Below are 222,352 nucleotides of genomic sequence, written 5' to 3'. Positions count from 1 at the left end.
GTCCCCTTGGCGCAAAGACCTAAAGGCTGTCCGGCCTTGGTGCAACACGCGAATTTCCGGATATGTGCCAAGCACTTCGCTTGTGGCGTGCCATATGTCGCAATATATACCGGGTTGGGTTCTCACTGTGGAAAATCGCCCGTGCTGAAGAAGAACGACATTGGGCCGCAGGCCTATCGCGACGCGATGAGCCATTTTGCCGGTCACGTCCATGTGGTCAGCACCGACGGCACGGCCGGCCGGCGTGGCGCGACGGTGATTGCCGCCTGCTCGGTGTCGGACACGCCGCCAACCATCCTGGCCTGCCTCAATCGCGAGAATGCCAAGAATGAGGCTTTCGTGAAAAATGGCAAATTCGCGCTGAACACGCTGGCCTCGCACCAGGAGCCGCTCGCGATCGGCTTTTCCGGCGTCACTGGCCTGCCGGTCGAGGAGCGTTTCGCGCTTGGCGAGTGGGATGTGATCTCGACTGGTGCGCCGACGCTCAAGGGTGCGCTCGCCGTGTTCGATTGCGAATTGATCGACACCAAGGATCTGGCCACGCATCGTGTGCTTTTTGGCAAGGTGACAGGTCTGCGCATCGGCGATAATTTGCGGCCGCTGATCTATCACGACCGCGCCTACCACGTTCTGTAACGGGCAGGCCGCACCGACGGAGAGAGAATGACCGAGCTGACACCGCGCGCCGTGCCGCGGACGATCGACGAGACGCTCGATCTTCTGACCGGCGCGGACTATGTCGCGGACCGATCGCTGGCAACGGTGCTGTTCCTGTCGCTGCGCATGAAGCGCCCCTGTTCCTGGAAGGGGAAGCCGGTGTCGGCAAGACCGAGATCGCAAAGGTTCTGGCGCAATCGCTCGGCCGCCGGCTGATCCGCCTGCAGTGCTATGAAGGCCTCGACGTCTCCTCCGCCGTTTACGAATGGAATTATGCCGCGCAGATGATCGAGATCCGCATGGAGGAGGCTGCCGGCAAGGTCGACCGCTCCGATATGGAGCGCAACGTCTTCTCCGAAAAATATCTCATCCGCCGCCCGGTGCTGGATGCGTTGACCGGCAAGGCGGGTGCCGCTCCGGTCTTCCTGATCGACGAGCTCGATCGCACCGACGAGGCGTTCGAGGCTTTCCTGCTCGAAATCCTGTCCGATTTCCAGGTGACGGTGCCCGAACTCGGCACGATCAAGGCGGAAGAGCCGCCGATCGTCATCATCACCACCAACCGCACCCGGGAAATTCACGACGCATTGAAGCGGCGTTGCCTCTATCACTGGGTCGACTATCCGAATGCCGAGCGAGAGCTGGAGATCGTTCACCGGAAGGTGCCGGAAGCCAATCGTCGCCTTTCCGCCGAAGTGGTTTCGTTTGTCCAGAAACTGCGCCAGATCGAGCTGTTCAAGATGCCGGGCGTTGCCGAGACCATCGACTGGGCCGGCGCGCTGACCGAGCTCGACAAGGTGGCGCTCGATCCCGAAACCGTGTCCGACACGATAGGCGTGCTGCTGAAATACCAGGACGACATTGCCCGCATCGAACAGGGCGAAGGCCGGCGGATCCTCAACGAGGTGAAGGCCGAGCTTTCGGCGGCGGAGTAACGCCCATGGCGCGCCCCGAGCCCAGGGAGGCGACAGCGGACGGGCGGATCGCCGACAACATCGTCTACTTTGCCCGCGCGCTGCGCAAATCGGGCATGCGGGTGGGGCCGGCCTCGGTCAAGGACGCGATCGAAGCGGTCCTGGCCGCCGGTATTGGGTCCCGCGACGATTTCTACTGGACGCTGCACGCCGTTCTGGTTTCCCGGCACGAGGATCACGCCACGTTCGACGAAGCCTTCCGGTTGTTCTGGAAATCACGCGAGCTGATCGAAAAGATGCTGGCGATGTTTTCGCCGGTGGCTCCCGACAACAGGGAGAAGCAGAAGCCGCGCGCGGCCGAAAGCCGTGTCAGCCAGGCGATGTTCGAAGGCCATCAGAAGAGCCAGCCGGTTCAGGAGATTCCTGAAATCGAGGTCGATGCCCGTTTCACCTTCTCCGGCAATGAGGTGCTCAGAGGCAAGGACTTCGCCCAGATGAACGCGACGGAGATGGCCGACGCCAAGAAGGCGATCAGCCAGTTGCGATTGCCATTCGATCTGGTCACGACACGGCGTTTCAAGGCCGATGCGCATGGCCGCCGCATCGATCCGCGCGCCATGATGCGATCGGCCGCGCGTACCGGCGGGGAATTGATCCTGCCGAAATTCCGGTCGCCGCGCGAGGTTCATCCGCCGCTGGTCGTGCTTGCCGATATTTCGGGTTCGATGAGCCAGTACACGCGCATTTTCCTGCATTTCCTCCACGCGCTAACCGAAAAACGACGGCGCGTGCATGCCTTCGTCTTTGGTACCAGACTCACCAACCTGACGCGCCAGATGCGCCATCGCGATCCCGATGCCGCGCTTGCCGACTGTTCGGCGGCGGTCAAGGACTGGTCGGGCGGCACGCGTATCGGTGATACGCTGGCTGAGTTCAACCGGCTATGGTCTCGGCGCGTGCTGGGGCAGGGCGCGGTGGTGCTGCTGATCACCGATGGGCTCGAACGCGACGATGTCGCCGGCCTGTCGGAGGAGATGGAGCGCCTGCACAAATCCTGCCGGCGGCTGATCTGGCTGAACCCGCTGCTGCGCTTCGATGGCTTCGAAGCCAGGGCGCGTGGCGTCAAGGCGATGCTGCCGCATGTCGACGAGTTCCGCTCGGTGCACAATCTCGATGCGCTGGCCGATCTGTGCGCGTCGCTGGACAAGAAGTCGGCGCGGTCGGTCGATCCGCGCCGATGGATGGACGCTGGCGCGAGGCGCGCCGCATAGCCATATGTTTGCCCAGGCCAAAAACAGACTTCAGGAGAAACGGTGATGGAAAACAGCATCTATCTTGATGAGGCTCGTGACCCGCTGATCATCGCCGAGGGCTGGATGAAGGACGGCAAGGACGTTGCCATTGCCACGGTGGTGGAGACCTGGGGCTCGGCGCCGCGTCCTGTCGGCAGTCATCTTGTCATCGATGCGGACGGCAAGTTCCATGGTTCCGTATCGGGCGGTTGCGTGGAAGGCGCGGTGGTCGCCGAGGCCATCGACGTCATCGACAGCGGCAAGGCGAAAATGCTGGAATTCGGCGTCGCCGATGAGACCGCCTGGCAGGTCGGCCTGTCCTGCGGCGGGCGTATCAAGGTGTATGTTGAAAGGCTGGGTTAGAGCATGATCCCAAAAAGTGGGAACCGGTTTTTGGATAAGATCATGCTCAAAAAAGAGAATTTCCAATGGATCCGTACGCGCTCAAGACACTGAATGTCGAACGCCGCGCCCGTCGCGCGGCGGTTCTGGTCACCGATCTCGGCGATGGCCGCGATCGTATCGTGCGCGAAGGCGACCATGTCGCCGGCGATCTGGGGGCCGCGATATCCAAGGCGTTTCGCACCGGCAATTCGGGTTCGGTCGAAGCCGAGGGACGCACCTTTTTCCTCAACGCGCATCTGCCGCAGCCGCGCCTGATGGTGATCGGCGCCGTCCATATCAGCCAGGCTTTGGCACCGATGGCGAAGATCGCCGGCTATCCTGTCGAGATCATCGATCCGCGCACCGCCTTCGCCACGCCCGACCGCTTTCCCGGCGTGGCACTGCATGCCGAATGGCCCGAGGATGTGCTGAAGCGCGAGCCGCTCGACAGCTACACGGCGCTGGCCGCCGTCACCCATGATCCCAAGATCGACGATTTCGCGCTGAAGGCGGCGCTCGACGCCAATTGTTTCTACGTCGGGGCGCTCGGCAGCCGTAAAACCCATGCAAAGCGCGTGGAACGCCTGCTTGGGTTGGGCGCCACTGCAGAGCAGATCGCTCGCATCCACGCGCCGATCGGCCTCGACATCGGTGCCGCCAGCCCGGCCGAGATCGCCGTCGCGGTGCTGGCGCAGGTTGTGCACGCCTTTCGTGCGCGCGGTCTCCAGGCCAAAGGCGTGGCGGCGTGAAATTTGGTCAGATCCCCATAGAGGCGGCCGAGGGAGCCGTGCTGGCTCATGCCACCAGCGCGGGTGAACGGCGCTATCGCAAGGCGCACAGGCTGAGCGCGTCCGATGTCGCCCTGCTGAAGGCTTCCGGTGTTTCGCGGATCGTCGCGGCTGTGCTCGACGCCGATGATTTGGGCGAGGACGCCGCCGCGCAGAAAATTGCCGAAAGCATGGTCCATCGCAACGTCGAGGCGAACGCCGCGGCGACTGGCCGAGTCAATCTTTACGCCAAGGCGTCTGGAATCTTCACCGTCGACGCCACGATGATCGATGCCATCAACGCCGTCGATGCGACCATCACCATCGCCACCCTGGCCCAACATGCCCCGGTCGAAAACGGCCAGATGGTCGCGACCGTGAAGATCATTCCCTTTGCTGTCGCGTCTTCGCTGGTCGATGCCGTGACAACGATCTGCGGCAGCGGGGAGATTTTCGCCGTCAACGCCTATCAGCCGGTTCGGGTCGGCGTCATCCAGACGGTTCTGCCCGGCATCAAGTCCAGCGTGCTCGACAAGACGCTGCGCGTCACCGAAGCCCGGCTGGCGCGTTCGGGCGGTCGGCTGACGACGGAGCGACGGACGCCGCACGAGATCGAGCCGGTTGCTCAAGCCGTGGCTTCGCTGGCTGCCGACAACGACATGGTCGTCATCTTCGGCGCATCCGCGATGAGCGATTTCCACGATGTCGTTCCGGCAGCGATCGAGAAGGCCGGCGGCACTATCGTTCGCGCCGGCATGCCCGTTGATCCCGGCAATCTTCTGGTGCTGGGAACGCTTGCCGGCAAGCGCGTCATCGGCGCGCCCGGATGTGCCCGCAGCCCCAAGGAAAACGGCTTCGACTGGGTGCTGGACCGGCTGATTGCGGGTCTCGACGTTACGGCCAAGGATATTGCCGGCATGGGGGTCGGCGGGCTGTTGATGGAGATCCCGACCCGGCCACAGCCGCGCGAACCGCTGCCGACCAAGGCCCCACTCAATGTTGACATCGTGCTTCTGGCCGCCGGTCGTTCCAGTCGCATGGGCGGGCCGAACAAGCTGATGGCGCTGTTCGACGGCAAGCCGCTGGTTCGCCGTACCGCCGAGCGAGCGCTTGGCTCGAAGGCGTCAGGCACGGTTGTCGTTACAGGTCATCAACGCGAGCGCGTGCGCGCCGCGCTGTCTGGGCTCGATCTCACCTTCGCCGACAATCCGGACTTCGCAGAGGGCCTGTCGACATCGCTGAAGGCGGGCCTTGCCCATGTAGGTGGCGATGTCGCTGGTGCCATGATCGTCCTCGGTGACATGCCGGGCGTTTCTTCGGCCGATCTCGACAGGCTGATCGATGCATTCCGCAAGGCCGGGGGAGTTTCGGTTGTTCGCGCGGCTCACGACGGTCGCCGCGGCAACCCGGTTCTGCTGCCCCGCTCGCTGTTTTCCGCGATGGCTCATCTCGAGGGCGATACCGGTGCGCGCCATCTTGTCGAGGCCGGAGGGCTCGAGGTCATCGATGTCGAGATCGGCGAGGGCGCGGCTGTCGATGTCGACACCCGCCAGGCGCTGGAAGACGCCGGCGGCGTGCTGCAGGATTGACAAACCCAAGTCGAATTACGCATGCCTGCAAGCATGTTCTTTCGCCTCCGATCTTTCTGCGTCCTTGCCGCCGCGACAGCGTTGCTGTCGTCCGCCGCCCAAAGTCAGACGCTGACGCTCAAACCCTTCAAGGATGATCTCTTCGCCTATCCGGCCACGCTCTCGTCGGGTGACAACGGCGCATACACGGTCTTCGACTATCGGGAAATGCGCGACATCAACGCTCGCGACGAGGTTCCCGAGCGGCGCGTGCATGCGCAATATACCGACACTGGCGTGCGCAAGGTGCAGCAGGACCTGTCCCTGAAGACGGATGTAGGCGATGTCAAACACGTCGCCGTCGGCAAGACAGAGGGCGCCGGCATCATCGTCCTGTACCTGCACGGGCAGGGCGGCAGCCGCAAACAGGGCGTTGACGACTTCACCTTCGGCGGCAACTTCAATCGCCTCAAGAATCTGATGGCCGAGAATGACGGTCTCTATCTGTCCCCTGATTTCCCCGATTTCGGCGACGCCGGCGCCGCACAGGTGGCGGCGCTGATCGACCACTATGCCGGACAATCGCCGGGCGCCAAGATCTTCGTCGCTTGCGGCTCGATGGGCGGCGCACTTTGCTGGAAACTTGCGGCCCGCAAGGACACGGGCGGGCGCATCAATGGGCTGCTGCTGCTTGGCTCGCTATGGGATGAGACTTTCTTCTCCAGCCCGGCCTTCAGGCGCCGTGTGCCGGTCTTCTTCGGCCAGGGCAGCCATGACGTGGTTTTTCCGGTGGCGAACCAGGAGGCTTTTTTCCGCTCCATCCTGAAGAAGTCCAAGACCTATCCGACCCGTTTCGTCCGTTTCGAGACGGGTACCCACGGCACGCCGATCCGCATGACCGATTGGCGCGGTACGCTCAACTGGATGCTGTCGAAAGCGCCGTGACAGTCTGTCGGTCGTACAGTGGTGGCGGCCTCAGGGCGCGCTGTTGTAGTCGAGGATCGTCTGCGGGTTGACCTCACCGTCGTAGGACGCGTCGACGTCGTACTGCACAAGCGAGAAAGTGCCGTTTCGGAACAGATAGGTACCCGTTGACGAAGCATCGCCCACGCCACGCCATTTGGTGAAGGACGTGATGGTCTTGGTGGCGTCGTCATATGTCGAATTGACTGCCTGGTCGTCGGTCTGGAAGCCGATGATGTTGATCGCCTGCACCTTGCCTTCGCTGTTGTTGTTTTCATAGCGAATATCGAGCGTCGGCGCGGCGAACTGCAACTGCCGCACACCCGCGACATCGTCGGCGATATAGTATACCGAGCTTTCATTGTAGGCGGCCATCGAGCAGAAGAAGTGGAACAATCGTGTCTCGCGGTCGGGATCGCTGGCCGCCGCACCCGCATCCTTGTAGTGAAGGCTGTAGGCATCCGGCTCTCCGCGAGGGTCGCCGCCGGGCATTGTCTTGTCGCATTGTTCGCCATAGGCGGCGGCAAATGCCTTCTTGGCTTGATCCAGCATTGCGTCCTTTTTCGGCGGGGGCGGACCATTGCCGCAGCTTGCCGGCACGGCATCGTCGAAAGCGGCTGTCGCGGGCTTCAGTTCGCCCTTGTCGATGTGGATAGGGTCGAACGGCGGCTCCTGGATCTGCGCGTTGACCTGACGCACCGTGTAGCAGCCGGCAAAGACCTTTTCGCTGCCATCCTTGGCTTTGGCTCGGATGGCTACAGGGACGCTGTAGAAAACGCTTCCGGCCGCCCCATCCTCGGATACGGCGCCGGTCTTGACCTCGACCGCTTCAGTGCCGTCGTAGCCCTTCGCGAAGGTATCAAAGTCTTTAGCCGGCTTTGTTTCGCCAAAATAGCTCCAGGCGCGAGAGAATTCATGCCGGTTGATCGCGCTGTAGAGCGAACGGACTACGGCTGCGGCATCTGTCCTGTCGTCGACATAGGGGGCATCGGCGGCATGTGCGATCGGGCTGATCGCCGCGAGGGAGCAAACAGCGGTCGCTGCGAAGAGGGAACGTTTCATAAGGCAATCTCCACCTGATGCGAGATTCTACCACGGGGATTGCGGCGACGCGGTGACGCGCCGAATTTCCCCTGCTTGAAAAATCGGAAGGGAAGGCGCTACGTCCCACCTGGCGTTCCAGCCCACAGGGAGAATTCAATTGACGATATCGATGTATGAGGCGTCCGTGCCGGTGTTTTCGGCCCGGCTGAAGGCACTTTCCACCGTGTTGGTGACGGCCGAACAGAATGCGGTCGAACGCAAGATCGACCCCCAGGTGTTCTTGACCTCGCGGCTGGCGCCCGACATGTACGCGCTGACTAGGCAGGTCCAGATCGCGACCGACCATGCCAAGGGCGCGCCGTCGCGGCTGGCGGGGCGTGAGGTGCCGAAATATGAGGACAACGAAGCGAGCTTCGCTGATCTGGAAGCGCGCATCGCCAAGACAGTTGCGCTTCTGGCGACATTTTCAGCAGCCGATATCGATGGCTCGGACGATAGGATGATCGAACTGAAGCTTGGCGGGCGCGAAATGTCGATGAGCGGCATGCAGTACCTGCTGCACCTGGCCATGCCCAACTTCTATTTCCACCTGACCACGGCCTACGACATCCTGCGCCACAACGGTGTGCCGTTGGGCAAGGCGACGTTCCTTGGCGCGCGTTGAAGACAGACATATCAAGGTTTCCCGGTTCTGCCGGGAGACCTAACGCTACCTGACGCCTTGGCGCAGGGACATTTCGCGAGCGATGCGCGGGAAATCGGCCGGCTTTATGCCGATGTCTGCACGGTCGGCACTGCTCATGGAGTGAAGCAGCGCAAGAGCCGAGCGATAACGCAGATGCTCTTGCGGGCGCGGGCGGGCGAACATTTCAGTGAAGAACCCCACGATACAGGCTCCTTTTGTTGGTCCTCCCGAGCCCGAATATAGGTGAATCGTGACAATTGTGCAGTGCAGCATTTGCATGGCTGCCATGCCTTGCCGATTTTTTTCGACTTTATTTTAGTGTCCAAACGAAACTTCTGCCGCGTACGGACCGTATGCTTAGACGCTGGCACATGGCCGGTTTTTCCTCGCCACTCCTGGCGAATTCCGGACTGCATGAAAGTGCAGTCCGGCTTTTTATCTGGGGTGCTCATCTCGCCGAGGAAATGGCCAAACTCTCAAGATGATTGGCATTCATTTTTAACGAGCCGGTCCTATATGTTCGGGTGTGGATCTTCGATGCACGGACTTGTGACAGGGGGAGGCTGACATCGGTACCAGCGCCAAGCGGGATTTCGCTTCGTTGCTCGACGATCTATTCGTCGTTTACGATAGGGGCGAAGAGGTGGGTGCTCGTCCTTCCATTCCCTTCGACTATCTTTCGGTGGCAGACGAACTGCACTCCGGCCGCATCAAGGTTTCGGGCGATACCTTCACCGCCGAGTATCGGGAATCGGGCGCCGATCTCGCAAGCGAGTTCGCGGCACTGCTTGATCATGCAAAGCTGACCCTCATCGGCGAAGAAGCGAAGCCCGAGGAGAAACTGCCGCCGATCGATCCCGAATCGATCGCTGTCGAACTTGGCCTCAACCAGCCGAAACAGGCGGCTGATTTCAGCCGCATTCGCCGCAGCTTCGCCTTTTCGAACCATCCCGATCGTGTCGCCCCGCATCTGCGCCAGCGCGCGATGATCCGTATGCAGGTGGCCAACATGCTGATCGACGAGGCCAAGCGGCGGGCTCTGGCCGGCGCAAGGCGCTAAAACTTCCAGGTTCGCTGGAATCCGGAGGTTTCCGGCTTGGAGAAGGTCCGGGCTTTCGCGTATGCTCGGGTTCCCTCCCGCGCAGTCGCGCCCAAGATTCCCCGTCGGAGAATATCCCATGCACAAACGCCGTCTCGGTCGGACAGATCTCCTTGTCACCCAGATTTGCCTGGGTTCGATGACCTGGGGGCAGCAGAACACGGAAGCGGAAGGGCATGCCCAGATGGATCTGGCCTTTTCGCGCGGCGTCAATTTCATCGACACCGCCGAGCTCTACCCGATCCCGCCCAAGGCCGAGACACAGGGGCGAACCGAGAAGATCATCGGCAGCTGGATGAAGACCAAGGGCAACCGCGACAAGGTCATCCTGGCTTCCAAGGTCGTCGGCCGCACGGCCAATACCTGGTTTCGCGGCGACAGGCCGTCGCAACTGGTGCGCGCCGATATCCTTGACGCCATCGACAAATCCCTTGCCAAGCTAGGCACCGACTATCTCGATCTCTACCAGATCCACTGGCCGGAACGGGACATTCCCTGGGGTGCCAATCCGACACGCGTAGGCGCCATAGCGCCGCGCGCCGATTCCGTCGGGGCGCCGGCCGACGAGACACCGATTGCCGAGACGCTTGCGGTGTTCGAGGACCTGGTGAAGGTCGGCAAGATCCGTCATTTTGGCCTGTCGAACGAGAGTTCATGGGGCGTGATGCGGTTCCTGGCGGAAAGCGACAAAGGGGGCGGTCCTCGCGTTGCCTCGATCCAGAATGCCTACAATCTCGTCAACCGCACCTTCGAGGTGAACCTTGCCGAGGTCTGCGAGCGCGAAGAGGTGTCGCTGCTCGCCTATTCGCCGCTGGCGCAGGGCTATCTGACCGGAAAATACGACCATGGCGCGCGACCGCAGGGCTCGCGCTCGCAATTGTTCAATCGCGGCCAGCGCTACGAGACGCCCAATGCGGCGCAAGCGCTGCTCGAGTACAACGAACTGGCGCGCTCCTTCGGCATGGCGCCGGCCCTGTTTGCCAACGCCTATGTGTCGAGCCGCCCATTCGTGACGTCGAACATCGTCGGCGCCACCAGCATCGCGCAACTCGACATGGCGCTGTCTTCGGCGGACGTTGTCTGGACCGAGGAGATGCAGAAAGCGGTCGACGCCATCCACCAGCGCGTCGGCAATCCGTGCCCTTGAGGCAAAGCGGCACAAAAACAGAATTGATCGAGGGGGAAACATGACATTTCAGATCGACACCGTACGCGGGAAATTTCCGGCACTTGCCCTGACCGACAAGGGTCGCCGCCGCATCTATCTCGACAATCCCGCCGGCACGCAGGTGCCCCAAGCAGTGGCGGACGCGGTGTCGCGCTGCCTGCTGACCACCAACGCCAATCTTGGCGGCTATTTCGAAACCACGATTGCCGCGCAGGCCGTTGTCGACGAGGCGCATCAGGCCATGGCCGATTTCCTTGGGGCCAAGAGCCCTCAGGAAATCATCATCGGCGCCAACATGACGACGCTGACCTATCACATGTCGCGCACGCTCGGCCGCACCATGAAGCCGGGCGACGAGATCATCCTGACCCGCATGGACCACGAGGGCAATGTCTCGCCATGGCTGCAACTGGCCGAGGATCTGGGCCTTATCGTGCGCTGGCTGCCGTTCGACGAAAAGACCTGGCAGGTCGAAGAGGCGACGCTGGCCGGTCTGCTTTCGGACAAGACCCGCCTTGTCGCGTTGAACTACGCCAGCAACCTGACCGGTTCGATCAACCGCGTGAAAGCTTTGACCGCCATTGCCAGGAAAGCCGGCGCTCTCGTCTATGTCGATGCCGTGCAGTTCGCGCCACACGGCCTCGTCGATGTACAAGAGCTCGGTTGCGATTTCCTGATCTGCTCGGCCTATAAATTCTTCGGCCCGCACATGGGCATATTGTGGGGTCGTCGCGACGTCATCGATGGCCTGAAACCCTACAAATGCCGCTGCTCGTCCAACGGCCTGCCGGAGCGGTTTGAACTGGGCACGCCGCAGATCGAGCTGATGGCCGGTCTCACCGCCGCCGTAGACTACTTCGCCGATCTCGGTACCGCTGCGGGAGAGGGCGGTTCGCGAAGGCAGAAGATCGCCAGGGCGTTCGAAGTGTCGATCGCCTACGAAAACCCGTTGGCGCAAAGGCTGATCGACGGCCTGTCCGACATTTCAGGACTGACCATCCATGGCATCACCGATCCGAAGCGGGTCGATGAGCGCGTGCCAACGGTGTCTTTCACCGTGGAGGGCATCGTGCCGGAAACGATCGTGCGGCAGATGAACGCCGAAAACATCTTCCTGTGGTCCGGGCACAACTACGCCTGGGAGATCGTCCACCAACTCGGCATTCCGGCCGAGCATGGTGTCGTGCGCATCGGTATCGCCCACTACAACACGTCAGCCGAAATCGACGAGACGCTGGAGAGCGTGCATCGGGTGATCGCCATGCTCAGGCAGCAGCGCTCCTGAAGCCAGCCTGAATCGTCACCGCGCCTTGCCGCCGAAACCGGTGAGGAACGCGGTGAGGTTGTCGCCGAGCTCGTCGCAGAGGTAGCCTCCTTCCTGGACGATGACCGTCGGCATGCCGAGTTTGGCTATGGCTTCGCCAATGCGCGAGAAGCCGGGCGTCGTCACCGAAAGCCCGCCAAACGGGTCGCCCTCGAACGCGTCGAGGCCGAGTGCCACGACCAGCGCATCGGGTGAAAAGGCCCGGATGCGCTGGAAAGCCGTCCCAAGTGCCTCCAGGAACGCTGCATCGGCGGATTTACGAGGCAAGGGCAGGTTGAAATTATAACCGAGGCCGGGTCCTTCACCGCGTTCGTCGGCATGGCCCCAGAAGAATGGGTAGAAGCGCACGGGGTCGGCATGCAGCGAGACGGTGAGCACGTCCGGACGGGCATAGAAAATCCCTTGCGTGCCGTTGCCGTGATGCAGGTCTACATCGAGGATCGCCACCCGCGCCGCCGCTCTGCGTAGCGTCTGTGCCGCGACCGCCGAATTGTTGATGAAGCAGAAGCCTCCGGCCACATCAGAGAAGGCGTGATGACCCGGCGGCCGGCAGAGCGCATAGGCGGCAGGCGCGCCCGACATCACGGCTTCCGCCGCCTCGACAGCGCTCCAGGCACTCCACAACGCGCTTTGCCATGTTTCGCCCGAGATCGGGCAAGCCGTATCGGCCATGTGATAGCCGGCCTGGCCGACAGCGGAGGCTGGATAGGAGCCGTTGCGAGCGATCGGGTGGATGTTCGGGATCACTTCGGCCGAAGCGCCTTCGATGCGCTGCCAGCGCGTGAAAATGTGCTCCAGGAAGTCGAGATATTCGGGCGTATGGACAGCCGAGACTGGGCCAAGCCCATGATTGCGCGGCCGCTCGATCGCGCAGCCCGCGGATTTTGCGCCGGCGAACAATCGTTCGATTCGCTCGGGTTTTTCCGGATTGGGCTGCGGTGCACCGCTTGAAAGAAAAGCCTTGGGATCGTGTCGCTTCTGTTCCTCGGCGTAGAAGGCTTTCATTCCCGCTCTCCATTGTCCGGGGCGTCGGCGAAGGCAAAGAAGGCATCGCCTATGATCTTTTGTGTCTGCTCGTAGCTCGACCAGCCGATGCCCAGCCTTTCATAAAAAGCCTTGGCGCCCTCATTGTCGGTATCGACCGACAGCCGCAGATAAACGCCGCCTTCCTTCCGGCACTGTGCCGCGACTGCGCGCAACAGGCGTTCGCCGATCTTGCGGCCACGAAACCGGTTCTCGACATAGAGGTCCTGCACATAGACGCCGGGCCGTCCCATCCATGTCGAGAAGATCGGGAAATGCAGGCACAGGCCGGCAAACTCGCCGCCGACTTCGGCAATCAGCGTTGAAAAGGCTGGCTTTTCGCCGAAGCCGTAGGTTCTGAGGTCGCCGGGCGTCGAGATGATTTCCTCTGGCGCGCCAATATGGGTACCGAGTTTCAGGATCGCCGCGTGGATCGTTTCGACGTCGTCGATCCGGCCGGGCCGGATCAGGACATCATTGGAGGCTGTATTGGTCACGGTTGTATCTCAAAACGCTACCCGGTCGCCGCCCTTGAGCGCCAGCATCTCGCGCGCTTCGGTGGGCGTGGCAACTTCCAGTGACAGTCCATCGAGAATGCCACGGATGCGGCGCACCTGATCGGCGTTGGATTTCGCCAGCTGGCGGCCGTCATAGAGACTGTCTTCCAGCCCGACGCGGACATTGCCGCCCATCGCGGCGGCAATCGAGATCAGAGGCATCTGATGACGGCCAGCGGCCAGAACGGAGAACTGGTAGCTGTCGCCAAACAGCTTGTCGGCGATTCGCTTCATGTGGATGAGGTTGTCCGGATCGGCGCCGATGCCGCCAAGAATGCCCAGTACGAACTGGATGAACAGCGGTCCCGACACCAGACCACGGTCGCGGAAATGCGCCAGCGAATAGAGGTGGCCGACATCATAGCATTCAAACTCGAAGCGCGTGCCGCAGCCTTCGCCCAACTTTTCGAGCACGCCTTCCATGTCGGCGAAAGTGTTCTTGAAAATGGTGTCGCGCGTGGCTTCAAGCAGCTTCGGCTCCCACTCGTGCTGCCACTCCCTCGGCTTGTCGAGCATCGGGAAAAGCGCGAAATTCATCGAGCCCATGTTGAGCGAACACATTTCGGGCTTGGCCCGCAACGGCGCCGCCAGCCGCTGGTCAAGCGTCATCAGCGATGAGCCGCCGGTGGTGATGTTGATCACCGCTGATGTCGCCTGCTTGATGCGCGGCAGGAACTGCATGTAGACGTCCGGGTCGGCGGTCGGCCGTCCGTCCTTTGGGTCGCGGGCATGGAGATGCAGGATGGACGCGCCTGCTTCGGCCGCCGCGATCGCGTCCGCCGCGATCTGGTCCGGCGTCACCGGCAGGTATGGCGACATCGACGGCGTGTGCACCGAGCCGGTGACGGCGCAGGTGATGATGACTTTTCGCGGTGCCATTTTTTCTCCTCAGCCCTCGACTGGAAGGTAGAGTTCAGAGGCGAGCGCCTGCAGCGAGTCGCCGATGATGGAGACGATCTCGCCGACCTGCTCCCTGGTCACGATCATCGGCGGCGCGACCATGAAATTGTCGCCGTCGACGCCGCCCTTGACCCTGCGGCCATAGATGATCAGCCCGCGTTCATAGGCGAGGTCGAGCAGCCTTTGCGTAGCCTTCTTGTTCTGGTCGATCGGTCGCAGCGTCTCGGGATCGGCGACCATCTCGGCCCCGGTGAGCAAGCCCTTGCCGCGCACATCCGCAATGAAGGGGAACCGCTTCGCCAGCCCCTTCAACCCATCCATCAGGACATCGCCCATGGCCGCCGCATTGGCGATCAGGTCGAGCCTGTCCATTTCACCGAGAACGGCAAGGCCGGCGGCGCAGGCCAGCGGATTGCCAGCGTAGGTGTGCCCGTGTTGGAAGCCACCCGAAGCGAGCAACGGCTTCACCAGCCGCATGGGAGCTGCAAGGGCGCCGAGCGGCGCATAGCCCGAGCCCAACCCCTTCGACAGCGCGACGATGTCGGGCTTGCAGTTCCAATGGTCGCCGCCGAGGAATTTGCCGGTGCGTCCGGCGCCGCTCATCACTTCATCGTGGATCAACAGGATGCCGTAGCGGTCGCAGATCTCTCGGATGCGCGCATAATAGCTGTCCGGCGCGACCAGGGCCGCGGTCGCCGCGCCGCCGATCGGCTCCATGATGAAGGCGACCACGCTTTCCGGCCCTTCGGCGAGAATCTTTTCCTCAAGCATGTCGGCGTAGCGGATGCCGCGCTGCTCCATCGAAAGATTATCGCGGTCGCGCCAGGCGGTTGGCGCCGGCACTGTCGGCATCACCCGCATCATCGGCGTAAAGCTTTCGGCCAGGGCATCGTCGCCGGTGATCGACAGCGAACCCAGCGTGCCGCCATGGTAGGAGGGAAAGCGCGTGATGACCTTCCAGCGACTGTTTTGGCCGGTGGCGACAGCCCATTGCCTCGCCAGCTTGATGCAGGATTCCGTCGCTTCGGATCCGCCGGAGACGAAGAAGATGCGGTCCATGCCTTCCGGCAGCTTGCCCGCGAGCTCTCGAGCCAGCTCTTCCGCCGGCTCGTTCTCGAAATGCAGGCGGTAGGCGAAGGTGGCCCGGTCCATCTGCCGCTTCATGGCATCGAGCACATTGCGGTTGGAATGACCGATATTGGCGACCATCGGTCCGCTCGACCCGTCGATGAAGCGGCGGCCGTCCTGCGTCCACATGTAGATGCCCTCGGCGCGGTCGATCAGCGGCCGGCGCAGGCTGGACAGATAGAACAGATGCGATTCGCGCCGAGGCTCTATGTCTGGAGTGGCAGTGTGGGTCTTCGACATGTCAGGACTTTCCAAGGTAGCGATCAAGGACATTCTGGGTGACGCGTTCGACCATCGGGTCTTGTCTTAGCAGGCCGGCAACCCATTCGCAGCTTCCGGCGTGGAACACTTCGCCCTTGCCGCGCGGGAAGTTGACGATCATGCCGTTGCCGCGCTTGACCTTGTCGAGATTGGCATCGGTCGCCTCGCCAAACAGCGTTTCGGCGGTGAAGCGGCCGTCTTCGTCGGTGAGGAACTGGTCCTCGATCGGGATATCGGCGCTTTCCTCGACCTGGCTAGCCATGCCGACCGCGAGAACCTGCAATCCGTCCGGTGCGCCGCTGGTCGCTGTGGGGTAGGGCAGGCCGCCGCGTATCTCGAAATCGAGCCCATCCACCTCGTAGCCATACGCATGGCTGTCCGCGCCGAGCAGGTCGCCATAATAGATGCCGGTTCCGGCAAAGGCCCAATGCTCTGGCCGGTAGACAGGAAAACCGCGCACGCCGCGCGGCGCGCAGCCGCCCCAGCCGGCATAGACACCGCGGGTCGCGTTGAGGCCGAAGGTCGCCGAACCCGGCCGGCCGATTTCCGGCGCCTCCCAGGAATTGGTGGCACGGGTCACGTCGCCGCCGCGATAGGCGGGGTCTTCGGCACGGGAGCGGTACTTGTAGCAGACCTGCCGGCGGCCTTCGTCTTCCAGCCGCGTTTGCCACATGAAATTGCCGGCAAAGCGCGCCGCATGGCCGCCGCGCTCGACGTATCCGTCGACGGCATCGCGCATCTCCCAGGTCCAGTATTCGTCATGGCCGACGAAGATGGCGCAGTCGTAGCCATCGAGGATGTCCGGCGAGAAATGCAGATCGTGCTGACTGATGAGATCGACGCCGTAGCCGGCGCGCTCGGCAAAGCGGAAGAAGTGGCTGTCGTAGCTGGCCCAGCCGGACGAGGCATATTTCTTCGAATGTCCGGTGGCAAACGCCCATTCCATATGCGGATAACGCGGTACCGTCTTTGGCGGTACGGCGACTTCCAGCGGCACGCGCGGCGCGTCCTTCGGCAGCACCGCGAAGCCCCGGCACCATGGGCGCTGCGTCGACACGGACGTCGCATACTGGTTGCGGCCCGGCCCGGTGATGCCCTGATAGTGGTTGGAGCCGCCCCAGGTGTTGTAGGCCAGCCAGGTTCCCGTCGCCGCCACTTGCAGCACGCGGCCGGGCTTGCGGCCGGGCAGGGGCGCAACGATGAAGATATGGTGGCATTGGATCGGCGTGCCGTCGCGGCCATCCGCGGTCAGCGTCAGGCGATAGGCGCCGGACGGCCAATCATCGCCGACGCGGAATTCCAGTGAGGATTCCCAGCCGCAGCCTTCGACCGAACATTGGTCTGGACTGTCCTGCCAGCGCGCCGCGATGCCGCCCTTATCGAACAGCTTCGTTTCGCTACCGCCGTCGCGGATGATTGTCATGTTGAAGGCACGCGCCGTCGAACTGACATGCAGAGCCACCGCCTCGCCGGGGCGGTACGAGAAGCGGTCTGTGTAGCACCAGATTTCGCCGAGCTCGCCATCCATGCCCGGCCATTCGTAGTAATGGCCGCGCACGGCCTGGCGTCGCTGGTCGGGCGTCAGCCCGAAATCGGGAAATTCTGTCGGGAGGCTGATCATGGTCTTGCTCAGGCTGAAAGGTATTTTTTGAGGAAGGTGCGGGTCCGTTCCATCTTCGGTGCGCGGAACATTTCGGACGGCGGACCTTCCTCCACAACCGCGCCGCCGTCCATGAACAGCACCCTGTCGGCCACTTCGCCGGCGAAACGCATCTCGTGCGTGACGATCAGCATCGTCATGTGTTCGGCGGCGAGCTGCTTCATCACCGCGTTGACCTCATCGACAAGCTCGGGGTCGAGCGCCGAAGTGGCCTCGTCGAACAGCATCACCTTGGGCTGCATGGCCAATGCACGCGCGATCGCCACGCGCTGCTTCTGGCCGCCTGAAAGCCGCGACGGATAGGCGTCGATCTTGTCGGCGAGCCCCACCTTGGACAGAAGGCTGTGCGCGAGCGCATGCGCGTCACTCCTGCTCACGCCTTTGAGGATGATCGGTCCCATGGCGATGTTCTCAAGTACGGTCAGATGCGGAAAAAGATTGAAGTGCTGAAAAACCATGCCCATCTGCTGTCGCACGGCATTGATATGACGTTCAAAAGCCTGGCCGCGCAAGGGCTGGTTGACCTGCACGCCATCGAGCCAGACCTCGCCGCCGTTCAAAGTCTCAAGGTGGTTTATGGCCCGCAGCAGCGTGCTCTTGCCCGAGCCGCTCGGCCCGATGATCGCCACGATCTGTCCACGATCCACGGACAGGTCGATGCCCTTGAGCACCTCCATCGCCCCGAATGATTTGCGTGCGCCGCGAACCTCGACCATTGGCCTCTGCGTGTTCATCGGGAAACCTCCACGCGCCGCTCGAACCGGCGCAAACCCGCTTCTAGCGCGAGGTTGAGAATGTAATAGATCGCGGCCGCGGTGATGTAGAACTCGAACGGCCGGAACGTTTCGCTGATCGCCAGTTGGGAAGAATGGACCAGTTCGGCAATGCCGATCACCGACACGATCGAGGACTCCTTCAAGAGCGCGATCATGTTGCCGCCGATGGGCGGTGCCGTGCTGCGGACAGCCTGCGGGATCACGACATGGCGCAGCGTTTGCCACTTGCCGAAGCCGATGCTGCGCGCGCCTTCCGTCTGGCCGATATCGACGGCGACGATGCCGGCGCGGACGACGTCGGCATTGTAGACGGCGAAGTGCAGGCCAAGCCCGACGATGCCGGCCGCAAGCGCAGGAATATCGATGCCGATCTGAACCAGGCCGAAATAGATGAGGAAGAGCTGCAGCAGCAGCGGCGTGCCCATGAACACCCACATGAAGGCACGCACGGGATAGGCGATGATCGCTGGCGCGTAGAGCACGATGACCGCGAACAGGATGCCGAAGGCGAAGCTGAGTGCGCCTGCCGAGATCGTCAGCACGGCCGTCCACCAGGCGCCCGTCAACAGCAGGTCCCAGTAGGGCAGTACGACGCTGAAATCCAAGCCTTCCATCACGCTCTCCGGTCAGACGATGGCAAAGCGCTTGTCGAGCAGGTCGACGATCCGCGCCACGGCGTAAACCATGACCATGTAGAGCAGGGCCGCGACGCCGAAGATCTCGAACGGCTTGTAGGTCGAGCCGATGAAGCGCTGAGCCGTATAGGTCAGTTCCACGACCGAGATGGTCGACACCAGTGCCGATCCCTTCAACAGAGCGACCGTATTGACGCCGAGCGGCCGGATCATCAGCCGCGCGGCTTGCGGAAGCACGACTTTGCGCAGCGTCTGGAAACGGCTGAATCCGATGGTGCGGGCGGCCTCTGTCTGGCCCCGGTCGACCGCGATCAGCGCGCCACGGATCGATTCCGCCATGTAAGCGCCGATGTTGAGGCCAAGGCCGACGACGCCAGCCGCGAACGGCTCCAGGTTGATGCCGATTTGCGGACCGCCGAAGTAAAGCACGAACAGCTGGATCAGGCAGGGCGTGCCGCGAAACACGCTGACATAGACGGCGCCGATGGCCCGCAGCGGTGCGGACCTCGACATCTTGGCGGCCGCCGCGAGCGCCGCGACCACGAGGCCGAGAATCAAGGCCAGCGCCGTGATCTCGATCGTTACCCAGGCGGCTTCCACGAAGAATGGGAAGACTCGCCACATCAAGGAGAAATCCATGGAAACGCCCGGCGGGAGTTGCGCTCGACTCCAGGTGGTGTTGGCCACCTGGAGCCTGACGAGTTTAGCGGATGTCGCTGCCGACCCACTGCTTGGAAATCTTCTCGTAGGTTCCGTCCGCCATCATGTCGTCCAGCGCCTTCTGCATGGCTGCCTTCAGCTCGGGATTGTCCTTGCGGATGGCGATACCGATGCCGACGCTGCCGCCTTCGATGTTGGGCGTCTCGAGCCTGCGGACCTTCTCGCCGGTTTCCTTGACGGCGACCATGACCGGAATGTTGTCGACGACGATGGCGTCGACGCGGCCGGCCCTAAGCTCCAGAAGCAGTTCCGGCAGGCCCTTGTAGGTGCGGACGTCCCAGCCGCCCTGTTCACGGGCCCATTTCTCATGCGTCTCGCCCAGTGTGACGCCAAGCGTCTTGCCCTTGAGTTCGTCGAGGCTCTTCACCTTGGAATTTTCGTTCACGAAGACCGCGCGGCCGGCGTGATAGTACGGGCCGACGAAGTCCACGACCTTCTCGCGCTCGGGCGTTATGGTCATCGAGCCGACCACGGTGTCGTATTTCTTGGCCAGCAGACCGGCGATGATGCCATCCCAGGCGGTGGTGACGATGGTGCCCTTGACGCCGATGCGATCGGCGATGGCCTTGCCGATATCGGCGTCGAAGCCGACCACCTCGTTCTGGTCATTGACAAAATTGAAGGGCGGATACTGGCCGCTCATCGAAATCTTCAGTTCGCCCGCCGCCTTGATCTTCTCAAGGTCGTCAGCCCTGGCCGAAACGGTTGTGAACGTGGAAGCAAGCAGCACTGCCGCGACGGCGATGCCGGAAAATACTCTGTTCATGTGATTTCCTGTCCTCTGGATGGAGCGCGAAGTCTTGTTCTTGGGAGGCGTTGGGGCGCTCTCCTGATTTTCATGATTGCCTTTGCTTCAGCATTGCGCAAATAGATAATGGGAATACGGAGCATAGATTTCAGGAATGATTGCGCGACCCGAACGGCTGGTCTGGGATCTCGATTGGAACCTTCTGCGGACGTTCGTCGTCATCGCGGAAGTGAAAAGCATCACGCGTGCCGCCGAGCGGCTGAACCTCAAGCAGCCGAGCGTGAGCAACGCGCTGCGGCGGCTGGAGGACCGGGTTGGCCGGCGGCTGGTCGAGCGCGATGCGACACGATTCGAACTGACCGAGGTCGGTCGCCTGCTCTATGAGCAGAGCGTCGAGGTGTTCGGCACCATATCGCAGTTGCCATTGCTGATGCGGGGTATCAGCGACGATGTCACAGGCCATGTCATCATCGCCACGGCGAGCCACGTCGTCTCGCCGATCTTCGACCAGGCGCTATCGGAATTTCACCGCAACTATCCGCGCGCCAGCATCACCATTTCGGTTGCGGCAAGCACCGAAGTGACCAAGCAGGTCAGGGAACGTCGTGCATCCTTCGGCATCTGCCTGGTCAGCCAGCGCGATCCGGCGCTGGAATACGAAATGGTCTATCGCGAATTCTTCGGCTTCTTCTGCGGCCCGCGGCACAGATTGTTTGGGCGTGAAGGGCTGACGCTGGCCGATCTGCGCGGCGAGCCTTCGGTGTCCTTCCAGACCGATCACATTTCGGACGCCTTGCGACCGGTCGCGCTGTTGCGCAGCGAAGCCAGGCTGAACGCCGACGTCGTCGGCGTGTCATCGAGCCTGGAAGAGGTGCGCCGCATGATTGTCGCCGGGCTGGGAATCGGCCCGCTGCCGCTGCATGTGGCGCGGCGCGATGTGGATGATGGCGTGCTGTGGCGGCTGCCGCCTTACGACGCGCCGCCTGCCGTCGACATCTTCCTGCTGGTCAACCCAGACAAGACCATGAACCGCGCCGAGAAGGCACTGCTTTCAGGCCTGCATGCGATCATCGCCGAAACACCGATTGATGATCGGATCTACAACGCTTGAAGCTCCGTCTAAAAATTCGCCGGCTAATGATCAGGCTTGATCGATGAGTAGGGCCGACGCGCGCTCGCGCCTGGCGTCGTCAAGAGGCACCGACGCACGCGCCGCAAGATCGAAGCGAACGCTGGTCGTCCTGCTGACGGCATGGACCATTCCGTCGAGCGTCCCCGACATCACCTGCTCGAAGGTGATGGAGGTGCGGCCGATCTTCACCACATGGGAATGGATGGTGATGAGCGCGCCCGCCTTGGTCTCATGCCGATAGTCGATCTCGGTGCGAACGTCGGCCCAGCCGGCCTCCGTCGCCTGGTTGTCGTCTTGCCCGGCGATATGGCCGAGGATCTGGAAGCTGGCATCATCAAACATCGCCGCGTAATGGCGCACATTCAAATGTCCCATCCTGTCGCACATCCACGGATGCGTTACGCCGATGAAGGTGACGAGGGGTTTGCTCATGGAGGTTTCCTGCCGACGATGGCGGACACGCAATATCGCAATGCGCCGCGACAGGCAAACCGTCGGGCGCACGGGCTGCTGTCCCGCCATCTTCAAATCGGCAGGGTTATTCGTTAGCCGCGCCCTTGGCCGCCTTCAGCAAACCGCCTATCTCAGGGGGAGGCGGCCTTTTCCGCCGCGGGGGTCGGCATGCTGAGAGTGCAAAAAGTCAAGGTCGACGACATCTACGTGCCGACGGCGCGCAAGAAGACGCTGCATCCCGAGACGGTCCGGCATCTGGCCGAGGACATCCTGGAAAACGGCATGAAGACGCCGATCCAGGTCCGTCACGACGGCAAGCGGCATGTGCTTGTTGAAGGCCTGCATCGGCTGGAAGCGGCAAAATGGCTCGGCGAAACCGAGATCGAAGCCTATCTGGTGCAAGCCAAGCGCCACTGATCCTTCAATTCGATCGCGTATCCCGATCGTTCCTTGAATCTTTTCACGCGGACATGTCGGCTTGCGCGCGCGCCGCTCGTCCTTGGGACGGAAATCAAATCGAACCCGCCTTTGCATGTGAGGAGACCATCATGACCACCAAGCTCGACATCGCTCCCGCCAACGACCGCGAAATGGTTCTGGCCCGCATCATCGATGCGCCGCGCGAGAACGTTTACCGCTGCTGGACCGAGCCGAAGCTTCTGACCCAGTGGTTCGCCCCAAAACCCTGGACGACGCCGCGCGCTGAATTGGACGTGCGCACAGGCGGCTCCAGCCTCATCGTCATGGCTGGTCCCGACGGCAACGAGTTTGCGAATCCGGGTGTGTTCCTGGAGGTCATTCCCGGCCGGAAGATCGTCTTCTCCGACGCCTACACCCGGGCTTGGGAACCGTCGCAGAAGCCGTTCATGACCGGCCTGCTGACGTTCGAGGACGAAGGCGAAGGCAGGACCCGCTACATCGCTCGCGTCCGCCACTGGAGCGTCGCCGACCGCGAGCAGCACGAGAAGATGGGTTTTCACGAAGGCTGGGGGCAGTGCACCGATCAACTCGAAGCGGTTGCCAAGACCCTTTGATATGCGCGGCGCCATACCGGCTGGTGTCGAGGAGCAATGGCTTCGGCGGATCGTATCGCGACCGCCGATAGATCCATCAAGGCTTTTCAATTGACGGAGACGCGGCCGCGGCTACCTTTCCGTCCTTGAAAGCGATGGATCATGGCGATGGCGAAATATGAGGGCGGGTGCCTGTGTGGCGCGGTTCGATATCGGTCTGATGCCGCGCCGATAAATGAACGAGTCTGCCATTGCCGGATTTGTCAGAAAGCGATTGGCGCCGCCTTCAACGCCCGGGTTTTGTTTCGCATCGACGATGTGACGATCGAAGGGCCGCTGGCAACAGTGAATTCGTCGCCCGACCTCAAGCGCGGCTATTGTCCGCGGTGTGGTACCACCATGTTTTCAAGGCGGGATGCCGCTGGCATTGTCGGCGTCACCTCCGGCTCGCTTGACGATCCGTCCGTCTTCAAACCACAGATGCATATCTTCACGGCGTCGAAACAGTCGTGGGTGCAACTCGACGACGGCCTGCCGCAATATGAAGGGGCGCCACCTGCTTAGTGGAACTGGCCGCCGGACACTTTTTTGTGTCCGAAAAATCCTCGCAAGGACATGAGATCGCCGGCTAAGCGTCATTGGCGGGCCATGATTGCCTCCCTATCTATCGGCTGCGGGCCGGTATTCGAGGAGGCAACGGATGAACGACACCATCAACACCCTGGAAGAACTGCTGGGTGATCCGATGATCCAACTGGTGATGGCGCGTGACCGCGTGCGGCCTGAAGAGGTGCGCATGCTGCTTGAGCGGGTTCGTCGCCCGTCCTTGGATGAGACACGTTTGCCACCGCCCCATGTGATTGCAAGGACGTGCCAGAAACTCTGGCTCTGCTCTTGATGGCAATGCCTTGAAAGATCGGCACCGCGCAGGCGGCGTGCTGCGCGGGTTTGCTTTCGCAATCAGTGGAATTCACGCTACTATGTCGCAACCGTGGTTTGGTGCAGACAGGCTGCAGGAACGCAGACCGCGATTCCCGATATGGAGATCAGCATAATGTTTGCCGCCAAGGCCATCGATACTACGGACAAGGCCGCGTTCTACCGCGACCTCGCCACCCAGTTGAAGGCGCTGCTCGATGGCGAGCGCGACTCGATCGCCAACGCCGCCAACACCGCCGCGCTGATCTTCCAGATGGTGCCCGACCTCAATTGGGCCGGCTTCTACTTCCTGCAGTCCGACGAGGAAATGGTGCTGGGCCCATTCCAGGGCAAGCCGGCCTGCGTGCGCATCGCCGTCGGCAAAGGCGTCTGCGGAACGGCCGTCGAACTCGGCATGTCGATGCTGATCAAGGACGTGCATGATTTCCCCGGCCATATCGCTTGTGATGCCGCCTCGCGCTCGGAACTCGTCGTGCTCCTGCAGGACAATGACGGCGCCTTTGGCGTGCTCGATCTCGACAGCCCGCTTCCCGGCCGTTTTGACAGCGCCGACCAGGCCGGTATCGAAAAGCTCGCCGCGATCTATGTCGCGGCGAGTTCGTTCGAGGATTGATTAGCCTACGAACTTCACCAGCATCAGGCTGAAGCAGCCGATGAACAGGAAGGCCGAGAACGCCAGCGCCAGCGGGCGCAGGCCGCGCGAGCGTAGTTGTGAAATGTCGGCCTGCAGACCCATCGCGGCCAGGCCCATGGTCAGCATGATGGTGGTGGCCAGCGCCATTGCCGACTTCACCTCTGTCGGCACGGCAACGAGGCTGTTCAGCGCCACGACGGCGACGAAGGCGGCGACGAACCACGGCATGGGCGGCCGCGCGGCTGACTGATCGCTGCTCCTGCGGCGCGCCATCAGGCCGAGCGCGATGACCATCGGCGCCAGCATGGCGACGCGGGTCAGCTTGGCGACGGTCGCGATCTCGCCTGATTGGGTACCGTTCTGGAAGCCGGCGCCTATAACCTGCGCCACCTCATGGATCGAGGCGCCGGCCCAAAGGCCGAAAGCGTGCTGGTCAAGCCCGAGCATGGGCGCCAGCAGCGGGAAGCCGAGCATGGCGATGGTGCCGAACAGCGTGATCGAGGCGACTGCATAGGTGACGTCCTCATCGCGCGCGTCGGTAACGATGTTGGTGGCGACGATGGCCGAGGCGCCGCAGATCGAGGTGCCTGCGGCGATCAGCTGCGCCAGTTTATGGTCGACGCCGATCAACCGGCCGAGCGTGATGGTGAAGACGAAGGTCGAGGCAAGTGTCAGCGCCACAATACCGACGCCGCTGGCGCCGATGGCTGCGACCTGGCCAAGCGTGAGCTGGAAACCGAGCAGCACGATGGCGAAGCGCAGCAAGCGCTTTTGCGAGAAGGCGATACCGGCCTTGGCGTGCGCGGGAGTGCCGAGCACGTTGGAATAAACCATGCCCGCGACGACGGCGAGGATCATCGGGCTGAACAGGGCAAAGCCGGAGACATTGTGGGCGGAGAAGGCGACGGCGGTGATCATCGCTACCAGCACGATGCCCGGAATGATGCCGTTCCACGCCGAATCGAGCCGCCTGCGGCCCGCGGCCAGATCGGCGGAGATCTTGCTTTTCGGAATTTCGTTCGCGATGCGGGTGACGGAAGACAATGCAATTCTCCAAGCAAGTTCCGCCGGAGAATGCCATTCCATAAACGATCTTTCCAACGAATTGTTCTGCTTGAAATGATCGATTTTTACGAACGATCCTTGCCTCGTCTCTCTAGCTGTGCGCTGAACGCCGGCTGTATTGGCGTGTTACCCCTCTATCCCCGGGATCAACAAGGAGACATAGCGCCAGCAAATTCGCCGCGCTCGCTCCAGGTCCTCTTCCAGATACTCCCCTGCGTTCTGCCAGAAGAAGCCGTCGATCAGCGCGGCGATGCCGTCGACGATATCATCGACCTTATCGGCCGGAACCAGTTGCTTGACGGCATAACGGATGTTGGAAACGAAGCGCGCGCCAGTCAGGTGGTAGAGATGCTTGATGCGCGGCTCGGTCTGCGCGGCGATCATGAACTGCATCCAGGTCACGGCGCGCTTGGGCGAGCCCAGATGCTGCGGCGCGAAGGAGCCATCGACGATCGCCTTCAATCGTTGCGCGGGCGTAGGATTGGCAGGCGCCAGCTTGAGGATGTCCTGGCGAAACAGGTTCGACAGATTGCGCATGGCCAGCGCCAGCAACTCCTCCTTGCTGTCGAAATAATGGTTGACCAACCCGGCCGACATGCCGGCGCGCCGCGCGATCACCGCCATCGTGGCACCGGACATTCCTTCCTCGCCCACGACGGCGATCGCGGCGTCGACCAGCTCGTCGCGGCGCATCGCCTTGATGGATCGTTTCGCCATTGCAAAGCCTTCTCGTTTGTATATTGATTGGCCATTCAATATATCATATCGTTGTTCAATCCAAGCCGGAGTTCACATGCCCAGCGTCGTCATTTCCGGGGTCAGAACGGTCGAAACCCACTGGATTCCGCTTGCCGATGGCCGCAAGCTGGCCGCTCGCCTGTTCCTGCCCGACGACGCCGAGAAAAACCCCGTCCCGTTGATCCTCGAATACATACCGTATCGCCGCCGCGACGGCACGCGCACCGGCGACGAGGAGATGCATCTTTTCTTCGCCGGCCATGGTTATGCCTCGGCCCGCGTCGACATTGCGGGCATGGGCGATTCCGACGGCCTGCTCGACGACGAATACGTCAAGCGCGAGCAGGACGATGCGCTGGAGATCCTCGATCATCTGTGTTCGCAGCCCTGGTGCACGGGCGTTGCCGGCATGATCGGCAACAGCTGGGGCGGTTTCTCCGGTCTGCAGGTCGCGGCCCGCCGCCCGCCCCAATTGAAAGCGATCGTCACTTCCTGCTCGACCGACGACCGTTACGCCTGCGACGCGCACTACAATGGCGGCCTGCTGATCAACGACAATTTCGGCTGGGGTGGGGCGCTTTTCGGCTATTCTGCGCTGCCGCCGGACCCGGCCGTCGTTGGCGAGGATCGTTGGCGGCAAATGTGGAAAGATCGGCTCGACGACCACAAGAACCATGCAGCCGAATGGCTGAAGCACCAGCGCCGGGACGCGTTCTGGAAACAGGGTTCGGTCTGCGAGGATTTTTCCGCCATCGAATGCGCCGTGCTGGCGGTCGGCGGCTATCTCGACGGCTACACGCAGACCATCTTCAGCCTGGTCAAGAATCTCAAGGGGCCGGCCAAGGGCATTTGCGGTCCATGGGGCCACAAGGAGCCCAACTATGGCGTTCCCGGCCCGGCAATGGGCTATCTGCAGGAATGCATCCGCTGGTACGATCGCTGGCTGAAGGGTATCGACAACGGCGCCGACAGCGAGCCCGACATGCGCCTCTACCTGATGGACTACGCCAGGCCGCATTCGCATATCGATGTCCGGCCTGGCCGCTGGCTGGGCTTTCCGCAATGGCCGGCCGGGCAGATCGGTGGCAAGGCGTGGTGGCTGAACGGCGACGGCAAACTGAGCGAAACGCAGGATGCCAATGGGGCAGGGCCGCTGACCGTCTGCTCACCTCTCACCACCGGTGTGCAAGGACAGGAATGGTGCCCCTACGGTCAGGGTCGAATTTCGGCCGAAGGCGCGCGTGACCAGCGCGCCGATGACGGCGGCTCGCTGTGCTTCGACAGCCATGTCATGGATGCCGACCTGCAGCTTGCCGGCATATCGAAGATCAGGCTGCGTGTGGCGGCCGACAAGCCGCAAGCCCAGCTTTGCGTGCGGCTGACCGATGTGGCGCCAGACGGCACGTCCGCCTTCATCACCTTTGCGCTGCTCAATCTGGCGCATCGCCAAAGTCATGAATTTCCCGAGCCGCTGACGCCGGGCCAGTTCGAGGATGTCGAGCTGGATTTCAAACCGGTTGCGCAGATCATCCCGGCGGGACACAGGCTTCGGGTCGCGATTTCTTCCTCCTACTGGCCGATGGCCTGGCCGTCACCGGAGCGCACGATGCTGACCTTCGATCCGAAGGGTTGCCGGCTCGACCTGTCGGTTCTGGCCAGCGAGGAGGGGTTGGCCTCGGTGGCGTTCGAGGAAGCGCTGTGGGCCGAACCTCGCCCGGTCACCATCAAGGAGCCCGCTCGCCAACTGCGTTCGCTGACCACGGACCTGCCAACCGAACGAACCGAGCTGACGGCGCTGTCGGATGACGGCCGTTTCTTGATCGAGGAGACCGGCACCGAGATCACGTCCTGGCGCCGCAAGACATACGGCATCGCCGACAATGATCCGGCAAGCTGCGCGACGACGGTGACCTGCCACGAAGAGTTCATGAGGCCCGATTGGAACGCGCGGGTCGACTGCGAAATCAGCTTCAGCTGCGACCGCGACAATTTTTACGCGCGCGGATGGGTCAAGGCTTACGAGCGAGGAACGATCTTCGCCGAGAGGTCTTACGACGAGGTCATTCCACGCGATTGCATGTAACCGACAAAAAAGGGGAACAAGAAAATGCGCATGAAACTCGACCGCAGAACTTTCCTGGCCGGCTCGTCGGCACTGGCGATCCTGCCCTACGCCCGCTTCGCTGTGGCGGCGGGCGCCAGGACCAACCCGATCATCGCGCTCGATGCCGACATCGGCAATCTCGATCCGGGCAACCGTGTCGGCACCACCGAAGGCAACATCATCCGTGCCGTCTGCCAGACGCTGGTGCGCTTCGAGCCGGGCAAGACCAGCTGGACCAACGATGCGGCCAAGGAGATCAAGCAGGTCTCCGATACCGAGTTCGAGTTCGAGCTCAACCCCGGCCAGATGTTCACCGGCGGCTTTGGCGAGATGACGGCCGACGACGTCAAGTTCACCTATGACCGCTACATCAACGGCGACAAGAACGGCAAGAAGCTCGCCTACGCCGACGATCTGGAAGCGCTGAAATCGGTTGAGGTCACCGGAAAATACACCGGCAAGCTTGTCCTGAAGCATCCCTCGGCCGCACTCTGGCTTATCGGCATCTGCGACGCGTCGGGCGCGATCCTGTCGAAGAAGGCCACCGAGCAACTCGGCGACAAGATCGCCACCACGCTGATCGGCTCCGGTCCGATGGTGCTCAAGGAATGGCGGCCGAAGGAACAGTTCGTGCTCGCCGCCAACGCCGACTACAAGGGCCCCAACAAGGCTCATTTCGAGGAGATCACCGGCAAGATCATCCCCGAGCACAAGACCGCCTTCCTGTCCTATCAGGCCAAGGAACTCGACTTCACCGCATTCGATGCCGACCAGCTCGCAACCGCCAAGGGCCTGCCCGACACCAAGGTGATCGATATCCCCGGCATCGACTACACTTGGATCGGCATCAATGTGGAGAAGGGCGATCTCGCCGACATCAAGGTGCGCCAGGCGATCCGCTGGGCAATCGATGTCGACGCCATCATCCAGGGCGCCTATTCCGGCGCCACCTCGCGTGCCAAGACGCTGCTGGCCCCCGGCCTGCTCGGCAACTGGGCCGATGCACCGCTCTACACCAGGGACGTCGCCAAGGCGCAGCAACTGCTGAGCGAGGCCGGCAAGTCCAACCTTGCCTTCACATTCACCTGCCTCAACGATGCAACCTCGCTGGCCGTCGCCCAGATCGCCCAGGCCAACCTTGCCGATGTCGGCATCACGCTCACCATCAACGCGATGGACTCCGGCGCCTATTGGGCGCTTGGCGCTGGCGATGCCAGCAAGAACCTCGAACTGACCCTCATTCCCTACACCTCGAAGTTCGATCCGAGCTTCCAGACGCAGTGGTTCCTCGCCAGCCAGATCGGCCTGTGGAACTGGCAGCGCTGGAACAGCCCCGAATTCGACAAGCTGCACCAGGAAGGGCTGGAGACGCTGGACAAGGCAAAGCGCGAGGAGATCTACATCAAGATGCAGAAGCTGCTCGATGAATCGGCCTCCTGCATCTGGATCACCCATGGCCGAAATTTCTTCGCCGACGCAGCTTGGCTGAAGCCGGTGTTCCTGCCCAACGGCAAGGACTGGCAGTTCGAGTTCTTCGACAAGGCGTAAGGGCAGGGGACGATACGTCGGCGCCGCCCCTCACTGTCCTGCCGGGCATCTCTCCCCGTAAACGGGGCGAGAGAAGCTGGCCGAAACGCCGCGCGATAGCGTCCTTCTCCCCGTTTACGGGCAGAAGATGGCGGCAGCCAGATGAGGGGCGGCGCCAGCCTCCACCATTGGCCCATCTCCAGTTAGGTTGAAGCCATTGACCAACCTCGACGAACCGGACTTGCTGCGTCCATGACCAGAGCGCGACGCACCGCCGCCTTCATCGCAAGCCGCCTCGCGTCGGTGGTGCTGACCATCGCCGGCGCCACGCTGCTCCTGTTCCTGATGGTACGGCTAGTGCCGGGCGATTTCGCTTCGGTGATGCTGGGCCCCAGGGCGACGCCGGAACTTCGCGCCCAGATCATCCATGACATGGGGCTCGACCGCGGCCTGCTCGAGCAGCTGTGGCTGTTCGCCAGCCGTGCCGCGACCGGCAATTTCGGCGAGGATGTTGTCTCTCACCGGCCGATCCTCGACATTGTGCTGGATGTCATTCCCAACACGCTGGCGCTGGCCTTCAGCGCGCTGACGCTGGCACTCGTAGTGGGCATTCCCATAGGCGTGATCGCGGCGCTGAAACCGGGGTCGTGGCTCGACAGCGGCCTGGCGCTGCTGTCGATCTCCTTCATCACCACGCCGACGCTGGTGGTCTCGGTCATCCTGTTCCTGATCTTCGCGATCGGTCTGCACTGGCTGCCGGTGGCGGGTGCGGGCGATCCCAACGACATCATGGACCGGTTGCGGCATCTGATCCTGCCCAGCGTGGCGCTGGCGCTCGGCTGGGTCGGCTACATCTCGCGGCTGGTGCGCGCCTCGCTCCTCGACACGCTGGCGGAACTGCATGTGCGAACGCTACGCGCCTATGGCGTATCGGAATACCGCATCGTCGGCCTGTACGCGCTGAAGCTCGCGTTGGTGCCGGTGGTCTCGATCCTCGGCATCGGGCTCGGCGACCTCATCGGCAGCTCGGTTGTCGTCGAGATCATCTTCGCCCGTTCCGGCATCGGCAGCCTGATCTTCAACTCGATCGCACAACGCAACTATCCGGTGGTGCAAGCCTGCGTCGTCTTTATCGTCGCCTTCTACATCGTCGCCAATCTCGTGGTCGACATGATCAACGCGCTGCTTGATCCCCGTATCGCGGCGGATCGCGGATGAGCGGACTGGCGGGGCTGCTCAAACGCATCTGTTCGGAGCGCGATGGCCGGCTTGGGCTGGCTTTCACCCTGACCATTCTGGTGTTCGCGCTCATCGGGCCGCTGATCAGCCCCGACCCCAACGCCATCGATATCAAGGCCCGCTTCGCCGCACCCGGTCTGGCGCATCTGCTGGGCACCGACAATCTTGGGCGCGACCTCGCCGCGCGCACCTCGGTCGGCACGCGCTATGCGTTGACGCTGGCGGTGATGATCGTCGTCATCTCGTCGATGATCGGCTCGCTGATCGGCATTGTCGCGGGCATCGCCGGCGGCTGGGTAGATCGCGCGGTGACGGCTGTCTTCGACATTGTCAACGCCTTCCCCCCACTGATCCTCGCCTTCGCGCTGATCGCGCTCTACGGCAAGGGTTCGGCCACCTTCGTGCTGCTGGTGACCATTGTCTTCATTCCACAGTTCGGCCGCATGGCGCGCGCCCGGGCGCAGACGCTGCGCAACCTTTCCTTCATCGAGGCGGAGCGGATGCTGGCCGTGCATCCATTCACCATCGTGGTCAGGCACTATCTGCCCAATGTCGCCGGGCCGATCATCGTGCTGGCCAGCATGAACCTGCCGGTCGTGATTGCTTTCGAAGCCTCGCTGTCCTTTCTCGGCTTTGGCGTCCAACCGCCGAAATCCTCGCTCGGCACGCTGATCAAGGACGGCTTCGTCTCGATCAACCAGTCCTGGTGGCCGACGGTCGCCGCCGCCCTGGTGCTGGCCATCGCCACGCTCGGCGCCACGCTACTCGGCGAAGCGCTGCGGCGCGTCATCGATCCCAAGTCGACGGGGGCACGTTGATGGCGGTTTCGTTGCGCGATCTCTCAGTCGACTACAGCCTGCAGCAGGGCACCGCGCATGCTTTGCGGGGCGTTTCGCTGGACATAAAAAAGGGCGAAATGCTCGGGCTGGTCGGCGAATCCGGCAGCGGCAAATCCACCGTCGCCTTCGCGCTGATGGGCCTGCTTGCCAACAACGCCCGGGTGACATCCGGCACCGCCACGATTGAGGGCAATAATTTCGACCTGACGAAGCGTAACGCGACGGCTGCCTTGCGCGGTCGCGGCATGGCGATGATTTTTCAAGACCCGATGCTGTCGCTCAACCCGGTGTTCACGATAGGCACCCAGCTTTGCGAAGTGCTACGCCGGCGTACTCCCGAGAGCGATCGCAAGACCCGTGTTGCGATGGCTGAGGACGCGCTCGACAAGGTCAAGCTCAGCAACCCCGCGCGGCGCATGAACCAGTATCCGCACGAACTGTCCGGCGGCATGCGCCAGCGGGTGGTCATCGCCATGGCGCTGTTGTCGGAGCCGGCGCTGCTGATCGCCGACGAACCGACCACGGCGCTCGATGTCACCGTCGAGGCGCAGATCATGCGCGAAATCATCGGCCTGCGCGACCGAATCGGCTGCGCCGTGCTGTTGATCACGCACAGTCTGGGGCTGGTCACCGAATATTGCGATGCAATCTCGGTGCTCTATGCCGGCGAGAAACTCGAAAGTGGCACGGTCAATCAAGTTCAGCGCCGGCCCGGCCATCCCTATACGCGAATGCTGTTCGACTGCGAGGTGCCGATCGACCGCGAGCGCCACGCCAATGCCTCGCAAAACCGATTCACGGTGATATCAGGCGAGTTGCCCGACCCGCGCCAGAGACCGCCCGGCTGCATCTTCAACGGGCGCTGCGATGTGTCGTTCGACGATTGCGCTATCATCAAACCCGGCGATTATCCTGTCGGCGGCGATCCCGGGCATAGTGCTCGCTGCCTGCGGTTGCGCACGCAATGACCGATGCGATCTCCATCAGCAATGCACAATTGCGCTTCGGCGAGACCGCGGCACTCGACGGCGTATCGATTGCCATTCCGCAAGGCACCTGCTTTGGCATTGTCGGCGAATCCGGCTCCGGCAAGACGACGCTGATGCGCGCCGTGCTTGGCCTGCGGAAGCTCGACGGGGGCGAGATCCGCATCCTTGGCAAGCCGCTGGTGCATGGCCGCGCGGCGCTCAAGGAACGCGCCAGCTTCATCCAGCCGATCTTCCAGGACCCGGCCGCCTCGCTGTCGCCGCGCAGCCGCATCCGCACGCTGATGAACGAGGTCGGCACGGTGCTGCGGGAACCGCATGCGGCAACGCACGAGCGGCTCGCCGTCATCCTGGGCCGGCTCGGCCTGCCGCCCGGCGTCATCGACAAATATCCGCACGAGATCAGCGGCGGCCAGGCGCGGCGCGTGGCGATCGCGCGGGCATTGCTGATGAAGCCATCGATCCTGATCGCCGACGAACCGACCGCCGGGCTCGATGTCTCCGTGCAGGGGGATCTGCTCAATCTGCTACAGGACATCAGGCGGTCCGACAAAATCACGCTGGTCGTCATCAGCCACAATCTGGCGATCGTGCGGCTTATCGCCGAAAACGCGGTCGTCATGCGCGCAGGCAAGGTGGTTGAGGGTGGCGAAGTGGGGGCGCTGTTCGGTGCGCCACGCGAGGATTATACGAGGGAGCTGCTGGCGGCTTGGCCGAGTGTGACGCATGCGGGGGCGGGTTGAGGGCGTGGCCGTGAGGCGGCATCGATCGCCGATATCGAAAGTCGGCGCTGCCCCTCACTGTCCTGCCGGACATCTCTCCCCGTAAACGGGGCGAGAGAAGCTGGCCTCGCTGTCGGCGCCTGTCTTACGGCGTTGGAGATTGGCGAAATCGCCGATAACAGCGTCCCTCTCCCGTCACTATACGGGGAGTTGAGGAATGGTTCGCTTGCGGACGAAAAGCCAATTGCTTGGCTTTTCGAATGACGAACGCCGGCAGGCAGGTGAGGGGCAGCGCGAACGTCGGCGGAATAGCAGTTCAAACGTGGAGCGACTGGCAGCGCTAGTCGCGAGGCACTTTGCCTGGCGCCACATGCCAATCAAAGCTGCGCTGCAACCGCCGCCTTGTCGATCACCGACCAGACATTCCTGATCCGGTCATCGAGAAACTCATAGAAGACGTTCTCGCTGAAAGAGACCTTCTTGCCGTTGATCGGCAGGTTGAAGAAGGTCCCTCTTGGCGTGCAGTGGAACTGGATGCGGCTGGCGATGAAGGGCGGGTCGGAGATCAAGAGCTGGACGTCGAAATAGAGGTCAGGGATTTCGCGAAAATCCCGCTCCAGCATTGCGCGATAGCCTGACAGGCCGACCCGGTCGCCGTTGTAGTGCACCTCGTCATGCACGAAGCGGTGCAGCCGCGCCCAATCCTAGTTGTTGAGGCAGTCGATATAGCCTCGATAGAGGTCGGCCACAGTCACGGCGATGCTCCGGTGCTTTAGATCGGTTGAACGCGAAGATAGGACGACCGCGGGCGCAGTGGAACTAGCCCCGATACCTCAACGCGTCGACGAGCAGCGAAAAGGCCGGCGTCGCCTGGCGGCGGCTGGGGTAATAGAGGTGGTAGCCGGGGAAAGGCGGGCACCAGTCCGCCAAAACGCGCACCAACTCGCCTCTGGCAAGCGGTGCGCGCACCTGGTCCTCGGGCAGATAGGCAAGGCCGAGGCCGGCCAGCACGGCATTCATGCGCAAGCCAGCCGTGTTGAAGATCAGCTGGCCCTCGACGCGCACCTTCAGCTCACGTCCGGCCTTCTCGAATTCCCAGGCATAGAGTCCGCCATAGGTCGGCAGGCGCAGATTGATGCAATTGTGGGCCGTCAGGTCCTGCGGTGTGCGCGGTTTTGGCCGCTTGGCGAAGTAGGCCGGCGATCCGACCACCGCCATGCGTTGATCAGGGCCGATGCGCACCGCGATCATGTCGCGCGCCACTTGTTCGCCCAGCCGCACGCCGGCGTCGTAGCGCTCCGCGACGATGTCGGTCAGGCCGTAATCGACGATGATTTCGACCTTGATGTCGGGATAGTCGGGCAGCAGCCGGGCGATGGCCGGCCACAGGACCGCATCGGCGGCGTGCTCGCCGGCGGTGATGCGGATGGTGCCGGAGGGCTTTTCGCGCAAGGCGCTCAACGCAGTGAGTTCGGCCTCGATTTCGTCGAGCCTTGGTCCGATGGAGCGCATCAACCGCTCGCCGGCCTCGGTGGGTGACACGCTGCGCGTGGTACGGGTGAGCAGCCTTACTCCCAGCCGCTCCTCCAGAGCGCGCACGGTGTGGCTGAGCGCCGACTGCGAGACGCCAAGCTGTGCCGCCGCCTTGGTGAAGCTGTTTTCGCGCGCGACGGCGAGGAAGGCGGTCAAATCGTTCAGATTGTCTCGCGGCATTGATGAGCCTTCTTCATAAGTACATGCCGGATATAGCACCTAATCACGACCAATAGGAGGCGCTAGATAACCACCATGACAATCGGGCGCCGAAAGTGGGCGGCCGAGAAAGCCTGTGGCGGTTCGCTGCCAGGCATGGAGAAGGAAAGACCATGGATATCAAGCGAAGCGGCTCCCAGCCTTCCGCGAAAGGTCCCGCCGATTATTTCACCGGATCGGTGCGTGTCGATGCACCCTTCAAGGGCAGCGAGCCGGCCCGTATCGGTGGCGCGACCGTGACCTTCGAGCCCGGCGCGCGCACCGCCTGGCACACCCATCCGCTCGGCCAGACGCTGATCGTGCTCTCGGGCGCCGGCCTGGTCCAGCGTGAAGGCGGCCCTATCGAAGAGATCCGCCCCGGTGACATCGTCTGGTTCGAGCCCGGCGAAAAACATTGGCATGGCGCGACGCCGGCCACGGCTATGAGCCATGTCGCCATCGCCGAAGCGCTTGATGGCAAGGTCGTCGACTGGATGGAGAAGGTCACCGACCAACAATACGGGATTTGACCGGGCGGCACCCGGCTCCATGTCCGGACAAGTATCTCTCAACGAAGGAAACTGCCATGACCGATGCACCAGACGCCCCCAAAAGCCCGTTCTCCGATATCGCGCCCGCGCTCGGCAAATACACCGACGAAGTGCTATTTGGTGATGTCTGGAGGCGCCCCGGCCTCTCGCCGCGCGACCGCAGCTTGGTCACCGTTACCAGCCTGATCTCGAATTACCGGATCAACGAAATGCCCTTTCACATGAAGCGGGCGCTCGACAACGGCGTCACCCGCGACGAACTCATCGAAACCATCACGCACCTTGCCTTTTACGCGGGATGGCCGGCGGCAAGCACGGCAATCGGCATTGCCCGCAAGATCTTCGAACAGGCCGACGCCGAGAAAAGGGGATGAAGCCATGCCATGGCCGAAGGACGAACTCGAAAGGATCGCCGCGACCGACGATCTGCATATTTCGCCATTGCGCGATGACGCAGTGACCTTGGGCACGCCGACCTGGATCTGGTCGGTCGTCGCCGATGGAGCGCTTTATGTGCGCGGCTACAACGGCCCGCGGTCGCGTTGGTATCAGGCCGCGATCAAGCAAAGGGCCGGCCGCATCGCCGCTGCCGGCATGACCAGGGACGTCGGCTTCGAGGCGGTCGAGGGAACCGTCAACGATCGCATCGATGAGGCCTACCGGGCGAAATACGCGGCCAGCCCCTATCTCGCGCCGATGATTGCGGCGCGCGCCCGCGCCGCCACGGTGCGGATCACACCGAAGGAGAATTGAAATGCAAAAGCGCAAACTTGGAAACAGCGGTCTCGAAGTCTCGGCCATAGGGCTCGGCTGCATGGGCATGAGCCAATCCTACGGGGCACCAATGCACACGGCGGACGCGGTCCGCCTGATCCGCTCGGCGTTCGAGCGCGGCATCACCTTCTTCGACACCGCCGAAGTCTATGGACCGTTCAAGAACGAGGAGGTCGTAGGAGAGGCGTTGCAGCCGATCCGTGACCAGGTGGTGATCGCCACCAAATTCGGCATCGACATTGCGGGCACCGCCGGACACAGCGGCATGGACAGCCGGCCGGAGCATATACGCGACGTCGTCGAGGCCTCGCTCAAACGTCTGAGGACCGACCGCATCGATTTGCTTTACCAGCACCGCGTCGATCCGGTGGTGCCGATCGAAGAGGTGGCGGGCGCCGTGAAGGATCTGATCGGGCAGGGCAAGGTCAAGCATTTCGGCCTCTCCGAAGCCGGTGTGCGCACCATAAGGCGCGCGCATGCGGTGCAGCCGGTCGCCGCCCTGCAGAGCGAATACTCACTCTGGTGGCGTGAGCCCGAGGAGGCGATCCTGCCGGTGCTCGAGGAACTGGGCATCGGCTTCGTGCCCTTCAGCCCGCTGGGCAAGGGGTTCCTCACCGGCGCCATCAACGCCAGCACGACCTTCGACAGCAGCGACTTCCGCAACACCGTGCCGCGTTTCGCGGAGCAGGCCCGCAAGGCGAACCAGGCGCTGGTCGATGCCATCGTTGCAATCGCCGCGCAGAAAAAGGTGACGCCGGCACAGGTCGCACTCGCCTGGCTACTGGCGCAGAAACCCTGGATCGTTCCGATCCCCGGCACAACGAAGCTCAACCGCCTCGAGGAGAACATCGGGTCGGCCACGGTTGCGCTGACGGCGGACGATCTTGCAGACATCGAGAACGCGGTCTCGGCGATTGCCGTGCAGGGCGAGCGCTATTCCCCGCAACAGGCGGCACGGATCGATCGCTGAAGGCGTAAGGAAAATCCCATGACAGATAACATCAAGGGCAAGGTCGTCGTCATCACCGGCGCCAGCAGCGGGCTGGGCGAAGCCGCCGCACGGCTGCTGGCGAAGGAGGGCGCGAAGCTGGTGCTGGGCGCGCGGCGTCTCGACCGGCTGGAAGTGCTGGCGGCTGAGCTTTCACTCGGCAAGGACGCCGTCGTGCAGACCGACGTCACCGATGTCGGCCAGGTCCGGCATCTCGTTGACCATGCGGTCAAGACGCATGGCCGCGTCGACGTCATCATCAACAATGCCGGGCTGATGCCGCATTCGCCGCTGGAGCGCGGCAAGATCGAGGACTGGGACCGGATGATCGACGTCAACATCAAGGGCGTGCTCTACGGCATCGCCGCCGTGCTGCCTTACATGACGAAGCAGAAGAGCGGCCACATCATCAACGTGTCGTCGGTCGCCGGCCACAAGGTCGGGCCGGGCGGCGCCGTCTATGCGGCCACCAAGCACGCGGTGCGCGTCATCTCCGAGGGGCTGCGCCAGGAGGTAAAACCCTACAACATCCGCACCACCATCATCTCGCCGGGTGCGGTGGCGACCGAACTGCCCGACAGCGTCACCGAGCCCGATGTCGCCGAGGGCGTGCGGGCGCTCTACCACCGAGTAGCCATCCCCGCCGATTCCTTCGCCAGGACGGTGGTGTTCGCCATGAGCCAGCCCGAAGAGGTCGACATCAACGAGATCCTGTTCCGGCCGACTGCCCAGGAGTATTGAGCCGCAACAAAGCGCTACAACTGCTTTGACCATTCATGGTCGGGATGGGCCGTAGCAAGGCAGCCCTTAAGCCATGCCCTTTCGGATGGCACCAGCTTCGGCAGGGCATTGGCGAAATCGAGCTCGTGCTTGTCGCGCCTGTATTTAGCCTTGAACAACAGGACGGCCGCTGGTTTGAGATAGGGCAGGCCGTCCGGTGTGACCTCGACCATCTCGGCGCGCGGCCGGGTGATGGAGGCATCCCGCTTGTAGACCCACAGGTCCGACGTTCCCGGCTCGATCATCATGTCCACCCGCCAGCGGCGTTCCTGGATATCCCCGCACCATATCTGCGAAATCTCTGCCGAACGGCGCGCCGGCAGATGCTTGATGACACCGCTTGCGACCGTGTGGAACCGCATGCCTTTCAGCAGACGGCGAAAGGTCCCGAAATCCTCCCGCAGGATGGTGAATTCGAGGTCCTCATGATCGCGGGTCTGGCGTCCGTGCCAGACATCGAGCGCCCAGCCTCCGACGATACACCAGGGCTTCGACAGGCCGCCAAGGCGCTGTGCCAGTTCGGTCGGATGCCATGGACGCCAAGCATCCTCGTCGACTGTTGCTGGTCGCTTCGTGTCTCTACGTTTCAAGGACATGCGTCGCCATGGACGCGGTGATTTTCAAAAATGAGTTTCGATTCACCGACCGATGCGGTAGCGGTCGGCGGCCTTTTTCACGGGCCTGGAGCTTTTTCAATGACGATCGGCGTTGTCGCAAATCTTCGTGCGGCCGAGCCTGCGGATGCCGACGCGATCAGGGATATCGTGCGCGCTGCTTATGCGAAATGGGTGCCGGTGATCGGCCGCGAGCCGTTGCCCATGCGCGCCGACTACGACAAGGCCGTTCGCGAGCATCGGTTCGATCTGGCCGTCGAGGATGGCGGCATCCTTGGAATGGTTGAAACCATCCTCGCCGAGGATCACCTCTGGATCGAGAACGTCTGCGTGGTGCCGCGGGCGCAGGGCAGGGGCATCGGCCGGCTTTTGCTTGAGCAGGCCGAGCGCAAGGCGATCGAAGCGGGCCGCCGGGAGATTCGCCTGCTGACCAATGGCGCCTTCGAGGCCAATGTGTCGCTCTACAAGCGCCATGGCTATGCAATCGATCGGGAGGAGCCATTCATGAATGGCGTGACGGTCTATATGAGCAAGAGGCTCGCCGGATAATCCACAATCGAGGTGCGACGATGGCCGCCAGGATCAGGTTGAAGCAAATCCCCGGACTGTTCGCAATTGCGCGGCTTGAAGCCAGAGATGGCATTCCCGGCTGGGCGGATGGGCCAGGATTCGTCAGCATCACCAGAACCGACGACGAGCTTTCGGTCGTCTGCCTGCAGGATCGCGTGCCGAACGACGTCAGGCAGGACGGCGACTGGGTCGCCTTCAAGTTCGAAGGGCCATTTGCCTTCGGCCAAAGTGGCATCGTGCTATCGGTCATCAGACCGCTGTCGGAGAACGGCCTGGGCATTTTTGTGGTTTCCACGTTCGACGGCGACCATCTGCTGGTGAAAGCGGTGGATGAGGAAGCGGCGAAACGGTTTCTGGCCGAGGCCGGGCACACGCTGCTCTAGCACTCACCCAGCGGGCACCCCCCTGGCTCAACGACTGGCGCGCTGGCTCAACGACTTCGGGGGTTGCGTTTGACAGCGGCGTTTGAGCATCGTTATCTCTAGCCACATATCACGGTCGCAAAGGCCATGCGGCGCACCCCAAGGGAGAAAACCATGTCACACAATCTGCAGTTCTACATCGATGGCGCGTGGGTCGATCCGGTTGTGCCCAACACGTTCGATGTCATCGATCCCTCCAACGAGGATGCCTTCGCCCAGATATCGCTCGGCTCCAAGGCCGATGTCGACAAGGCGGTAGCCGCCGCCAGGCGCGCCTTCAACACGTTCGGCTTCACCGAGGTCGGTGAACGGCTGGAATTGTTGAACCGCATCATCGCTGTCTACAAGAAGCGCAGCGCCGATCTTGCGGTCGCTGTCTCGCGCGAGATGGGCGCGCCGCGCCAGATGGCGCTGGACAGCCAGGTCGGCATCGGCCTCGCGCATCTGCAGAAGATGGCCGATGTGCTCAAGACCTTCGAGTTCCGTCATGTGAAGGGCCCCCACCTTGTGGTCAAGGAGCCGATCGGCGTCGTCGGCCTGATCACGCCGTGGAATTGGCCGCTCAACCAGATCACCTGCAAGGTCGGCCCCGCTCTCGCCGCCGGCTGCACCATGGTGCTGAAGCCCTCGGAAATCGCGCCGCTCGACGCCATCATCTTCGCCGAGATCCTCGACGAGGCAGGCGTGCCGAAGGGCGTGTTCAACCTCGTCAACGGTGATGGACCGGGCGTCGGTCATGCGCTGTCCAGCCATCCCGACATCGATATGATGTCGTTCACCGGTTCGACCAGGGCCGGCATCCTGGTGGCCAAGGCCGCCGCCGACACGGTCAAGCGCGTGCATCAGGAACTTGGCGGCAAGTCGGCCAACATCCTGTTTCCGGATGTCGACCTCGCCACCGCGGTTGCCAAGGGCGTCGCCGGCTGCTTCGGCAACAGCGGCCAGTCCTGCAACGCGCCGACGCGCATGTTCGTGCCGCGCGATCGTCATGACGAGGCTGCCGGCTATGCCAAGGCGGCCGCTGAAAAGTTCACCGTCGGCCCAGCCGATGCACCCGGCACCAAGCTCGGACCGGTTGTCAGCCAGGTCCAGTTCGACAAGATCCAGGATCTGATCCAGGCCGGCATCGACGAAGGCGCGACGCTGGTTGCGGGCGGCCCCGGCCGTCCAGCCGAACTCAACCGCGGCTACTATGTCAGGCCGACGGTTTTCGCGGATGTCACCCATGACATGCGCATCGCCCGCGAGGAAATTTTCGGGCCGGTGCTGGCGATTATGCCTTACGACACGGTCGAACAGGCCGTCGAGCAAGCGAACGACACGGTCTATGGCCTTGCCTCCTACATCCAGGCCAAGGACATGAAGAAGGCGCGCGACGTGGCTGCACGCATGCGCACCGGCAATGTCTACATCAACTATCCGACGTGGGACGCCGGCCTGCCCTTCGGCGGCTACAAGCAGTCGGGCAATGGCCGTGAATATGCCGAATACGGCCTTGAGGACTTCCTCGAGATCAAGGGCATCGCCGGTTACGAGGCGGCCGAATAGCCGGCTGTTGGACGCCGGTCATTGAACGTCGCCAGGGACGGCTCTTTTGGGAGACGATCTTGGCTTCGAGACATCGCGACGGCAGCGCCGATGACGCCACTACGGCGCCATCGGCATGAACTACAAAATCTGCCGCCAGCCGGAGCCGCGCGCATCGCGTCGCTGATCGTCAAGGCGCTGGGCGACGCGAGAAATCCCACAAGGTCGGCGCGGGGCGCTGGTTCTTGTGAGCTTGTAGGCCACATGGTCTGGCGTGGACGTCGCAAGCCTGCGCTATCGGGCCGCGGTTCGGCTCGCGACCGGTGTTGCGCTGGAACCACGCCGTTAACGCAAATCGCCGATACCTGGGATCGGCCCAATGCCTTCATTGACACGCATCAAAAACCGCCGTTAACATTCTGTTAACAAGAATGAATGGGCGGGGCCTCATGGCATCCTCGGTGGGTTGGCGGTGTGCGGCAAGGAGGCTTGGCCTTGCCGTCGCCTTGACGGTTTTGGGTTCGGCATCGAGTTTGGCGAATGCGTCCGAGCTCTCGATGGTCATCGGCGGCCCGACATCGCAACCCATCGGACACTACGATTTCTGCAAGATCCATGTTGACGAATGCTCGATCCGTTCGCCCAACAATATGCCTGAGCACATGTCCAGCCAGCTTTTGCGGCAGATAACCGCCGTCAACCTGTCCGTCAACACGCGCGTCAAGCCGATGAGCGACATGGACAATTACGGCAAGGAAGAGTGGTGGGCGTATCCGGAAGACGGGTTCGGCGACTGCGAGGACTATGCGCTCGAAAAGCGGCGGGAGCTTATCTCCAGCGGTGTGGCCGTATCCAACCTGCTGATGACGGTTGTTCGCAAGCCTGATGGCGAAGGCCATGCGGTGCTCACCGTGCGGACCGACAAGGGCGACTTCATTCTCGACAACCTTACCAACAAGGTTCGTCTCTGGAGCCAGACAGGCTATCGCTACCTGAAGAGACAGTCGAGCGAGAATACAGGGCGCTGGGTGTCGATCCTGGGCGGCGACGAAGCGCTGGTCAGCTCCGTAAAATAGTCGGCCTGATCACACTTTATTGAACATGGGCCGCGGCAATTGACTTGAGCCTAGCTGCCGCTGTCGAGCAGCGCCTTGAGGTCGTCCAGCTTGTCATTGACCAGCCAGCCATAATAATTCTCGACGGGCAGCTTGCGACCTGCTTCGCGCAACGCGGCCGCCCTCTGCCTGGGCTGCCCGACATTGTACAGGGTCGCTGTAATTCCCGGATTGTGGGAGATGTCGAAGCCCTGCTGCTTGTAGGCGTCGATCGCATCGCGCACGATGGCCGCGATATAGACGATGCTGCGGTCGGGATCCATGACATCACGATAGATGGCTTGCGGATTGTCCGGCGTCAGCTTGTCGTAGCCGCTCACCTTGTTGACGAGATCCGTGACCTCAAGGGCGGTAAGCGGGCTGATCTGCCCGAGACCGAATGTCTGGCCGGCGAAGAATGGCTGGAAGAATGCTTGCTGGAAGGTCATCGGCTCGTACGCGACGCCGTCGACGGTCTTGCCTTTGAAATGCTGCGTCCAGACCGTGTCGCGGCAGCTCCAGAGGGCGGCGTTGCCTTTCGCCTGTTCGCAGGCCGCGAACTCGGGACGTTTGACAAAATCCTGGACCTTCACCCCCTTGTAGCGGAAGGCAAAATCAAGACCGGAATAGGAGAGTGCCTTCACATAATAGGTCTGCACCGAACCGACCGCGGTGACATTATAGGTGTGCTCTCCAACGAGCGCGCCGACGATGTGAATGGGATCAACGCCATAGACCGCGGCGACCTGCTTGATATGCGTGATGAGCTTCTTCTCGCGCTTCAGAAGCGCGATGATCTTCTGGTATTTTTCATCATAGGTCGTGTTGAAGGCGCGCGTCCTCACCGCTGACGCGTTGGGAATGGGCGGTTGGGTCACGGAGCGGTTACCCGGCGGCACAACGATCGTGTCGGCATGGGCCGCGTCAATCGACGGCATGCCTGCCGAGGCAAGGATCACAAGCAAAAGCACCAGGAAAGATTTCTGCAAGGCAATCATCTAGCGCCTTTCGGGATCGGAGGGCATGGGCGGTCGACCGCGCTGCCTGTTTCCTGAACAGCCTCGTCGGGGACTGTCAAGCGCGGCGCACGCCTTCGCGCCCATCATATCGTCGAATTCCGCCTTCGGGGGTCACGCCGGCCACACAGCCGGAGGTCCTCCCGCCACATGGCCGGCGAGGGGTGCACCATTTGCCGCCCCTGATCCTCGGCCGCCGTGTGTTTACCATCACACCGGCAATAAAATTTTGATTCAAACTTTATTGGTAATTTCTCATTCATAACTCGGTCTGATTTGTCCGGCGGCTTTCTGTGTGTGCCTTCGGTCTGTTGTGTTTTGCGTACAGGTCCAGATGCGGTTACCCGGCATTCTCACTTCCTTGATTGCATCCTTGTGCCTCGTCGGCTGTTCGTCGACGTCCGGCGTCGACGCGCTCGATATGGGCAAACCGTCCAATGAGATCACCAGTTCGGTGGTCCGGCCGAGCGCCCCCGTGGCCTCCGCCTCTGCCTCTGCCTCCGCCTCGGCGAAAGCGAAGCCGATGATCGCGCGCGGGGCTCCTGAGCAGGCATCCATGGCCGGCCCCGCTCGGCCGTTCGGCCTGGCCGAAGAGGAGACGGTGGCGTTGGCGTCGGCTGGCATGCCCGACAGCGGCGATGCTTCGATCGAACCGGCTGCCCTTGTCTCGCCGCCGAAGCTCCTGTCGCGCGCCGCTCCGTCCATGCTTGCCGGACCGGTCACGCGCTATGCCTTTCGCGACGCCAAGCCCATCAACTTCGGCAGGTCTTCGCCCAGGCATCTGGCCGTGCACGGGGTCGACGTCTCGCGCTGGCAAGGTGACGTGAACTGGCAGAAGCTGCGCGCCCAGGGCGCCAACTTCGCCTATATCAAGGCGACCGATGGCGGGGACCATCTCGATCCGATGTTCATGAAGAACTGGCGCGGCGCCGAGGCCGCCGGGTTGAAGCGCGGCGCCTATCATTTCTTCTACTGGTGCCGCACCGCCGGCGAGCAGGCCGACTGGTTCATTCGCAATGTGCCGAGGATGGAGGGCGCGCTGCCGCCGGTCATCGATGTCGAGTGGAATGGAGAATCGACCTGCAAGCACCGGCCCTCGCGCGAGAAGGTGCTGGAGAAGATGCAGGTGTTCATGGACAAGCTTGAGCGCCACTATGGCCAGCGGCCGATCATCTACACCGCGCCCGACTTCTACCGCGACAATTTGCAGGGCGCGTTCCTGGATTATCCATTCTGGCTGCGTGCCGTGGCACAGCATCCATCAAAGGTCTATCCGGGTCGCAAATGGCTGTTCTGGCAGTATTCCGGCTCCGGCCTCTCTCATGGGGTGACGGGACGCATCGACCTCAACGTGTTCCATGGCGACGAGAGGCAATGGCGTGACTGGGCTGGCGGGCGGCAAACGATTGCCGCCGCCGACTGAAGCGCCTCAATCCGTGGGTTGAACCGTCGCCAGCGGCACCTTTGGCGGCAATCCGTTCGCCATCGCCGTTCGAATGCGTGAGGCTATTTCACGGCTCGTCGAGCCAGACTTTGCCGAAGTCGTGCTCGTAGGTCGGGTGCATGCCGTGGTTTTTCACTGACGCAGCGGAGTGATCGCAGAGCTTGCGCCAGTAAGGCTGGATGATGACGTCCGAGTCCTGGAGGATCTTCTGGATATCGCTCATCAGAGCTTTGTGCCTGGCTGGGTCCGCTACCGAGAGGGCCTCGCCGCGTCAAACCGGGCAGAACCGTGCGCTTGACCTTGATGCCTTCCTCGCGCAGCTGTCCGGCAATCGCGTCACCGGTGTTCCGGTCCGCATCAAGGTGCGCAGGTATGAAACCGCCGTCGGCAACGCGCCATTTTGCGCGGTGGAAGACAGATTGTCGGCGACGACGTTTGAAACCGTCAAGGAAGAGAGGCTAGTCTACGTTATCCTGTAGCAGGGTCATTGGCCGGCTAAGTTCCGTGGTCAGAGCCAGGAACCTGCTACAGCGCGACCCTGATGGGAAGATGTCTGGAGGTGACATGCAGATCGAGCGCTTAGGCCGTAAACTGGTTGCAGCGAAAGCTGTGCTGGCCTGTTTGCTGGTGCTGGCATCTCCGGCCAGCCTGATGGGCGCGTCACTGGAAGATCCTACCGCCGCGACACTCGACCGCTGTCTGAACGACCCGGCCAATGCCTCCACCGCCGGTCAAACAGAATGCGAGGCGGCGGCGTCGAGCGACTACGATCGCCGCATGAATACCGCCTATGCGACCCTCATGCACAAATTGCCCGAGAAGGCAGCGCAGCAATTGCGCCTGTCACAGCGCGCGTGGCTGTCCTTCCGCGACAGCGAAACGAAGGCACGGGATGCGTTGTACGAAACAAGGCAGGGCACGATGTTCGTGCCCATGCAGGCATCGGACGCGACCAACGTCATCCGGGATCGGTCGCTTCAACTGGAGGGGTATGTCCGCGTCATGGCTATCGACGACTGAACGTGCCGGGAGGCAGATGATGCCGTTAGTGGCCCCGGGCACTGCCGCTCTCAGCCAGTCGATCTTCCGACAAGGCCGCTCTCGACGAGAGCGCGGGGCATTCGTCCTTCAAGGCTTTCCAGGACGTGAAAGCCCACCCAACCTCGGCGAGGCTCGGCGGGCTGTGTCCTGAGCGATTTCATGTAATCGCGCGCAAACCAGAACCTCGGCTAGCCGTTTGCGAGGGCAAGCTCGGCGGCGTGCTTCTTGCCAAGGCCGGAATGCACATCAAGGCGCGATGGCTTCAAGGTGCCGAGGATAGCCTTGGCTCGAGTCGCTTCTTCAGGTGTTCCATGAGCCATCACAATGAAGCTGTCGGCCTTGATCGCGCTGTCATACTGGATGACGCTGTCCTTGGGCACGCCGATGCTGTAGAGCGCCGCGCCAAGTGCGCTCAAGCCGCCGACGACAAGCGCGCTCTCCAACGCGGCAATCCAGGCTGCAGCGAAATAGCCCACCGCTACCACCGGTCCGACCAGCGGTAGCGTTATGAACATGCCGCCCAGAAACAGGCCCCACAGGCCGCCCCAGAAAGCACCGCGCGTTCCCCAGAACGTGATGCGGTCGCCGGCGTTGTAGAAGCCCACGACCTTCTCGTCGGTGTGGTAGCCCTTGCCCACGACGCTCAAGCTGCCGATTGCAAATCCTGCGGCACTTAGTTGTTTAACGGCCGATTCCGCCGCTTCGTGATCGGGGAATATGGCGACGGCAGCGTCTGTCATGGTCTTCATTCTCGTTCTCCTTTGGATGGAAAGGCTTCTCCCGGCACCTGATCCGAGAGCCTTTTCAATATGTTACAGTCACGCAACGCCCCGCTTTCAGGGCGTGCGCCTGCTGACACGGAGACGCGACATTAGGCGGGTTGGTCACTGGGGAGCAGGTTCGGAAACTACTCAAAAAAGGACCTGTCCAGCGTCAGTCGCCGCGGCTGTTTTCGAGAGCCTGACGGCAATGCCCCTAGGTAGTTTCCGGTGCTTTCCCGGCGGCGGTTCCCGCCAATACGATCTAGCCGACAACCAGCATGGCACCTGCACGAAACCGAATGATCGGCACCAAGCAATGAAAGCACTTGTCTACTCGGGACTTGGCAGAAAGTCGCTTGAAGAGCGGCCCAAACCATCGATCCCGGCGCCCACCGACGCCATCGTCAAGATCACCAAGACCACGATTTGTGGCGCCGGCGCGCGAAGGCAAGGCGATTTCAACATCGAACGCGACGGTCTCGCGTCAAGCGTTCGTCTTGGTCTTGGCGGCAAAAGTGCCAGTCTGGCGAGCGCAGGGAGGGGGTGTGGCACCGGAGTGAGCAATCATGGTGTTAGACTAACGATCAAAAATCTGCCAGCAGCCTCCTCGGACAGCAATTTAAGAAGCAGATTGCGTCTTTCCGGGTCGGTTTCCGTGCTCAACTTCTCTTCGAAATTCTTGATATTCTCTCGACGCACGAAATTGTCGTATCTGTTTGGCATCGCACGCTCCTGCTTGATAAGGGGTTCAGGCATGTACCCATGCAATAGTTCGCTCGCGCAACGACCGGATGTTACCGCGTTTCCGCCTGGCGGACACAGGGTCGGAAACTACTCAGTAGCTAGGACGGTCTCAGGAGACCTTGGTTTCCGTTGGAACTTTGACAGCCGTGACCGCGAGCCTTGCGAGCGCCGGTAGCGACTTCGAGCCTGTCTTCTTCATGATGGCCGCGCGATGGTTCTCAACCGTCCGCTGGCTGATTCCGAGGTCAGCGGCGATGTTCTTGCTGGGGTGGCCTGCCAGCACGAGATCCATGATCTGGCGCTGTCTCAGGGTCAACTCAGCCATGTGCAACGCGGCTGATTCCTGCGACAGGGCCCGCCTGTTCGAATCCCGTGCCAGATTGAGCGCGTGGTGTACGCTGGCACGCAATTCCGTGAGGCCGATCGGCTTCTCGATGAAATCGGAAACCCCTGCTTTCATGGCTTCCACCGCGATCGACACATCGCTCTCGCCGGTGATCATGATCGAGGGAAGGACATCGCCCCGCTGACGCAGTCTTTCAAGGAGCTGCAACCCGCTCATTCCCGGCAGGTAGGCATCGAGCAGCAGACATTCCGGAAGGTTCCTCTTGCTGCTTTCGAGGAAAGCCTCGCAGCTCTCGTAGGTCTCCATTATGTATCCGTCATCCTCGAACACACGTTTGATCTTTTCACGAATGTTTGTGTCGTCGTCCACGATGTGGATCGTCGGCGCCGCGACCGCCTCGTTCGCTTCCGCGCGTTCTTCGGCAACTAAAGATGATGCGCGTTCGTCGGATAAGAGACGTTGGATAAGGCTGGTCAGGTCCTGCAGTCGGACGGGCTTATGGAGCTGTGCAAACCCATTCTGTGCGATAACCCGCAAGGTGTCGGCGGAAATGTCGCCGGTGAGTATGATCACTGGAACCGACCTGTGGAGCTTTTCGCGAAGCGTAATTGCCGTTCTCACACCGTCCATTTTTCCCGGCAGCCCAAAATCCGCCAGGATGATGTCGGGCCTGATGGCCCCATGCAGCGTCAGTTCAAGCGCGGACGCACCATCAGGAGCGACCAGCACATGGTGGCCGGAGTCCTTCAGCAGGTCTTCAAGCATTTCAAGGACTTCCGGATCATCTTCCACCACGAGAATCGCACCGGCGGCGAGTCGTTCCGTCGGAAGCGATGTGATCTCTTGCTTTGCAACCTTGTCTTCCGTGCCTTCAGCTTCGTCCGCGGCAAGCGGGATTTCGATCGCGAAGACCGAGCCCTTTCCGAGGATCGAATGAACACGCACGTCGTGACCGAGCAGGTCGCTGAGACGCTTGACGATCGACAAGCCAAGGCCTAGCCCCTTGCTTGTCTCACGAGCAGCGTTGTCGATCTGGTAGTACTCGTCGAAGATTGCCTGCAAGTCATCGCCCTCGATGCCTGGTCCTGTATGCCACACTTCGATACTGACTTTGCCGAGGTGACGGCGACAACCGATCAACACCTTGCCGTATTTGGTATATTTCAAGGCGTTGGCTGCCAGGTTTCTGATAATCTGTTCGAGAAGATGCGGGTCGCTGCGGACCCGCAAATTGGTCGTGACGAGGCGCAGTTCTAATTTCTTTGCCTGAGCGAGATAGACAAACTCACGTCCAAGCCTGGACAGCAGGTCGCCAACCGCGAAATTCGTGATTTCGCCTCGAACGATGCCGGCTTCGATCTGATTGATGTTGAGCAGGGCGTTGAGCATCCCGGTCATGGCATCGAGCGTTTCATCGAAACGCGCGATCAGTCTCTCCTGCTTCTCGCCCTTGGCCGTCCTGGCAAGCAGGCCTTGCACCAAGGTCAGTGTCTGGAGCGGCTGGCGAAGATCGTGGCTTGCGGCCGCAAGGAACCTCGACTTCGCCGCGGTCGCCTGTTCAGCCTCGCGCTTGGCGGCGATCAGGGCGTCCGCGTCGTGCCGTCGGTTGGTGATATCAGCGAATGTGATCACCACGCCTTCAACGCGGTTGTCCTGCGTCCGATACGGCTGGATCCGCCGCATGTACCAAGTGCCGTCGGCTGCTTCGATCTCGCTTTCGATGGGGGCGAGTGATTCAAGCACCGTGCGGGCATCTATCAGAAGTGCGGTGTCGGTCGCCATCGAGGCCAGGTCGGCAAGGGGGCGTCCCACATCGCCTGGAATGACGTTGAAAAGCTGCTTCGTCGCCGGCGTGAAGAAACGGATATTGAGATCCCGGTCGAGAAATACGGTCGCTATATCCGTGCTGTTCAGCACGTTCTGAAGGTCGTTGGACAGCGTGCGCTGATGTTCCAGCGTTTCCTGAAGTTGACTGTTGAGGGCCGTCAGCTCTTCGTTGAGCGACTGCAACTCCTCCTTCGAGGTCAGCAACTCCTCGTTCGTCGATTGATACTCCTCGTTGACCGAGAGCGTCTCGTCGTTGATGGCTTTCTGTTCCTCGCCGGATATCTCCAGGTTGCGAATGGCATTCTGAAGTTCCGTTCGAGTGTCGTCGAGTTCCAGCTCTAGTTCAGCTATACGCGGTACGTCCTCAGGCAGGGCAGATGCGCCATGCACCGCGCGAGATGCCTGTTCATGAAAGCAAACAAGCAGAAGGTCTTCGCCCTCGCTTATGAAGGGTTGGACGTCGATGCTCAGCGAAATCGCGACCCCGTCGCGCTCGGATTGTCCGCCCGAAAGTCGAACACGAGCATTTGTCTGCACAGCTTGCTGAACAGCCGCTCGAACTTTGTTGCGAATGCCCTTCCGCGAGAGCGCGAGCAGATCAAGTGTTGGCGACCCTTGAGCCACGCTCAGGTAACGGTCGATTGGACCAACGGCATACAGGCAGTCATTCTTGCGATTGATCACCACTGCCGCCGGCGCATGGGATTCCAGTATCATCTGACGACAGAGTTCGCCGAGCGTTGCCTGGCGAGACAGGGTGCGGCGCTGCCCAAGCCTGGAAGGCGACATATCGACCGCGCCGGCGGCCAACGGAAAAGCGAACACGCCGGGGCGGCTTCGGCCAATATGCCGGTAGACCCGCTGGGACTTGGCTACGGCTTCAAAGCGGCCCTCCGCGTTGCCGACCGTCTCCGCGCTTCCCAGGAAAAGCATTCCGCCGTCATTGAGCGCGAAGTGAAACAGCGCGATAGCCTTCTTCTGGGCATCTGGCCCGAGATAGATCAGCATGTTGCGGCAGGAAATGAAGTCCAGTCTGGAGAAGGGCGGATCTGACAGGATGTTCTGCACCGTGAAGACGACCGTAGCGCGCAGCTCGGCCAAGACACGGTAGCCAGTGTCTTCCCGGCAAAAGAACTTGGCGAGCCGCTCTTCCGAAATGTCAGCGTTGATCGCATGCCCGTAGAAGCCCTCGCGTGCCGTTGCGATGGCGTCGGCTTCTATGTCCGAGGCGAATACATGCAGCTTCGATCGGCTGTCGACGGCATCGATTGCCTCCCTGAACAGAATGGCAAGGGAGTACGCCTCTTCGCCAGTGCTGCAGCCAGCGATCCATATCCGGAGCGCGCGCTCCGGGGCCGCGGCTTTTACCAGACCCGGAATGATTTCCCTGGTCAGAAATTCGAATATCTCGGGGTCACGGAAGAAACGCGTGACATGGATGAGAAGGTCCTTGGCCAGTGCGTTGCTTTCGGCCTCGTCCTGTTTGATATGCGTCAGATAGTCGGTCATGTCGTCGAACTTGACCGCAGCCATGCCCATGCGCCGCTCGATGCGGCGCTGGAGAGTCCCGGTCTTGTAATGCGTGAAATCGTGCCCGGTTTGAGTGCGCAGGTATTCGATGATCTCAGCGCGCGCGCGCTCGGTTGATGGGGTATCGAGTGGTTCGATAATGTCATGGGTAGACGGTGCGGTTCTGGCAACCAGCGCTTCGGCGATCCGCCCGACAGGCATGACGAGGTCTACAAGGCCTGTGGCTATGGCGCTTCGGGGCATGCCGTCGAACGTTGCTTCCTGCGGATCCTGCGCTATGACCAGGCCGCCTCTGGCGCTTATTCCCCTCAGTCCGACGCTGCCGTCGTCGCCTGTTCCTGAAAGTACGACGCAGATGGCTCTTGCGCCATACTCGTTGGCAACCGCGTTCAGCAGGAAGTCGAACGGCAAGCGCGCTCCGTGGGGCGCGCTGGGTTTGGACACGACCAATGTCTCGTTCTTTACGGCCAGATATGTTCCGGGCTGTATCACATAAAGGTGGTTCGGTTCGATTGCCGTGCCGTTGGCTGCCTCTGCAATTGTCATGGTCGTATGGTGGCCGAGCAACTCGGCCATCAGACTTTTATGCGAGGGATCCAGATGCTGTACCAGCAGAAATGACATGTCCGGCTTTGTCGGAAGGGCATCCAGCAGCTTTTGACAAGCCTCCAATCCTCCTGCGGAGGCGCCTATGGCGACAACTCGGAAATTGGTCGGATCAAAGGCGTCCGCGAGCAAGGACCCGCTCGGCGACGGTCGCGCCGTCTCCGCATGGTCGGGTGTGGTCCCAGGCATTTTGGGTTCCTTTGGGCCAGCTCCGCAGGGAACGGGCAATCCGAGTTTAGCACTGGTATCATCGCCGCACAGCAACGCTTGAGATTGGTGGCCAAGGGACGCTTAGGAGCCTACGGTGCGTTCGCGGAAATCATTTTGATTGAAATCGATTCTCGATCTCGTCCACCGCTAACGTTGCAGGGGGCGTGCAAGTTCCAGGGTTTCGTCGCACGGAAACACTGTTGCGTGAACGGACACGATAGCCAAAACGGGGCCGGCGCATCCGACCTAAGACTTAGCAAAATTGCATGAGTAGTTTCCGACGCTGCCGATATCGACGGCAAGGCGTATGATCCTATGGTCGGGTTTGCCGCGCCGCTCTGCGCCAGCTTCCTGATCCTGAACGAACCTATGAGGCGCCGTTCATGACCGTCACGTGGCCGGCTGCGAATGGCCGTCCCCTCCGCCATCCTTCGTGGCCGGCCACGGACAAAAAGTGGGACCAAGGGCTTTAGCCTCGCTCGGCTCTCTGGAGCCATATTTGGCGCGGCTCGGATTTCAATATGGGCTTAGCGCCAAGATACAACGGATAAGAAGTTTTTAGATGAACGAAATGCAGCCAGTTCCAGAACAGTCGAGGGCACAGATGGTGGTTTGGTCGCGCCACGACTATACCCAGCCGGGTGACGAAACAACCGATCGTCGACGGGATGGCAGATTGAAGCTGCTGCAGCGCCTCCAGATAGAGGCCTGGATCAATGAAGGCGGAGCGGGCGGAGAGCCACTCGCATGAGTAGCCTTCGTATCCTGGTCGCTGAAGACGACCCATTCATAAGCATGATGCTTGTCGAGATGCTTGAAGAGATGGGGCACACGGTATGCGCGTCTGCCCAGACACAAGAAGAGACGGTAAAAGCGGCTTTGGCGACGAGGCCGGATGTGATGATCGTGGACGTACGTCTGAGTATGGGAAGCGGCATCGCGGCGGTAGAGGAAATCCTCAAGTCAACTTTCATTCCGCACATCTTCGCGACTGGCGACATCCTGACGAACTGCCGCCGCGACCCGCGCGCTGTGGTGATTCAGAAGCCATATCGCGAATCCGACCTAGCACGTGCCGTTGCAAGCGCGCTGGGCAGGGCATCCACCGACGAGCCGTCCTTGCTGCCCGAGCCACGAAAAACAATCGGCCGGGGCAAAGGCGAGGGTTGAGACTTTGCGTCGGGCATTTCGTGCCGAACCGTCCCGGAGCCGCTCCGAAGCGAGGGCCGGCTGGCATCGGCGCGGAAGAACTTTGGGTGGGTCGGCCATCCGCCGGAGATCTGGCGTGAGTAATTTCCGACGCTCCCGAAAAGCACTGCGCCAAGCCTATACTCCTCGACACAATAGCCGGACGTCGCGCGTTCGACGGCGATAGCGTTGGCGGAAAGCCAACACAATTCGAACCGGCATCGGAGGAAGCCATGAACATGCGGGCACCAGTTCCCGGCATTCAAACGTCTGTTTCCGGCGGCCACGCGCCGCCGCCTAGCGTCACGGCGGGGATTGGTCGAGAAATCGAACTCAAGATGCTGGTCGCAAAGCCGGACGAACTCGACAATATTGCCGCCGCGCCGATCCTGCATGGACATGTCCTGGATCACAAGAAACGCCGGCTGACGTCTGTCTACTACGACACGCCGGATCGTGCGCTGCGAAAGGATGGCTTCACGCTTCGCGTAAGAGATGACGGGGATGGTTATGTCATGACGGTGAAAAGCTCGGCAGACAGCGCCTCTGACGAGCTTCTGCGCGGCGAATGGGAGTGCGCTGTGTCCAGTCAGGACGTGGACCGCATACGGCTTCAGGGCCTGTTGCCGGCGGACGTGCTGGAGAGAATCGGCGAAGCCGCTCTCGAACCGCTGTTCACCACCGAGATCGACCGCGAGCAGACAACCCTGTCGTTTTCCTCGTCCATCATTGAAGTCGCAATAGACAGGGGGCGGGTCGTTTCGGGTGACAAGACCGAACCGGTCGCCGAAGTGGAACTCGAACTAAAGGCAGGCGCAACGGCTGCGCTCTATCAACTCGCACTCGCTCTCGGTCAGTCAGGCGTACTTATGCCGAGCTCGAGGGCAAAGGCCGACAGAGGTTTCGATCTGGCGCTTGGCTCAAAGCCGACGGCCCTCAAGGCTTGCCAACCAGATCTTTCGCCACGACAACCGCTCGATGAATCCTTCGCCGCGATATTCGCCAGCGTCCTGACGCATCTGGTTGGCAATCTGCACTTCGCGGGTGACAGCGACAGTCCGGAAGGCGTGCATCAGGCGCGGGTCGCCTTGCGTCGTGTCCGTGCCGCGTTTGACCTCGTGAAGCGGACCTCGGGGTCCCCAAGGATCGAAAGCCTGCGCGCTGAAGCCAAGAGGCTGGAGGCGGCATTGGGAGATGCGCGTGACTGGGATGTTTTCGCGACTGAAACCGTGCCGTCCATCTTGAGCAAAAGCGTATCGGTGAATGGATACGACGATCTTCGCGGTACGGCGGCGACGGCTCGCCGAGAGGCACATCAGAAAGGGCGTCTAGCAACGACGGACGAGCACGTCGCCCGCTTCCTGCTCGAACTGGGCCTGTGGGCGCGGCAGCGCGGGTGGCGCGGCGACGCCACGCCTGAAGGGCTTGCGCAGTTGTCAAAACCAACAAGGCGCTTTGCGGTCGATGTGCTCGGTGCGCTGCATCGAAAGGCGATAAAGCGCGGCAGGCACTTTGATCATCTTGCTGCCGATCAGCGCCATCAGTTGCGGATAGCCCTCAAGAAGCTGCGTTATGTCGCTGATTTCCTGCTTCCCGTGGTCGGCAAGACGAAACAGATGAAGCGTTATGCGCAAGCTTTGGCGCGCCTCCAGGATACGCTAGGACGTTTCAATGACATTGCCCGCACGCCCGGATTAATAGGCGAGTTGAAGCATAGGCAGGAACTGGCTCACCCCAATGGCGCCATCGCTGCCATCCTGGCCAGTCAGGCGGCCGAACTGGAGCACGGCGAGAAAGGGCTGCGCCATCGTTGGCACCAGTTCGCGCGCACGGCCGTGCCATGGGCGTAGGATCGTCTGCCACCGTTCAGGCGGGCCTGTCGCGATGATCAATCCCAAGACGAGCGAGAAGGTGGTGCGTGGGAACACGGATCCCGTCAAACATGCGATGCACGAAGCCGTGGCGATGAGCGCGGCTGGTAAGAAACACAGAAGCGGGCATGGGCATCGGACATACTGGTATGTGCTTGGCGTGCTGGTTCCCGGGGCGCTCCTGGCGGCCTACATCAAGCTGGGGGCAGCCGCTTTCGGCGTCTCCGCGTCATACGGCTCGCTGACGGTTCATCTGCTGCTTGCCGCCCTTTTGAGCGGGCTCATACTTGCCGTCCAAAGGCTGGCGGATGCTGTCATCAACAAGAAGACCCTCAATGACAATGTGACGTTTTTCAACCTGCGTCTGGTCGTCAGGCTGATTGCAATAGCCTTGGTTTGTCTGGTCTTTCTCTCCGCGATTTCCCAGACCTGGTACACGGTGCCCGTAGCGATCGGCATCTTCTCGATTGTAACGGGTTTTGCGCTGCAGACGCCGATGACCAGCTTTGTCGGCTGGATCTATGTTCTGTCGCGCAAGCCCTATCGGGTCGGCGATCGCATCAAGATCGCCGGCGTGACCGGAGATGTCATCGACGTGAGCTATTTCGACACCACGCTTTGGGAGTTTGGGGGCCAATATCTTTCCACCGATCATCCAAGCGGGCGCATCGTCAAATTCCCGAATTCGATCGTGCTGAGTGCTCCGGTCTATAACTACTCCTGGGAGCTCTTTCCTTACATTTGGGATGAGATCCGCTTCTACGTCGCGTATGACAGCGACCTGGATTTCGTGTCTGATATCTTGCTGGGCGTGGCTACGGAAGAGGTCGGCGCGGTCATGGCGCAGCGCATTCGCGCCTACCGATCCGTTCTGGAAAAGACGCCGGTCGACCAGATCGACGTGCGGGAGGAGCCCACGGTCTTCTTCCGTACGAACGAGGATGGCTGGCTGGACGCGGTGGTGCGCTATCTCGTCGATCCCAAGGAAGCCGGGCGCGTGAAGACCGTGCTCCTGCGAAAGATGCTCGTTAAACTCAACGCCGATGCCGGCCGGGTCTTGTTTCCGAAGTGGCGATGATCTGGTTCGCGCTCGTACTGTCAATCTGAGTAGTTTCCGAGTCTTTCCTCGGCTCGGCATGATCGTACGGTGGCGTCAGACGGTCGCTTGTGCCCGACTTGATCGAGGGCGCCGTCTGTACGCGATCGCTCCGATGAACTGTTTCCTGGTCCTTGGACATTCTGGTTTTGGTGACATCATGAAAAACGATAAAGATCATGGATTTTTGCCGTCCGGTTCGACCTGGCTCAAGAAGGCCAGGAGAAAGTACGCGGGCGAGGGCCTGAATCGAATTGTCGCGGAAAGAGCGCCCATGGCTGGCGCGGTGGATCGGCCCGGGTTCGACCTCGGAGGGGCAACGGGCGACACCAGCGCGGGAACGGGCTTGGGGCTGGGTGACAATGCCGGAGAAACCCGGATGGATCGCAGTCTTCCGGGCCGCCGCATAACGGGTAAGCTCAGCATACCTCGTTGGCGTGGCCCCGACATCGACACTGACCCGGCCAAATCCGACATCTAACGCCGAAACCTCGCCAGCAACGTTTTCGTGGTCTGTCGTGCAGGCTCGGACCTGCCTGTAACGTGGCCGAAGAAGCTCCAATCCATGCGGCCGTCCAGGCTATCTTCAATGAACTACATGGCTCCGGGCGGCGGTCGCACTCGCCAAATGGAGGCCAGCGCGACACCATGGCGTTGTTGCGCGATGCGCAGCCGCGCTCAGCTCACAGGGATCGGCTTCGCCCGATCCCTCCTGATGATAGTGTCAGAAAAGACCGGGCAAGACCTCAGTGGTGGAGGTTGGGTTGCCCATCACCGTAGTGACTTTGGAAATGCCTCTCGTAATCAAGGTCCACCACGGTGGCGGCATCATAGGCCGGGCTGTCCTTGACCGTCTGTCGGGTGACGTCGACGTTGATCAGCCTATCCCTCCAGCTGATCTCCGTCGCAAACCATGGCGAGATCAGAACCCTTTTTCCAAGCCACCAGTTGTTCGTGTCGACCACCAGATAATGGATGCTCCAATCCTTGTCGTCGACAAGAAAGTCCTCGGCGTGGCCGATCTCGCCGTCGGTCGCATGGATATGATATCCGCTCACCGATTTCATGCTGCGCAGGCTCGGATCGCCGTGCCGGCGTGGAATGTCGTCATCGGAAAGCTGTTCCTCCATTGGCCCGCCCATATAGCCGAAGCCGTTCACGTAGTAGCCGTATCCGCCCATATAATATGGCGTCGACCAATAGGGCGCACCCCATGGGTAGTGATCGTAGATGCTGGTTTCCATTTGCCGCGTCACCGGTTGATCCGTGTCGATATCCGGGCTGTCCTTGACCTGTTGCATCGTGAGTTTGACGGAGAACTGGTGACCCCTATGATTGACGTGCTTTAGCGCCGAAGGGTGCAGAAGCACCTTGCGGCCCGAGAGCCACTTGCCGGTGTCGACAACCAACCATCGAATGATCCAGTTCGTGTCATCGAACAGGACGTCGGTAACGGTACCGATCACACCGTCGCTTGCCGCGATGGCATAACCGATGATTTCTGATTTGTGCCTCAACATTATGAGCTTCCTTGTATCCGTGGTCTGTTTCGCAGGTGTCGGTGATACAGCAGCGGGATCAGCCATCGATACCAGCGGCATCGCCAGGCCAAGGCAAAGCAAAGAGCCTGGGACCTGGCCGGAGGTGCAGGATTCATCGTCCTTTATCCGGCCGGCGCGCTGCCTGGAACTGACCTTAGCCTTCTAGGGATCGCGCCCACAGGGTCGGAAACTACGCAGGCGATTAGATATCGGCGGGCACGCAGCGGCTCGGCCCTGCCTGCGTTCGTATTAGCGCGCGGAGATGTTCCTGGAAATTTCGCTTCGGCCCCCTCGGACCGTAGGTAGTTTCCGATGCTTTCAATTAATCCGTTTTGCCATCAAACCCATTCGACACAAGTTTTGGGCGCTCATGATCGAGCTCACGAGATTCATCGCTCCGGCCGACCGTATCGCGCCGGGCAATGGCAATCGGCGACATTCAAGCACAGTCAATTGGATCGGAAGACATCATGGCGACAGCTGCAAAACCAACCAGCTATTCCCTGTCACTGCCAACGTTCATCATGATTACGTCCGCGGTGTTGATCAGCATCCGCACCTTTCCGCTTCAGGCCCTCGTGGGCTGGCAGACCATCGCCTTCAACGCACTGGCGATCATTCTCTACCTGATCCCGGCATCACTCGTTTCGGCTGAGCTCGCGACTGGCTGGCCCAAGGAAGGCGGCGTCTATGTCTGGGTGAAGGAGGCCTTCGGCGAGCAATGCGGTTTCGTCGCGATCTGGCTGCAGTGGTTTCAGATGACCATAGGCTTCATCGGCATCCTGACCTTTATCGCGGGCACGGCCGCCTATCTGTTCAACCCCGCATTGGCCGATAGCAAGCTCTTTATCTTCGCGGTGGTCGTCGGCGTCTGGTGGGGAGCCACGCTGCTCAATCTTCAAGGCTTGAAGACCTACGCCCGATGGACGACGCTCTTCGTGATCCTGGGGGCTTTCATTCCCATGATCGTTCTGATCGGCGGCGGTATTCTCTATATCTGGACTGGCCACCCCGTCCTCATTCCCCTGATCCCGTCGGCCAGGGACCTCGTTCCACAGTTCTCCGATGCCGGGGATCTCGTTCTCCTGATCACATTCGTCTTCTTTTTCATTGGCATCGAGGTCTCTGCCGCGCACGCCAATGAAATGAAGAACCCCAACCGCGACTACCCGATCGCGATCCTCGTCGTCGGCGTTATCATGGCGGTCACAAGCGTAATCGGCGGCCTGGTCGTTGCGTGGATCGTTCCGGTGAAGAACCTGAGCCTGATCGCCGGAATCATGCAGAGCTTTCAGGTCGTTTTCGGTCCGGGGCTTAGCTGGATTACCCCTGTCGTCGGTGTTCTCATCATCGTCGGGGCCGTGGGCGAAGTTATCGCCTGGGTGCTGGGCCCGGTGCGCGGACTGAGTGTGGCAGCGCGCGACGGACTTCTGCCCGCGGTGTTCCAAAAGGAAAACAAGCAGGGTGTACCGACCGCGCTCATGTTCCTGCAGGCTGTTCTGGTGACGTTCTGGGGAGCGGTCTTCGTTGTGCTGCCAGGCGGCGTCAGCGCCGGCTTCTGGGCGCTCTTCGCCCTGACGACTTCAGTCTATATCGTCATGTATTTCTTCATGTACGCGGCCGCCATCCGGTTGCGATACAGCCAGCCGGACACGCCGCGAAAGTTCCGGATACCCGGAGGCAAGCTCGGCATGTGGCTCATGGCCGGGTGGGGGATTGTCGCCGCCGCCTTCATTTTCGTGATCTCGCTGCTGCCGCCTACGCAGGTCAAGGAAGACCCGCTGCCGTTCGAACTCTTCATGATCATCGGCACGATCGTGGTGTGCCTGATCCCGATCGCGATCTATCGCCTCCGCAAAGCCAACTGGAAGCAGGTCGCTGTCATTCCGCTGCCCGTCGCTTAGCGACGCAAGACAAGCCCGCAGACGAACCATTCCCGCACTATCCGTGCAAAATTCTGAAAGCTGAGTGCAACCGTGAAAATTTTAAGCCAAGAACCGATTGTCGTCGAAGCCCTCTTTCTCGGTCCGAAATCGGAGAACCAGGCCTTCTTCAAGACAACGCTCGATTTCCTGATGGACGAGCACGTCCATTGGCGGCGTGACTTCCATCCGGCCGACGACGAGATGGTCGAACCGAGCGAAATGCGGCAACCGCCGTTCACCTCCACTCTCGACCGTACGACCGCCGTCTTGAACATGGTGTCGGCGAAGCTGAAGGACAGTTCGACGCCCTGGTTCTCGACACGCTACCTCGGTCACATGAATTCGGACACGTTGATGGTGGCCAACCTCGCCCAGATGGCGGCCACGATGTACAACCCGAACAATGTCGCCTACGAATCCTCGGTCGCAACCGCCCATATGGAACTCGAGTGCGGTGGCGATTTCGCGAAATTGCTTGGCTACGATGCGGATCGTTCCTGGGGCCACATCACGTCGGACGGCACGATAGCGAACTATGAATCGCTGTGGCTGGCCCGCAACCTCAAATCGTTCCCGCTGGCGGTGAAGGAGGTCAGTCCCGAGCTCGTCAAAGGTCTCGACGACTGGCAACTGCTCAACCTGTCCGTGACCCAGATCCTCGATCTGGTCGATCGGACCAAAGAGCAGAAGACCTTCGGCCTTGTCTTGAAGGCATCGGCGCGGGCGCGCGGCGCCGGCGGAGGCAAGCTCGGAAAGATCATTGTGCCGCAGACCCGGCACTACTCCTGGGACAAGGCGGCCGATGTTCTCGGCATCGGCGTCGACAATCTCATCCGGATCCCCGTCACGGATCGGTATCGCATGGACATCGGCGCGCTGCGATCGGCGATCGACGCCTGTATCAAGTCCAGGACGCCAATCATATCCATCGTTGCCGTGGTCGCGACGACGGAGGAGGGGGCTGTCGATGACATCGCCGCCGTCGCCGCGCTGCGCGACGAATATGTCAAGCAGGGTCTGTCGTTCTACTTTCACGTCGATGCGGCCTATGGCGGTTACGGGCGGGCGGTGTTCCTCGACGAGGGCAACCGTTTCATGAGCTTCGCCGATGTCCGCGCCAGGATTGCCGGGATGGGTGTTCCGGTTTCGGAGGCCATGTTCCCGTCCGAGGATGTCTGGAGCGCATATCGCGCGATGCCCTTGGCGGATTCGATCACCATCGATCCGCACAAGATGGGCTACATTCCCTATGCCGCGGGCGGCATAGCGTTGCGGGACAAACGCATCCTGGGGCTTGTTTCCTACGATGCGGCCTACGTGTTCGACAACAAGCAAAATCTGGAAATGAACCTCGGCAGCGTCATACTTGAAGGCTCCAAATCAGGCGCCGCGGCGGCCGGCGTGTGGGCGGCGCACAGACTCCTGCCGCTCAACATTGCCGGATACGGGCAGTTGATCGGTCGCAGCGTTGCCGGCGCCGCCCATTTCGCCAAGGCACTGGAAAGCGTCCGGGAATTCACGGTCGGTGACCAGGTTATCGTCTGCGAGCAGTTGCTCGACGGCCCGGATTTCAATGTGGTCTGCATGGCCTTCAACTATAAGGGCAACACTGATCTGACCAGAATGAACGATCTGAATGCCCAGATCTACAAGGCGTCGTCCTATGAAGGCGGACCGCTATACGCCGACGACTGGATTACGTCGCACACCGTCCTTGAATTCGATTCCTATGGCAATGCCCCGATGGGGCTGGTCGGCCGTCTGGGAATCCCGGAGGCGGAATGGAACCGTATCCACAACGTCTATGTTCTCAGGTGTTGCGTGCTCCATCCGTGGATCGTCAAGGTCGCGAGCTATCCCGAGAGCTGGCAGTCCTATCTCGAGATCATGAAAAAGGAAATTGGCCGGATCATCGCGCATGACCGGTCTCAACCCGCGGCACCAAGCAGGGATACGCCCAAAGCGAGTGAAACCAACCCCGCGCGCTCTAATCACCCCCTGAAGGTTGGCAATCTTGAGTGAACTTGGCAGTCCCCTTGTGGCACTGCCCATAGCGGCAACAGGTTCAGACACCAAGGTCCAGACCCAACCTGGTCAATTGTCGCGCGCCTTGGGCGATCGTCAGGTCCAGTTCATTGCCATAGGCGGGGCTATCGGGGCCGGCCTGTTCCTCGCCTCCGGCGAAGCCATCCACAAGGCCGGCCCGGGTCTGCTCCTGGACTATCTGATCACGGGGATCATTGTCTTTCTGATCGCGAGGGCGCTAGGCGAACTCGCGATCTATCGGCCCGTCGCCGGGTCCTTCGCGTCCTATGCCGAGGAGTTCATCGGCCCCTGGGCAGGATTTCTGACGGGATGGTCATACTGGTTGAACTGGATCCTGGCGGGGGTTGCGGAAGTCAGCGCGATCGGAATCTATTTTCACTACTGGTACCCGGATCTGCCGCAATGGATCCCAGCGCTTTGCGCGGTCATCGTCCTCTATGGCGCGAACATCATCTCCGTAAAGCTGTATGGCGAGATCGAATTCTGGCTGTCGCTGGTCAAGGTCGTCACGATCGTGGCGATGATCGCATTGGGCTCGGTGATCATTTTCTTTGGCTTGAAAGGCACTCCCGGTCCCGCCGATTTCTCCAACCTCTGGTCGCACGGGGGCGTCTTTCCGCATGGTGCCATGGGCGTGCTGCTCGCGCTCCCGATCGCCGCCTTTTCCTTCGGTGGCACGGAGGTCCTGGGGCTGACCGCCGGAGAGGTGAAGGACCCCGGCAAATCGCTTCCAAAAGCATTCAACGGGATTATCTACCGGATCCTGATTTTCTATATCGGCGCGCTCACGGTGATCATGACACTCTATCCTTGGGATCAGCTCGATCCGACGGCGAGCCCCTTCGTACTGGTTTTCGCGCGCATAGGCCTTCCGGCCGCCGCCGCGATCGTCAACATTGTCGTGATTTCGGCAGCAGCGTCCGCATGCAACAGCGGGCTCTTCGCGACCAGCCGGATGCTCTACTCCATGTCCGGTTCCGGGCAAGCTCCGCGCTTTCTCTCACACCTCAACAAGCACCAGGTTCCCAGCCGGTGCCTGGCCGTCTCGGTTGCCATGATGCTCTTGGGAGTCCTACTGAACTATCTGGTTCCTGCCAGCGTTTTCAACTATGCGATCACCGGCGTCCTGGTGTTTCTGTTGTGGACCTGGATAGTGATCATGGTGTCGCATATGCGGTATCGTCGGGCTGTACAGAACGGAACCAGACCAGGCGTTACGTTCCGCCTTCCGGGTTCTCCCGTCACCAATTGGCTTGTTCTCGCATTCGTCGGCGTCGTCGTCATATTGATGGCCTTTGATCCCGAGACGCGAATTGCCTTCTATTTCGCCGCCGCCTGGTTTGGCGTCCTGGGCGCGATCTACTTCGCGCTGGGTCTTGCCGGCGGTCGTGACAGGAACAAAACCGTTGTTACTTGACGGGCTATCCAAGCTGCGCCTTAGGTTATCATGGAGATCATCGGTATAGGAGGCGGCAAGCAACGCTCAGTCACGTCTCGCCGAAGCACAGGGAACGGAGTGACGTTCAAACGAACTTTCCAGATTGGGCACTTGGTGATGGATGAGGCGCTCTCGGGGTAGCGCTCACGGTTTGCCAGCTCTCCGCTCTTTCATGTCATGGTGCGCAACCTGTCCATGCCGGCTGAGGCCGGCAAAGTGGCGGATTTGGCCACCGCCTTCGGCCTGACACCCTCTGAACAGCGGCTGTGCAAGGTGCTTTTGCTTGGTCATTCGCTGAAGGAAGCAACTGGCATGATGGGATAGCTGCTGAAACAGCCAGACATAGGCTAAAGGCCATTTTTCAAAAGACCGACACGCATAAGCAGAGCGAATTGATAGCGCTCCTATGGCGCCTGCTTTGAGCGTCTCCCCTTCGGCGGAGGCGAAGTCCAGATCGAGCGCTTTGGCCTGCCCCTCGTGGGCTTCGGCTTATTCGCGGTATCCAAGGCCGACCCGAGAGGGTCGGCCTTGGTGTTTCCATACGGTGTCACATAAAGACATCCTCATGCATTGTACCCTTTTTGTTCCTTCTACCATTTCGGCCCGATCTGATGATCGGGCCGATGATGATGTTACGTCGTCCGTCCGTCGTCTTGAGGTTCCTCAGCTGCACCCGCTCGTGGCGCCGCAGGTGTCGCACTTCTCACAAGTTCCGTTCCGCACCATGGTGAAATTCTGGCACTCGGAGCAGGAATTGCCGGTGTAGCCCTGGAGCAGGGACTTGGCGCGGCGGTCGTTGGCGAGCTTCTTGGCCTCGGCGGCTTCGTTGGCGGCGGCATCGGTGAACAGCGCCGCCGTGGCGTCCGAAGCTACGGAAGCCGCACCCGCCGCTTCCTCGAAGGCGATATCCTCGGCCAGTTCCTTGGCCCGCTCCTCATAGTCGCGCTTGTAGGCGACCGCCTCGTCGCTGGCCGGCTTCAGCGCCAGCACGTTGGAACCTGAAAAGGCGGTCGGAGCCGAGCGGGCAGGGGCGCCCGAGGGGGCAGCAAAGCCCTTCGGTTCGTTGCCGATTGCCCTCGACACCAGTTTCACCGGCGAGGCGCCGCGGGTCAGGCCCTTGGAGACGGCGTCGGTCTTGCCTTCGCTGATGCCGCGGCCAAGTGCCGTGTTGGAAAAGTCCGACTGGTCGACATGCGCGAGGTCGTTGCGGCCGAGATAGGAGATGGCCAGTTCACGGAACACGTAGTCTAGGATCGACGTCGCGCTCTTGATGGCGTCGTTGCCCTGCACCATGCCGGCCGGCTCGAACTTGGTGAAGGTGAAGGCGTGCACATATTCGTCGAGCGGCACGCCATATTGCAGACCCAGCGAAATGGCGATGGCGAAGTTGTTGAGAAGGCCACGCAGCGTGGCACCCTCCTTGTTCATGTCGATGAAGATCTCGCCAAGGCGGCCATCATCATATTCGCCGGTGCGCAGGAAGATTGTGTTGCCACCGATCTTGGCCTTCTGGGTGTAGCCCTTGCGGCGCCCGGGCAGCTTTTCCTGCTCGCGCGACACGCGCTCGATGATGCGCTCGACGATCCGTTCGGTGATCTGCGCCGCGCGTGCTGCCGCCGGTGCCTGGATCAGCTGCTCTACGACTTCATCCTCGTCTTCTTCGCCATCGGCGAGCAGCGAGGCGTTCAGCGGCTGTGACAGCTTCGAACCGTCGCGGTACAGCGCGTTGGCCTTCAGCGCCAGCTTCCACGACAGCATGTAGGCGCCCTTGGCGTCTTCCACCGTCGCATCGTTGGGCATGTTGATGGTCTTGGAGATGGCGCCGGAGATGAAGGGCTGCGCCGCCGCCATCATCTGGATGTGGCTGTTGATCGAAAGCGAACGCTTGCCGATCTTGCCGCACGGGCTGGCGCAGTCGAACACGGCGAGGTGCTCGGCCTTGAGGAACGGCGCGCCTTCCAGCGTCATCGCACCGCAAACGTGGATGTTGGCGGCCTCGATGTCCTTTCTGGAGAAGCCGATCGCCGGCAGGATCTCGAACGAGAAGTCGTTGAGCTGCTCATCGGTGAAGCCAAAGGTCTCCTTCACCCAGTCGGCGCCCAGCGTCCACTGGTTGAAGACGAACTTGATGTCGAAGGCCGATTTCAATGCCGCATTGAGCGCCGCGATCTTCTCATCGGTGAAGCCCTTGGCCTTGAGCGAGCCGGGATTGATGCCAGGCGCCTGGTTGAGGTTGCCGTGCCCGACCGCATAAGCTTCGATCTCGGCCAGCTGTGCTTCCGAATAGCCGAGCGAGCGCAAGGCTTCCGGCACGGCGCGGTTGATGATCTTGAAATAGCCGCCGCCGGCCAGCTTCTTGAACTTCACCAGCGCGAAGTCGGGCTCGATGCCGGTGGTGTCGCAATCCATGACCAGGCCGATCGTGCCGGTCGGTGCGATGACGGTCGCCTGCGCATTGCGGTAGCCGTGTTCCTCGCCAAGCTCGATGGCACGGTCCCAGGCTGCCTTGGCATGAGCCGCGAGCTCGGGCTGCTTCAGGTCGGAGGCGACCAGCGGCACCGGATTGACCGCTAGCTTTTCGTAGCCCTGCTTCTCGCCATAGGCGGCGCGGCGATGGTTACGCATGACGCGCAGCATGTTCTGCGCATTGCGGTCGTAGTCGGCGAAGGCGCCGAGTTCGGCGGCCATCTCGGCCGAAGTGGCATAGGCAACGCCGGTCATGATCGCGGTGAGCGCGGCGCAGATCGCGCGGCCTTCGTCGGAATCGTAGGGAATGCCGGAGGTCATCAGCAGGCCGCCGATATTGGCGTAGCCGAGGCCGAGCGTACGGTATTCGTAGGACTGCTTGGCGATCTCCTTCGACGGGAACTGCGCCATCATCACCGAGATTTCGAGAACGATGGTCCACAGCCGCACCGTGTGCTCATAGGCGGCGATGTCGACGGTGCTGTCGGCGTTGCGGTAGGGCAGCAGATTGATCGAGGCCAGGTTGCAGGCCGTGTCGTCGAGGAACATGTATTCCGAGCACGGGTTGGAGGCCCGGATCGCACCGGCGGAAGCGCAGGTGTGCCAGTCGTTCATCGTCGTGTTGAAATGCAGGCCGGGATCAGCCGATGCCCAGGCGGCGTAGCCGATCTTTTCCCAGAGGTCGCGTGCCTTCAGCGTCTTCATCACCTTGCCATCCTTGCGGGCGGTGAGGTGCCAGTCGGCATCATCCTCGACGGCGCGCAGGAAATTGTCCTTCAGCGACACCGAATTGTTGGAGTTCTGGCCGGAGACCGTCAGATAGGCATCGGAATCCCAGTCGGTGTCGTAGGTCTTGAACGACATCGAGGTGTAGCCCTGCTTGGCGAACTGGATGACGCGGTAGATGTAGTTCTCCGGCACCGCGTCCTTCTTGGCCGCCTTGATCTCGCGCTTCAGCGCGGTGTTGATCGACGGGTCGAAACAGTCGTCGCCATTGCCCTCGCAGTTGACGCAGGCCTTCATGATCGCTTCGAGATGCTTCTTGACGATCTTGGACCCGGTGACCAGCGAGGCGACCTTCTGCTCTTCATTGACCTTCCAGTCGATGAATTCCTCGATATCAGGGTGATCGGCGTCGACGATGACCATTTTCGCCGCGCGGCGCGTCGTGCCGCCCGACTTGATGGCGCCGGCCGCCCGGTCGCCGATCTTGAGGAAGCTCATCAGGCCGGACGAACGTCCGCCGCCCGACAGCTTTTCGCCCTCGCCACGCAGCAGCGAGAAGTTGGAGCCGGTGCCCGATCCGTATTTGAACAGGCGCGCTTCACGCACCCATAGATCCATGATGCCGCCCTCGTTGACGAGGTCGTCCTGCACGCCCTGAATGAAGCAGGCATGCGGCTGCGGGTGTTCGTAGGAGGACTTCGATTTGGTCAGCTTGCCGGTGAACGGGTCGACATAATAGTGGCCCTGGCTCGGGCCATCGATGCCATAGGCCCAGTGCAGACCGGTGTTGAACCACTGCGGCGAATTCGGCGCCACGCGCTGCGTGGCCAGCATGTAGGCAAGCTCGTCGCGGAAGGCGCGCGCGTCGTCCTCCGACTTGAAGTAGCCACCCTTCCAGCCCCAGTAGGTCCAGGTGCCGGAGAGCCGGTCGAAGACCTGGCGGGCGTCGATCTCGGAACCATAGCGCTCGGCTTCGGGCAGCTTGGCAAGTTCGGCCTCGTCGGCCACGGAACGCCACAGGAAGGAGGGAACGTCGTTTTCCTCCACCTTCTTCAGTCGTGCGGGGACACCGGCCTTGCGGAAATATTTCTGCGCCAGGATGTCGGCGGCAACCTGCGAGAACTGCGCGGGCACATCGATGTTGTCGAGACGGAACACCACGGAGCCATCCGGATTCTTGATCTCGGAAAGCGCCTTGCGGAATTCGATCTCCGCATAGGCGGATTGGCCTGGCTTGGTGAAACGACGCTCGATGCGCATTGGTCCGGTCCCTTTTGTCTATATATAGCGCTTTTCTCTGGGGATTTCCGCCCCCAATTCGAAACGCGCATGTCCGCCGCCTGCCGGCGTCCGAAAACGGCCGGCTCTCCTTTTCGCGGTTCTCCGCTGGCCATGCTGGTCAAACGTCTTGCGAAGCGCCTGTCCAACTCGCCGACGAAACCCCGCGGGTCCCTCAAAGCTGATTTTTCCGATTCCCTCCCAGGAGGGAAATTCACATTATCTAGCGTCGAACCTACCTGCAAACACTAAATATAGTATTAACAGACAATTTATTCCAGTCCGACAATTCTCCCTTTCGCTGCTCACAACCCCACAATCCCAACGCTTCCGCCGGCCTCGTGAACAGGCGGAAATGCGAGCAAAAACGCACATAATCCGGGAAAAAGACCGGGCTCAGAACTTTCCGGTCGCGCTCTCAACAGGAGCACATGGCCTATAAAAGGCGACTCGTTTTGCGCCGTCAAGGATTCGTTTGCGTAGCTTTTGTGACCCCAACATCTTGTGTGTCACATATGTGGATAACGGGGATAGAATGGAGGGTGGGGGCGTTCGGCGTCCGGCCCGCCGCCGTTGCCAACGGGCTCCCATCGGGGCCATCCGCATTATCGGTACCCCTCCGTGAAGGGGCCCTGCCGACCGCCGGGAACTATCAGCCGTAGTGAAGCTTCGGCTTCGGCTCCGTACCAGTGAACTGAACGCCGAGCCGGTCATTGCGCCGCCAACGGACATCGCATCGATAGGCAATGCCATCGACGGATACATAGAGCAGGAACCGGTCCGGAACCCGGGCTTCGAGCGGAATCTTCAATTCGGCGCCGCCCTCATGCTGGTTGCGCAAGGTGCAACTGACTTCGGAATTTTGAATCCCGGTGATGATCGTCCCGCCCTTGAGCACGCGTTGGCGATGTTCACGCCGATGCTCGTCAGACTTTTCAGGAATTGAGTTCGCAGGGTTGGTCATCGACATCAGCGCCAGACGATTCGATTTTTACCCGCGAATGATTAGCAAACCATTCATGATAACGCACGCGATGCGTGTCTGCTCGGCGGTGGGAGCCTTCAAGAAATAGCTATCAGCTGAACCTGCTCGGATCGGCGCAGAAATAGGCGATGATCTGACAAAGATCCGGCTCGTTGACCATGCGCACGGCTTCCGTGGAGCTTACCCATTTGCGCGTGCGGGCCCGCTTTTCCTTCCATTGGTCGGCGATGCTGTCGACCTGCATCGGAAACACCAGGACCTCGCACGGCACTTCCTCTCCGGAGGCAAGCACCTTTGCATAGAAATAACGGCCAGCCTCGATATGGGAGATTGTCCCGCGCAGCCCGGCTTCCTCGCCGGCCTCCCGCGCGGCGGCCATGCAAAGCGGCTCCTTTGCCTCTGGCCAGCCCTTGGGTATCACCCAGCGTCCGGTGTCGCGGCTCGTGATCAGCATAACCTCCACACCGTGCCCGTTATCGCGCCAGGGCAGGGCCGCAACCTGCAGGCGGCAAGGCGCCGTGCCAAAAAGGCGCCGGACCCTCTCAGCCAGATGGTTGTGCGTCGTTGGCCTCGTCAACATCGGAGAAGCTAGCCCCAACTCCCAGGAATCGTTTGCCGCCTCATGAATCTTACGGCTAATTGTCAGCAATAAAAGTAAAAACGTTATGTCAGCGGGTCGAATTCAGCCAATCGATGACGAATTCACACGGTATTGTGCTCTCCGGGTGCTTTTCCGAAGTAAGTGACACTCTTTTGGGGCTACCGGCTGGGGAAAATCGGCGTATCGCGACTCAGCCAGCGTGGTCGTCGGCGATTGGCTTCTGGTAGGTGAAGCCCATGTCCCACGGGAAATATATCCAGGTGTCCTGGCTGACCTCCGTGACAAAGGTGTCGACCAGCGGTCTGCCCTTGGGCTTGGCGTAAACGGTGGCGAAATGCGCCTTGGGCATCATCGCGCGCACGATGCCGGCGGTCTTGCCGGTGTCGGTGAGGTCGTCGATGATCAGCACGCCCGCGCCTTCGTCGGCCAGCAGCGCGGGCGTAATCTCCTTCAACACCTGCAACTGCCCCTGGTTGGCGTAGTCATGATAGGAGGCGACGCAGACCGACTCGATGATCCTGATGCCAAGCTCACGCGAGATGATGGCGGCGGGAACGAGACCTCCGCGGGTGATGCAGACGATCGCCTTCCATTGCCCCTTGTTGTTGCCCGCAAGCCGCCATGCCAGCGCGCGGGCGTCCCTGTGAAACTGATCCCAGGAGACCGGAAAGGCTTTTTCGGGAAGGGACATTTTCGCGCACTCCAGGGCGCGCGATTGCCGCGCGCAAGATTACAAGGGAATGCGCGCGGAATTAACTGGAAAGCCTTGGCTTTGGCAAGGGTGGCGGGCAGCGATCGTTGTGGACTTATCGCGAGAGGAATGCCGCCACCGGCACGGTGCGCAGCACGGTGCGTGTCACGCCGCCGAAAAGCAGCTGGCGCAGCCAGGAGTGACTGTAGGCGCCGAGCACGAGCAGGTCGGCTCCTGTTTCGGCGACTCTGGTCTGGATGACATCGTCGACCGAGACGCCGCCCGAATTCAGCACCGACACGCTGACCGTGGCGCCATGCCTTGAAAGAGCCGCCGCGATTTCAGCGCCTGCGGACTCCGGGCTTTCGTCGAGCGTGTCCGGCGGATCTATGACAACGATATCGGTTTTCTCGGCCTCGATGATGAAGGGCAGGGCATCGAAGGCGGCGCGAGCGGCTTCCTTGCTGCCGTTCCAGGCAAGCAGGACGTGCTTGAACGTCGTCACCAGAGGGCCAGAGTGCGGCACGACCAGCACCGGCCGGCCGGCGTCATAGACCAGCGTGTCGACATCGGCGCTAGGATCGCCACCGGATTCGCGCTGCGCGGCAATGATCAAATCTGCGGTGCGGACGCTTGATATGCCGGTCAGCGCGCTGTCACCTGAAAAACTCTCGAGACTGCGCCATTCGAAGGACAGGCCGGAATCCTCGATGTGTTTGAGGAAGACAGCCTGCAGCTTGTCGGCGCGCTCCCGGCTCATGTCGGCGGATACCTGCAGGAACTCGGTATCCGGGAAGCCGGTGGCCGAGGTGTAGGGCACCGGCAGTGCTTCGGCGTGGATCCCGATGAGATGGCTTTGAAATCGGGCGGCAAGCGGAACGGCGCAGTCCAGCACCCGCTCTGCATCCTGTTCGTTCTGCAGTATGGCGACGATGGTCTTGAATCGCATGGTAATCCCTCATTTTACGAGCGATCGAACTCGCAGGAAGGAAACGTCGCAGCGACGCGCTTGGTTCCGGACTGGGACCGATCAGGTCGTGACGCTGGCGAAGCCCGCGACCATCGCCTCGACATCCGCCCTGGCGGCATCCAGCGCCTCCTGGCTGCGGGCGCGAACGACAAGTTCCGTCCAGAATTTGCCGTCGCCATACTTTGGATAAGACCCGATGATCGTGTCCGGATGCGCCTTCTGGATCTCCCCCAGGGGTCCGCCGATCAGTCCCTCGCCGAACGGGCATGGCACCGTGGCCGAGAGCATCTTGGCGCCGGCCTTCAGCGTAGGCACGACGTTGTCGAGCATGGCCTGGAAGATTGACGGCACGCCAGCCATGACGTGGACGTTGCCGATGCGGAAGCCGGGTGCGGTGGATACCGGGTTGGCGATAAGGTCGGCGCCGCGGGGCATTCGCGACATGCGCTTGCGCGCGTCCGTATATTCGATGTTTCGCGCGGCGTAGCTTGCCTCCAGCATCGCATAGGCCTCGGCATTGTACTCGCAAGGGACGCCAAAGGCCTTGGAAATTGAATCCGCCGTGATGTCGTCATGCGTGGGGCCGATGCCGCCGGTGGTGAAGACGTAGGTGTAGCGCGCACGAACGGCATTGACCGCCGCGACGATCTCGTCTTCCTCGTCGGGAACGATGCGAACTTCCTTAAGGTCGATGCCGATCGCCGTCATGATGTCAGCCAGATGGCCGATGTTCTTGTCCTTGGTGCGGCCGGAGAGAATCTCGTCGCCGATGACGAGCATGGCGGCGGTGACGATTTCATGCATGAGACGCTCCGGTAAAGGTTTCACTCAGATAGCGCGACGCGTGCCCAGCGGCAATGCCGCCCGAATTGTGAACAATCTGTGCCGGATATGGGCGGTATCCTTGGAACGATGACCCGCCTAGAAGGCTTTAACGGCCGGCGGGTTCCCGTGGCTGACAAGATACAAAGGAGACGACGATGGCAAAGGTACTTGTTCTTTATTATTCCAGCTGGGGCCACATGGAACAGATGGCCAAGGCCGCCGCTGAAGGCGCCCGCGAGGCTGGCGCCCAGGTGACGATCAAGCGTGCTCCCGAACTCGTGCCCGAGGCGGTGGCCAAGGCGGCTTATTACAAGCTCGATCAGGAGGCGGCGATCGCCGATCCGCTCGAACTCGCCGATTACGATGCGATCATCGTCGGCGCCTCGACGCGCTATGGCGCCATGGCATCCCAGTTGAAGAACTTCTTCGACCAGACCGGCCCGCTCTGGGCCAAGGGCGCGCTTGTCAACAAGGTCGGTTCGGTCATGGTCTCCACCGCCACCCAGCACGGCGGCGCGGAAATCGCGCTCATCAGCACTCAGGTCATGCTGCAGCATCACGGCATGATCATCGTTCCGCTTTCCTATGCCTACCAGGCCCAGATGGGCAACGATGTCGTTCGTGGCGGAGCACCCTACGGCATGACCACCACCAGCGATGGCGACGGCTCCCGCCAGCCTTCGGCACAGGAACTGGAAGGCGCCAAATTCCAGGGCAAGCGCGTCGCCGAGATTGCCAAGAAGCTCCACGGCTGATTTTTCCGCCCTGCGAGGCGGGACATTCATACCTTCGGCAAAAGGGCGACCTTTCGGGGTCGCCCTTTTGCCTGTGAGCTTGCGGCAGCGCCGATCAGCGGTAAGGTGCTGCCTTCCTCGTGCGGGTGAAGAATGCTGATGTCGCTTATCTTCTGGTCGGTCGTCGCGCTGGCCATTCTTGCCGTGGCCATGATCGGCTACATGGTCCTGTCGACGCGGCGGATCGCAGCCGAGGCCGAAAAGCAGGTGCCCCCGGTTGGAAAGTTCGTCGAGATCGACGGCAACCGCATTCACTATGTCGATACGGGCGAGGGAGTGCCCATCGTCTTTCTCCACGGCCTTGGCGCGCAGCTCCATCATTTCCTCCATCCGCTGTTCGGGCGCTTTGGTTCCGGCTATCGGCTGATCGCGCTTGATCGTCCGGGATCGGGATATTCGGTGCGAACCACCGGGGCTTCGGGGCGACTGCCCGAACAGGCAGAGGTCGTGCGACGCTTCATTGAAGAGCTGGGATTGGAGAAGCCGCTCGTGGTCGGCCATTCGCTTGGCGGCGCCATCGCGCTGACATTGGCGGTGGAACATCCGCAAACAATTTCAGGCATCGCCCTGCTGGCGCCGCTGACGCATATGGAGCGCCGGATACGCGGGCTGTTCAAGGCGATCTATATTCGCTCGAGGCTGCTGCGCACGGTCGCGGCCAACACTGTCGCGATACCGATGAGCCTGAAATATGCCGGACCTACGCTTGACCTTGTCTTCTCGCCACAGCAGCCGCCAGCCGATTACGGCACGAAAGGCGGCGGCTGGCTGGGGCTGCGTCCGAGCCACTTCTTTGCCACCTCGACCGATCTTGTGGCGATCGAGCACGATCTTGGCCGTATCCAGCAGCGCTATGACGAAATCGCGATGCCGGCTGGCATCCTTTTCGGAACGTCCGACCGCGTGCTCGGCGTCGGCGTTCATGGCCGCCCGATGATCGAGAAGATCAAGGGACTTGAGTTTGAAAGCGTGGCTGGCGTGGGTCACATGCCCCAGTTTATCGAGCCGGAACGGATCGTCGCCTTTATAAAACGCGTCGCCGAGCGCGCCTTCGCGGGTCGGGCATCACCGCATCCTCACGACAATTTCACTGAACCATTGGGCTGACTGCCGGGTTTATCCCGTGTCGCATCAAGCGGCGTAGACACGGAGTAAAATCATGTTCATGAAAATTCTTGCGGCGTCCGCTCTGACGATTGGCCTCGCCACGTCGGCGATGGCACAATCCTCGGACTACAGGACCGACCATCACAATTGGTGGCTCTTCAACAATGACCAAGGCGTAGATACCAGCACGACCGGCAGCATCTACGGAGATGGCAGCGGGTTGGCGGTGCAGGGCAACCCTGGACCTATCGGTCCTTGCGCCTCGAACACAGCTGGCCCCGACGCCAACTCAGGCCAGAATGTAAACGATCAGTACTGCGGCAAGTAAATCAGCAGTGGCCTCGTGGCCGACCGTCAGGCATCTGTCTTCACGGATCCCCCGCGGTCGGCACGTGGGCCAGATCATCGGATTGTAATCAGTCGGAAACTTCGGTCTGCGGCCGGTCGCGGCCATCGGCCAACTCATCATGCCATTTCCCGTCGGCATCCTCATACTGGATGCCATCGGTAGCGCCCGCTACCTGCTGTTCGGCCGAAGCGATTTCGGCGGCGCGCAAGGCGTCCTGATGGCTGGGAAAGGTCTCCGAGAATGTCGAGCCAACCTTGTAGGCCCAGCCGCCATCATGCTCGACGATCTTATAAGTCACATTCGCCATGGAATCCTCCGGTTAAAACGCGCTTGCTCAATGCAGCTTTCCGTCTGGCAGTCTGTCGTCTGGCACCAGCACTTCCGACTCTTTTGCCGCCTCGATCAGCGCCTTGCGAGCTTCCGCTGTGGAGCGATAACCTTCCAGCACTTTGAGGCAAGTGTCGAGGGCTTCGCGATGACGACGGCCGCGATTGAGCGGCCAAACGGTCATCAGGCACTCGGCCGCTTCGCGCGTGTTGCTGATATGGCGGTATTTGCCGACGTGGCCGAGTTCGACGACGACAGGCGTTTCAAAGGGTTTGTTGTCCATGGCCGCAAACGCAAAGCAGCCAATTTGGTTGCAATCGTGTCCTTTGGCCTGCGCCCAAACGTCTCAGTAGCCGCAATCATTGGAGAGCCAGCGGGCATTCGCCCAACCGGAAATGCCCCCGATTTCAACCCGGTACCAATTGCCGCGACGGTCGAGGATCTCGGTGTGGTCGCCGTTGAAAAGCTGGCCGGTCATCCGCGATGACGGATTTGGTTGCGCTCGCACCGCCAGGAAGCCGCTTCCCGTTGCCAGGTCGTAGCGGCCGGACAGGCCGTGCACCGTTCCGTCGCAATATCGCGCGCCGGCCGGTAACGGCGCACTGAAAGAAAATGCGGCCGCAACCGCGGCGCCCGCAATCATGTAGTTTGCCTTGAAGGACATGCCGCCTGCCCCAATCCGGCCGCGTTGGGTGCGGCCTTGCACCGTGGAACAATTCACGGGCTGGATTAAAGCGAAGCCGTGGCGGACTGTCCAGCCGCACGACAGCGGCCGGCCAGGCGCGTGGCGTCAACCCGCCGCCTTCATCCAGTGTTGCATCGTCGTCACCGAACGCGCGAGCTGCGGCGCCGGATGGATCGTCTCGCTGAATGTGGCGGCGGCCCGCCAGCCCCACCGCGGATCGGCAAGGAAGGCGCGTGCCAGCGCCACCATGTCGGCGCGGCCCTCGGTGATGATCGCCTCGGCCTGCTTGGGATCGTCGATGAGACCGACGGCGCGCGTCGGAATGTGTGCTCCATTGCGCACGGCTTCCGCCAGATGCACCTGATAACCCGGGCCAGTCGGCAGCTTCTGCAATGGCGAATTGCCGCCGCTGGAGCAGCAGAGATAGGCCACGCCCTCCGCCTTCAGCGCCTTGGCCACCTGGATCGCATCGTCGACGTCGAAGCCGCCATCGACCCAGTCCTTGACCGACAGGCGAGCTCCAAGCATCAGCTTTGGAGCTGCCTTCTTGACCGCCTTTGCAATCTCGACGGCAAACCGCATACGGTTTTCCAGAGATCCGCCCCAACGGTCGGTGCGCTGGTTGGACAGCGGCGACAGGAACTGGAAGATCAGATAGCCATGCGCGGCATGCAATTCGATGAAATCGAAGCCGGCGCGCTCGGCCCGCTGGGCGGCGTCGGCGAAATGCTGGATGACCTGCAGGATTTCATCGTCCTCGAGCGCCCGCGGCACCTGCCAGCCGGTGTCGTAGGCAATGGCCGATGCCGACACGACCGGCCACGGATCCTGGTCGGGCTTGAGCGGCCCTCCACCTTCCCACGGCCTCTGGTTTGAAGCCTTTCGTCCGGCATGCGCAAGCTGCGTGCCGAATTTGGTACCAGGCGCGGCGACCCGCCTGGCGGCGTCCAGCGCGCGCTTGGCGGCAGCCTCATTGTCGTCGGAATAGAGGCCAAGGCAGCCATGCGAAATGCGGCCACGCCGCTCGACATCTGTCATTTCGACGGTGACCATGCCGGCTCCGGACATGGCAAGGTTCATCCAGTGGTACAGGTGCCAATCGCTAGCGGAGCCATCTTCGGCTGAATACTGGCACATCGGTGCCACGGCGATGCGGTTTGGAAAGGTCAGGCCGTCGAGTGTGATCGGCTGGAAAAGCGATGCGGTCATCAAGGGGACTCCGGGAGGGTGTAGACAGCTATCTAGGCAATCGATCCCGTAGGCGCCAGACACGAGCCGGTGAAACGATTGATCTGGACCAATCGCTGGCCAGATTGCCAGCGCACCGGTTCGCGGTTACGCCTCGCAACCGACAGCTTTGGAGAAAACGATGGAAGATCGCATTCGCATCCGTTCGGAGGAGATCCTGTCCGACGACTGGGCGGTCCTGAAAAAGACCGTGCTCGACTATCGCCGGCGTGACGGGCAGTGGGAGACACAGATCCGGCAGACCTACGATCGTGGCGACGGCGCGGTAATCCTGCCCTATGACCCCGTGCGTTCGACGGTGCTGCTTGTGCGGCAGTTCCGTTATCCGGCCTATGTCACTGGTCACCGCGAGCCGCTCATCGAGGCCTGCGCGGGCCTGCTTGACGAAAACGATCCGGAGACCTGCATCCGCAAGGAAGCGGAGGAGGAACTCGGCTACCGGCTGAAGGACGTCGAGCGCCTGTTCGCGCCCTATATGAGCCCAGGCAGCGTCACCGAACGGCTCTGGTTCTTCATCGCGCGCTATTCGCCCGCTGACCGCATCTCGGCCGGCGGCGGCGCGCCGGAGGAGGGCGAGGACATCGAGGTGCTGGAAATGTCGCTCGATGAGGCGCTTGCCGGCATTTCCGACGGCCGCATCATCGATGCGAAAACCATCATCCTGATCCAGCACCTGAAGTTGAATCCGATCTCCGCTTGAGCCGAGGCGGCGGTACCGCGCCATTTCTCGTCAGAAGGAAAGATCGAGCTTGGCCTTGAAACCGTTGTCGCTGGCATCCGCACCGAATTGCCCCGCATAGGACAGGCCAAGCGTGGCATTCGAGGCGAACCTGAGATCGACGCCCAGTTCGACAAGTGCGGCATCGCTGGAAATTGGTACGCCTGCGATGGTGAAGGCATTGCCGCCCGCGAAGGCGAAGGTCGAGAGCGGTGCTACATCGCCAAAGGCATGCCGCCAGCCAAGCATGCCGCGCGCCGTCGCCGCGACGCCGCCCACCGTGAAGCCGCTGGAGATCCTGACGCCGAGCGTGGTGAATGCAGCATCGGTGCTCGAGCTTGCGCTGGTCAGCGCCGCGTCGCCGCCCCTTTCGGCAAAGCCATCGGTGTGCAGATTGACATAGGCAAGATTGATGTAGGGCTCGAAACCGAAATGCCCTGTTTCGCCCTTGTAGGCGAGCTCGCCAAAGGCCTGGGCCGTGCCGGCATCGTAATCGGCCGACAGTTGATCGGCGACGCCGCCGAAGGAAACCGAGCGCAAGGTGGAAATGCGATGCCAAGCATAAGCGGCGCCCGCGCGAAAAGCGATCGCACCCCAGTTTGTCCCGCCATAGAGGCCGAGATGGTAATTGTCGCTGTCACCGGAGGAATGGCGGTCGTCCACATCGAAGCCTGAGCGGCTGTAGCCACCGGCGACGCCGAGCCGCCAGGCGCCTGCCGTGCCATCCGCCCCCATCAGCAGGCCTGTGGTTGAGCGATCGAGAGTGGCGGCGTTGCCATCGCTGTCGTGGCTGCCCCGCGAGTCAAAGCCCTGGCTCCAGATGGCAAGGCGGTCGGTGTCGGCCGTAACCATTTGCGGGCCGCCTTCGCCATAGGCCATCACAGGAACGGTATTCGAGCCCGTGGCGCCGAAAGCGGCGTCAAGGCGGTTGAGAATGGCATCACGCATGAAGTGGCTGTCATCCAGCAGGCTGCCCTTGATAGAGGCGTGAACTTCTCCCGAGAGCTGGTCGAAGGCATCGCGCGCGCCGTTGATATCGAGAAGCGCAACGGCCTCGTAGAGAGGGGCGCTGAAGCCAAGAGATTCGACACCGGTTCCTGCCGAACGCTGGTTTGGCGTGCCACCGATGGCGCCGAAGTCTATGCTGTTGCGCACCAGGGTGAGATAGACGTTGTTGGCGTCATAGCTCAGGCTTGGATTGAGGAATGCAAGATTGCTTGTGACGCCGTCAAATGCACCAGTGCGCCCGCCGCCGGCCGTCAGGATGGTGTAGATCGTGCTTGGCGCATAGGTGCCCGAGCCGGCAAGGATCGCAACCGTGCCGCCGTTGAGCGTCGCCGCGCCGGAGACATCAAGCACTGCATTGCTCGCTGGCGTCAGGCCAATGGCCAAAGTCGAGCCGGCCTGGCTGGTGAAGCTGCCGGTGACGGCCAGGGCCCCGGATGAGACGCGCACGGTGCCGGAATTGGTGACCGCCCCGACAAGCGTCCCATTGCCGGTCAGCGTGCCGGCCGACCGCACCGTGATCGTCGGGCTGGTGAGTATCCCCGCGACGGTCAACGTGCCGGATTGAACCTCCGAGCTCGTCGAGAAGGTGCCTGCGTCATTGAGGGTCCAGGCGGTGCCTTGCATAGACAGCGTCTCGAATGCGAGGAACTTAGCCGCGCTTTCGGTGCCGGTGCCAAGCAGGACAAGACTGTCCACCCCGGTTCCGCCCTGGACGACGCCGTTCAGCACCGAGCCGGTGTCCAGCTTGAGCGTGCGCGCGTAATTGCCGGAGAAGTTGATGGCGCGTACCGCGCCGGAAATCGTTCCGCTGTTTGTTACGGTTCCGCCCCGCGCCAGGTACAGCCCGTCGCTGGATGCCGACTGAATCGTACCGGTGTTTGTGAAGGTGCCACCGCCTGTCGCTTCGACCGCTCGTGCGCTCGTGCTTGAGCCAGTCGATTCAATGATGCCATTGTTGGTCAAGGTGAGCGGGGCGCTGGCGCTGGCATATACGCCGTTGAAGGTGCCGCTGATACGCCCCGTCGCATTGTTGGTCACCACGCTTGCCCCACCCTGGACCAGGACGCCGGTCGCGTAGCCCGACCCGGTGTTCGTGATGCTGCCGGAGTTGATCACGGTTCGTGACGCGCCCTGGCCGACGGAAACCGCGTTGCTGCCATTGTTGGCGGCAATGGTGCCGCCCGCGAGGTTGGTCACGGTGCCTCCGAACAGCAAGGTGACAAGATCGCCGCTCGTTCCAGTCTGCGTGATGGTTCCGGCATTGGTGACTGTTCCCGGGCCCGCCGCGGCGGTGCCGATCCTGATGGCGCTATGACCTGAACTGATGGTCGCGCCAGCCTCGTTGTCGACGCTGCCGCCGCCGGTCATCCAGATCGAGTTGCCGTTTGCGTCGCTGGTGATCGAGCCGAAATTGGTGACCGAGGACCCGTTGACCGAAAGCGAGATGGTATTGGCCAGGGAAGACGAGATGGAGCCGTTGTTCGTCAGGCCCCACACGCTTGTGGTCGCATAGATCGACGAACTTCCGGAGACGTTGGTTACCGTGACGCCCGGCCCGACTTCCGCTGTACTGCCGGTTTGAGTGTCGAGATTGATGCCGGTTCCGACATTGGCGGTGACATTGACATCGGCGGCGCGAGCACCGGCCGACATCGCCAAGGGCATGAGCGCCGCTGTCGCCAACCACGCCGCTCGGCGCAAAGCTGTGCCATCCGCCCGGCGAGGGCGGTCACAAATCCTGCTCTTCAACTGTAAGCCTCGTTGCCTCTGGCCGTTTGACCGGCGCGATTCAGACCCGCAATGAAGCAACGCTAAAACAGATCGTGCTGCAGCGCACCTAACTGAAAAGATAGGGTGGAGAACGCGACGTGGTGCCGAGTCGTTTTGAGAAAAGAACGAGGATGGCGGGGCGGGGCCGGTACGGCCCTAAACCGTGCCCGCGAGCACCAGCAGGGCCACGGCTTCGCTGCGGCCGCGGGTGCCGGCTTTCTTCTTGACCTGCTCCACGTGGTAATGCGCGGTGGCGGTGGCGATGCCCAGAATGATGCCGATCTCCGCGTCGGTCTTGCCGGCGATGACCCAGCGCATGCACTCCGCCTCGCGTGGCGTCAGGTGGATCGGGGGACGCGTGCTCTCGCCAAGCCCGATGGACGCATGCGCGCGGTCGTGCACGGCAAGTGCCATCGTGTGCAGCAGCGCGCGTTCGGTCTTGCTCATGGAAACCGAATTCAGCGATGCCAGGGAGACGAGCCCCTGGTACCCTGCCGGCCCATGGATGGGGATGCCCATCACTTCGGACCAGCCGTAGGCCTTGGCTGCGTCCAGCACCACCCTGCCTTCCACGGTGAAGCTGCGCGCGTCGCCGATCTCGCTCCACAGGAACGGCGTCATGCGCCGGCGCGTCTCCATGAGTATAGGGTCGATCTCGAAGAAGCCATTGGCCAGATAGAGTTCGAGCCAGTCGCTCGGCCAATTGTTGAAGTAGAAGCGATGGACCCGCGTGCCGCCGACACCAACCCAGGCGCCGCCAGCCGACACCTCGAAGCCGAAGAGCTTGATGACCTCCAGGAAGCGGTCGATCACCTTGGCGGCGTCGGCTTCTTCCGCGCAAAAATCGAGAAACCGCAGCCCCGCAGCCTGCCTCATCCGTCGCCCCCGTGCGCCCAATTTTTCAATAGTCGCAGGAAATCGCCCGAGATCAACCGCATGCTCATTGAATATCGAAAACCGATGACGATTGGGGCATTGCAGGGCAGCGACCGGACTGCAGATCAAGACTTGACGGCGTTTGTTTGAAATCTGAAAAGGGCGGGCCTGCGGACGTGGCGGAATTGGTAGACGCAAGGGACTTAAAATCCCTCGATCTCTGATCGTACGGGTTCGATTCCCGTCGTCCGCACCATGGGGCTTTTCTTCTCAGTCATGCCGTTGGGCGACCGGAGCTCAAATCCCGTTGCTGCAGCCGATTGCGCCTTGGTGCTTGATAGACGTGTCGAACACCGCTCGTCTCAAATCCGCTGCGGCGATCTCGATCGGTCTATGATCCACTCTGTCATTCGCATGATCTGTGGATCGGCGGCGCGACTTTCGGCGCGGACGCAGTAATAGCTCCGCGACGCCTCGATAGCTGTCTCGAAGGGCCTGACCAGCCGTCCCGAATGAAGATATTCGGAAGCGAGGAAATCGCTGACCAGGGCCAGTCCGCGTCCTTCCAGAGCCGCGGTTATCGCCATCATCAATGTGCCGAAATGCGCGTTGCGCGAGGTGACTTGCGACACGTTCGCCGCTGTCAGCCACCGCAGCCATTCGCTTCCATCGTCCTCATGCAGTAGCCAGTGCTCCGTTACGTCGCGCGGCGATCTCAAGGATGGCGAGGCATTCAGCAGTTTTGGGCTGCAGACGGGTCGCAGGACGACATTGGCCATGAGGCTCCAGGAAAAACCCTTCCAGGGCGGTGAACCGTAAACGATTGCGATATCGGTCGAGCGCCAGTCGATCTGGCTGAAATCGACGGCGGGGATCATTCGGAAGGATGTCAGGCCCGCGACCTGGGCAAAGTCGAACATCTGCGTCGTGAACCACGAGACCGCGAGAGCTGGCGGCACCGCGATCGTGATGGATCGAGGTCCCGTCGACGGAGTGGCCGCGGCAATTTCATCGACGCACGCGTCGATCTCGGAAAACGCTGCTGCTGCGGAGCGCTGCAATGTCCTTCCAGATTCCGTGAGGCGCAGGCGCCGTCCGTCCCTGACGAACAGGGCTACCCCAAGGCTGTCCTGAAGGTTGCGCACCTGCTGGCTTACCGCGCCGGGCGTCACGTTGAGCTCGATCGCCGCCGCGCGCACGGAGCCAACCCGGGCAACCGCTTCGAAGACGCGAAGATAGGCTAGGCCGTGTGGGTGCTTCATCTCGATTGTTTAGCTGTGCTAATTTCAAAATGTATAAATCATTTGGTTTGTCAAAACAATTGGCGTGTCCTAGCTTCCTCGTCAAGCAGCAAGCGGAGGCGCCAAATGACAGGAACGAGGTGGATCAGGTCGCGGCCTTTCGATTATCCCTATGACGGGAATCTCGACCCCAAGGTGACGGCGCTTCTCGTCATCGACCTTCAGGTCGACTTCCTGTCGTCCGATGGCTATTTCGCCAGGAAGGGTTATGACCCCGCGCCGCTGCGGGCGATCTTGCCGACTGTCAATGCCCTGATCGATACCGCCCGGGCGGCAGGCTGCCTGATCCTGCATACAAGGCAGGGCTATCGCGCGGATATGGCCGACATGACGCCTTACGAGCGTTGGCGTCGCAAACGTGCGGGTCTCGAGGGAACCGAAGTGCTTTTGCGTTCTTCGCCCGGATTTGAGATCGTCCCGGAGATAGCCGTCCACGCCAACGATGTCATCATCGACAAGACCGCCAACGGCGCCTTCACCCATACCGATCTCGATCACGTCCTGCGGGCGAGGGGAATCACCCATCTGCTCTTCAGCGGCTGCACGACGGACGTATGCGTGAGCACCACGATGCGTGAGGCGGCGGACAGGAACTATCAGTGCCTGCTCATCGAGGATGCCTGTGCCAGCGGCGACCAATACGCCCATGACGCAGCCGTCCACATGGTCACCGTCGAGGACGGCATCTACGGCGTCGTCTCCAGGGCAGCGGACGTGATTGCGGGCCTGCGCGCGCTGGACGTGTCCTCCGCCAAGAGCTGACCAAAACCAACCGGACTGTTTCAATGCCATATTTCATTTCTCTGATGCGTCTGACGCAGCGGGGGCTGGACGAGATCGCCAATTCTCCGGAGCGCGCGCGGGTCAGCCGTGAACGCGTCGAAGCCCTGGGCGGGCGCAGCGTCGCTCTGTACGCCACCATGGGCGCCTACGATTTCGTGCAGATTTTCGAGATGCCGAGCGAAGCGGCGATGATGCGGTACCTGCTTGTCGCCCGCCAGGACGGTCATGTCGATCCGGTCGTGCTGCCTGCATTCGATGCCCAGGATTGGAGCTCGATTGTCGAGGCATCCATAAGAAGCCGAATTGCAACAGGGGAACTGCCATGAAACGAACGATGCACCGTGCCTGCCAGATCGCTTCTCTGTTTTGCGCAACTCTGCTCAGCCAAACCGCTCTTGCAGGGGTCGACGCGCCGTCGTTCATACGCGACGGACACCTCACCGTGTGCACCTCGGCCGGTTTTCCGCCATTCACCTATATGGACAAGCCAACCGACACGCGGCCGGTGGGCGTCGACATCGACGTCGCCGACGCGCTTGCCAAGCTCTGGGGCGCCGATGTCACCTTCGTCGTCTCGGGCTTTGACGGGCTTCTGCCGTCGTTGCAGGCGAGCCGCTGCTCGCTCGTCATCAGCGGCATCTATCTCAACGACAAGCGCCGGCAGTCCTACGATGGCGTGCCCTATCTGAAATCGTCGACCGTGATCGTCACCGCCGCGACGAACGATGCGATCAAGAGCCCGGACGACCTTGCCGGCAAATCGCTGGCGATCGAGGCCGGGACGTCCTATGCGGATGCCCCCGATGAGATGAACAAGACCTTCAAGGCGCAGGGCAAGGCGCTCGTCACCTTCCAGACCTATGAATCGCAGGTCGCCGCGACCCAGCAGGTCATGATCGGACGAGCCGATGCGACGCTGACAGAAGCGGCTGAAGCTGGCGTTCGCACCAAGCAGACGGGCGACAAGATCAAGGTTGTGTACACCTATCCGTCCGAATTCCAGTTCGGCATCTATATCCAGAAATCGCCGGAAGACCTGACGCTGCTCAGATCGGCGCTGAAGACGCTGAAGCAGCAAGGAACATTCGGCGATATAGCGAAAAAGTACAATTTTCCCGAGTCAGGCTTCGACGTGGATTACGGCTCGTAGCCAATGACGCGGGGCCGACGTGCTTTTTGATCCGACCATTTTTCTGGAAGCTCTCGTCAGCCCCGCTTTGATCCAGGGCGCTCTGACAACGATCGGCCTGTCGATCTGCGTGCAGGTGACGGCATTTGCGCTATGCCTTCCGGTGGCGATCGGCTTGAGCTCCAGGCGCACCGTGGTTCGTTGGGCTCTGTTGGCCTATGTCTGGTTGTTCAGAAGCGCGCCCATGATCCTGGTGCTGTTGTTCATCTGGAACGGCCTGCCGCAGCTGTTCCCGATATTCCGCTCCGCGTGGTTCACACCGTTTCTCGCGGCCTACATCGGCATGACCCTGGTCGGCGTGGCCTACAATGCGGAGATCATGCGTGCCGCGCTTGGGTCTTTGGGGGCTGGCCAGAGGGAGGCGGCGGCCGCGCTCGGGCTTACCAGGTTCCCGGCTTTTCGCCTTGTCGTCTTGCCTCAGGCCATGCGCATCGCCTTGCCGTCCCTGATGAATGAATTCATTTCCCTGCTGAAATCGACGTCGCTGGCCTACACGATCTCGCTGCGGGAATTGATGACGACAACCTCGCTTTCCATATCGGCGAGCTTCCGGTTCACCGAATGGTATGCCTGCGCGTTCCTCTATTACCTCGTCATGGTCTCGGTCCTGACGCTCGCGCAGGGTTGGATCGAGAGGCGGATGTCCGCTCCCTATTCACGAAAGAACAATGATCGGGATGCCGGCCCGGGGGCCGTCCGCGCAATACCGGCATTGAACGGAAGCGCTCAGAACTTGTAGTTCAGATTGATGCCGACGGTATTCAGCTTCACGTCCTGATCGCGATCCGAAAAGCTGTTGCTTCCATCGTAATGTTCGGAGCCGAAATCATAATAGCGGTACTGGGCGCCGACAGTGAATTTGTCCGTCAGCGCATAATCGACGCCGGCACCGATCGTCCAACCTGTATTTGTGCGGGTTCGCGAAAAGTCCGAAACTGAGTTCTGGCTGGTTTCGATACCGGCGAAGGCAACGCCACCAGTGCCGTAGACCAGATAACGGTCCATGGCATAGCCGGCCTTTGCATTGATCGACCCGAACCATTGGACGTTGGTGCCGAATGAGTTTCCCGGGGCCTGGTCGGCCGAACCTTTGATCCCGGAATAGTTGAGGTCGGCCTCGCCGCCGATCACGAACTGGTTGAACTGCCAAAGGCCAGCGATCTGGCCGCCGACATATCCGCCGCTCAGATCGGGCGAGGCGAACGGTGTGCCGTCTGTTCCCGTAATATTGGCGCTACCCCAGCCATATCCTGCCTGAAAGCCGGCATAGTAGCCGGTCCAGTCGAAGCCTGTGGCGGTCATCGGCAGGTCCACCGTCGGATCGGCCGCGAAGGCTGGTCCGGTCAGCGCTACAATGAACCCTGCACTTGCAAGCACCAAACGACGCATAGAACTCCCCGAACGTCGATTCAGAAAGATCTGTAAGCCCAGGATAATCCCATTCGGGGGAAAACGGAATCAGATTTCCGCGCAATCGATTTCCCCACGGTTTGAGCGAAGCCCATATGAGCGCTTTTGCACGGGCCCACGCTGTCGGAGGCACATTCGCGCCGGGTGAGCTCGAACGCATCCTCGAAAAGATCTCGTCCGGTGGTGCGGTCGTAACTCTTGATGTGAAGGCCGGGTAGCCAGGGAATTGAAACGGCCATTGTCCGAAAATCGGTACGCCGTTGCCGGGGTGCTCGATGGCGGTTGCTGCCTCTGGCTACGTGCGCCGACATTTGCGAGACTGACCGCAACCGAAGGAATCGCCTGATGCCGACAAAGACCGCCAGTGCCGCCAAGCCAAGACCATGGGCCGAGATGGCACCGCATCTGGTCGATGTCGCGATGGGGCGCAAGCCCGCGGATCTCGTCATCCGCAACGGGCGCTGGGTGAATGTCCATTCGGGCGAGATCATTGCCGGCACCGATATCGCCATTGCCGGCGGTCGCTTCGCCTATTGCGGGCCGAACGCCAGCCACGCCATCGGGCAGGGCACGAAGGTGGTCGATGCGGGCGGGCGCTATCTGGTGCCAGGCCTCTGCGACGCGCATATGCATGTCGAGAGCGGCATGGTGACGGTAACCGAATTCTGCCGTGCCGTGATCCCGCACGGAACCACCTCGATGTTCATCGATCCGCATGAGATCGCCAATGTGCTGGGGCTGCCGGGCGTTCGCCTGATGCATGACGAAGCCATCGCGATGCCTATCAATGTGCACGTGCAGATGCCGTCTTGCGTCCCGTCGGCACCGGGCCTCGAACATGCTGGCGCCGAGCTGACAGTCGCCGATGTGGCGGAGGCTATGACATGGGAAAACATCATCGGCCTCGGCGAGGTGATGAATTTTCCCGGCGTCGCCGCCAACGATCCGATCATGTCGGGCGAGATCGCCGCGACGGTGAACGCGGGCAAGACAGTCGGCGGTCACTATGCCTCGCGCGACCTCGGCCTGCCGTTCCATGGTTATGTCGCCGGCGGGCCGGAGGACGACCATGAAGGCACGCGCGCCGAGGATGCGATTGCCCGCGTCCGCCAGGGCATGAAGGCGATGCTGCGGTTGGGCTCGGCCTGGTATGACGTCGCCTCGCAGATCAAGGCGGTGACCGAAAGCGGCATTGATCCGCGCAACTTCATACTGTGCACCGACGACAGCCATTCGGGCACGCTCATTCATGAAGGCCATATGGACCGGGTTGTGCGGCATGCCATTCGACAGGGGCTGAAGCCGGTGACGGCGATCCAGATGGCGACGCTGAATACCGCCCAGCATTTCAAGCTGGAGCGTGAACTGGGCTCGATCGCGCCGGGGCGGCTGGCCGACCTGCTGATCGTCTCCGACCTGGCCGAGATGACCATCGACGAGGTCTACGGGCGCGGCGTCCGGTTGGCCAAGGGCGGCAAGCTCGAAGCCGACATTCCGGCTTACAATTATCCCAAAACGGCGAAGAACACGGTCAAGCTCGGCAAGAAGCTCAAGGCCGGGGATTTCGACATCGTGGCGCCCAAGGGCGCCAATGAGGTGCGCGTGCGCGTGATCGGCGTGATCGAAAACCAGGCGCCGACACGGGCGCTTGAGGCCGATCTTCCTGTCGAGGACGGGCTGGTCGCCATGGATCGCCGCGACGATGTCTGCCAGATCGCGCTGGTCGAACGCCACAGAGGCACGGGCGGCGTCACCAACGCCTTCGTGTCCGGCTTCGGCTACATGGGCGATTGCGCCATGGCCTCCAGCGTGGCGCATGACAGCCACCACATCATCGTTGTCGGCACCAACAAGCAGGACATGGCGCTGGCGGTCAACCGTCTGGGCGAGGTCGGTGGCGGCGTCGTATTGTTCTCAAAAGGCAAGGAACTGGCGCTGGTCGAGATGCCGATCGCCGGCCTGATGTCGGACGAGCGAGCCGAGATCGTCGCCGCCAAGGCGGAGAAGCTGACCGAGGCAATGCGCGCGATGGGCTGTTCGCTGAACAACGCCTACATGCAACACTCGCTGCTGGCCCTGGTAGTCATTCCCGAGCTCAGGATTTCCGACGTCGGCCTCATTGACGTCACGACATTCCAGAAGGTCGACCTGTTCATCTGAAGTCAGTGAGCCTTGGGACGTTCAGCCCCCGGTGGCGATCGTCAGCACCTTGAACGGCGTGGTGATGACGATCTCGGCCACGGAGCCAACGGCCTTTCCAAGGCCTTGGCCAAGGTCATCAAGCTGCCCTGGCGGGCTTTCGTCCGAAGCCAGGCCGGCCGGCGCGCGCAGGCGGTCGCCAAGCAACTGCACCAGGAACGGGTTGTCGGCGAACTTGGCATGGTTCAACTGGTCGCCGCCCTTGGTCTTGGTGAGGTCGACGACCGACACGCCATAGCTGGCAAGGTCAGCCGCGTTGCCATAGTCGCCCACGCGCGGCTTGTCGCCCGAGATGAAGGACGAGAGCTTGAGGGCGCGGTCGTCCCCTGAAAGCAGGATGGCGAAGGGCTTGCTGGGCTTGCCATAGCGGATCATCTGTTTCTTGAACACGTCGACGTCGATGTCCGGCGAAGCGAGGATGACATAGCCGAGTTTACCGCCAAGATCGCGGTCGCCAGTGATGGCGAGCTGGCGCAGCGCCTCCATCGTTACCCAGTTCCCCATCGAATGGGCGATGATGTCGATGCTCTTGACCTTGGTCTTGGCAAGCATGCGCAGCGTCGCTTCGAGGTCGTCGCGCGCGGCGGTGGCGCTATCCTTGTCATAAAGGTAACCGGTTGTCTTGGCGCTCGAGGCCCACGAGAACAGCACCGGTGTGCCTGGATATTTGGTGTCGTGGACGATCTGCGTGATCCGGTAGATGCCGTCATCGAAACCGTTGTTGAAGCCGTGCACGAAGACCAGCGCGCGATCGCCACGCATGGCGATATCGGCGCCAATCGCCTTGGCGAATTGCGGCGCGTTCGCGTAGTAAGCGACATCCTTCGCGGTGAAATCCTTGGCAGGATTGCTGTTGGCCGATCCCTTCGCCCTCTCGATCGCGCCGACCTGATGGGACTTCGGGACGGTCACGTCGACACGAGCGTAGCTGGTGGTCAGCGAGCGATCGCCGTCGAATACCTGCCGCGGCTGCTTCGTGGCTCTTTGCCGGGTGGTGGCGACGAATATCTCATGCGTCGCTGCTATGTCGGAAGCAGGAACCGTTACCGTCGTCCGGTTGAGAAGGTCATGCGTGTTCTGCCCGGCGCAGCCTGTGACAAGCAACGCGAAGGCGACGATGAGGAAGCTCTTCGAACGCACGGTTACACAGTCCCTGCAAGCAACGCCAAGCTGATGACGTCCATGGCTATGTCGATAAAGACTGAGTCAGGCCCGGTCCAGTTCAAAGTGGTCCAATTGTGCGGCAAATCGTTAACGTGACCGCAGAAAGCCATCGCGGAGCGACTTACTGTCCAAGCAGGCTGATGCGATCGGTAACCTCGCGGTCGCTGGCAAAGCCATCATCCTCGCGCAATCGCTGACCGATCATCTTCACCATGGCCGGATTGTCGGCGAACTTGTTGTGATTGAAACTGTCCGTTCCCTTGAGACTGGACAGATCGATGACGGTCACCCCGTAGGTGGCGAGGTCGGCGGCGTCCTTGTAGTCGCCGACGCGCGGCCGCGAGCCGGCGAGCAGGCCGGAGAGGCGCAGCGCCCGGTCGTCGCTGGACAGGAGCAGGATGAACGGCTTGTCGGGCTTGCCGTAGCGGCGCATCTGGCTCTTGAACACGTCGACGTCGATGTCGGGCGAGGCCAGCACGACGTCTCCGAGCTTGCCGCTGAGGTCACGGTCGCCGGTGATGGCGAGCTGCCGCAGCGCTTCCATGGTGACCCAGGTTCCCAGCGAATGCGCGACGATGTCGATGCGCCGCGCGCCCGTCTGAGCGAGCATGCGAAGGGTCACTTCGAGCTGGTCGCGCGCAGCACTCGCGCTTTCCTTGTCGTAGACATAATCGGTGGTCCTGGCGCCCGAAGCCCAGGAGAACAGCACCGGCGTTCCTGGATAGCCGGAATCATGGACGATCTGGGTCACACGATAGACCGCGCTGTCGAAACCGGTGTTGTAGCCGTGAACGAAGACCATGACACGGCCGCCACGCGCCGCGATATCGGCGTTAAGGGCGCTCGAGAATTGAGGAGCGGTGTCGTAGCCGACGACCTCCGAGGCCATGAAGTATTTCGCGGGGTCATTCGACTTGCCTCGCGACCGCCTCTCGATCTGGCCAGTCTGGTGGACGCCGGGAACGGTGACGTTGACGCGCGCGTAGTTCAGCGTCGCCGAGCGCTCGCCGTCGAAAACCTTGTTGGGATCGGCGGACTTCTTGCGTGTCGTGGCGATGAAGATGCTGTGATTGCCGGCAATCTCCGTCACCGGCGTCGCAACGACGGCGCTGCCGAGAATTTCTTGGGTTTGCCGACCGGCGCAGCCGGCAATCAGCAAGGCAAGGGCAATGATGCAAATCTTCTTGAAAGGCACGTCTGAAATTCCACTCCGGCCGCAAGGCTATCCACCTGCGCAGTCCCTCCCGGACAGGCAGAGTGAGGCGGAAGTAAGTCGCTGGCGGTTGAAATCCGGTTAGCGGGGCGCGACCGTCGCGACAGTGTTGCGCGAAAGCCGAGAATTGTCGGCAAGGCCATCGTAATGCTGGAGCTGAGTGCTCGCGCGACACCGACGGTCGCGCGGACAAGCTGACACTGCATGCACCGGAAACTCAATCCTTGCGCAATCCAGGATTGCAGATTTCATCTTGCGAGACCGCCGCGCGATGGCTTGTGCGGGACGGATATGCAATAGGGGCAAGCGCCTGAATCTGTTGGCGGACGGACTTCGCGTCTCGAACCGGGTCGGGTGCTTGGAACGAACGTCGTGCGGAAAACAGGACATGATTCATGGGGCTTAGGCGGTTGCTCAAGCACATATTGCCGACGTCGTCGAAGCACGACTGGTCTGTCGAATTGTCCAAGCTCGAAAAGAATTCGCTGCTTGGCATTACATCCGCCGGTAAAAAAGACGGTGGCGGAGCTCAGGTTCACGCCGTCATGTCGGCGATCCTGTTTTCACGCGCCACGGGCATTCCGTATTTCCATACGCCGTTCAAGTCGGTTGAGCACGGAGGGGATCCCGCGCTTTTTGCGTGTCGATGGGAAAAGTCGTTCAATCTCGGAGCGGGATCGCCTGGTCTTCCTCAGGGCATCCCGATCATACCGGGTGATGTTTTCTCCAAAGGGTATCGAGGCCCGCCCGCCATTGTGGAGCAACAACATTTCCATGCCTTCGCCGACGAAAATCCGGATTTCTACAGAGGCATTGTCGATGAGTTTCGCGCGCGACTGACGTTGCCGCCAAGGTCGTATTCATCACCCACAATTGCAGTCCATGCCAGGCGCGGCGATGTCGTTGGTGCGCCAGCCCATGCCGAACGTCTAACCGGCAACGCTGTTATCGCGCGCCGCATCGAATCGGTGCTTCGCGATCATCCCGGTCATTCTGTGCGTGTCTTCTCGCAAGGCAACGCATCGGACTTCCAGCCGCTGCCGGGCATATGCGAATTCGAACTCGATTCAGACATTTTTGCCACGCTGTCGGGATTGATCCATGCCGATTGCCTCATAATGGCCAAGAGTTCCCTGAGCTACGTTGCGGGACTGTTGTCCAAAGGCGCTGTGTACTACGAACCTTTCTGGCACAAGCCGCTGTCGTCCTGGCAAGAGGTAAGCTAGGGCGCCGTCCATCGCGCCGTGGTAAGCCAGCTCGAGTGGCCGCCAGGGACTGAGGGCAACCGAGCCGCGATCCGAGGTGTTTTCCGATGAGCAATTTCTGTTCCCGCGTCGCCACCGCCGCTGCGGCGATCCGCGAGATTTTCCCGCAAACGCCGCTGCAGGAGAACGACTATCTGTCGAAGAAGACCGGCGCGCGCATCCTCCTGAAGCGCGAGGATCTGTCGCCGGTACGTTCCTACAAGATTCGTGGCGCCTTCAATTTCTTCCGCAAGGCGCTCGCGGCCGGCAATGACGCGGAGCTGTTCGTCTGCGCCTCCGCTGGCAACCATGCCCAGGGCTTCGCCTTTGTCTGCCGACATTTCGGCAAGAAGGGCGTGGTGTTCATGCCGGTGACGACGCCGCAGCAGAAGATCGACAAGACGCGCCTGTTCGGCGGCGAATTCGTCGAGATCAAGCTGGTCGGCGACTTCTTCGACGATTGCTACCGGGCCGCGATCGAGTTCACCGAAAGTGCCGGCGCGCATATGGTGCCGCCTTTCGACCACAAGGACATCATCGAGGGACAGGCGACGGTCGCCTACGAAATCGCAGCCCAGATCGGCGCCCGCATGCCCGATATCATCATGCTGCCGGTTGGTGGCGGCGGCCTTGCGGCCGGTGTGACCCATTTTTTCGCTGACCAGGGCCGCGAAACGCGCTTCGTTTTTTGTGAGCCAGCCGGCGCGCCGAGCCTGAGCGAGAGTCTTTCCGCGGGCAAACGTGTCAAGCTCAACAAGGTCGACAACTTCGTCGACGGCGCGGCCGTGGCGGAGATCGGTCGTGAGCCATTGCGCTACCTCAAGGATTTTCCCGCCGATACGGTGCGGCTGATCCCGGAAAACCGTCTCTGCGCGACGATGATCGAGATGCTCAACATCGAGGGCGTCGTGCTCGAGCCGGCGGGCGCCCTGGCAATCGACGCATTGAAAGACTTCTCGCGGAAAGAGATCCGAGGCAAGACCATCGTTGCGGTTGTCTCTGGCGGCAATTTCGATTTCGAGCGGCTGCCGGACGTCAAGGAGAGGGCGCTACGCTTCGAGGGCCTGAAGAAATACTTCATCATCCGCTTTCCGCAGCGGCCAGGCGCGCTGCGCGATTTCCTCGAAATGCTCGGTCCCGACGACGACATCGCGCGCTTCGAATATCTCAAGAAGTCGGCGCGCAATTTCGGCTCGGTGCTGATCGGCATTGAGACCAAGGATCGACGGAACTTCGATCTGCTCAGGGCGAATTTCGAAGCGGAGGGCGTCCAGTATCAGGACATTACCGACAACGAGACGCTGGCGGGGTTCATCATATGAACGGCAAGACCGAAAATGTCTTCATAGCGCTGCTCTCCGGCATCAATGTCGGCGGCAACCGCATCGTCAGGATGGCCGATCTGAGGGGGTTCTTCGAGGAACTCGGCTTCGGCAATGTCGCCACCTATGTGCAGAGCGGCAACGTTGTGTTCCGGGCAGCCCATGGTGACGCGGCCGCATTGACCCGGCAGTTGGAAGCCGCTTTCGAGAAGAAATGGGGATTTCATTCGCGCATCATGGTGCGCGACGCCGAGTGGTTCAGCCGACTGGTCGAGCAGAATCCCTACCCGGATATCGCCGCGGAGCCGACCAAGCTCCACGCCTATGTGCTGGAGCGTGAGCCGACCGTCGAGGAAGAGGCCCGGCTTTCCGAGAAATGCACAGGTGCGGAAAAATTCGAGATCAAGGGCGACGTGCTCTATCTGCACGCCCCTGATGGGCTAGGGAGATCCGTGTTCGCCGGACTGATCGGACGCACGCTGAAAGTGCCGGGCACCGCGCGCAATTGGCGTTCGGTGCAGGCGCTGCTTGAGATGGCAGGCAAAGGCGGCGGCGGCCACTGACTTAAGCCGCTGGCGCGCGGTTCCAGTCAAAAACCAGCTCTTCGCGGAAGGCGAAGCGCTTGATGTGATCGGCAACGACCGTTTCCAGCCGCTCGATCGAGCTGGCGTCCTCGGTCGTCACCACAATGTGCAGGGTCGCGGCATCCGCGTCCAACACCGTGCGTCCCATCGACAGATCGATGACGCCATGGCTGGGATCGAACTCGACCGGAAATTTGTGCGCCCAGTGCTTGCAGAGCTGCTGCAGGTAGCGGCTCGCATGTTCGGTGGCGACGTCGGCACGGCTGGATGTCATGGTTGGTTCTCCCGGCGCCAGCGGACAGGCGGGCGCATATCCGGACAGATAGGCACCATCTGGCGAGGCGCCAGATTGGCGGACAGCATTCATGGCCATCCGCCTCAGTGACGAGCGATTACCAGCTCCCGGTATTCGCCATCGAGGCCCACGGCTCGGCCTTGGCCTTGGCCGGGCCTTTCTGCAGAAGCTCGATCGAGATGCCGTCCGGCGACCTGATGAAAGCCATGTTGCCGTCGCGCGGCGGCCGGTTGATGGTGACGCCCTTGTCCATCAGGTTCTGGCAGGTGGCGTAGATGTCGTCGACCTCATAGGCGAGGTGTCCGAAATTCCGACCGCCCTTGTAGTCTTCGGCGTCCCAATTGTAGGTCAGCTCGACCAGCGGCGCCTTGTCGGCGATGCCGCTCTGCTCGTCTTCGGAGGCCGCGAGGAAGATCAGGGTGTAGCGCCCCTGTTCGTTTTCGTAGCGGCGAACTTCCTTCAGGCCAAGCTTGGCGCAGTAGAAATCGAGCGAGGCATCGATATCGGCGATGCGGACCATGGTGTGCAGATAGCGCATTTGATTTCCTCGGGATGTTGGGTCGCCGCGGAACATAGGGGCGAGCCTTTCAAAGGGCAATCGCCAAGAGTTGATGGCGTCGGCAAACAACAAATCCGGTATTGCCGTAATGAACCGTGAAAAAAGGCACGGCAGGTCTTGCACACACCGGAAGCCGCAGTGTTAATCTGATGTCAAGAATCAGTTGCGGTGTTCTTGAAAAAAGGGGGCATTCTTATGGGGGAAAAGGCCTCTTTTATGGGGCGGGACGGGACCCTCGGCGACGCCTTGAAGCGCGAGGATGGCAGTGAGGCTGATCTCGTCGAGGTCGCCGGAGCCATCAAATGGTTCGATGTTGCCAAGGGCTACGGCTTCATTCTACCGGATGACGGCTCGTCGGGCGATATTCTCCTCCATGTGACATGTCTTCGAAAAGACGGCTTTCAGACCGCGCTGGAGGGTGCGCGCGTCGTCTGCCTGGTAAAGCAGGGCGACCGTGGCCTGCAGGCTTTCCGTGTCCTTTCGATGGATACATCCACCGCGATCCATCCGGCGGAGATGCAGGAACAGCGCACTCATGTGTCGGTGACGCCGGAGAGTGGGCTGGAGCGCGCCTTGGTGAAATGGTTTAACCGCACCAAGGGATTTGGGTTCCTGACCCGGGGCGAAGGCACCGAGGACATTTTCGTCCACATGGAGACGCTGCGCCGTTACGGCATTACCGAGCTTCGCCCGGGACAGGTCGTGCTGGTTCGGTTCGGGCGCGGCGACAAGGGCCTTATGGCTGCCGAAATTCACCCCGATATGGGTACCTTGTCGGTATCGCATTAGGACGATTTCCGGCTGAGGATCTTGAATGGCTCACAGGAACTGGCTGACGGCCGGAGTGCTGAGCGTCTTGGTGGCGGCGATCGTCGCCACAGGCGCATTCTTCTTCTCGCAGGAATCGAGTTCGGCCGACGGCAAGGTGATGATCCTTCCTGTCGATCCGGCGCCGTTGGTCGTGATGACGAAAGCGGGCGAGCGTTCGTTCTCCATCGAAGTCGCCGATACGGAAGCCGAACGCGAGGCCGGCTTGATGTTTCGGACCGACATGGCCGACGATCACGGCATGCTGTTCGTGTTCGATGCGTCGCGGGAGGTCAACTTCTGGATGAAGAACACGCCGATGCCGCTTGACCTGGTTTTTGTCGGGGAGGACGGCAGGATCCGGGCCATAAAACGGGGTGAGCCGCAGTCGGAAGCGATCATTTCTCCCGGCACGCCGGTCCGTTTCGTCCTGGAACTCAAGGCGGGAACCGCCGCCAAGGATGGCATCGCGGACGGCGACCTGTTGCGCCACCCAAAAATCGGCGCGAATGCCGGTTCTCACTGAACGTTTGGCCGATGCAATTTTTCTCCCATGAGGGTTTCGAACTAGCCTACCTTGACCGCCAGCCGGCGTCGGGCCGTGGCGATCCGGTCTTGATGATCCACGGTTTTGCCTCCAGCCACTACGTCAACTGGGTGTCGCCTAGCTGGTTCAAGACGCTGAACGATGCGGGCTACCGCGCGATCGCCTTCGACAATCGCGGACATGGTTCGTCTTCGAAAAGTTACGATGAGGCCGACTACACGCCCGGGAAAATGGCTTCCGATGGTGCGGCGTTGCTGGACCACCTTGGCATCGAGCGGGCGCATATCATGGGCTATTCGATGGGCGCGCGCATATCGGCGTTCCTGGCGCTGTCCGATCCTGACAAGGTGGCGACTCTGGTCTTTGGGGGGCTCGGCATCGGGATGATCGACGGCGTGGGCGACTGGGACCCCATAGCGGCGGCACTTCTAGCCGAGGATCCGGCCTCCACTAGCCATCCGCGCGGCCGCTCATTCCGCGCCTTTGCCGACCAGACCCGGAGCGATCGACGCGCGCTGGCCGCCTGCATCGCCACCTCGCGGGAGTTGCTGACCGAAGATGACCTCGCGCGTATCGCCCAGCCGACGCTGATCGCTGTCGGAACGACGGATGATATTGGCGGCTCGCCGGATGAGCTGGCCGCCTTGATGCCGAACGCCCGCGCGTTTCATATTGAGGGCCGCGACCATATGCTGGCTGTCGGGGACAAGTCTTTCAAGCAGCGGGTTCTGGAGTTCTACGCCGAAAATCCGCTTTGAGCGGCTCGGCGCTGGTTAATCTTCCGTCGCCAGTGTGAAGATGCCGAGCGGCCGGGGAGACGTTTCCTGACCATGCTTCGGCTTGGCCTCAGGTGGGGTTTGGAGCCAGCGCAAGCGCCTGAAGCGACCGCGCGATATTGTGCCGTGCCTGTGCTTCGAACCTCTGCCGGAACTCCTCCGTGTGGAAGATGTGCTCTCGGGCAAGGAAGGTCTTTAGGACCGCGCCGCGGCCGGCGCGCCACATCGGCTCCTCCACCCAGCCATACTCGCGACGAACCGCGCTCTCGTAGGCGTCGAAAGCGGCGGGCGCCGCGCCAAGGATCGACAGGTCCATGTCGAGGAACAGGGCGGCGTCGCGGAGGGCGTTTGTGTCTCCGAACGGTGGGAGCTCATGTGTGGCGGTGGCGACGATCATCGCCTTGATACGGTCGATCCGCTTTGTATCGGCGCGGCCGGCCAGTTCTTTCTCGGCAAGTGCGGCGCTTCTCGCCTCGTTGTCCTTCGCCCGGCTGTCATAGATGGCATCATGGAACCAGATCGCCGCATCGACGGCTTCAACATCATCCAGCAGCACGCTATAGTAGCGACAAAGTGCCAGCATTGCCTCGATATGGGCTAGACCGTGATAGTGGCGGCCTTCAGCCACATAAAGCACGGATAGCGCGCTTTTAGTCGCGTTGTCGATCAAGGGTTCGTTTTCCATGGCTTCTTGAATTTCCGCCAACCCAATCCATTTGACAAAGCACTAAGGAAAATTGAGTTCAATCGTGCTACAATCTGGCCTATAGGTGCGGCCGGACATTAGGCAAGGCGGCAGGACGAGACGTCGATGAACAGCATCAGCATTTCCCGACACAGCGCATTGCAGCCGGTTGACCCGATCTGGCGCTCGATCCGCGATGAGGCGATGGACGCGGTCAACCGCGATCCACTGCTGGCGGCGTTCCTCTATTCGACGATCCTCAATCAGGACAGCCTTGAGGAAGCGGTCATACACCGGTTGGCGGAGCGGCTGGCCCACCAGGATATCGGCTCTGATCTCATCCGTCAGACTTTCAAGTCGATGCTGGACGACGACAAGGAGTGGTCGACGACGGTGCGCGTCGACATCCAGGCGTACTATGACCGCGATCCTGCCTGCGATCGTTTCATCATGCCCGTGCTCTACTTCAAGGGTTTTCATGCGGTTCAGACACATAGGCTGGCGCATTGGCTTTGGAACCAGGGCCGCAAGGATTTCGCGCTCTATCTGCAGAGCCGCTCGTCCTCGGTGTTCCAGACCGACATCAATCCGGCAGCCCGCATCGGCAAGGGGATCTTCATCGACCACGCCACGGGCCTGGTCGTCGGTGAGACCGCGGTGATCGAAGACGACGTCTCCATCCTCCATGGCGTGACGCTGGGCGGTACCGGCAAGGCCGGTGGCGACCGCCACCCCAAGATTCGCTACGGCGTGCTGATCGGCGCCGGCGCCAAGATTCTCGGCAATATCGAGATCGGTCACTGCTCGAAGATCGCTGCCGGCTCGGTCGTGCTTTCGCCCGTGCCTCACAACAAGACGGTTGCCGGCGTTCCCGCTCGAGTGGTGGGAGAGACGGGTTGCGACCAGCCTTCGCGGCAGATGGACCAGCTTCTCCCATCGCAACGCATGGATCAGGTCGTCTCGTTCGATATCTGATTTTTTCGCGTTGATGCTCGGTCGGGCACGGATTGCCTCACCGGTTCGCCCACGTGCCGGCATCCCCTGCAATCAGCCCGGCTTGCCTTTACATCGCCATTGTCGACGTGCCAGAAGCGCATTCACACGAGCAAGCCGACGATCGGAGAAGACTGTTGAAGCCCGACGAAATCAGAAAGCTGGACGCCTATTTCAAGCGCGTCTTCCAGAACCCCAAATTGCAGGTGAAGGCGCGGCCGCGCAAGGACGACTCGGCCGAGGTCTATGCCGGTGACGAGTTCCTCGGCATCGTTTTCAAGGATGAGGACGACGGCGACTACAATTTCTCGATGGCGATCCTCGATATCGACCTGGCCTGAGACCGGCTACCCGCGGCGGCCGGATCAGCATCGATTGCGTCCGGCCGGCGCCTCCAGCATGTTAATCTAGCGCCCCGTCTTCAAGATGCGCGTGGTTTCAGCGACAATTGCCGCGTCGAGAGTCGGCCAGTCGCCGACAAACTCCTTCGGAAATCGATATGTCAGGCTGAGGTTGTCGCCAACGTGGATGTCGCGTTCGCAGGGCGCCAGCGATTCATCCGCATTCGGCCCACCCAGGCAGCGTGCCACGAAAGGGTCCTTGCCCGGGCGTTCCCCGACGACCAGCACCTCGTTCACATAGCCTGACTTTTCATTGAAGGCGTAGACCGTCGTGCCGCCAGGGCCGGGTCTGCCGGGCTGGACGATCAGCGCGCTGTAGATGGGTGCGAACCGGCCACTCATGTCGCGCGACATCATCTGCTGTTCGAACGAGAGGAAAATGATCTTCTTGGCTGATCCTGTGTGGTTGAAATCGTCGCGCGCGGCTTCGCTGTAACCGTCCATCTCCGGATAGCGGAGATAGAGGTCGAGCCGCGAGGCGATGCCGTCGCGCCTGGCCTGGGCAAAGCGAATGGCATTGGCGGGCACGGCGATGACATTGTTGCCGATGACGATTTCGCGGACTGTGCCGTCGTCTGTGTAGCCGGCCATGGCGATCGAGTGGCCGAACCACTTGCCGCCAAAACTGATCGCCACCGATAGCAATGCCAGCGTCGCGAACGCGTAGAACACCCGCCTCATCAGCGCGGAATCGACCACGGTGAATTCCGGTTCGGTGGCGGTCGCTGCCTGTCTCATGGAAATCCTCGATCTATGCCGCCTGTCCCCAGGCGGGACACATGACGCGGCATGGCCCTTGCACCGCTGTTGCCACGACTGTGCGATTTCATGGTAAATGGAAGGTAAAGATGGGTTCGATGCTGCTTGTGCTTTTCGCGTTTTCAGTCGGGTTGACGGCTTGCGGGCTTGCCGGGTCGGCAATGGAGCTGATCGCGGGCCGCAAGGTTGCGTTCGCGGAGCCCTATGTGTCGCCGGCGCACATGCTTCGCTCCCTCCTCGCGACCGCTTGCGCCGGGCCATTCATGCTGGTCAACGAAGCCCTCGATGCCCGTCGCGACCGCCGCATATCGACGGTTATGCTGATCTCCTGCGGCTGTACGGCGGCCATCTGGGCGCTGGCGCTTGGCGTCGTGCTGATCGCCATTGCCTGCTGGGCTACCCTTCCCCTAGGTTCCGCCGGCTTCCCAGCCTGAGCGAATCGGAGAGACAAATGCCCGCCTATGCGATCGACGGAAAAGAGCCCGCCTTCGAGGAGGCCGGCAGCAACTGGATCGCGCCCGACGCCACGCTGATCGGCGATGTCCAGGTCGGCCGCAATGCCGGAATCTGGTTTGGCGTCGTCATTCGCGGCGACAACGAGCCGATCGTCATCGGCGCCGATACAAATGTGCAGGAACACACGATAATGCACACGGATCCCGGCTTTCCGCTGACAATCGGCGAAGGCTGCACGATTGGCCACCGCGCCTTGCTGCATGGTTGCACGATCGGCGACAACAGCCTGATCGGCATGGGCGCCATCGTGTTGAATGGCGCCCGGATCGGCAGGAATTCGCTGGTTGGCGCCGGTGCTCTGGTCACCGAGGGCAAGGAATTTCCCGACAATTCGCTGATCGTGGGCTCGCCGGCGAAGGTTATCAGGGCGCTCGACGATGCCGCCGTCGCAAGGCTGCGTGGCTCGGCGGCCCATTATGTCGCCAACGGCAAGCGCTTCAAGGCAGGGTTGAAGAAGGCCTAGCTCTCATGACCATCGCCGGAAATGGCGGAGCCGGCCCCGGGGACGGGGGCCGGCTCCTTTCACCCGGTCGTTGGGGACGGGGAGGGTGGGGACTCGACCGGGTTTCTCTTTAGGCGCGTCGCATGGGCAAAGCGCTTGATCTTTGTTTTGCGCGCCCTCAGCGGACGCTGGCGACCGCGTCGGCACGACCGTCATTGATCGTTATCCAGACGCCGGAATTCTCAGTCGATTGGCGCTTCAGGTATGTGTAGTCGGTGTCGGTCCAGGAAAGGACCTTGGGTTCGAGGTTGTCGAGGATGAATTCGCCAAGGCTGGTGCGCACGGTCAGAACGGCATGGCCGTCGCCGTTCGGCTGGCGCACAACCGTCATCAGCAGATTGCCCGCCGGAACGCCGGCATCCATCAGCTCGCGGCGCTTTTCCAGCGCATAGTCTTCGCAGTCGCCGTAGCCGTTGTCAGGGTAGGACCAGTATTCCTCGACGCCGTAATTTTCCAGATCGGTACGCGGCTTGATGCGGGTGTTGACCGAGTTGTTGATGTTGACGATCGTTGCCCACAGCTTACGGGTCAGGTCCACAGGCGGGCCCTTCGGGGTCCGTTCGTTGCATTCCACCGGTATGCGCTGGCAGAAATCATAGTGGCCGACAGGCTGTGTCGTACGTGCGCCGGTGTGCATGAAAACCGGTCCCGCCGCGTATGCCGTCCCCCAAGCGGAAAGCTGCATCGCCATTGCCATAAGCAACAGCTTGCCCCACGTGTTCTTCATTTTTCTAGTCTCCCCGTTTAAGGAGACAATGACAGGGTTGGATTTATTTGACGCAAAAGGCCGAAGTAGATATTAAGTAAAACGCCTGTAGAATAAACATAAAATTTGAATCATCTGAGTATAAAAATATTCAGGATCTCTACGGCCGCGATCCTTGATGGCGGCGGGCCGGAGCCGTCGTTCAGGGGATGTCCGTCTACGCGGTTTCGCTGATGTGTGAATGAGCGAATGCGCACGGTGCTTCGCCAACAAAAAACCGGCCTTGCGGCCGGTTTGATTGGTTCTGCCGATTTGCAACCAGCGTCAGGTGCGCGGCGTGTTGAATTCCGAATCCAGTGTCTCGGGTCGCTGTATGACCGCGAACTCGATGGCCACGCCGTCCTCGAAATGGCGCACCACCTGTCCGCGCATGGTGCCCAGCATCACTTGGACCCCGATCGCCGGCTTGACGTCGATCTCGATCGCCGCGCCCGAAAGGGACAGGTCGATGATGCGGCACTGGTACTGGCGTCCGTCGGTCAGTTGCAGCACGCTTGTCGGATTGCGCGGCGCCACGCGTTCGTGACGTCGGTCTTCCGGCAGATCCAGCTCGTGCTTGTTGGCCAACCAGGTCAACTGTGCGGCGAGTTTGTCCTTCTTGCGGTCCGACGCGATAACGGTCATCGCGAAGCCGTCCTGCAGGGTGCGGGTGACCACGCCCTCGATGCGGCCGATATGATCGATGTAGGCGATGACTTTCTCGCCGGGCATGCCCACGCGCTCGGTGCGCAAGGCAACGTTGCCGGGCGACATATCGACGACCTGGCAGGGGTGCTCGGTGCGGTCTTCCAGCATGAAGCGTCCATAAATCTTCACCCGGACGCGCTGAAAGTTACGCCTTTCAGCGCGGGACGGCGCGTAGTCGACCGCCGCTGACCTCATGACTGCCTACACCCCGTTTGGCATTCCCGCGCGGTGATGCTGGGAATTTCAGCGGAAAAAATACAGCAGCGCAGGTTAACAAAGGGAAAAGCCGGACCTTCCAGCTTGGTGTATTCCGGCTTATTCCTCGCGTCCGCCGTCGAACACCACAAGGTGGCGGATACGTCGCGCCCGACCGAGTGCCGAGATCGTTTCCGGTGCATCGAGTTCCGATGGAACAAGCGACGGAACGTCGATCGCGGGCCGGTTTTTCAGGAACATCGGTTCCTTTTCCGGATCAACGACGCGAATGGAATCAATCAACACGTCGGTGATCGGATCCGCGCCCAGCCAGAACGGTTTCTCGACCGCTGTTATCGCGCCCAGGCAACGTGGATTTTCGATGCCGCCGTCAAGCGGCAGCACAAGCAGTTCGAACTTGTTGGTGCGGCCATTGCGGCTGAAACCTTCATAGGTGATCAGCACCACGGATTTCTGATCGAAAACGCCATGGATGAGCTTTGAGACAAGCCGCTGGTCCTTCTCGCGCCAAAGCGAAGGAAAGGAGAAGCCCTTGAGTTCACGGCCATAGGTGGCGCACAGCCGCGTGCCGGCCAGCCGGAAGACGGCTTCGCCACGGGTATCCTTTTCCAGGATGAATGTATCGGCCAGCAGCGACTTGATATCGGAGGGCTCGATTTCAGAGCGCTTCGGCGCAGGGCGTCCGTCACGCAGGCGGTTCCAATAATGGAACAGCGTGATCGATCCGTTCTGGTTCATGGTATGCTGCTCCGCGCAATCTGTCGTCTGATGTCCCATCGGTGAACAGAAGGGCGCCCTCCGATGACTTACATGCGTTGCGGAGCAGGAAGCGTGCCAGCGTCGTTAACACTTGTTCACGGGTCGGGGCCGTTAAGGTTAACAAGTGGTTTACGTTGTGCTCGCGACAGGCCTATGGCATACCAAAATCACTCCAGAAGCGGTCGTTTTGCGACGATCGGCAGCACTTCGGTTAAGAGTTTTAGGGGAGCAGGGGGCTCGACAAGCCGTTCAAGGGAAACCTTGGACGGCTTCTTTTTGATTCGGGCTCCGCGATTCGATTCGTGTGTGATTCTCTATTGTGGCTTTACTGGCGGCGAACTCGTGCATGGCCCAGAATCACATCGAGATACGTCACGACACGATGATGAAACGGCCTATCCGGCGGCTGCGATCGTCATTGTAAAACCCGAAAATCGGCAGACTATGAAACCATCCGGATGGGTTTCCAACCATGTCGAGGTGCATCATGAAAAAGGTGATCACAGGGCTGTTCTTGATGTTTACCATGCTCGTTGCGTCGGTGGCCGCGGCTGAGACGATAGACGTGTCCGACAATCATGGTGGCAGCGTTGCCGCCTACAGCCAGCGCTGGAAAGGCCTGGCGGCACGTGGCGTCAAAGTGCGGATCGTCGGCGCTTGCCAGTCGGCGTGCACGGTCTTGCTTGGGTACATTCCGCGTGACCACATATGCGTCATGCCGGCAGCGCGATTTGGGTTCCATACCGCGCATCGGCCGGACATGACGGCTGTGCTCTGGCATTCCTATGCGTCCGATATTCAGGGTTGGATCAATGCGCGAGGTGGGCTCACGCCAGACTTCAAGTGGATGGGCGCACCGGACACATATCGCTATTTCCACAAGTGCTAGCATGAGGGGGCCGTCCCCGCGGCGGTCAAGCCAAGGCTCCATCTGTCATAGCCCAGACTCGCAAGGGCGTGATCGGGCTCTGCCCGCGCGGAGATAGAATGCGGCCCGCGAAGTCGTGGTGCCGGTCGGCCTGGACCGGCGATGAAGGTAAGTGCGGGCATTGGCGGCTGGCGTTGCCTACCATTTATGGGTAAGCGGCAGGGATGACCGTGAAACTGAACCCTGGACCGAGTGCAGTGACGCATGAGTGAACCGGATAGCCCTTCGGAAATCGAACAAACGCAACACGAGGCAGAGCCGCGTCGGGAACCGGTGTTCAATCTGCCTCCTGTCGTGCTGGCGGTGATCCTTATCTGCGTGGCCATCTATCTGTTGCAGGAATACGTCCTGACACAAACCCAGCAGTACATCTTGCTTGACTACGGGTCATTCATTCCCGTCCTCTACACCGGCAAATACGGCTTCGACTGGTCCCTGCTTTCCCGACCGTTTACCTATGCATTCCTGCATGGCAGCGTGCCCCATATTGTTATCAATATGGTCATGCTGGCCGCTTTCGGTTCGCCGCTGGCAAACCGACTGGGCACATTCTGGTTCGCGCTCTTCTTCGCGCTGACCGGATTGGCCTCCGTTGTCCTGTTCTGGGCAATTCATCCATTCGGAGAAACGCCGCTGGTCGGCGCCTCCGGAGCGATTTCCGGCATGATGGGCGCCGCCACTCGGTTTGGCCTGCGTACCGAACGTTCGTCTGGAAAGACCGCCTTTGCCGGACCCGTGCTGCCGATCTCGATCATCCTGCGGCTGCGCGGCGTCACAATCTTTATCGTCGCGTGGATGGTGATCAACCTCGCCACCGGCCTGTTCGGCTTCGCCTTCGGCTTTGATGGCCAGATTGCCTGGGAAGCGCATGTCGGCGGCTTTGTCGCCGGCTTCTTCGGCCTGCGCTGGTTCGATCGGCGATGGCAGCACCCCGAGTGGATGGCCACCGACCACCGCACTTGAAATGCAACCGATCGCGGCGCACGATGTTCACCGTTAAGTGAAGCCGGTCAGGGCAGGAACCGGCAAGCAGGAGGAGGTCGCCATGACGGTTAAGGCAATTCTCGAGAGCAAGGGCCACGACGTACTGACGCTCGGGCCGAACGAAAAACTTAGCGAGGCTATTCGCCTCCTGACGGAGCACAGGATCGGTGCGCTGGTCATCACCAATGGCGACCGCAAGATCGTCGGCATTCTCTCCGAACGCGACATCGTGCGGGTGATCGCAAAGGAAGGAGCCGCCGCGCTCGACATCGCGGTGCGTTCGGCGATGACGCCGAAGGTGAAGATCTGCAACGAAAATCATACGGTCAACGAAGTCATGGAGATCATGACCAGAGGCCGTTTCCGCCATCTGCCGGTGGAAAAGGACGGCCTGCTCGACGGCATCATATCCATCGGCGACGTGGTCAAGCGGCGGATCGACGATGTGGAGCGCGAGGCCAACGAAATCAGGGCCTACATCGCCACGGCTTGATCTGAAAGAAAACCGCCGACCGGCATTGCCGGCCGGCGAAGCTTTGCCCTTACCTGTTGTCGAGTTCGGAACGGACGAGTTCGAGCCCGCACTTGGTGACGCCGTAGGGACCGCCATCCGACGACGAAATCGCCTTCTTGCGTTTCAGCTTTCGAAACAGTTCGAGATCGACGCCCGTATAGTGCCATCCGTCGCGGGTAAGGCATTTGACGGAGGCTATCCGTTTCTTGTCGTTCTTTTCGATTTCAATGCGACCGCCCTGCGCGAGCAGGTGCAGGACGCGCTGTTCAGTTCGTGAAATATCCATCTGAGCGTTTCCGGGAAAACAAAAAAGCCGCCGCCGCGAAGCATCGCGGCACGGGGTTTCAGGTCTTCTGCCCTGCCTCACCAGGAGGTCAGGGCCTTACCGGGACTGAGCGTAAGTGGACATCCACTCTCCATTGGAACGAGCGTCCTATAGGCAAACACGCTGCAAAAGGCCAGCCCGTGGCTTTGCGCTTGTCTCTTTTGGCGGTTTGCACTAGCGAATGAGTTTCACTTCAGACGTGAAACCCACGCTCAAGCGTGAGTTCGGTCACCGTAATTCGCAGGCTACCATGACACTCATAGACACCCGCACGCCCGACGCAAAACGCCTGATCCCCGGCGCCACCGGCGACTGGGAGATCATTATCGGTCTCGAGGTCCATGCTCAGGTGACCTCGCAAGCGAAACTGTTCTCGGGCGCCTCGACGGCGTTCGGCGCGGCACCCAACGCCAATGTCAGCCTTGTCGATGCGGCGATGCCGGGCATGTTGCCGGTCATCAACGAGGAGTGCGTCAAACAGGCGATCCGTACCGGCCTGGGACTGAAGGCACAGATCAACCACAAATCCGTCTTCGACCGGAAGAACTATTTCTATCCCGATCTGCCGCAGGGCTATCAGATCTCGCAGTTCAAGCAGCCGATCGTCGGCGAGGGCAAGGTGATCATTTCGGTAGGCCCCGATCGCCAGGGCGAGTTCGAGGACATCGAGGTCGGCATCGAGCGCCTGCACCTGGAACAGGATGCCGGCAAGTCGATGCACGACCAGCATCCGACCATGTCCTATGTCGACCTCAACCGCTCCGGCGTGGCGCTGATGGAGATCGTCTCCAAGCCGGATATGCGCTCGGCCGACGAAGCCAAGGCCTATGTCACCAAGCTGCGCACCATCGTGCGCTATCTCGGCACGTGCGACGGCAACATGGACGAGGGCTCGATGCGCGCCGACGTCAACGTCTCCGTGCGCCGTCCCGGCGGCGAGTTCGGCACTCGCTGCGAGATCAAGAACGTCAACTCGATCCGCTTCATCGGCCAGGCCATCGAATACGAGGCGCGACGTCAGATCGCGATTCTGGAGGATGGCGGCAAGATCGATCAGGAAACACGCCTGTTCGACGCCGTGAAGGGCGAGACGCGGTCGATGCGCTCCAAGGAGGAGGCCCACGACTACCGTTACTTCCCCGACCCCGACCTGTTGCCGCTTGAATTCGACCAGGCCTATGTGGACGCACTCGCAAAAGACCTGACGGAACTGCCGGATGACAAGAAGGCGCGGCTGATCTCCTCGCTTGGCCTTTCGGTCTACGACGCTTCTATCCTGGTTTCGGAAAAGGCGATCGCCGATTATTTCGAAAAGGTCGCCGCCGGACGCGACGGCAAGCTCGCCGCCAACTGGGTCATCAACGATCTGCTCGGGCAGCTCAAAAAGGCCGGCAAGGACATTGAGAACGCTCCGGTTTCGCCCGATCAACTTGGCGCTATCATCGACCTGATCAAGGATGGCACGATCTCGGGCAAGATCGCCAAGGATTTGTTCGAGATCGTCTGGACCAAGGGCGGCGATCCGCGCCAGTTGGTCGAAAGCCTGGGGATGAAGCAGGTCACTGACACCGGCGCCATCGAAAAGGCTGTCGATGACGTGATTGCGGCGAATCCCGACAAGGTCGAACAGGCGCGCGCCAAGCCGACCATGGCTGGCTGGTTCGTCGGCCAGGTGATGAAGGCAACTGGTGGCAAGGCCAATCCGCAGGCCGTCAACGACATCGTCAAGGCCAAGCTGGGCATCGAGTAGGCATGTTCGTCCGCACCGCCGGGGATCGCGACCTCGCCGCCATCCGGGCGTTGCTGGTCGAAACCTGGCATGCGACCTATGACGCAATATACGGCGCCGAGCGTGTCACTGAAATCACGGACAAGTGGCACTCGATCGCTTCCCTGAAGACGAGGCTGACGCGACCGAACAGCGAGTTCCTCGTAGCCGATGACGGCAAGCGCATTGGCGGCGTGGCTTTCGCCGAAAGCGTCGAAGGCGGCAAACTGGTTACCCTGAAACAGCTCTACGTGCTTCCCAGCCTCCAGGGCCGGGGCATTGGTGGAATGCTCCTCGACGAGGTCATCGAAAGTTTCCCCGAAGCCCATGCCGTCAGCCTGGAGGTGGAGGAGCAGAACACGCGCGCAATCGCCTTCTATGAAGCGAACGGCTTCGTGCGATCCGCCCAGGCCGGTGACCACGCCGGCGCCACGGGAAAGCCCACGCTCGTCTACCGCCGGCCTCTTGCCGGCTGATCGTCACCAGCAGGCCTATGCGTGTATCACCTTCGCGCGAGCGGAAGGCAAAGGGTTCGTTTTCGTTTGACGGTAGGATGTCCCGGCACCAAGCTCACGGCGCCGGGATCTGCGGGCATGCCAGAACAACTGGATGTTTGCGCGGGGCCGGCGTTGAGGGGGAACCATGCCAAGCCTACCAGAATTGTTGCCGACACAGGCGTCGGATGAAACCTTTGGCGGCGTCACCTACCATATTGCGGGCGAGTTGGTGCCTGTTCTTTCGGTCGATGTTTCGCGCATGTCCGTCTATTTCGAGCATCACATCCTGCTCTGGAAGAACTCCACCATCACCATCGGCCTGAAATCGCTGAAAGGCGCGCTGAAGCGCATGATGGCCGGTATGCAGATATTCGTCACCGAGGCGTCGGGGCAGGGCATCATCGCCTTCAGTCGCGACGGACCGGGCCATATCGTGCCGATTCATCTCAAGCGCGGTGAAGAGATTCAGGTGCGCGAACATCAGTTTCTCGCCGCCACCGGCAATGTCGAATACACATTCGAGCGCGTGCGGGGCATGGCGACGATGCTGTTTGGCCAGAGCGGCTTCTTCATCGATCGCTTTCGCGGCGATGCCGGCGACGGCGTTGTCTGGCTGCACGGCTATGGCAATGTCTTCGAAAAGACACTTGCCGCCGGCGAAACGATCGACATCGAGCCCGGTGGCTGGCTGTTCAAGGATGCGTCGGTCAGGATGGAGACCAAGATCGACCGCCTATCCAGCGGCTTCTTCGGCGCCAACATGAATTTCATAGTTAACCGCTTCACCGGTCCGGGCCGGGTTGGCATCCAGTCGATGTATCTGCATATGCCGACCGAGGAATGACGTGTGGTTTGAGCGTTGCCCCTTTGGCCTAGCGGGAGGGAATCTCGACATTGTCGATCAGCCTGGTCTTGCCCAGCCATGCGGCGGCAAGCAGTCGGCCGCTATGGTCGTTTCGCCAAGGCGAGAGTGTAAGGTTCTCGCGCGCCTGCACATAGTCGATCGTTCCGAATCCGCCTTGAGTAAGCGCTGAAACGGCATCCCCGGTCACGGTTGCTTCATCGGCTCCTGCTGCCAGAGCCGCCGCTGTCTCGCGCAATATCACGTTGAACTGGCGGGCGATCTTCAACTCGGTCTCGCTGAGATAGGCGTTGCGCGAGGACATGGCGAGACCATGGGCATCACGCACGGTCGGCGCACCGATGATTTCGACAGGCAGATCGAGGTCGCGGCAAAGCTGCCTGACAACGCAAAGCTGCTGGTAGTCCTTTTCGCCGAAAACCGCGACGTCGGGAGACGCCTGCAAAAACAGTTTTGCCACGACGGTTGCGACACCTTCGAAGAACGTCGGACGGAAGTCCGATTCGAGGCCGAGGGAGGGGCCGCCGACCGAAATCCTGGTGGCGAAGCCGGCAGGGTACATTGCCGCGACCGTTGGTGTGAAAGCCAGATGAGCGTTCGCCTCCGCGAGGCGGTCGAGATCAGCGGCAAGCTGGCGCGGATACTTGTCGAGGTCCTCGCTGGGGGCGAACTGTGCCGGATTGACGAAGATCGAGACGACGCAACGGTCGGCCTTCTCAAGCGCCATCCTCACCAGTGAGATGTGTCCGTCATGCAGCGCACCCATGGTTGGCACCATGGCAACGCTGAGTCCGTCGCGCCGCCAGCCGCGGATTTGAGCGCGGAGAGCCGCAACGCTGTCGACGACGATCGGCCCGCTCATGTCCGCTCCTTGCCAGTCGTTGCGGAAAAGACGTGGTCCGGGCCCGGGAAAGCACGGCTCCGCACCTCCGCCGCATAGGTCGACGCGGCTTGCGAGATCACATCGCGCAGCTTGGCGTATTCCTTGACGAATCTTGGCACACGATCGACGGTCAGGCCGACCATGTCGTCGATCACCAGGATCTGGCCGTCGCAATCGCCGCTTGCGCCGATGCCGATCGTCGGAATGGAGATATTTCGTGTGAGGTCGGCGGCAACGGCTTCGATCGTGCCTTCGATGACCACCGAAAAAGCGCCGGCCTTTTCGACCGCGGCCGCGTCCCGAAACAGCGCCGCCGCATTCTCCTCGGTTCGCCCCTTGATCCTGTAGCCGCCGTCGGCCTCCACCGATTGCGGCAGCAGGCCGATATGACCCATGACCGGGATGCCCTCGGCTACAATTGCCGCTATCTGCGCGGCCATGCCGACGCCCCCCTCGAGCTTCACAGCCTGGCAGCCGGTCTCGCCGACAATACGCCGTGCGGAGGCGACAGCTTGAGTGGCGGAGTCCTCATAGCTTCCGGCCGGCATGTCGACCACGACGCACGCCTTTGCAGAGCCCCGCATGACGGCCTGCCCATGGGCGATCATCATTTCAACCGAGGCCCCCAGTGTCGTCTGGTGGCCATGCAGAACCATCGCGACGCTGTCACCGACCAGGAGCAGGTCGACATGGTCGTCGAGCAGGCGGGCAACAGGGTAGGTATAGGCGGTCAGACAGACGATCGGCACACCACCCTTGCGATCGCGAATCATATCGGTGCTGATGCGGAGATCGAGGTCGGATGCGTCTGGGCCCACTCTTAATCTCCTCGGCCAGTAACCATGGCGGGCGCCCGCTTTCGGCGCGCCGAGCTTTAGAAACAGGAAGCTGGCTTGGCAAGCTTACTCTGCCGAGGCATGCGATCGTACATTGGCTTTCCAGCGGTCCATTTGCGCGGTCGCCGTGGCAAAACCCTTGCCTTCGCGATGACCTGACGCCATAAGCAGGAGACAGGCGCCGTGGCGCGAGGACTCCGAGATGAAGACTTTCCTTACGCAGTTTTTCACCTGGTGGAACAGCCAGACCATAGGCACGCGCTTGCATACATGGCGCTATGGCAAAAGGGTCGGGCAGGACGAGGCCGGTAATATTTACTACGAGGGCGGCATCGATTCGGAAGGCCGTACCCGTCGCTGGGTCATCTATCGCAACTATTCGGAAGCCTCGATGATTCCGCCGGGCTGGCACGGTTGGATGCATCATCGCGTCGATGTCGCTCCGCCCAGCGACGACTACAAGCCGCGCGATTGGCAGAAGCCGCATCAACCGAACCTGACCGGTAGCCCCGCCGCCTATCGCCCCAAGGGCTCCGTGCTGACCAACCAGCACCGTCCGCAGGTGACCGGCGACTACGACGCCTGGACACCCGGCTCGTAATCACAAGCTCGGTCCTTTATCGCCACAATTGGCGTTTAGCTGCTTGCTCATCTGACAGCGGCAACTAGCCTCGTTGATTGAGAGAATCACCCGGGCGCCAACCACCGGTATCCTTGTATGAGCATTTTCGGCCGAATCTCTGTGCGTGGACTGATGGCGGCGGCAGCCGCCGTTGCCGCTTGCAGCACGGCATTCGCTGCTTCTCCCGAACCCGCGCCGGCCGTCCCGACGCAGGCCGCGCCTGCGGGTTCCGATCGCATCAGCAATCCGGTTGCCGAATTCGCAGGCATCGACAAGATCACCGGTCGCATCATAACCTTCGATGTCTATATCGACGAGACGGTGCAGTTCGGGGCATTGCAGGTCACTCCGCGCGTTTGCTATTCGCGGCCGCAAACCGAAGAGCCGAAGACGGATTCGTTTGTCGAAGTCGACGAGATCACGCTCGACCGGAAGATTCGCCGCATCTTTACCGGCTGGATGTTTGCCGAAAGTCCCGGCCTCAACGCTGTCGAACACGCCGTCTATGATATCTGGCTGAAGGAATGCAAACAGAAGTCGGACGTGCCGGCGCCTGACGCGGCGAAAGCTGGTGGCACCAAGGCCGACGCCGGCAAAACCAGTGGCTCCAAGCCCGCCGCCTCAAAGCCCGCCGCCTCCAAGCCAAAGCCCGCCTCTGTCCCGGACACAACCGGCGACGAGACCACCAACACCAACTGATCCTTCGGAACCGCCAAGCCGGCCAGACGTTGGCTAGCGGACCGCGCAAAGATGCGCATGGAGGATTCCGCGATGCCAGCCAGCAAGCCGATCACCGCGAGCAAGAAGGAATTGCTTGAGCTCGAAAGAGGGTTCTGGACAGGCAATGCGGCCTTCTATGCCGCCAATGCGGACACGGAATGCCTTGTCGCTTTCCCGGAAATGGCACAAGCGATGAGCAACGCTGAGCTGGCTGAAACCGTGGTAAAACCCAATCGTTGGCGCAGTCTCGAGATCGAGCTCAAGGGCATGGTCGAGCCCGGCAGCGATATTGTCATGCTGACCTACGAGGCGCATGCGATACGCGAAAATGGCGAACCCTACGCGGCCCTGGTCAGCACCGGCTATGTCCACCGCGTCAACGGCTGGAAGATGATGTTCCATTCGCACACGCCGTTGAAGGCTGTCGCGAAAGGCTGATCAGCTTGGCTTCACGGAAAGAAGATGGCTTCACCCTTTAATGCCTCGGCCAGCATCTTCTCATACTTACCGCGCGGCACGTCTACGGCGCCGAAGCGCTTCAGGTGCTCGGTGGTGAACTGGGTATCCAGCAGCGCGAAGCCACGCGCTTTCAACCGTTCGACGAGATAGAACAGGCAGGTCTTGGAAGCATCGGTTTCCTTGGCGAACATGCTTTCTCCAAAGAACACGCGCCCCAGCGACACGCCATAGAGTCCGCCGACCAGCCGCTCCTCGCGCCAGGCCTCGACGGAATGGCAATGACCCATGCGGTGCAACTGCAAATAGGCTTCGCGGATCGGCGCATTGATCCAGGTCGACCGGCGCTCCTCGCGCCGTTCGGCACAGCCATCGATCGTGGCTTCGAAATCGAAATCGAAACGGATGTCGAACGGATTTTTCTTGATGGTTTTCTTCAGGCTCTTTGGCGTGTGAAAACCATCCAGCGGGATGATCCCGCGCGTCTCCGGCCGCACCCAGAACACCTCTGGATCACCGGCGCTTTCCGCCATCGGAAAGACGCCGGAAGCGTAGGCCTTCAGCAAAAGATCGGTGGGGATGCGATAGCCGGGCGCGAAGGGGCGGGTCATCGCGTCCCCGCGCTACTCGCCTTTGGCCAGGTATTTTTCCAGCCAGTGGATGTCATAGTCGCCATTGGCAATGTCGGCATTGCCGACGAGATCGCGAAACAGCGGCAGAGTCGTCTTGATGCCGTCGACAACGAACTCATCCAGCGCCCGCCTCAGACGCATCATGCACTCGACACGGTTGCGGCCGTGCACAATCAGCTTGCCGATAAGGCTGTCGTAGTAGGGCGGTATCTTGTAGCCGGAATAGACGCCGGAATCGACGCGGATGCCCAGGCCTCCCGGCGTGTGGAAATGGGTGATCGTGCCGGGTGAGGGCGTGAAGGTACGCGGGTCTTCCGCGTTGATGCGGCATTCGATGGCGTGGCCGTTGAACTTGATGTCTTCCTGCTTCACCGACAGGCCGCCGCCTGAAGCGACGCGGATCTGTTCATGCACGAGGTCGATGCCGGTGATGGCTTCCGTCACCGGATGCTCGACCTGCAGGCGCGTGTTCATCTCGATGAAGTAGAACTCGCCGTTCTCGTACAGGAATTCGATCGTGCCGGCGCCCGAATAGCCGAGATCGGCAATGGCCTTGGCGCAGATGCCGCCGATACGGGCGCGTTCTTCTGCATTGAGCGCGGGCGAGGGCGCTTCTTCCCAGACCTTCTGGTGGCGGCGCTGCAGCGAACAGTCACGCTCGCCGAAATGCACGCCCTGGCCAAAACCGTCGCCAAACACCTGAACTTCGATGTGGCGCGGTTTTTCGAGATACTTCTCGATGTATACGGCGTCGTCGCCGAATGCCGCGCCCGCTTCCGTGCGCGCTGTCTGCAGCGCGACCTCCAGGTCGGCTTCGGTATGCGCCACCTTCATGCCGCGTCCGCCACCGCCGGCCGAGGCCTTGATGATCACCGGATAGCCGATCTCGGCGGCAATGCGCCTGGCTTCCTTTTCCTCGGTGACGGCGCCATCGGAGCCCGGCACCACGGGGATGCCGAGACGCTTGGCTGTGCGCTTGGCCTCGATCTTGTCACCCATGATGCGGATATGATCGCCGGACGGGCCGATGAAGGTGATGTTGTGCGCGGCCAATATGTCGGCGAACTTCGCGTTCTCCGACAGGAAACCGTAGCCGGGATGCACCGCGTCGGCGCCGGTAATCTCGCAAGCCGCGACGATCTGGTGAATGTTCAGGTAGCTGTCGCGTGACGGCGGCGGCCCAATGCAAACGCTTTCGTCGGCAAGCCTTACATGCATGGCGTCGGCGTCGGCCGTCGAATGCACCACCACGGTCTGGATGCCGAGCTCCTTGCAGGCGCGCAGCACCCTGAGAGCGATTTCGCCGCGATTGGCGATGAGGATTTTCTGAAACATCCGGCCTGCTCTACTCGACCACGACGAGAGGCATGCCGTACTCGACCGGCTGTGCGTCCTCGAACAGTATGGCCTTGACCGTCCCGGCGCGCGGCGAGGGAATCTGGTTCATCGTTTTCATCGCTTCGATGATCAGCAGCGTCTGGCCTTCCTTCACCTGCTGGCCGATCTCGATGAACGGCTTGGCATCGGGCGACGGCGCCAGATAGGCGGTCCCGACCATCGGCGAGGGGACCGCGTTCTTGGAAATGTCGGCCACCGCCGCCGGGGCCGGTGCCTGAGCGGCAGCGGGCTGCGCCGGCGCATAGGACGACGCCTGCGGCGCCGCGATCGCATGGACGGCTGGCGCCTGCCGCGATACGCGCACCTTGAGGTCGCCCAGTTCAACCTCGATCTCGGTGAGGTTGGTGTCGTTCAGGATGCCCGCCAGATCGCGGATCAGCTGCTGGTCAACACCGGTCTTCTTTATCGACATTTTGGAGCCTTCTGTTTGTTGGCCGGTCATAGGCGTGCCGCCAGCGCTTGCAGCGCCAACGTATAGCCCAGCGGCCCGAAACCACAGATCATGCCGACCGCAACCGGCGCGACCATGGAGACGTGGCGGAATGATTCCCGCGCGTGGATGTTGGAAAGATGGACTTCAGCGACAGGCAGCGGCGCGATGGCGCGGATGGCGTCGTGAATGGCGATAGAGGTATGGCTGTAGGCGCCTGGATTGATGACGATGCCAGCCGCCTTGTCTCCGGCTTCCTGGATCCAGTCAACGAGGTCGCCCTCATGATTCGACTGGCGGAAATCGATTTCGAGCCCAAGCGTTGCACCCGCTTCCTTGCAGTCGTCGGCAATGGCGGCAAGCGTCTTTCCGCCATAGATTCCCGGTTCGCGCTTGCCGAGCGCGTTGAGGTTGGGACCATTCAGGACGAAAACCGTTTTCAAAAAATGCCGACCTTTCCCGGCGCCGGCCTCAAGCCGGCGCGCCGGACCCTCTATAATGGGCATAGACGCCTGCGAAAAGAGCGCAAGTACGTTCTTTCACTGTCCACAACAGGCGGAAATGTGGCCGTGAGGAAAAATTCCCCAACCAATCAGAGTGCGGCTTTCGCCGCCTCGATCTTTTCCGCCAGCACTTCCTGTCCGAGCGCCCCGAACACGACCTCGTTGCCGACCACATAGGATGGGGTTCCGGTGATCGCCAGCTTGTTGGCAAGGTCATAGGTCTTGTTGATGGCCTCGGCGATCGTCGGGTCCTTCATCTTCTCGCGCAGCGTGGCTTCGTTGGCGCCGAGCGACAGCGCGACCTTGATGGCCGCAGCTTCGGTGGCACGACCCTGGCCGCCCAGCAGCGCATTGTGGAACTCGCCGTATTTCTCAGGCATCATGAGGTGAAATGCCATCGAGACGACACTTGCCTTCTGTGAATCCGGGCCGAGAATCGGGAATTCCTTCAATACGAACCGCAGGTCCGGATCGGTCTTCGTCAGGGCCTTCATATCGTCGATGGCGCGTTTGCAGAAGCCGCAATTGTAGTCATAGAACTCGACAATGGTGACCTTGCCATTGGGATTGCCGACGACGCCGTCAAAGCTGGAATTGAAGATCTGGTCCTTGGCGCTATTGATCACCCCAAGATGAGCGATGCGCTGCTCTTCCTTCTGCTTGGCCTCGAGCGCGTCCTGCACCTCGAGAAGCACTTCCGGGTTCTTCAAGAGATAATCGCGGATGATGCCTTCGACCTCGGCCCGATCGATCTTTGTATCAGGCGACGCCGCCTGGGCGGACTGCGTGGTGCCGGCCCTTGCCATCTGTGGATTTCCAGCCACGAATCCGAAAGCAAGCATGGCAAGCGCTATTGCTGCTCCCGTGGTGCCCAACAGAACTGCCTTGTTCATGGTTCCTGTATCCTTTTGCCTGTTCCGGTCCACTTGGTCGTCGCGCATCGCCGGATGGTTCACTAGATTTTGCCTGGCGGCGTATAGTTTACGATGTCCTGCGCCCGGAGCCAGCCCGGCTCGCCGCGCTTGAGGGTTTTCTGCGCCCGCATCGCGAAGATCTTAGCATCCTTGTAGTTGCCGGAATAGAAATGCCCTTCGGCTGTCGCGAGTTCCGCCGCGCTGACGTCGCCAAGCTCGCCATAGGCTTGTGCCAGATATCGGTACCCGTCGGCGTTTTCCTTGTCGCGCCCGAGGCCATTGTTGATCTGGACCACCGCCTTCTTCAGGGAATCCGGCGTGCCGATGGCCATAAGCGCCTGACCGTAGGAGACGGGCAGCAGGCCGGACCGTGCCGGGTCGAGAGTGACCGCCTTGGCGTAGGCTTCCGCTGCATCCTTCGGCTTGTTTGCTTTCATCAGGATGTCGCCGCGCAGCTCCTGGAAATAGGGATTCTTCGGCTGTGCCTTGATCAGGGCGTTGGCCTTGGTCAGCGCGGCACCGAGATTGCCGTAGAGGTAGGCCGCCTGTGCATCGCCATATTGCGCCGCGAGGCTGCCCGGCATCTTGCGCACCAGCCGCGACAGGGCGGCCTGGCCTTCCATATAGGCGGCGATCTTGACGCGCATCATGTCGTGCCGCTGCTGCAGCGCGGGCGGGTCTACCTTGTCGACATTGGGGCTCTGCTTCACCAGCACTTCAAGATTGGCGATACGTTCCTGCGGCATCGGATGGCTGATCCGGTATGGATCGATCTGTGTGCCCGACAGCGACAGAGCGCTCTGGAAGCGGGCAAATGTCTTCAGCATGCCCATGCCGGATTGGCCGGTGGCGTTGAGGTAGGTGATCGCCGAACGGTCGGCCGTGACCTCTTCTCCTCGCTGATAGGCCAGGATGCTGCGCTGGGCCATTTCGCCTCCGCCGGCAGCCACACCCACGCCCGCACCGGCGAGACCCCGGCTGTTTGTGGTTGCGCCGGCGACAATGGCGCCGGCACCAAGCAGCGTTGCGATGATGGCCATCGTCTTGGCGCGTTCGAGCTGTTCGCGCAGCTTCTGTTGGTGACCGCCGGCGATGTGGCCTGCTTCATGGGCGATGACGCCGATGATCTCGTTTGGTGTCTCGGCCGTCATCAGCGCACCGGTGTTGATGAACATGCGGCGCCCGGTAACAAAGGCGTTGAAGCTCCTGTCGTTGACCAGCACGATATCGATGCCGTCATTGCCAAGGCCTGCGGCCTTGAAGATCGGCCGCGCATAGTCTCGCACCAGCGCCTCGATCTCGGCATCGCGAACAACAGGGACATTTTGCGCGAAGGCATTGAACGTGCCGGCCACCGCGACGGCGGCGGCAAGCGACAGCGTCGCGAAAACGCGCGCTGTTCTGACGATCGCTGATTTGGGTCGGCTCAACATGACAAGTCCACTGGTAGACGAGCGGGCGAAGGATGAAAAGTCGGCGCCGAGAACTTACTGAACTTGTGATCCCCATATCAATCGGGCATTTGTGCGGCATGGCTGCCTGACTTGGTACGGGCCGCCAGTGAGGCGCCCACACGCAATTCTGCTCATGTGTGCTCGAACTTAATTCGGATTCCGGATTCGCTCGCCGGCAAGGAAACGAGGTCAAATGGTTGTTTCGCTTTCGCGCCGCGGCGAGGTCGAGCCGTTCCATGCCATGGATATCCTGGCCGAGGCCAACCGGCTGAAGGCCAGGGGCGTGCCGGTCATATCGATGGCTGTCGGCCAGCCTTCGGACCCGGCGCCGGCACCTGTGCGCGCGGCAGCGGCTAAGGCGCTGGAGGACGGCCGAATCGGCTACACCGACACGCTCGGTCTCGCGGCTTTGCGCAAGGCCATCGCCGATCACTATGGCGACCACTACGGGCTTGATGTCTCGCCCGGACGGGTCGCCGTCACCACTGGATCATCAGCCGCCTTCAACCTGGCATTCCTGGCCATGTTTGATCCGGGCGACCGCGTCGCCATCGCAGCGCCCGGTTATCCCGCCTACCGCAACATCATGGCCGCGCTCGGCATCGAAGTGGTCGAGGTCGAACTCGATGGCGCCGCCTATCTGCATGCCGATCATCTGCGGGCCGCGCATCACGAAAAACCGTTGAAGGGTGCCCTGTTCGCCAGCCCGGCCAATCCGACTGGAGCCGTGATTCCCGCCGACCAATTGTCGGCGCTTGTGAGGACGGCGGATGAACTTGGCATCGCCGTGATCTCGGACGAGATCTACCATAGGCTCGCCTATGCCGCGCACGACACGACAGCGCTCGGCCATGGTCCGGACGTGACGGTGATCAACTCCTTCTCGAAATATTACTGCATGACCGGCTGGCGGATCGGCTGGATGGTGCTGCCGGAAGAGCTGGTAAGACCGGTCGAGCGTATCGCCCAGAGCCTTTACATCTCGCCGCCGGAGTTGTCGCAGATCGCGGCGATCGAGGCGTTCAAGGCAACGCCGCAGCTGGAGGCGGTGAAGGCGCGCTACGCGTGGAACCGCGAACTGCTGATGAAGCGCCTGCCTGAACTCGGCTTCGTGTTGGCAGCGCCAATGGACGGCGCATTCTACGCTTTCTGCGACGTCACCAGGCATACCAATGACAGCATGGCCTTCGCCCGAAAAATGCTGGCCGAGGCGCATGTCGCGGCGACACCCGGGCGCGACTTCGATCCGCTGCAAGGAAATAGGACCATGCGCTTCTCCTATGCCGGCAGTCACGACGACATGGTAGCGGCTATGGCGCGCATAGAGAATTGGCTGAGGTAGCGCCATGCCGGAACTCGAACAGGCCTTGGCCGACGTCGCTGCTGAAATGGCGGAGCGGACCGACCGCGGCGAAGTCGCCAGCTACATTCCCCAACTCGGCAAGGTCGATCCGAAGAAGTTCGGCATTGCCGCCGTCACCAATGACGGTCGCTCGTTCGTGGCTGGCGATGCCGATCAGCCTTTCTCGATTCAGAGCATCTCGAAAGTCTTCACGTTGACACTGGCGCTCGGCAATGTCGGCGATGCGTTGTGGAAGCGGGTGGGGCGCGAACCGTCGGGCAATCCGTTCAATTCGATCGTGCAGCTCGAGCATGAGAACGGCATTCCCCGCAACCCCTTCATCAATGCCGGCGCCATCGTCATTTCGGACATTCTGCTCGCGGGTCACCAACCGCGCGAGGCGATCGGCGAGATCCTGCGCTTCATCCAGTTCCTGGCCGATGACGAGACGATCATCATCGACCGCGAGGTCGCGGCCTCGGAACGCGCCACCGGCTACCGCAACTTCGCGCTCGCCAACTACATGAAATCCTTCGGCAATCTTCACCACGAGCCAGATCTTGCCCTGGGTGTCTATTTTCACCATTGCGCCATAGCCATGAGCTGCCGGCAACTGGCCATGGCCGGCCGGTTTCTCGCCAATGGTGGCAAGAACCCTGCAACAGGACATTCGGTTGTATCGGCCGAACGTGCGCGGCGCATTGGCGCCATGATGCTGACCTGCGGCCACTATGATGGTTCCGGCGATTTTGCCTTCCGCGTCGGCATTCCCGGCAAGAGCGGCGTCGGTGGCGGCATATTGGGGATCGTGCCCGGCGTGGCTTCGCTCGCCGTATGGTCGCCGGGCCTCAACGCCAACGGCAATTCCAAGCTGGGGTCGATCGCGCTGGAAAGACTGGCCAAGATGATGAACTGGTCGATCTTCGCTCCGTAGCGTCAGCTCTCGATCCAGGGAGTTCAAATATGAAAAATCCCGCGCCATCTTTGATGACGCGGGATTTTTTTGTCGGAAAATCAATGTAACGAATTGAAAGGCTTAGAAAAAGCCCTTCCGTTGCCACCAGCCGGCTCGCTTCGGCTTCTCTTCGGCCTTTTCGGCCGGTTGTTCGTCAACCGTGGACGACACCACCGGCACCACCGGAGCATCAACCGCCGCGGGCTTGCGGCGCGACGCGCGCGGCGCTTTTGCAGCCGGCTCCTCGGCCGGCGTTGCCGGCGTTTCTTCAACCACGGAATCCGCCACCACGACCGGCGTTTCGGGCGCGGCCTCGGTCAAAGGCGCCGCTTCCGCCACGGCGTCAGTTGCGGCCTTCTTCGGCTTGGCGGCGCGACGCGGCTTCTTCGGCTTCTCGGCAACCGGCGCGTCGTCGTTGGCCGGCGCTAGCGCCGCCGGCTCTTCGACGGGTATGACGGCGACCGCCTCGGTTGCGGCGACCTCGACTTCAGAGACGGCGTCGACAGGGACATCGCCTTCCGAAGCCTCGGAGGTTTCACCGGTGCCGGCATCGCTTGTCTCGCCTTCGCCGTCTTCACGGCGATTGCGCTTGCCGCCGCGCTTTCCGCGCCGGCGCTTCTTGCCCTGGCCGTCATCCGAAGCTTCCACCGCTTCGGTGACGCCCACCTGTGCCTCATCGTCCGATGCCTGTTCGATGCTTTCATCGCTTGCGGATTCCGAGGCGCCATCCGTGGGTGCCGAGATGGATGCGCCTTCAACTGGTGCGCCATGTTCGCGGTCGCGATCCTTGCCGCCACGACGCCTGCGGCGCTTGCGACGCTTGCGATCGCGGCCTTCGCCATCCTCGCCGGACCTGGGCTGCTGTGCCTGCTGCGGCTGCTGGGCGTGACGCGGCTGCTCGGCCTGCGCCGGAGCCTCGTCCTCCTCTTCGACGATGATCTCGTCCTCGGGCTCCTCCGCCTCGTCATAGGCCGGCAGGCTGCGCGCCTCGACGAAGCCTTCGGGCTTTTCGGCCAGCGCGCCGCGGAAGATCGCATAGTGCTGGGCACTGACGCTGTCGTCCGCCTCGATGGTGATGGTCAGGCCAAAGCGGCTTTCGAGTTCCACCAGCGTGCCGCGCTTGTGGTTGAGAACGTAGAGTGCGGTCGCCGCCGGCGTCCGCACGGTGATGTGGCTGCGCGAATCCTTGAGCAGGAATTCCTCGATTGCCCGCACCACCATGAGTGCCACGGACGAATCGGACCGCACATGGCCGGTGCCCCCGCAATGCGGGCATGGCTTCATGGTCGATTCCAGCACGCTGGCGCGAATGCGCTGGCGCGACATCTCCATCAGGCCGAAATGCGAGATACGGCCGACCTGGATGCGGGCACGGTCGTTCTTGAGGTGATCCTTCAACCGCTTCTCGACGGAGCGGTTGTTGCGGTTCTCCTCCATGTCGATGAAGTCGATGACGATCAGGCCGGCAAGGTCGCGCAACCGGAGCTGACGAGCGACTTCCTCGGCCGCTTCCAGATTGGTGTGGAGCGCTGTGTCCTCGATCGAGTGTTCCTTGGTGGAACGGCCCGAATTGACGTCGATGGCAACCAGGGCTTCGGTCTGGTTGATGATGATGTAGCCGCCGCTCTTCAGCGTCACCTGCGGCTGCAGCATGCGGTCGAGCTGCGCCTCGATGCCATTGCGCACGAAGATCGGCGTCGTGTCGCGGAACGGCTGAACCACCTTGGCGTGGCTCGGCATCAGCATGCGCATGAAGTCCTTGGCCTCGCGATATCCTTCGTCGCCGGAGACCAGAATCTCGTCGATGTCCTTGTTGTAGAGATCGCGCACCGAGCGCTTGATCAGGCTGCCTTCCTCATAGACGAGGGCAGGGGCGGTGGACTGCAGCGTCAGGTTCCTGACATTCTCCCAAAGCCGCATCAGATATTCGTAGTCGCGCTTGATCTCTGCCTTGGTCCGGCTTTCGCCGGCTGTGCGCAGGATGACGCCCATGCCCTGCGGCACTTCGAGGTCGGCCACGACTTCCTTAAGCCGCTTGCGATCCTGTGCATTGGTGATCTTGCGCGAAATGCCGCCACCACGCGCCGTGTTCGGCATCAGAACCGAATAGCGGCCTGCAAGCGACAGGTAAGTGGTGAGTGCGGCGCCCTTGTTGCCGCGCTCTTCCTTGACGACTTGCACGAGCAGGATCTGCCTGCGCTTGATCACTTCCTGGATCTTGTACTGGCGGCGGACCGGCTTGCGGCGGTTTCGCACTTCCTCCAGTGCATCCTCGGCGCCGACCGATTCGATCTCATGGTCGTCCGGATGCGAGGACTGAACCTCCTCCAGCATGCCACGGTCATTGTCGGAGGATCCAGCCTCGTCCGTTGCGCCTTCGCTGTTAGCTTCCGCGTGTGGCGCCGCTTCGGAGATCACATCCGCGTCGACAGCCGCCGCGATGGATGTGGTTCCGTCCTCGGACGTCTCTGGCTCGCCGTGGTCAGCCTTATCGTCGCCATGCGCGGTTGCATCGGACGACGTGTCCGCATTGTCGGGAGCAGCATGTGCCTCTTCCGAAATGGCTTCCTCGCCAGCGTCGCGCTTGTGCTCTGCGCGCTCACGACTCTTGCCGCCACGGCGGCGTCCGCGCCGGCCGCGATCACGGCTCTGGCGGTCTTCCCCGTCGCCGTCTTCGTCCTCTTCGTCTTCCGCCTCCTGCGCTTCGGCGCGCAACAGGGCCTGACGATCGGCGACCGGGATCTGATAATAGTCTGGGTGTATTTCACTAAAGGCGAGGAAACCGTGGCGGTTGCCGCCGTATTCGACAAAGGCTGCCTGAAGGGAGGGTTCGACGCGCGTTACGCGGGCGAGATAGATGTTTCCTTTGAGCTGCTTCTTGTCTTGTGATTCAAAGTCGAATTCTTCGATGCGGTTACCGCGAACGACGACAACTCGTGTTTCCTCCGGGTGGGAGGCGTCTATCAGCATTTTGTTGGGCATTATTTCGTTTCCCCCCGGCAGCCGTCAGCCGCAGCTTGCGGGGAAAAGCCCGCTGCTGTGGGTCTGGTTGATTCTGGGTGCCGGATAATTGAATGTCCGCCAGCCGCCGCTTGAGCGCCATGGTGGTACCGCCCGCAGCCATATTGGCGCGGTTTGATGCGGACCTTTCCATGATTGCGCTTGAAGCCATCGTAACCGGCAGAACCTTTTGAACCAAAGCCCGGGAAAAACCGGACCAGCTTGTTTGCTCGTACAGAGCCGGCGCGGGACGATCCCGGCCGTTTTCTTCACGCAAGCGATTCCCCCGCCACGGGAGCACACTTGCGAAATTCGTCGCGATCACCTGAAGCCTTTTCGCTTGAAGCGAAAGGAGCCGCCTTTCATCTGACCTGTAGCAGTAAGCTGCGGAGGAGAGCGGTTCCAGGATTGCAGTGATCCACCATCGCTTTTATGATTTGGCGGGGTGGAAGGCAACCCCGATTTCCGATGCCGGCAAAAAGCAGTTCCGTAGCGGAAGCCAGGCCTCGATCACGCATGAAAAGGCTTGGTTAACCTTCTCTGGATACCAATCGTTAATCGAGTTCGCGGCGTAACCGGCACTTCGACGAACGCAGGCCCGGCGCTTGACGCCAAACCGGGGGCGACTGGAAAGAGATGGGACGGGCAGACTTCACGGACAAGGGGCCTCGTGCCGGTGGCTGGTTCTCGCGCGCCATGCTGGCCTTGATGGTGATGTCATTGTGCCTTGCTTTGCCGTCACTTTCGCAGGCTGCCGATGCGCCTCTGAAGGCGACCGGTTACAAGATGGCGGGCGATGCCACCAAGATGCGCATCGTCATGAACTTCGACCGTGAACCCGATCTGAAATGGTTCCTGCTGCGCGGCCCGAACCGGCTGGTCGTTGACCTCCAGAACACGAAATTCGCTCTCGACGCCAAGGATCTGAAGGCACGCGGCCTTGTGAAGGCTGTGCGCCTCGGTGATCTGGGTGAGGGCGTGTCGCGGTTGATCTTGACCGGCAAGGGGCCGTTCGCGGTCGACAAGCTCGATGTGCTCAAGAACGACGACGGCACGGGCTATCGGCTGGCCATCGAGATGTCGGCTGCGTCCGAGCGGGAGTTTGACGAAGCGCTGGCCAACCAGGCATTGACCACCGGCTCAACCGTCTCGACCGAAAAGGGCGAGAGGGTCGGGAAGGGGCCGACGACGGCCGCGGGCCATCGCTTCACCATCGTCCTCGATCCGGGCCATGGTGGTGTCGACGGCGGCGCTGAAGGGCTTAACGGTACCATCGAAAAGAATGTCACGCTCGCCTTCGCCACCGAATTGCGCGACAAACTCGCCGCGACAGGTAACTACAATGTGTTCATGACGCGCGACACCGACGAGTTTCTTCGGTTGGACGACCGCGTCCGCATTGCCCGTCAGCACGAAGCCGACCTGTTGATTTCGATCCATGCCGACACCATCAGCGTCAAGGGCATCAGGGGTGCCACCGTCTATACTGTCTCGGACAAGGCGTCCGACCCGCAGGCGCAGGCGCTCGCCGACCGCGAGAACCTGTCGGACCAACTCGCGGGCATGGAGATCAAGGATGACAACAAGGAAGTGACGGATATCCTGATCGACCTGATCCGTCGTGAGACCCACGGTTTTTCGATGAGTTTTGCTCACACGCTGGTTGGCCAGTTGTCCACCAGCGTCGGCCTGATCAACAATCCACAGCGTTCCGCGGGCTTCAGGGTGCTAAAGGCCCCGGATGTTCCTTCGGTTCTTGTCGAACTCGGCTATCTGTCCAACGCGAAGGACGAGGCCCAATTGCTGGATGCGGACTGGAGAGGCAAGGCGGCGCAGAGCATAACCAACGCCGTTGCCTTGTTTGCCGCGGCCAAGGCTGAAAATAGAACTGGAGGGTGAGATGCCCGGCGCCGCCCACAACCACAGGCGGCGTTGTATGGCGACAACACGTGGCGTTTTTATTTTCGGCATCCCGGGCCGAAATTCGCCATTGCCGTATTTTGTCCACATGGTCGCGACATGGGTCTTCCATTACGGATTGGGACCGTCTGGAAAGCTTGCGCGAAAGGCGGCTTCGTTTAGGAAAATCCCGAACCAAGGACTGGAGCGGGCATGATTCGTCTTATTGGCTATTTCTTCGGCATCGGCACGACGCTGGCCCTTTTGGTCGCGGCGGGCCTTGCGCTGTATATCAGCCATCTGTCGAAGGACCTGCCCGACTACGAGGTTCTTGCGAAGTACGAACCGCCGGTGACGACGCGCATCCATGCATCGGATGGATCGCTGATGGCCGAGTACGCGCGCGAGCGGCGTCTGTACCTGCCGATCCAGGCCATTCCGGATCGCGTCAAGGCAGCGTTCATGTCCGCCGAGGACAAGAACTTCTACAACCATCCCGGCATCGACGTGACCGGTCTTGGCCGCGCCGTTATCGTCAATCTGCAGAATTTCGGCTCCGGCAGGCGGCAGGTTGGCGCCTCGACGATCACCCAGCAGGTGGCGAAGAACTTCTTGCTGTCCTCCGACCAGACCTATGAGCGCAAGATCAAGGAGATGATCCTCGCCTTCCGCATCGAGCAGGCCTATTCGAAGGATCGCATTCTCGAACTCTATCTCAACGAAATCTTCTTCGGCTTCGGCGCCTATGGTGTCGCGGGTGCCGCACTCACCTATTTCGACAAGTCGGTGAATGAGTTGACCGTCGCGGAGGCCGCATATCTGGCCTCGCTGCCGAAAGGCCCCGCTAACTACAACCCCTTCAAGCATGCCGACCGTGCGCTCGAACGCCGCAACTGGGTCATCGACCAGATGGTCGCGAATGGCTACGTCACGCATGACGAAGGCGAGAAGGCAAAAGCCTCTCCGCTTGGCGTTACGCCGCGCCGCACTGGCACATATCTGTTCGCCGGCGAGTATTTCACCGAGGAGGTGCGCCGCCAGATCATTTCGCGCTACGGCGAGAATGCGCTTTACGAAGGCGGACTTTCAGTCCGCACGACGCTTGATCCAAAGATCCAGATCATTGCCCGCAAGTCGATGCAGAACGGATTGCTAAAATACGACACGCTGCGTGGTTATCGCGGACCGGTGACGAAGATCGATGTTTCCGGCGACTGGGGCGTGCCGCTGGGCAACGTCAAGGGACTGGAGGACGTGCCGGAATGGTCGCTTGCCGTGGTGTTGGACAGTTCTTCGACCGGCCTGTCCATCGGCCTTCAGCCGACGCGGCAGGCTTCGGGCGACATCGTCAAGGAGCGTGTCACAGGCACCGTCAGCAAGGACGACATGGGTTTCGCCATGCGCCATGTCGTCGATGGCAAGACCGTCAAGGCCAAGTCGCCGGCGGAGGTGCTGAAGCCGGGCGACGTCATATTCGTGCAGAAGAACGATGGCTCGGATGGAACCTACAGCCTGCGCCAGATTCCGGAAGTGGAAGGTGGCCTGATCGCCATGGATCCGCACACGGGCCGTGTGCTCGCGATGGTCGGCGGCTTCTCCTACGCGCAGTCGGAATTCAATCGCGCCACCCAGGCCATGCGTCAGCCGGGCTCGTCGTTCAAGCCGATCGTGTACTCGGCCGCGCTCGACAATGGCTATACGCCGGCTTCGGTGATCATGGATGGACCGATCACCATCCAGAGCGGCAACACGACCTGGACGCCGAAGAATTATGACGGGACCGTTGCCGGGCCGGCAACCCTGCGGTCCGGTATCGAAAAATCGCGCAATCTCATGACAGTGCGGCTTGCCAACGACATGGGCATGAAGCTCGTCGTCGAATATGCCGAGCGTTTTGGCGTCTACGATCATCTGGCGCCGTATCTGCCGATGGCGCTCGGCTCTGGCGAGACGACCGTCATGCGCATGGTGTCGGCCTATTCGATCATGGCCAATGGCGGCAAGTCGATCAAGCCGTCGCTGATCGACCGCATCCAGGACCGCTATGGCAAGACCGTGTTCAAGCAGGACGAACGCGGTTGCGAGGGCTGCAACGCCACCGAATGGCATAACCAGCCTGAGCCGGAACTGGTCGACAATTCCGAGCAGGTGCTCGACCCGATGACGGCCTATCAGATCACCTCGATGATGGAAGGTGTCGTGCAACGCGGCACGGGCGCCACAATCGGCGAACTCGGCCGGCATATCGCGGGCAAGACCGGCACGACAAACGACGAGAAGGACGCCTGGTTCATTGGCTATACGCCGAACCTCGTTGTCGGCCTCTATATGGGCTATGACACGCCGCGCGGCCTTGGCCATGGCGCCACCGGCGGCGGTCTGGCGGCTCCGATCTTCAAGGACTTCATGCGCGTGGCGCTGGACGGCACGCCCAATGTCGACTTCCAGGTTCCCGACGGCATGAAGCTGATTGCCATCAACCACAAGACGGGCATGCGCGCGACCGCGGGCGACCCCGGCACCATCATTGAGGCTTTCAAGCCGGGTACCGGACCGGCCGACAGCTACTGGGTTATCGGCATGGGCGCCGATGGCTCCAATGCGACGGGGGGTGCGCTGTCGCCCCAGGCCAATCAGGCCATCCAGGATGGCGGCGGCGGCCTTTATTGACCTGAGATGCGTTTCGATGGGCCGGCACCAGCCGGCCCATTTCACTTTACAGGCGCCGGTGCCGTGCCTATGTATCGCGCCGATCAAGGCATCATTCTCCAACAGGACAGAACAGCAGCCCATGCGCGCGGAAACGCAGAATATTGTCGACGAAATCAGGCAGGCGATAACCCTGCTGAGGAGGCATCTTTGACTGGGATCAGGCCATAAAGCGGCTTGAATACCTCAATGTCCGTGCCGAGGATGCAAGCCTCTGGAACGAGCCGCAGGAAGCGCAAAAGCTGATGCGCGAACGCCAGGGCCTCGAAGATGGCATCGCGGCGGTCAAGGGCTTCACACAGGCGCTGGAAGACAATATTGGCCTGATCGAGCTTGGCGAGGAAGAAGGCGACGAAGGTATCGTGGCGGAGGCGGAAGCCGCGATCCGCTCGATGCGTGGCGAAGCAAAAGCCCGCCAGATCGAGACCCTGCTGTCGGGCGAGGCCGACGCCAACGATACCTATCTCGAAGTCCATGCGGGCGCCGGCGGCACGGAGAGCCAGGATTGGGCCTCGATGCTGCTGCGCATGTATACGCGCTGGGCCGAGCGTCGCCGCTTCAAGGTCGAGGTGCTGGAAGTGCATGACGGTGAAGAAGCCGGCATCAAGTCCGCCACGCTGCTGATCAAGGGCCACAATGCCTATGGCTGGCTCAAGACGGAATCGGGTGTCCATCGACTGGTGCGTATCTCGCCCTATGACAGCAATGCGCGCCGACATACGTCCTTCTCCAGCGTCTGGGTCTATCCCGTCGTCGACGACAGGATCGAGATCGACGTCTCCGAATCCGACGTGCGCATCGACACTTATCGCTCGTCCGGCTCGGGCGGCCAGCACGTCAACACCACCGATTCGGCCGTTCGTATCACCCATCTCGCCACCGGGATCGCGGTCGCTTGCCAGGCTGAGCGTTCGCAACACAAGAACAAGGCCAAGGCCTGGGAAATGCTGCGCTCGCGGCTCTACGAGGAAGAGCTCAAGAAGCGTGAAGCTGTGGCGAATGCCACCGAGGCTTCGAAGAGCGACATCGGCTGGGGCCACCAGATACGATCCTACGTCCTGCAACCCTATCAGTTGGTCAAGGATCTGCGCACCGGCGTCGAGAGCAGCAGCCCTTCGAGCGTGCTCGATGGCGATCTCGACGAGTTCATGGAAGCCTCGCTGTCGCAGCGTATCGAGGGCGGCTCCGGCGAAGCGGTGGCGGATCTGGACTAGGCTGGGACAACCGCAGGGCCGTATCCGCGAGGTGCGGCCCGCCGGTTAGTGCTCGGTTGGGCATGCCAGGAGGAGTCGATGGCGCGCAAGCTTTCCGGGAAATGCCTTTGCGGCGCCGTCCAATATGCCGTGGCGGACGAATTCATCTACGCGGCCAATTGCCATTGTTCGAATTGCCGGCGCTCGACCGGTTCGGCCTTCAAGCCATTCGCGGGCATCGAACGTGCCAAGCTCAACCTTACCAACGGTGCTCGCGATCTCCTGATCTTTGGTGACGAAAGCGCCGACCACGATACTCACTGCAAGCTATGCGGATCGCTGCTCTATTCGGTTGTGCGAGAAGGTGCTTTCGCTCACGTCCCCATGGGTACGCTCGTCGACGATCCGGCAATCCGGCCGACCATGCACATCTTTGTCGGCTCCAAGGCAGCGTGGTTCACAATCACCGACGATCTTCCTCGATTTGAAGAACACGCGACATAGGCTGACCCATCCACAGGCAGCCATGGGCCCCGCGATCTCTTGCGCCGACTCATCAATCGGCTCAACATGCGGGTGAGGGACAAAAAGCATTTATGGCCGGGCGCGGCATATCTGCGAACTGTCGATCTGGCCACTGGGAAGATACGTTCCGGGAACGGGCAAGCGCAATGCTTGAAACTCGTTTGAAAGGAACGTGTCATGTCTGCTGCCACAATTCGACCGGCCAAAGCCGTTCAACCGGCTGGCCGACGCCTGTTTCTGCTCGCGGTCGGCGCGATCGTGCTGCTCACGCCAACCGCCTCCGCTCATGACGCCAAGCCAACCGCCGCCATGCCGCAAGGCTGGAGTTATCCATTCGCCTGCTGTGCGAACTATGATTGCCATGAGGTGCCGCAGACATCCATCAGCGAGCGCCCCGACGGCTACGTCATCAAGGATACGGGGGAGGTGGTTGCCTATAGCGACAAGCGGGTCAAGAATTCGCCCGACGGCGAATTCCACTGGTGCGCGCATCAAGCCGGGCTTGATGCCGGCAAGACCATCTGCCTGTTTGTGCCGCCGTCTTCCTTCTGACGCATGTTGCCCAAGAGTGCGCCGCGGTTTTCGGCGACGGCGTGCGCAAGACAGGACTAAAGCGCGTCGCAAGAATCCGTTCAAACGCGACGCGCTTCTGGCTGGGTGGTTCGGTTTGCGCTTGGAACTCCTGGGTTTGGATCGCGCGCAACGATCCGTGCTGACAGCGGCCGGCAGGTGGTTGTCAGACGAACCGCCTTGTGTTGCCATTGCGCATGGGCGGCGGCAATCGTGAGGAGCTCGGTCATGATCATCAAGGCAAGTTGCCACTGTAAGGCGACCACATTCGAGGTTTCGCAGGCGCCGCGGACCGTCACGCAATGCACATGCTTTTTTTGCTCGAAGCGCGGCTCCTTGTGGGCCTTACTACATGCCGTCACAATTCAGGCTCACCAGTCCGCCCGAAAATGTCTCGTTCTATCAATGGGGGTCGAGAGCCGTTAAGCACGGCTTTTGCGCCGTATGTGGCTGCGGCACCTTCACCGAAACACCGGACTGGTCGACAGGAAAGCCGGATTTCGACAATCCGAGGATCAGCGTGAACTCGCGCCTGTTGGACGATTTCGACCTCGACAAGGTCGAACTGGTCATCATCGACGGCAAGAATCTCTGGTAGGTGTTCCAAGCTGGTCGCCGCCGATCGCGCCGCGAACGGAATCCGGCCGGAAAAGCCGTGGCTGCTGCTTTCCCCATTCCGTTTTTCGCCGTATTTCATGGTACAAGGCATTGGAAGGGCTGATTTGGCGCGTCGCGATCGACCGCGTTTTGAGAGGGACGATTTCTATGAAAAAGACTGTGCTCGCCGTTGTGGCGACGGCTGTGCTTGTGAGCGCTTGCACCACCACCGACCCGTACACCGGAGACCAGAAGATTTCCAACACCGCCGCCGGCGCCGGGCTTGGCGCGCTCGCGGGTGCGGGCCTCGGTCTGCTCGCGGGAGGCAATGACCGCCGGAATGCGCTGATCGGCGCGGGCATCGGCGCGCTCGCCGGCGGCGCCATCGGCGCCACGATGGACCAGAACGAGGCCGAACTGCGCAGGCAGCTTCAGGGCACCGGCGTGAGCGTCACCCGTAGCGGCGACCAGATCATCCTGAACATGCCCTCCGACATTACCTTCAATGTCGATCAGGACGCGGTGAAGCCGGGCTTCTACCAGACGCTGAACTCCGTGGCCCTGGTTCTGAAGAAGTTCCGCCAGACCACCGTCGACGTTTTCGGCCATACCGATTCGACTGGCGGCGACCAGCACAATTTCGATCTGTCGCAGCGCCGGGCCTTGGCTGTCGCCAACTATCTGTCCGGCCAGGGCGTCGATCAGCGTCGCTTCGCCGTCACCGGTTTTGGCAAGACGCGTCCGATTGCGTCCAATGCCACCGCCGAAGGCCGCGCTCAGAATCGCCGGGTCGAAATCCAGCTGTCGCCGCTCACCTGAGCAACGCGGCATCCAATACAAAACGGCCCCGGAAGGGGCCGTTTTTCGTTTGGCTTTCTGACGAATCCAACAGTGATCAGACCTTGGCGACGATCCGCATGAAGGCAGGCATGTCGTCACCGAACCCGACCGTGGCGTCGTTGTCTTCCTGACGGTGACGGGCAGGGCGGTTGTTGTCGCGCTGCGGCCTGGTGTCCCCGCGCTCCGGCGCACGTTGTTCATTACGTTCAGTCGAAACTTTCCGTTCGGTATTCTCGGAGCGGATCGATTCCTTGCGCGCGCGCCGCTCAACGATATCCGTGACGGCGGCTTCAGCGACGACCGGCTGCTCGTCATGCACTGCTTCCGGCGTGACATCGTCATTGCGCTTGGCGTGGCGTTCACGTGGCTTGCGCTCGCCCCTGTCCTTGCGGTCGTCATCCTTGCGGCCGGCGCGGCGCGGCGCCCCTTTGCCACGACGCGGCGCTTCATCCTCGCTCTCGCTAGCGACCACAGTCGACAGGTCGCCATCGTGCCACTCGATCTTGGTGCCGATCAGCCGCTCGATGGCATCGACGTATTTCGTGTCCGACTTGGTCGCGATGGTGAAGGATTTGCCCGAGCGTCCGGCACGGCCGGTGCGGCCAATGCGGTGAACGTAATCCTCGGCATGGATGGGCACATCGTAGTTGAAGACATGGCTGACGTCGGGGATGTCGAGACCGCGCGCCGCGACGTCCGAGGCCACCAGGTAACGAAGCTTGCCGTCGCGGAAATTGGCCAGCATCTGCATGCGCGCGCGCTGGTCCATGTCGCCATGCAACGCGCCGGCGTCGAAATCATACTTCAGCAGCGAGCGGAACAGTTCCGACACTTCAATCTTGCGGTTGCAGAAGATGATCGCGTTCTTCAGTTCGGCGTCTTCCGCTCTGATCAGGTTGCGCAGGGTCTCGCGCTTGTCCCAGGGCTTCGAGCCGGATTTGACCAGCCGTTGTGTAATGTTGGTGGCGGCGGACGCGGCTTTCGAGACCTCGACACGTACCGGCGCGTGAAGGAATTTCTCGGTAAGCTTGGTGATTTCCGGCGGCATCGTCGCCGAGAAGAACAAGGTCTGGCGCGTGAAAGGGATCATTTCGCAGATGCGTTCGATATCGGGAATGAAACCCATGTCGAGCATGCGATCGGCCTCGTCGATGACGAGAATCTCGACGCCGTTGAGCAGCAGCTTGCCACGCTCGCGATGGTCTAGCAGCCGGCCAGGCGTCGCGATCAGCACGTCGGCGCCGCGCTCCAGCTTCTTGTCCTGCTCGTCGAAGGACACGCCACCGATCAGGAGAGCGATGTTGAGCTTGTGGTTCTTGCCATATTTGACGAAGTTTTCTTCGACCTGCGCGGCAAGCTCGCGCGTCGGCTCGAGGATCAGCGTACGCGGCATGCGTGCGCGGGCCCGGCCCTTTTCCAGCCGGGTGAGCATCGGCAGCACGAACGAGGCTGTCTTGCCGGTGCCGGTCTGGGCGATACCCAGCACATCCTTGCCGAGCAGCGCATGCGGTATGGCGCCAGCCTGGATCGGCGTCGGCTCGGTGTAGCCGGCATCGGTGACGGCGGAAAGGACCTTCGGCGACAGGCCGAGGTCTGCGAAGGTCAACGCTTCTTGAGCGGTCGTGGTGTCTGAGGACAAGTGTTGCTGTCTTTGGCTGGTTCGGGGAAGCGCAACGGCATCCGTCGCGGCAAGCGCCACGCGCCTGCAAGATTGGTATTGCGAATAGGCGCAAGCCCGCGATTTGTCAACAGAAACGGGTGGGATTGGCACGATTGTCAGGTCGTAACCTTAATCGCGATGCTTAATATCGTGGCCGATTGCCGTGTCGGCTCAGTAGCGGAACTGCTCGGCAAGAATGCGCTCGTTCCAGGAGTGGTTGGGATCGAACAATAACGTTGCCGTGGCCGTCGGCGATTCTCGCACCGTCACCGACGTCACTGCCTTGACCTCGGTGTGATCAGCGGCGGCGTTCACAGGCCGCTTTTCAGGCTCCAGGATGTCGAAGCGTACGGTCGCCTTGTTTGAGAGCAGGGCGCCGCGCCAGCGTCGCGGCCGAAACGGGCTGACCGGGGTGAGCGCCAGCAATGGGGCATCGAGCGGCAGGATGGGCCCGTGCGCTGAAAGGTTGTAAGCGGTCGAACCAGCGGGCGTCGCGATCATGACGCCGTCGCAGCTCAACTCTTCAAGGCGCACCTGCTCATCCACGGTGATGCGAATCTTCGCGGTCTGGTAGGACTGGCGCCAGAGCGCAACTTCGTTGATCGCCAGCGCCGAGATCGTCTCGCCCTCCGATGTCAGTGCCTGCATCTCCAATGGACGGATGGTTTCGGCGACAGCGGCGGCGATGCGTTCGGTGAGGCCACCGGAACGGTATTCGTTCATCAGGAATCCTATGGTGCCACGGTTCATTCCGTAGACCTTTTTTCCCGTGCCCATGGTGTCGCGCAAGGTCTGCAGGAGGAAGCCGTCACCCCCAAGGGCGATTACGACCTCCGCATCCTCGACCGGGCATTGGCCATAGCGAGCCGAAAGGCTCTCCAACGCCGCCTTGGCATCGGCTGTATCGGACGAGATGAAAGCGAAACGGCTGGCGGCTTTGCTCATGGCTCCCGGATGGCGACCGGTTGCGTGGGTCGCTCCAGCGCCGGGTTAACATGTGCGAGGCGCGTCTGCAAAGGGAGACGCCGTCCTGTCTCGCGAGGCGAGGGCGCGGCCGGGAAATCGACCGGCTGATCGCGCATCGTGTCACTGCATTTGCGAATGTGATGACGTTGATGGTTAAGATGGAGCTTAAGCACTCGTAAAGCGGCCTCGATCATGTTAGCCGACAGTGGATGGGTAGCGTGGGGCCTAGCCAGTCGAGGCCGATATATTGCCGGTGACACGCCTGATCATTGTTTTCCTGATGTTGGGAAGCTTCGCGCTGGTCTTTTCCGAACTGGTGCGCCAGTCCGAACAGATGAGCTTCAGGCCTCAGCCAACGGCCTCGCGCTGTGGTGACGCGGTTGGGACGCCGTGCCCGCAACGGGCACTATAAGTTGGCAAAAGACAGGTGATCGTCGGCGTTATGTAGGCTGTCACCGAGGCTCCTGATGTCGGCTTGCATCAGACGCCAACCTGTTGTGCAACCGGGCAGCTTTCTTCCGTGCGGAGTTATCCATCGACCCTGCGCATGGTCAGCCATCTCAATAATACCTAGCGAAATCCAGGCTCGCGCGTTGCAATTCCAGCGTGTCGCGGCGTAGATAAATGCTCTTTGCAGACAAGATCCATGGCTTCATCTATGGCTTCGGAGGGAGCGCCTGTCAGCAGTCCATGAACGGGCATTGGCCGTCGTTGAACGGTTGATGTCGAGAGGAAAACCTCAATGCGCAGTGTATTGATCTCGGGCGGCTGCGGCTTCCTTGGCTCCCATCTGATCGATCGCCTGTTGCTGCGCACGGATCTGGAAAGATTGGTTGTCGTCGACAATCTGTGGACCGGATCCATGCGCAATATCGCGCACATCGATGATCCTCGCCTTGGTCTGGAAATTCAGGATGCCGAAAGCTTCGTCTCACACCATCGCTTCGACGAGATCATACACCTCGCCTCACCGGCGTCGCCCCTCTGGTACATGCGTGAACCGGCGCGCACCATCCGGGCCAACATCGGCGGAGCGCTGAACCTTTTGACATTGCTGAAGCCAGACGGCCGTTTTTGCTTCGCGTCGACCTCGGAGGTTTACGGCGATCCCCTGGTCTCTCCGCAGCCCGAGACCTACAGGGGCTCGGTGGACTGTACCGGTCCCAGGTCGTCGTATGATGAGAGCAAGCGTTGCACGGAAGCATTGCTGTTCGAACAGCGCCGCGTTGCCGACCTGGACGTCCGTGTCGTGCGGCTGTTCAACACCTATGGACCGCGCACCCGCATCGATGATGGCCGCGCCGTATCGAACTTCATTGCGCAGGCACTGACGACCGGAATCGTAACCGTATACGGCGACGGCGCGCAGTCGCGGAGCTGGGGGTATGTCGACGACATTATCGAGGGGATGGAACGGTTCTTCTGGCGGGATCCCATAACTCATCAGGGACCGCTCAACATCGGCAACAATTGCGAGATTTCAGTCCTGGAGATTGCGGAATTCGTTTGCTCGCTGGTTCCCGGCAGCCGCATCGAGCACCATGCGCCGGTTCCCCAGGATCCGACAAACCGCTGTCCGGACCTGACTTTGGCCAGGCAGGTCCTTCCAGGCTGGGAAGCGAGAACCGCCTATCAGGAGGGAGTTCGCATGACCCTCGAATGGTTTCGGGAACAGATGGCAATTGGGTCCGCCCTTGAGAATCGCGCGGCGGGCGCTGCCGCGCTTTGATTTCCATGCGTTGATCGCAAATCGTTTTTTCAAGTCGGGCTGGAGAGCGTGTCCCGGCCACCCTGGAAGTGTGGCTCGAAGACGGTATCGAAGGCCTTGAGAGCCGCGCCTATGGCCTGGTGCATATCCAGGTACCGATAGGTCCCCAGCCGTCCACCAAGATGAAGGTTCTGTTCCTGGCCGGCGCGTGCGAGGTATCGCCGGTATATCGCCTGGTCGCTGCTCGTATCTATTGGATAATAGGGTTCGTCGGCGCGGCGCGCAAAGCGCGAATATTCCCGGCCAATGAGTGTCTTGCCTGTCTGGTGCGGTCGTTCAGGGTTGAAATGGCGAAACTCCGTTACCCTTGTATAGGGTACGGTTTCCTCCGCATAGTTCATGATGGCCGTACCCTGATAATCCGGTGTGTCCATGACCTCCAATTCGATGTCGATGGTTCGCCAGCCCAGTTCTCCCTCAGAATAGTCGAAATAGCGATCGATCGGCCCGGTGTAGACGACCGGCAGGTCCTTTGGCAGTTGGTTCTTGATGTCGAAGAAATCGACGCCGAGCCTTGTCTCGATCAGTTCATGGCCGAGCATCTTTTCGAAAATCGCGGTGTAACCGTCGAGCGGCTGGCCTTGGAAACGGTCGTTGAAGTAGCCATCCTCGAAAGTGTAGCGCACGGGCAGGCGTGCGATGATCTGCGCCGGTAGTTCACGTGGATCGGTCTGCCACTGCTTGGCGGTATAACCCTTGATGAAAGCCTCGTATAGCGGCCGCCCCACGAGGGAGATCGCTTTTTCCTCGAGATTGGCGGGAGGTCGATCGCCAAGTTCCGACGCCTGTTCGGCGATCATGGTGCGGGCTTCGTCTGGGCTCAAGCGACGTCCGAAGAACTGGCAGATCGTGGCTAGGTTGATCGGCAGGGGATAGACCTTGCCGTTGTAAGTCGAGAAGGCACGATGGCGATAGGAACTGAACCCGGTGAACCGGCGCAGATAATTCCAGACCGCTTCGTTCGAAGTGTGGAAGAGATGGGGTCCATAACGGTGTATTTCGACGCCCGTGACGGGGTCGATCTCGGTATAGGCATTGCCGCCGATATGCCGGCGCCGGTCGATCACCAGCACACGCCGTCCGAGCTTCGTGGCAATGCGCTCTGCCAGCGTCGCGCCGTAAAACCCCGCGCCGACGATGAGAATTTCAGTACCTGTCAGCACGTTCCCGCCCATTCCTGCATCTGCTGTTCCTTTGGATCGAGCATTATCGGAGACAGGTCGGCTGATTTGAACCGTTGCCGGCGGATGAGCCGCCAAAGCAATTTCTTCAGCTGATCTGCCTGACGAAACGTTCCTCGACCCAGTGCGTAGTCTGCCACCATGCGCAGGCCGATCGCTGTCCGGGACCGCCATCGGCGGCCTTTCACATCGATGGCTTCATACGACAGGGGATAGAATTCACCGAAGCCATATCGCGCTTTCAACTGATGATATTCCGCGTTGGGCGTACGGCCGGACGCACGCATCGCGCTTGCCAGGACAATTCCGACAGGCCGCGTGTGACGAACAGGCAATGCGTCGAAAATAGCTGATTTTCCGGTATTATCCGTGCCGAGCCTTGTCCACAGGGAGTCTAGGCCGAAACCGCTCATCGAATGCTCGAAGAGCGGCAGTATCTTCGCCAGGATATCTGATCTCAGACACGGAGCCATCACCTCGATCTTGTCTATGAGGCGGAGTTCGAAGCTGTTGCATCGAAGGAATGCAAGGTGCGTGAAGTAGCTATCCAGCGTCAATGCCGGCTGGGCGATATGTAGGTCGAACCGGCGCATGTTGGCGAACATCGCCTCTATGGTCGCGCCGTCCGCCTCCAGATCATCATCAGGCAGCCAGAAATACTGATATCGGTCAAGCAGTTCGGGTTGCTGGGCGAAAAGCACATGGATGCCGTCCCATTTCCCGCCCATGTAATCGACCCGGTTTTCATATGGCAATCGAAACGCGGAAGGATCCGCGCCGAAATAGCTCACGATCAGGTCGAAGCCGCATTCAGGTGTGTCCGCACCCCAACCCCGGTGTAGGGACTTGTCGCCGGCCCTTACGATCACGAGATCGCGTTTTCCCGTTTCCGCCGGCCATTTGCTCGCAATCTTCATGCCTTGGCCGTTCCCTCGGGCTTTTCAGTTTTTCGAGTCTTGAAGCCGCGGCGGCCCCATACACCAAAATCTGTACAGTTGCGAAGGGTCTATTGGAGAGTTCTTTGTGCGCCAGCTGCAAACCAATACACTCCCGACGGGTGGAAAGCCGCAGTCAGGCAGTATATGCTAAATTAGATGTCGTTCTGATTTTAGCAGCTTGGAATTCTAGGCTATCGCTTTTCTGGCCGTCGCCGATCCCGGGGCGTACCCAACTGCAACCACTGTGAGCGTACTACCGCGTCCGCAGCAGATGGCAGCCGGCTTGCCGCTTTTGCGCCAGATACTCATCGACAAGCTGCCGGTAGCGTATCTTGCCGAAACTGGGGAAATGGCCGCCATGCACGACCGAGACATCAAGGTCGCGCATGCGCAGCAAGGTGGCGACGTAGTCGTCGATATCGGAGTGATAGACATCGTCGATCAGGGGGCCGTCATAGATAATGTCGCCGGAAAGGAGGATGCCGGTTTTCTTCTCATGGAGCGCGATGCCGCCAGGCGAATGGCCTGGTGTATGGATGACTTGGAAGGCCCGGTCACCGAGATCGACGATGTCGCCATGCACGAGCAGGTGGTCGGCGGGTGCGGGCTGAACGCGGTAGCGTGCGGTGTCCCAGCCTTCCGGCATGCCATCGAACATCTCGTCTGTCGCGTAGGTGCCGGCGGCGGTCCATTCGTTGCGCGGATCGGCAAGGATCGCCGCCTCGGCCGCGTGCACGCAACGGTCGGGAAACTCGTGGTGGCAGCCGATATGGTCGAAATGCGTGTGGCTGGCGACGCAGATAAGCTTTCGCTCGGCCACGAGCGGCACATGGCGCCGCAGGCTGAAATGGCCGAGGCCGGTGTCGAACAGAAGATCGCGGTCGCGGCCGCGCACATGCCACATGTTGCAGCGGAAGAACGGCTTGATCCATGGCTCATGGATCAGCGTGATGCCATCGCCCATGCGTATGGTTTCATACCAGTTCGGAGCATCAACGATCGGGAGCGCGCCCATGCTTTCAACTCGCCAGCAGGATGATGTCGGCAGCGTCGCATGAAACAGCGATCGTGTCGCCCGGCTGAACGCTGGCGGCAGCCGGAACCTTGGCGATGAAATGCAGCGCCGGATCCTTCGAGGAAACCGCCAGCACACGCTTGAAGCTGCCCTGGAAAACCACGTCGCTAACCCTAGCCAACCCCAACGCGATAGTGCCCGCGGCATTGCCGAGGACAAGATGCTCCGGGCGTATCGCCAAAGCAACGCGAGTGCCTGTCTGCGACGTGCCCGGCAGCAGAACAGGCCCTTCGGAAGTGGCTACCGTGACTGTGCCGTTGTTCGCCGCCGCCACCGTTCCCGAAACGAGCGTGCTTTCGCCCATGAACGTCGCTGAAAAGCGCGTTGCCGGCCGTGCGTAGACGCGCTCGGGCGCACCTTCGTCCTCGATGCGTCCGTCATTCATCACCACGCAATGGTCGGCGAGCGCCATCGCTTCTTCCTGATCGTGTGTGACATGGATAAAGGCGGTGCCGACACGCTTCTGGATCGCCTTCAACTCGTCCTGCATCTGCCGGCGCAGTTTCAGGTCGAGCGCTCCTAGAGGTTCGTCGAGCAGAAGCACCGCTGGCTCGACAACCAGCGCGCGGGCCAGCGCCACGCGCTGCCGCTGGCCGCCGGAAAGCTGGTGCGGTTTCTTGTCGAAGGCGGAGCCCAGTCCGACCAGCGCCAACGCCTCGCGCGCTCGTGCGGCGCGCGTTGCGCCATCGACGCCCTGCATACGCAGACCAAAGCCGACATTGCTGCCGACGCTCATATGCGGAAACAGGGCGTAGTCCTGGAACACTGTTGTCGTGGGACGTTTTGCCGGCGGTACAGCGGTACAGTCTTCGCCGCGGATGAACACCTTGCCTTCGCTCGGTGTGATGAAGCCGCCAAGAATGGAAAGCAGTGTCGTCTTGCCGGACCCGGAAGGTCCGAGCAGGATGGTATAGCTGCCGGGTTCGATGGCGAGAGAGACATCTTTCAACACGGCAAGCTGGCCGAAACGGTGCGAAACGTTGCGAATGTCGACGAGGGGCGCGCTCATGCCGGCTTTCTCCGCAACAATGTCAGCTCGAACAGAACCACCAGCACGATGGAGACGGCAAAGACCAGCGAGCCGACGGCATTGGTCTTGGGATTGAGGCCGGAGCGCAGTAGATTCCAGATTTCCACCGGCAGGGTGGTGTCGAAGCGCGTCAGCAGGAAGGAGATCACGAACTCGTCCCAGGAGAATGTCATCGACAGGAAGAAGCCGGCGAAGATGGCCGGCGCCATGACGGGCACGGTGATCAGCAGCAGGACCTTCCATTCGGGTGCGCCGAGGTCGCGCGCGGCGCGCTCGATGTTGATCTGGTGATCGCCCATCTGGCTGTAGATGATGGCGAAGCACAGAGGCAAATTGATCACCACGTGGCCAATGCCGGCCAACAAGAGTGACTTCGGCACGCCGGCCCAGTTGAACAGCACCAACAGTCCCATGCCGATGATGAGATAGCTGACCGTCAATGGCAGCGTGATCAATCCGCGCAACAGGCCGGAGCCTGGCAGGACGAAGCGTGCAAAGCCCCACGCCGAGAGGAAGCCGAGCGTGACGGCGGTGGCCGAGGAGAGAACCGCGACCATGAGCGAATTGACCAGCGCCGAGGTCAGCCGGGTGTCTGAAAGAACCGCGTCGTACCACCGCAGCGACGGGCCAGTGAAGGGCGGGATCGGAAACGACGTCGCCTGCAGCGAAAACAGCACCAGCACGACCACCGGCAGGAAGATGAAGGCGTATATGGCAAGGGCGTACAGCCACGAAGCGATGCGGACGATCCGGCGCATGGTCAGGCCCGCTCGATCTTCAGCCAGCGCGCGCAGGCGAGATAGGCGACAGTGACGACCGCCATCAGGATGATCGCCAGTGCAGAGGCGAGGGGAAAATCGCCGCGCCGGCCGATCTGCATCATCACAAGCTGAGGCATCAGAAGCTCATTGTTGCCGCCCAGGATCTGCGGCGTAATGTAGTCGCCGATGCACAGCACGAAGGTGAGGAAAGCGCCGACCATGATGCCGGGCAGGGTCAGCGGCAGGACAACGTGCAGGAAGGTGCGCACTGGCCCGGCGCCGAGATCGGCGGCGGCCTTGCGATAGCTTGGGCTGAGCTGCTTCAAATTGGCGAAGATCGTCAGCGTCAAAAGCATGACGAAGAAATGCACGAAGCCGGTGACTGTGGCGAAGCGCGTGTTGGCAAGCTGCAGCGGCTCGGCGAGCAGGCCGGAACCGGTGAGCGCGCGGTTGATAACGCCGTTCTGGGCGAGCACCAGCAGCCAGGAATAGGAGCGCACGACATAGGAGGTCCAGAACGGCAACACGGCAAGCATCAGCGCCAGCCGCTGCCAACGTTCGGGTACTTGTTCGGCGAGGATCCAGGCGAAGGGATAGGCGAGCAGTACCGAGACCACGGTGACGAGCGCCGTCACCTGCAGCGAGTTCACCATCGCCTGCCAGTAGGACGGGTTTGTGAAGAACTGGCTGTAATTGGACAATGTGAAGCCGCCGCCTTCATGCGCCGTGAGGCTGGAAAGCCCCATGGCGATGAAAGGCAGCACGAAGAACAGCAGCGTCCAGCCGAGCGCCGGCGTGACCAGCGCCCAGGGCAGGGCACGCCCATTGTTTCCAGCAGTGCTCATCAGCGGCAGTCGCTCACTTCGCCTGCAGCATTTCGGTCCACATGTCCTGCATTTTCTTGTCGAGATCGGCGTTCGGCGCCGGATAGGCTTGGGCACGGGCGAGGAATTCCGGCTGTTCGCCGAAGCGCAGGATCTTCTTCTGATCGTCGGTCAGCGCCGCCTTGGTGTTGGAGGGCATGCCCCAGTAGCACGACGAGGTGGCAAGGCGCGCCTGGCCTTCCGGGCTCATGATGTACTGGATGAATTTCAGCGCCAAGTCCTTGTTCTTGGAATCCTTGAACATGGCCAGCGACTGCGACCACAGCACCGCGCCTTCCTTGGGGATCGAGAAATCCAGTGCCGGGTTTTCCTTAGCCAACCCCGCGGTCACCCACTCGCCGCCGCCGACCAGAATGTCGACCTCGCCCGTCGCCAGCGCCGTCTGGCTGGCTGTCACTTCGCCGACCAGCTTGGCATTGGCCTTCATCTTGAGAAGTTCGGCCTTGAGGGCGGGCAAATCGGCTTCGGTGAGATCAGCCGTCTTCTTGCCGATGGCCAGAGCCGCCATGCCGATCACCGGCAGATAGTAGTCGTAGATGGCGACCTTGCCCTTGTATTTGTCTGATGTCAGCGACGCCAGCGACTGCATGTCGGCCGGATCGACCTTGGTCTTGTTGTAGCCGATCGTGTTGTAGCCGAATTTTTCGGTGATGCCGTAGCGCTTCCCACCGACGACGGTTGAACCGTCCATCTTCACCTGCGGGAACATGTCGGCCAACGGCAGCTTGTCCTCCGGCAACGGCTCGAAGAGGCCCTTTTCCACGCCGCGCGGCACATCGATGCTGTCGATCACCATGACGTCCCAGTCGCCGGGCTGCGATTGCTCGACGATGGCGAGGCCCGCGCCGGTGCCCTCGAATTCCTTGACGTTGACCTTGACGTTGTTGGCCTGCTCGAACGGTTGCAGCAGCGCCGGGTCGGAATGATCGCACCAGATCAAGGCGTTGAGATCAGCTGCCTGGGCGATGCCGCCGGCCGCCAGCAGAAGCGCCACGGCGGCACATGCGGTGCGCAGGCGGGCCTTCACGGCGGAGTGAGGATTCGTGGATGCGGATTTCATGGACATCGAGTGCTCTCCCTTTGCCTTAGTGGCTTCTTGCAAAAAATTGAACCAATTCTAAAATTGAGTCAATTCTGTTTTTGTGGCAAGAGGCTGATATGAGCGGATTGCGGGCAAGGCAAAAAGCGGATCGGCACAGGCGCATCATCGAGGCGGCGGCGGCGCTTTTTCGCGAAGCCGGCTATGAAGGCGCCAAGATCGAGGCAATCGCAACGCAGGCCGAGGTCTCGATCGGCACGATTTACAACTACTATCAAAACAAGGGTGACATCCTCGGCGCCATCGTATCGCTGGAAGTCAACGAAGTGCTCAATGCCGGGCGTGGGGTGGTCGCCAACCCGCCGGCCAATGTCGGCGATGCGCTGGATACGCTCGTCGGCATCTACATCGAGCACTCCTTGCACTACCTCAGCAAGGAGATGTGGCGGCAGGCCATGGCGATCTCCACGCAGTTGCCCGACAGCCCGTTCGGACAGGCCTACACCGCGCTTGACCGCTCGCTGACCGAGCAGATCAGCGCGCTGATCGCGCGGTTGCAGGCGCTTGGCCTTGTGCGGCAGGACATTGACGGCCAGGCGCTGGGTGAGCTGATCTTCAACAACATGAACATGATGTTCATCGAGTTCGTGAAACGCGACGAGGCGAGGATACCCGAATTGCGGCTCGCGATACGACGGCAGAACCGGATACTGGTTGCCGCGATTGCTACGTGACGGGGGTCCGTGTCCGGTGCGGGCCAGGAACCTTTCTTGGCGCAATCATTCCGACTCCAGGGCCCCTGGGAAACACGACTTCAAACACCATCCGAATGTGCTTATCCCGCACGATTGGTTCCTTGTGCCGACCTGATCGACCGCAGCGATCCTGCGGCGAAAAGATATTGACTGTATAGTTAGTCATGTTATCCCTGTGATTGTCGATCGGGTTGGACAGCCGGCTTGCCGGTGAATGGCCACTTTGAAATCGCGAGGGGAATATCCTGGCACCCATCTGGGTTGCCGTTGCGGCGAAGGCGTCGCCACCATCCTTTTCTTCAGCAGGAAACGGACCTGAGGCCGCGTTGCCGCCGGTCCCAACAATGGGAGCAAGTAAGCATGAACTGGAAACTGACCGCGACGGCCATCGCGCTGTCGCTGCTGTGCGCGGGCGCCGCCCGGGCCGACGGTGAACTCAACATCTACAATTGGGGCAATTACACCAATCCCGATCTGATCAAGAAATTCGAGGAGACCTACAAGGTCAAGGTTACCGTTACCGACTACGATTCCAACGACACCGCGTTGGCCAAGGTCCGCCAGGGCGCCTCCGGCTATGACATCGTTGTGCCCTCGGCCAGCGTCGTGCCGATCTGGATCAGCGAGGGCCTCCTGCTGGAGACTGATCCCAACAAGATGGACAACTTCAAGAACGTCGATCCGCGATGGGTTGATGTGCCTTTCGATCCGGGCCGCAAATACACTGTTCCGTGGCAATGGGGCACGACCGGTGTGTCGGTGAACAAAGCGGTCTATTCCGGCGACATCAACACCTCTGCCATCTTCCTCGATCCGCCGCCTGAGCTTGCCGGCAAGATCAATGTCGTTCCCGAGATGGGGGACATCATGTTCCTGGCCATCGCGTACGAAGGTGGCAAATACTGCACCGATGACATGCAGGTGCTGAAGAAGGTCCACGACAAGCTCATCGAGGCCAAGGGAAAATGGCTTTCGCTCGACTATGCGGCGGTCGACGGCCTGGGCAGAGGCGACATCGCTGCCGGAGTCAACTGGAACGGTATTTCCCTGCGGCAGCGGCTGCAGAACGACAAGATCGTTTACGGCTATCCGAAGGAAGGCTTTCCGATCTGGATGGACAATGTCGCCGTTCTCAAGGATGCCAAGAATGTCGAAAATGCCAAGCTCTTCCAGAACTTCATCATGGACCCGCGGAACGCTGCGTTGATTTCGGCCTTCGCGCGCTACGCGAATGGCATCAAGGGCTCGGAAGCCTTCATGCCCGACGACATGAAGAATGCGCCGGAGGTGGTTATCCCGGCTGAATTCGCCGACAAGGGTCAGTTCATGCCGGCCTGCCCTTCGAATATTCAGGCGCTTTACACAAAGATCTGGACCGATCTCCAGAAATAGCCTGCCGAGCCTTTCCCGCGCCGCGACACGCGGCGCGGCCATCTCCATTCATTTGAGCAGAGCGATCTGGCGATCGCGGGAGACTTTCCATGACCGATCTCGACCTTTGCTACATGCCGGCCAGCGAAGCGCTGCGGCTGTTCAAGGCGAAGAAACTTTCGCCCGTCGAATTGATGCAAGCCACCATCAGTCGCGCCGAAACCATCAAATCCACGATCAACTGCCTTACCTTCACGCATTTCGACGAGGCCATGGATCTGGCACGGAAGGCCGAGGCCAAATACGCCAAGGGCGGCAAGACTGGCGCCCTCGAAGGGCTGCCCATCGGCATCAAGGACGAGAGCTACATCAAGGGCAAACCCACATCGCACGGCTCGCTTCTGTCCAAGGACGCCATCGGCGGCCACACGTCGACGATGAATGAGCGCATCATGAAGGCGGGCGGCATCGTGCATGCCCGCACGGCCACGCCGGAATTCAGTTGCGCCGGCTACACGTGGTCCAAGCGCTGGGGCGTGACACGCAATCCGTGGAATCCCGACTTCACGCCGGGCGGCTCGTCCGGTGGCGCGGCGGCGACACTGGCCTCGGGCACAGCGTCGATCGCGACCGGCTCTGACATTGGCGGGTCGATCCGCATTCCGGCGTCGGCTTCCGGTCTCGTCGGCTTCAAGCCGCCTTATGGGCGAAACCCGGATGATCCGCCCTTCAATCTCGATTTCTATTGCCACACGGGTCCATTGGCGCGCACCGTCAAGGACGCCATCCTCCTGCAGAATGTGATGGCGGGACCGAGCCCGCTGGACATCGCCACGCTTCGCCCCAAGCTGCGCTTGCCGCTCGACTACAAGCCGATCCATGGTTGGAAGATAGGTTTCTCCATGGATCTCGGCTCCTATGAGATTGATCCGGAGGTGCGCAAGAACACGCTTGCCGCGTGCGACGTCTTCCGCTCGCTGGGGGCCACGGTCGAGGAGGTCGATCTGGGCTGGGGCGATGAAGTGCTCAAGGCCGCCATGATGTATCTCGAGCATCTGTTCGGCGCGTCGCTGTCGCAGTTGCTCAGCCGTCATGCCGACGACATGACCAGCTATGCCCGCAAGTTCGCCGAGGACGGGCAAAAATCGAAAGCCACGGATTTTGTCGCAACGCTGGATGTTGCCGCCAGGATGTATCAGACGCTTGGGCCACTGCTGGAAAAATACGATGTGCTGATCTGCCCGACGAATGCAATTCCGGCGGTGCCGGCGGAGTTCGACCAGACCACGGACACTGTCGAGATCAACGGGAAGCAGGTGAACCCGTCGCTTGGCTGGGTGCTGACGACGCCATTCAACATGATGAGCCGCTGCCCGGTCCTGTCGATACAATCGGGCAGGGCGTCGAATGGCGTGCCGACGGGGATCCAGATTGTCGGACGCACCTATTGTGACGCCGATGTGTTTCAGGCAGCAATGGCGTATGAGACGGCGCGGGGCCAATGGTACGGTAACGCGCGGACGCGACCGGCGCTTTGATCGCGGATAGGTAACACCCGCAACGGAGGCTTGGGCGCCGGCTCCTTCAATGGTGAGCCGGCGGGATATCCACTGCAGGGTTCGAACGGGACTGGACGACAATGGCGCAACGCAAGGCAACCGTGGCACCGGAGATCCGCAAGGTTGCAAAGGCGGAGCATTCCAAGCCCGCCCCCGTCTTCAAGGATCGCCGGCGCGAACGTGGCGAGGCGAGCATCCAGCGGATCATCGATGCCACGATCGAGCTCATCGCCGAGGAGGGGCTGGCGACCGTCACCATGCAGCGCATTGCCGAGCATGCAGGCTCGTCCAATGCACTCGTCGTGTTTCACTTCCGCAGCAAGGAAAACCTCTTCAGGGCTGTTCTGCAGTATCTCAGTGACCAGTATGACGAACTGTGGGCGACACTGGTGCGCCCTCCAGGCCTGTCACCGGCGCAGAGGCTGATGGGCGCGCTCGAATGCGCGCAGAGGTTTTCACGACTGCATCCCAAGTGGGTGTCGGTCTTCGTCGTCTTCTCCAGCGATCGCAAGAGCATGCAGATCTACAACGAAATCGGCATGCCGAATGATCTCGCCTACACGGCCGAGGCGCGTGAATTTCTCATCGAGATCGCTGCAATAGGCGGCTACACCGACGTCGATACGGACACGCTGGCCGAGAGCCTCAACTATCTCGTTCACGGCGCATGGTTCTGGGACCACCTGAACCCACCGGAAGGCCGATCCGATGTCCTGCGCAAGACAACGCTGATGCTGCTGCACCAGGCATTCCCACGGCATTTTGATCTGGCCCCGCGCGGCTAACCGCGCCTTCGGGACTGCATGCCCGGTTGCATGCACCGCAATGGGAACCAGGTCACGCCTCGAAGTGCAGGATGTAGAGTTTTCGCGTCTTCTCGTGAATGGTCCACTCGCCCTGCCAGCCCTTGGGCAGGACAAGCATCTCGCCAGGGCCGACGGTCTCGCTGCGACCATCAGGACCGTGCAATGTGACGCGGCCCGACACGATGTGGCAGGTTTCGGAATTCGTGTCGCGCGCGGCCGTGAACCGGCCTGGCGTGCACTCCCACACGCCCACCTCAAGTGTCCCTTCCGGCGACGTCCATAATGTCCTTGATGCTTCGACCTGCTCCCCGCTGATCGACGTTGGCTTGGGTTCCGGCGCACCAAGATCGATGGAAGCGAGGTGGGCAAAGGTCTGGAAGTCGGTCATGATGGTCTCCGGGCAGGCACTGAAATGCTTGTAGGGCTTATGTGCGGATTGGCTGGTGCCACAGCGTCCAATAGGATGGCGCAACCGGCTCAATGTCCCGTGATGCGGTCGGCGATCCCTGCCAGCTTCGATGTGTGTTGCAAGCCGCCTTCCTCGCGCTCATCAGCCATGCGGTAGAGCTGGTACATCGAATGGACACCGAGCCAACGCATTGGCTCCGGCTCCCATTTGCTGACCTGGCGATTGACCCAGGGCAGGCGGGTCAGTTCGGTGTCGCGGCGCAGGATGAGGTCGCGCAGCGTCCGGCCTGAAAGATTGGAACTCGAGACCCCGAGCCCGACATAGCCGCCGGCCCAGCCAATGCCGGTTTGAGGATCGAGACCGGCTGTCGTACACCAGTCGCGCGGCACGCCAAGCACCCCGCACCACGCATGATCGATGCGAAGCCCGGCGGTCTGCGGCAGGCGACTGGTGAGGATCGCGTGCAGGCTTTCGATGGTCGCCTGCTGGGTCTGGCCGCGCACGTCCGTTTTTGAACCGTAGCGATAAGGCACGCCCCGGCCGCCCATGGTGATGCGGCCTTCGCGGGTGCGCTGGGCATAGCAATAGGCGTGCGCGGCATCGCCCAGCAGTTCGTGACCTTCCCAGCCGATCTCGTCCCACAGCGATTGCGGCAGCGGCTCGGTAATGATCTGCGCGCTGTTGAGCGCCAGCCAGAGCCGCTCATTGCCGGGAATGCCGGCCGTGAAGCCTTCCGTGGCGCGGATGATGATGGGCGCGCGCACCGTGCCGCGATTGGTCGTGACCCTTCCCTTTTCGATGCCGGTCACCTCAGTCTGTTCATAGATCGGCACGCCGAGGCGTTCGACCGTTACGGCCAGGCCGCGCACGAGCTTGGCCGGCTGGACGCGCGCCGTGCCGTGATGAATGAAAGCGCCAAGCACATTCTTGATATTGATGCGGGCCCTGGCTTCTTCCTGGCCGATCATGGCGATGCGATCGCGTGGCACATTCCAGCCGATCGCGTCCTCGTAGGCAGCCTTGATCCGTTGCAACTGCGGCTTGTTGGTCGCGACCGTCAAATTGTCGACACGGCGGATATCGGCGTCGATGCCCTCGGCTTCGGTCACCGCGATCACTTCGTCGACCGTGCCATGCATGGCCGTTTCCATATCGATGACGGCGCCACGGGTCGACGTCTTCAGATACTTTTCGCGCGACCAGCTGAAGCCGCCGGACAGCCAGCCGCCATTGCGGCCGGAAGCGCCGAAGCCGGCGAATTCCCTTTCGACGATGGCGATGCGGATCGAAGGGTCGGCTTTCTTAAGATAGTAGGCCGTCCAAAGACCGGTATAGCCAGCGCCGACGATGCAGACGTCGGCTTCGATGTCGCCTGGAAGCGGTGCGCGATAGGCTGGCAGGCCGCCAATGTCGGCATACCAGAACGAGACGTTGCCGTTGACCTTGGCATCCATGTCAAAAAATCCTGCAGGAGTAAGAAGTGTCACGTCATGGTCATGTCGGCGCGGTCGTCGTCGGCAAGAAGTTTTGCATCGACGGTCGACCAGCGCAGATCGACTGTGTCGCCAATGGAGAAGGGCTGGGCTTCGAGGGACGCGCGCACGATGGCGACCGAACCATCGCGAAGCGTCACCTGGTATTTCGAACCGGACCCTAGATAGATCGCTTCGCTGACCTGGGCGGTAAGGCTGTTCTCCCCGTCGGCCAGAGGCGCGTTCACGCTGGCAAGCGAGAGTTTCTCCGGCCGCAGCAGGACCACCGGTTTCTGGCCGCTGGCGAGTTTTCCCCGGGCAACGATCTTCTGACCGGCAACCGTCAGGCTCGTCTCGCCGCCTGACGTTTCGGCCGCACCGCGCAAACTGGTCGACTCCCCGATGAATTTCGCCACGAACAGGGTCTCAGGCTCGTCATAGAGCTGGCGGCCGGTTCCCACCTGTTCGATACGCCCCTGGTTGAACACGGCGATGCGGTCGGACAGAACCAGCGCCTCTTCCTGGTCATGCGTGACGTAGACGAAGGTGGTGCCGAGTTCGCGATGGATGCGCTTGATCTCCAGCTGCAGCCACTCGCGAAGCTTCTTGTCGAGTGCGCCGAGCGGCTCGTCCATCAACAGCAGCGGCGGATCGAAGACGATGGCGCGGGCGAGCGCCACGCGCTGTTGCTGGCCGCCGGAAAGCTCTGCTGGATAGCGATGCGCGAAGTCAGCCATCTTGACCATGTCGAGCGCCCGCGCGACGTGGCGCTCGCGCGCCTGCTTATCCATGCCGCGCAGTGTGAGCGGATAGGCGACGTTCTTGCCCACGGTCATGTGCGGAAACAGGGCATAGTGCTGGAAGACGACGCCGATGTTGCGCTTGTGCGCTGGTAGCGCGACGATGCTTTTCCCGCCGACGGCGAGGTCGCCGGAGGTAAGGTCGGTGAAGCCCGCCACGACATTGAGCGTGGTGGTCTTGCCCGATCCGCTCGGCCCCAGCAGAGTCATGAACTCGCCCGGCTCGATGTGCAGGCTGACGTCGTCGAGCGCGGTGAAATTGCCGTACCGTTTGGTGGCGCCTTGAATGTCGATGGCCGCGCCGCGTTCTCTGGTGTTGGACGCAGACATCTCAACTCCTCTTCGATTTAGAGCTGATGATCAGCCCGGCGCTGATGACCAGCGTCGTGGCGATGAAGATGATCGTACCGACCGCGGTCACCGTGGGATCGGCGTCGCGGGTGATGCTTGTGAAGATCTGGACGGGCAAGGTTTTCAGGTATGGGCTGGTGATGAACAGCGCCACGATGATCTCGTCGAAGGAGGTCACGAAGGCAAACAGCAGCCCGGACAGGATGCCGGGAGCTATCAGCGGCAAGGTCACGGTGCGGAACGTGGTGAAACGATTGGCGCCAAGGCTGGCCGCTGCCGTCTCCAGCCGCACGTCGAAGACTTCCAGGCTTGCCGCCACGGCGATGATGACGAAGGGGATCGCCAGCATTGTGTGGGCGATGACGAAGCCGGTGGTGGTGCCGACAAGCTGGTAATCGAGATAGACGGCATAGATGCCGATCGCCAGGACCACGCCGGGAACGATCATCGGCGTGATCAGGATGGCGCGCAAGAAGCCGGCGCCGGAATGCTTCATGCGGCTGAGGCCGAGCGCGGCCAACGTGCCGATCACCGTGGCGGCGATGGCAACGAGGCTTGCTACCCTGAGCGAATTGAAGAAGCTCGACAGCCAATCCGGGTTGTTGAAGAAATTCTCGTACCACTGCCAGGAAAAGCCGGACGGCGGGAAGGCCAGCGACTTCTTCTCGTTGAACGACATCGGGATGATGACCAGCGTCGGCATCACCAGCCAGACGGCGACCAGCAGGCAGAACAGACCAAGTATGATGCGCAACGGCGTCTTCATGATCTCGACGCCTGTTTGTGACGCTGGCGCATCAGTGGTGCGGCGAGCGCCAGCAGTAAGAAGGTCGCGACCAGCAGCACGACGCCCATGGCGCCGCCGCGACCCCAGTTGAGCAGGCTGAGCACCTGGCTCTGCACCAGCGTCGAGAGCATCGTGCTGCGTGGGCCGCCGAGCAGCGCCGGCGTGATGTAGAAGCCGAGCGACAGGATGAACACGATGATGGCGCCGGCGAACACGCCGGGCAGAGACAGTGGCAGATAGACCTGCAGGAAGGCGCGCGAGGGGCGCGCGCCCAGGCTGCGCGCCGCCTGGACAAGGCGCAGGTCGATGCCGCGCATGACAGAGTAGAGCGGCAGGATCATGAATGGCAGCAACACCTGCGCCATGCCAATGACCACACCTGTCTGCGTGCGGATCAGCTTCACGGTGTCAAGCCCGAGCAGTCCGATCACGGAATTGATGATGCCGGAATCCTGCAGCAGGATCACCCATGCCAAGGTGCGCACCACGCCGCTGACCCAGAACGGCACCAGCACGCACAAGATGAGGACCAGTCGCAGGCGCGGCCCGACCGCCGTCATGAGATAGGCATAGGGATAGGCTGATATCACGCAGACGATCGTGACCCATCCCGCGATGGAGAAGGTGCGCCACAGAACCGTGACGTTCACCGGCGTGGAGAAGAACCAGATGTAGTTCTGCAAGCCCCAGGCCGGATCCGAAAAACTTCGCAGCACGATGGTCAGCAGCGGATAGCCCATGGCCGCGATGAGCAGCAGCAACGCCGGCAGTGCCAGCAGAGAGGGATAGGCCGTGAGCAACGGGCGCCGCCGAGAGGCCGGCGCGCCGCCCGCCGGCCGGGAGCTTTCGCGCCCGGCCGTGGATATCTGTGATGATTGGCTCACGCCCTTGCCTCGCGGTCCAGCCGGCTCAGTTGCCGGCCATCAGGGCCGTCCACTTGTCGGACGCGGCAGCGAAATTGGCGACCCAGAACTTGATGTTTTGCTGATAGCCCTGCTTGGCGTGGTCCGGCGAGTTGGTCAGGAAGGCGGCGACGGAAGGTTCCACCTTCGGCTGTGCCTCGGTGTTGATCGGCGAATAGGAGGTCTGTTCCGTCAGGATCTCCTGCGACTTCTTGCCGAGATAGGCGTTGATCAGCGCATAGGACGCGTCGGGATCCTTGACGCCGACAGGGATGGTCAACTGATCCATGACGACCAGCCAGTCCTTCCACACCGGCGTATAGGCGGCACCATTCTTGACAGCGGTCATGGCGCGGCCCGTCCACATGATGATCATGTCGGCTTCGCCGGATTCGGCGAGCTGCTGGGATTCCGCGCCGGTCTTCCAGAAGATCGTGTCCGGGCCGATCGCCTTGATCTTGGCGATGCCCTTGTCGATATCCGCCGCCGTCATGTTCTGGACCGAGCCGCCATCGGCCAGGATGCCCTGTTCGATAAGGCCGCCGACCGGGCTTCCGCTGCCATCGATGGCGCGTATGCCAGGGAACTTCTTGGTGTCGAAGAAATCCTTCCAGTCCTTCGGCGGATTGTCCTTGTAGGTCGAGTTCTTGTACATCAGCACGGCGCCGTAGTTCATCGCCGGCACGCTGCACTCGCCGACCTGTCCGGCAGGGATCTTCGAGATATCGATTTTGGTAAGGTCGAGCTTCTGGAACAGTTTTCCGCAATGCACGAAGGGGGGAAGATCGTCGGTGTCGACGACATCCCAGGTCACATTGCCGGACTCCACCTGCGCCTGGAGCTTGGCGATTTCGGTCGGGCCGTCATTCAGCAGTTTGACGCCGCTCTTGTCGACGAACTCCTTGAGCGCGGCGACCTGGCCGTCCTGGTAGATGCCGCCATAGGACACGAAGGTCAGGGTCTTTCCTTTCAGCGAACCATCGACGACGGTACCGGCTGGCGGTGCGCTCTGCGCATGGACAACCGCGGTCGCCATGGCTGCCAGCGCTGTCGCGCCGACAATCTTCGCAAGCGTTGATCTGTATCCCATATTACTCATCCTTCCCAAACTCGCCTTTTGCTTTAGGCAACCCGGCCGCGAGTGGTTTCCGGGCTACATATTCGTCGAGATCGATGGTGCCGCTGGTTGGGGGCGCAATGATCCAAAGCACTTCGGCGGGCGTGCCGCCTACATTCACCGTCTTGTGCGGCGTCGATGTCGGGTATTCGATGCTGTCACCCTCATCGAGCACGAAGATCTCGGCGCCGAGCGTCAGTTCGACCCGCCCGCGCAGGACCAGGAACATCTCATGCGCGTTGCCATGGGTGTAAGGCGTGTCTCCGGTCGAGCCGCCAACGTCGAAATGTCCGCAATAGACCTCGACGTCGCGAATCGGACGGCGTGACAGCAGCGTCTTGCGATAGCCCTCGCTGACCGGTAGCGCGGGACGCTCGGCGCGCGTCAGCACGGCGTGCGGCGTTGCCTTGCGCTCATCGAAGAGGTCGGAAAGGCTGATGCCCAGCGCATTGGCGATCAGCATCAGCGTGCTGGTGTTGGCGCCGGAGAGGCCGCGTTCGAGCTGACTGAGGAAGCTGGCGGTGGTGCCGACGATGTCCCCGAGCTGGCGCAGCGTGAGGCGTCGTGCGGTGCGGTAGAACTTGACGCGATCGCCCAATACCGTGGAGCGGCGCGCTTCCATGCTGGACATGGCGCTGTCGTTGTCGCTGTGATCCTCGGCGATTTTCATGGGGGCTCCGCAGTTCACTTTACAAGCTATTAAGTGAACTGCGGGATGGCAAGCGGATTCGCGCCGCACTCCCAAATCGGTGGTGGACACGCTGGGAGCGCGCGGTGAGCCTTCGTCGCCCCAGCGTCGGGATCATGCATTCGGCAGCGCCGGATTCGCTCGCGGCTCCCCTGGATCAGCTTTTCCGATTGTCCGGCCAAATGTTTGCGGCAGGGAAAGATTACATGTTGGAGCCTTTGCAGGAACGGACCGTGCGCCCGTTCCCGCCGACGCGTGGTTGGATCAGCGATAGCGCCAACCGCCGTGTACCCGATAGCGATGTCCCCAATAGCGGCCGTCGTACCAGTAACCGCGACCGGGATAGAAAGTGCCTAGGACAGGCCCCGGGACGACGACCACGGGACCGCGATTTGGCCGGCAGCCGCCATACGGCCCGCGATGAAATCCGATGCCGCAGCCGCCACTTGCTTCAGCTGGAGCGACCGCCGAAAGGGCGGCTCCGACGGCAAATGCGATCAAGATTATCTTTCTCATAATGTCCTCTCTTTGGGTCGCACGACACGTTGTTTGGAAGTGGTGCGAACCTTAAACGCCGCTCGCGCGTTTTTCCGTCGCGGCGAATTTCAGGCAAGCGGGCTGCCGTCGTGGGCAACGGAGAGGTCGTGCGTTACGACGCCGAAAAGCGCCCGCATTTGCAAAAGTGGGTTTGGGCACGTCTGGATTGTTTCGTGAGAGCTGGTGCCCCCGGACGGAATCGAACCGCCGACCTTCGGTTTACAAAACCGCTGCTCTACCAGCTGAGCTACAAGGGCACGGCGCACCGGTTAGCATATTTGCCGCGCCAGTAAAGACAAAAGTCCGTTTTTCACCACAGGCGTGATGGCTAGGCTGGCAGGTTAGGCATCCTGAAAACCGCCGACCGACTTCCTACATGGCAGAAGGTGCATTTGTGCGTAGGGATGTCGGAGATGATCAGGTTTGTCGTCATTGCCATGGTGGTGGTCGTCGTCTGGGCTTTGCTGATGAAGCTTATCAAGGATCTGAAGAGCGCCAACATCGACTGGACCGGGGTGACCACCATCGTCGGCTTCATCGCGCTGGCCTTCTGGCTGCGCCATGTGACCGGCATGGGCTGATCAACGTAGCCTGCCGCACTCCAAGCGCCGCTTCTCTGGACAATGAGACGGGCTTGCCGCCTGCCTCTGGAAATTCGCCGAACCTTTTCGCGTGTCGTCACGACTGATCCTCCAGAGGCGAATGGTCGCCTCGATCGGAGATCCAGGAGATCAGTCATGTTCAAACGCGCATTCGCTTCCGGCCTTGTCGCTATCTTCCTTGCCATTGTCGGTCTGGCGGGCACTGTCCAGTCTTCGTCGGCTCACGGCATGCATCACCATCATCATCACCGACATCATCATCACTGGTGGTGGAATCACCACCATCATCGTCACTTTTTCTAGGAGCAGCCCGACTGCTCGACCGACGAGACCAGAAAGGGCGGCTTCGGCCGCCCTTTCGTTATGTGCGGCGTCGCGTTGCCGTCACCATGCGCGAGTCGGCGGCCATTGGCCGTCGTTTCCCGCGCTCTCAAGCCCGGGTTTCTCGGCTCGTCGAAAAAATCAAAAAATCTTCGAACCTTTTTCGTTGCCGCAACGACAGATGATCAAGAGGCGGATGGTTCGCCTCTGTCAACGAAACAAGGAGATCGTCATGTTCAAGCGCACAATCGTTTCCGGCCTCATCGCCACCACCGTCGCCGCCACCATGCTGGCCGGCACCATCCAGCCCTCCGCGGCACATCCGCTGCATCATCATCACGGCTATGGCCTGGGTCTTGGCTTGGCCGCAGGCGTTGGCGGCTTCCTGCTCGGCAGCGCACTGGCACAGCAGCAGCCGCAGACCGTCTATGTCGACGACGAAGGCGGCTCATGGCATGTCCGCCGCTGCTTCGAACGCTACGACAGCTACGATCCGGACTCCAACACCTATATCGGCCACGACGGCTATCGCCACTACTGCCGGCTCTAGAATAGAGTTGCAGGATTCTGTTCAGCCAGAAAGAGGGGTGACGCACCGCCCCTCTTTCCGCTTTTCCGCATAAGGCAGAGGCGAACGTTACCGCGCGTGTCCCCGGTCGTCGGGCGCCACGGAATTTGGTCCAGCAGAAGAGGATGGCGCCGCATCCTGGCAGATGTCGCACCATTCGGCGCCAACAAGAGTGGCCATCCGTTCCACGCCGATCCTGACCGCGGCGTTTGTGGCGCCAGCTGCCGGCACGACCTGCTCGTAGGCGCGCAACGACACGTCACAATAAACCGGCAGCCGGGTGGCAAGCCCAAAGGGGCAGACACCTCCGACGGGATGGCCGGTAATCTCCGCCACCTGACCTGCATCGAGCATACGCGGCTTGCCGCCAAAGGCTTCGCGTGTTTTGCGGTTGTCGATGCGTGCGTCGCCGCGAGCAACGACCAGCAGAATCCGATCTCCGACTCGCAGGCAGATCGTCTTGGCGATCTGGCCGGGCTCGACGCCGTGTGCCTCGGCTGCCAGCGCCACGGTCGCGGAACTGGTCGGTGTTTCGATCACTTCGATATCGGGAGCATGTTCGGCGAAAAAGGCCTTGACTGACTGGAGGCTCATGGTTCCCGATCGGCTTGGACGCGTTGTCAGAAGTGATACAGATTTTGGCGGTTGGTTGCCTTCTGTCAAGGCAAGCGACAGCCGTTGCCGCAAGGACGTTTCAAAACCACCCTAAAGCGCTCGAACAGGCTGGCCACCATTCGACAGGCCGCCGATCATCTTCGTTACGTTGGCCGCTGCGTCGCGCACCAGCGGCCCGATCTCGGCCAGCCTTTCCGGCGTAACCCGTACTGTCGGTCCTGAAACGGAGACGCCGCCAATCGGTTCGCCGAACTCGTTGAAGATGGCCGCCGCCACGCAGCGCATCCCCGGGTGCCGTTCCTCGTCGTCCACCGACCAGCCGCGCAGCTTGATCCTGCCGAGATCGCGGGTGAGGGCGTGCAGGTCTGAAAGCGTCTTGTCGGTGAAGCGCTCCTGCCCGGCCTTGCGCAGGATGGCGCCGACGCGCTCAGGCTCGAGATGCGCCAGCACCGCCTTGCCGATGCCCGAGGCATGGAAAGGGCTGCGCGTGCCTGGCCGAAAGAATGCGCGGATCGCCTGGTGTGTCTCGACCTGGCTGACGAAGACGACGCAATCATCCTCGGCGACGCCGAGATTGGCCGTCTCTCCGGTTTTTTCCATCAGCTCCTGCATGACGACACGCGCGCGGTCGACCAGCTTGCGGCGGCGCAGGAACGCCGCGCCCATGCGGTAGGTCTCGACGCCGATCGACCACAGCTGGTCGCTCGAGTCGAATTCAACCATGCCGTGGTTCTCGAGCGTCGTCAGCATTCGATAGGCCGTGGAGGCGGCGAGGCCGCTCTGCGCCGCGATCTCACTCAGCGACAGGCCGCTGCCATCTGCCACGATGGCCAGAATCCGGAGTGCTCGGTCAAGCGACTGCACCGAGGCGGCTTCGGCAGGACCATTGAAAGAACGCGGACGGCCGCGCTGGCGTTTTTCGGCTGTTTCCATGAGTGTCATTCTCGTTGGTTTTGTCAAAGAGGCAATGAAAAAGTTTTTCACTGCTTGACGCGACAAGATTCTTGAAAAACGAAAAATATAACAAAATCAACATATAGAAGGCATTCCCTAGAAATGAAAAAATATTCTGAAAAAATTGAAAAATGGCGACGACACGGGCATCATCAGTCCATTCAACAATGACAAACCCGTGGAGGGCTGGAAAATGGCCAGGATGCGCGCTGTCGATGCCGCGGTTCTCGTTCTCGAAAAAGAGGGCATCTCCTGCGCCTTCGGCGTGCCGGGCGCGGCGATCAATCCGTTCTATTCGGCGCTGAAGGCGAGGGGCAGCATTCGCCACGTCCTTGCCCGTCATGTCGAAGGCGCTTCGCACATGGCTGAAGGCTATACTCGTGCCAAGGCGGGAAACATCGGGCTTTGCATCGGCACGTCGGGCCCCGCCGGCACCGACATGATCACCGGGCTCTACTCGGCCGCCGCCGATTCCATTCCGATCCTGTGCATCACCGGCCAGGCGCCACGCGCACGGCTCAACAAGGAGGATTTCCAGGCCGTCGATATCGCAGCCATCGCTTCGCCCGTCGCCAAATGGGCGGTCACCGTCATGGAGCCCTATCTCGTGCCGATGGCGCTGCAGAAGGCGTTCCACCTGATGCGCTCGTCGCGGCCGGGGCCTGTCCTGGTCGATCTTCCCGTTGACGTGCAACTGGCCGAGATCGAATTCGATATCGATGCCTATGAGCAGATGACGCCGTTCAAGCCGGCGATGACACGCGGCCAGGCCGAGAAGGCGCTGGACATGCTGAACGCGGCCGAAAAGCCGCTGATCGTTGCCGGCGGCGGCATCATCAACGCGGATTCCTCGGACCTTCTCATCGAATTCGCCGAGATCACCGGCATTCCGGTCATCCCGACCTTGATGGGTTGGGGTGCGATCCCCGACGACCACCGGCTGATGGCCGGCATGTGCGGACTGCAGACCTCGCACCGCTACGGCAACGCCACGATGATCGAAGCCGATTTTGTGTTCGGCATCGGCAACCGCTGGGCCAACCGCCACACCGGTTCGGTCGATGTCTATACCAAGGGGAAAAAGTTCATTCACGTCGACATCGAGCCCACGCAGATCGGCCGTGTCTTCGCGCCCGACCTTGGCGTCGTTTCGGATGCGGGCGCGGCGCTGAAAATCCTGCTCGACGTCGCCACCGAATGGAAGACGACGGGAAAGCTGCGCGACTGGTCGGGCTGGGCGAAAGAGTGCCAGAGCCGCAAGAAGACGATGAAACGCAAGACGCATTTCGACCAGGTGCCGCTGAAGCCGCAGCGCGTCTATGAGGAGATGAACAAGGCGTTTGGCCGCGACACCACCTATGTCACCGCGATCGGACTGTCGCAGATTGCCGGCGCGCAGTTCCTGCATGTCTACAAGCCGCGCAACTGGATCAATTGCGGGCAGGCCGGGCCGCTCGGCTGGACGCTGCCGGCAGCGCTCGGTGTTCGCGCCGCCGACCCTGACCGTAACATCGTGGCATTGTCGGGCGACTATGATTTCCAGTTCATGATCGAGGAACTCGCTGTCGGGGCGCAACACAAGCTGCCCTACATCCACGTCGTCGTGAACAATGCCTATCTCGGCCTGATCCGTCAGGCGCAGCGCGGCTTCTCGATGGATTTCGAGGTCAGCCTCGCCTTCGAGAACATCAACCGGACAGGCGACCCCGAGGCCGGTTACGGCGTCGATCACGTGGCGGTTGCCGAAGCCATGGGATGCAAGGCAGTGCGGGTGCGCAAGCCGGAGGAGTTCGCCGGAGCCTTCAAGGAGGCGCAGCGCCTGATGAAGGAACACCAGGTTCCGGTCGTGCTCGAATTCATCCTGGAACGCGTCACCAACATTTCCATGGGCACCGAAATCGACAAGATCACCGAATTCGAGCAACTTGCCGAAAGCCATGAAGACGCGCCGACGTCGATCGTCATGCTCGACTGATTCACTTTGTGAGGAAATAGCGCTATGCCACGGTTTTCAGCCAATCTTTCTATGCTCTTTGGCGAGCATGACTTTCTCGACCGCTTCGATGCCGCCGCCCGCGCCGGCTTCAAGGGCGTCGAATATATCGGCCCCTATGATCATGCGCCCGATGTCGTGGCCGCGCGGTTGAAGAAGAACGGGCTGAGCCAAGTCCTGTTCAACCTGCCGGCCGGTGACTGGGCCAAGGGCGAGCGCGGCATCGCCGTGCTGCCGGATCGCGTCCCTGAATTCCGCCAGGGCGTCGCCAAGGCGATTACCTATGCGCACGCATTAGGCTGCGAACAGGTCAACTGCCTCGCCGGGATCGCGCCGCAAGGCATCGAGCCAAAGGTGCTCGAGGACGTCTTCGTCGAGAACCTGGCTTTCGCGGCGGAGAAACTCGATCAGGCCGGTATCAAGCTTCTGATCGAGCCGATCAACACGCGGGATATCCCGGGCTTCTTCCTGAACTATTCGGACCAGGCTCTGGCGCTGATCGGCCGCGTCGGCTCGAAGAACCTCTTCCTGCAATACGACATCTACCACATGCAGATCATGGAGGGGGATCTCGCCCGTACCATCGAGGCAAACCTCGGCCGCATTGCGCATATCCAGCTTGCGGACAATCCCGGTCGTCACGAACCGGGGACGGGCGAGATCAACTATCCCTTTCTCTACGACCATATCGACCGCATCGGCTATTCCGGCTGGGTGGGCGCCGAATACAAGCCCACGGCCGGGACGGAAGCTGGCTTGGGGTGGTTCCGGGCGTTGGCCGGACAGGGGAGCGCGGCGGCCTAGCGGGATATCTGATCAGCGTTTGCGCTGCCCCTCACCCTTACCCTCTCCCCGTGAAGAACGGGGAGAGGGGGACGCCAGCGTTGGAGTGATTTCCTTCTCGCCGTCACTATACGGGGAGAAGGTGCCGGCAGGCGGATGAGGGGCGGCGCCAACCTGTGAATGAGTTCTAACTAAGAGTTACTGGAGAACAAAAATGGAAACCATCGGCTTCATCGGCCTCGGCATCATGGGCGCCCCAATGGCGGGGCATTTGCTTGACGCCGGCTATCCCGTTGTAACCAGCGACCATCGCTCGAAGCCCTCGGCCGATCTCGTCACCAAAGGCTTGAAAACCGTGACCGGCCATAGCGCCGTGGCCAAGGCCGCCGACATCATCATCACCATGGTCCCGGATACACCGCAGGTCGCCGACGTATTGTTTGGCGAGAACAGCGTCGCGTCCGGCCTGTCGAAGGGCAAGCTGGTCATCGACATGAGCTCGATCTCGCCGATCGAGACCAAGGTGTTCGCCAAAAAGATCAACGATCTCGGCTGCTTCTATCTCGATGCCCCCGTGTCCGGCGGCGAAGTTGGCGCCAAGGCGGCATCGCTGACCATCATGGTCGGCGGCGAGGAAAAGTCGTTCGACCGCGCAAAGCCTGTTTTCGAGAAAATGGGCAAGAACATCACGCTGGTCGGGCCGAACGGCGTCGGCCAGACCACCAAGGTCGCCAACCAGATCGTTGTCGCGTTGACCATTGAAGCCGTCGCCGAAGCTCTTGTTTTTGCTTCAAAAGCCGGCGCAGATCCGGCAAAGGTTCGACAGGCGTTGATGGGCGGCCTGGCGGCCTCGCGCATTCTCGAAGTGCATGGCGAACGCATGGTCAAGCGCACCTTCGCGCCGGGCTTCCGTATTGAGTTGCACCAGAAGGATCTCAACCTGGCGCTTGAGGGCGCCAAGGCGCTCGGCGTCTCGTTGCCCAACACCTCGACGACGCAGCAGCTGTTCAATTCCTGCGCGGCTAACGGCGGCGCCAAGGAGGATCATTCGGCGCTGGTGCGCGCGCTGGAGCGGATGGCCAATTTCGAAGTCGGCGACGAGACAGCGGAGATCAAAGGCAAAGCGGCATAGGTCAGGAGAGGGCTGCGCAACGTTCCCAAGCCGCCTGCTTCTTGCCTCGCGAAGAGCGGGTTTCGGCGTTCGTCGCCGGAACCCGTTTCTTATTTCAATCAGGGCTGTTCGCAAACCGCCCTTGGCTTCGGATTAACCATGCTGCTTCAGGAATGCCCGCGCCGCATATAGGCTGACCGCCGCCGCGTTCGACACGTTGAGCGAGCGGATGGCTCCGGGCATCTCCAGACGGGCGAGTGTCGTTACGGTCTCTCGTGTCTTCTGGCGCAGACCCTTGCCCTCTGCGCCCAACACCAACGCGATCTTGTCCCCGGCAAAGCCGGTTTCAAGTTCCGTGGGGCCGTCCGAATCAAGGCCGATGGTCTGGAAGCCGGCCTCGTGCAATTGCCCAAGCGCATCGGCCAGGTTCTTCACCTCGATCTGGTCGATATGCTCCAGCGCGCCGGACGCCGATTTCGCCAGTACGCCCGATTCCTGTGGGCTGTGGCGCGCCGTGGTGATCAGCGCGCCAGCGCCGAAGGCGACAGCCGAGCGCAGGATCGCGCCGACATTGTGTGGATCGGTGACCTGGTCGAGAACCAGCACCAGCTTGGCATCGCCAAGCGCGTCGAGGCGCTTTGGCTTCAATGGTTCGGCTTCGATCAACACGCCCTGGTGCACGGCATCGGAGCCAGTCACTTTGTCGATATCCCTCGGTTCGACCAGTTCGGCCTTAAAGGGCAGAGCGGTGAGATCAGCTATTTCCAGCCGTTCCAGCGCATTGCGCGTCACCAGCATCTTCCTGATCTTGCGGCGTGGATTGTCGAGTGCCGCCCGCACCGTGTGCAGGCCATAGAGCCGAACCAGTCCGTCCGCCGCGTTCTCGCCCGGCGGCACCGGCTGGCGCGGTCGGAATGCCGGCGCGCCGCCGCTCTTCTCGTCGCGATAGGCGCGGCGCAGCTTTGCGTAGTGAGAGTCTTTGGGGGTCTTGGAATTGTTGTCGCTGTTCATGCCGGTTCTATAAACATGTCCGGTGGAAATGGATACAGCCGCGCCTGGACCGCGCATTGTCGCGGGGATGAAATTCAGTGTGTTTTGGCGGAATCTTGCGGTTGACAGTTTTGGATGGTCCCGCCATAAGGCCCATCGCGGACGACAGCCATGGCGGTCGTCTTGCGGACAAGCCTCGTTGCATGGCTCCGGCGGCAGACTGGAGAGGTGCCCGAGTGGTTAAAGGGGACGGACTGTAAATCCGTTGGCTATGCCTACGTTGGTTCAAATCCAACCCTCTCCACCACTGCCGGCCCGGAAGCCCTGAAACGCGAAGCAGGACTGGTTCGTTCGAACGGCCCTGAAGAACCAATGGTTCTGTTCCCCGTAAAAAACGTCCCATCCGTCTCGGCATCTCGTGAAAGACGATTTCAATCCGGGATTGGCATCGGCGCCGCCTGCCAAAACGTCGGCGCGCTTGGCGGCATGGTGACGTTTTCACTTCGGCTGTTTGATACCAATTCGAAATTGACATCAAGATTCTGCTCGCATCGACGAACATTTCGTTGATACGCTGCTCCCAAAAGCGAAACCAATTCAAAATGGTATCAAATGAGGCGTAGGGAGCGCGCCATCTCCAAGCTGCTTGAGTTGATCGAGAGCCCGGCTTTTCCCGAAGCCAGCCGGCTTCCGGCCGAGCGCGATCTTTCCGAACAGCTCGATCTCAGCCGAAGCGCGTTGCGCGAGGGCCTCGAAGTGCTTGAGGCCGAAGGCAGGATCTGGCGTCATGTCGGGCAGGGCACTTTCGTTGGTTCCCGTCCGCGCCGGGTTGCGGGAACGGCGCCCTTGGTCGCGCCGCACACCAGTCCGAATGAACTGATGGAAGCACGAATCCTGGTCGAGCCGTCGCTGGCGCGGTTGTCGGCGACGCGGGCAACGACGGCCGAGATCGCCGAACTGCATCATCTGCTCGCCAGGAGCGAAGTTGCCAGGGACGTCGAGACCTGGGAGCTGTGGGATGCACGGCTGCATCGCGCGGTAGCAGAGGCCGCGCACAATGTGCTGCTGCTGTCGATATACGAGGCCTTCAACGCCATTCGTGCCCAGCCACAATGGTCGCGGTTGCGACACGAAACGCTGACGCAGGAGCGCCTTATGATCTATCGCGAGGAACACCGCGCCTATGTCGACGCCATTGCCGGGCGCGACGCGGAAGCCGCGGCCCAGGCGATGCGGCGCCATCTGGAATCCGTGCGCGACGGCCTTTTCGGCAGCACCGGCTGAACTCATAGCGATAAGCGAGGAACCATCCATGACATCCGTGACTTCGACAATTCCGGGCCTTGTCGCCGCACACGATCCCGCCTCCCTTGCAATTCTCGCACCTGGCCGCGCGCCGCTGACCTATGGCGGGCTTGCCAACCAGATCGCGGCGGCGGCCACGGTTTTTCGAAAGGCCGGCATCGTCCCTGGCGACCGCGTCGCGATCGTCATGCCCGACAGCGCCGAGCTGGCGACCGTGTTTCTGGCGATAGCCTCGGCGGCGACGGCCGCGCCGCTCAATCCCACCTATCGCCTGGAGGAATTCGATTATTACCTGAACGACCTCGGCGCCAAGGCATTGGTTGTACTGCAGGGCTCGGAGACTCCGGCACGTGAGGCAGCACTGGCACGCGGCGTGGCGATCATCGAACTGCGGCCCGCGAATGACGCGCCGGCCGGGTCCTTCGATCTGGTCGCTGAGCCCGCGGGAGGCGCGCCGGTCGCTGGTGCCGACGCGACGCCTGCCGATATCGCACTGGTTCTGCATACTTCCGGAACGACGTCAAAACCCAAGATCGTACCGCTCAGCCACCTCAACCTGACGACTTCGGCGCGCAACATTGCCCGCACATTGTCGTTGACCCAGTCAGATCGCGGCCTGGTGATCATGCCGCTTTTCCACATTCACGGACTGATCGGTGCGCTGCTGTCGTCGATCGCCGCGGGCGCCAGCGTCTATTGCGGCGGCGGCTTCAACGCGCTGCGCTTCTTCGGCTGGCTGGATGAGTCGACCGCCACCTGGTACAGCGCCGTCCCCTCCATGCATCAGGCGATCCTCGGCCGCGCTGAACGCAACCGCGAAATAATGGAGCGGCACAGGCTTCGGCTCATCCGCTCCTCATCCGCGCCGATGTCGCCCGTGCTCATCGGCGAACTGGAGCAGGCCTTCGGCTGTCCTGTGATCGAATCCTACGGCATGACGGAAGCGGCGCACCAGATGGCCAGCAACCCGCTGCCGCCGGCCGTGCGCAAGCCCGGTTCTGTCGGCATTGCCGCCGGCCCCGAGGTGGCGATCCTTGATGCATCCGGAAAGCTGGCGGCGCCCGGCCAGCCCGGCGAGATCGTCATTCGAGGGCCGAATGTCACCGGCGGTTACGAGAACCGCCCGGAAGCCAATGCGGAGGCTTTCCGCGATGGCTGGTTTCGCACCGGAGATCTCGGCTTTCTGGACGACGAGGGCTATCTCACCATCAGTGGCCGCCTCAAGGAGATCATCAATCGCGGTGGCGAGAAGATTTCGCCACGCGAGGTGGACGACGTCATCGCCGAACATCCGGCCGTGCTCCAGGCGCTGACCTTCGGCATGCCGAGCGAGAAGCTCGGTGAGGAGGTCGCCGCCGCCGTCGTTCTGCGCGAAGGCGCATCCGCTGCCGAGAGCGAATTGCGCGAATTCGTCGCCGCGAGGCTCGCACCCTTCAAGGTGCCGCGCCGCGTCGTCTTCCTGGAGGAGATACCGAAGGGGCCGACCGGAAAGCTGCAGCGGATCGGGCTTGCGGAACGGCTGGGGATCACGCGATGAGAATCTGCATCTACGGCGCCGGCGCCATCGGTGGCCTGATGGGCGCTCGCCTGGCGAAAGCCGGCCATGAAGTCTCGTTGATTGCGCGCGGGCCTCATTTGCAGGCGATGCAGGCCAATGGTCTGCGCCTTGTCGAGGCCGACACGTCGTCGATCGTGCAGGTTGCGGCCTATGAGAATCCGGCCGACGCCGGCGAACAGGACGTTGTCGTCGTTGCGCTGAAGGCGCCGGCCGTTCCCGGCATCGTCGAGCGCATGCAGCCGCTGCTCGGGCCGGTTACCAGCGTTGTGATGGCGGTCAACGGCGTGCCATGGTGGTATTTTCATGGCCTTGATGGTCCATGGCGTGACCATGTCCTGGAATCCGTCGATCCAGGCCGCGTGCAGGAGCGCGGCATTGGCGCCGACCGGGTGATTGGCTGCGTCGTCTATCCGGCGGCGGAAGTGGTCGAACCCGGCGTGGTCCAGCATGTTTCCGGCGACAGGTTCAGCCTTGGTGAACCCTCGGGCGTTGCCACGGAACGCGTGAAGGCGTTCAGCAAGGCGCTGATCGGCGCCGGGCTGAAGGCGCCCGTCAAGGCGGACATCCGCACCGAGATCTGGGTGAAGCTTTGGGGCAACGTGGCCTTCAATCCGATCAGCGCGCTGACGGGAGCCACTCTTGCCCGCATCTGCGGCGATGCCGAGACGCGCCGCCTGGCGCTCTCGATCATGACCGAGGCGGAAAAGGTGGCGAACGCGCTTGGCGTGACGATGCCGATCTCCGTGGAGCGGCGCATCGACGGCGCCGCCGCCATCGGCGAGCACAAGACATCGATGCTGCAGGATCTCGAACGCGGCAGGCAGATGGAGATCGATGCGGTGGTTGCCGCCGTTTCCGAACTCGGCCGCATCGTCGGCGTCGAAACGCCGACGATAGACACGGTGTTGGCTCTGGTGCGCCAACGCGCGAGTATTGCCGGCGCCTATCCATGATATCGTGAAGGACTGGGCGGCTTGTCCTTCCAGCCACCCGGCCTCCTTCACTATGAGGCGCGGGCAAGAAATGTCTGGTAGTCAGACTTCGCCTGCAACAGGCGAAGGATATTGTCGCGCGATCCGCGGATGTGCTCGCGCGTCAATTCGACGGCACGAGCCGCATCGCCGGCGCAAATGGCCTCGACAATGGCGTAGTGCTCGTCACGAGCAACTTTCCATTCGTCGAGCCTCAGCAGTTCCATCCAGACATAATGCTGGCATTTGTCGAGGATGCCGTTCAGCATTCCGCAAAGCATCACATTACCGCTGATCCCGGCGATGGTGCGGTGGATGTCCATTCCGATTTGCAGTTCCTGGAACATGTCTTCCGCTTTGCGGTCGGGCAGGGCGGCGAGGCGCTCGCATTCCCTGACCATTTCGCGGAGGCGTTCCTTGTCCTCGGCAGTGATATTGGCCGTGGCCAGTTCGGTCGCGTAACCATCCAGCAGTTCGCGTATCTCGAACGCTTCGCGGAACATATGGATGTCGAATTCAGTCACGACATAGCCCTGCCGGGGGCGGCCGATCACCAGACCATCCTGCTCCAGCCGGTTCAGCGCTTCGCGCACTGGTGTGCGGCTGACCTTCAGCTTCACTGCCAGGTCGTTCTCCGTGACGCGCGAGCCCGGCGGCAATTGTCCGGTGACGATAATCGCCTTCAGCGACCCGTACACGGATTCGCGCAGCGTATTCTTCCCCTTGGACATACTCACCGATTTCCAATTCTTGCTCGAGAAACGCCATCAGTCGTTGGCTGCCCGGCTCGCCGTGGCAGCCCTGGTCGGCGGCATCTCAACCCCTCCCGCGCTTATGCCAGCTTATGGCTGAAGAACGCGATCTTTCAAGTTGACATTTGTTTTTCCCAGCGATTACATTCAAAATTGTATACAAAATAGAATGCCGAAACAATGGCAATATCCGGGGAACACGAAGATGAGAAAATCAAGCCTTGCAAGTGCACTGGCCACGGCCGGTCTGGCCGTCGGCGTCGCCTCGGCCGCGCTCGCCGCCGACACCATCACTGTCGCCTCTTGGGGCGGCACCTATCAGGAGGCGCAGACCAAAGCCTTCTTCAAACCCACCGCCGATGCGCTCGGCATCACGATCAAGGAAGACACCACCAACGGGCTGGACGACGTCCGGCTCCAGGTGACCGGCAACGCGGTCAAGTGGGACATCACCGAGCTGGGTGCGGACGAATGCGCCAGGGGTTCCAAGGAAGGCCTGTTCGAGAAGCTCGACTACAGCGTCATCGACAAAAGCGGTATCAACCCGAAGCTCGTGCATGACGACTGGGTGGGCATATCCTACACCTCCGTGGTCCTGATCTACCGGACCGATGTCTTCGGCGACAAGGGACCGAAGACCTGGGCCGACTTCTGGAACGTCGAGAAGTTTCCGGGTCGCCGTGCGCTCAGCGGCAGCCAGTCGACCGAGACGCTCAGCGTCGCGGCCCTTGCCGAAGGAATCGCCATCGACAAGGTCTATCCGGTGGATGTCGACGGCGCCCTGAAGTCGGTGGACAAGATCCGCGGCCATATCGACGCCTGGTGGACGTCCGGCGCGCAGGCCATGCAACTGGTCAAGGACGGCGAGGTCGACATGGCCAGCATCTGGAATGGCCGCGCCGGCACCCTGAAAAAGGAAGGCGCGCCGGTCAGCTTCTCGTTCGATCAGGGTGTGCTCACCGCGGACTGCATGGTCATCCCCAAGGGTTCGAAGAACAAGGACGCCGCCATGAAGGCGCTGGCTATGTTCGTCAGTCCGCAACTGCAGGCCAATTTGCCGCTCTATGTCGACAACGGGCCGGTGAACGAGAAGGCATTCGAGACCGGCAAGATCCCCGCGGACAGGATCAAGGATATCAATTCATCGCCCGAGAACGTCAAGAAGCAGGTTCTGCAGGATGCTGAATTCTGGCGAGACAACCTCGTGGAAGCCACGGAAAAATTCAACAACCTGATCCAGCAGTAAGGTTGCGTCCTGTCCGACAGGCACTTTCTCGCCGGGCCAATTCTCCGGCGGGAAAAGTCCCTTGCGTTCTCGCGCAGCTCGTCTCTGAAGGAAGTGTCGATTTTGTCTGCAGCACAGTGCTCGCCACCGATCAGCATCAAGGGTATTGCCAAGCGCTTCGGCAGTGTCCCCGTTCTGAGTAATCTCGATCTCGACGTGGCGCCCGGGGAGTTCCTCACGCTGCTTGGTCCATCCGGGTCAGGCAAGACCACGCTCCTGATGATCCTCGCCGGGTTTGTAAGAGCTAATGCCGGCAGCATCAGGATCGGCGGGGATGAGGTCATCACCATGCCGCCGCACAAGCGCAACATCGGCATGGTGTTCCAGAACTATGCGCTGTTCCCGCATATGAACGTCTTCCACAACATCGCTTTCCCGTTGAAGCAGCGGCGCGTGGCTGCCGCGGAAGCCGCCGAGCGGGTCGAGAAGGCACTCGAACTCGTGCAATTGCAGGGCCTTGCCGACCGGCGCGTCGATCAACTGTCGGGCGGCCAGCGCCAACGCGTCGCATTGGCACGCGCGATCGTGTTCGAGCCGCGCATCGTCCTGATGGACGAGCCGCTCTCGGCCCTCGACAAGGGACTGCGCGAGCACATGCAGATCGAATTGCGCAGCCTGCACCGTCGGTTGGGCATGACCACGGTCTACGTTACCCACGACCAGCGCGAGGCGATCACCATGTCGGACAGGATTGCCGTCATGAACAAGGGCCGCATCGAGCAATTGGATCAACCCAGGACGCTCTATGCAAAACCTCGAACCCGGTTCGTCGCCGGCTTCATCGGCGACTCCAATTTTATCCCCGTCGACTGCCGGGACGGTGCCGCATGGTACGCTGGACAGAGAATTCATACCGGGTCGCCGGTGCCAACGTCCGGCAGGCATTGGCTCGTTGCCCGTCCGGAATGCGTCAGGCTCGCCGGAGACACTTTGGACGGCAATGCGAATGCCTTTGCGGCCACCGTCGCCGACATCGTTTATCAAGGCGACAGCTTCATCTGCTACGCCACGCTGGCCAATGGCGAACAGATCGCGCTTCGCGACTATTGCCGCAGCGATATTCTTTCCAGGATTCCGCAATTCGGACAGGCGATCAATCTTCAGATCAACGCTGAGGATGCAAGCATCGTGACGAGCGAAGCATGACGGCGCTGGCGGACACCGAAGGTCACCTTCGCGGCGCGAACGCCAACGTGCTGAAGGCGGATGCGCGGCGTGAATCGCTGGCCCTGCTGGCCCTGTGTTCGCCAGGCCTGCTGCTCGTCTGCATCATCATCGTGCTGCCCATCGGCTGGCTGTTCTGGCTTTCGTTCTTCGACGAAAACGGCATGCTCAGCGGTGCCAACTATGCCCGCTTCGTCGAGCAGAGTTCCTACATCCGCACCTTTGTCACCACGTTCAAGGTGGCTTTCACCGTCACGGGGCTCTGTGTCCTATTCGGCTATCCGCTGGCCTACATGCTGTCGCAGCTGCGGCAGCGCATCGCCTCCGTCTGCCTGATCTTCGTCATCCTGCCGTTCTGGACCTCGGTGCTGGTCCGCACCTATGCGTGGCTGGTGATCCTGCAGCGCAAGGGCCTGGTCAACACCTGGCTCATGAACCTCGGCGTCATCGACCAGCCATTGTCGCTCGCCAACAATTTCACCGGCGTCGTCATCGGCATGACGCACATCATGCTGCCTTTCCTTGTCCTGCCGCTCTACGCCTCCATGAAGGCGATCGATTCCGACTACCTGCGCGCCGGGATGAACCTTGGCGCCAGCCCATCGGCCACCTTTCGCCAGATTTTCTTTCCGCTGTCGCTTCCTGGCCTGGCTTCGGGCGTGGTCATCGTCTTCGTGTTGTGTCTCGGCTTCTTCGTCACCCCGGCATTGATGGGCGGCGGCAAGGTCATCATGTGGGCGATGCGCATGGAACAGACCACCAGCCTCTATTCCAACTGGGGCGCCGGCAGCGCGCTCGGTGTCATCCTGCTGGCGGTCACGCTCGGCCTTCTTGCGCTTCTGCAAAGGCTGTTTGGAGCGCGTGCGACCGGCGTCTGGAGCGCAAGATGAACGAGAGCCTCGGCTTACCGATCTCGCATTGGCGGCGGCTATGGCTATATGCTTTTGGCGGCCTCGTGCTGCTGTTTCTGATCGCGCCTTCGCTGATCATCGTGCCGATGTCATTTTCGGGGTCGACGCTGCTGCAGTTTCCGCCGCAGGAATGGTCGTTGCGCTGGTACGAGGCCTATTTCCAGTCCGTGGAATGGCGTGATGCCACCATCGTCTCGGTCAAGGCCGCGATCCTGACGACGATCGTCGCGACGCCGATTGGAGTGGCGGCGGCCTATGCGCTGAACTCCCGAATGCTGCGCATGTCGGGGTACATCAATGCGCTGATGACCGCCTCCTTGATCGTCCCGGTTATCCTCGTGGGCATCGGCACCTTCTTCATCTATGCGCGTGTCGGCCTCAACAACACCATGACCGGCCTGGTGCTGGCCCACACCGTGCAGGCATTGCCGCTGGTGATGCTGACGGTGCTTTCCGGGTTCAGGTCCTATGACATGAACCAGGAGCGTGTGGCGCGCAGCCTGGGAGCGGGGCGCTTTGCCGCCTTCTGGCAGGTGACCGTGCCGCAGATCCGGTTTTCCATCGTCTCGGGCGCGCTTTTCGCCTTCATCACCTCATTCGATGAGGTGGTCGTTTCGTTCTTCATATCCGGTGGCGAGGTGACGACGCTCACGCGACGGATGTTCAATGCGCTGCGCGACCAGATCGACCCCACGATCGCCGCGATCTCCACCTGCCTGATCGTGCTCTCGGTCGTGCTGCTCTCTATGGCGCAACTTTTCGGGCGCCGCCGTTAGAGTATGGTCCGAATTTATAGCTGCTCCTCATGACAAGGTACTGATCCTCGATGCGTGACTTACAGTTTCCCGGCCGCTCTCCAGTCCGCGCCACCGAAGGCATGGCCGCCACCTCGCATCCGCTGGCGACGCTCGCCGCCGTCGACATGCTGCGTGCCGGGGGCAACGCCATGGATGCAGCGGTCACGGCGGCAGCCGTGCAGGCCGTGGTGGAGCCGCAGTCGACGGGCATCGGTGGCGACTGCTTCGTTCTTTACTGCCCGAACGGGCAGGGCGACGTGCTGGCCTTCAACGGCTCAGGCCGCGCCCCGGCGGCCGCGACCGTCGACTGGTATCTCGAAAAAGGATTCGACCGTATTCCGGCTGGCGGGCCGCATTCGGTGACAGTGCCGGGCGCCGTGGATGCATGGTGCCGGCTGCTGGAGGATCATGGTCGCAAGGGCATCGCCGATGCGCTGGCTCCCGCCACCCACTATGCCGAGCACGGCTATGTCGTGCACGATCGTGTTGCGTTCGACTGGGCGGATCCCGAGACGGATCTCTCGGCGGACGAGCATGCCGCGCGCATCTTCCTGCCGGGTGGCAGGGCGCTCGTTGCCGGCGATGTCCATCGGCAGCCGGAGCTTGCCGCGACGTTGCGCAAGATCGCCAGGGACGGTCGGGCGGGATTCTATGAGGGTGAGACAGCCGATGACATGGTTTCGAGGCTGCAGGCCCTCGGCGGCCTTCACACGCACGAGGATTTCGCATCGACCAGGGGTGACTACACCACGCCCGTCAGCACATCCTACCACGGCTACGACGTTCACCAGATGCCGCCGAACAATCAGGGCTTGACCGCTCTGCTGATGCTGAACGTCTTGTCCGGCTTCTTGCCGGGCGGACTCGACCCCAACGGCGCCGAGCGGCTGCATCTGGAAATCGAGGCGGGGCGGCTTGCCTATCGCGACCGCGACAATCTGGTTGGCGACCAGGACCATGTGGCGGTTCCCGTCAAGGAACTTCTGTCTCCTGTATACGCGGACCGGCTACGCGCCGAGATCGACCGCGAGCGCGCCATGACGCATCTGCCGCGCGTCGCTCTGCCCGGCAGCGACACGGTCTATATCTCTGTCGTCGATCGCGACCGCAACGCGGTCAGCTTCATCAACTCGACCTATTTTTCCTTCGGTAGCGGCATCGTCGGACCGAAAACCGGAATCGTCTTGCAGAATCGCGGGACCAGCTTCCGGCTCGATCCCACCCATCCGAACTGCATCGCGCCCGGCAAGCGGCCCATGCATACCATCATGCCAGGCATGGTCACCAGGAACGGCCGAGCCCTGATGCCGTTCGGGGTGATGGGCGGCGGCTACCAGCCATTCGGCCATGTCCATCTGCTCACCAACATGTTCGACTTTGGCATGGATCCCCAGGAGGCCCTGGACGCACCGCGTGTATTCTACAACGATGACATGGTGAGCGCTGAACGCAGCGTCTCCACTGAAGCTATCGAAGGCCTGCGCCGGCGGGGCCACAAGGTAGCGGCGCCGCACGAGCCCCTGGGTGGCGGCCAGCTGGTGCTGATCGACTGGGAGAAGGGAACGCTGACCGGCGCATCCGATCCACGCAAGGACGGTATCGCCCTCGGCTACTAATGATGAACCGGGCTCCGCTGGAACCTTTTTTCAGCTGGCGATTTTGGATGTATGGTGTGAGTCCAAATGGCCAGGAGTGTAAAGTCCATGACGACGAAATGCTTTGCGATCTTCGCTCTGGCTGTCGGTATAGGTTGTGGCGTTTGCGGCTCGGCATTCGCCGGAACCCAGCAATACGACAGCCAGGAACGACGCGAACGCTATGTTCCCGCCAATGACGATGTAATCGACTGGCTGTTCGGCGGCCCGCATTACTATGATCAGCAGCTGTTCACGACGGCGGCGGGTGCGTGCTCCTACCATCGCGTTGGGCCTGACGCGAATGCCACGAACAAGATCAATGATCATCACTGCGGAAAATAGCGGGAGTTGGCTGGGTCGGTTGGGTGGCGCTGAAAGAAGGTTTGGAATGTCGGGTCGACGCTGCTTGACCTTCGCAACATCGTCGACTAGCTAGGTGGCCATACGCGGGTATGGTGAAATGGTATCACAAGAGCCTTCCAAGCTCCCGGTGCGGGTTCGATTCCCGCTACCCGCTCCAAAATTTCACGTCAACAAGCCGTAACAGCTGATCAGCTTTCTCCCGCATGTATCGGCCCTGTCGCGCCGGACAAGCCGGCGACCATGTGTTGTTGCGCCGGCTTGATTTCACGGCTTCAAAAGCGAAATTCGCGCACCCGGGCGAATGTACAAGACTTAGCTGTTGAAAAGGGACGCGACCTGATGCTGGGGCGGCACCTGTCCGGCAGGTGTCAGCTTGTCGACGACGCCCGGCAAGGCGGCTGACAATTGCGTGAGCAGTTCCTGTTCATCCATTCCAGTCCGCTGCGCGATCTCATGGATCACCTGCGGGCCGAGCACATTGCCGAGGTCCGTGGGATGGATCGGCTGGTTCTGACCGGTGCCGACCCATGAATCGGCGACATTGCCGTGGCCGGCGTCCTTGAGTTTGTCGAGCAGGCCACCCAGCCCGCCAAGCAGGCCGCCATCGGCGGATGTCGTTCCGGCGGGTGCGGGGCTTTGTGGCTGTGCCGGTTGTTCGGCGCTTCGGCCGCTCAGCATCTTTCCAACCATCAAGGCGCCAAGCGCGATCATCAGCGGCTTGGCGATATTGCCGCCGGGAACGGCGTTGTCAAAAAGTCCCATAGTGGATCCTCCATCTCAACCAAGCCCAACCCATCCTCAACAATGGCGCAATCGGGCGGAATTTCAAGCTGGCTTGAGCTTTTGACAATCATGTGAAAATGTTCGGCCCGGGGGATTGGAGAGGAAAAAATGGGTATCATCAGCTGGATCATTCTCGGCGTCGTCGCGGGGTTCATCGGCAGCAAAATCGTCAACAAGACCGGCCAGGGCATGATCATGGATATTGTGCTCGGCATAGTTGGCGCCATTGTCGGCGGCCTGATATTCAGCGCTTTCGGTGCGTCGGGTGTCACCGGTCTCAACATCTACAGCCTGATCGTCGCGGTGGTCGGCGCGGTGGTTGTTCTCTGGGCCTACCACCAGTTCAGCGGCAGTCGCACACTTTAGGCGAAAGGCAGGTCCGGCCCAGCCAGCCGCCAGTAGTCGTCCGCATTCGTCTGGCCGGCGCGTGAGTCTATTCGCCGCAAACTCTCTGGTCCCAACAGGAAGAGGAGGGTGGCGATACGCAGATGCTCGAGATGTCAGGCGACGATGGTCAACCGGCGCCTGCGCTGGTCCAGCGTGACGATGGTCAAGCCGCTGCCGACGACCAGCACGATGCCGCAGACGGCCAGCGTGTTGGGGAATTGCCCGAACACCAGCAGGCCCGAAATCACCGCCCAGACGGTAAAGCAGTAGTAGAACGGCGCCACTGCGCTCGTCGGTCCGACGCGATAGGCCATGAAGATGAAGAAGTGGCCGAAGATCAGGAAAAACCCGGCGCCGGCCATCAACAGAAGATGGCGCATCTCAGGCATGACCCCGCGCTCTGAAACAAGATGCGCGGCGCCTGCGCCGACAAGCACCACGACAACGGCCGAAATCGCCACGATCATTCCCGGCACTTCAGGCGGTACCCGCCGGCCAGCGAGGTCACGCGCGGCCGACAACGCCGCGTTGCCGAGCGCCAGCAAGGCGTAGACCGAGATGCCCTCCATGGTTGGTTGCGCCACCATCAGTGCCCCGATGAAGCCGAGCCCGATCAACGCCATGCGTTGGCCGCCGATGCGTTCACCAAACAGAATCGAAGAGCCGACCAGCATCAGCAGGGGCGTGATCTGACCGAGCGCGGTGGAATCGGCGATCTGCATGTTGGCCAGCGCCACGACGTAGCAAAGGATTGCGGCCAGCTCGAGCAGGTTTCGTTGCAGGACGCGCCGGTCGAGGATCAGCGGTATCTGCTTGCCCTGGCCCAGCAGGAACAACAGCGGAATTCCCCACAGCGTCGCCGCGGCTCCGCGCAGAAACAGCACTTCGTAGAACGGCAGCCCCGCGGTGGCGAGCTTCATCATCGTGTCGTTGACCAGGTACGACCCGGTCGCGACGATCATGAACAACGGGCCGCGAATGGTGCTTGGGATCGAATGCATCGCGTCAGAAAATCAGAGCCGGGCTGCTGCCGCAATGGGTGAAATATTGGCCGCCGGAGCCGCTGAGCCATCCTCTGGGCGACACCTTTGCCGCCATTTGATTTCGGCTCGCTCGTTCCTATATCCGCGTCACACCCCGAAATCGGATCCCGGGTTCAGACCGAGTGAGACTGCGCCCAGCCAAAAGACGCTTGTGTTTTTCGGCCTTTGTCGCTAATCGCCCCGCATTCGACTGAACTGAAGGTCAAGGCCGTCCAAGGAAAGAGACTATGGCAAAAGGTAAATTCGAGCGTAACAAGCCTCACGTGAACATCGGCACGATTGGTCACGTCGATCATGGCAAGACGTCGCTGACGGCTGCGATCACCAAGTATTTCGGCGAATACAAGCGCTATGACCAGATCGATGCGGCGCCTGAAGAGAAGGCACGCGGCATCACCATCTCGACCGCGCACGTCGAGTACGAGACGGCCAACCGCCACTATGCGCACGTCGACTGCCCCGGCCACGCCGACTATGTGAAGAACATGATCACCGGTGCGGCGCAGATGGACGGCGCGATCCTGGTCGTGTCGGCCGCCGACGGCCCGATGCCGCAGACCCGCGAGCACATCCTGCTTGCCCGTCAGGTCGGCGTTCCGTCGATCGTGGTGTTCCTGAACAAGGTCGACCAGGTCGATGACGCCGAGCTGCTCGAACTGGTCGAGCTCGAGGTTCGCGAACTGCTGTCGAAGAACGAGTTCCCCGGCGACGACATTCCGATCGTCAAGGGTTCGGCGCTTGCGGCTCTTGAAGATTCCAACAAGACGATCGGCGAGGACGCGATCCGCGAGCTGATGGCTCAGGTCGACGCCTACATCCCGACCCCGGTCCGTCCGCTCGACAAGCCGTTCCTGATGCCGATCGAAGACGTGTTCTCGATCTCGGGCCGCGGCACGGTTGTTACCGGTCGCGTCGAGCGCGGCGTGGTCAAGGTTGGCGAGGAACTCGAGATCATCGGCATCCGTCCGACGACCAAGACGACCTGCACGGGCGTCGAGATGTTCCGCAAGCTGCTCGACCAGGGCCAGGCTGGCGACAACATCGGCGCGCTGCTGCGCGGCGTTGATCGTGAAGGCGTCGAGCGCGGCCAGGTCCTGGCCAAGCCGGGCACCGTGAAGCCGCACAAGAAGTTCGTGGCCGAAGCCTACATCCTGACCAAGGACGAAGGTGGCCGTCACACGCCGTTCTTCACCAACTACCGTCCGCAGTTCTATTTCCGCACGACGGACGTGACAGGCATCGTGTCGCTGCCGGAAGGCACCGAGATGGTGATGCCCGGCGACAACATCACGGTCGATGTCGAGCTGATCGTTCCGATCGCCATGGAAGAGAAGCTGCGCTTCGCTATCCGTGAAGGCGGCCGCACCGTCGGTGCCGGCATCGTCGTCACCATCAAGGAATAGTCGACACCGGCATCAGCCGGATCGAATGCGAAAGGGCAGCTCTCGGGCTGCCCTTTTCTTTTTCGCCGTGACATCGAAGCATCCACTCACGCAGAATTTTTCCCGGACGCCGTTTGGCACAGCAGAAATCGATTCCGGCCTTACCGGACGTGCGTTATTGTCAGCTGCACTGAGAGGGATCGGCGAGTGGCCCAGAGGCTCTGTTCGATGGTTCATTCACACCGGCTGCTGGCTCTGATCTCAGCGCTCTTCCTTATTGTTCATGCGAGCGCGACGCTCGCGGCGGCCAGGAAGCCGGTTGAGCCGGAAGACAATCCCCAGATGCGTTTTGTCGTTGTTCGCAGCAGCGCACCGGGCTGCGAGCCGACCTGTGCTGAATGGATATCCGCCGAAGGAACCATAAGCCCCAACAGCCCTCAGTTGCTGAAAAACCTCCTGAGAACCTTGGGCGCTCGAAAATTGCCGGTCGTTGTCGACTCGCCGGGCGGCGATGTCAGCGCGGCCATCGCGATGGGGCGAATGATCCGGCAGGAGGGGCTGGACGTTGCTGTTGGAAGGACGTTGTTCTTCGGCTGCCAACCGGACGCCAAGGACTGCAAGGAGAATGACGCCAAGGGTTCCCACTATATCGGCAATCCATATGAGTTCGGCAGCTATTGCGCCTCCGCCTGCCCGTTGATGCTGGCCGGGGGCGTCCGGCGGCTGGTCGGGCCGCTGCCTTATCTCGGCGTCCACCAGATCACGACCACCTTCGTGCGCACGAAATTGCTGTACCGCACGACATATCGCGTGGTGCGAGGCAAGAAGCACATCATCGACACCAAGATCGTCAGCCGAAAGAACGCGGGCAGCTACAAGACCTATGAGATGGACAAGGCGCTCGAGAAGAGGCTGGCTGCATATCTGACGGAAATGGGCATAGGTGAAGGGGTCCTGCTGACGATCAAGAACACTCCGGCCAGCAGCATTCATCAGCTCGTGCCTGATAACATGCTGCGCATGCATCTCGTGACCAGCCTGGATTCCGTCGATCTGTTGACCGGCGCACCAATCTGCAAGACCGTTCCGGCCGCGGCCAACTGCCGGGTGGTGACGGTGTCCGATATCAAGCGGGGATCATTGATCCAGTGAGCGTGGCCTTGTCGCATTTTTGGGCTGGAGCTGGGCGCTGGCCGGGCCTGCTCATTTGGCTGCTGTGCTGGAGCCTGGTGGCGCCGGCGGTCGCTGCCGGACCCGACAGCCCACAGTCCACGGCCATGCGCTTTGTGGTTGTTCGCGGCAGCGACGCAAGTTGCGAGCCGACGTGCCCCGAGTGGATATCGGCCGAAGGCAACATCAACGCCAACTCGCCGCAGCTTCTGAAAAAGACGCTCCAACTCGTGGGCAGCCGTAAACTTCCGATCGTGGTCTTCTCGGCCGGTGGCGACAGCGACGCCGCCATGACGCTTGGCCGGCTCATTCGGCGCAGCGCTCTCGGCGTCGCGGTCGGGAGGACCTTGTTCGACGGTTGTCGGCCTGAGCAGTCAGATTGCAAGGCCAACGATGGCAAGGGAGCCCGCTTCCTCGGCCGCGCCATTTCCGCTGGAGGCTATTGTGCGTCCGAATGCGTGTTGATGCTGGCAGGCGGGGTCAGGCGCCTTGTCGCGACCGATGCCATTGTCGGCGTCAGGCAAACTGCCCCGTCGCGCAAGCTGTCGACCTACGTCAAGGAAATGGGCGTTGACAGCAGTCTTCTGGACGCCATGGAAAAAGCGCCGGCAACCGGGCTTGATCCTCTGCTTTCGGAACGGATGCTGAAGATGAAACTGATCACCGATGCCGCCGGACCCGAGCTTTTGACCGCAGGCTCGGTCTGCAAGGCTGCCCCCGCCGCCGACAATTGCCGTGTCTTCACTGTGCTGGACCTCAAGCGTTAGGCGCTTCCACTAGCCGTCCTGCCAGCTTGAGCGGGCAATGGTGAAGGCGGATAGTTCCGGCAACACGACACGAGGCCAGACATGGACGACAGCACCGGAAAGACAAGCGTCCCGACGCTGTACGAATGGGTTGGTGGGTTTGAGGCCCTGAGCCGCCTAACGGAAACCTTCTACGAGCAGGTGCTTCGCGATCCGATTGTGGGGCCGGTCTTCAAGCACATGGCGCCGGATCATCCGGCGCATGTCGCGGCTTTTATCGGCGAGGTCTTTGGCGGCCCGAAGACCTACAGCGAAAAGCATGGCGGCCACCGTGAGATGGTCATGCATCATCTGGGCAAGCATCTGACGGAGGAGCAGCGGCGCCGCTGGATAAATCTGCTGATGGATGCCGCGGATACCATTGGCCTGCCTGACGATCCGGAGTTTCGCTCGGCGTTCACGGCCTATCTCGAATGGGGTTCGCGGCTCGCCAAGCTGAACTCCAATCTCGGCGAAACCTGTGATCCCGAGACGGAGCCGATGCCGGCTTGGGGCTGGGGCGTACCCGGTGGGCCGTACCGGCCGCCGAGTGGGAAATAAGCTCGGGTCAGACGCCCGTTGGATCTTCCGGAATCGCGCCACAATATGCGGTGATAATCCGGTCTGGTTGGGCAATGAGCAGGTTTGGCGATGCTGATCGCGCATCTTCCGTCTGGCTATATTCTGGGCGCTTTCGCGCAGGATGGCCGGCAGCCGGGGTCAGCCATAATGGCGGCCGCGCTTGTCGGCAGCGTCGCTCCCGATTTCGATATGTTCTATTTTCATTTCGTGGATGGCGGGCGAACCCACCACCACGACTACATCACGCACTGGCCTCTTTTCTGGGCCGCGTCCGGCCTCATCGCGCTGGCACTGGCAAGATGGTGCGCTCCACGACAGCTCGCTGTCGTCGCCACCTTCTTTGTCGCGGCGATGTTGCATATGGTTCTGGATACGGTGGCCTCGCCCATAATGTGGCTGATGCCGTTCGACCGCCATTCATTCGAGTGGGTGAGGGTGCCTGCGGTCTACCGTAACTGGGTTTTTAGTTTTGTCCTGCATTGGACTTTCGTGCTTGAGCTTCTCATCTGCGGCGGGGCATTGGTGCTCGCGTTTCGGCGATCGCGATTTGTCGGCGGCCAATCAGAAAACTGCACTTGAGTTCTCATCCGCTTTATGAAATAGCAGCGCCCATACGGGCATAGCTCAGTTGGTAGAGCGGCGGTCTCCAAAACCGCAGGTCGTAGGTTCGAGCCCTGCTGCCCGTGCCATTTTCCGGAATGGCCAATTCACGAAGACATGATTCCTGCGCGCAGGCCTTTGAAAATTGGCAACCCGCTTGCCATATTAGGCCGACTGAGGCATAAGAGCCCCATAGCCGGGACGGGACGACTGGATGGTTCCGAGGCGGCGTTTGGTCATAAAGCGAGCACTTGCCACTTGCGTGGATCAAGAATCGGTTTTATGTAGACGAAACAGACACGCGACGCGTGGAGCTGGGAACCCGGCTTTACGCGTCTGATTTGCATGGGCGGAATGGTTGCGCTGATTCGGCGTAAACGCAAACCCAGGCGGCACGTCCCGGCCAGCGGGATCATCCAGGAGATCCGGCCAACGGATCTTGAAGACAGAGCGGCATATGGCGTCGAAAACCACAAATCCTTTCGTCTTTCTCCAGCAGGTTCGCGCGGAGACCGCCAAGGTGACTTGGCCGTCGCGGCGCGAGACGATGATCTCGACGGTGATGGTTCTGGCCTTCGCTGTGATTGCGATGATCTTTTTCTTCACCGCCGATCAGCTCATGGGCCTTGCGGTCGAACAGATTCTGGGCATCGGACGCTAAGTCCGGCGATTACGGAGAAGTCTTGAAATGACCGCGCGCTGGTACATCGTCCACGCCTATTCGAATTTTGAAAAAAAGGTTGCCGAGGACATCGTCAACAAGGCCAAGCAGAAGGGCTTGTCCGCTGACATTGAGCAGATCGTCGTGCCGACCGAGAAGGTCGTCGAAGTTCGTCGCGGCCGCAAGGTCGATGCCGAGCGCAAGTTCTTTCCGGGTTACGTGCTCCTGAAGGCGAACCTGACCGACGCGGTTTTCTCGCTCGTCAAGAACACGCCGAAGGTCACGGGTTTCCTGGGCGATTCGAAGCCTGTGCCGATCACCGAGGCCGAGGCGCAGCGAATCCTGAACCAGGTGCAGGAAGGCGTCGAGCGGCCGAAGCCTTCGGTCACGTTCGAAATCGGCGAGGCGATCCGCGTTTCGGATGGTCCCTTCGCGTCGTTCAACGGTTTCGTCCAGGAAGTGGACGAGGAGCGCGCGCGGCTCAAGGTGGAAGTTTCGATCTTCGGGCGCGCCGTGCCTGTGGATCTGGAGTTCGGTCAGGTCGAAAAGGGCTGATCCGAAAATTCCTGGCGCCCTTCGGGTGTCAGGTGAGGCGGCGTCGAAGGGCGTGGCCTCGAGAGCGGTGGGAGACGAGTGTGGCTTTAGCCGGCCGCATGGATCGAACCACCAGACTGCAACCGCCGGTGTTGTCCCAGATAGCGGGGCCGGCATGAGAAGAGGCAGGAAAAGAGATGGCTAAGAAAATTGCAGGCCAGCTCAAGCTCCAGGTCAAAGCGGGATCGGCAACGCCGTCTCCGCCGATCGGCCCGGCGCTTGGTCAGCGTGGCATCAACATCATGGAATTCTGCAAGGCGTTCAACGCGCAGACCCAGGAAATGGAAAAGGGATCCCCGGTCCCCGTCGTCATCACCTACTATCAGGACAAGTCGTTCACCTTCGTCATGAAGACGGCTCCGGTGAGCTACTTCCTCAAGAAGGCGGCGAACCTGACGGCTGGCTCCAAGGAGCCGGGCAAGGTCAAGGCTGGCACCGTTTCGCGCGAAAAGGTTCGCGAGATCGCCACCGCCAAGATGAAGGATCTGAATGCAAACGACGTCGAGGCGGCCATGCGCATGGTCGAGGGCTCCGCCCGCTCGATGGGTCTGGAAGTGGTGGGCTGAGATCATGGCAAAGATTGCAAAGCGTGTATCGAAGTCCCGCGAAGGCATTGATCCCAACAAGGCTTATGCCCTGGGTGATGCCCTGAAGCTGCTCAAGGATCGTTCCTCGGTGAAGTTCGACGAGACCGTCGAAGTCGCCATGAACCTCGGTGTTGACCCCCGTCATGCCGACCAGATGGTCCGTGGCGTGGTCAACCTGCCGAACGGTACCGGCCGTACCGTGCGCGTCGCCGTGTTCGCACGCGGCGACAAGGCCGAGGAAGCCAAGGCCGCTGGTGCCGACATCGTCGGTGCCGAGGACCTGGTGGACATCGTCCAGAAGGGCACGATCGATTTCGATCGCTGCATCGCCACGCCGGACATGATGCCGCTCGTCGGTCGTCTGGGCAAGGTGCTCGGCCCGCGCGGCATGATGCCGAACCCGAAGGTCGGCACCGTGACCACCGACGTCGCCGCCGCCGTCAAGGCGTCCAAGGGTGGCGCCGTGGAGTTCCGCGTCGAGAAGGCGGGCATCGTGCACGCCGGCGTCGGCAAGGTCTCGTTCGACGTCAAGGCTCTGGAAGAAAACGTCCGCGCTTTCGCCGATGCCGTGAACAAGGCAAAGCCGGCTGGCGCCAAGGGCAACTACGTCAAGAAGGTGTCGGTCACCTCGACGATGGGCCCGGGCCTCAAGCTCGACGTTTCGACGCTCACCGCGTCCTGATGAGATCGACCTGGGTCGGCCCGCGACAGGGCTGATCCGCAAGAATTCCGGACCTCTGAATTGTTTCGGAGGCCCGGTGCCGGAAGTCGAAAGGCTTCCGGACATCCTGTCCGAGATTGCAGGCGGCCCAAAAGCCTTAATTCATGTGGGCCTGCATGAGACGGGTGAAGACCCGACAACGGAGCGGAATGCTCCAATGAAAGGTTCGAACCGTGTTTGCCTTTTGTCTGCGCATCGACGGCCTGGCCGTGGGTGTGGCGAAAGGGGGCAGGATCCTCGAGCGTCGTTCGGGAGATCCGTTACTGGATGGCCCGGCCGGCAAAAGGCAACCCGACGCCTGTCCTCGTGAATGAGATGTTCTCATTGGCAGGATTGGGGTCAACTGGAGATAGGCAGTGGACAGAGCGGAAAAACGCGAACTCGTCACGGGCCTGAACGAAGCGTTCGGAAACGCCGGTTCAGTCGTCGTGGCCCACTATGCCGGTATCACCGTCGCGCAAATGAACGACCTTCGGTCGAAAATGCGCGCCGCCGGTGGCACCGTTAAAGTCGCGAAGAACCGTCTCGCCAAAATCGCTCTTCAGGGCACGGACTCCGCATCGATCATCGATCTGTTCAAGGGACAGACGCTGATTGCTTATTCGGAGGATCCGATTGCGGCGCCTAAGGTCGCGTCCGATTTCGCCAAGGGAAATGACAAGCTTGTCATTCTCGGTGGCGCGATGGGCACGACCTCGCTCAACGCCGACGGTGTGAAGGCTCTCGCCACACTCCCGTCGCTCGACGAGCTGCGCGGCAGGCTGGTTGGCATGATCGCCACACCGGCAACCCGGATCGCCCAGATCGTCAATGCGCCGGCGGCTTCGGTCGCGCGCGTCATTGGCGCTTATGCCCGGAAGGACGAGGCGGCATGAGGCCGTTCCTCGCTATCACAAACACACGTTCGAACCTTATGAAGGAATACTACAATGGCTGATCTCGCAAAGATCGTAGACGACCTTTCGAAGCTGACCGTCCTCGAGGCGGCCGAGCTGTCGAAGCTTCTGGAAGAAAAGTGGGGCGTTTCCGCCGCTGCTCCGGTGGCTGTTGCCGCCGCTGGTGGTGGTGCGGCCGCTGCTGCTCCGGTCGAAGAGAAGACCGAATTCGACGTCGTCCTGACGGACGCCGGCGCCCAGAAGATCAACGTCATCAAGGAAGTGCGCGCTATCACCGGTCTTGGCCTCAAGGAAGCCAAGGATCTGGTCGAAGCGGCTCCGAAGCCGGTCAAGGAAGCCGTTTCCAAGGCCGACGCGGACAAGTTCAAGGCCCAGCTGGAAGCAGCCGGCGCAAAGGTCGAACTTAAGTAAGCGTTTGATTGTTGGCGGGCGGCCTCGCGCCGTCCGCCACTCCCTTTGCGCAAAGGGAGGACGCGTGGCGCGAGACGTACGAGAACCTCTTTCCTGAGGGCCGAGGATCGGCCCTCAGGAAACGGGTTTTCTCCCGTTTTAGCCGGTCGCCGCAGGGCAGCCGGAGAACAGACAGAGGGCCGCCGCCGAGGTGGCTCAGGATGCAAGGCGAGCCGCGGCGAGGCTCGCCCCGAGAATTGAGCTAAGGAGCGACGATGGCCCAGACCCAGACTTTCAATGGCCGCAGACGCGTACGCAAGTTCTTCGGAAAGATCCCGGAAGTTGCGGAGATGCCGAACCTCATCGAGGTTCAGAAGGCATCCTATGACCAGTTCCTGATGGTGGAAGAGCCCAAGGGTGGGCGTCCCGATGAAGGACTGCAGGCCGTTTTCAAGTCGGTCTTCCCGATCTCCGATTTTTCCGGCTCCTCGATGCTGGAGTTCGTGAAGTACGAGTTCGAAGGACCGAAATTCGACGTTGACGAATGCCGTCAGCGCGACCTGACCTATGCCGCGCCGCTGAAGGTGACGCTGCGCCTCATCGTGTTCGATATCGACGAGGATACCGGCGCCAAGTCGATCAAGGACATCAAGGAGCAGGATGTCTACATGGGCGACATGCCGCTCATGACCTTGAACGGCACCTTCATCGTCAACGGCACCGAGCGCGTCATCGTCTCGCAGATGCATCGTTCGCCGGGCGTCTTCTTCGACCATGACAAGGGCAAGTCGCACTCGTCGGGCAAGCTTCTGTTCGCCGCGCGCGTCATCCCCTATCGCGGTTCGTGGCTCGACATCGAGTTCGACTCCAAGGACGTCGTGCACGCCCGTATCGACCGCCGCCGCAAGATTCCGGTGACGTCGCTGCTGATGGCGCTCGGCATGGACGGCGAAGAGATCCTGTCGACCTTCTATAACAAGATCACCTACGTGCGCGCCGGCGACCATTGGCGCATCCCGTTCAACGTCGAGCGTTTCCGCGGCCTCAAGGCTGTAGGCGACCTGGTCGACGCCGATACGGGTGAGGTCGTTGTCGAAGCCGGCAAGAAGATCACCGCCCGCCAGGCGCGTCAGCTCGGCGAAAAGGGTCTGAAGGCGATCAAGGCGACCGACGAGGATCTGCTCGGCAACTACCTGGCCGAGGACATCGTCAACTACGGCACGGGCGAGATCTTCCTGGAAGCCGGTGACGAGATCGACGAAAAGACGCTGAAGGTGTTGCTCGGCACCGGCGAGCAGGAGATCAAGGTTCTCGACATCGACCACGTCAATGTCGGCGCCTACATCCGCAATACGCTCAACGTCGACAAGAACGAGAGCCGCCAGGACGCGCTGTTCGACATCTATCGTGTCATGCGCCCCGGCGAGCCGCCGACGCTCGAGACCGCCGAAGCCATGTTCAACTCGCTGTTCTTCGACAGCGAGCGCTATGACCTGTCGGCCGTCGGCCGCGTCAAGATGAACATGCGCCTCGAGCTCAAGGCCGAGGATACCGTGCGCGTGCTGCGCAAGGACGACATCCTGGCCGTGGTCAGGACGCTGGTCGAACTGCGCGACGGCAAGGGCGAGATCGACGACATCGACAATCTCGGCAACCGCCGCGTGCGCTCGGTCGGCGAGCTGATGGAAAACCAGTACCGCGTCGGCCTGCTGCGCATGGAGCGCGCGATCAAGGAGCGTATGTCCTCGATCGAGATCGACACGGTGATGCCGCAGGACCTGATCAACGCCAAGCCGGCGGCTGCCGCCGTGCGCGAGTTCTTCGGCTCCTCGCAGCTGTCGCAGTTCATGGACCAGACCAACCCGCTGTCGGAGATCACCCACAAGCGTCGTCTCTCGGCGCTTGGACCTGGCGGTCTGACCCGCGAACGCGCCGGCTTCGAAGTGCGCGACGTGCACCCGACGCATTACGGCCGCATCTGCCCGATCGAGACGCCGGAAGGCCCGAATATCGGTCTGATCAACTCGCTGGCGACCTTCGCACGCGTCAACAAGTACGGCTTCATCGAAAGCCCGTACCGCAAGATCGTCGACGGCAAGCTGACCAATGACGTCGTCTATCTGTCGGCGATGGAAGAGGCCAAGCACCATGTCGCGCAGGCCAACGCCGAGCTCGACAAGAATGGCGGCTTCGTTGACGAATTCGTCATTTGCCGCAGTGCCGGCGAAGTGATGATGGCGCCGCGCGAAAACGTCGACCTTATGGACGTTTCGCCGAAGCAGATGGTGTCGGTGGCCGCGGCCCTGATCCCGTTCCTGGAGAACGACGACGCCAATCGCGCCCTGATGGGCTCGAACATGCAGCGTCAGGCCGTGCCGCTGGTGCGCGCCGAAGCGCCGTTCGTCGGCACCGGCATGGAGCCGATCGTTGCCCGTGACTCCGGCGCCGCCATCGGCGCTCGTCGCGGCGGCATCGTCGACCAGGTGGATGCGACGCGTATCGTTATCCGTGCAACCGAAGATCTCGATCCGGGCAAGTCCGGCGTCGATATCTACCGGTTGATGAAGTTCCAGCGCTCGAACCAGAACACCTGCATCAACCAGCGTCCGCTGGTTCGCATGGGTGACCGGGTCAACAAGGGCGACATCATCGCCGACGGTCCGTCGACGGAGCTTGGCGATCTGGCTCTCGGCCGCAACGTGCTGGTCGCGTTCATGCCGTGGAACGGCTACAACTACGAGGACTCGATCCTCTTGTCCGAGCGCATCGTCGCCGACGACGTCTTCACCTCGATCCACATCGAGGAGTTCGAGGTCATGGCGCGCGACACCAAGCTCGGTCCGGAAGAAATCACGCGCGACATTCCGAACGTGTCGGAAGAAGCACTGAAGAACCTCGACGAAGCCGGCATCGTCTATATCGGTGCGGAAGTTCAGCCGGGCGACATCCTGGTCGGCAAGATCACGCCGAAGGGCGAAAGCCCGATGACGCCGGAAGAGAAGCTTCTGCGCGCCATCTTCGGCGAAAAGGCTTCCGACGTACGCGATACCTCCATGCGCATGCCTCCGGGCACCTTCGGCACCGTCGTCGAAGTGCGCGTCTTCAATCGCCACGGTGTGGAGAAGGATGAGCGCGCCATGGCAATCGAGCGCGAGGAGATCGAACGCCTCGCCAAGGACCGCGACGACGAGCAGGCGATCCTGGACCGCAACGTCTATTCGCGTCTTTCCGACGTTCTCGTCGGCAAGGAAGCGATTGCCGGGCCGAAGGGCTTCAAGAAAGGCTCGACGCTGTCCAAGGATACGCTCGACGAGTATCCGCGTTCGCAGTGGTGGCAGTTTGCCGTGGAGAACGAGAAGCTCCAGAGCGAACTGGAAGCCCTGCGTGGCCAGTACGACGACTCCAAGAAGGCGCTTGAACAGCGTTTCATGGACAAGGTCGAGAAGGTGCAGCGCGGCGACGAAATGCCTCCGGGCGTCATGAAGATGGTCAAGGTCTTCGTGGCCGTGAAGCGCAAGATGCAGCCCGGCGACAAGATGGCCGGCCGTCACGGCAACAAGGGTGTCGTGTCGCGTATCGTTCCGGTGGAGGACATGCCGTTCCTCGAGGACGGCACGCATGCGGATATCGTGCTCAACCCGCTGGGTGTGCCGAGCCGCATGAATGTCGGCCAGATCCTGGAAACGCATCTGGGCTGGGCCTGCGCTGGCATGGGCAAGAAGATCGGCGAGCTGATCGACGCGTACAAGGTGGCGGGCGACATCAAGCCGCTGCGCCAGACGCTCGAGAGCTTCATCCCGGCCAACGACCGCAACGAGCCGGTCCGTGAGTATGACGACGAGAGCATTGTTCGCCTCAGCGAGCAGATGCGTCGCGGCGTCTCCATCGCGACACCGGTCTTCGACGGCGCGCATGAGGCTGACATCAACATCATGCTGGAGCAGGCGGGCCTGCACACCAGCGGTCAGTCGCAGCTCTATGACGGGCGCACCGGCGAGCCGTTCGATCGCAAGGTGACTATGGGCTACATCTACATGCTCAAGCTTCACCATCTCGTGGACGACAAGATCCACGCGCGTTCGATCGGTCCTTACTCGCTCGTCACCCAGCAGCCGCTGGGCGGCAAGGCGCAGTTCGGTGGCCAGCGCTTCGGCGAAATGGAGGTCTGGGCGCTGGAAGCCTACGGCGCCGCCTACACGCTGCAGGAAATGCTGACGGTGAAGTCCGATGACGTCGCCGGGCGCACCAAGGTCTACGAGGCGATCGTCCGCGGCGACGACACGTTCGAGGCCGGCATCCCGGAGAGCTTCAACGTGCTCGTCAAGGAAATGCGGTCGCTTGGCCTCAACGTCGAACTCGAGAACACGAAGCTCGACGACAACCCTGTCCGGCTGCCCGACGCGGCCGAGTAAGACTGAAAGGCGCGCGCCGCGGCGGATCGCGGCGCGCATCTGAAATTCCACGGCCATTGGCCGGTACAAGACGGCGGGCGTTTGGCCCGCGCTAGATGCAAGGGGTTTTCGAGGACCCCGAAAAGGAGAACGGCATGAACCAAGAGGTCATGAATCTCTTCAATCCCCAGGCGCCGGCCCAGGTGTTCGATTCCATCCGGATTTCGCTCGCCAGCCCTGAGAAGATTCTGTCCTGGTCGTTCGGCGAGATCAAGAAGCCGGAGACCATCAACTATCGTACTTTCAAGCCGGAGCGCGACGGCCTGTTCTGCGCGCGCATCTTTGGTCCGATCAAGGACTATGAGTGCCTGTGCGGCAAGTACAAGCGCATGAAGTACAAGGGCGTCATCTGCGAAAAGTGCGGCGTCGAAGTCACGCTGTCGCGCGTCCGCCGCGAGCGCATGGGCCATATCGAACTGGCCGCGCCCGTCGCCCACATCTGGTTCCTGAAGTCGCTGCCGTCGCGCATCGGCACGCTGCTCGACATGACCTTGAAGGATATCGAGCGCGTCCTCTACTTCGAGAACTACATCGTCACCGAGCCCGGTCTCACCGCGTTGAAGGAGCACCAGCTCCTCAGCGAGGAAGAGTACATGATCGCTGTCGACGAATATGGCGAGGACAGCTTCACCGCGATGATCGGCGCCGAGGCCATCCATGACCTCCTGGCCGGCATGGATCTCGAGAAGATCGCCGGAGACCTGCGTTCGGAACTGGCTTCGACCACGTCCGAGCTCAAGCAGAAGAAGTATCTGAAGCGGCTCAAGGTCGTCGAGAACTTCATGGAATCCGGCAACCGTCCGGAATGGATGATCATGAAGGTGGTTCCGGTGATTCCGCCGGACCTGCGCCCGCTCGTCCCGCTGGATGGCGGACGTTTCGCGACGTCCGACCTCAATGATCTCTATCGTCGCGTCATCAACCGCAACAACCGTCTGAAGCGGCTGATCGAACTGCGCGCTCCCGGCATCATCGTGCGCAATGAAAAGCGCATGTTGCAGGAAGCCGTCGATGCGCTGTTCGATAACGGCCGTCGCGGCCGAGTCATCACCGGCGCCAACAAGCGTCCGCTGAAGTCGCTGTCCGACATGCTCAAGGGCAAGCAGGGCCGGTTCCGTCAGAACCTGCTCGGCAAGCGCGTCGACTATTCCGGCCGCTCGGTGATCGTGACCGGTCCGGAGCTCAAGCTGCACCAGTGCGGCCTGCCCAAGAAGATGGCGCTGGAGCTTTTCAAGCCCTTCATCTACGCCCGTCTCGACGCCAAGGGTTATTCCTCGACCGTCAAGCAGGCGAAGAAGCTGGTCGAGAAGGAGCGTCCGGAAGTTTGGGATATCCTCGACGAGGTCATCCGCGAGCATCCGGTGTTGCTGAACCGCGCGCCGACGCTGCACCGCCTCGGCATCCAGGCGTTCGAGCCGATCCTGATCGAAGGCAAGGCGATCCAACTGCACCCGCTGGTCTGCACGGCCTTCAACGCCGACTTCGACGGTGACCAGATGGCGGTCCACGTGCCGCTGTCGCTGGAAGCTCAGCTTGAAGCCCGCGTGCTGATGATGTCGACCAACAACATCCTGCACCCGGCTTCAGGCGCACCGATCATCGTGCCGTCGCAGGACATGGTTCTCGGTCTCTATTATCTCTCGATCGTCAACCAGAACGAGCCGGGCGAGGGCATGGTGTTTGCCGACATGGGCGAACTCCAGCATGCGCTTGAGACCAAGGCTGTCACGCTGCACGCCAAGATCAAGGGTCGTTTCCGCACGGTAGACGCCGAAGGCAAGGTCGTGTCGAAGATCCATGACACCACGCCTGGCCGCATGATCATCGGCGAGCTTCTGCCGAAGAACGTCAATGTGCCCTATGAGACCGCCAACCAGGAGATGACCAAGAAGAACATCTCCAAGATGATCGATACCGTCTACCGCCATTGCGGTCAGAAGGAGACGGTCATTTTCTGCGATCGCATCATGGCGCTCGGCTTCAGCCACGCCTGCCGCGCCGGCATTTCGTTCGGCAAGGACGACATGCTGATCCCGGATGCGAAGATCAAGCTGGTGTCGGACACCGAGGCTTTGGCCAAGGAATACGAGCAGCAGTACAATGACGGCCTGATCACGCAGGGCGAGAAGTACAACAAGGTCGTCGACGCCTGGGCCAAGTGCTCGGAAAAGGTCGCCGACGAAATGATGGCCCGCATCAAGGCGGTGGAGTTCGAGGACAACGGCCGTCAGAAGCCGATGAACTCGATCTACATGATGTCGCACTCCGGTGCGCGTGGCTCGCCCACCCAGATGCGTCAGCTCGCCGGCATGCGCGGCCTGATGGCCAAGCCGTCGGGTGAAATCATCGAGACGCCGATCATCTCGAACTTCAAGGAAGGCCTCACCGTGCTCGAGTACTTCAACTCGACCCACGGCGCCCGCAAGGGTCTGGCCGACACCGCCTTGAAGACGGCGAACTCGGGCTACCTCACCCGTCGTCTGGTCGACGTGGCGCAGGACTGCATCGTCAACTCCGTGGATTGCGGCACCGACAAGGGCCTCACCATGCAGCCGATCGTCGATGCCGGTCAGGTCGTTGCGTCGGTCGGCCAGCGCGTGCTGGGCCGTACCGCGCTCGATGACATCAACCATCCGGTGTCGGGTGAGCTTCTGGTCAAGGCCGGAACGCTCATGGACGAACGCGATGTCGAGCAGATCGAGAAGGCCGGCGTCCAGTCGGTACGCATCCGCTCGGCACTGACCTGCGAAGTCAGGGTTGGCGTCTGCGCGGTCTGCTATGGACGCGATCTGGCGCGCGGCACCCCGGTCAACCAGGGCGAAGCCGTCGGCGTCATCGCGGCGCAGTCGATCGGTGAGCCGGGTACCCAGCTCACCATGCGTACCTTCCACATGGGCGGCACGGCGCAGGTGGTGGACTCTTCGTTCCTTGAAGCCTCGTATGAGGGCAAGGTCGAGATCCGCAACCGCAACGTGGTTCGCAACTCCGACGGCCAGCAGATGGTCATGGGCCGCAACATGGCGGTTCTGATCCTCGACGAGGCCGGCAAGGAGCGCGCCACGCACCGCGTCACCTACGGTTCGCGCATCTTCGTTGATGATGGCGACAAGGTGAAGCGCGGCCAGCGTATCGCCGAGTGGGATCCCTATACCCGTCCGGTCCTCACCGAAATCGAGGGCAGGGTGGCGTTCGAGGATCTGGTCGACGGCATTTCCGTGCAGGAAACGGCCGACGAGTCGACCGGCATCACCAAGCGTGAGGTCATCGACTGGCGCTCGACGCCGCGCGGCAACGACCTCAAGCCGGCGATCGCCATCCAGGACGCCAAGGGCAAGGTCGGCAAGCTGTCGAAGGGCGGCGATGCCCGCTTCCTGCTCTCGGTCGAGGCCATTCTCTCGGTCGAGCCGGGTGCACAGGTTCGCCCCGGCGACGTGCTGGCGCGTATCCCGATGGAAAGCGCCAAGACCAAGGACATCACCGGTGGTCTGCCGCGTGTTGCCGAGCTGTTCGAGGCACGTCGTCCGAAGGATCACGCCATCATCGCCGAGATCGATGGCACGATCCGCTTCGGCCGCGACTACAAGAACAAGCGCCGCATCATCATCGAGCCGCATGACTCGACGCTTGAGCCGGTCGAATACCTGATCCCGAAGGGCAAGCCGTTCCATCTCCAGGACGGCGACGTCATCGAGAAGGGCGACTACATCCTCGACGGCAATCCCGCGCCGCACGACATTCTGGCCATCAAGGGCGTGGAGGCGCTTGCGTCCTACCTCGTCAACGAGATCCAGGAAGTTTACCGCCTGCAGGGCGTGTCGATCAACGACAAGCACATCGAAGTGATCGTTCGCCAGATGCTGCAGAAGGTCGAGATCACCACGCAGGGCGACTCGACCTACATCCCGGGAGACCACGTCGACGTGATCGAACTGGAAGAGGTCAACGAGCGTCTGGTCGAGGACGGCAAGAAGCCGGCCGAAGGCCTGCCGGTGCTGCTCGGCATCACCAAGGCCTCGCTGCAGACGCCGTCCTTCATCTCGGCCGCGTCCTTCCAGGAGACGACCCGGGTGCTGACCGAAGCCGCGGTTGCCGGCAAGACCGACATGCTGCAGGGTCTGAAGGAAAACGTCATCGTCGGCCGGCTGATCCCGGCTGGTACGGGCGGCACGATGAGCCAGATCCGGCGCATCGCCACCTCGCGCGACGAGCTGATCATCGACGAACGCCGCAAGGCGTCCGGCGTCGAGATCGCCGAGCCGATGCTGGCCGATATGACGACCGCCGCGCAGTAAGCGCGGCGGCCAACGCAATCCCGGGAGAAACCGTTCTCTGGGAATTGCGTCAGGATAAAAATATAGGGCGGTCGTTTCCGTGAACGGCCGCCTTGAAATCTCAGGCAACGAGGCCGTCGGGGTAACCCGGCGGCTTTTTTGTTGCGTTATTCGGGTGGTTTCTCGAACCGCAGCAGATCGCCTGGCTCGCAGTCGAGATACTCGCAGATACGCTCCAGCGTATCGAACCGGATGCCCTTGACCTTTCCCTGCTTCAACAAGGAGAGATTGGCCTCGGTGATGCCGACATGCTCGGCCAGATCCTTGGACTTCACATTGCGTTCGGCGAGGACGACGTTGAGCCTGACCCGTATGGGCATGAGCGGATCCTCAGATGAACTGCGCATTTTCGTCGGCAAGGGCCGCGGCCTCGGCCAACACCCAGGCGATGACGGCAATTATGCCGGCCGCCAACAGCGCGAGCATCGTGTCGCTCCCAAAGCCAAGGGCCAGGCGATGCTGGCCAGCGGGTGCGTCTGAACTCAGAAGGACAGACAGCGCCGCCGCCGAAAATGGCTTCAGCAACGCGGATGCGAGCAGGCCCAGGGCAAAGTCCCGCAGGCCCTTCACCGCATCCCGGCCAAAGAAACGTCCGGCCGCGAACGCACCAAAGCAGCGCCTTGCGGACATCAGCGCCACTATCAGGCATGCAAGGGGGATGAATGAGATCGCAAATCCCGCGGCTCTTCTCCCGATACCCAGACCTGCCAGCCATTCCGGCGGCATCTGCGCGTCCGCAGCGATAGAACTAGGGGATGATGAAAACCAATAGAAGAGAAGCCCGGCAGCCAGAAGCACCGCCAGAAGAATGCAGCCTCTCGCCAGGGCGAGGCTGAAAAGCCGGATGCGGTTCAACCTCGATAGGCGGTTGGGGTCGGAGGCTGTGGCCGTCACGGTGAAGTCGGTCATGGGGTATCTCGCGAGGCAGAAAATAATTATTGTTTTACAATAATAAATTTATGCGTAATGATGCATTCTGTCAAGATGACATTCCAGACAGGAGAATTCGATGCGTTCCTTCGTACACCAGATTGCCGTTGCGGCTATTGGCGCCATGGTGGCGTCCGCACTGCCCATTGCCGCCTTTGCCCTTCCGTCGACCGCGAAGGGGCAGGTCTCTGTCGGACAGGTCATGGAGATGATCGCCAAGGCCGATTCGAGCCCGATGGCGAAGCAGACATTGGTTGCTTATGTCTCCGGGGTAGGGGAAGCGGCCAGTGTGATCGTCGATACGATCGGCGGATCGCATATGGTCTCTTGCAAGACCGCGCTCCGGTTGGATACCGGGAGCATGCGCGCCGCCCTTGAGACGGGCGCGTCCAGTCGGAGCAACTGGTCCGAAACGCCGGCAACGCCGTTGATCGTCGCCGACATGGTGAAACGCGCTGGCTGCCGGATCAAGGATTGAGACAGCCAATCCGCTGAGAGCGGTCACGCCACTGCCTCAGCCGTGAACGCCGCACGAAGCGAGTGCGGCGTTCCGTTGTCGCCGCCTAGTCGAAAAACGCCGCGACCACATTGCGTTTGCCGAGCATGAAGGCGTCGGCGACATGTTGCAGAGGTGCGAGATCGACGTCGGAGATACCCGCGCGCACGATTTCGGCGAAGCGCTTGTAGAGCATCGGGTACTCTGCTTCCGGTTCATCATGCACGACATGGCCATCGACGATGAGCTTGGAACCACCACCAGAAAGCACCATGGCGCCCTTGTCGGTATCGGCCAGGATGTCCCAGCTTTGTGGACCTGTCTGGAGCCAGTCGAGGTCCATCGTCACCGGCAATCCATTCGAGGTGCGGAAGTTCACTTGCGCTGCCACCGGGGCCTCACGGTTTTCGGGGAAATCGAGAACCGCGGAGGTAATGAACATTGCCGGCAGGATATAGGTCGCGATTGATAGCGCGTTGATGCCGGGATCGAACACGCCAAAGCCGCCAGGCTGCCAGATCCAATCCTGGTTCGGGTGCCAGCGACGCACATCTTCCTTCCAGTTGATGGCGGCCGACCTGATCCTGGTCGAACCGAGGAAGGTGAGCGCGGCCTCAACCGCCGGCGCATAGCGTGAATGCCAGCTGGCGAACAATGAGACGCCGTTCGCGGCCGCCAGTGCCTTCAGATCCTCGACCTCGCTGACAGTTGCGCCGGGCGGCTTTTCCAGGAAGACATGCTTTTTCGCCAGCAGGGCAGTCCGCGCTGCGTCATAGCGGAACTGTGGCGGCATGCAGAGTGAAACGGCTTCGAGTTCAGGCGCTGCGTCGAGCATGGCCTCGATAGTCGGGAAGTTGGAGATCCCGTCGACCTTTCCATGCCGGCTGGCGGCGGCAAAGAGGCTGTAGTTCGGGTCTTTCGCCAGGGCCGGCAGGTGCTGGTCGCGCACGATCTTGCCGACGCCGACGATGCCTATCTTGATGGGGGACACGGGCGCTCCGTCTGTTGATTTGATGGGATTTCTTAGCAGAACACTCGGCCCGGACAAGCGGCAGGCGTGCGGTATCTCAGCCCCAGCTTTCCTCGAACTGCAGCGTCAGTCTTTCGCCGGCCAGAAAGGATTCGATCGCCGGCTCGAAAGGCGAGGGGTCAAGACCGTTCGCCTTCAGCCATTCGTCGGAATAATAGGTGTTGGCATAGCGCTCGCCGGAATCGCAGATCAGCGTCACCAGCGAGCCTGCCTCACCGTTCTCGATCATGCGCGCCGCCTGGAAACACATGGCGATGAAGTTGGTGCCGGTCGATCCGCCGACGCGGCGACCCAGACGGCGCGACAGCACCCGCATTGCCGCGAGCGACACCGCATCGGGCACCCGCAGCATGTGGTCGATGACCCCCGGTACGAAGGATGGCTCGACGCGCGGCCGGCCGATGCCTTCGATGCGCGACGGCTGCTCGCAGCGGCACTTGGCATTTCGCGTTGCAAACCCATCAAAGAAGGCGGAGCGCTCGACGTCGGCGACCGACAACCTTGTCGCATGACGCTTGTAGCGAATGTAGCGGCCAATCGTTGCCGTGGTGCCGCCGGTACCGGCGCTCATAACCACCCAGGCCGGGATGGGATGCGGCTCTTCGCGCATCTGCCCGAAAATGGACTCGGCGATATTGTTGTTGCCGCGCCAGTCCGTCGCGCGCTCGGCATGGGTGAACTGGTCCATGAAGTGGCCGCCAAGTCTCGCGGCAAGTTCGGCGGATTCGGCGTAGATGTGCCGGCCATCATCGATGAAGTGGCAATTGCCGCCATGATGCTCGATCGCCGCGACTTTTTCAGGCGAGGTCGTGCGCGGCATCACCGCGTAGAACGGAACCCCGATCATGCGGGCGAAATAGGCTTCCGACACCGCGGTCGACCCCGACGATGCTTCCACGACCGCCGCATTCTCGCGGACATGGCCATTGCATAAGGCGTAGAGAAAGAGAGAGCGCGCCAGTCGATGCTTGAGGCTGCCGGTGGGATGAGTCGATTCGTCCTTGAGATAGAAGTCGATGCCGGCCAGTGCCGGCATGTCCAGCTTCCACAGATGGGTGTCGGCTGAACGATGCTGGTCCGCCTCGATCGCGGCAACCGCCCGGTCAGCCCAGGCGCGGGATTCTGGTTTCGCCGTTCTCAAGTTGGCCATGGTGCCTCCGATTGGCCGGTTCGGATCGGCCTGACCCCGATTTGGTTCGGCTTCAGAGGGGGACGTCAAAGGTTACTATCGACACTTCTCCCTCGAGCGCGCCTTGAAAAGCCGACAGATGAGGCTCATCGTCGGGCTCGCCGTCCATGTCGCCGATCTGGTCGAGTTCCGCCTCGGCATAGCCTTCAGCCGCCAGCGATTCGAGTGCCCGGCGCACCGCCGAATCGTCATCGGGAGCGATGAGCATGACGTGCACGCCTTCCGGCTTGCCGCCTTTTCGCTTCCACACCCGGCCGGTGATGATGGTAACCGGGCGCTCCTCATTGTCGTTCACGTGCTGATTCCTCATTTTTGCTAAAGAGACTGGGCGGGCCAGGGGATTTGAGGTGTTCATGCCGCCTTTTCGCATGAAGCATCGCCTTGCAACAGTCGAAAGCCGGTCACTTTCTTCCTCCTGCTTGCAAAATGGCGAAAGAAAATTACATGCGTCTTATGCATGGCTGCCACGCTTCGGATTGAGCGCAATATTTGGCGCTCCGGGGTTGACGGTTCGCGGTGTTGCGGGTAGAAGCCGGCCAGTCAGAACCGATGTGAGGCTCTCCCTTCCGAAGCGACACGCTTTGGAGTTTGCCTCAAACAGGGTTCACTTTACGAGCGAAAAGACATTTCCGGCGCGCATGAAGCGGCTTCCGCTTCCTCTGCCAATTGTTCGGGCAAGACCGCGAGGCGCGGTTTATGGCCCGAATTTGCGTATGGAATTGACGCTTTGAGCGGCCCTGACTGGGCACGAGACACGGAATTGAGAGACAAGAGGGTTTAATGCCTACCGTCAACCAGCTGATCCGCAAGCCGCGCATTGCGCCGGTGAAGCGCAACAAGGTCCCGGCCATGCAGCAGAACCCGCAGAAGCGGGGCGTCTGCACGCGCGTCTACACCACGACGCCGAAGAAGCCGAACTCGGCGCTGCGCAAGGTGGCCAAGATCCGCCTGACCAATGGTTTTGAAGTGATTGGTTACATCCCCGGCGAAGGTCACAACCTTCAGGAACACTCGGTGGTGATGATCCGTGGCGGCCGCGTGAAGGATCTTCCGGGCGTTCGCTACCACATCATCCGCGGCGTGCTCGACACGCAGGGCGTGAAGAACCGCAAGCAGCGTCGTTCGAAGTACGGCGCGAAGCGTCCGAAGTAAGATTTTCCGGCCTTGTCGCCCTTTGGCGCAAGGCTACGAGATTGAGAGACAAGAACCATGTCCCGTCGTCACAGTGCAGAAAAGCGTGAGATCAATCCGGATCCGAAGTTCGGCGATCTGATCGTTACCAAGTTCATGAATGCCGTCATGTATGATGGCAAGAAGTCGGTCGCCGAGACCATCGTCTACGGTGCGCTCGACCAGGTCCAGTCGAAGACCAAGCAGGAGCCGGTGACGGTCTTCCATCAGGCGCTCGACAATGTCGCGCCGCATGTGGAAGTGCGTTCGCGCCGCGTTGGTGGTGCGACCTACCAGGTTCCGGTTGATGTGCGCCCCGAGCGTCGCCAGGCGTTGGCCATCCGTTGGCTGATCGCTGCCGCTCGCAATCGCAACGAGACCACTATGGTTGATCGCCTCTCCGGCGAGCTGATGGATGCGGCCAACAACCGCGGCACGGCTGTCAAGAAGCGTGAAGACACCCACAAAATGGCTGAAGCCAACCGCGCTTTCGCGCACTACCGCTGGTAAAGCGCGAACGAGACTGAGAGGCACCTACCATGGCCCGCGAATACAAAATCGAAGACTACCGCAATTTCGGTATCATGGCGCATATTGACGCCGGCAAGACGACGACCACCGAGCGCGTCCTCTATTACACGGGCAAGTCGCACAAGATTGGCGAAGTCCATGACGGCGCTGCGACCATGGATTGGATGGAGCAGGAGCAGGAGCGCGGCATCACCATCACGTCCGCCGCGACCACGACCTTCTGGAAGGGTCGTGATGGCAAGATGCGTCGCTTCAACATCATCGACACCCCCGGCCACGTCGACTTCACCATCGAAGTGGAGCGTTCGCTGCGCGTTCTCGACGGCGCCATTGCTCTGCTCGATGCCAATGCCGGCGTTGAGCCGCAGACGGAAACCGTCTGGCGCCAGGCCGACAAGTACCGCGTTCCGCGCATGATCTTCTGCAACAAGATGGACAAGATCGGCGCTGATTTCTATCGCTCTGTCGAGATGATCGGCTCGCGCCTCGGTGCGCAGGCTGTTGTCATGCAGCTGCCGATCGGCGCCGAGACTGAGTTCAAGGGCGTCGTCGACCTCGTCGAGATGAATGCGCTTGTCTGGCGTGACGAGACGCTGGGTGCTGCCTGGGACGTCGTTGAGATCCCTGACGACCTCAAGGCTCGCGCCGAAGAGTACCGCGAGAAGATGATCGAAGCCGCCGTCGAAATGGACGAGACGGCCCTCGAGAACTATCTCGAAGGCAAGATGCCGTCGAATGACGAGATCCGCGCGCTGGTCCGCAAGGGCACCATCGCCGTGAAGTTCTACCCGATGTTCTGCGGCTCGGCCTTCAAGAACAAGGGCGTGCAGCCGCTGCTCGACGCCGTTGTCGAATACCTGCCGTCGCCTGCCGACGTGCCGGCCATCAAGGGTGTCGACGCCAAGACGGATGCCGAGATCGAGCGTCATGCCGATGACAGCGAGCCGCTGTCGATGCTGGCCTTCAAGATCATGAACGACCCGTTCGTCGGTTCGCTCACCTTCGCTCGCATCTATTCCGGCAAGCTGACCAAGGGCACCTCGGTCGACAACACCGTGAAGGGCAAGAAGGAGCGCATCGGACGCATGCTTCAGATGCATGCGAACTCGCGCGCCGACGTCGAGGAGGCTTTCGCTGGCGACATCGTCGCTCTGGCCGGCCTCAAGGACACGACCACCGGCGACACGCTTTGCGATCCGCTGCATCCGGTTATCCTGGAGCGCATGGAATTCCCCGATCCGGTCATCCAGATCGCGATCGAGCCGAAGACCAAGAACGACCAGGAGAAGATGGGCCTCGCCCTTCACCGTCTGGCCGCCGAGGATCCTTCCTTCCGCGTCAAGACCGACGAAGAGTCCGGACAGACCATCATCTCCGGCATGGGCGAGCTTCACCTCGACATCATCGTTGACCGCATGCGTCGCGAGTTCAAGGTCGAGGCCAATGTCGGCGCCCCGCAGGTTGCTTATCGCGAAACCATCACGCGCAAGCATGAGCAGGACTACACCCACAAGAAGCAGACCGGCGGTACCGGTCAGTTCGCTCGCGTCAAGATCGTATTCGAGCCGAACCCGGACAGCAGCGAGTTCCTGTTCGAGTCCAAGATCGTCGGCGGTGCTGTTCCGAAAGAATACATCCCCGGTGTCGAGAAGGGCATCAATAGCGTCATGACGTCCGGCCCGTTCGCCGGCTTCCCGATGATCGGTGTCAAGGCTTCGCTCATCGACGGCGCCTACCACGACGTGGACTCCAGCGTTCTGGCCTTCGAAATCGCCGGCCGCGCTTGCTTCCGCGAAGCTGCACCCAAGCTTGGCGTGCAGCTGCTCGAGCCGATCATGAAGGTCGAGGTCGTAACGCCTGAAGACTACGTCGGCAGCGTCATTGGCGACTTGAACGGCCGTCGCGGCCAGATCCAGGGCCAGGAAGCGCGTGGCGTCGCGGTCGTCATCAATGCGATGGTGCCGCTGGCCAACATGTTCAAGTACGTCGACAACCTGCGCTCGATGAGCCAGGGCCGTGCGGCTTACACGATGCAGTTTGATCACTACGAGCCGGTCCCTACGGCGGTGGCGACGGAAGTCCAGAAGAAATACGCGTAAGGATGCCTGCGCCGCCGGTACCGCGCTCCTTGCGCGTTGCCGGATCTGACAGAGCAAATATCAATTTCCCCAAGCGGGTAGAATAAGACGGAGAACGACAATGGCCAAAGGTAAATTCGAGCGCACTAAGCCTCACGTGAACATCGGCACGATTGGTCACGTCGATCATGGCAAGACGTCGCTGACGGCTGCGATCACCAAGTATTTCGGCGAATACAAGCGCTATGACCAGATCGATGCGGCGCCTGAAGAGAAGGCACGCGGCATCACCATCTCGACCGCGCACGTCGAGTACGAGACGGCCAACCGCCACTATGCGCACGTCGACTGCCCCGGCCACGCCGACTATGTGAAGAACATGATCACCGGTGCGGCGCAGATGGACGGCGCGATCCTGGTCGTGTCGGCCGCCGACGGCCCGATGCCGCAGACCCGCGAGCACATCCTGCTTGCCCGTCAGGTCGGCGTTCCGTCGATCGTGGTGTTCCTGAACAAGGTCGACCAGGTCGATGACGCCGAGCTGCTCGAACTGGTCGAGCTCGAGGTTCGCGAACTGCTGTCGAAGAACGAGTTCCCCGGCGACGACATTCCGATCGTCAAGGGTTCGGCGCTTGCGGCTCTTGAAGATTCCAACAAGACGATCGGCGAGGACGCGATCCGCGAGCTGATGGCTCAGGTCGACGCCTACATCCCGACCCCGGTCCGTCCGCTCGACAAGCCGTTCCTGATGCCGATCGAAGACGTGTTCTCGATCTCGGGCCGCGGCACGGTTGTCACCGGTCGCGTCGAGCGCGGCGTGGTCAAGGTTGGCGAGGAACTCGAGATCATCGGCATCCGTCCGACGACCAAGACGACCTGCACGGGCGTCGAGATGTTCCGCAAGCTGCTCGACCAGGGCCAGGCTGGCGACAACATCGGCGCGCTGCTGCGCGGCGTTGATCGTGAAGGCGTCGAGCGCGGCCAGGTCCTGGCCAAGCCCGGCACCGTGAAGCCGCACAAGAAGTTCGTGGCCGAAGCCTACATCCTGACCAAGGACGAAGGTGGCCGTCACACGCCGTTCTTCACCAACTACCGTCCGCAGTTCTATTTCCGCACGACGGACGTGACCGGCATCGTGTCGCTGCCGGAAGGCACCGAGATGGTGATGCCCGGCGACAACATCACGGTCGATGTCGAGCTGATCGTTCCGATCGCCATGGAAGAGAAGCTGCGCTTCGCTATCCGTGAAGGCGGCCGCACCGTCGGTGCCGGCATCGTCGTCACCATCAAAGAGTAATTTGGACTTAAACCGATCTGTCGCGGGCGCAGGATATGCCCGCGCCGCGCCAGAACAAGGAAGTGACGCATGAACGGACAGAATATCCGCATCCGCCTGAAGGCGTTTGACCACCGGGTGCTCGACGCCTCGACGCGGGAAATCGTATCGACGGCCAAGCGCACCGGCGCAAACGTCCGCGGCCCCATTCCGCTGCCGACGCGGATCGAAAAGTTCACGGTCAACCGGTCGCCTCACGTCGACAAGAAGAGCCGCGAACAGTTCGAGATGCGCACGCACAAGCGTCTGCTCGACATCGTCGATCCGACCCCGCAGACGGTCGATGCTTTGATGAAGCTCGATCTGGCCGCCGGCGTCGACGTCGAGATCAAGCTTTAAGGAACGAGAGCGAGGAAAGGGGCGGTGCCCCTGGCCCGGAACTCTAAAGGAATTGAACCGATGCGTTCAGGTGTGATTGCAAAGAAGGTGGGAATGACCCGCATCTACAACGATGCCGGGGAACATGTTCCCGTCACCGTTCTCCAGATGGAGAACTGCCAGGTCGTGGCTCAGCGCACGCAGGAGAAGAATGGCTACACCGCCGTTCAGCTCGGCGTTGGCCTCGCCAAGGTGAAGAACACGTCGAAGGCGATGCGCGGCCATTTCGCGACCGCTTCCGTCGAGCCGAAGGCGAAGGTCGCCGAGTTCCGCGTGTCGGCCGACAACATGATCGATGTCGGCGCCGAGATCACCGTCGAGCACTTCGTCGCCGGCCAGAAGGTCGATGTGACGGGCACGACGATCGGCAAGGGTTTCCAGGGCGTCATCAAGCGCCACCACATGGGTGGCGGTCGTGCGACCCACGGTAACTCCGTCTCGCACCGTACGCATGGTTCGACCGGCCAGCGCCAGGACCCCGGCAAGGTGTTCAAGGGCAAGCACATGGCTGGTCACATGGGTGACACCCGCGTCACCACGCAGAATGTCGAGATCGTCTCGACCGACGCCGATCGCGGCCTGATCCTGATCCGCGGTGCGGTTCCGGGTTCCAAGGGCGCCTGGATCCTGGTCCGCGACGCGGCCAAGGTGGCACTGCCGGCCAATGCGCCGAAGCCCGCCGCGATCCGCGCCGCTACGAAGAATGAGGCTCCGGCCACAGAGGGAGCGGAATAATGGATCTCAAGATCACAACGCTTGGTGGCAAGGACGCCGGCAAGGTGGAACTCTCCGAGGAGATTTTCGGCCTGGACCCGCGCGAGGACATTCTGCAGCGCGTCGTGCGCTGGCAGCTTGCCAAGCGGCAGCAAGGTACGCACAAGGCCAAGGGGCGCGCTGAAATCGCTCGCACCGGCGCCAAGATGTACAAGCAGAAGGGTACGGGCCGCGCCCGTCACCATTCGGCACGCGCTCCGCAGTTCCGCGGCGGCGGCAAGGCCCACGGCCCGGTCGTTCGCAGCCACGAACACGAGCTGCCGAAGAAGGTGCGCGCTCTCGGTCTCAAGCATGCTCTCTCGGCCAAGGCCAAGAGCGCCTCGATCATCATCATCGATGAGCTGAAGCTGACCGAGGCCAAGACGAAGGCGCTGATCGCGAATTTCGCGACGCTGGGCCTGACCAACGCCCTGGTGATCGGCGGCGCCGAGCTTGACAAGAATTTCAAGCTGGCGGCCACGAACATCCCGAACATCGACGTGCTGCCCATCCAGGGCATCAACGTCTACGACATTCTGCGCCGCGGCACGCTGGTCCTTTCGAAGGCCGCCGTCGAGGCTCTCGAGGAGCGCTTTAAATGACCGACCTTCGTCACTACGACGTGATCGTCTCGCCGGCGATCACTGAAAAGTCGACCATGGCCTCCGAGCAGAACCAGGTCGTCTTCAACGTCGCCAAGAAGGCGTCGAAGCCGGAAATCAAGGCCGCCGTCGAAGCGCTCTTTGGCGTCAAGGTGATGGCCGTGAACACGCTTGTCCGCAAGGGCAAGATCAAGCGCTTCCGTGGCACGGTTGGCCGCCAGAGCGACGTCAAGAAGGCGATTGTGACGCTGGCCGACGGCCAGTCGATCGACGTCGCGACGGGTCTCTGAGCAAGGCCGCGAGGACAACAACAATGGCACTGAAAAAATTCAACCCGGTAACGCCGAGCACCCGCCAGCTGGTCATCGTCGATCGCTCGGGCCTCTACAAGGGCAAGCCCGTCAAGGGTCTGACCGAAGGCCTGACCAAGTCGGGCGGCCGCAACAACCACGGTCGCATCACGGCTCGCTTCATCGGCGGCGGTCACAAGCGTTCCTACCGCATCATCGACTTCAAGCGTCGCAAGTTTGACGTCGTCGGCACGGTCGAGCGTATCGAATACGATCCGAACCGCACCGCCTTCATCGCGCTGATCAAGTATGACGATGGCGAGCTGTCCTACATCATCGCTCCGCAGCGCCTCGCTCCTGGCGACAAGATCGTGGCTGGCGAAGCGGTCGACGTGAAGCCGGGCAATGCGATGCCGCTGGCATCGATGCCGGTCGGCACGATCGTCCACAACATCGAGCTGAAGCCGGGCAAGGGCGCCCAGGTCGCACGGTCGGCTGGTGGTTATGGTCAGCTGGTTGGTCGCGACCAGGGCATGGCGATCCTGCGCCTGAATTCGGGCGAGCAGCGTGTCGTTCACGGTTCCTGCATGGCCACCGTCGGCGCTGTGTCCAACCCGGACCACGGCAACATCAATGACGGCAAGGCCGGCCGCACAGTCTGGCGCGGCAAGCGTCCGCACAATCGCGGCGTGACCATGAACCCGGTTGACCACCCGCACGGCGGCGGCGAAGGCCGCACCTCCGGTGGTCGCCATCCGGTTTCCCCGTGGGGCAAGCCGACCAAGGGCAAGAAGACGCGGTCCAACAAGGCGACCGACAAGTTCATCCTGCGCTCGCGCCATCAGCGCAAGAGCTAAGAAGAGGTAACGCCAAGTGACTCGTTCTATTTGGAAAGGCCCCTTCATCGACGGCTACCTTCTCAAGAAGGTGGACAAGGTTCGTGAAGGTGGTCGCAATGAGGTGATCAAGATGTGGAGCCGTCGCTCCACCATCCTGCCGCAGTTCGTCGGCTTCACCTTCGGTGTCTACAACGGCCAGAAGCATGTTCCCGTTTCGGTGAACGAGGACATGGTCGGTCACAAGTTCGGTGAATTCGCTCCGACCCGGACCTATTACGGTCACGGCGCGGATAAGAAGGCGAAGAGGAAATAATCATGGGCAAGGCCAAAGCTCCGCGCAGGCTTGCTGACAACGAAGCGCGCGCCGTATTGCGCACGATCCGTATCAGCCCGCAGAAGCTGAACCTCGTTGCCGCGCTGATCCGCGGCAAGAAGGTCGCGACAGCACTCTCCGACCTCGAATTCTCGGCCAAGCGGATTTCCGGCACGGTCAAGAAGACGCTGGAATCAGCGATTGCCAACGCGGAAAACAACCACGACCTCGACGTCGATGCTCTGATCGTGGCGGAAGCCTATGTCGGCAAGTCGATTGTCATGAAGCGGTTCCATGCCCGTGGCCGTGGTCGCGCAAGCCGCATCGAGAAGCCGTTCTCGCACCTCACGATCGTTGTTCGTGAAGTCGAAGAAAAAGGGGAGGCCGCATAATGGGCCAGAAAGTCAATCCGATCGGTCTGCGCCTCGGCATCAACCGCACCTGGGATTCGCGCTGGTTCGCGAACACCGGCGAGTACGGCAAGCTGCTGCATGAGGACATCAAGATCCGCAAGTATCTTGAGAAGGAACTCAAGCAGGCCGCGATCTCGAAGGTCGTGATCGAGCGTCCGCACAAGAAGTGCCGCGTCACCATCCATGCGGCGCGTCCGGGTCTGATCATCGGCAAGAAGGGCGCCGACATCGAAAAGCTTCGCAAGAAGCTGATGGAGATGACGAAGTCCGAGACGCACCTCAACATCGTTGAAGTGCGCAAGCCGGAAATCGACGCGACGCTGGTCGCCCAGTCGATCGCTCAGCAGCTCGAGCGCCGTATCGCGTTCCGCCGCGCCATGAAGCGCGCCGTGCAGTCGGCGATGCGCCTCGGTGCCGAAGGCATCCGCATCAACTGCTCGGGCCGCCTCGGCGGCGCCGAAATCGCGCGGATGGAATGGTACCGCGAAGGCCGCGTGCCGCTGCATACGTTGCGCGCCGATGTTGACTACGGCACGGCGGAAGCCAATACGGCTTACGGCATTTGCGGCGTCAAGGTCTGGGTGTTCAAGGGCGAGATCCTCGAGCATGACCCGATGGCCTCGGAGCGTCGTGCGACCGAAGGCGATCATTCGCATGGCGGCGGCGGTGGTGGTGGTGATCGCGAACGCGGTCGTCGTCGCGAAAACGCCTAATACAATTAGGAATTTGGAGTTAGAACGATGCTGCAGCCAAAGCGCACAAAGTTCCGCAAGCAGTTCAAGGGCCGCATCCATGGCACCGCCAAGGGCGGCACCAACCTGGATTTCGGTGGTTTCGGGCTGAAGGCGCTTGAGCCGAACCGCGTCACCGCACGCGAGATCGAGGCGGCCCGCCGCGCGATCACTCGTGAGATGAAGCGTGCCGGCCGCGTCTGGATCCGTATTTTCCCTGACCTCCCGGTCACTTCGAAGCCAACCGAAGTCCGCATGGGTAAGGGCAAGGGCGCTGTCGATTACTGGGCGGCGCGCGTAAAGCCGGGCCGTATCATGTTCGAGATCGACGGCGTCAACGAGGAAACCGCCCGCGAGGCGCTGCGTCTCGGTGCGGCCAAGCTCTCGGTCAAGACGCGCTTCGTGCAGCGCATCGCAGAATAAGGACGGGCTGATCATGAAAGCCGAAGACATCCGGACCAAGACCCAGGACCAGCTGACAGACGACCTGGCCAGCCTGAAGAAGGAGCAGTTCAACCTGCGCTTCCAGAAGGCCACGGGCCAGCTCGAGAAGACCGCGCGCGTGAAGCAGGTCCGTAAGGACATTGCGCGTATCAAGACCATCGCTGCGGAAAAGTCCGCGGCTAAGAAGGCTTAAGGACGAAAACCATGCCAAAGCGCATTCTGCAGGGCACCGTCGTCAGCGACAAGAACGAGAAGACGGTTGTCGTCAAGGTCGAACGGCGCTTCACGCATCCCGTGATGAAGAAGACCGTGCGCATGACCAAGAAGTACAAGGCGCACGACGAGAACAACGCCCACAAGGTTGGCGATCAGGTGTTCATCCAGGAATCGAAGCCGATTTCCAAGGATAAGCGCTGGATCGTCGTGTCTTCGGACCAGGCGTAAACAACGAATTTTGGACAGACCGGGGAGGGGCTTTGAGCCCGTCCCGTTAGAAAAGAAGAAGGCGGCCAGTCATGATTCAGATGCAAACAAACCTCGACGTCGCGGATAATTCCGGCGCCCGTCGTGTCATGTGCATCAAGGTGCTGGGCGGCTCGAAGCGGAAATACGCTTCCGTGGGCGACATCATCGTGGTGTCTATCAAGGAAGCCATTCCGCGCGGCCGCGTTAAGAAGGGCGATGTGATGAAGGCGGTCGTGGTTCGCACGGCCAAGGACATCCGCCGCCCGGACGGCAGCGTGATCCGTTTCGACAAGAACGCGGCCGTTCTCGTCGATAACAAGAAAGAGCCGATCGGCACGCGTATCTTCGGACCGGTTCCGCGCGAACTCCGCGCCAAGAACCACATGAAGATCATCTCGCTCGCGCCTGAAGTGCTGTAAGGAGCCGGACCAATGCAAAAGATTAGAAAAGGCGACAAGGTCGTCGTGCTGGCCGGCAAGGACAAGGGCCGTTCGGGCGAAGTCCTCTCGGTTCAGCCGAAGGAAGACACCGCGCTGGTGCGCGGCGTCAACATGATCCGTCGTCACCAGAAGCAGTCCCAGTCCCAAGAGGGCGGGATCATCACCAAGGAAGCGCCGATCCAGCTGTCGAACATCGCGCTGGCCGATCCCAAGGATGGCAAGCCGACCCGCGTCGGTTTCATCTTCCAGAAGGACGGCAAGAAGGTGCGCGTCGCCAAGCGCTCGGGAGAAGTCATCAATGGCTAAGGCTGAAACCAAGCAGGCAACTGCCAACAATGTGCCGCGCCTCAAGAAGGTCTACAACGAGACCATCCGCAAGGCATTGCAGGAGCAGTTCGGCTACGACAACGAAATGCAGGTTCCGCGCATCGACAAGATCGTGCTGAACATGGGCGTCGGCGAGGCGACCGGCGATTCGAAGAAGCCTTCGATCGCGGCGGAAGATCTCGCGATGATCGCCGGCCAGAAGGCCGTCGTCACCCGCGCCCGCAATTCGATCGCCGGCTTCAAGGTCCGCGAGAAGATGCCGATCGGCGCCAAGGTCACGCTGCGCAAGGAACGCATGTACGAGTTCCTCGACCGCCTCGTGAACATCGCGCTGCCGCGCGTTCGCGACTTTCGCGGACTGAATCCGAAGAGCTTCGATGGCCGTGGCAACTATGCCATGGGCATCAAGGAACACATCGTGTTCCCGGAGATCAACTACGATAAGGTTGATCAGATCTGGGGCATGGACGTCATCGTTTGTACGACTGCGAAGACGGACGACGAAGCCAGGGCATTGCTCAAGGCCTTCAACTTCCCCTTCCGCCAGTAACGGCAGCGAGAAAAGGAAAAATCTGAAATGGCAAAGACCAGCTCAGTCGAGAAGAACAACAGGCGCCGGAAGCTTGTGGACCAGTTCGCTGCAAAGCGTGGGGCCCTCAAGGCGATCATCATGGATCAGTCCAAGCCAATGGAAGAGCGCTTCCGCGCCCAGTTGAAGCTTGCGGCGATGCCGCGCAACTCGGCCAAGATCCGCATCCGCAACCGCTGCGAAGTCACCGGCCGTCCGCGCGCCTACTATCGCAAGCTCAAGGTATCGCGCATCGCGCTTCGTGATCTCGGCAACAACGGCCAGATCCCGGGCCTGGTCAAGTCGAGCTGGTAAGGAGGACATAACATGTCATTGAGCGATCCTCTCGGCGATATGCTGACCCGCATCCGCAACGCATATGGCCGCAAGAAGTCGAGTGTTTCGACGCCGGCTTCGCGTCTGCGCACCCGCGTTCTCGACGTGCTGAAGGCGGAAGGCTATATCCGCGACTACAGCCAGACCGACTTCGACAACGGCAAGTCCGAGATCGAAATCGAGCTGAAGTATTTCGACGGCGCTCCCGTCGTGCGTGAAATCGCCCGTGTTTCGAAGCCGGGTCGCCGCGTCTATGTCTCGGCGAAGTCGATCCCGCACGTCGCCAACGGCCTCGGCATCGCCATCCTTTCGACGCCGAAGGGCGTGATGGCCGATCACGAAGCACGCGAACAGAACGTCGGCGGCGAGATTCTCTGCCAGATCTTCTGATCCGGCAGCTCACCGCAAAGTGGAATCCGGTCTTCGGATCGTTCCCCGAAGACAGAGACCTGAAACAAGAGAAGTGACGAGGACAACAAAATGTCTCGTATTGGAAAGAAACCCGTTTCGCTGCCGCAGGGCGTGACCGCGACCGTCAACGGCCAGACCGTTACGGCGAAGGGCCCGAAGGGCGAGCTGAAGTTCGTGGTCAACGACGAAGTGCTGGTCAAGATGGAAGGCAGCGAAATCGCTGTTCAGCCTCGCGACCAGACCAAGACCGCCCGCTCCAAGTGGGGCATGTCGCGCACGCAGATCGTCAACATCCTGCAGGGCGTGAAGGACGGCTTTGAAAAGAAGCTCGAGATCACCGGCGTCGGTTATCGTGCCGCGATGCAGGGCAAGAACCTGCAGCTGGCTCTTGGCTTTAGCCATGATGTCGTCTACGAGACCCCGCAGGGCATCACCATCGCTGTTCCGAAGCCGACCGAAATCACGGTTACCGGCATCAACAAGCAGCAGGTAGGCCAGGTTGCCGCCGAGATCCGCGAGTATCGCGGTCCCGAGCCTTACAAGGGCAAGGGCGTTCGCTATGCTGGCGAGAAGATCGTCCGCAAGGAAGGCAAGAAGAAGTAGTGGGCTTGGCCCGAAAAGTCGCAGACTTTTTCGGAAAGGGCCAAGCCAAGGAAATGCAACGCCGCGGGGAGCGGTCGCGGGAGGCATTTTGGCCTACCGCATATGGCGGCCCCCGTTTTCTGAAGGCAAGGAAGACATATTATGGGTACCAAGGAAGCCACTCAGCGCCGCGCGCAGCGCGTTCGCCGCCAGATCAAGAAGGTCGCCGGTGAGCGCCCGCGTCTGTCGGTTCACCGCACGTCGAAGAACATCTATGTCCAGGTGATCGACGACGCCAGGGGCCACACCATCGCCGCCGCTTCGACGCTCGAGAAGGACCTCAAGGGTTCGCTCAAGACCGGCGCGGACACCGCGGCCGCCGCGGCGATCGGCAAGCTGATCGCCGAGCGTGCTTCGAAGGCTGGCGTCACGGAAGTCGTGTTTGACCGCGGCCCGTACATCTATCACGGCCGCGTCAAGGCGCTGGCCGAAGCTGCCCGTGAAGGTGGCCTGAGCTTCTAAGCATGTTCCCAAAAAGTCGCGGACTTTTTGGATAGGATCATGCGAAGGAAGAAATGACTTTCGCCCCCGGTGACCCAAAGAGGCGCCGGATTATCATCAGCAACCGTGCTTCCGGAAAAAAACAAGGAACAGGATATGGCACAAGAACGTAGGGATGGCGGCCGCGGCCGTGATCGCGAAGAGCGCGACGATGGCATGGTGGACAAGCTCGTCCACATCAACCGCGTCGCCAAGGTCGTCAAGGGCGGCCGTCGGTTTGGTTTTGCAGCGCTCGTCGTTGTCGGCGATCAGAAGGGTCGCGTTGGCTTCGGTCACGGCAAGGCACGCGAAGTGCCGGAAGCCATCCGCAAGGCAACTGAATCGGCAAAGCGCGACATGATTTTCGTGCCGCTGCGTTCGGGCCGTACCTTGCATCACGACGTCGAAGGCCGTTGGGGCGCTGGCCGCGTCCTTTTGCGCGCCGCCAAGCAGGGTACCGGCATCATCGCTGGTGGTCCCATGCGCGCCGTCTTCGAGACGCTCGGCATGCATGACGTGGTCGCCAAGTCGATGGGTTCGTCGAACCCTTACAACATGGTTCGCGCCACGTTCGACGCGCTGAAGAGCCAGATGCATCCCAAGGATGTGGCTGCTGCTCGCGGCATCAAGTATTCGACCCTTCAGGCCCGCCGCGGCACCGCCGTAGCGGCTGAAGAATAGTCGATCTGACCAGGGATTTTGACCATGGCCAAGAAAGCAACCAAGACCATCACCGTTGAGCAGATCGGTTCGCCGATCCGTCGTCCGAAGGAACAGCGCGCGACGCTGGTCGGGCTCGGCCTCAACAAGATGCACAAGCAGCGCACGCTGGAAGACACTCCCTCCGTGCGCGGCATGATCGCTGCCGTCCAGCATCTCGTCCGCGTCGTGGACGAGGGCTGAGCCGAAGCGCAGGAGAACTCAGATGAAACTCAACGATCTGCGTGACAAGGACGGCGCGACGCATTCCAAGAAGCGTCTCGGCCGTGGCATTGGCTCCGGCTCCGGCAAGACCGGCGGTCGCGGCGTCAAGGGCCAGAAGGCTCGCTCCGGCGTCGCCATCAACGGCTTCGAGGGTGGCCAGATGCCGCTCTATCGGCGCCTGCCGAAGCGTGGCTTCAACAACATCTTCGCCAAGAGCTTTACCGTCGTGTCGCTGGCCCGTATCCAGGTCGCGATCGACGCCAAGAAGCTCGACACGAAGGAAACCGTGACGGCCGAAACGCTCGTCGCGGCCGGCGTTATCCGTCGCGTCAAGGACGGTGTTCGCATCCTGTCCGATGGCGAGATCAAGGCGAAGCTGGCGTTTGACGTCGCCGGCGCCTCGAAGGCCGCGATCGAGAAGATCGAAAAGGCCGGCGGGTCGGTGAAGCTCCCCGAAAAGGCGGCTGCCGAGTAACAACGATTTGAAGCGCGGTCGGCAAAGGTGGGAACCGTTTTTGCTTCTGATCGCGTTTTGATTTGGAATATGGCGGCCGCGTCAACGCGGCCGCTTGCATGTTTACAGTCCGGAGCTTATCTCGTGAGCTTCGGTGACACGCGCCGCCTGACCTGCGGGCCATGAAGCGTGACCAAGCGGAGAATCAGGCATGGCTTCGGCTGCTGAACAACTAGCCTCGAATCTGAATTTTTCGGCGTTCGCCAAGGCGGAGGACCTGAAGAAGCGTATCTGGTTCACCATCGGCGCGTTGCTCGTATACCGACTTGGTACCTACATTCCTCTTCCCGGCATCAACCCGGATGCCTTCGCGCAAGCCTTCACGCAGCAGAGCAAGGGCGTGCTCGGCATGTTCAACATGTTCGCCGGCGGCGCCGTTCAGCGCATGGCGATCTTCGCCCTTGGCATCATGCCCTACATCTCAGCCTCCATCATCATGCAGTTGATGACCTCGGTCATCCCGTCGCTGGAAGCGCTGAAGAAGGAAGGCGAGCAGGGCCGCAAGATCATTAACCAGTACACGCGCTACGGCACCGTGTTGCTGGCGCTGGTCCAGGCCTATGGCATCTCGGTCGGGCTGGAGAACGGCAACGGCATCGTCAGCGATCCCGGGATGTTCTTCCGTATCTCGACGGTGGTGACGCTCGTTGGCGGCACCATGTTCCTGATGTGGCTCGGCGAGCAGATCACCGCGCGCGGCATTGGCAACGGCATTTCGCTGATCATCTTTTCCGGCATCGTCGCTGGCCTGCCGCATGCCATCTCCGGCACGCTCGAGCTTGGTCGCACCGGCGCTCTGTCGACGGGTCTGATTCTCGCGATCATCGTTCTGGCCATCGTCGTCATCGCGCTGATCGTCTTCTTCGAGCGCGCCCAGCGCCGCTTGCTGATCCAGTATCCGAAGCGCCAGGTCGGCAATCGCATGTTCCAGGGCGACACCTCGCATCTGCCTCTCAAGCTCAACACTTCGGGCGTCATCCCGCCGATCTTCGCGTCATCGCTCCTGCTGCTGCCCGCGACCGTCGCCGGCTTCTCGCAGGCGACCAATCTGCCGACCTGGGCCAGCACCATCCTGGCGTCGCTTGGCCATGGCCAGCCGCTTTATATGCTGTTCTACGCGGCGATGATCGTGTTCTTCGCCTTCTTCTACACCGCGATCGTCTTCAATCCGAAGGACACGGCCGACCAGCTCAAGAAGCATTCCGGCTTCATTCCGGGCTACCGCCCGGGCGAGCGGACCGCTGACTACATCGACTACGTTCTCACCCGCATCACCGTCGTCGGCGCCATCTATCTGGTGCTGGTGTGTCTGCTGCCCGAGTTCCTGATTTCCGCGACTGGCGTACCATTCTACCTTGGTGGCACATCGCTTCTGATCGTGGTCAGTGTAACGCTCGACACGGTGGCGCAGATTCAGGGTCACCTGATCGCGCACCAGTATGAGGGCCTGATCAAGAAGTCGAAGCTGCGCGGGGGGAAGAAGGGCAGATGAGGTTGATATTGCTTGGGCCGCCGGGGGCGGGCAAGGGGACGCAAGCACAAAGACTGGTAGAGAAACACGGCATACCCCAGCTTTCCACGGGAGACATGCTGCGTGCTGCAGTCCAGGCGGGTACGGAAGTGGGTAAGCGCGCCAAGGCGGTGATGGATGCCGGTGAGCTGGTTTCCGACGCTATTGTCAACGCCATCGTGGCCGAGCGAATCGACCAGCCCGATTGTGCGAGGGGGTTCATCCTCGACGGGTATCCGCGTACTCTGGTGCAGGCGGACGCGGTGGAATCGATGCTTTCGGATCGCGGCTTGAGCCTCGATTCGGTCATCGAACTTGTCGTGGACGACAGGGCGCTGGTTGGACGGATCGTCAAACGTGCCGACGACGCCAAGGCCGCTGGCCAGCCTGTGCGCAAGGACGACAATCCTGTCGTTTTCGAGGAACGGCTACGCGAGTACTACAAAAAGACAGCTCCGCTGATTGGCTACTATTACGCCAAGGGCAAACTCAAGGGCGTCGACGGGATGGCAGGCATCGACACGGTCACCAAAGAGATCGAGGGGGTGCTCGCGGCGACCACCCAGGCGGCGGCGCCGGTAAATTAACGATTATGCTTGACTGGAGCGGTTCGCTGCGCTATGGCGGCCCGTCTCCTATCAGGCATGGGCGTTGCTTGTCCGCAAGGGCAAGGCCGCCGCTTTGAACTGGAAACACCCGCAAGGGCCGGCCTCCACCGGACGCGGGGCAATCTGAACAGCGCCGTCCTGCCTTTTCGAAGGTTGGCGGTCCATATGGAGAAGAGAAGAAAATGGCTCGTATAGCCGGCGTTAACATTCCGACCAACAAGCGCGTCGTCATTGCGCTTCAGTACATCCACGGCATTGGCAAGAAGTTCGCCCAGGAAATCGTCGACAAGGTCGGCATTCCGGCCGAGCGTCGCGTCAACCAGCTGACCGATGCCGAAGTGCTGCAGATTCGTGAAACGATCGACCGCGACTATCAGGTCGAAGGCGATCTGCGCCGCGAAGTGTCGATGAACATCAAGCGGCTCATGGACCTCGGTTGCTACCGCGGCCTTCGTCACCGCCGCTCGCTGCCGGTTCGCGGCCAGCGCACGCATACCAATGCGCGCACCCGCAAAGGCCCGGCCAAGTCGATCGCCGGCAAGAAGAAGTAAGAATTTCAGGCGGCTTGTCCGTCTCGCCCGGCAGCCTCGGCTGCCGGTTGCGTTTTCCCGGCAACTGAAAAACGGGATGGTGGAGCCGCTGGCATTACGGCGGTGTCGAGATCAACTGAAAGGAATACCATGGCCAAGGAAGCCGCACGTGTTCGCCGTCGCGAACGCAAGAACATCTCGTCGGGCGTTGCCCACGTCAATTCTACCTTCAACAACACGATGATCACCATCACCGACGCACAGGGCAATTCGATTGCCTGGTCGTCGGCGGGTGCCCAGGGCTTCAAGGGTTCGCGCAAGTCGACCCCGTTCGCCGCCCAGATGGCCGCCGAGGATGTCGCCAAGAAGGCACAGGAACACGGCATGCGCATGCTCGAAGTCGAGGTCTGCGGACCCGGCTCCGGCCGTGAATCGGCTCTGCGCGCCCTGCAGGCGGCCGGCTTCACCATCACCTCGATCCGAGATGTGACGCCGATCCCGCACAATGGCTGCCGCCCGCGCAAGAAGCGCCGCGTCTAACCAATACCGAACGCCACGCGAACGCTGAAAAGCGTTCCTCCGTGGTTTTCCAGGTCGCCCGCCACGATTGGATGGTGGCGGGTCAACGGAAGGAAAGCACCATGATCCAGAAAAATTGGCAGGAACTGATCAAGCCGAACAAGATCGAGTTCTCGTCGAAGAAGAAGACGCTGACCACGCTGGTCGCCGAGCCGCTCGAGCGCGGCTTTGGCCTTACGCTCGGCAACGCCCTGCGCCGCGTTCTCCTGTCTTCGCTGCGCGGCGCGGCCGTCACGGCTGTGCAGATCGACGGCGTTCTGCATGAATTCTCGTCCATCGCCGGCGTGCGTGAGGACGTGACCGACATCGTCTTGAACATCAAGGAAATCGCCATCCGCATGGAAGGCGATGGCCCCAAGCGCATGGTTGTGCGCAAGCAGGGACCGGGCGCGGTCTTGGCTGGCGACATCCAGACGGTTGGCGACGTCGAGATCCTCAACCCCGACCACGTCATCTGCACGCTGGACGAGGGTGCGGAAATCCGCATGGAGTTCACCGTCGACACCGGCAAGGGCTACGTGCCGGCCGACCGCAACCGCGCTGAAGACGCGCCGATCGGGCTCATCCCGGTCGATAGCCTCTACTCGCCGGTCAAGAAGGTCTCCTACAAGGTCGAGAACACCCGCGAGGGCCAGGTTCTCGATTATGACAAGCTGACCATGACGATCGAGACCGACGGTTCGATCACCGGTGAGGACGCTGTGGCGTTCGCCGCTCGCATCCTACAGGACCAGCTCGGCTTGTTCGTCAACTTCGACGAGCCGCAGAAGGAAGTCGCGGCGGAAGCCGTCACCGAGCTCGCCTTCAACCCGGCGCTGCTCAAGAAGGTCGACGAGCTCGAGCTTTCGGTGCGTTCGGCCAACTGCCTGAAGAACGACAACATCGTCTATATCGGCGACCTGATCCAGAAGACCGAAGCCGAGATGCTACGCACTCCGAACTTCGGCCGCAAGTCGCTGAACGAGATCAAGGAAGTCCTGGCGGCGATGGGCCTGCACCTCGGCATGGAAGTGCCGGACTGGCCGCCGGAGAACATCGAAGACCTCGCCAAGCGTTACGAAGACCAATATTGAGCATGAATTCCAAGGATCGGCGGCGTGGGCCGCTCGATCCGACGGTCATGCGGAAAACCATCAGGGGCCGCGGCCTCTTGAACAACTGAAGAAGGAAAAGAGCCATGCGCCACGGTTTCAAAGGCCGCCGCTTCGCCCGAAGCATTAGCCACCGCAAGTCGATGTTCGCCAACCTCGCCGTGTCGCTGCTCGAGCACGAGCAGATCGTCACCACCCTGCCTAAGGCGAAGGACCTGCGTCCGATCGTCGAGAAGCTGGTGACGCTCGGCAAGCGCGGCGACCTGCACGCCCGCCGCCAGGTCATTGCCCAAATCGGCAATGAAGGCGTCGTCAAGCGTCTGTTCGACACGATCGCCCCGCGCTACGCCGACCGCAACGGCGGCTACCTGCGCATCATGAAGGCGGGCTTCCGCCACGGCGACAACGCCGCGATGGCGGTCATCGAATTCGTCGATCGCGACACCTCGGCCAAGGGCGCGGCAGACCGCGCTCGCCTCGAAGCCGAAGGCAACGAGGAAGCCGAAGCCGCATAAGCTTCAGCTTTTCGCCAGCAATCTTAAGGGGCCCGCGGGCCCCTTTTGTCGTAAGGAAGGAATGGCAATCGGCGGCCGAGGTTGTTTTGTGCCCGTTTTCAAAGGAACGCGCGTAAAACAGCCAGTTTCCAGCGTCTTAGCCTTTCATTTTGCACAATCGTCGGGACAATGGCGCCCGAACTCGCCTCGGAGGATTCGCAATGCGCGCCAAAAGACTGCCACTTGTTCTGCTCCTCGCCATGATGGCGTTTGCAGTCGTGCCGGCGGTCAGACAGGCGCTGGCGGAGGAGGCCAAGACAGATCCCGGCCTTTCCGACGTGCTCACCGATCTTCTGCATGGCGTCGAGGGCAAGAACGGCGGTGCCAGTGACAACAAGCGCGTGCCGTTCGGCCGCGACGAAGTGCAGCTGTCGTTCGCGCCGCTGGTCAAGCAGACCGCGCCGGCCGTGGTGAACGTCTATGCCTCCCAGACGGCCAAGGTCACGTCACCCTTTGATGGCGACCCATTCTTCGAGGAGTTCTTCGGCCGCTCGCAGCCCCGCGCGCAGTCCTCGCTCGGCTCCGGGGTGCTTGTCGACCCGGCCGGCATCGTGGTGACCAATTTTCACGTCATCAAGGGTGCCGACGAGGTCAGGGTTGCAACATCGGACGGTCGCGAATTCACCAGCAAGGTGCTGTTGAAGGATGAGACGCTCGACCTCGCGGTGCTGAAGATCGAATCCGACAAGCCGTTCCCGGTTATCGCCATCGGCGATTCCGATGCGCTCGAGGTCGGCGACCTGGTGCTGGCGATCGGCAATCCTTTTGGGGTCGGTCAGACCACGACCAGCGGCATCGTTTCCGCTCTTGCCCGCAGCCATATTGGCGTATCGGACTCGAGCTTTTTCATCCAGACGGACGCCGCCATCAACCCCGGCAATTCCGGTGGCGCGCTGATCAACATGGGCGGCCAACTGATCGGCATCAACACCGCCATATACAGCCGCAGCGGCGGTTCCATCGGCATCGGCTTTGCCATCCCCTCCAACATGGTTCGGGCATTCGCGGAAGCGGCAAAGGCTGGGCGCGACTTCTTCGAACGCCCGTATATTGGCGCCGAGTTCGAGGCGGTGACCCCGCAGATCGCCGAGTCGCTCGCCATGGACAAGCCGACCGGCGCGCTGGTGTCTTCGGTGGAAGAGGCCAGCCCGGCGGCAAAGGCGGGGCTGAAGCCGGGTGATGTGGTGTTGGCGCTCAACGGCACGCCTGTGGAGAGCATCGAGGCACTCGATTACCGCATGGCCACGCTGTCGATCGGCACCAACGCGAATTTCACCATCCTGAGCAAGGGCAAGCAGGCAAGCATGGATATCGCGCTGGAGCGGGCTCCGGAAGGGGCGAAAGCCCCCGAGCTCACCTTGCGCGGCCGCAGCCCGTTCTCCGGCGCCAAGGTAGCGGAACTGTCACCGCGTCTTGCCCAGCGTCTCGGTTTGCGGACCGACCTCAAGGGCGTGACAGTCACCGACATCAACCGTGATTCACCCGCGGCCGATTTCGGTTTCCAGCCCGGCGATATCATCCGCGAGGTGAATGGAACGACCATCGAAACCGCCGCGGCCTTGGAGCAGATAACCAGACAGGACACGCGCTGGTGGCGCTTTACCGTCGAGCGTGGCGGGCAGATACTGCGTCAGGTGTTGCGTTATTAGAGCAAGCCCCCCCGGACATTTCGGGGAGGCATGCCCCAACCGTAAAGAAGTGCATGGCCGATCTGTTCAGCGTCGACGAACCAGAGAAGGCGCCGCCCGGCCGGCCGCTGGCCGACAGGCTGCGGCCAAGAAACCTCGGTGAGGTTGTCGGCCAGGAACATCTGACTGGCCCTGATGGCGCTCTCACACGGCTGATCAATTCCGGCTCGCTGGGGTCGATGATCTTCTGGGGCCCACCCGGAACTGGCAAGACCACGGTTGCACGACTTCTCGCCGGTGAAACCAGCCTGGCCTTCGAACAGATTTCGGCTGTCTTTTCCGGCGTCGCCGACCTCAAGAAGGTGTTCGAAGCAGCCAAGCTGCGCCGCGCCAATGGCCGGCAGACATTGCTGTTCGTCGACGAGATCCATCGCTTCAACCGGGCTCAGCAGGACGGTTTTCTGCCGGTGATGGAAGACGGCACCGTGGTGCTGGTCGGCGCCACCACGGAGAATCCATCCTTCGAACTGAATGCCGCGTTGCTGTCGCGCGCACGCGTTCTGGTTTTCCGTTCGCTCGACGAGGAAAGTATTGCCAAGCTGATGGCGCGCGCCGAGGAAACCGAGGGCAGGGCGTTGCCGCTCGATGACGAGGCGAGGGGGATGCTCATCCGCATGAGCGATGGCGACGGTCGTGCGTCGTTGACGCTGGCCGAAGAGGTCTGGCGCGCCGCCAAGCCTGGCGAAGTCTTCAGCCCGGAAGGGCTACAGCGCATCGTCCAGCGCCGCGCGCCAATCTACGACAAGGGCCAGGACGGCCACTACAATCTGATCTCGGCGCTGCACAAGTCCGTACGCGGATCGGATCCCGATGCGGCGCTCTATTATCTTGCACGCATGTTCGATGCCGGCGAGGACCCGCTCTATCTCGGTCGCCGTCTGGTCCGCATGGCGATGGAGGATATTGGGCTGGCTGACCCGCAGGCACTGGTTGTCGCCAACGCCGCCAAGGATGCCTACGACTATCTTGGGTCGCCCGAGGGCGAACTCGCCTTTGCCGAGGCGACCGTCTATCTCGCCACCGCGCCCAAATCCAATGCCGTCTATAACGCTTTCAAGGCGGCCACGCGCGCTGCCAAGGAGTACGGCTCGCTGCTGCCGCCAAAGCATATTCTCAACGCGCCGACCAAGTTGATGAAAGCGGAGGATTACGGCAGCGGCTACCGCTACGATCACGACGAGCCGGATGCTTTTTCAGGCCAGGATTATTTTCCGGAGAAGATGGGCCGCCAGACCTTTTACGATCCGCCGGAACGTGGTTTCGAGCGCGATATAAGGAAGCGTCTGGACTACTGGTCGAAGTTGCGAAGCGAGCGGGAAAAGTAGGCTTGCGCGGCCCGGCGGTTCTTACGCTTCGCAACCAGACATTGCCTTGGGGTGTCCCCGCCTCGGTTGTCCTCCACACCCTGCTGATTGCGGCGCTTGCCGTGTTGCCGGCTCCAAAACGTCCAAAACGGCCCCAGGAAGACGCGGTGTCGGTCGAGATCCTGACATCTCGGCAGTTCGACACGGCGATAGCCCCGCCAAGCGCGCCGGCGGTATCGCCCCAGCCGCAGCCTGCCTCGGCGCAGCCTTCTCCCGACGCCGCCTTGGCTGCCAAGCCTCAGTCGCCGGTCGCGCCGGCCATGATTCGCCCGACACGGATGCTGTCGGCAAAGACGCTGGCCGATCCGCGCAGCAGGCAGGCGCGTGCCGATCTCAGGACATTCGCTGCCGATGAGCGCATGGTGCAGCTTTGCAATCTCGAGGCGATGGACCAGATCCGCCAGTGGCGTGCCGATTTCCAGCCGGAGCGGGTGGTGCCCTATGCGACGGCTGAAGAAAAGGTTGCCGGTACGATGATCACCGCTGATGGTGCCGCTTTCCGCAGCCGCAAAAACTGGTACAGTCTCAAGTTCAAATGCCAGCTCGCGCAGGACGGCGAAAGCGTCATCGGCTTTGAATTCCTGGTCGGCGATCCCGTGGCCAGGGATAGATGGGACGAGTTTGGCTTGCCGGCGGTGCATTGACCGATATCCAGCGGGCTCTATCAGGCAGCCGCTAGGCCACGATGCCGTGGCCGTTGTGCGACGACCCAAAAAACCTTATCAAGGCGCACGGCCGGGCGGTGGTCGTTGCCGTGATTTGGCACACCTCATTCGCAACAGGATCGCGCTCCGCGCGTGGAAAAATGACAAAAACCCTTCGCAAATCGCTTCGCAAATTCGCCATTGCCATCCCGCTTCTGGCCCTCGGCTTCTATTTTATTCCCATCCTGACGACGGTTTTCATTGTCCTCGGCCTCATCGATGTGCTGCGCAATGACCGCAAGGATCTGTCGCTGTTCTCAGGCTATTTCCTCGGCAACGGCATCTTCACCTGGCTGCTTTCGCCATTCAACCTGCTGGTCGATCTCCTGTGTTACAGGAACCCTGGTGTCTGGAAACTGGAGCAATTTCCGGCGGACTATCAGCGCGAGGTCAATGAGGTCCTGGACATCTTCAAGGCGCGCAAGGACGAGATCATCGCGGACATCGACGCCAATTTTGGCGCTGGTCGGCGTGGCATGTATGTCTATCAGTGGTACGGCAAGCACAAGATCGACAACGTCGCCGAATTCAACAAGGATTTCAAATACATCAAGACGATCGCCGTTTCCGTTTTCAGCAAGCGTGAATCGACGTCGTGGCATTTCGGGCCGCTGCGGCTCAGCCTGCGTATCCTCTATAACCTCGTTCCGGTGAAGTCGGAAATCTTCGTCGAGTGCGGCAACGTCAAGAACTACTGGTACGACAATCCGCTATTCATTTTCGACGACACGTTGTTGCATCGTTCGGTCAACGAATATGACGGACGCCGCTACTGCGTCTTCATGGACATTATCAGGCCGTCCCCGGTTCCTGGGCTGATCGCCGGCATGCTCGCGGTTGTCTCGGTCAGCGTCGAGCGCATCAACTCGATGTTCTACAAGAACTGGAAGATGATCGGTTCAAGCAAGCCGAAGAAGGTCGGAACGACCTGAGTTCTACGGGAATCCAGCCGGCCGCTGAAAATCGAGGGGTAGGGCGCCCCTCGACCGGATCGCCTGAACCTATTTGGCGAAGCGCGCCGCTAAGCGGTCGCCGTGTGCATGGAGCGGGCTGTCCGGGTGCTGATAAACACCAGTGGGATCGCAATGGCATTGATGACAACCACGGAAAGCCAGATGGCGCCTGGCCACTGCTTCTGGATGACGAAGTAGAATGTCGAAAAAGCCAGCGGCGCGACGATGGAGGCGAGGCTTACAGCCGATGCCAGCACGCCCTGGAGTTGGCCCTGGCCGGCTTGGTCGACCTGCCGGGTGGCGAACGCCTGAAAAGCCGGCGTGCCGATTCCGCTGAGAGCCAAGATCGGCATGATGGCGAACACGATCCAGCCCTGGTTGGCGAAGGCCATCGCAACAGCAGCGGCGCAGCCAAAGCCAATGCCGACGATGACGGTCCAGCGCTCGCCGAGCAGCTTGGTCGCCGATCCGGGCAGCAATGCCTGCACGGTTGTCTGGCAGAGGCCGAACGCGCCCAGCGAAAGGCCGATCCACAGCCCATTCCATTGGAATGTGTCGAAGCCCCATAGAGCCCAGCAGGTGCCATAGGCATCACCCGCCGCGCTCAGGATGAAATACACCAGGATGATGGGCAGAAGTCCTTTCATCGAGAAAACCCAGCGCATTGGACGAAACGGATTGAGCGCGGGCAGGTCGATCTGGCGGGCCGGTGTGCGGGATTCCGGCAGGGCGGACAGAGCCAGCAGGAGATTGCAGGCGTTCAGCACGGCGGCGGCGATAAAGGGCAGCCGCAGCCAGTAGTCGCCAAGCAGTCCCCCGAGAACCGGTCCGACGATGAAGCCGGCGCCAAACACGGCGTTGAACAGTCCAAAGCGACGGGCTCGCTTGTCCTGCGGCGTGATGTCGGTGATGTAGGCCATCGCCACGGAGATGTTGGCGCTGGTCAGGCCGGCAATGGCGCGACCGAGTAACAGCATCCAGAGCCGCGGCGCGAAGGCCATGATGACATAGTTGATCGCCGCGCCCGCCAATGAGATGAGCAGCACGGGACGTCTGCCAAGGTTGTCGCTCAAGGCGCCAAGCACCGGCGCGAAGATGAACTGCATGACTGCATAGAGCGCCGTCATGATGCCGATATACATGGCGACATCCTTTGTGTGCGCGACCTCTTCGAGAAGTCGCGGCAGAATAGGAAAGATGAGGCCCAGGCCAACGGCATCGAGGCCGATGGCGGCAAAAATGACGACAAGAGGTCTGTTCATGGTGTGGGTCCAAAAAGTACGCCGATAGGCTCCGCTTCCAGGCGCAGCGCGCCTGGAAGGTTCCTCTCGGCTGCCTTTCCCGTTGCGCCAGCCTGGACGAATACGGGATCAGGCGATGGAAATAATGAGCTTTCCGGCGACATGTCCCCTGGCGCTGACCTGCTGCGCCTGTGCGGTCTGCTCCAGCGCAAAGGTCTGTTCCACACGCAGTCGGAAAAGGCCTTGGGAGCAAAGCCGGGCCACATAGGCAAAGATCAGCTCGGGGGCTTTCGGCGGCCCGTGAGAGAACTTCGCGCCATACTGCTCGGCCGAGAAATCGGCGACGGAAAGGACGCGCTTGGGATTACCGACGATGTCGATCAGCTCCGGGATGATCCCCGAACCAGCGAGATCGAGTGCTGCGTCGATACCCTGCGGTGCCAGCTCCCGCACGCGTTCCGCAAGGCCCGGTCCGTACGTCGTCGGAATGGCGCCGAGTTCCCGCAGATAGTCATGCTTCCGCGCGCTCGCCGTGCCGATTACGGCAATCCCGCGCAGGCACGCGAACTGGATGACGGCTGTGCCGATCCCACCCGCAGCACCGCTTGCCAGCAGCGTCTGGCCGGATTTCACGCCCACTTCATCAAGGGCGCGCGTCGCCGTGTCGACGATCACCGGCAGGCCGCCGGCGACTTCGAAAGGCACATCATCCGGCTTATGCGCCCAATGTGTGAGAACCGCATACTCAGCCATCGCGCCTTCGCCAAAGCCGAAGACGGCGTCCCCGACCGACACGCTGGAAACGCCTGCGCCGACCTCGTCCACTATGCCCGACGCCTCGACGCCGAGACCCGAGGGAAATGTCACCTCCTCGAAATCGCGGTATTGGCCGTCCCGGCGCTTCCAGTCCGAGGGATTGACCCCGGCGGCGCGGACAGCGATCCGGATCTTGCCGGGACCCGCATGCGGCTCATCGACCTCGTCGACATGCAGAACCTCCGGACCTCCATAGTCGTTGAACTGAACTGCCTTCATGAGTTTTTCCTTCGACCGTGCGTTCCGCGCAAGCACCCCAAACCGGCTTGATGGCGGCCGCATCCGACCCCGAGCGCTCACGATTAGGACTGAGACCAAATGTGTACTCAGTATATAAATTATCGACATTTGCCTGTCAACGCGAATATGTACTCAGTATATGC

At 61.4% G+C, this 222,352-nt stretch carries 229 protein-coding genes, 5 tRNA genes and 5 pseudogenes; 152 read left to right on the top strand and 87 right to left on the bottom strand.

All coding sequences use genetic code 11. The features are described 5' to 3' along the window. Window positions 1-141 precede the first annotated feature (141 nt). The 7 genes and pseudogenes from ACO07C_RS06375 to ACO07C_RS06345 all read left to right on the top strand — a co-directional run bounded on the left by ACO07C_RS06375 (window position 142) and on the right by ACO07C_RS06345 (window position 6,527). Complete coding sequence (locus ACO07C_RS06375; RefSeq protein WP_421913355.1) at window positions 142-636, top strand: flavin reductase; 495 nt, start codon at window positions 142-144, stop codon at window positions 634-636. A 27-nt stretch (window positions 637-663) separates the two neighbouring features. Next, window positions 664-1,592, top strand: a pseudogene (locus tag ACO07C_RS06370) (AAA family ATPase). 5 nt (window positions 1,593-1,597) lie between these two features. Further along, the gene (locus ACO07C_RS06365) at window positions 1,598-2,842 is read left to right on the top strand and encodes a vWA domain-containing protein (protein ID WP_421913354.1); all 1,245 of its coding nucleotides are present in this window, start codon (window positions 1,598-1,600) and stop codon (window positions 2,840-2,842) included. A gap of 45 nt (window positions 2,843-2,887) precedes the next feature. Further along, window positions 2,888-3,226 (top strand): XdhC family protein, encoded by a 339-nt coding sequence (locus ACO07C_RS06360; protein WP_421913353.1) that lies wholly within the window; start codon window positions 2,888-2,890, stop codon window positions 3,224-3,226. A gap of 65 nt (window positions 3,227-3,291) precedes the next feature. After that, entirely contained in the window at window positions 3,292-3,996 is a 705-nt protein-coding gene (locus tag ACO07C_RS06355) for an XdhC family protein (protein WP_421913352.1), read from the top strand. Next, window positions 3,993-5,603, top strand: a complete 1,611-nt coding sequence (locus tag ACO07C_RS06350) for an NTP transferase domain-containing protein (RefSeq protein ID WP_421913351.1) — start codon at window positions 3,993-3,995, stop codon at window positions 5,601-5,603. The genes ACO07C_RS06355 and ACO07C_RS06350 overlap by 4 nt, the downstream gene beginning before the upstream one ends. A 33-nt stretch (window positions 5,604-5,636) precedes the next feature. Continuing rightward, a complete protein-coding gene (locus ACO07C_RS06345; RefSeq protein WP_421913350.1) occupies window positions 5,637-6,527 on the top strand; it encodes an alpha/beta hydrolase in 891 nt (296 codons plus the stop codon). A 30-nt stretch (window positions 6,528-6,557) separates the two neighbouring features. Here ACO07C_RS06345 and ACO07C_RS06340 read toward each other — a convergent pair whose 3' ends face one another. Next, complete coding sequence (locus tag ACO07C_RS06340) at window positions 6,558-7,607, bottom strand: DUF1176 domain-containing protein (protein ID WP_421913349.1); 1,050 nt, start codon at window positions 7,605-7,607, stop codon at window positions 6,558-6,560. A 139-nt stretch (window positions 7,608-7,746) separates the two neighbouring features. On the opposite strand from ACO07C_RS06340, the gene ACO07C_RS06335 reads away from it, so the two are divergent. Beyond that, entirely contained in the window at window positions 7,747-8,253 is a 507-nt protein-coding gene (locus tag ACO07C_RS06335; protein WP_421913348.1) for a DUF1993 domain-containing protein, read from the top strand. Between the two features lie 45 nt (window positions 8,254-8,298). On the opposite strand, the gene ACO07C_RS06330 is transcribed toward ACO07C_RS06335, so the two are convergent. Continuing rightward, window positions 8,299-8,553, bottom strand: a complete 255-nt coding sequence (locus ACO07C_RS06330; protein ID WP_421917619.1) for a hypothetical protein — start codon at window positions 8,551-8,553, stop codon at window positions 8,299-8,301. A 322-nt stretch (window positions 8,554-8,875) separates the two neighbouring features. Here ACO07C_RS06330 and ACO07C_RS06325 point away from each other — a divergent pair, with 322 nt between their 5' ends. The 3 genes from ACO07C_RS06325 to ACO07C_RS06315 all read left to right on the top strand — a co-directional run bounded on the left by ACO07C_RS06325 (window position 8,876) and on the right by ACO07C_RS06315 (window position 11,826). Then, window positions 8,876-9,334: a hypothetical protein gene (locus ACO07C_RS06325; RefSeq protein ID WP_421913347.1), complete on the top strand. Its 459-nt coding sequence runs from the start codon at window positions 8,876-8,878 to the stop codon at window positions 9,332-9,334. Between the two features lie 118 nt (window positions 9,335-9,452). Continuing rightward, the gene (locus ACO07C_RS06320) at window positions 9,453-10,520 is read left to right on the top strand and encodes an aldo/keto reductase (protein ID WP_421913346.1); all 1,068 of its coding nucleotides are present in this window, start codon (window positions 9,453-9,455) and stop codon (window positions 10,518-10,520) included. Window positions 10,521-10,560: 40 nt separating this feature from the next. After that, window positions 10,561-11,826, top strand: coding sequence for a cysteine desulfurase-like protein (locus ACO07C_RS06315; RefSeq protein WP_421913345.1), 1,266 nt, complete (start codon window positions 10,561-10,563; stop codon window positions 11,824-11,826). A gap of 15 nt (window positions 11,827-11,841) precedes the next feature. Here the strand turns inward: ACO07C_RS06315 and ACO07C_RS06310 are convergent, their stop codons facing one another. From ACO07C_RS06310 to ACO07C_RS06270, 9 genes are all read right to left on the bottom strand, one after another. Continuing rightward, window positions 11,842-12,870: a histone deacetylase family protein gene (locus tag ACO07C_RS06310; RefSeq protein WP_421913344.1), complete on the bottom strand. Its 1,029-nt coding sequence runs from the start codon at window positions 12,868-12,870 to the stop codon at window positions 11,842-11,844. Then, complete coding sequence (locus ACO07C_RS06305; RefSeq protein WP_421913343.1) at window positions 12,867-13,385, bottom strand: GNAT family N-acetyltransferase; 519 nt, start codon at window positions 13,383-13,385, stop codon at window positions 12,867-12,869. The genes ACO07C_RS06310 and ACO07C_RS06305 overlap by 4 nt, the downstream gene beginning before the upstream one ends. Before the next feature lie 9 nt (window positions 13,386-13,394). After that, window positions 13,395-14,324 carry a 3-keto-5-aminohexanoate cleavage protein gene (locus ACO07C_RS06300; RefSeq protein ID WP_421913342.1) on the bottom strand — a complete coding sequence of 310 codons (930 nt, stop codon included), beginning with the start codon at window positions 14,322-14,324 and terminating at the stop codon, window positions 13,395-13,397. A 9-nt stretch (window positions 14,325-14,333) separates the two neighbouring features. Next, complete coding sequence (locus ACO07C_RS06295) at window positions 14,334-15,713, bottom strand: aspartate aminotransferase family protein (RefSeq protein WP_421913341.1); 1,380 nt, start codon at window positions 15,711-15,713, stop codon at window positions 14,334-14,336. A 1-nt stretch (window position 15,714) separates the two neighbouring features. Continuing rightward, a complete protein-coding gene (locus ACO07C_RS06290; RefSeq protein WP_421913340.1) occupies window positions 15,715-17,355 on the bottom strand; it encodes a N,N-dimethylformamidase beta subunit family domain-containing protein in 1,641 nt (546 codons plus the stop codon). Between the two features lie 8 nt (window positions 17,356-17,363). Beyond that, the gene (locus ACO07C_RS06285; protein ID WP_421913339.1) at window positions 17,364-18,128 is read right to left on the bottom strand and encodes an amino acid ABC transporter ATP-binding protein; all 765 of its coding nucleotides are present in this window, start codon (window positions 18,126-18,128) and stop codon (window positions 17,364-17,366) included. Further along, on the bottom strand, window positions 18,125-18,784 hold the full coding sequence (locus ACO07C_RS06280) for an amino acid ABC transporter permease (RefSeq protein ID WP_421913338.1): 660 nt from the start codon (window positions 18,782-18,784) through the stop codon (window positions 18,125-18,127). Before ACO07C_RS06280 ends, ACO07C_RS06285 begins: the two co-directional genes overlap by 4 nt. A 12-nt stretch (window positions 18,785-18,796) precedes the next feature. Then, window positions 18,797-19,444 carry an amino acid ABC transporter permease gene (locus ACO07C_RS06275; protein ID WP_421913337.1) on the bottom strand — a complete coding sequence of 216 codons (648 nt, stop codon included), beginning with the start codon at window positions 19,442-19,444 and terminating at the stop codon, window positions 18,797-18,799. A gap of 64 nt (window positions 19,445-19,508) precedes the next feature. Beyond that, window positions 19,509-20,291 carry an ABC transporter substrate-binding protein gene (locus ACO07C_RS06270; RefSeq protein WP_421913336.1) on the bottom strand — a complete coding sequence of 261 codons (783 nt, stop codon included), beginning with the start codon at window positions 20,289-20,291 and terminating at the stop codon, window positions 19,509-19,511. A 136-nt stretch (window positions 20,292-20,427) separates the two neighbouring features. On the opposite strand from ACO07C_RS06270, the gene ACO07C_RS06265 reads away from it, so the two are divergent. Next, window positions 20,428-21,384 carry a LysR family transcriptional regulator gene (locus ACO07C_RS06265; RefSeq protein ID WP_421913335.1) on the top strand — a complete coding sequence of 319 codons (957 nt, stop codon included), beginning with the start codon at window positions 20,428-20,430 and terminating at the stop codon, window positions 21,382-21,384. Between the two features lie 30 nt (window positions 21,385-21,414). On the opposite strand, the gene ACO07C_RS06260 is transcribed toward ACO07C_RS06265, so the two are convergent. Then, on the bottom strand, window positions 21,415-21,837 hold the full coding sequence (locus tag ACO07C_RS06260; protein WP_421913334.1) for an acyl-CoA thioesterase: 423 nt from the start codon (window positions 21,835-21,837) through the stop codon (window positions 21,415-21,417). A gap of 189 nt (window positions 21,838-22,026) precedes the next feature. On the opposite strand from ACO07C_RS06260, the gene ACO07C_RS06255 reads away from it, so the two are divergent. The 5 genes from ACO07C_RS06255 (at window position 22,027) to ACO07C_RS06235 (ending at window position 24,423) form a co-directional block, all read left to right on the top strand. Beyond that, the gene (locus ACO07C_RS06255; protein ID WP_421913333.1) at window positions 22,027-22,275 is read left to right on the top strand and encodes a ParB N-terminal domain-containing protein; all 249 of its coding nucleotides are present in this window, start codon (window positions 22,027-22,029) and stop codon (window positions 22,273-22,275) included. 131 nt (window positions 22,276-22,406) lie between these two features. Then, window positions 22,407-22,892, top strand: coding sequence for an SRPBCC family protein (locus ACO07C_RS06250; RefSeq protein ID WP_421913332.1), 486 nt, complete (start codon window positions 22,407-22,409; stop codon window positions 22,890-22,892). Window positions 22,893-23,039: 147 nt separating this feature from the next. Next, window positions 23,040-23,435 (top strand): GFA family protein, encoded by a 396-nt coding sequence (locus ACO07C_RS06245; RefSeq protein WP_421913331.1) that lies wholly within the window; start codon window positions 23,040-23,042, stop codon window positions 23,433-23,435. A 136-nt stretch (window positions 23,436-23,571) separates the two neighbouring features. After that, entirely contained in the window at window positions 23,572-23,769 is a 198-nt protein-coding gene (locus ACO07C_RS06240; protein ID WP_421913330.1) for a hypothetical protein, read from the top strand. Window positions 23,770-23,925: 156 nt separating this feature from the next. Beyond that, the gene (locus ACO07C_RS06235) at window positions 23,926-24,423 is read left to right on the top strand and encodes a GAF domain-containing protein (protein ID WP_421913329.1); all 498 of its coding nucleotides are present in this window, start codon (window positions 23,926-23,928) and stop codon (window positions 24,421-24,423) included. Here the strand turns inward: ACO07C_RS06235 and ACO07C_RS06230 are convergent, their stop codons facing one another. Together ACO07C_RS06230 and betI are read right to left on the bottom strand one after the other, a co-directional pair. After that, a complete protein-coding gene (locus ACO07C_RS06230) occupies window positions 24,424-25,488 on the bottom strand; it encodes a YeiH family protein (RefSeq protein WP_421913328.1) in 1,065 nt (354 codons plus the stop codon). It lies immediately after the preceding gene. A gap of 147 nt (window positions 25,489-25,635) precedes the next feature. Further along, a complete protein-coding gene (betI, locus tag ACO07C_RS06225; RefSeq protein ID WP_421913327.1) occupies window positions 25,636-26,226 on the bottom strand; it encodes a transcriptional regulator BetI in 591 nt (196 codons plus the stop codon). Between the two features lie 76 nt (window positions 26,227-26,302). On the opposite strand from betI, the gene ACO07C_RS06220 reads away from it, so the two are divergent. From ACO07C_RS06220 to ACO07C_RS06195, 6 genes are all read left to right on the top strand, one after another. Next, on the top strand, window positions 26,303-28,330 hold the full coding sequence (locus ACO07C_RS06220) for a CocE/NonD family hydrolase (RefSeq protein ID WP_421913326.1): 2,028 nt from the start codon (window positions 26,303-26,305) through the stop codon (window positions 28,328-28,330). A 30-nt stretch (window positions 28,331-28,360) separates the two neighbouring features. Then, the gene (locus tag ACO07C_RS06215) at window positions 28,361-29,899 is read left to right on the top strand and encodes an ABC transporter substrate-binding protein (protein ID WP_421913325.1); all 1,539 of its coding nucleotides are present in this window, start codon (window positions 28,361-28,363) and stop codon (window positions 29,897-29,899) included. A 231-nt stretch (window positions 29,900-30,130) separates the two neighbouring features. After that, window positions 30,131-31,096 (top strand): ABC transporter permease, encoded by a 966-nt coding sequence (locus ACO07C_RS06210; protein WP_421913324.1) that lies wholly within the window; start codon window positions 30,131-30,133, stop codon window positions 31,094-31,096. Further along, window positions 31,093-31,935, top strand: coding sequence for an ABC transporter permease (locus ACO07C_RS06205; RefSeq protein WP_421913323.1), 843 nt, complete (start codon window positions 31,093-31,095; stop codon window positions 31,933-31,935). Before ACO07C_RS06210 ends, ACO07C_RS06205 begins: the two co-directional genes overlap by 4 nt. Further along, the gene (locus ACO07C_RS06200; protein ID WP_421913322.1) at window positions 31,935-32,924 is read left to right on the top strand and encodes an ABC transporter ATP-binding protein; all 990 of its coding nucleotides are present in this window, start codon (window positions 31,935-31,937) and stop codon (window positions 32,922-32,924) included. The genes ACO07C_RS06205 and ACO07C_RS06200 overlap by 1 nt, the downstream gene beginning before the upstream one ends. After that, window positions 32,921-33,685 (top strand): ABC transporter ATP-binding protein, encoded by a 765-nt coding sequence (locus ACO07C_RS06195; protein WP_421913321.1) that lies wholly within the window; start codon window positions 32,921-32,923, stop codon window positions 33,683-33,685. Before ACO07C_RS06200 ends, ACO07C_RS06195 begins: the two co-directional genes overlap by 4 nt. 356 nt (window positions 33,686-34,041) lie before the next feature. Here the strand turns inward: ACO07C_RS06195 and ACO07C_RS06190 are convergent. After that, window positions 34,042-34,419, bottom strand: a pseudogene (locus ACO07C_RS06190) (ester cyclase). A gap of 64 nt (window positions 34,420-34,483) precedes the next feature. Next, window positions 34,484-35,377, bottom strand: coding sequence for a LysR family transcriptional regulator (locus ACO07C_RS06185; RefSeq protein ID WP_421913320.1), 894 nt, complete (start codon window positions 35,375-35,377; stop codon window positions 34,484-34,486). Between the two features lie 152 nt (window positions 35,378-35,529). Here ACO07C_RS06185 and ACO07C_RS06180 point away from each other — a divergent pair, with 152 nt between their 5' ends. The 5 genes from ACO07C_RS06180 to ACO07C_RS06160 are packed head-to-tail and all read left to right on the top strand — an operon-like array spanning window position 35,530 to window position 38,449. Continuing rightward, window positions 35,530-35,925 carry a (R)-mandelonitrile lyase gene (locus ACO07C_RS06180; RefSeq protein ID WP_421913319.1) on the top strand — a complete coding sequence of 132 codons (396 nt, stop codon included), beginning with the start codon at window positions 35,530-35,532 and terminating at the stop codon, window positions 35,923-35,925. 56 nt (window positions 35,926-35,981) lie between these two features. After that, window positions 35,982-36,320, top strand: a complete 339-nt coding sequence (locus ACO07C_RS06175; protein WP_421913318.1) for a carboxymuconolactone decarboxylase family protein — start codon at window positions 35,982-35,984, stop codon at window positions 36,318-36,320. Window positions 36,321-36,324: 4 nt separating this feature from the next. After that, window positions 36,325-36,699 (top strand): DUF2255 family protein, encoded by a 375-nt coding sequence (locus ACO07C_RS06170; protein ID WP_421913317.1) that lies wholly within the window; start codon window positions 36,325-36,327, stop codon window positions 36,697-36,699. Window position 36,700: 1 nt separating this feature from the next. Continuing rightward, complete coding sequence (locus ACO07C_RS06165; RefSeq protein WP_421913316.1) at window positions 36,701-37,690, top strand: aldo/keto reductase; 990 nt, start codon at window positions 36,701-36,703, stop codon at window positions 37,688-37,690. Between the two features lie 18 nt (window positions 37,691-37,708). Beyond that, complete coding sequence (locus tag ACO07C_RS06160) at window positions 37,709-38,449, top strand: SDR family oxidoreductase (protein WP_421913315.1); 741 nt, start codon at window positions 37,709-37,711, stop codon at window positions 38,447-38,449. Between the two features lie 14 nt (window positions 38,450-38,463). Here ACO07C_RS06160 and ACO07C_RS06155 read toward each other — a convergent pair whose 3' ends face one another. Next, window positions 38,464-39,078, bottom strand: a complete 615-nt coding sequence (locus ACO07C_RS06155) for a nucleotidyltransferase domain-containing protein (RefSeq protein ID WP_421913314.1) — start codon at window positions 39,076-39,078, stop codon at window positions 38,464-38,466. A gap of 105 nt (window positions 39,079-39,183) precedes the next feature. Here ACO07C_RS06155 and ACO07C_RS06150 point away from each other — a divergent pair, with 105 nt between their 5' ends. The 4 genes from ACO07C_RS06150 to ACO07C_RS06135 all read left to right on the top strand — a co-directional run bounded on the left by ACO07C_RS06150 (window position 39,184) and on the right by ACO07C_RS06135 (window position 42,697). Then, entirely contained in the window at window positions 39,184-39,651 is a 468-nt protein-coding gene (locus ACO07C_RS06150; protein ID WP_421913313.1) for a GNAT family N-acetyltransferase, read from the top strand. 20 nt (window positions 39,652-39,671) lie between these two features. After that, entirely contained in the window at window positions 39,672-40,055 is a 384-nt protein-coding gene (locus ACO07C_RS06145; RefSeq protein ID WP_421913312.1) for an ACT domain-containing protein, read from the top strand. Between the two features lie 153 nt (window positions 40,056-40,208). Then, window positions 40,209-41,642 carry an aldehyde dehydrogenase family protein gene (locus ACO07C_RS06140; RefSeq protein ID WP_421913311.1) on the top strand — a complete coding sequence of 478 codons (1,434 nt, stop codon included), beginning with the start codon at window positions 40,209-40,211 and terminating at the stop codon, window positions 41,640-41,642. Between the two features lie 428 nt (window positions 41,643-42,070). Then, on the top strand, window positions 42,071-42,697 hold the full coding sequence (locus ACO07C_RS06135) for a transglutaminase-like cysteine peptidase (RefSeq protein ID WP_421913309.1): 627 nt from the start codon (window positions 42,071-42,073) through the stop codon (window positions 42,695-42,697). Between the two features lie 50 nt (window positions 42,698-42,747). On the opposite strand, the gene ACO07C_RS06130 is transcribed toward ACO07C_RS06135, so the two are convergent. Beyond that, the gene (locus ACO07C_RS06130; protein WP_421913308.1) at window positions 42,748-43,713 is read right to left on the bottom strand and encodes a DUF1402 family protein; all 966 of its coding nucleotides are present in this window, start codon (window positions 43,711-43,713) and stop codon (window positions 42,748-42,750) included. Window positions 43,714-44,065: 352 nt separating this feature from the next. On the opposite strand from ACO07C_RS06130, the gene ACO07C_RS06125 reads away from it, so the two are divergent. Further along, complete coding sequence (locus ACO07C_RS06125; protein WP_421913307.1) at window positions 44,066-45,154, top strand: GH25 family lysozyme; 1,089 nt, start codon at window positions 44,066-44,068, stop codon at window positions 45,152-45,154. An 88-nt stretch (window positions 45,155-45,242) separates the two neighbouring features. On the opposite strand, the pseudogene ACO07C_RS06120 reads toward ACO07C_RS06125, so the two are convergent. Further along, window positions 45,243-45,534, bottom strand: a pseudogene (locus tag ACO07C_RS06120) (diguanylate cyclase); the annotation flags it as partial. Window positions 45,535-45,739: 205 nt separating this feature from the next. Here ACO07C_RS06120 and ACO07C_RS06115 point away from each other — a divergent pair. Then, window positions 45,740-46,195, top strand: coding sequence for a lysozyme inhibitor LprI family protein (locus ACO07C_RS06115; protein WP_421913306.1), 456 nt, complete (start codon window positions 45,740-45,742; stop codon window positions 46,193-46,195). 209 nt (window positions 46,196-46,404) lie between these two features. Here ACO07C_RS06115 and ACO07C_RS06110 read toward each other — a convergent pair whose 3' ends face one another. Further along, window positions 46,405-46,965: a hypothetical protein gene (locus tag ACO07C_RS06110; RefSeq protein ID WP_421913305.1), complete on the bottom strand. Its 561-nt coding sequence runs from the start codon at window positions 46,963-46,965 to the stop codon at window positions 46,405-46,407. A gap of 328 nt (window positions 46,966-47,293) precedes the next feature. Here ACO07C_RS06110 and ACO07C_RS06105 point away from each other — a divergent pair. Continuing rightward, a pseudogene (locus tag ACO07C_RS06105) lies at window positions 47,294-47,410 on the top strand (alcohol dehydrogenase); the annotation flags it as partial. Between the two features lie 420 nt (window positions 47,411-47,830). Here the strand turns inward: ACO07C_RS06105 and ACO07C_RS06100 are convergent. Next, the gene (locus ACO07C_RS06100) at window positions 47,831-52,162 is read right to left on the bottom strand and encodes a chemotaxis protein CheB (RefSeq protein ID WP_421913304.1); all 4,332 of its coding nucleotides are present in this window, start codon (window positions 52,160-52,162) and stop codon (window positions 47,831-47,833) included. Window positions 52,163-52,987: 825 nt separating this feature from the next. Here ACO07C_RS06100 and ACO07C_RS06095 point away from each other — a divergent pair. From ACO07C_RS06095 to ACO07C_RS06080, 4 genes are all read left to right on the top strand, one after another. Then, a complete protein-coding gene (locus ACO07C_RS06095; protein ID WP_421913303.1) occupies window positions 52,988-53,410 on the top strand; it encodes a response regulator in 423 nt (140 codons plus the stop codon). Window positions 53,411-53,661: 251 nt separating this feature from the next. Beyond that, window positions 53,662-55,278, top strand: a complete 1,617-nt coding sequence (locus ACO07C_RS06090) for a CHAD domain-containing protein (protein ID WP_421913302.1) — start codon at window positions 53,662-53,664, stop codon at window positions 55,276-55,278. Between the two features lie 34 nt (window positions 55,279-55,312). Then, window positions 55,313-56,377, top strand: a complete 1,065-nt coding sequence (locus tag ACO07C_RS06085; protein WP_421913301.1) for a mechanosensitive ion channel family protein — start codon at window positions 55,313-55,315, stop codon at window positions 56,375-56,377. A 133-nt stretch (window positions 56,378-56,510) separates the two neighbouring features. Further along, on the top strand, window positions 56,511-56,876 hold the full coding sequence (locus ACO07C_RS06080) for a hypothetical protein (RefSeq protein ID WP_421913300.1): 366 nt from the start codon (window positions 56,511-56,513) through the stop codon (window positions 56,874-56,876). A gap of 265 nt (window positions 56,877-57,141) precedes the next feature. On the opposite strand, the gene ACO07C_RS06075 is transcribed toward ACO07C_RS06080, so the two are convergent. Then, entirely contained in the window at window positions 57,142-57,996 is an 855-nt protein-coding gene (locus ACO07C_RS06075; protein ID WP_421913299.1) for a PRC-barrel domain-containing protein, read from the bottom strand. 410 nt (window positions 57,997-58,406) lie between these two features. Here ACO07C_RS06075 and ACO07C_RS06070 point away from each other — a divergent pair, with 410 nt between their 5' ends. The 3 genes from ACO07C_RS06070 (at window position 58,407) to ACO07C_RS06060 (ending at window position 63,324) form a co-directional block, all read left to right on the top strand. Then, window positions 58,407-59,840 carry an APC family permease gene (locus tag ACO07C_RS06070; RefSeq protein WP_421913298.1) on the top strand — a complete coding sequence of 478 codons (1,434 nt, stop codon included), beginning with the start codon at window positions 58,407-58,409 and terminating at the stop codon, window positions 59,838-59,840. A gap of 72 nt (window positions 59,841-59,912) precedes the next feature. After that, on the top strand, window positions 59,913-61,883 hold the full coding sequence (locus tag ACO07C_RS06065) for a pyridoxal phosphate-dependent decarboxylase family protein (RefSeq protein ID WP_421913297.1): 1,971 nt from the start codon (window positions 59,913-59,915) through the stop codon (window positions 61,881-61,883). Further along, the gene (locus tag ACO07C_RS06060; protein WP_421913296.1) at window positions 61,876-63,324 is read left to right on the top strand and encodes an amino acid permease; all 1,449 of its coding nucleotides are present in this window, start codon (window positions 61,876-61,878) and stop codon (window positions 63,322-63,324) included. The genes ACO07C_RS06065 and ACO07C_RS06060 overlap by 8 nt, the downstream gene beginning before the upstream one ends. Window positions 63,325-64,008: 684 nt before the next feature. Here the strand turns inward: ACO07C_RS06060 and ACO07C_RS06055 are convergent. From ACO07C_RS06055 to ACO07C_RS06030, 6 genes are all read right to left on the bottom strand, one after another. Next, window positions 64,009-67,797, bottom strand: coding sequence for a vitamin B12-dependent ribonucleotide reductase (locus tag ACO07C_RS06055; RefSeq protein ID WP_421913295.1), 3,789 nt, complete (start codon window positions 67,795-67,797; stop codon window positions 64,009-64,011). A gap of 670 nt (window positions 67,798-68,467) precedes the next feature. After that, window positions 68,468-68,779: a PilZ domain-containing protein gene (locus ACO07C_RS06050; protein WP_421917445.1), complete on the bottom strand. Its 312-nt coding sequence runs from the start codon at window positions 68,777-68,779 to the stop codon at window positions 68,468-68,470. A 112-nt stretch (window positions 68,780-68,891) separates the two neighbouring features. Beyond that, a complete protein-coding gene (locus ACO07C_RS06045) occupies window positions 68,892-69,380 on the bottom strand; it encodes an NUDIX hydrolase (RefSeq protein WP_421913294.1) in 489 nt (162 codons plus the stop codon). 211 nt (window positions 69,381-69,591) lie between these two features. Beyond that, on the bottom strand, window positions 69,592-70,092 hold the full coding sequence (gene gpt / locus ACO07C_RS06040; protein WP_354459127.1) for a xanthine phosphoribosyltransferase: 501 nt from the start codon (window positions 70,090-70,092) through the stop codon (window positions 69,592-69,594). Window positions 70,093-70,207: 115 nt separating this feature from the next. Then, window positions 70,208-71,041: a universal stress protein gene (locus tag ACO07C_RS06035; protein WP_421913293.1), complete on the bottom strand. Its 834-nt coding sequence runs from the start codon at window positions 71,039-71,041 to the stop codon at window positions 70,208-70,210. A gap of 81 nt (window positions 71,042-71,122) precedes the next feature. Beyond that, window positions 71,123-71,866, bottom strand: a complete 744-nt coding sequence (locus ACO07C_RS06030) for a competence/damage-inducible protein A (RefSeq protein ID WP_421913292.1) — start codon at window positions 71,864-71,866, stop codon at window positions 71,123-71,125. Between the two features lie 176 nt (window positions 71,867-72,042). Between ACO07C_RS06030 and wrbA the strand changes: the two genes are divergently transcribed. The 3 genes from wrbA (at window position 72,043) to ACO07C_RS06015 (ending at window position 74,116) form a co-directional block, all read left to right on the top strand. Then, window positions 72,043-72,642, top strand: a complete 600-nt coding sequence (gene wrbA / locus ACO07C_RS06025; protein ID WP_421913291.1) for an NAD(P)H:quinone oxidoreductase type IV — start codon at window positions 72,043-72,045, stop codon at window positions 72,640-72,642. Between the two features lie 138 nt (window positions 72,643-72,780). Then, window positions 72,781-73,788: an alpha/beta fold hydrolase gene (locus ACO07C_RS06020; protein WP_421913290.1), complete on the top strand. Its 1,008-nt coding sequence runs from the start codon at window positions 72,781-72,783 to the stop codon at window positions 73,786-73,788. A 52-nt stretch (window positions 73,789-73,840) separates the two neighbouring features. After that, window positions 73,841-74,116 carry a hypothetical protein gene (locus ACO07C_RS06015; RefSeq protein WP_421913289.1) on the top strand — a complete coding sequence of 92 codons (276 nt, stop codon included), beginning with the start codon at window positions 73,841-73,843 and terminating at the stop codon, window positions 74,114-74,116. Window positions 74,117-74,204: 88 nt separating this feature from the next. Here the strand turns inward: ACO07C_RS06015 and ACO07C_RS06010 are convergent, their stop codons facing one another. The 4 genes from ACO07C_RS06010 to ACO07C_RS05995 all read right to left on the bottom strand — a co-directional run bounded on the left by ACO07C_RS06010 (window position 74,205) and on the right by ACO07C_RS05995 (window position 76,358). Beyond that, window positions 74,205-74,444 (bottom strand): DUF2188 domain-containing protein, encoded by a 240-nt coding sequence (locus ACO07C_RS06010; RefSeq protein ID WP_421913288.1) that lies wholly within the window; start codon window positions 74,442-74,444, stop codon window positions 74,205-74,207. Window positions 74,445-74,471: 27 nt separating this feature from the next. Next, window positions 74,472-74,747 carry a DUF982 domain-containing protein gene (locus ACO07C_RS06005; protein ID WP_421913287.1) on the bottom strand — a complete coding sequence of 92 codons (276 nt, stop codon included), beginning with the start codon at window positions 74,745-74,747 and terminating at the stop codon, window positions 74,472-74,474. A gap of 63 nt (window positions 74,748-74,810) precedes the next feature. After that, a complete protein-coding gene (locus ACO07C_RS06000) occupies window positions 74,811-74,942 on the bottom strand; it encodes an SH3 domain-containing protein (RefSeq protein ID WP_421917444.1) in 132 nt (43 codons plus the stop codon). Between the two features lie 312 nt (window positions 74,943-75,254). Next, the gene (locus tag ACO07C_RS05995) at window positions 75,255-76,358 is read right to left on the bottom strand and encodes an NADH:flavin oxidoreductase/NADH oxidase (protein WP_421913286.1); all 1,104 of its coding nucleotides are present in this window, start codon (window positions 76,356-76,358) and stop codon (window positions 75,255-75,257) included. A 160-nt stretch (window positions 76,359-76,518) separates the two neighbouring features. Between ACO07C_RS05995 and ACO07C_RS05990 the strand changes: the two genes are divergently transcribed. Then, complete coding sequence (locus ACO07C_RS05990; protein ID WP_421913285.1) at window positions 76,519-77,097, top strand: NUDIX domain-containing protein; 579 nt, start codon at window positions 76,519-76,521, stop codon at window positions 77,095-77,097. Window positions 77,098-77,127: 30 nt separating this feature from the next. Here the strand turns inward: ACO07C_RS05990 and ACO07C_RS05985 are convergent, their stop codons facing one another. After that, complete coding sequence (locus tag ACO07C_RS05985; RefSeq protein ID WP_421913284.1) at window positions 77,128-79,806, bottom strand: autotransporter outer membrane beta-barrel domain-containing protein; 2,679 nt, start codon at window positions 79,804-79,806, stop codon at window positions 77,128-77,130. A gap of 243 nt (window positions 79,807-80,049) precedes the next feature. After that, the gene (locus ACO07C_RS05980) at window positions 80,050-80,769 is read right to left on the bottom strand and encodes a LuxR family transcriptional regulator (protein WP_421913283.1); all 720 of its coding nucleotides are present in this window, start codon (window positions 80,767-80,769) and stop codon (window positions 80,050-80,052) included. Window positions 80,770-80,939: 170 nt separating this feature from the next. On the opposite strand from ACO07C_RS05980, the gene ACO07C_RS05975 reads away from it, so the two are divergent. After that, a tRNA-Leu gene (locus ACO07C_RS05975) sits at window positions 80,940-81,025 on the top strand. A 106-nt stretch (window positions 81,026-81,131) separates the two neighbouring features. Here the strand turns inward: ACO07C_RS05975 and ACO07C_RS05970 are convergent. Continuing rightward, window positions 81,132-82,031, bottom strand: a complete 900-nt coding sequence (locus ACO07C_RS05970; RefSeq protein WP_421913282.1) for a LysR family transcriptional regulator — start codon at window positions 82,029-82,031, stop codon at window positions 81,132-81,134. Between the two features lie 105 nt (window positions 82,032-82,136). On the opposite strand from ACO07C_RS05970, the gene ACO07C_RS05965 reads away from it, so the two are divergent. From ACO07C_RS05965 to ACO07C_RS05950, 4 genes are read left to right on the top strand one after another with little or no spacing between them, the layout of a single operon-like run. Then, window positions 82,137-82,832, top strand: a complete 696-nt coding sequence (locus ACO07C_RS05965; protein WP_421913281.1) for a cysteine hydrolase family protein — start codon at window positions 82,137-82,139, stop codon at window positions 82,830-82,832. Between the two features lie 23 nt (window positions 82,833-82,855). Continuing rightward, window positions 82,856-83,179: a GYD domain-containing protein gene (locus tag ACO07C_RS05960; RefSeq protein ID WP_421913280.1), complete on the top strand. Its 324-nt coding sequence runs from the start codon at window positions 82,856-82,858 to the stop codon at window positions 83,177-83,179. Next, entirely contained in the window at window positions 83,176-84,003 is an 828-nt protein-coding gene (locus tag ACO07C_RS05955; protein WP_421913279.1) for a transporter substrate-binding domain-containing protein, read from the top strand. Before ACO07C_RS05960 ends, ACO07C_RS05955 begins: the two co-directional genes overlap by 4 nt. A 19-nt stretch (window positions 84,004-84,022) precedes the next feature. After that, window positions 84,023-84,781, top strand: a complete 759-nt coding sequence (locus ACO07C_RS05950) for an amino acid ABC transporter permease (protein ID WP_421913278.1) — start codon at window positions 84,023-84,025, stop codon at window positions 84,779-84,781. Here ACO07C_RS05950 and ACO07C_RS05945 read toward each other — a convergent pair. Next, entirely contained in the window at window positions 84,769-85,431 is a 663-nt protein-coding gene (locus tag ACO07C_RS05945) for an outer membrane protein (RefSeq protein WP_421913277.1), read from the bottom strand. The two genes, ACO07C_RS05950 and ACO07C_RS05945, sit on opposite strands and share 13 nt — an antisense overlap. 366 nt (window positions 85,432-85,797) lie before the next feature. Between ACO07C_RS05945 and ade the strand changes: the two genes are divergently transcribed. Continuing rightward, window positions 85,798-87,612, top strand: a complete 1,815-nt coding sequence (gene ade, locus ACO07C_RS05940) for an adenine deaminase (protein WP_421913276.1) — start codon at window positions 85,798-85,800, stop codon at window positions 87,610-87,612. Between the two features lie 21 nt (window positions 87,613-87,633). Here ade and ACO07C_RS05935 read toward each other — a convergent pair whose 3' ends face one another. Both ACO07C_RS05935 and ACO07C_RS05930 read right to left on the bottom strand, forming a co-directional pair. Next, a complete protein-coding gene (locus ACO07C_RS05935; protein WP_421913275.1) occupies window positions 87,634-88,791 on the bottom strand; it encodes an alpha/beta hydrolase in 1,158 nt (385 codons plus the stop codon). A 145-nt stretch (window positions 88,792-88,936) separates the two neighbouring features. Beyond that, window positions 88,937-90,010 carry an alpha/beta hydrolase gene (locus ACO07C_RS05930; RefSeq protein WP_421913274.1) on the bottom strand — a complete coding sequence of 358 codons (1,074 nt, stop codon included), beginning with the start codon at window positions 90,008-90,010 and terminating at the stop codon, window positions 88,937-88,939. Window positions 90,011-90,423: 413 nt separating this feature from the next. Here ACO07C_RS05930 and ACO07C_RS05925 point away from each other — a divergent pair, with 413 nt between their 5' ends. The 3 genes from ACO07C_RS05925 (at window position 90,424) to ACO07C_RS05915 (ending at window position 93,157) form a co-directional block, all read left to right on the top strand. Further along, window positions 90,424-91,254 carry a hypothetical protein gene (locus tag ACO07C_RS05925; protein WP_421913273.1) on the top strand — a complete coding sequence of 277 codons (831 nt, stop codon included), beginning with the start codon at window positions 90,424-90,426 and terminating at the stop codon, window positions 91,252-91,254. A gap of 86 nt (window positions 91,255-91,340) precedes the next feature. Next, the gene (ilvA, locus tag ACO07C_RS05920) at window positions 91,341-92,594 is read left to right on the top strand and encodes a threonine ammonia-lyase IlvA (protein ID WP_421913272.1); all 1,254 of its coding nucleotides are present in this window, start codon (window positions 91,341-91,343) and stop codon (window positions 92,592-92,594) included. Beyond that, the gene (locus tag ACO07C_RS05915) at window positions 92,591-93,157 is read left to right on the top strand and encodes a DUF1697 domain-containing protein (protein ID WP_421913271.1); all 567 of its coding nucleotides are present in this window, start codon (window positions 92,591-92,593) and stop codon (window positions 93,155-93,157) included. Before ilvA ends, ACO07C_RS05915 begins: the two co-directional genes overlap by 4 nt. A gap of 1 nt (window position 93,158) precedes the next feature. Here ACO07C_RS05915 and ACO07C_RS05910 read toward each other — a convergent pair whose 3' ends face one another. Together ACO07C_RS05910 and gloA are read right to left on the bottom strand one after the other, a co-directional pair. After that, a complete protein-coding gene (locus ACO07C_RS05910) occupies window positions 93,159-93,452 on the bottom strand; it encodes a DUF2218 domain-containing protein (protein ID WP_421913270.1) in 294 nt (97 codons plus the stop codon). Between the two features lie 118 nt (window positions 93,453-93,570). Further along, window positions 93,571-94,011, bottom strand: coding sequence for a lactoylglutathione lyase (gene gloA, locus ACO07C_RS05905; RefSeq protein WP_421913269.1), 441 nt, complete (start codon window positions 94,009-94,011; stop codon window positions 93,571-93,573). A gap of 237 nt (window positions 94,012-94,248) precedes the next feature. On the opposite strand from gloA, the gene ACO07C_RS05900 reads away from it, so the two are divergent. From ACO07C_RS05900 to ACO07C_RS05890, 3 genes are read left to right on the top strand one after another with little or no spacing between them, the layout of a single operon-like run. Further along, window positions 94,249-94,821 (top strand): cold-shock protein, encoded by a 573-nt coding sequence (locus tag ACO07C_RS05900; RefSeq protein WP_421913268.1) that lies wholly within the window; start codon window positions 94,249-94,251, stop codon window positions 94,819-94,821. Window positions 94,822-94,846: 25 nt separating this feature from the next. Further along, the gene (locus ACO07C_RS05895; RefSeq protein WP_421913267.1) at window positions 94,847-95,365 is read left to right on the top strand and encodes a DUF192 domain-containing protein; all 519 of its coding nucleotides are present in this window, start codon (window positions 94,847-94,849) and stop codon (window positions 95,363-95,365) included. An 11-nt stretch (window positions 95,366-95,376) separates the two neighbouring features. Continuing rightward, window positions 95,377-96,144, top strand: coding sequence for an alpha/beta fold hydrolase (locus ACO07C_RS05890; protein WP_421913266.1), 768 nt, complete (start codon window positions 95,377-95,379; stop codon window positions 96,142-96,144). Between the two features lie 88 nt (window positions 96,145-96,232). On the opposite strand, the gene ACO07C_RS05885 is transcribed toward ACO07C_RS05890, so the two are convergent. Beyond that, window positions 96,233-96,847 carry a hypothetical protein gene (locus tag ACO07C_RS05885; RefSeq protein WP_421913265.1) on the bottom strand — a complete coding sequence of 205 codons (615 nt, stop codon included), beginning with the start codon at window positions 96,845-96,847 and terminating at the stop codon, window positions 96,233-96,235. 126 nt (window positions 96,848-96,973) lie between these two features. On the opposite strand from ACO07C_RS05885, the gene cysE reads away from it, so the two are divergent. Together cysE and ACO07C_RS05875 are read left to right on the top strand one after the other, a co-directional pair. Further along, entirely contained in the window at window positions 96,974-97,822 is an 849-nt protein-coding gene (cysE, locus tag ACO07C_RS05880) for a serine O-acetyltransferase (protein WP_421913264.1), read from the top strand. Between the two features lie 155 nt (window positions 97,823-97,977). Beyond that, on the top strand, window positions 97,978-98,181 hold the full coding sequence (locus tag ACO07C_RS05875) for a DUF3126 family protein (RefSeq protein WP_354459093.1): 204 nt from the start codon (window positions 97,978-97,980) through the stop codon (window positions 98,179-98,181). 66 nt (window positions 98,182-98,247) lie between these two features. On the opposite strand, the gene ACO07C_RS05870 is transcribed toward ACO07C_RS05875, so the two are convergent. Next, window positions 98,248-98,979: a hypothetical protein gene (locus ACO07C_RS05870; RefSeq protein ID WP_421913263.1), complete on the bottom strand. Its 732-nt coding sequence runs from the start codon at window positions 98,977-98,979 to the stop codon at window positions 98,248-98,250. Between the two features lie 110 nt (window positions 98,980-99,089). On the opposite strand from ACO07C_RS05870, the gene ACO07C_RS05865 reads away from it, so the two are divergent. Both ACO07C_RS05865 and ACO07C_RS05860 read left to right on the top strand, forming a co-directional pair. Then, window positions 99,090-99,434 carry a DUF6949 family protein gene (locus tag ACO07C_RS05865; RefSeq protein WP_421913262.1) on the top strand — a complete coding sequence of 115 codons (345 nt, stop codon included), beginning with the start codon at window positions 99,090-99,092 and terminating at the stop codon, window positions 99,432-99,434. Window positions 99,435-99,451: 17 nt separating this feature from the next. Beyond that, window positions 99,452-99,979, top strand: coding sequence for a gamma carbonic anhydrase family protein (locus tag ACO07C_RS05860; RefSeq protein WP_421913261.1), 528 nt, complete (start codon window positions 99,452-99,454; stop codon window positions 99,977-99,979). A gap of 157 nt (window positions 99,980-100,136) precedes the next feature. Here ACO07C_RS05860 and ACO07C_RS05855 read toward each other — a convergent pair whose 3' ends face one another. The 3 genes from ACO07C_RS05855 to ACO07C_RS05845 all read right to left on the bottom strand — a co-directional run bounded on the left by ACO07C_RS05855 (window position 100,137) and on the right by ACO07C_RS05845 (window position 102,425). Beyond that, window positions 100,137-100,745 (bottom strand): transglutaminase-like cysteine peptidase, encoded by a 609-nt coding sequence (locus ACO07C_RS05855; RefSeq protein ID WP_421913260.1) that lies wholly within the window; start codon window positions 100,743-100,745, stop codon window positions 100,137-100,139. Between the two features lie 303 nt (window positions 100,746-101,048). After that, a complete protein-coding gene (locus tag ACO07C_RS05850) occupies window positions 101,049-101,666 on the bottom strand; it encodes a PilZ domain-containing protein (RefSeq protein WP_421913259.1) in 618 nt (205 codons plus the stop codon). 120 nt (window positions 101,667-101,786) lie between these two features. Continuing rightward, window positions 101,787-102,425, bottom strand: coding sequence for a PAS domain-containing protein (locus ACO07C_RS05845; RefSeq protein ID WP_421913258.1), 639 nt, complete (start codon window positions 102,423-102,425; stop codon window positions 101,787-101,789). Between the two features lie 508 nt (window positions 102,426-102,933). Here ACO07C_RS05845 and ACO07C_RS05840 point away from each other — a divergent pair. The 3 genes from ACO07C_RS05840 (at window position 102,934) to ACO07C_RS05830 (ending at window position 104,851) form a co-directional block, all read left to right on the top strand. After that, window positions 102,934-103,335, top strand: coding sequence for a hypothetical protein (locus ACO07C_RS05840; protein ID WP_421913257.1), 402 nt, complete (start codon window positions 102,934-102,936; stop codon window positions 103,333-103,335). 243 nt (window positions 103,336-103,578) lie between these two features. Continuing rightward, on the top strand, window positions 103,579-104,337 hold the full coding sequence (locus tag ACO07C_RS05835) for a rhomboid family intramembrane serine protease (protein ID WP_421913256.1): 759 nt from the start codon (window positions 103,579-103,581) through the stop codon (window positions 104,335-104,337). An 82-nt stretch (window positions 104,338-104,419) separates the two neighbouring features. Continuing rightward, the gene (locus ACO07C_RS05830; RefSeq protein ID WP_421913255.1) at window positions 104,420-104,851 is read left to right on the top strand and encodes a CBS domain-containing protein; all 432 of its coding nucleotides are present in this window, start codon (window positions 104,420-104,422) and stop codon (window positions 104,849-104,851) included. Between the two features lie 49 nt (window positions 104,852-104,900). On the opposite strand, the gene ACO07C_RS05825 is transcribed toward ACO07C_RS05830, so the two are convergent. Further along, window positions 104,901-105,158: a YjhX family toxin gene (locus tag ACO07C_RS05825; RefSeq protein WP_421913254.1), complete on the bottom strand. Its 258-nt coding sequence runs from the start codon at window positions 105,156-105,158 to the stop codon at window positions 104,901-104,903. Window positions 105,159-105,447: 289 nt separating this feature from the next. Here ACO07C_RS05825 and gatB point away from each other — a divergent pair, with 289 nt between their 5' ends. The 3 genes from gatB to ACO07C_RS05810 all read left to right on the top strand — a co-directional run bounded on the left by gatB (window position 105,448) and on the right by ACO07C_RS05810 (window position 108,306). Then, the gene (gatB, locus tag ACO07C_RS05820) at window positions 105,448-106,947 is read left to right on the top strand and encodes an Asp-tRNA(Asn)/Glu-tRNA(Gln) amidotransferase subunit GatB (protein WP_421913253.1); all 1,500 of its coding nucleotides are present in this window, start codon (window positions 105,448-105,450) and stop codon (window positions 106,945-106,947) included. Between the two features lie 2 nt (window positions 106,948-106,949). Next, complete coding sequence (locus tag ACO07C_RS05815; protein ID WP_421913252.1) at window positions 106,950-107,441, top strand: GNAT family N-acetyltransferase; 492 nt, start codon at window positions 106,950-106,952, stop codon at window positions 107,439-107,441. Window positions 107,442-107,607: 166 nt separating this feature from the next. Then, window positions 107,608-108,306 carry an AIM24 family protein gene (locus ACO07C_RS05810; RefSeq protein ID WP_421913251.1) on the top strand — a complete coding sequence of 233 codons (699 nt, stop codon included), beginning with the start codon at window positions 107,608-107,610 and terminating at the stop codon, window positions 108,304-108,306. Between the two features lie 28 nt (window positions 108,307-108,334). On the opposite strand, the gene panC is transcribed toward ACO07C_RS05810, so the two are convergent. Further along, entirely contained in the window at window positions 108,335-109,186 is an 852-nt protein-coding gene (panC, locus tag ACO07C_RS05805) for a pantoate--beta-alanine ligase (protein ID WP_421913250.1), read from the bottom strand. Beyond that, window positions 109,183-109,980: a 3-methyl-2-oxobutanoate hydroxymethyltransferase gene (gene panB / locus ACO07C_RS05800; protein WP_421917443.1), complete on the bottom strand. Its 798-nt coding sequence runs from the start codon at window positions 109,978-109,980 to the stop codon at window positions 109,183-109,185. The genes panC and panB overlap by 4 nt, the downstream gene beginning before the upstream one ends. Window positions 109,981-110,245: 265 nt before the next feature. Here panB and ACO07C_RS05795 point away from each other — a divergent pair, with 265 nt between their 5' ends. From ACO07C_RS05795 to ACO07C_RS05785, 3 genes are all read left to right on the top strand, one after another. Beyond that, window positions 110,246-110,644, top strand: coding sequence for an NADH:ubiquinone oxidoreductase subunit NDUFA12 (locus tag ACO07C_RS05795; RefSeq protein ID WP_421913249.1), 399 nt, complete (start codon window positions 110,246-110,248; stop codon window positions 110,642-110,644). A gap of 117 nt (window positions 110,645-110,761) precedes the next feature. Next, window positions 110,762-111,364, top strand: a complete 603-nt coding sequence (locus ACO07C_RS05790; RefSeq protein ID WP_421913248.1) for a DUF2155 domain-containing protein — start codon at window positions 110,762-110,764, stop codon at window positions 111,362-111,364. Window positions 111,365-111,436: 72 nt separating this feature from the next. Beyond that, window positions 111,437-111,823, top strand: a complete 387-nt coding sequence (locus tag ACO07C_RS05785; RefSeq protein WP_421913247.1) for a hypothetical protein — start codon at window positions 111,437-111,439, stop codon at window positions 111,821-111,823. 11 nt (window positions 111,824-111,834) lie between these two features. Here ACO07C_RS05785 and aat read toward each other — a convergent pair whose 3' ends face one another. From aat to ACO07C_RS05755, 6 genes are all read right to left on the bottom strand, one after another. Beyond that, complete coding sequence (gene aat, locus ACO07C_RS05780; protein ID WP_421913246.1) at window positions 111,835-112,452, bottom strand: leucyl/phenylalanyl-tRNA--protein transferase; 618 nt, start codon at window positions 112,450-112,452, stop codon at window positions 111,835-111,837. Between the two features lie 12 nt (window positions 112,453-112,464). Next, window positions 112,465-113,808, bottom strand: coding sequence for an acetyl-CoA carboxylase biotin carboxylase subunit (accC, locus tag ACO07C_RS05775; protein WP_421913245.1), 1,344 nt, complete (start codon window positions 113,806-113,808; stop codon window positions 112,465-112,467). A 10-nt stretch (window positions 113,809-113,818) separates the two neighbouring features. Beyond that, entirely contained in the window at window positions 113,819-114,283 is a 465-nt protein-coding gene (gene accB / locus ACO07C_RS05770) for an acetyl-CoA carboxylase biotin carboxyl carrier protein (protein WP_421913244.1), read from the bottom strand. Window positions 114,284-114,309: 26 nt separating this feature from the next. Next, window positions 114,310-114,744 carry a type II 3-dehydroquinate dehydratase gene (aroQ, locus tag ACO07C_RS05765; protein ID WP_227347763.1) on the bottom strand — a complete coding sequence of 145 codons (435 nt, stop codon included), beginning with the start codon at window positions 114,742-114,744 and terminating at the stop codon, window positions 114,310-114,312. Between the two features lie 149 nt (window positions 114,745-114,893). Beyond that, window positions 114,894-115,697, bottom strand: a complete 804-nt coding sequence (locus tag ACO07C_RS05760; RefSeq protein WP_421913243.1) for a DsbA family protein — start codon at window positions 115,695-115,697, stop codon at window positions 114,894-114,896. A gap of 62 nt (window positions 115,698-115,759) precedes the next feature. Then, window positions 115,760-117,151 (bottom strand): M48 family metalloprotease, encoded by a 1,392-nt coding sequence (locus ACO07C_RS05755; protein ID WP_421913242.1) that lies wholly within the window; start codon window positions 117,149-117,151, stop codon window positions 115,760-115,762. Window positions 117,152-117,365: 214 nt separating this feature from the next. Between ACO07C_RS05755 and ACO07C_RS05750 the strand changes: the two genes are divergently transcribed. Continuing rightward, window positions 117,366-118,514 carry a pyridoxal phosphate-dependent aminotransferase gene (locus tag ACO07C_RS05750; RefSeq protein WP_421913241.1) on the top strand — a complete coding sequence of 383 codons (1,149 nt, stop codon included), beginning with the start codon at window positions 117,366-117,368 and terminating at the stop codon, window positions 118,512-118,514. Window positions 118,515-118,518: 4 nt separating this feature from the next. Next, window positions 118,519-119,448: a glutaminase gene (locus ACO07C_RS05745; RefSeq protein WP_421913240.1), complete on the top strand. Its 930-nt coding sequence runs from the start codon at window positions 118,519-118,521 to the stop codon at window positions 119,446-119,448. Between the two features lie 102 nt (window positions 119,449-119,550). Here ACO07C_RS05745 and ACO07C_RS05740 read toward each other — a convergent pair whose 3' ends face one another. Beyond that, the gene (locus ACO07C_RS05740) at window positions 119,551-122,451 is read right to left on the bottom strand and encodes an Rne/Rng family ribonuclease (protein WP_421913239.1); all 2,901 of its coding nucleotides are present in this window, start codon (window positions 122,449-122,451) and stop codon (window positions 119,551-119,553) included. 654 nt (window positions 122,452-123,105) lie between these two features. Here ACO07C_RS05740 and ACO07C_RS05735 point away from each other — a divergent pair. From ACO07C_RS05735 to ACO07C_RS05705, 7 genes and pseudogenes are all read left to right on the top strand, one after another. After that, window positions 123,106-124,368 (top strand): N-acetylmuramoyl-L-alanine amidase, encoded by a 1,263-nt coding sequence (locus tag ACO07C_RS05735; RefSeq protein WP_421913238.1) that lies wholly within the window; start codon window positions 123,106-123,108, stop codon window positions 124,366-124,368. Window positions 124,369-124,581: 213 nt separating this feature from the next. Beyond that, window positions 124,582-127,038, top strand: a complete 2,457-nt coding sequence (locus tag ACO07C_RS05730; protein WP_421913237.1) for a penicillin-binding protein 1A — start codon at window positions 124,582-124,584, stop codon at window positions 127,036-127,038. A 121-nt stretch (window positions 127,039-127,159) separates the two neighbouring features. Beyond that, a protein-coding gene (gene prfB, locus ACO07C_RS05725) for a peptide chain release factor 2 (protein WP_421913236.1) occupies window positions 127,160-128,291 on the top strand; the annotation gives its coding sequence in 2 pieces (ribosomal slippage) (window positions 127,160-127,225 and window positions 127,227-128,291; 1,131 coding nt in all). 78 nt (window positions 128,292-128,369) lie between these two features. Next, window positions 128,370-128,774 carry a GFA family protein gene (locus ACO07C_RS05720; protein ID WP_421913235.1) on the top strand — a complete coding sequence of 135 codons (405 nt, stop codon included), beginning with the start codon at window positions 128,370-128,372 and terminating at the stop codon, window positions 128,772-128,774. 198 nt (window positions 128,775-128,972) lie between these two features. Next, complete coding sequence (locus ACO07C_RS05715) at window positions 128,973-129,347, top strand: hypothetical protein (RefSeq protein WP_421913234.1); 375 nt, start codon at window positions 128,973-128,975, stop codon at window positions 129,345-129,347. Window positions 129,348-129,593: 246 nt separating this feature from the next. Continuing rightward, window positions 129,594-129,963, top strand: a pseudogene (locus ACO07C_RS05710) (GFA family protein). 167 nt (window positions 129,964-130,130) lie between these two features. Next, complete coding sequence (locus tag ACO07C_RS05705; RefSeq protein WP_421913233.1) at window positions 130,131-130,781, top strand: OmpA family protein; 651 nt, start codon at window positions 130,131-130,133, stop codon at window positions 130,779-130,781. 76 nt (window positions 130,782-130,857) lie between these two features. On the opposite strand, the gene ACO07C_RS05700 is transcribed toward ACO07C_RS05705, so the two are convergent. After that, on the bottom strand, window positions 130,858-132,441 hold the full coding sequence (locus ACO07C_RS05700) for a DEAD/DEAH box helicase (protein WP_421913232.1): 1,584 nt from the start codon (window positions 132,439-132,441) through the stop codon (window positions 130,858-130,860). Window positions 132,442-132,633: 192 nt separating this feature from the next. Continuing rightward, window positions 132,634-133,407: an NAD kinase gene (locus ACO07C_RS05695; protein WP_421913231.1), complete on the bottom strand. Its 774-nt coding sequence runs from the start codon at window positions 133,405-133,407 to the stop codon at window positions 132,634-132,636. A gap of 763 nt (window positions 133,408-134,170) precedes the next feature. On the opposite strand from ACO07C_RS05695, the gene ACO07C_RS05690 reads away from it, so the two are divergent. Beyond that, on the top strand, window positions 134,171-135,157 hold the full coding sequence (locus tag ACO07C_RS05690; protein WP_421913230.1) for an NAD-dependent epimerase/dehydratase family protein: 987 nt from the start codon (window positions 134,171-134,173) through the stop codon (window positions 135,155-135,157). A 29-nt stretch (window positions 135,158-135,186) separates the two neighbouring features. Here the strand turns inward: ACO07C_RS05690 and glf are convergent, their stop codons facing one another. From glf to ACO07C_RS05655, 7 genes are all read right to left on the bottom strand, one after another. Beyond that, window positions 135,187-136,455 carry a UDP-galactopyranose mutase gene (glf, locus tag ACO07C_RS05685; RefSeq protein WP_421913229.1) on the bottom strand — a complete coding sequence of 423 codons (1,269 nt, stop codon included), beginning with the start codon at window positions 136,453-136,455 and terminating at the stop codon, window positions 135,187-135,189. Beyond that, window positions 136,353-137,294: a hypothetical protein gene (locus ACO07C_RS05680; RefSeq protein ID WP_421913228.1), complete on the bottom strand. Its 942-nt coding sequence runs from the start codon at window positions 137,292-137,294 to the stop codon at window positions 136,353-136,355. Before ACO07C_RS05680 ends, glf begins: the two co-directional genes overlap by 103 nt. Window positions 137,295-137,568: 274 nt before the next feature. Beyond that, window positions 137,569-138,330: an MBL fold metallo-hydrolase gene (locus ACO07C_RS05675; RefSeq protein ID WP_421913227.1), complete on the bottom strand. Its 762-nt coding sequence runs from the start codon at window positions 138,328-138,330 to the stop codon at window positions 137,569-137,571. 4 nt (window positions 138,331-138,334) lie between these two features. After that, window positions 138,335-139,399 carry an ABC transporter ATP-binding protein gene (locus tag ACO07C_RS05670; RefSeq protein ID WP_421913226.1) on the bottom strand — a complete coding sequence of 355 codons (1,065 nt, stop codon included), beginning with the start codon at window positions 139,397-139,399 and terminating at the stop codon, window positions 138,335-138,337. Continuing rightward, complete coding sequence (locus ACO07C_RS05665; protein WP_421913225.1) at window positions 139,396-140,178, bottom strand: ABC transporter permease; 783 nt, start codon at window positions 140,176-140,178, stop codon at window positions 139,396-139,398. Before ACO07C_RS05665 ends, ACO07C_RS05670 begins: the two co-directional genes overlap by 4 nt. A gap of 2 nt (window positions 140,179-140,180) precedes the next feature. Beyond that, window positions 140,181-141,026 (bottom strand): ABC transporter permease, encoded by an 846-nt coding sequence (locus ACO07C_RS05660; protein WP_421913224.1) that lies wholly within the window; start codon window positions 141,024-141,026, stop codon window positions 140,181-140,183. Window positions 141,027-141,039: 13 nt separating this feature from the next. After that, window positions 141,040-142,131 carry a polyamine ABC transporter substrate-binding protein gene (locus tag ACO07C_RS05655; protein ID WP_421913223.1) on the bottom strand — a complete coding sequence of 364 codons (1,092 nt, stop codon included), beginning with the start codon at window positions 142,129-142,131 and terminating at the stop codon, window positions 141,040-141,042. A gap of 92 nt (window positions 142,132-142,223) precedes the next feature. Between ACO07C_RS05655 and ACO07C_RS05650 the strand changes: the two genes are divergently transcribed. From ACO07C_RS05650 to ACO07C_RS05635, 4 genes are all read left to right on the top strand, one after another. Further along, window positions 142,224-142,838 carry a TetR/AcrR family transcriptional regulator gene (locus ACO07C_RS05650; protein WP_421913222.1) on the top strand — a complete coding sequence of 205 codons (615 nt, stop codon included), beginning with the start codon at window positions 142,224-142,226 and terminating at the stop codon, window positions 142,836-142,838. Window positions 142,839-143,219: 381 nt separating this feature from the next. After that, window positions 143,220-144,251 carry an extracellular solute-binding protein gene (locus ACO07C_RS05645; RefSeq protein WP_421913221.1) on the top strand — a complete coding sequence of 344 codons (1,032 nt, stop codon included), beginning with the start codon at window positions 143,220-143,222 and terminating at the stop codon, window positions 144,249-144,251. A gap of 89 nt (window positions 144,252-144,340) precedes the next feature. Beyond that, window positions 144,341-145,768, top strand: a complete 1,428-nt coding sequence (locus ACO07C_RS05640) for an amidase (RefSeq protein WP_421913220.1) — start codon at window positions 144,341-144,343, stop codon at window positions 145,766-145,768. A gap of 101 nt (window positions 145,769-145,869) precedes the next feature. After that, on the top strand, window positions 145,870-146,574 hold the full coding sequence (locus ACO07C_RS05635; protein ID WP_421913219.1) for a TetR/AcrR family transcriptional regulator: 705 nt from the start codon (window positions 145,870-145,872) through the stop codon (window positions 146,572-146,574). Between the two features lie 52 nt (window positions 146,575-146,626). On the opposite strand, the gene ACO07C_RS05630 is transcribed toward ACO07C_RS05635, so the two are convergent. The 9 genes from ACO07C_RS05630 to ACO07C_RS05590 all read right to left on the bottom strand — a co-directional run bounded on the left by ACO07C_RS05630 (window position 146,627) and on the right by ACO07C_RS05590 (window position 153,915). After that, window positions 146,627-146,983, bottom strand: coding sequence for a cupin domain-containing protein (locus ACO07C_RS05630; protein ID WP_421913218.1), 357 nt, complete (start codon window positions 146,981-146,983; stop codon window positions 146,627-146,629). Between the two features lie 89 nt (window positions 146,984-147,072). After that, window positions 147,073-148,458 (bottom strand): NAD(P)/FAD-dependent oxidoreductase, encoded by a 1,386-nt coding sequence (locus ACO07C_RS05625; RefSeq protein ID WP_421913217.1) that lies wholly within the window; start codon window positions 148,456-148,458, stop codon window positions 147,073-147,075. Window positions 148,459-148,487: 29 nt separating this feature from the next. Beyond that, window positions 148,488-149,606, bottom strand: coding sequence for an ABC transporter ATP-binding protein (locus ACO07C_RS05620; RefSeq protein ID WP_421913216.1), 1,119 nt, complete (start codon window positions 149,604-149,606; stop codon window positions 148,488-148,490). A 1-nt stretch (window position 149,607) separates the two neighbouring features. Then, complete coding sequence (locus tag ACO07C_RS05615) at window positions 149,608-150,393, bottom strand: ABC transporter permease (protein WP_421913215.1); 786 nt, start codon at window positions 150,391-150,393, stop codon at window positions 149,608-149,610. Beyond that, window positions 150,390-151,298 (bottom strand): ABC transporter permease, encoded by a 909-nt coding sequence (locus ACO07C_RS05610; protein ID WP_421913214.1) that lies wholly within the window; start codon window positions 151,296-151,298, stop codon window positions 150,390-150,392. The genes ACO07C_RS05615 and ACO07C_RS05610 overlap by 4 nt, the downstream gene beginning before the upstream one ends. A 25-nt stretch (window positions 151,299-151,323) precedes the next feature. Continuing rightward, window positions 151,324-152,406: an extracellular solute-binding protein gene (locus tag ACO07C_RS05605; RefSeq protein ID WP_421913213.1), complete on the bottom strand. Its 1,083-nt coding sequence runs from the start codon at window positions 152,404-152,406 to the stop codon at window positions 151,324-151,326. A gap of 1 nt (window position 152,407) precedes the next feature. Continuing rightward, on the bottom strand, window positions 152,408-153,103 hold the full coding sequence (locus ACO07C_RS05600; protein WP_421913212.1) for a helix-turn-helix domain-containing protein: 696 nt from the start codon (window positions 153,101-153,103) through the stop codon (window positions 152,408-152,410). Window positions 153,104-153,385: 282 nt separating this feature from the next. Continuing rightward, on the bottom strand, window positions 153,386-153,637 hold the full coding sequence (locus ACO07C_RS05595) for a GCG_CRPN prefix-to-repeats domain-containing protein (RefSeq protein WP_421913211.1): 252 nt from the start codon (window positions 153,635-153,637) through the stop codon (window positions 153,386-153,388). 202 nt (window positions 153,638-153,839) lie between these two features. Continuing rightward, window positions 153,840-153,915: transfer RNA gene (locus tag ACO07C_RS05590), tRNA-Thr, on the bottom strand. A 156-nt stretch (window positions 153,916-154,071) separates the two neighbouring features. On the opposite strand from ACO07C_RS05590, the gene ACO07C_RS05585 reads away from it, so the two are divergent. Beyond that, on the top strand, window positions 154,072-154,239 hold the full coding sequence (locus ACO07C_RS05585; RefSeq protein ID WP_421913210.1) for a hypothetical protein: 168 nt from the start codon (window positions 154,072-154,074) through the stop codon (window positions 154,237-154,239). A 150-nt stretch (window positions 154,240-154,389) separates the two neighbouring features. On the opposite strand, the gene ACO07C_RS05580 is transcribed toward ACO07C_RS05585, so the two are convergent. Then, a complete protein-coding gene (locus tag ACO07C_RS05580; protein ID WP_421913209.1) occupies window positions 154,390-154,548 on the bottom strand; it encodes a hypothetical protein in 159 nt (52 codons plus the stop codon). 265 nt (window positions 154,549-154,813) lie between these two features. Between ACO07C_RS05580 and ACO07C_RS05575 the strand changes: the two genes are divergently transcribed. Further along, window positions 154,814-155,131, top strand: coding sequence for a BA14K family protein (locus ACO07C_RS05575; protein WP_421913208.1), 318 nt, complete (start codon window positions 154,814-154,816; stop codon window positions 155,129-155,131). 87 nt (window positions 155,132-155,218) lie between these two features. Here the strand turns inward: ACO07C_RS05575 and ACO07C_RS05570 are convergent, their stop codons facing one another. Together ACO07C_RS05570 and bhcR are read right to left on the bottom strand one after the other, a co-directional pair. Further along, entirely contained in the window at window positions 155,219-155,743 is a 525-nt protein-coding gene (locus tag ACO07C_RS05570) for a YbaK/EbsC family protein (RefSeq protein ID WP_421913207.1), read from the bottom strand. A 111-nt stretch (window positions 155,744-155,854) separates the two neighbouring features. Continuing rightward, a complete protein-coding gene (gene bhcR / locus ACO07C_RS05565) occupies window positions 155,855-156,697 on the bottom strand; it encodes an HTH-type transcriptional regulator BhcR (RefSeq protein WP_421913206.1) in 843 nt (280 codons plus the stop codon). 214 nt (window positions 156,698-156,911) lie between these two features. Between bhcR and gcl the strand changes: the two genes are divergently transcribed. The 3 genes from gcl (at window position 156,912) to ACO07C_RS05550 (ending at window position 160,626) form a co-directional block, all read left to right on the top strand. Beyond that, entirely contained in the window at window positions 156,912-158,693 is a 1,782-nt protein-coding gene (gene gcl / locus ACO07C_RS05560) for a glyoxylate carboligase (protein ID WP_421913205.1), read from the top strand. A 24-nt stretch (window positions 158,694-158,717) separates the two neighbouring features. Then, window positions 158,718-159,515 carry a hydroxypyruvate isomerase gene (hyi, locus tag ACO07C_RS05555; RefSeq protein WP_421913204.1) on the top strand — a complete coding sequence of 266 codons (798 nt, stop codon included), beginning with the start codon at window positions 158,718-158,720 and terminating at the stop codon, window positions 159,513-159,515. Between the two features lie 193 nt (window positions 159,516-159,708). Next, the gene (locus ACO07C_RS05550) at window positions 159,709-160,626 is read left to right on the top strand and encodes a 2-hydroxy-3-oxopropionate reductase (RefSeq protein WP_421913203.1); all 918 of its coding nucleotides are present in this window, start codon (window positions 159,709-159,711) and stop codon (window positions 160,624-160,626) included. A 132-nt stretch (window positions 160,627-160,758) separates the two neighbouring features. Here ACO07C_RS05550 and ACO07C_RS05545 read toward each other — a convergent pair whose 3' ends face one another. After that, window positions 160,759-161,616, bottom strand: coding sequence for a TrmH family RNA methyltransferase (locus ACO07C_RS05545; protein ID WP_421913202.1), 858 nt, complete (start codon window positions 161,614-161,616; stop codon window positions 160,759-160,761). 201 nt (window positions 161,617-161,817) lie between these two features. On the opposite strand from ACO07C_RS05545, the gene ACO07C_RS05540 reads away from it, so the two are divergent. From ACO07C_RS05540 to ACO07C_RS05525, 4 genes are all read left to right on the top strand, one after another. Continuing rightward, window positions 161,818-161,902, top strand: a tRNA-Tyr gene (locus tag ACO07C_RS05540). Between the two features lie 305 nt (window positions 161,903-162,207). Then, window positions 162,208-162,879: a FadR/GntR family transcriptional regulator gene (locus tag ACO07C_RS05535; protein WP_421913201.1), complete on the top strand. Its 672-nt coding sequence runs from the start codon at window positions 162,208-162,210 to the stop codon at window positions 162,877-162,879. Window positions 162,880-162,907: 28 nt separating this feature from the next. Continuing rightward, on the top strand, window positions 162,908-164,437 hold the full coding sequence (locus ACO07C_RS05530) for an acyl--CoA ligase (RefSeq protein WP_421913200.1): 1,530 nt from the start codon (window positions 162,908-162,910) through the stop codon (window positions 164,435-164,437). Next, on the top strand, window positions 164,434-165,411 hold the full coding sequence (locus ACO07C_RS05525; RefSeq protein ID WP_421913199.1) for a 2-dehydropantoate 2-reductase: 978 nt from the start codon (window positions 164,434-164,436) through the stop codon (window positions 165,409-165,411). The genes ACO07C_RS05530 and ACO07C_RS05525 overlap by 4 nt, the downstream gene beginning before the upstream one ends. Before the next feature lie 50 nt (window positions 165,412-165,461). Here ACO07C_RS05525 and ACO07C_RS05520 read toward each other — a convergent pair whose 3' ends face one another. Beyond that, window positions 165,462-166,160: a GntR family transcriptional regulator gene (locus tag ACO07C_RS05520; RefSeq protein ID WP_421913198.1), complete on the bottom strand. Its 699-nt coding sequence runs from the start codon at window positions 166,158-166,160 to the stop codon at window positions 165,462-165,464. Between the two features lie 226 nt (window positions 166,161-166,386). On the opposite strand from ACO07C_RS05520, the gene ACO07C_RS05515 reads away from it, so the two are divergent. From ACO07C_RS05515 to ACO07C_RS05485, 7 genes are all read left to right on the top strand, one after another. Beyond that, window positions 166,387-167,427, top strand: coding sequence for an ABC transporter substrate-binding protein (locus tag ACO07C_RS05515; protein WP_421913197.1), 1,041 nt, complete (start codon window positions 166,387-166,389; stop codon window positions 167,425-167,427). Window positions 167,428-167,529: 102 nt separating this feature from the next. Next, window positions 167,530-168,612, top strand: a complete 1,083-nt coding sequence (locus ACO07C_RS05510) for an ABC transporter ATP-binding protein (RefSeq protein ID WP_421913196.1) — start codon at window positions 167,530-167,532, stop codon at window positions 168,610-168,612. Next, the gene (locus ACO07C_RS05505) at window positions 168,609-169,520 is read left to right on the top strand and encodes an ABC transporter permease (protein ID WP_421913195.1); all 912 of its coding nucleotides are present in this window, start codon (window positions 168,609-168,611) and stop codon (window positions 169,518-169,520) included. The genes ACO07C_RS05510 and ACO07C_RS05505 overlap by 4 nt, the downstream gene beginning before the upstream one ends. Next, entirely contained in the window at window positions 169,517-170,317 is an 801-nt protein-coding gene (locus tag ACO07C_RS05500) for an ABC transporter permease (protein WP_421913194.1), read from the top strand. Before ACO07C_RS05505 ends, ACO07C_RS05500 begins: the two co-directional genes overlap by 4 nt. Window positions 170,318-170,367: 50 nt before the next feature. Continuing rightward, entirely contained in the window at window positions 170,368-171,954 is a 1,587-nt protein-coding gene (ggt, locus tag ACO07C_RS05495; protein WP_421913193.1) for a gamma-glutamyltransferase, read from the top strand. 87 nt (window positions 171,955-172,041) lie between these two features. Beyond that, window positions 172,042-172,317: a hypothetical protein gene (locus tag ACO07C_RS05490; RefSeq protein WP_421913192.1), complete on the top strand. Its 276-nt coding sequence runs from the start codon at window positions 172,042-172,044 to the stop codon at window positions 172,315-172,317. A gap of 104 nt (window positions 172,318-172,421) precedes the next feature. Further along, window positions 172,422-172,495: transfer RNA gene (locus ACO07C_RS05485), tRNA-Gly, on the top strand. A 155-nt stretch (window positions 172,496-172,650) separates the two neighbouring features. Here ACO07C_RS05485 and ACO07C_RS05480 read toward each other — a convergent pair. Then, window positions 172,651-173,100, bottom strand: a complete 450-nt coding sequence (locus ACO07C_RS05480) for a YidB family protein (protein ID WP_421913191.1) — start codon at window positions 173,098-173,100, stop codon at window positions 172,651-172,653. Window positions 173,101-173,229: 129 nt separating this feature from the next. Here ACO07C_RS05480 and ACO07C_RS05475 point away from each other — a divergent pair, with 129 nt between their 5' ends. Next, entirely contained in the window at window positions 173,230-173,487 is a 258-nt protein-coding gene (locus ACO07C_RS05475; protein WP_421913190.1) for a GlsB/YeaQ/YmgE family stress response membrane protein, read from the top strand. A gap of 134 nt (window positions 173,488-173,621) precedes the next feature. Here the strand turns inward: ACO07C_RS05475 and ACO07C_RS05470 are convergent, their stop codons facing one another. After that, a complete protein-coding gene (locus tag ACO07C_RS05470) occupies window positions 173,622-174,509 on the bottom strand; it encodes a DMT family transporter (protein WP_421913189.1) in 888 nt (295 codons plus the stop codon). Between the two features lie 269 nt (window positions 174,510-174,778). On the opposite strand from ACO07C_RS05470, the gene tuf (ACO07C_RS05465) reads away from it, so the two are divergent. The 14 genes from tuf (ACO07C_RS05465) to rpoC all read left to right on the top strand — a co-directional run bounded on the left by tuf (ACO07C_RS05465) (window position 174,779) and on the right by rpoC (window position 191,662). After that, window positions 174,779-175,954 carry an elongation factor Tu gene (gene tuf / locus ACO07C_RS05465; protein WP_421913188.1) on the top strand — a complete coding sequence of 392 codons (1,176 nt, stop codon included), beginning with the start codon at window positions 174,779-174,781 and terminating at the stop codon, window positions 175,952-175,954. A gap of 207 nt (window positions 175,955-176,161) precedes the next feature. Then, window positions 176,162-177,085, top strand: coding sequence for a hypothetical protein (locus tag ACO07C_RS05460; protein WP_421913187.1), 924 nt, complete (start codon window positions 176,162-176,164; stop codon window positions 177,083-177,085). 8 nt (window positions 177,086-177,093) lie between these two features. Next, window positions 177,094-177,870, top strand: coding sequence for a hypothetical protein (locus tag ACO07C_RS05455; RefSeq protein ID WP_421913186.1), 777 nt, complete (start codon window positions 177,094-177,096; stop codon window positions 177,868-177,870). Between the two features lie 81 nt (window positions 177,871-177,951). Beyond that, the gene (locus tag ACO07C_RS05450) at window positions 177,952-178,449 is read left to right on the top strand and encodes a group II truncated hemoglobin (protein WP_421913185.1); all 498 of its coding nucleotides are present in this window, start codon (window positions 177,952-177,954) and stop codon (window positions 178,447-178,449) included. 90 nt (window positions 178,450-178,539) lie between these two features. Further along, window positions 178,540-179,049: a zinc dependent phospholipase C family protein gene (locus ACO07C_RS05445; RefSeq protein WP_421917442.1), complete on the top strand. Its 510-nt coding sequence runs from the start codon at window positions 178,540-178,542 to the stop codon at window positions 179,047-179,049. 34 nt (window positions 179,050-179,083) lie between these two features. Then, a tRNA-Trp gene (locus ACO07C_RS05440) sits at window positions 179,084-179,159 on the top strand. Between the two features lie 368 nt (window positions 179,160-179,527). Beyond that, window positions 179,528-179,731, top strand: a complete 204-nt coding sequence (secE, locus tag ACO07C_RS05435; protein WP_013531408.1) for a preprotein translocase subunit SecE — start codon at window positions 179,528-179,530, stop codon at window positions 179,729-179,731. A gap of 27 nt (window positions 179,732-179,758) precedes the next feature. Beyond that, complete coding sequence (gene nusG / locus ACO07C_RS05430; protein WP_027028826.1) at window positions 179,759-180,286, top strand: transcription termination/antitermination protein NusG; 528 nt, start codon at window positions 179,759-179,761, stop codon at window positions 180,284-180,286. Between the two features lie 176 nt (window positions 180,287-180,462). Continuing rightward, window positions 180,463-180,891 carry a 50S ribosomal protein L11 gene (rplK, locus tag ACO07C_RS05425; protein WP_027027738.1) on the top strand — a complete coding sequence of 143 codons (429 nt, stop codon included), beginning with the start codon at window positions 180,463-180,465 and terminating at the stop codon, window positions 180,889-180,891. Window positions 180,892-180,895: 4 nt separating this feature from the next. Beyond that, complete coding sequence (rplA, locus tag ACO07C_RS05420) at window positions 180,896-181,594, top strand: 50S ribosomal protein L1 (protein WP_421913183.1); 699 nt, start codon at window positions 180,896-180,898, stop codon at window positions 181,592-181,594. Window positions 181,595-181,989: 395 nt separating this feature from the next. Then, window positions 181,990-182,508: a 50S ribosomal protein L10 gene (rplJ, locus tag ACO07C_RS05415; protein ID WP_292575287.1), complete on the top strand. Its 519-nt coding sequence runs from the start codon at window positions 181,990-181,992 to the stop codon at window positions 182,506-182,508. Between the two features lie 54 nt (window positions 182,509-182,562). Beyond that, window positions 182,563-182,940, top strand: coding sequence for a 50S ribosomal protein L7/L12 (gene rplL / locus ACO07C_RS05410; RefSeq protein WP_421913182.1), 378 nt, complete (start codon window positions 182,563-182,565; stop codon window positions 182,938-182,940). Window positions 182,941-183,194: 254 nt separating this feature from the next. Further along, a complete protein-coding gene (gene rpoB, locus ACO07C_RS05405; RefSeq protein ID WP_421913181.1) occupies window positions 183,195-187,331 on the top strand; it encodes a DNA-directed RNA polymerase subunit beta in 4,137 nt (1,378 codons plus the stop codon). 134 nt (window positions 187,332-187,465) lie between these two features. After that, complete coding sequence (rpoC, locus tag ACO07C_RS05400) at window positions 187,466-191,662, top strand: DNA-directed RNA polymerase subunit beta' (RefSeq protein ID WP_421913180.1); 4,197 nt, start codon at window positions 187,466-187,468, stop codon at window positions 191,660-191,662. A gap of 146 nt (window positions 191,663-191,808) precedes the next feature. Here the strand turns inward: rpoC and ACO07C_RS05395 are convergent, their stop codons facing one another. Then, window positions 191,809-192,021, bottom strand: a complete 213-nt coding sequence (locus tag ACO07C_RS05395) for a helix-turn-helix domain-containing protein (RefSeq protein WP_421913179.1) — start codon at window positions 192,019-192,021, stop codon at window positions 191,809-191,811. A 10-nt stretch (window positions 192,022-192,031) separates the two neighbouring features. Then, window positions 192,032-192,610, bottom strand: a complete 579-nt coding sequence (locus ACO07C_RS05390; protein ID WP_421913178.1) for a DUF2975 domain-containing protein — start codon at window positions 192,608-192,610, stop codon at window positions 192,032-192,034. 100 nt (window positions 192,611-192,710) lie between these two features. Between ACO07C_RS05390 and ACO07C_RS05385 the strand changes: the two genes are divergently transcribed. Continuing rightward, window positions 192,711-193,109: a chlorophyllide reductase gene (locus ACO07C_RS05385; RefSeq protein WP_421913177.1), complete on the top strand. Its 399-nt coding sequence runs from the start codon at window positions 192,711-192,713 to the stop codon at window positions 193,107-193,109. Window positions 193,110-193,194: 85 nt separating this feature from the next. On the opposite strand, the gene ACO07C_RS05380 is transcribed toward ACO07C_RS05385, so the two are convergent. From ACO07C_RS05380 to ACO07C_RS05370, 3 genes are all read right to left on the bottom strand, one after another. Continuing rightward, window positions 193,195-194,118: a Gfo/Idh/MocA family protein gene (locus ACO07C_RS05380; protein ID WP_421913176.1), complete on the bottom strand. Its 924-nt coding sequence runs from the start codon at window positions 194,116-194,118 to the stop codon at window positions 193,195-193,197. Window positions 194,119-194,194: 76 nt separating this feature from the next. Then, the gene (locus tag ACO07C_RS05375) at window positions 194,195-195,307 is read right to left on the bottom strand and encodes a PLP-dependent cysteine synthase family protein (RefSeq protein WP_421913175.1); all 1,113 of its coding nucleotides are present in this window, start codon (window positions 195,305-195,307) and stop codon (window positions 194,195-194,197) included. Between the two features lie 52 nt (window positions 195,308-195,359). After that, window positions 195,360-195,641: a transcriptional regulator gene (locus tag ACO07C_RS05370; protein WP_421913174.1), complete on the bottom strand. Its 282-nt coding sequence runs from the start codon at window positions 195,639-195,641 to the stop codon at window positions 195,360-195,362. A 485-nt stretch (window positions 195,642-196,126) separates the two neighbouring features. Between ACO07C_RS05370 and rpsL the strand changes: the two genes are divergently transcribed. From rpsL to ACO07C_RS05195, 35 genes are all read left to right on the top strand, one after another. Continuing rightward, window positions 196,127-196,498: a 30S ribosomal protein S12 gene (gene rpsL, locus ACO07C_RS05365; RefSeq protein ID WP_006333356.1), complete on the top strand. Its 372-nt coding sequence runs from the start codon at window positions 196,127-196,129 to the stop codon at window positions 196,496-196,498. A gap of 57 nt (window positions 196,499-196,555) precedes the next feature. Continuing rightward, window positions 196,556-197,026, top strand: a complete 471-nt coding sequence (gene rpsG / locus ACO07C_RS05360; RefSeq protein WP_008875664.1) for a 30S ribosomal protein S7 — start codon at window positions 196,556-196,558, stop codon at window positions 197,024-197,026. A 29-nt stretch (window positions 197,027-197,055) separates the two neighbouring features. After that, on the top strand, window positions 197,056-199,146 hold the full coding sequence (gene fusA / locus ACO07C_RS05355; protein ID WP_421913173.1) for an elongation factor G: 2,091 nt from the start codon (window positions 197,056-197,058) through the stop codon (window positions 199,144-199,146). Window positions 199,147-199,246: 100 nt separating this feature from the next. Further along, the gene (tuf, locus tag ACO07C_RS05350) at window positions 199,247-200,422 is read left to right on the top strand and encodes an elongation factor Tu (RefSeq protein WP_013895701.1); all 1,176 of its coding nucleotides are present in this window, start codon (window positions 199,247-199,249) and stop codon (window positions 200,420-200,422) included. 69 nt (window positions 200,423-200,491) lie between these two features. Beyond that, a complete protein-coding gene (rpsJ, locus tag ACO07C_RS05345) occupies window positions 200,492-200,800 on the top strand; it encodes a 30S ribosomal protein S10 (protein WP_006205468.1) in 309 nt (102 codons plus the stop codon). 60 nt (window positions 200,801-200,860) lie between these two features. Further along, window positions 200,861-201,574, top strand: coding sequence for a 50S ribosomal protein L3 (gene rplC / locus ACO07C_RS05340; protein WP_421913172.1), 714 nt, complete (start codon window positions 200,861-200,863; stop codon window positions 201,572-201,574). Further along, complete coding sequence (rplD, locus tag ACO07C_RS05335; protein ID WP_354458991.1) at window positions 201,574-202,194, top strand: 50S ribosomal protein L4; 621 nt, start codon at window positions 201,574-201,576, stop codon at window positions 202,192-202,194. Before rplC ends, rplD begins: the two co-directional genes overlap by 1 nt. Continuing rightward, window positions 202,191-202,484 (top strand): 50S ribosomal protein L23, encoded by a 294-nt coding sequence (locus ACO07C_RS05330; RefSeq protein WP_023757976.1) that lies wholly within the window; start codon window positions 202,191-202,193, stop codon window positions 202,482-202,484. Before rplD ends, ACO07C_RS05330 begins: the two co-directional genes overlap by 4 nt. A 23-nt stretch (window positions 202,485-202,507) precedes the next feature. Beyond that, window positions 202,508-203,341 (top strand): 50S ribosomal protein L2, encoded by an 834-nt coding sequence (rplB, locus tag ACO07C_RS05325; protein ID WP_015317983.1) that lies wholly within the window; start codon window positions 202,508-202,510, stop codon window positions 203,339-203,341. Window positions 203,342-203,357: 16 nt separating this feature from the next. Next, complete coding sequence (gene rpsS / locus ACO07C_RS05320) at window positions 203,358-203,636, top strand: 30S ribosomal protein S19 (protein ID WP_006205463.1); 279 nt, start codon at window positions 203,358-203,360, stop codon at window positions 203,634-203,636. 2 nt (window positions 203,637-203,638) lie between these two features. Then, window positions 203,639-204,028, top strand: coding sequence for a 50S ribosomal protein L22 (gene rplV, locus ACO07C_RS05315; protein ID WP_006205462.1), 390 nt, complete (start codon window positions 203,639-203,641; stop codon window positions 204,026-204,028). Further along, a complete protein-coding gene (gene rpsC / locus ACO07C_RS05310) occupies window positions 204,028-204,762 on the top strand; it encodes a 30S ribosomal protein S3 (RefSeq protein ID WP_421913171.1) in 735 nt (244 codons plus the stop codon). Before rplV ends, rpsC begins: the two co-directional genes overlap by 1 nt. Window positions 204,763-204,789: 27 nt before the next feature. Next, window positions 204,790-205,203, top strand: coding sequence for a 50S ribosomal protein L16 (gene rplP, locus ACO07C_RS05305; protein ID WP_421913170.1), 414 nt, complete (start codon window positions 204,790-204,792; stop codon window positions 205,201-205,203). Window positions 205,204-205,216: 13 nt separating this feature from the next. Then, the gene (gene rpmC, locus ACO07C_RS05300) at window positions 205,217-205,417 is read left to right on the top strand and encodes a 50S ribosomal protein L29 (RefSeq protein WP_135904002.1); all 201 of its coding nucleotides are present in this window, start codon (window positions 205,217-205,219) and stop codon (window positions 205,415-205,417) included. Window positions 205,418-205,428: 11 nt separating this feature from the next. Further along, complete coding sequence (gene rpsQ, locus ACO07C_RS05295; RefSeq protein WP_010909280.1) at window positions 205,429-205,668, top strand: 30S ribosomal protein S17; 240 nt, start codon at window positions 205,429-205,431, stop codon at window positions 205,666-205,668. A 71-nt stretch (window positions 205,669-205,739) separates the two neighbouring features. Then, window positions 205,740-206,108: a 50S ribosomal protein L14 gene (gene rplN, locus ACO07C_RS05290; protein WP_006205457.1), complete on the top strand. Its 369-nt coding sequence runs from the start codon at window positions 205,740-205,742 to the stop codon at window positions 206,106-206,108. A gap of 12 nt (window positions 206,109-206,120) precedes the next feature. Beyond that, window positions 206,121-206,435, top strand: a complete 315-nt coding sequence (rplX, locus tag ACO07C_RS05285; protein WP_013531428.1) for a 50S ribosomal protein L24 — start codon at window positions 206,121-206,123, stop codon at window positions 206,433-206,435. Next, window positions 206,428-207,006 carry a 50S ribosomal protein L5 gene (gene rplE, locus ACO07C_RS05280; RefSeq protein ID WP_421913169.1) on the top strand — a complete coding sequence of 193 codons (579 nt, stop codon included), beginning with the start codon at window positions 206,428-206,430 and terminating at the stop codon, window positions 207,004-207,006. The genes rplX and rplE overlap by 8 nt, the downstream gene beginning before the upstream one ends. 27 nt (window positions 207,007-207,033) lie before the next feature. After that, window positions 207,034-207,339: a 30S ribosomal protein S14 gene (gene rpsN, locus ACO07C_RS05275; RefSeq protein WP_421913168.1), complete on the top strand. Its 306-nt coding sequence runs from the start codon at window positions 207,034-207,036 to the stop codon at window positions 207,337-207,339. A gap of 12 nt (window positions 207,340-207,351) precedes the next feature. Further along, on the top strand, window positions 207,352-207,750 hold the full coding sequence (rpsH, locus tag ACO07C_RS05270; protein WP_006205453.1) for a 30S ribosomal protein S8: 399 nt from the start codon (window positions 207,352-207,354) through the stop codon (window positions 207,748-207,750). 90 nt (window positions 207,751-207,840) lie between these two features. Beyond that, on the top strand, window positions 207,841-208,374 hold the full coding sequence (gene rplF, locus ACO07C_RS05265; protein WP_421913167.1) for a 50S ribosomal protein L6: 534 nt from the start codon (window positions 207,841-207,843) through the stop codon (window positions 208,372-208,374). Between the two features lie 141 nt (window positions 208,375-208,515). Beyond that, entirely contained in the window at window positions 208,516-208,875 is a 360-nt protein-coding gene (gene rplR, locus ACO07C_RS05260; protein ID WP_421913166.1) for a 50S ribosomal protein L18, read from the top strand. A gap of 135 nt (window positions 208,876-209,010) precedes the next feature. Then, the gene (gene rpsE / locus ACO07C_RS05255) at window positions 209,011-209,574 is read left to right on the top strand and encodes a 30S ribosomal protein S5 (protein ID WP_006333394.1); all 564 of its coding nucleotides are present in this window, start codon (window positions 209,011-209,013) and stop codon (window positions 209,572-209,574) included. A gap of 24 nt (window positions 209,575-209,598) precedes the next feature. Beyond that, window positions 209,599-209,796 (top strand): 50S ribosomal protein L30, encoded by a 198-nt coding sequence (gene rpmD, locus ACO07C_RS05250; protein WP_006205449.1) that lies wholly within the window; start codon window positions 209,599-209,601, stop codon window positions 209,794-209,796. Between the two features lie 22 nt (window positions 209,797-209,818). Beyond that, window positions 209,819-210,292 carry a 50S ribosomal protein L15 gene (rplO, locus tag ACO07C_RS05245; protein ID WP_421913165.1) on the top strand — a complete coding sequence of 158 codons (474 nt, stop codon included), beginning with the start codon at window positions 209,819-209,821 and terminating at the stop codon, window positions 210,290-210,292. A gap of 190 nt (window positions 210,293-210,482) precedes the next feature. Then, window positions 210,483-211,823 carry a preprotein translocase subunit SecY gene (gene secY, locus ACO07C_RS05240; RefSeq protein WP_227347672.1) on the top strand — a complete coding sequence of 447 codons (1,341 nt, stop codon included), beginning with the start codon at window positions 210,483-210,485 and terminating at the stop codon, window positions 211,821-211,823. Next, complete coding sequence (locus tag ACO07C_RS05235; RefSeq protein ID WP_421913164.1) at window positions 211,820-212,428, top strand: adenylate kinase; 609 nt, start codon at window positions 211,820-211,822, stop codon at window positions 212,426-212,428. The genes secY and ACO07C_RS05235 overlap by 4 nt, the downstream gene beginning before the upstream one ends. A 203-nt stretch (window positions 212,429-212,631) precedes the next feature. Then, the gene (gene rpsM, locus ACO07C_RS05230) at window positions 212,632-213,000 is read left to right on the top strand and encodes a 30S ribosomal protein S13 (protein ID WP_006205445.1); all 369 of its coding nucleotides are present in this window, start codon (window positions 212,632-212,634) and stop codon (window positions 212,998-213,000) included. Window positions 213,001-213,129: 129 nt separating this feature from the next. Then, a complete protein-coding gene (gene rpsK / locus ACO07C_RS05225) occupies window positions 213,130-213,519 on the top strand; it encodes a 30S ribosomal protein S11 (RefSeq protein ID WP_006205444.1) in 390 nt (129 codons plus the stop codon). 101 nt (window positions 213,520-213,620) lie between these two features. Then, window positions 213,621-214,631 carry a DNA-directed RNA polymerase subunit alpha gene (locus ACO07C_RS05220; protein ID WP_013531438.1) on the top strand — a complete coding sequence of 337 codons (1,011 nt, stop codon included), beginning with the start codon at window positions 213,621-213,623 and terminating at the stop codon, window positions 214,629-214,631. A gap of 104 nt (window positions 214,632-214,735) precedes the next feature. Then, complete coding sequence (gene rplQ, locus ACO07C_RS05215) at window positions 214,736-215,164, top strand: 50S ribosomal protein L17 (RefSeq protein WP_421913163.1); 429 nt, start codon at window positions 214,736-214,738, stop codon at window positions 215,162-215,164. A gap of 200 nt (window positions 215,165-215,364) precedes the next feature. Continuing rightward, window positions 215,365-216,852: a DegQ family serine endoprotease gene (locus tag ACO07C_RS05210; protein ID WP_421913162.1), complete on the top strand. Its 1,488-nt coding sequence runs from the start codon at window positions 215,365-215,367 to the stop codon at window positions 216,850-216,852. Between the two features lie 53 nt (window positions 216,853-216,905). Then, the gene (locus ACO07C_RS05205) at window positions 216,906-218,216 is read left to right on the top strand and encodes a replication-associated recombination protein A (protein WP_421913161.1); all 1,311 of its coding nucleotides are present in this window, start codon (window positions 216,906-216,908) and stop codon (window positions 218,214-218,216) included. Window positions 218,217-218,362: 146 nt separating this feature from the next. Next, window positions 218,363-218,899 (top strand): DUF930 domain-containing protein, encoded by a 537-nt coding sequence (locus ACO07C_RS05200; protein ID WP_421913160.1) that lies wholly within the window; start codon window positions 218,363-218,365, stop codon window positions 218,897-218,899. A gap of 161 nt (window positions 218,900-219,060) precedes the next feature. Next, a complete protein-coding gene (locus ACO07C_RS05195; protein ID WP_421913159.1) occupies window positions 219,061-219,891 on the top strand; it encodes an aspartyl/asparaginyl beta-hydroxylase domain-containing protein in 831 nt (276 codons plus the stop codon). Between the two features lie 89 nt (window positions 219,892-219,980). Here the strand turns inward: ACO07C_RS05195 and ACO07C_RS05190 are convergent, their stop codons facing one another. Next, window positions 219,981-221,174 carry a TCR/Tet family MFS transporter gene (locus ACO07C_RS05190; RefSeq protein ID WP_421913158.1) on the bottom strand — a complete coding sequence of 398 codons (1,194 nt, stop codon included), beginning with the start codon at window positions 221,172-221,174 and terminating at the stop codon, window positions 219,981-219,983. A gap of 108 nt (window positions 221,175-221,282) precedes the next feature. Next, entirely contained in the window at window positions 221,283-222,188 is a 906-nt protein-coding gene (locus tag ACO07C_RS05185; protein WP_421913157.1) for an NADP-dependent oxidoreductase, read from the bottom strand. Window positions 222,189-222,352 lie beyond the last annotated feature (164 nt).

Origin of the sequence: Mesorhizobium sp., assembly GCF_965229135.1 — a bacterium.
Classification (GTDB): Bacteria; Pseudomonadota; Alphaproteobacteria; order Rhizobiales; family Rhizobiaceae; genus Mesorhizobium.
This window is presented reverse-complemented; position numbering and strand designations above follow the sequence as displayed.

Excerpts from the sequence above, each read along its gene's own strand:
- ACO07C_RS05855 (WP_421913260.1), bottom strand. The coding sequence starts at position 100,745 with ATGAAGAACACGTGGGGCAAGCTGTTGCTTATGGCAATGGCGATGCAG.
- rplP (WP_421913170.1), top strand. The coding sequence starts at position 204,790 with ATGCTGCAGCCAAAGCGCACAAAGTTCCGCAAGCAGTTCAAGGGCCGC.
- ACO07C_RS05665 (WP_421913225.1), bottom strand. The coding sequence starts at position 140,178 with ATGCGCCGGATCGTCCGCATCGCTTCGTGGCTGTACGCCCTTGCCATA.
- ACO07C_RS06030 (WP_421913292.1), bottom strand. The coding sequence starts at position 71,866 with ATGCATGAAATCGTCACCGCCGCCATGCTCGTCATCGGCGACGAGATT.
- rpoC (WP_421913180.1), top strand. The coding sequence starts at position 187,466 with ATGAACCAAGAGGTCATGAATCTCTTCAATCCCCAGGCGCCGGCCCAG.
- gloA (WP_421913269.1), bottom strand. The coding sequence starts at position 94,011 with ATGCGCTATCTGCACACCATGGTCCGCATCGCCGATATCGATGCCTCG.
- ACO07C_RS06260 (WP_421913334.1), bottom strand. The coding sequence starts at position 21,837 with ATGAGCAAACCCCTCGTCACCTTCATCGGCGTAACGCATCCGTGGATG.
- rplA (WP_421913183.1), top strand. The coding sequence starts at position 180,896 with ATGGCAAAGATTGCAAAGCGTGTATCGAAGTCCCGCGAAGGCATTGAT.
- ACO07C_RS06315 (WP_421913345.1), top strand. The coding sequence starts at position 10,561 with ATGACATTTCAGATCGACACCGTACGCGGGAAATTTCCGGCACTTGCC.
- ACO07C_RS06310 (WP_421913344.1), bottom strand. The coding sequence starts at position 12,870 with ATGAAAGCCTTCTACGCCGAGGAACAGAAGCGACACGATCCCAAGGCT.
- ACO07C_RS06215 (WP_421913325.1), top strand. The coding sequence starts at position 28,361 with ATGAAACTCGACCGCAGAACTTTCCTGGCCGGCTCGTCGGCACTGGCG.
- ACO07C_RS06250 (WP_421913332.1), top strand. The coding sequence starts at position 22,407 with ATGACCACCAAGCTCGACATCGCTCCCGCCAACGACCGCGAAATGGTT.
- ACO07C_RS06070 (WP_421913298.1), top strand. The coding sequence starts at position 58,407 with ATGGCGACAGCTGCAAAACCAACCAGCTATTCCCTGTCACTGCCAACG.
- rplR (WP_421913166.1), top strand. The coding sequence starts at position 208,516 with ATGGGTACCAAGGAAGCCACTCAGCGCCGCGCGCAGCGCGTTCGCCGC.
- ACO07C_RS05965 (WP_421913281.1), top strand. The coding sequence starts at position 82,137 with ATGACAGGAACGAGGTGGATCAGGTCGCGGCCTTTCGATTATCCCTAT.
- ACO07C_RS05550 (WP_421913203.1), top strand. The coding sequence starts at position 159,709 with ATGGAAACCATCGGCTTCATCGGCCTCGGCATCATGGGCGCCCCAATG.
- rplF (WP_421913167.1), top strand. The coding sequence starts at position 207,841 with ATGTCTCGTATTGGAAAGAAACCCGTTTCGCTGCCGCAGGGCGTGACC.
- ACO07C_RS06050 (WP_421917445.1), bottom strand. The coding sequence starts at position 68,779 with ATGACCAACCCTGCGAACTCAATTCCTGAAAAGTCTGACGAGCATCGG.
- ACO07C_RS06130 (WP_421913308.1), bottom strand. The coding sequence starts at position 43,713 with ATGATTGCCTTGCAGAAATCTTTCCTGGTGCTTTTGCTTGTGATCCTT.
- ACO07C_RS05645 (WP_421913221.1), top strand. The coding sequence starts at position 143,220 with ATGAACTGGAAACTGACCGCGACGGCCATCGCGCTGTCGCTGCTGTGC.
- ACO07C_RS06285 (WP_421913339.1), bottom strand. The coding sequence starts at position 18,128 with ATGAACACGCAGAGGCCAATGGTCGAGGTTCGCGGCGCACGCAAATCA.
- nusG (WP_027028826.1), top strand. The coding sequence starts at position 179,759 with ATGACCGCGCGCTGGTACATCGTCCACGCCTATTCGAATTTTGAAAAA.
- ACO07C_RS05385 (WP_421913177.1), top strand. The coding sequence starts at position 192,711 with ATGCGTTCCTTCGTACACCAGATTGCCGTTGCGGCTATTGGCGCCATG.
- ACO07C_RS06240 (WP_421913330.1), top strand. The coding sequence starts at position 23,572 with ATGAACGACACCATCAACACCCTGGAAGAACTGCTGGGTGATCCGATG.
- rpsE (WP_006333394.1), top strand. The coding sequence starts at position 209,011 with ATGGCACAAGAACGTAGGGATGGCGGCCGCGGCCGTGATCGCGAAGAG.
- ACO07C_RS06135 (WP_421913309.1), top strand. The coding sequence starts at position 42,071 with ATGGCATCCTCGGTGGGTTGGCGGTGTGCGGCAAGGAGGCTTGGCCTT.
- ACO07C_RS06045 (WP_421913294.1), bottom strand. The coding sequence starts at position 69,380 with ATGTTGACGAGGCCAACGACGCACAACCATCTGGCTGAGAGGGTCCGG.
- ACO07C_RS05235 (WP_421913164.1), top strand. The coding sequence starts at position 211,820 with ATGAGGTTGATATTGCTTGGGCCGCCGGGGGCGGGCAAGGGGACGCAA.
- ACO07C_RS05660 (WP_421913224.1), bottom strand. The coding sequence starts at position 141,026 with ATGAGCACTGCTGGAAACAATGGGCGTGCCCTGCCCTGGGCGCTGGTC.
- ACO07C_RS05515 (WP_421913197.1), top strand. The coding sequence starts at position 166,387 with ATGAGAAAATCAAGCCTTGCAAGTGCACTGGCCACGGCCGGTCTGGCC.
- ACO07C_RS06140 (WP_421913311.1), top strand. The coding sequence starts at position 40,209 with ATGTCACACAATCTGCAGTTCTACATCGATGGCGCGTGGGTCGATCCG.
- ACO07C_RS05330 (WP_023757976.1), top strand. The coding sequence starts at position 202,191 with ATGACCGACCTTCGTCACTACGACGTGATCGTCTCGCCGGCGATCACT.
- ACO07C_RS06265 (WP_421913335.1), top strand. The coding sequence starts at position 20,428 with ATGATTGCGCGACCCGAACGGCTGGTCTGGGATCTCGATTGGAACCTT.
- ACO07C_RS05390 (WP_421913178.1), bottom strand. The coding sequence starts at position 192,610 with ATGACCGACTTCACCGTGACGGCCACAGCCTCCGACCCCAACCGCCTA.
- cysE (WP_421913264.1), top strand. The coding sequence starts at position 96,974 with ATGAACAGCATCAGCATTTCCCGACACAGCGCATTGCAGCCGGTTGAC.
- ACO07C_RS06290 (WP_421913340.1), bottom strand. The coding sequence starts at position 17,355 with ATGATCAGCCTCCCGACAGAATTTCCCGATTTCGGGCTGACGCCCGAC.
- ACO07C_RS05865 (WP_421913262.1), top strand. The coding sequence starts at position 99,090 with ATGGGTTCGATGCTGCTTGTGCTTTTCGCGTTTTCAGTCGGGTTGACG.
- accC (WP_421913245.1), bottom strand. The coding sequence starts at position 113,808 with ATGTTTCAGAAAATCCTCATCGCCAATCGCGGCGAAATCGCTCTCAGG.
- ACO07C_RS05825 (WP_421913254.1), bottom strand. The coding sequence starts at position 105,158 with ATGGATATTTCACGAACTGAACAGCGCGTCCTGCACCTGCTCGCGCAG.
- ACO07C_RS05575 (WP_421913208.1), top strand. The coding sequence starts at position 154,814 with ATGTTCAAGCGCACAATCGTTTCCGGCCTCATCGCCACCACCGTCGCC.
- ACO07C_RS05955 (WP_421913279.1), top strand. The coding sequence starts at position 83,176 with ATGAAACGAACGATGCACCGTGCCTGCCAGATCGCTTCTCTGTTTTGC.
- ACO07C_RS05990 (WP_421913285.1), top strand. The coding sequence starts at position 76,519 with ATGGAAGATCGCATTCGCATCCGTTCGGAGGAGATCCTGTCCGACGAC.
- ACO07C_RS05760 (WP_421913243.1), bottom strand. The coding sequence starts at position 115,697 with ATGAACAAGGCAGTTCTGTTGGGCACCACGGGAGCAGCAATAGCGCTT.
- ACO07C_RS05580 (WP_421913209.1), bottom strand. The coding sequence starts at position 154,548 with ATGATGGTGGTGATTCCACCACCAGTGATGATGATGTCGGTGATGATG.
- ACO07C_RS05535 (WP_421913201.1), top strand. The coding sequence starts at position 162,208 with ATGAGGCGTAGGGAGCGCGCCATCTCCAAGCTGCTTGAGTTGATCGAG.
- ACO07C_RS05895 (WP_421913267.1), top strand. The coding sequence starts at position 94,847 with ATGGCTCACAGGAACTGGCTGACGGCCGGAGTGCTGAGCGTCTTGGTG.
- ACO07C_RS05840 (WP_421913257.1), top strand. The coding sequence starts at position 102,934 with ATGAAAAAGGTGATCACAGGGCTGTTCTTGATGTTTACCATGCTCGTT.
- ACO07C_RS05790 (WP_421913248.1), top strand. The coding sequence starts at position 110,762 with ATGAGCATTTTCGGCCGAATCTCTGTGCGTGGACTGATGGCGGCGGCA.
- ACO07C_RS06145 (WP_421913312.1), top strand. The coding sequence starts at position 39,672 with ATGGCCGCCAGGATCAGGTTGAAGCAAATCCCCGGACTGTTCGCAATT.
- ACO07C_RS06295 (WP_421913341.1), bottom strand. The coding sequence starts at position 15,713 with ATGTCGAAGACCCACACTGCCACTCCAGACATAGAGCCTCGGCGCGAA.
- gcl (WP_421913205.1), top strand. The coding sequence starts at position 156,912 with ATGGCCAGGATGCGCGCTGTCGATGCCGCGGTTCTCGTTCTCGAAAAA.
- ACO07C_RS06010 (WP_421913288.1), bottom strand. The coding sequence starts at position 74,444 with ATGGCGAATGTGACTTATAAGATCGTCGAGCATGATGGCGGCTGGGCC.
- ACO07C_RS05795 (WP_421913249.1), top strand. The coding sequence starts at position 110,246 with ATGAAGACTTTCCTTACGCAGTTTTTCACCTGGTGGAACAGCCAGACC.
- ACO07C_RS05980 (WP_421913283.1), bottom strand. The coding sequence starts at position 80,769 with ATGAGGCAGGCTGCGGGGCTGCGGTTTCTCGATTTTTGCGCGGAAGAA.
- ACO07C_RS05655 (WP_421913223.1), bottom strand. The coding sequence starts at position 142,131 with ATGTCCATGAAATCCGCATCCACGAATCCTCACTCCGCCGTGAAGGCC.
- ACO07C_RS05835 (WP_421913256.1), top strand. The coding sequence starts at position 103,579 with ATGAGTGAACCGGATAGCCCTTCGGAAATCGAACAAACGCAACACGAG.
- ACO07C_RS05690 (WP_421913230.1), top strand. The coding sequence starts at position 134,171 with ATGCGCAGTGTATTGATCTCGGGCGGCTGCGGCTTCCTTGGCTCCCAT.
- fusA (WP_421913173.1), top strand. The coding sequence starts at position 197,056 with ATGGCCCGCGAATACAAAATCGAAGACTACCGCAATTTCGGTATCATG.
- ACO07C_RS05530 (WP_421913200.1), top strand. The coding sequence starts at position 162,908 with ATGACATCCGTGACTTCGACAATTCCGGGCCTTGTCGCCGCACACGAT.
- ACO07C_RS05715 (WP_421913234.1), top strand. The coding sequence starts at position 128,973 with ATGTCTGCTGCCACAATTCGACCGGCCAAAGCCGTTCAACCGGCTGGC.
- rplL (WP_421913182.1), top strand. The coding sequence starts at position 182,563 with ATGGCTGATCTCGCAAAGATCGTAGACGACCTTTCGAAGCTGACCGTC.
- ACO07C_RS05475 (WP_421913190.1), top strand. The coding sequence starts at position 173,230 with ATGGGTATCATCAGCTGGATCATTCTCGGCGTCGTCGCGGGGTTCATC.
- ACO07C_RS06165 (WP_421913316.1), top strand. The coding sequence starts at position 36,701 with ATGCAAAAGCGCAAACTTGGAAACAGCGGTCTCGAAGTCTCGGCCATA.
- ACO07C_RS05595 (WP_421913211.1), bottom strand. The coding sequence starts at position 153,637 with ATGAGAAAGATAATCTTGATCGCATTTGCCGTCGGAGCCGCCCTTTCG.
- ACO07C_RS06255 (WP_421913333.1), top strand. The coding sequence starts at position 22,027 with ATGCTGAGAGTGCAAAAAGTCAAGGTCGACGACATCTACGTGCCGACG.
- rpsL (WP_006333356.1), top strand. The coding sequence starts at position 196,127 with ATGCCTACCGTCAACCAGCTGATCCGCAAGCCGCGCATTGCGCCGGTG.
- rplO (WP_421913165.1), top strand. The coding sequence starts at position 209,819 with ATGAAACTCAACGATCTGCGTGACAAGGACGGCGCGACGCATTCCAAG.
- accB (WP_421913244.1), bottom strand. The coding sequence starts at position 114,283 with ATGTCGATAAAGAAGACCGGTGTTGACCAGCAGCTGATCCGCGATCTG.
- ACO07C_RS05830 (WP_421913255.1), top strand. The coding sequence starts at position 104,420 with ATGACGGTTAAGGCAATTCTCGAGAGCAAGGGCCACGACGTACTGACG.
- ACO07C_RS06125 (WP_421913307.1), top strand. The coding sequence starts at position 44,066 with ATGCGGTTACCCGGCATTCTCACTTCCTTGATTGCATCCTTGTGCCTC.
- ACO07C_RS06235 (WP_421913329.1), top strand. The coding sequence starts at position 23,926 with ATGTTTGCCGCCAAGGCCATCGATACTACGGACAAGGCCGCGTTCTAC.
- ACO07C_RS05925 (WP_421913273.1), top strand. The coding sequence starts at position 90,424 with ATGGGGCTTAGGCGGTTGCTCAAGCACATATTGCCGACGTCGTCGAAG.
- rpmD (WP_006205449.1), top strand. The coding sequence starts at position 209,599 with ATGGCCAAGAAAGCAACCAAGACCATCACCGTTGAGCAGATCGGTTCG.
- ACO07C_RS05205 (WP_421913161.1), top strand. The coding sequence starts at position 216,906 with ATGGCCGATCTGTTCAGCGTCGACGAACCAGAGAAGGCGCCGCCCGGC.
- ACO07C_RS05970 (WP_421913282.1), bottom strand. The coding sequence starts at position 82,031 with ATGAAGCACCCACACGGCCTAGCCTATCTTCGCGTCTTCGAAGCGGTT.
- rplD (WP_354458991.1), top strand. The coding sequence starts at position 201,574 with ATGGATCTCAAGATCACAACGCTTGGTGGCAAGGACGCCGGCAAGGTG.
- panC (WP_421913250.1), bottom strand. The coding sequence starts at position 109,186 with ATGAGCGGGCCGATCGTCGTCGACAGCGTTGCGGCTCTCCGCGCTCAA.
- ACO07C_RS06185 (WP_421913320.1), bottom strand. The coding sequence starts at position 35,377 with ATGCCGCGAGACAATCTGAACGATTTGACCGCCTTCCTCGCCGTCGCG.
- ACO07C_RS06275 (WP_421913337.1), bottom strand. The coding sequence starts at position 19,444 with ATGGATTTCTCCTTGATGTGGCGAGTCTTCCCATTCTTCGTGGAAGCC.
- secE (WP_013531408.1), top strand. The coding sequence starts at position 179,528 with ATGGCGTCGAAAACCACAAATCCTTTCGTCTTTCTCCAGCAGGTTCGC.
- ACO07C_RS05185 (WP_421913157.1), bottom strand. The coding sequence starts at position 222,188 with ATGAAGGCAGTTCAGTTCAACGACTATGGAGGTCCGGAGGTTCTGCAT.
- rpsN (WP_421913168.1), top strand. The coding sequence starts at position 207,034 with ATGGCAAAGACCAGCTCAGTCGAGAAGAACAACAGGCGCCGGAAGCTT.
- ACO07C_RS05545 (WP_421913202.1), bottom strand. The coding sequence starts at position 161,616 with ATGAACAGCGACAACAATTCCAAGACCCCCAAAGACTCTCACTACGCA.
- ggt (WP_421913193.1), top strand. The coding sequence starts at position 170,368 with ATGCGTGACTTACAGTTTCCCGGCCGCTCTCCAGTCCGCGCCACCGAA.
- ACO07C_RS05755 (WP_421913242.1), bottom strand. The coding sequence starts at position 117,151 with ATGTTGAGCCGACCCAAATCAGCGATCGTCAGAACAGCGCGCGTTTTC.
- ACO07C_RS05695 (WP_421913231.1), bottom strand. The coding sequence starts at position 133,407 with ATGAGCAAAGCCGCCAGCCGTTTCGCTTTCATCTCGTCCGATACAGCC.
- ACO07C_RS06115 (WP_421913306.1), top strand. The coding sequence starts at position 45,740 with ATGCAGATCGAGCGCTTAGGCCGTAAACTGGTTGCAGCGAAAGCTGTG.
- rpsG (WP_008875664.1), top strand. The coding sequence starts at position 196,556 with ATGTCCCGTCGTCACAGTGCAGAAAAGCGTGAGATCAATCCGGATCCG.
- ACO07C_RS05730 (WP_421913237.1), top strand. The coding sequence starts at position 124,582 with ATGATTCGTCTTATTGGCTATTTCTTCGGCATCGGCACGACGCTGGCC.
- ACO07C_RS05750 (WP_421913241.1), top strand. The coding sequence starts at position 117,366 with ATGGTTGTTTCGCTTTCGCGCCGCGGCGAGGTCGAGCCGTTCCATGCC.
- ACO07C_RS05890 (WP_421913266.1), top strand. The coding sequence starts at position 95,377 with ATGCAATTTTTCTCCCATGAGGGTTTCGAACTAGCCTACCTTGACCGC.
- ACO07C_RS05675 (WP_421913227.1), bottom strand. The coding sequence starts at position 138,330 with ATGGGCGCGCTCCCGATCGTTGATGCTCCGAACTGGTATGAAACCATA.
- wrbA (WP_421913291.1), top strand. The coding sequence starts at position 72,043 with ATGGCAAAGGTACTTGTTCTTTATTATTCCAGCTGGGGCCACATGGAA.
- ACO07C_RS06355 (WP_421913352.1), top strand. The coding sequence starts at position 3,292 with ATGGATCCGTACGCGCTCAAGACACTGAATGTCGAACGCCGCGCCCGT.
- ACO07C_RS05810 (WP_421913251.1), top strand. The coding sequence starts at position 107,608 with ATGCCAAGCCTACCAGAATTGTTGCCGACACAGGCGTCGGATGAAACC.
- ACO07C_RS06360 (WP_421913353.1), top strand. The coding sequence starts at position 2,888 with ATGGAAAACAGCATCTATCTTGATGAGGCTCGTGACCCGCTGATCATC.
- ACO07C_RS06330 (WP_421917619.1), bottom strand. The coding sequence starts at position 8,553 with ATGCAAATGCTGCACTGCACAATTGTCACGATTCACCTATATTCGGGC.
- ACO07C_RS05615 (WP_421913215.1), bottom strand. The coding sequence starts at position 150,393 with ATGAAGACGCCGTTGCGCATCATACTTGGTCTGTTCTGCCTGCTGGTC.
- rplB (WP_015317983.1), top strand. The coding sequence starts at position 202,508 with ATGGCACTGAAAAAATTCAACCCGGTAACGCCGAGCACCCGCCAGCTG.
- ACO07C_RS06280 (WP_421913338.1), bottom strand. The coding sequence starts at position 18,784 with ATGGAAGGCTTGGATTTCAGCGTCGTACTGCCCTACTGGGACCTGCTG.
- ACO07C_RS05635 (WP_421913219.1), top strand. The coding sequence starts at position 145,870 with ATGGCGCAACGCAAGGCAACCGTGGCACCGGAGATCCGCAAGGTTGCA.
- ACO07C_RS06195 (WP_421913321.1), top strand. The coding sequence starts at position 32,921 with ATGACCGATGCGATCTCCATCAGCAATGCACAATTGCGCTTCGGCGAG.
- ACO07C_RS05450 (WP_421913185.1), top strand. The coding sequence starts at position 177,952 with ATGGACGACAGCACCGGAAAGACAAGCGTCCCGACGCTGTACGAATGG.
- ACO07C_RS06080 (WP_421913300.1), top strand. The coding sequence starts at position 56,511 with ATGAACTGTTTCCTGGTCCTTGGACATTCTGGTTTTGGTGACATCATG.
- ACO07C_RS06020 (WP_421913290.1), top strand. The coding sequence starts at position 72,781 with ATGTCGCTTATCTTCTGGTCGGTCGTCGCGCTGGCCATTCTTGCCGTG.
- ACO07C_RS06090 (WP_421913302.1), top strand. The coding sequence starts at position 53,662 with ATGAACATGCGGGCACCAGTTCCCGGCATTCAAACGTCTGTTTCCGGC.
- ACO07C_RS05960 (WP_421913280.1), top strand. The coding sequence starts at position 82,856 with ATGCCATATTTCATTTCTCTGATGCGTCTGACGCAGCGGGGGCTGGAC.
- rplX (WP_013531428.1), top strand. The coding sequence starts at position 206,121 with ATGCAAAAGATTAGAAAAGGCGACAAGGTCGTCGTGCTGGCCGGCAAG.
- ACO07C_RS05525 (WP_421913199.1), top strand. The coding sequence starts at position 164,434 with ATGAGAATCTGCATCTACGGCGCCGGCGCCATCGGTGGCCTGATGGGC.
- ACO07C_RS06170 (WP_421913317.1), top strand. The coding sequence starts at position 36,325 with ATGCCATGGCCGAAGGACGAACTCGAAAGGATCGCCGCGACCGACGAT.
- ACO07C_RS06075 (WP_421913299.1), bottom strand. The coding sequence starts at position 57,996 with ATGCCGCTGGTATCGATGGCTGATCCCGCTGCTGTATCACCGACACCT.
- ACO07C_RS06365 (WP_421913354.1), top strand. The coding sequence starts at position 1,598 with ATGGCGCGCCCCGAGCCCAGGGAGGCGACAGCGGACGGGCGGATCGCC.
- rplQ (WP_421913163.1), top strand. The coding sequence starts at position 214,736 with ATGCGCCACGGTTTCAAAGGCCGCCGCTTCGCCCGAAGCATTAGCCAC.
- ACO07C_RS06150 (WP_421913313.1), top strand. The coding sequence starts at position 39,184 with ATGACGATCGGCGTTGTCGCAAATCTTCGTGCGGCCGAGCCTGCGGAT.
- ACO07C_RS05620 (WP_421913216.1), bottom strand. The coding sequence starts at position 149,606 with ATGTCTGCGTCCAACACCAGAGAACGCGGCGCGGCCATCGACATTCAA.
- ACO07C_RS06110 (WP_421913305.1), bottom strand. The coding sequence starts at position 46,965 with ATGAAGACCATGACAGACGCTGCCGTCGCCATATTCCCCGATCACGAA.
- rpsQ (WP_010909280.1), top strand. The coding sequence starts at position 205,429 with ATGCCAAAGCGCATTCTGCAGGGCACCGTCGTCAGCGACAAGAACGAG.
- ACO07C_RS06085 (WP_421913301.1), top strand. The coding sequence starts at position 55,313 with ATGATCAATCCCAAGACGAGCGAGAAGGTGGTGCGTGGGAACACGGAT.
- ACO07C_RS05650 (WP_421913222.1), top strand. The coding sequence starts at position 142,224 with ATGAGCGGATTGCGGGCAAGGCAAAAAGCGGATCGGCACAGGCGCATC.
- ACO07C_RS06300 (WP_421913342.1), bottom strand. The coding sequence starts at position 14,324 with ATGGCACCGCGAAAAGTCATCATCACCTGCGCCGTCACCGGCTCGGTG.
- ACO07C_RS06160 (WP_421913315.1), top strand. The coding sequence starts at position 37,709 with ATGACAGATAACATCAAGGGCAAGGTCGTCGTCATCACCGGCGCCAGC.
- ACO07C_RS06205 (WP_421913323.1), top strand. The coding sequence starts at position 31,093 with ATGAGCGGACTGGCGGGGCTGCTCAAACGCATCTGTTCGGAGCGCGAT.
- ACO07C_RS05505 (WP_421913195.1), top strand. The coding sequence starts at position 168,609 with ATGACGGCGCTGGCGGACACCGAAGGTCACCTTCGCGGCGCGAACGCC.
- ACO07C_RS06220 (WP_421913326.1), top strand. The coding sequence starts at position 26,303 with ATGCCCAGCGTCGTCATTTCCGGGGTCAGAACGGTCGAAACCCACTGG.
- ACO07C_RS06000 (WP_421917444.1), bottom strand. The coding sequence starts at position 74,942 with ATGACCGGCCAGCTTTTCAACGGCGACCACACCGAGATCCTCGACCGT.
- ACO07C_RS05785 (WP_421913247.1), top strand. The coding sequence starts at position 111,437 with ATGCCAGCCAGCAAGCCGATCACCGCGAGCAAGAAGGAATTGCTTGAG.
- ACO07C_RS05490 (WP_421913192.1), top strand. The coding sequence starts at position 172,042 with ATGACGACGAAATGCTTTGCGATCTTCGCTCTGGCTGTCGGTATAGGT.
- ACO07C_RS05640 (WP_421913220.1), top strand. The coding sequence starts at position 144,341 with ATGACCGATCTCGACCTTTGCTACATGCCGGCCAGCGAAGCGCTGCGG.
- ACO07C_RS06200 (WP_421913322.1), top strand. The coding sequence starts at position 31,935 with ATGGCGGTTTCGTTGCGCGATCTCTCAGTCGACTACAGCCTGCAGCAG.
- rpsH (WP_006205453.1), top strand. The coding sequence starts at position 207,352 with ATGTCATTGAGCGATCCTCTCGGCGATATGCTGACCCGCATCCGCAAC.
- tuf (WP_013895701.1), top strand. The coding sequence starts at position 199,247 with ATGGCCAAAGGTAAATTCGAGCGCACTAAGCCTCACGTGAACATCGGC.
- rpsM (WP_006205445.1), top strand. The coding sequence starts at position 212,632 with ATGGCTCGTATAGCCGGCGTTAACATTCCGACCAACAAGCGCGTCGTC.
- ACO07C_RS05375 (WP_421913175.1), bottom strand. The coding sequence starts at position 195,307 with ATGGCCAACTTGAGAACGGCGAAACCAGAATCCCGCGCCTGGGCTGAC.
- ACO07C_RS05210 (WP_421913162.1), top strand. The coding sequence starts at position 215,365 with ATGCGCGCCAAAAGACTGCCACTTGTTCTGCTCCTCGCCATGATGGCG.
- rpoB (WP_421913181.1), top strand. The coding sequence starts at position 183,195 with ATGGCCCAGACCCAGACTTTCAATGGCCGCAGACGCGTACGCAAGTTC.
- hyi (WP_421913204.1), top strand. The coding sequence starts at position 158,718 with ATGCCACGGTTTTCAGCCAATCTTTCTATGCTCTTTGGCGAGCATGAC.
- rplC (WP_421913172.1), top strand. The coding sequence starts at position 200,861 with ATGCGTTCAGGTGTGATTGCAAAGAAGGTGGGAATGACCCGCATCTAC.
- ACO07C_RS05460 (WP_421913187.1), top strand. The coding sequence starts at position 176,162 with ATGGTTCATTCACACCGGCTGCTGGCTCTGATCTCAGCGCTCTTCCTT.
- ACO07C_RS05850 (WP_421913259.1), bottom strand. The coding sequence starts at position 101,666 with ATGAGGTCAGCGGCGGTCGACTACGCGCCGTCCCGCGCTGAAAGGCGT.
- ACO07C_RS05870 (WP_421913263.1), bottom strand. The coding sequence starts at position 98,979 with ATGAGACAGGCAGCGACCGCCACCGAACCGGAATTCACCGTGGTCGAT.
- ACO07C_RS05600 (WP_421913212.1), bottom strand. The coding sequence starts at position 153,103 with ATGAAAATCGCCGAGGATCACAGCGACAACGACAGCGCCATGTCCAGC.
- ACO07C_RS06055 (WP_421913295.1), bottom strand. The coding sequence starts at position 67,797 with ATGCGCATCGAGCGTCGTTTCACCAAGCCAGGCCAATCCGCCTATGCG.
- ACO07C_RS05910 (WP_421913270.1), bottom strand. The coding sequence starts at position 93,452 with ATGACATCCAGCCGTGCCGACGTCGCCACCGAACATGCGAGCCGCTAC.
- ACO07C_RS06175 (WP_421913318.1), top strand. The coding sequence starts at position 35,982 with ATGACCGATGCACCAGACGCCCCCAAAAGCCCGTTCTCCGATATCGCG.
- ACO07C_RS05885 (WP_421913265.1), bottom strand. The coding sequence starts at position 96,847 with ATGGAAAACGAACCCTTGATCGACAACGCGACTAAAAGCGCGCTATCC.
- rpsC (WP_421913171.1), top strand. The coding sequence starts at position 204,028 with ATGGGCCAGAAAGTCAATCCGATCGGTCTGCGCCTCGGCATCAACCGC.
- ACO07C_RS05915 (WP_421913271.1), top strand. The coding sequence starts at position 92,591 with ATGAACGGCAAGACCGAAAATGTCTTCATAGCGCTGCTCTCCGGCATC.
- ACO07C_RS06345 (WP_421913350.1), top strand. The coding sequence starts at position 5,637 with ATGTTCTTTCGCCTCCGATCTTTCTGCGTCCTTGCCGCCGCGACAGCG.
- ACO07C_RS05720 (WP_421913235.1), top strand. The coding sequence starts at position 128,370 with ATGGCGCGCAAGCTTTCCGGGAAATGCCTTTGCGGCGCCGTCCAATAT.
- ACO07C_RS05630 (WP_421913218.1), bottom strand. The coding sequence starts at position 146,983 with ATGACCGACTTCCAGACCTTTGCCCACCTCGCTTCCATCGATCTTGGT.
- ACO07C_RS06320 (WP_421913346.1), top strand. The coding sequence starts at position 9,453 with ATGCACAAACGCCGTCTCGGTCGGACAGATCTCCTTGTCACCCAGATT.
- ACO07C_RS06015 (WP_421913289.1), top strand. The coding sequence starts at position 73,841 with ATGTTCATGAAAATTCTTGCGGCGTCCGCTCTGACGATTGGCCTCGCC.
- rpsK (WP_006205444.1), top strand. The coding sequence starts at position 213,130 with ATGGCCAAGGAAGCCGCACGTGTTCGCCGTCGCGAACGCAAGAACATC.
- ACO07C_RS05625 (WP_421913217.1), bottom strand. The coding sequence starts at position 148,458 with ATGGATGCCAAGGTCAACGGCAACGTCTCGTTCTGGTATGCCGACATT.
- rplE (WP_421913169.1), top strand. The coding sequence starts at position 206,428 with ATGGCTAAGGCTGAAACCAAGCAGGCAACTGCCAACAATGTGCCGCGC.
- ACO07C_RS06180 (WP_421913319.1), top strand. The coding sequence starts at position 35,530 with ATGGATATCAAGCGAAGCGGCTCCCAGCCTTCCGCGAAAGGTCCCGCC.
- bhcR (WP_421913206.1), bottom strand. The coding sequence starts at position 156,697 with ATGGAAACAGCCGAAAAACGCCAGCGCGGCCGTCCGCGTTCTTTCAAT.
- ACO07C_RS05670 (WP_421913226.1), bottom strand. The coding sequence starts at position 139,399 with ATGAGCGCGCCCCTCGTCGACATTCGCAACGTTTCGCACCGTTTCGGC.
- ACO07C_RS06035 (WP_421913293.1), bottom strand. The coding sequence starts at position 71,041 with ATGCGATTCAAGACCATCGTCGCCATACTGCAGAACGAACAGGATGCA.
- tuf (WP_421913188.1), top strand. The coding sequence starts at position 174,779 with ATGGCAAAAGGTAAATTCGAGCGTAACAAGCCTCACGTGAACATCGGC.
- rplK (WP_027027738.1), top strand. The coding sequence starts at position 180,463 with ATGGCTAAGAAAATTGCAGGCCAGCTCAAGCTCCAGGTCAAAGCGGGA.
- ACO07C_RS06245 (WP_421913331.1), top strand. The coding sequence starts at position 23,040 with ATGGCGAAATATGAGGGCGGGTGCCTGTGTGGCGCGGTTCGATATCGG.
- ACO07C_RS06210 (WP_421913324.1), top strand. The coding sequence starts at position 30,131 with ATGACCAGAGCGCGACGCACCGCCGCCTTCATCGCAAGCCGCCTCGCG.
- rpmC (WP_135904002.1), top strand. The coding sequence starts at position 205,217 with ATGAAAGCCGAAGACATCCGGACCAAGACCCAGGACCAGCTGACAGAC.
- ACO07C_RS05520 (WP_421913198.1), bottom strand. The coding sequence starts at position 166,160 with ATGTCCAAGGGGAAGAATACGCTGCGCGAATCCGTGTACGGGTCGCTG.
- ACO07C_RS05860 (WP_421913261.1), top strand. The coding sequence starts at position 99,452 with ATGCCCGCCTATGCGATCGACGGAAAAGAGCCCGCCTTCGAGGAGGCC.
- ACO07C_RS05680 (WP_421913228.1), bottom strand. The coding sequence starts at position 137,294 with ATGAAGATTGCGAGCAAATGGCCGGCGGAAACGGGAAAACGCGATCTC.
- ilvA (WP_421913272.1), top strand. The coding sequence starts at position 91,341 with ATGAGCAATTTCTGTTCCCGCGTCGCCACCGCCGCTGCGGCGATCCGC.
- gpt (WP_354459127.1), bottom strand. The coding sequence starts at position 70,092 with ATGTCCCTTCCCGAAAAAGCCTTTCCGGTCTCCTGGGATCAGTTTCAC.
- ACO07C_RS06270 (WP_421913336.1), bottom strand. The coding sequence starts at position 20,291 with ATGAACAGAGTATTTTCCGGCATCGCCGTCGCGGCAGTGCTGCTTGCT.
- secY (WP_227347672.1), top strand. The coding sequence starts at position 210,483 with ATGGCTTCGGCTGCTGAACAACTAGCCTCGAATCTGAATTTTTCGGCG.
- ACO07C_RS05195 (WP_421913159.1), top strand. The coding sequence starts at position 219,061 with ATGACAAAAACCCTTCGCAAATCGCTTCGCAAATTCGCCATTGCCATC.
- aat (WP_421913246.1), bottom strand. The coding sequence starts at position 112,452 with ATGACCCGCCCCTTCGCGCCCGGCTATCGCATCCCCACCGATCTTTTG.
- ACO07C_RS05900 (WP_421913268.1), top strand. The coding sequence starts at position 94,249 with ATGGGGCGGGACGGGACCCTCGGCGACGCCTTGAAGCGCGAGGATGGC.
- ACO07C_RS05945 (WP_421913277.1), bottom strand. The coding sequence starts at position 85,431 with ATGCGTCGTTTGGTGCTTGCAAGTGCAGGGTTCATTGTAGCGCTGACC.
- ACO07C_RS05480 (WP_421913191.1), bottom strand. The coding sequence starts at position 173,100 with ATGGGACTTTTTGACAACGCCGTTCCCGGCGGCAATATCGCCAAGCCG.
- ACO07C_RS05445 (WP_421917442.1), top strand. The coding sequence starts at position 178,540 with ATGCTGATCGCGCATCTTCCGTCTGGCTATATTCTGGGCGCTTTCGCG.
- ade (WP_421913276.1), top strand. The coding sequence starts at position 85,798 with ATGCCGACAAAGACCGCCAGTGCCGCCAAGCCAAGACCATGGGCCGAG.
- panB (WP_421917443.1), bottom strand. The coding sequence starts at position 109,980 with ATGATTCGCGATCGCAAGGGTGGTGTGCCGATCGTCTGTCTGACCGCC.
- ACO07C_RS05735 (WP_421913238.1), top strand. The coding sequence starts at position 123,106 with ATGGGACGGGCAGACTTCACGGACAAGGGGCCTCGTGCCGGTGGCTGG.
- ACO07C_RS06095 (WP_421913303.1), top strand. The coding sequence starts at position 52,988 with ATGAGTAGCCTTCGTATCCTGGTCGCTGAAGACGACCCATTCATAAGC.
- betI (WP_421913327.1), bottom strand. The coding sequence starts at position 26,226 with ATGGCGAAACGATCCATCAAGGCGATGCGCCGCGACGAGCTGGTCGAC.
- ACO07C_RS05995 (WP_421913286.1), bottom strand. The coding sequence starts at position 76,358 with ATGACCGCATCGCTTTTCCAGCCGATCACACTCGACGGCCTGACCTTT.
- rplN (WP_006205457.1), top strand. The coding sequence starts at position 205,740 with ATGATTCAGATGCAAACAAACCTCGACGTCGCGGATAATTCCGGCGCC.
- ACO07C_RS06340 (WP_421913349.1), bottom strand. The coding sequence starts at position 7,607 with ATGAAACGTTCCCTCTTCGCAGCGACCGCTGTTTGCTCCCTCGCGGCG.
- rpsJ (WP_006205468.1), top strand. The coding sequence starts at position 200,492 with ATGAACGGACAGAATATCCGCATCCGCCTGAAGGCGTTTGACCACCGG.
- ACO07C_RS05220 (WP_013531438.1), top strand. The coding sequence starts at position 213,621 with ATGATCCAGAAAAATTGGCAGGAACTGATCAAGCCGAACAAGATCGAG.
- ACO07C_RS05740 (WP_421913239.1), bottom strand. The coding sequence starts at position 122,451 with ATGCCCAACAAAATGCTGATAGACGCCTCCCACCCGGAGGAAACACGA.
- ACO07C_RS05190 (WP_421913158.1), bottom strand. The coding sequence starts at position 221,174 with ATGAACAGACCTCTTGTCGTCATTTTTGCCGCCATCGGCCTCGATGCC.
- ACO07C_RS06005 (WP_421913287.1), bottom strand. The coding sequence starts at position 74,747 with ATGGACAACAAACCCTTTGAAACGCCTGTCGTCGTCGAACTCGGCCAC.
- ACO07C_RS05585 (WP_421913210.1), top strand. The coding sequence starts at position 154,072 with ATGATCAGGTTTGTCGTCATTGCCATGGTGGTGGTCGTCGTCTGGGCT.
- ACO07C_RS05705 (WP_421913233.1), top strand. The coding sequence starts at position 130,131 with ATGAAAAAGACTGTGCTCGCCGTTGTGGCGACGGCTGTGCTTGTGAGC.
- ACO07C_RS05395 (WP_421913179.1), bottom strand. The coding sequence starts at position 192,021 with ATGCCCATACGGGTCAGGCTCAACGTCGTCCTCGCCGAACGCAATGTG.
- rplV (WP_006205462.1), top strand. The coding sequence starts at position 203,639 with ATGGGCAAGGCCAAAGCTCCGCGCAGGCTTGCTGACAACGAAGCGCGC.
- ACO07C_RS05570 (WP_421913207.1), bottom strand. The coding sequence starts at position 155,743 with ATGAGCCTCCAGTCAGTCAAGGCCTTTTTCGCCGAACATGCTCCCGAT.
- ACO07C_RS05500 (WP_421913194.1), top strand. The coding sequence starts at position 169,517 with ATGAACGAGAGCCTCGGCTTACCGATCTCGCATTGGCGGCGGCTATGG.
- gatB (WP_421913253.1), top strand. The coding sequence starts at position 105,448 with ATGACACTCATAGACACCCGCACGCCCGACGCAAAACGCCTGATCCCC.
- ACO07C_RS05470 (WP_421913189.1), bottom strand. The coding sequence starts at position 174,509 with ATGCATTCGATCCCAAGCACCATTCGCGGCCCGTTGTTCATGATCGTC.
- ACO07C_RS05845 (WP_421913258.1), bottom strand. The coding sequence starts at position 102,425 with ATGAACCAGAACGGATCGATCACGCTGTTCCATTATTGGAACCGCCTG.
- ACO07C_RS05605 (WP_421913213.1), bottom strand. The coding sequence starts at position 152,406 with ATGGGATACAGATCAACGCTTGCGAAGATTGTCGGCGCGACAGCGCTG.
- ACO07C_RS05745 (WP_421913240.1), top strand. The coding sequence starts at position 118,519 with ATGCCGGAACTCGAACAGGCCTTGGCCGACGTCGCTGCTGAAATGGCG.
- ACO07C_RS05815 (WP_421913252.1), top strand. The coding sequence starts at position 106,950 with ATGTTCGTCCGCACCGCCGGGGATCGCGACCTCGCCGCCATCCGGGCG.